This window comes from Mesorhizobium loti (genome assembly GCA_014189435.1).
GTDB lineage: Bacteria > Pseudomonadota > Alphaproteobacteria > Rhizobiales > Rhizobiaceae > Mesorhizobium > Mesorhizobium loti_G.
In genome coordinates this window covers 694238-924923 of record CP050293.1, presented here as the reverse complement: position 1 = coordinate 924923, position 230686 = coordinate 694238, and the positions used below count along the sequence as shown (strand labels likewise).

Below are 230686 nucleotides of genomic sequence, written 5' to 3'. Positions count from 1 at the left end.
GCGGCCGGGAATCTGACCCATCCGGCGGAGGCCGGGAATCTGACCCATCCGGCGGAGGCCGGGAATCTGACCCATCCGGCGGAGGCCGGAAATCTGACAAGGACAACCCAGTGAGTGACATCAAGCGCTTCGACTTCGACACCCGCATCCATCACGGCGTCATCCACAATGGCACCCTCTACCTCACCGGCCAGGTCGCAAAGCCGGGTCAGTCCGCGGCCGACCAGATGCGCGAGGTGCTCGGCAAGGTCGACGCGCTGCTTGCCAAGGCCGGTACGGACAAGACCCGCATCCTTCACGTGCAGATGTGGCTGGACGACATCAGGGATTTCGACGAGGTCAACACGGTCTGGGACGCATGGATGCCGAAGGAGCACGCACCAGCGCGCTCTTCCGGCGAAGGACGGATGGCCAAGCCTGGAATGCTGGTTGAGCTGATCGTCACCGCGGCGGTTTGAATGGCCTTGCCGGTTCGGGCATCATCCTGCATCTGGCATCGGACTGGGAAACACTGATGACGAAGCGCAAGCCACTTTCCACCGTCGTGGCCGAGAGCCTGTCCGAAAAGATCCGCTCCGGGCAGTTGCTGCCCGGCGCGCAATTGCCGACCGAGGCGGCGCTTTGCGCCGAATACGACGTCAGCCGCACCGTGGTGCGGGAAGCGGTGGCACGGCTGCGCTCCGAAGGCATGGTGGTGCCACAGCAAGGACGCGGCATGTTCGTCAGCGAAACCCCGGCGCCGCGCAATTTCTCGATACCGGACGAGGCTCTCAGGACCTTGCCGGAAACCATCGCCCTGCTCGAACTGAGATTGAGCGTCGAGGTGGAGTCCGCCGGGCTGTGCGCGGAACGGCGTACCGACGCGGAGGCGGATGGTATCCGAGCCTTGATGGAACAGGTCGACGCCCAGCAAGCGGATCCCGCTGCCGTCCAGATCCACTACGACTATGATTTCCACCTGGCGATCGCCAAAGCAGCAGGCAACGAATTCATCCACGGCTTCCTGAGCTATCTCAGGCCGATGATCGTTCCACGCTTTCAACTGGGCTACGTGGTCACGCCGGCGCTCAAGGACAGCTACTACGCACGCATCCACAACGAACACAAAACCATCGTGGACGCCATCGAAAGGCAGGACGGTCGCGCTGCTCGCCAGGCCATGCGCAAGCATCTGCACAACAGCCTCGGGCGCGTGCGCGCTTTGGCCCGGGCGTCCGGCGTCGCGGCGACAGAGGCCGAGCAGAAGGCGGCTGCGGCCTCGCTCTTTACCGATATGAAGAGGCCTGCTCCGACAGGCGGGTAAGGCCGGCGACTTCGCTTCGTACGCACAGGCGCGTGGACCAGATCAGCCACGCATTGCGAAAGCCTTGTTTTTGGTCTGCCGGCCGGCGGCGCCCGTTTTCCCACGCGACGAAAGCGCCATTTTCCCGGCGTTTCCTTGGCTTTGCGGCTTCCGCGATCGTCGGGGCACCCAAGCAAGTTTCGCAGGCTGAACCGGCTTTCGAAAGTTTATCTTTCCTTTTTGCTGGTTTTCTTGGTTTCGCGGCATCGGCCCAGGCCGCAGACTGAAATCAGGCAATCAGGGAAGCCCACGTGACGACAGCCTTCATCACAGGTGCAACGAGCGGCATAGGGCGGGCCATGGCGATCGCACTGAGCGACGCCGGCTACGATGTCTATGCGGTCGGGCGCAGCCAGTCCGCGCTCAAGGAGCTGCAGGCCGAGCGGTCCGGCATCGTGCCCATTGCCGTCGATGTTACAGATCGCGAAGCACTGGAAGCGGTTCTGGCGGATCTCACCATCGACGTGCTGATCAACAATGCCGGGATCATGCCGCCGCTGGGCAACTTTGCCGATATGAAGATATCAGACATCGACACCACGCTGGAGGTAAACCTCAGCGCGGCAATCCTGCTCACCCGCCTCGTCGTTCCGCAGATGCGCGAGCGGCAGGCGGGGCACATCTTGTTCACCGGCTCCACCGCGGGCCACGCAGCATATTCCAACATTGCCGTCTATTCGGCCACCAAGGCGGCGATCTCAGGCTTCGCCGCCGCGCTGCGCGCCGACCTCTCCCCATCAGGCATACGCGTCACCGAGATCGTCGCCGGCCGTGTCGAGACGCAGCTCTACCAGGACATCCTCGACACCAAGGCGCGCGCGGCCATGTACGCCAGCAAAGTGGTGCAGCCGGATGACGTGGCCAGAATGGTGGTCGCGGTACTCGGCCTGCCCGCATGGGCCGACGTTACCCGTTTCGACATCATGCCGACCTGGCCAACCTCGCCAAGCGGCACCAAGTAAGGAAAACTGGAATGAAGGATCTTTCCGTTCTGATCGTAGGCGGCGGCGCCGGCCTCGGCGCGCTTTTGGCCAGGATGGCTGTAGAGGCCGGGGCTGCAAAGATCGGCATCATCGACATCAACCAGGACGCCGCCGAAGCCGCTCTCGCACCAGCAAAGGCCAACGGCCTGCCGACCGCGACCGCCCTTTGCGACATCCAGGTCGGCCCTCAGTGCCACGCCGCCTTCGACGCCATCGTTTCGAAAATCGGGCGTATCGACACACTGATCAATTGCGCCGCGATCTACCCTCGCCGCCCGCTCCTGGAGATCAGCGACGCCGATTGGGATGCCTCCAATGGCATCAACATCAAGGGCACCTATCACATGATGGTGGCGGCCGTTCGCCACATGCAATCGCAGGAGCCGAAGAGCCATGTGCGTGGCCGGATCGTCAACCTGACCTCCGTCGATGCGTTCAAGGCGCATCCGCAGAACGCCCACTATGCGGCGACCAAGGCCGCCGTGGTCAGCCTGACGCGTTCCTTTGCCCATGACGTCGCAAAACACGGGATCCTGGTCAATTCGGTGGCCCCCGCGGGCATGGCCACGGAGCGGGCCAAAGCCCTCGGCTTCCTCGAGGAACTGGCCAAGGCAAGCCCGCTGGGTCGTGGTGCCGAGCCTACGGAGATTGCCGAGTGGGTGCTCATGACGGGCGGCCCCAAGAACACCTACATGACCGGAGAAAACGTAATTGTTTCAGGTGGTTATATATACGCCTGAGCTATCTTCGCAGCGCCTGCGGCGCTGAATTGTCCAACGGGAACGCAAGCGAAAGGAGGTGGAATACACGATGACCGGCAAGCTCCGCCTTCCCTCGCTGAATGCGCTTCGCGTCTTCCACGCTGTCGCGCAGCACAAGAGCTTTCGGCAGGCGGCAGATGAATTGCTGGTCACGCCGCAGGCCGTCGGACAGCAGATCAAGCTTCTGGAGGATACGCTTCAGGTGACGCTGTTCGAGCGCAAGGGCCGGTCGGTCGAATTGACCGAGTCGGCTATCCTTCTCTCGCACTATGTCAAAGCCGGGTTCGACGAGTTTTCCGAAGGTGTTCGCCGCGTCACCAAGTCGAACTACCGGGACCGCATCAACCTGAATGCGAGCCCCTATTTCGCGACCCATTATCTGCTGCCTCGTCTGTCCCTGTTCCGGGAGATATTGCCGGGTGCGGATCTGCGCCTGACGACGATGGTCGACCTGCCCGATTTCGGACGCGACGATATCGATATGACCGTCCAGTGGGGCTACGGGAACTGGCCGGACTACGAGACCATCCTGCTGGTACCGGATCCGAAGGTCATTTGTTGCACTCCGGCCATCGGCGAAAGCATCAAGTCGGCGCAGGACCTGACGCTGTTCACGTTGCTGGACACCGTCAAGTCGAAGCGCCTTTGGCCAGACATTTTACGCCACCTTGCCATCGAGCAGACGGACGGCAACCGAAGCATCAGCTTCGACGATGCTGCCACCATGCGCCGTGCAACCCTGCAAGGCATCGGCGTCGGTCTCGTCTCCGTCATCGACGCCGAGGAAGATTTGAGGTCGGGCGCGCTGGTCGCGCCGGTTGGCCGCGACGCCCTTGCCGATATGCGGCCGGAAGAGGTCCCTGGATTCTACCTGATCGTCCCGCGCGGGCACCTGCGCGTGAAGGCGGTCGCTGCCCTTCATCGATGGCTCGCGCAGCAGGACTGGGGCAGCGATCTGAAGATTTCCTCCGTACCGAAACCGACCCCGCTTTCCGACTAGGAGCGGCTTTGAGACCGAGCTCCGAAAGAAAACTTTTGGACCTCCAACAACAAGAAACCAAACAACCTCAACAGTGGAGACGGAACATGAAAACGATGAAATGGGGGGCCGCAGCCATGGCCCTTGGACTTGTGCATTTTGCAGCGCCGGCAGAAGCCGCCGGCGGCAAGACGCTGGAAGCCGTCAAGGCGCGCGGCGTGCTCAATTGCACCGGCCATGACGGATCCTATCTCGGCTTCGCCGAAGTCGACGACAAGGGCAACTGGAAGGGCATGGACATCGACCTCTGCCGGGCGGTGGCCACGGCAGTGCTCGGCGACCCGGCAAAGCTGAAGGTCGTTCCGATCAGCTGGGCGCAGCGCTGGCCGTCCCTGCAGTCGGGCGATGTCGACATCATCATCAAGGCGTCGGGCGGCACGCTCAGCCGGGACACCGAGCTCGGTCTGCAATTCTCCATGTCCTATTACCTCGGAACCACCAAGGTGATGGCGCACAAGGAGCTCAATCTCAAGTCGCTCAAGGATGCCGCCGGCGGCACGATCTGCATTCCCGCCGGCACGTCGCAGGAACAGCAGGTCGCGGCCTATACGGCCAAGCTTGGCATCAAGCTCGAACCCGTGCTCATCGAAAAGACCGAGGAACTCGAGCAGGCCTATTTCTCGGGACGCTGCGATCTCTATGCGCAGTGGGGTCCGACGCTCGCCATTGCGCGCATCGCCAAGAGCAAGGTCGACGACCATGTCATCCTGCCCGACGTGCTCGCCGTCGAGCCTGAAGTCATGATCATGCGGCAAGGCGACGACAATTGGGTCGACATTGCCAACTGGACGCTGAGCACCCTGATCTTCGCAGAGCAGGAAGGCATCACCTCCAAGAACGTCGACGAGATCAAGGCCAAGCCGACGTCGCCGCAAGTCGCCAAGTTCCTCGGCGTCACGCCAGGCATGGGCAAGGGTCTCGGTCTCGATGACGACTGGGCCTACAAGGTGATCAAGAACGTCGGCAATTACGGCGAAATCTTCGAGCGCGACCTCGGCAAGGACTCGCCCTACAAGATGGACCGCGAGCTGACCAACCTTTGGAACAATGGCGGTGTCCTGTTCCCGCTGGTGATCGACTGATCCTTTCTTAACTCACCCGCTATAGGCCCCGCCCGTCACAGCCGGGCGGGGCCGGCGACAATTCGGCAAGGATCTTTGGATGGTCAGCCCGCTGAGAAATCAAAAGGTCCGCAACGCGCTGTTGCAGGTCCTCTATGTCGGCTCGATCGCCGCGATGGTGCTCGCCGGCGTCGTGATCGCCCGCCGCAACCTGGCTGACCAGGGGATCACCTCCGGATTCGACTTTCTGTTCAAGTCGACGGGTTGGGATGTGAATTTCTCGCTCCTGCCCGCCACGGCCAATGATCCCTATTGGTGGTACTTCCTCATCGGCATCATCAACACGCTGTTCCTGGGCAGCGTCGGGCTGATACTGGCAACGATCGTGGGAACAATCGTCGGTCTGGCGCGGACATCCTCGAACGATCTGGCCCGGCTGCTCGGCCGCACCTATGTCGACATCTTCCGAAACATCCCGCTGATCCTCCAGGTCTTCTTCTGGTACGCGATCATCACGCACCTGCCGACGCCGCGCAGCGCGCACGAAGCCTGGGGCTTCCTGCTGACCAGCCGCGGGCTCTACATCCCATTCCCGAACGTCGGCAGTGCCGCGTTTGCAGCAGCCACAGTGGCCGTCATCGCGGCCATCTTGCTGCCGGCCTGGCTGGGCCGAACGTCGCGCCTTGCCCAGCCGATCGGCCAGCGGCGCACCATCCAGTTTGCCGCCGCCGCAGCGGCACTGGTCTGCGCGGCCATCATTCTGGCCATCGGACGTCTGCCGGATACGCCGCTGCTGGACTTCCCTGCCCTGCAAGGCCTCAATCTGAGAGGCGGCCTGCGCATTCCGCCCGAGTTCGCCACGCTCGCGATCGCCATCGCTATCTATGGCGGCTCCTACATCGCGGAGATCGTACGCGGAGGCTTCAAGGCCGTCGGCACCGGCCAGGTCGAGGCAGCCCTTTCCCTGGGCCTCAGTCCCTGGCGGGTCTTCACGTTGGTGCGGCTGCCGCTGGCGCTGCGCGCCATGCTGCCGATCCTTGCCAACCAGTATGTCTGGCTGATGAAGGCGACCACGATGGGCATCGCCGTGGGCTTCACCGACTTCTTCATGATTGTGGCGCTGACGATCAACCATTCCGGGCAGACCCTCGAAGCGATCGGCATCCTGATGGCAGGCTTCCTCGCCATCAATCTCAGCCTTGCCGCCGTCTTCAACCGCATCAACAAGGCAATTGCCCTCAAGAGCAATCAACTGAGGAGCTGAGAGATGGAGATGGTCGTTGTCGCTCCACCCGCTCCCGGCAGGCTCGAGGACCTGAGGCGACGCTTCTTCGCGACGCCGCTTCAGGCGGTGGTGTCTCTGGCCTGCCTGACGATCATGGTCTTCCTGCTCTGGAAGCTCCTGAATTGGGCGGTTTTCTCGGCTGTCTTCACGATCAGCGGCGGGCCGGAAGCTTGCCAGGCGGCAGCGGGAGCCTGCTGGTCGGTCATCGCAGCGAGATGGCGCATCATCTTCTTCGGCCTCTATCCCTACGAAGAACAATGGCGCTCGGCGCTGGCCTGCGTCGCCGTGGTGGTAATGACGGTGTTGAGCTGTATCCCGGCATTCTGGACGGGCCGCCGGATCGCGTTGATATGGGGAGCCGGAACAGGTCTTTTCTACATGCTGATGAAAGGCGGCGTGCTTGGTCTTGCCCATGTCGGCGAGGAAGCCTGGGGCGGGCTGGCATTGACCCTGTTCATCTTCGTGACCACCTGCCTGATCGGTTTCCCCTTAGCGATCTGCCTGGCTTTGCTGCGCCGGTCGGAACTGCCCTGGATTTCCCGGACCACCGGCCTCATCATCGACGGGGTCCGGTCGCTTCCGCTGATATCGATCCTCTTCACATTCGCCGTGGTTCTGCCGTTCGCGCTGCCGCAATGGCTGCAGGGCGACAAGCTTTACCGCGTGATCCTCGGCTCGGCCCTGTTCTTCTCGGCCTATCAGGCGGAGATCGTGAGAGGCGGCATGCAGGGCGTTGCGACAGGACAGGAAGAGGCTGCCATGGCGCTTGGCATGCGCTATTGGCAACGCATCAGCCGCATCCTTCTGCCTCAGGCCATGCGCAACGCGATGCCGGCGACCATCAACCAGTTCGTCATCTCGTTCAAGGAGACTTCGCTGGTGGTCATCGTCGGCTTCTTCGAGATCCTGGCGTCCGGCAATGCCGCCTACGGCACCGGCGAATGGCGTTTCGCCTATGTCGAAGTCTATGCCTTCATCGCCTTCATCTACTTCATCTTCGTCTTCAGCCTGTCCCGCTATGGCGCCTTTCTCGAGCGCCGCATGTCGGTCAGCGAACGCTAAGGAGGCCTGCAGATGATCTCGACCAATTCGACCGATGAGCCGGCGCTCCGCATCGAAAACCTCGACAAATATTACGGCACGTTCCACGCGCTGCGCGGGATAAACCTTTCCGTCCAGCGGGGCGAAAAAATCGTCGTCTGCGGTCCCTCCGGCTCCGGCAAGTCGACCATGATCCGCTGCATCAACCGCCTCGAGCAGCACAATGGCGGCCGCATCGTCGTGCTCGGCACCGAACTCAACGACGATGTCGGCAACATCGACGAGATCAGGCGCGAAGTCGGGATGGTGTTCCAGCACTTCAACCTGTTTCCGCACATGACGGTGCTGGAGAACTGCATGATCTCCCCGATGATCGTGCGCAAACAGCCGCGGGCGCAAGCCGAGGCGACCGCCCGGCGCTATCTGGAAAAGGTGCGCATTCCCGAGCAGGCCATGAAATATCCCAGCCAATTGTCCGGCGGTCAGCAGCAGCGCGTTGCGATTGCGCGTGCTCTTTGCATGCAGCCGCAGATCATGCTGTTCGACGAACCGACTTCGGCGCTCGATCCGGAAATGGTCTCCGAAGTGCTCGACGTCATGGTGACGCTTGCCTCCGAGGGCATGACGATGATCTGCGTGACGCATGAGATGGGCTTTGCGCGTCGCGTGGCGGACCGGGTGCTTTTCATGGACGGCGGCGAGATCCTCGAAGAAGCGCCTCCGGACGAGTTCTTCACCTCTTCCCGCAACGAGCGCACTCGACAATTCCTGTCGCAGGTGCTGGGTCATTGATTGGAAGCAACGATCCGGGACGTGTCGCACGGCACGCCCTCAGCTAACTCGGGTAAATCAATGACCGATCCTGCTACCGCGCTGCACGAGATTCTCGGGCCGAAAGGCTGGCTTTCGGGCGGGGATGCCGAGCCCTACCAGCGCGATTGGCTCAATCGCTACGGCGTCGCACCTCTTGGCGTTGCCAGGCCCGCGAATACGTCGGAGGTTGCCAGTGTCGTCAAGCTATGCCGCGAGGCAGGGCTGGCGGTGGTGCCACAAGGCGGGAACACCGGGCTTTGCGGCGCCGCTGTCGCCGAGCAGCCGAATGCGGTGATCGTCTCGCTTTCACGCATGACGGCGATCGGCAAACCGGATCTGGACAGCGGATCGATCGTTGTCGAGGCGGGTGTCGTGCTGGCCGCGCTGCACGAGGCGCTCGAACCTGATGGCCTGATGTTTCCCATGCATCTGGGCGCCGAAGGCAGCGCCAGGATCGGCGGCCTGATCGGCACCAATGCCGGCGGCAGCCAGGCTTTCCGATACGGCATGATGCAGGATCTCGTTCTGGGTCTCGAAGTCGTGACGCCTGATGGCGGTATTTGGGATGGACTGCGCGCGGTGCAGAAGGACAATGCCGGCTATCAGTTGCGCAAGCTGTTCTGTGGTGCTGAAGGCACGCTCGGCATCGTCACGCGCGCGATCCTGCGGCTCTACCCCAAGCCTCGGCAGCAAGCGAGCGCCCTTCTGGTCCTGCCCGACTTTGCCGCCGCCGTTTCGTTCGGCGCCTTCCTGCGCGGCGAGGCCGGGGAATTCCTGACTGGTCTCGAATTCTTCTCCGATGTCGGCCTGCGACTGGCGCTCAAGCACTTGCCCGATCTTGCCTACCAACTGGAGACACGGGGCGACGTCTATCTGCTGGTCGAACTGGCATCGGGATCGTCACGCGTTCCCCTGGACGAAATCCTGGCTTCGGCTCTGGAATGGGGCATGGAACAGAGCCTGGTCAGCGACGGCGCGCTGGCGGCGACGGGTGCGCATCGGGAACAATTCTGGCGGCTACGCGAAGAGCAGCCGGAGGGACAAAGGCTGGAAGGCGAGCAGCTCAAGCACGACATCTCGGTGCCATCAGGTGCGATCGCTCGTTTCGTCGAGGCAGGTGCGAAGATCTGCGGCGGCATTCTTCCCGGCGTGCGGATAAACCCGTTCGGGCACCTCGGCGACGGAAACATCCACTACAATTTGTCTCCGCCCGAAGGCCGTGCCGATTTCGACGGCAAGGCCGAGCTGTTCGCCGAGGCGCTGTCATCTCTCGCCACGCAGATGGGCGGCAGCTTTGCGGCCGAGCATGGGCTTGGCCGGGCCAAGGTCGCCATGGCCGACCGCAATCGCGGCCTGGTGGAGCGAGAGCTCATGGCGCGCCTCAAGGCTGCGTTCGATCCGCTGGGCACGATGAACCCGGGCGTCCTGGTGCGCGTCTCCCAGTAAAGAAAAACTTTCGAATAGACGGCATTTCTTGGTTTCGTCTCGATCCGGCAGCGTGCACGTATGAACCCGAAGGGCAGGCTCGGTTGGCTTGCCGCCTGAATGAAGGATGTCGAAGCATGATCCGCAATGGCGGTCGCCTCCTTGTCGAGTGCCTGATCGCGCTCGGCGCGACCAAGAGTTTCGGTGTGCCGGGCGAAAGCTACCTGGCCGTGCTGGATGCGCTGCACGACACTCATGGCAAGCTGGACTACGTGCTGTGCCGCAACGAAGGCGGTGCGGCATTCATGGCCTCTGCCTATGGCAAGCTGACGGGCTCGCCAGGCCTTTGCTTCGTAACCCGTGGCCCAGGCGCAACCAATGCGTCCATCGGCGTGCACACGGCGATGCAGGACAGTTCGCCGATGATCGTCTTCGTCGGCCAAGTCGGCACCGACATGCGCGGCCGCGAAGCGTTCCAGGAAATCGACTACCGCGCCGTGTTCGGCACGATGGCGAAATGGGCTGTCGAAATCGACGATGTCGAGCGCCTGCCGGAAATCGTTGCCCGTGCCTGGACCACGGCGCTCACCGGGCGGCCCGGCCCAGTGGTGATCGCCCTGCCCGAGGACATGCTGACGACGCTGACCGATGTCGCGGCACTCAGCGGACCGGCCAGGATGTTCGAGGCCGCGGCCGATGCGGACGCGCTGGCCGAGGCCCGGTCCATGCTGGCCGCCTCCCGCAGGCCGGTCATCCTGATCGGCGGCGCCAACTGGTCCGCTGACGGGCGTGCCGCGCTCCAGGCTTTCGCCGAAACTTCCGACATTCCGGTGGTCGCGGCGTTCCGTTTCCAGGATCAATTCGACAATGACTCGCCGGTCTTCGTCGGCGAGGCTGGTGTCGGCATGGTCCCGCATGTCAAGAAGCTGATCCGCGATGCCGATGTGATCCTGGCGATCAATGTGCGTTTTGGCGAGATGACCACGGATGGCTACACGCTCCTGTCCGTGCCCGAGCCGAAGCAGAAGCTGATCCACGTGCACGGTTCGGATCGCGAGATCGGCAAGATCTATGTGCCCGCGATCGGCATCCATTCCGGCCCGAACGCCTTCGCCAAGGCGCTCTCGCCGGTCAAGGGCGACTGGGCCGCGTGGCGGTCGCAGGCGCGCCAAAGCTATGAGGGCACATTCGAGGCGCCGGCCCAGCCGGGTCCTGTCGACATGGTCGAGGTCAGCCGCTGGCTGCGCGAGGCGCTGCCCGCCGACGTCATCCTCACCAATGGTGCCGGCAATTTCACCGTCTGGCCAAACAAGTTCTTCAAGTTCGGGCCGAAGGCACGGCTGCTGGCGCCGCAATCCGGGGCGATGGGCTACGGCCTGCCGGCGGCCATCGCCGCCAAGGTGGCCTTTCCCTCACGCACGGTGGTCTGCTTTGCCGGCGACGGCGATTTCCAGATGAACTGCCAGGAACTCGGGACGGCGATGCAGGCCGGCGCGCAGCCGATCGTCCTCATCCTGAACAACGGCATCTACGGCACCATCCGCGCGCATCAGGAGCGGCACTATCCGGCGCGCGTGTCGGGAACCAACATCGAGAACCCGGATTTCGTCGGCATCGCCCGGGCCTATGGCTTCCATGCCGAGCGGGTCGGCGCGACCAGCGATTTCGCCGGCGCTTTCGGCAGGGCGCTGGCATCCGCGACCGGCGCGGTCCTGGAGCTGGATATTTCCCCGGAAGCGATCACGCCGCGTCAGACCCTTTCCCAAATGCGCGACGCAGCGCTCGCTTCGCAGAAGGCCAACGCATGACCAGTACGGCAAATGACATCCGTCTCGGCGCGGATATCGGCGGCACGTTCACCGATATCGCGGTCGATGTGCGCGGCACGATCTTTTCGACCAAGATCCTGACCAATTATGCCGCCCCCGAGCAGGCCATCCTCGACGGGATCGAGATCGTCGTGCGCGACGCCGGCATCACGCTGGCCGACCTCGACATCGTCATCCACGGCACCACGCTGGCGACCAACGCGCTCATCGAGCGGCGCGGCGCCAAGACGGCGCTGGTCACCACCGAAGGGTTTCGCGATGTCATCGAGATGCGCACGGAAAACCGGTTCGAACAGTATGATTTGAACCTGAAACTGCCGCCGCCGCTGATCCCGCGCGAGCATCGCTATACTGTGAAGGGGCGCATCGGCGCGGACGGGCAGGAATTGCAGCCGCTGGACGAAGCAGCGCTCGACGAGATCGCCGACAGCATTGCCGCCGGCGGCTTCGGCGCCGTCGCCATCGGCTTCATCCATTCCTACATGGACCCGGTGCATGAACGGCGAGCGCGAGAGATCCTCGCTGCGAAGCTGGACATACCGATTTCCATCAGCGCCGAGGTCTCGCCGCAGATGCGCGAGTTCGAACGCTTCAACACGGTTTGCGCCAATGCCTATGTGCGGCCGCAGATGGCCGACTATCTGGTGCGCCTCCAGGTGCGGCTGAAGGAGATGGGGGCGAACTGCCCGGTGTTCATGATCCACTCGGGCGGCGGCCTGATCTCGGTGGAAACAGCGTCCGAATTTCCGGTGCGCCTGGTCGAGTCCGGCCCGGCCGGCGGCGCGATCTTCGCGGCCGACGTGGCGCGGCGCTTCGATCTCGACTCCGTCGTCTCCTACGACATGGGCGGAACGACCGCGAAGATCTGCCTGATCGAGGATTATTCGCCGCGCACCGCGCGGACCTTCGAGGTTGCCCGCACCTATCGCTTCTGCAAGGGCTCCGGCATGCCGATCTCGATCCCGGTGATCGAAATGATCGAAATCGGCGCCGGCGGCGGCTCAATCGCCTGGGTCGACGCCATGGGGCGCATCCAGACCGGCCCGGAAAGTGCCGGGTCCGAACCCGGTCCCGCCTGTTACGGACGCGGCGGCAGTCGCCCGGCCATCACCGATGCCGACCTGGTGCTGGGCAAGCTCGATCCCGACAATTTCGCCGGCGGCGCCATCAGGCTGGACACCGAGGCATCCGAGCAGGCGATCACCCGCGATGTCGGCACCCGACTTTCGCTCAATTCCGTTTCCGCCGCCTTCGGCATCTGCGAGGTCGTCGACGAGAACATGGCCAATGCCGCCCGCGTCCATGCGGTGGAAAACGGCAAGAACATCTCCGACAATGTCATGATCGCCTTTGGCGGCGCCGCGCCCCTGCATGCGGCGCGGCTGTGCGAAAAGCTTGGCGTCGAACAGTGCCTTGTTCCGCAAGGCGCCGGCGTCGGCTCGGCCATCGGCTTCCTCAAGGCGCCGTTCGGCTATGAGGCGCTGGCTTCCAAGCTGATGCGTCTGTCGCGCTTCGATGCATGCGAGGTGAATACGCTGCTCGACGGGCTGAAGGCGACCGCCGAGAGCTTCGTGCGGGCCGGCACAAACAGTGCCATCACCCGCGAGATCACCGCCTTCATGCGCTATGCGGGCCAGGGTTGGGAAATCCCGGTGCCGCTGCCCGACAGGGCGTTCAAGCCCGGTGACGAGGCAGGCGTCAAGGACGCCTTCCGGGACAATTACGCGCGCTTCTTCGGCCGCGCCATCGATGGACTCGACGGGTTGGAAATCGAGATCGTCACCTGGTCGGTCAAGGCGCAGGACGTGCGGCCGGCCCCCGCCAGGCACGAGATCACCATGGGGACCAGAACTGTCGCCGCTTCGCAGACGCGCGGCGTTTTCGATCCGGCGACCGGAACCGTGCAGATTTCAGCCATCATCGAACGCGCTGACCTCTCGCCGGGGGATCGCATCAGCGGCCCGGCGGTGATCGTCGAGCGCGAGACGTCGACGGTCGTCACCACTCTCTTCGATGCCGTGCTGCAGAGCGACGGTTCGATCCTCCTGATCCGCAAAGGGGTCCAGGCATGAGCGACATCTTGGAAATCCGCATGCAGGTGATGTGGAATCGCCTGATCTCGGTGGTCGAGGAGCAGGCGCTGACCCTGTTGCGCACGGCCTTCTCCACATCGGTGCGTGAATCGGGCGACCTGTCGGCCGGCGTGTTCAATCCGCGCGGCGAGATGCTGGCGCAAGCGGTGACCGGCACGCCCGGGCATGTGAACACCATGGCCGAGGCCGTGCTGCAGTTCATGAACGAGATCCCGCGCGAGGAGATGTACGAGGGTGACACCTATGTCACCAACGATCCCTGGAAAGGCACGGGCCATCTGCACGACATCACCATGGTCTCGCCTTCGTTCCTCAACGGCGAACTGGTGGCGTTTTTTGCCTGCACCGCGCATGTGGTCGACGTCGGCGGCCGCGGCTTCGGCGCCGACGGCAAGTCGGTCTACGAGGAAGGCATCCAGATCCCGATCATGAAGTTCGCCGAACGCGGCAAGGTGAACCTCGATCTGGTGAAGATCCTGCGCGCCAATGTGCGCGAGCCGAACCAGGTTGTCGGCGACTTCTATTCGCTGGCCGCCTGCAACGAGGTCGGCCACCGTCGCCTGGTCGACATGATGAAGGAGATCGGTCTGGCATCGCTGGACAGGCTGGGAGAGTTCATCTTCACGCGCACCCACGACGCGACGCTGGAGCGCATCAAGGCACTGCCGAAAGGCACCTGGTCGAACGAACTGGTGACCGACGGCTACGACACGCCGGTCAAGCTGGTGGCCGCCGTCTCGATCGGCGACGACCATCTGAACGTCGACTTCTCCGGCACCGATCCGACAAGCCGATGGGGCATCAACGTTCCGATCATCTACAGCAAGGCCTATGCCTGCTACGCCCTGAAATGCGTGGTGGCGCCGGAGATCCCAAACAATGCGGCCTCGCTTGCTCTGTTCACCATATCGTCGCCGACCAACATCCTGAACGCCCCGCGGCCGGCGCCGGTGTCGCTGCGCCACGTCATCGGCCATATGGTGCCCGATCTGGTGCTGGGCGCGCTGGCCAAGGCACTGCCGGGCCAGATCCTGGCCGAAGGCGCGGCGGCACTGTGGAACATCCACATCTCGGTCAGGCCGGTCGCCGGTGGCGACGGGCGTCGCGCCGAGGTGCTGATGTTCAATTCCGGCGGCATGGGCGCACGCCCTACGCTAGACGGGCTTTCCGCCACGGCCTTTCCGTCCGGGGTCCATACGATGCCGATCGAGGCGACCGAACACACCGGGCCGATCGTCATCTGGCGCAAGGAACTGCGTCCCGATTCGGGCGGCGACGGTGAATTTCGCGGCGGCCTCGGCCAGATCCTCGAAATCGCGGCCACCGAAGGCCACGAGTTCGACTTCTCCGCCATGTTCGACCGGGTCAAACATCCAGCCAAGGGCCGCGATGGCGGCGAGGACGGGATTGCCGGCATCGTCAGGCTCGACGACGGCACGCTGATGCGCCCCAAGGGCTGGCAGCACGTCCCCGAAGGGCGTCGTCTGGTTCTGGAACTTCCCGGCGGTGGCGGCTATGGCGATCCGGCCAAGCGCAGTACGGAGGCGCGGGCACAGGACGTGTCCAGGGGCTATGTTTCGGAGAAAAGCCGATGAGCTACATTGCTTCGCGCCTGTCCGTGGTCAAGCCGTCGGCATCGATGGCGGCCTCGCAGGCCGCCAAGGCGCTACGGGCCAAAGGCGTCGACGTCATCGACCTTGGCCTTGGCGAGCCTGATTTTCCGACGCCTGCCCACATAATCGAAGCGGCGCACGCGGCCGCAAAGGCCGGCCAGACCCTCTACACCGCCGCGGCCGGCTCGCCGGAAGTGCGCGAGGCCGTGGCCGGGAAGTTCAGGCGCGAGAACGGACTGGACTACACGGCCGACGACATCGTCGTTGCCAACGGCGCCAAGCAGATCATCTTCAACGCGCTGATGGCGACGCTGGAACCTGGCGACGAGGCCATCCTGCCCGCGCCCTATTTCGTGTCCTATCCCGAGATGGTGAAGCTGCTTGGCGGCACGCCCGTCACGGTCGAATGCGGGGAAAGCGGCGGCTTCAGGCTGACGCCCGAGTTGCTTGAAAGGGCGATCACGCCGAGAACCAAATGGCTGTTCCTGAACATGCCCGGCAATCCATCCGGCGCGGTCTACTCAGCCGACGATCTCAAGGCGCTTGGCGCCGTCCTTGCCAGGCATCCGCAGGTGCTCATCCTGTCCGACGAGATCTATGAGCACATCATCTTCGACAGCCGCGAATTCGTATCCTTCGGCAAGGCCTGCCCAGACCTGAAGGACCGCAGCCTGATCGTCAACGGTGTCGCCAAGGCCTATGCGATGACCGGCTGGCGTGTCGGCTACGCGGCTGGCCCGGCGCCACTGGTCAAGGCGATGTCGACCATTCAGAGCCAGTCGGTCACTTCGGTCTGCTCGATCGCCCAGGCGGCGACGGTCGCCGCGCTGAATGGCCCGCAGGACGAGGTGACCCGTTTCCGCGAGGCATTCGAGGCGCGCAGGAATTTGGTGGTCGATGGCATAAGGCGTATCAACGGCCTGACGCTGCCGCCGCCGGAAGGCGCCTTCTATGCCTATATCGGCTGCGCCAGCCTGATCGGCCGCAAGACACCCAAAGGCGTCGTGCTGGAGGACGATACGGCGGTGGCGACCTATCTCCTGAACGAAGGCCGCGTGGCATCGGTGCCAGGTGCTGTCTATGGACTTTCACCCTATTTCCGCATCTCCACCGCCACCAGCGAGGAGGTGCTTGCCGAGGCGATCGCGCGGATCAACACTGCCGTCGCACAAGTGGAGTAGACCATGCCGCATTACGAACGCATCCTGATCACCGGCGCCGCCGGCCGGCTCGGCTCGGAACTGCGAAAGGGACTGGTGCCGCTGGCAAGAACGATCCGCCTCGCGGGCCGCGAACCGTTCGGCGAGCTTGCTCCTCACGAGGAAGAAGCCGTCTTCGATCTCGCTGACATGGAAGCGACGATCGCGGCCACCAAGGACTGCGACGCGATCGTGCATTTCGGCGGCGCGCCGCTTGAATGCGCATGGCAGACGATCCTGGACTCCAGTATTCGCGGCTCCTACCACATCTACGAAGGCGCCCGGAAACACGGCGTGAAGCGCGTCATCTATGCTTCCTCGGTGCATGCCATCGGCTACCATGAAGTCGAGGCGCATATCGGCGTCGACGCGCCGGTGCGCCCCGACAGCCTCTACGGCGTGTCGAAGAATTTCGTCGAGAGCCTGAGCCGGCTCTACTGGGACAAGTTCGGCATCGAGACTGCGTGCCTGCGCATCTTCTCGTCCTTTCCCGAACCGGCCGACCGCCGCATGTTGTGGTCGTACCTCTCCTTCGCCGACTGCGTGCGCCTGGTCGAGGCCGCGCTGACCGCGCCGCGCGTCGGCCACACGATCTCCTTCGGCATTTCAGACAACAAGCTGAAGATGGTCGACAACAGTGGCGCTGACCATATCGGATTTATTCCGCAAGACAGTGCCGAGCCGTTCCGCGCGGCGGTGGAGGCGAGGACGCCGGTTCCCGATCCGAAGGCACCCTCGGTGAAGTATCTGGGCGGCTGGTTTTGCGAACTCGGTCACCCGGACGACAAGCCGGCATAAGGTCAAGGAGCGGGACAGCCCTCGCGGCTCGCCGTGGAACTCGGTTCGCCTAGAGAAAACGCGACGACTCGAGAAGCTCGGCCACGCCGTCCAGTTCCTTGTGCAGGCGATGCCAGCGACGGTCGAGATAGACCAGCGAATGCGCCTCCGGAGGGACCTCGTCCGGCTGCACTTCGCCGTCCAGAAGCTCGGCCGCGACCAGCGTAGCGCCCTCGATCGGCAGGACGCCGAGCCGGCGGGCGCGGAACCAGGTCGAAACGCCGGTATAGCGCGGCTCGCCCGTGGGCAGACGCGCCCAGGCGCCCCCTGGCGGGAAGCGTTCTGCGCCACTCGAGGCGCAGAGTTGCGCCAGGTCGATATCGGTGAAGCGCAGCAGGTGGATCACCATGGTCTCGGCTCGCAGCAAGGGCTCGGACGAGGTCGATTTCATCGATAGCGAGAAGGCGACGACCGGCGGCGCGGCACTTACCGAGATCAGCGAAGACACGGTCATCGCCACCGGTCTGTCGCCGGGATCGGCCGTGATCACGGCCACACCGGCCGGGTGGTGGCGAAAGGCTTCGCGGAAGGCGTTGGTCATCGGATGCGGGAAGCTCATCGACATCTCTCTTCTGCAGCATAAAAAGGAGGGGCCGGACGGCGTCCGCTGTCCGGCCCTCGCGACTACTTCTTCTCGATCAGGTCGTAGAACTGCCAGGTGCGGTCGCTCCACAGGCCGCCGATGTCGCGGCCGGCCGAGGTGACGATCGACGGCGCAATCGTGAAGTGGTTGGCCGCCACCATCATCTCGCGGAAGGTGCGCTGGATCGCACCGGCGCGCAGCGACGCGCCGCCGCCGGCGCGATAGGCGAAATTGCAGATATCGACGCCAACCTCGTGAATCTCGGACTTGGCCAGATGGACAAGGCTGATCTGCCGCGTCGATACGCTGTTGCCGGCTTCGACTGTCGCCTCGATGTCGCGCCAGACTTCGAAGACAAAGGCGCGGGCAGCGCGATAGCGGGCTTCGGCGCGGCCATAGTCGTGCCAGAACTTCTCGCTTTCGCCGATCAGTCCGGCGCGGCCTGACTTCGAGCGGGCGAACTTGGCGATCTCGTCCAGCATCCGCCGCCCGGTGCCGAGCGCCCAGCCGGTATGGCCGATGGCAGCGAGGCCAACGACCCCGAGACTGAAGAACTCCTTCTGGCGCAGCGGCGGTGCGGTCAGGATCGGGAAGACGAGATCGTCGGCGATGAAGACATCCTCGGCCGCATAGTCGATGCTGCCGGTGCCGCCGAGGCCCAGGACGTCCCAATTGCCGAGCTGCTTGTGCTGGGAGATCGGGGCATGGGCGCACATGATAATCAAATTGCCCTTGTCGTCCTTGGCGGGCTTGCCGGTGCCGTCGTCGACGAAGGCGGCACTGTGGCTATAGGTGGCGTGGCTGAAGCCGCTGCCATAGCTCCACTTGCCGTTCAGCCGGTAACCACCGTCGACCTTCTTCAGCATGCCGAGCGGCGCGCCCTGCCCCGAGAAACGGTTGTCGGTGCCCGGCGCGAACAGCCGCTCGACCGCGCTGTCCGGCAGAAAGGCCGCCGACATCGCACCGATGCAGCAATGCACCATTGAAACCCAGCCGGCCGCTCCCGAATACCAGGTGATCGTCTCCAGCAGTTCGAGACCCTGGGTGGGTCGCAACTGCGCGCCGCCGAGGCTCTCCGCGGCGAAGATATGCGACATGCGCAGCGGCTTCAGCAGCTCGAACGTGGCCGCAGTCAGTTCGCCGCTCACTTCGTCGGCGGTGGCGTTGGCTTCCAGGGCCGGCCCGATCTCCGCGATCTTCTTCAGCAGGTCGCGGTAGTCGGTGGTCGTCCCCCACGAGCTGTGCTTGATGGGCTTGTTCATTGTCTTCTCCTCCTTTTTCAAATGCGGTCAGCCGGCGAGGAAGTCGCCGATCTTCCTGAGCGTTTCGGGTTTTTCCTGCATGACGAAATGGCCGGCGTCCTCGACCAGGACCAGCCGTGCGTTAGGCAGCGCCTCGACGAAGAGCGGCGCCTGGCTCGCCGGCAGCAGACGGTCCTTGGTGCCCCAGACGACCAGCGTCTGGTTGGTGATGCGTGCCAGGAAGCGCCGCAGGTTCGGATGGCCCATGCCGAATGGTGTCAGCAGCCGGCCGAGCGTTTCGCCTTCGCGGGCGCGATCGGCGCCGAAGGCCTCCGCAAAGGCGGGGTCCGATCCATCCGGGAAATAACGCAGCGCCACCGAGACATCATGCGCCAGATAGGCCGGCAGCTCCTGCGGTGCGACCGCGCCTAGATCGGTGGCCGGGTGCGCGGGATCGTTGAGCCCTGCCGGCGCGATCAGCACCACCTTGTCGAAGCGTTCGCGTGCAAGGCCGGCGAGTTCGGTCGCCATCCAGCCGCCCATGGAAAAGCCGATGAGGTGAGGCTTCTCCGGCAGGTCCAGAATATCGAGCAGGTTCAGGTAGTGCAGAACCATGTCGGACATCACGGCCACATGCGGCGCAGCGCCTGAAAAGCCGAAGCCCGGATGGCTCGGGCAGAGCACGCGGAAACGGTCGGCGAGGCCTTCGGCAAAGTCGAAGCCTTCAAGCGTCGATGCGCCGTGCAGGAACAGCACGGGCTTGCCCTCGCCGATGGCCTTCACCACCGTTTTCGTGCCGCCGACATCGTATTCGAGCGTTTCGAATTGAACGGCCATTTTCATTTCTCCTCAGACAAGGTCCGGCTGGATCAGCACTTTGCATTGCGTCGTGCGGCGGCGAAGGCTCTCGAATATCTGCGGAACCGGCGGAAGATCGATCCGATCGGTGATCAGCGCCTGCGGCGCGAAAGGTCCGCCGCGCAGGGCATCGAGGGCGACGCCGAATTCGTTGCGCTGGTGGAAGAAGACAGAAAACAGCAGGTTCACTTCCTTCATCAGCGCAACGAACGGGTCCCATTGGTCGCCGCCGATGCACAGGCCAACGCCGACCACCGTGCCCTGCGGCCGGACGGCCTTGACCGCCGCATCAATGAGGCCGCGCTTGCCGACGCATTCGAAGACGATATCGGGCGCCCCGCCGCAAAGGTCGGCGAGATTCTCCGCCAGCCTTTCGTCGGAAAGCGCGACGTCGGTCGCACCGAGAGCAAGCGCTCGCTCGCGCTGATGGCCGTGAATGTCGGCGACGACCACGCGCGACGCCCCCATCCGCCGGGCCCAGAAGGCGACGAGCAGGCCGATCGGTCCGGCGCCAAGGATGGCGATCCGGTCTCCCGGCTTCATGCCCGAGCGGATGATGCAATGCAGCGCGACCGAGAGCGGTTCGGCCAACGCACCATCCTCGAGCGCCACGTCGTCGGGCAGGATATGGCACTGGCGTGCGGCGACGGTCGCGTATTGCGCATAGCCGCCGCCGATCAGCTCCATCTCGCGACAGCGCCCCGGATCGCCTCGCCCGCAGGCCTCGCAGTGTCCACAGCCGCGCATCGGCACGACAGCCACGCGGTCGCCGATCCGAAGGCCCGTTGCCTCCGACCCGACCGCGACGATGTCGCCTGCGAATTCGTGGCCAAGGACGAAGCCGCTTCCGATGCCGAAGGGCACCGGATCCTCGGTGATGTGAAGGTCGCTGCCACAGATGCCGCAGGCGGCGACACGCAAGACGACCTCGTCGGGTGCCGGCGTCGGATCCGGCACCATGCCGATCCGCAGCGGGCTGCCGACCGTATCGAAGATGGCCGCTTTCATGAAATCCTCCCTTTCAATGCTTCGGATCGACGAGCTTGCGCCGTATCGGGAACCACGGCGCATCCCATCGTTTCGAGATCAGGCCCCAGATGCCGGTGCGGGCGTAGAGCGCGACGAGGAGCGTCATCAGGCCGAGCACGACGAAATAGGTCGCGCCGTATTCGCCGAACCACCGGTCCGCGACGAAGAAGATCAGCGATCCGATCAGAACGCCCTCGATGGACCCGATCCCGCCGACCATGACGATGAAGATCGCGACGTTCGCCCACATCGGATCAAAGGCCGAACCCGGGGTGATGCGCAGCTGCGCCATGAAATAGATCGCGCCCGCAAGGCCGCAGCCGACCGCCGACGCGACATAGATCAGGAAGCGCAGCTTCACGACATTCACGCCCTGGCTGGCAGCCGCCACCGGATTGTCGCGCATGGCGATCAGCGCAAGGCCGAAGCGCGAGCGGAGCAGCCAGTAGCTGCCGCCCAGCGTGACGAGCAGCATCCCCGCGCAAAGCAGCGACATCGCGACATTCCGCTCGAAGGCCGAATAGTCCTTCATCACGCGCAGCGACATGCCGGCGCCGGAATTGACGAGCGGCAGGTTCGAGGCGGTCAGCCGGAAGACCTCGGCCACCACCCATGTGCCGATCGAAAAATAAGGGCCGTCCAGGCGATGAAGCAGCAGGTAGATCGGCACAGCCAGCGCGGCCGGCACCAGGAGCGACAGGAAGACCGCCACAAACGGATTGACCCCGTAAGTCTGCGCCAGCACGAAAAGCGCATAGCCGGCCGCGCCCATGAAGGCGTGCTGGCCCACCGAGACAAGGCCAGCATAGCCGGCGAGCAGGTTCCACATCTGCGCGACGGCGATATAGCAGCAAAGCACCAGAACCGACCGGATCGTGCCGGTCGAGGCCCACCACGGCATGGCAGCGACACCGATCATCGCCAGCACCGCCAGCGTCATCGCGATGCGACCGGACCGGGTCTGGCGCTGGACCAGGACCTCGGGCACCTCGGTTGCCGTATAGGGGATCGCACTCATGACAATGCCTTTCCAAACAGGCCCTGAGGACGGGTCGCCAGCACGATCAGGAAGACGATATGTCCAGCAAGCACGCCGAAGCCCGGATCGATGCGGAAGCCGATGGCTTGCGAGATGCCGAGCACCATCGAGCCGGCGAAGGCGCCCCATACCGTCCCCATGCCGCCGATGATCACCGCTTCGAACGCGTAGATCAGCTGGGCAGGTCCATCGGCCGGCGCAACGGTCGACCGCAACGCCTGGAAGACCGCTGCAAAGCCGAGGATGCCGACCGCCGCCGCTGTCGCCATCGCATAGACGGCGCGTGGGTTGATGCCGGTCATCGCCGCCGCTTCGACATCGGCCGACGCGGCGCGCAGCGCCCGGCCGAAGCGCGTGCGCTTCAGCGTCAGGTCGAGGCCCCATGTCAGACCCGTGGCGACTGCCAGCACGATCAGCGGCAGGAGGCCGATATAGATACCGCCGATCTCGATGGACTGGCTCTCGATCCCGTGGCCGGGCAACGACCGGCTGTTCGCGGACCAAATCTGGAGCATCAGGTTCTGCAGCGCGATCGACAGTCCGAAGGTGGCGATCAGCGAGGGCAGCGGATCGCTTCCGACCACGCGGTTCAGCACGGCCTTCTGCAGCACCCAGCCCATCAGCACCGCAAGCGGCACCAATACGATCAGCACAGGCAAGGGTCCCAGCCCCCAGGCCGTGGCGATCGAGATGCCGATCAGCGACAAGAGGATCACCAGATCGCCATGGCTGATGTTGACGATCCGCATGACGCCGAACATGAGCGCCATGCCGAGCGCATACTGGGCATACATGCCGCCCAGCAGGATCCCCTGCACCAAGGCGTCAAACCACTCCATGGCCCGCTCCAAAATAGGCTTTGCCGATCTGTTCGCGCGTGATTTCGGCGGACCTGCCGGTCAGGGTCACGCGCCCCTCCAGCATGCAGTAGAGGCGGTCCGTGGCGGTCCGGGCGAGGCCGACATCCTGTTCGACCACGATCATCGCCGTTCCGGTGGCGCGGATTTCGGGCAAGGCGGCGTAGATCTCGCGGATCACCTTGGGCGCAAGACCGAGGCTGATCTCGTCGCAGAGCAGCACGCGCGGCTGGCACAGCAGCGCGCGGCCGATCGCCACCATCTGTTGCTGCCCGCCCGAGAGACTCTGCACCTGCGTGCGGGCCTTCTCCTTGAGGATCGGGAACAGCTGATGCAAACGCGGCAGCGTCCATCCGCCCTTGGCGCCCATGCGCGCGGCCTGGTCGATGGCGACGCGAAGATTGTCTTCGACCGACATGCCGGTGAACAGGCGGCGGCCCTCCGGCACGATGGCGACGCCCTTCTGGACCATGCGGTCGGTGGCGGTGCCGCCGACGGGCTCGCCGTGCAGCAGCACCATCTCGCGCGCCACAGGGAGCAGGCCCATGATCGAGCGCAGGAGGGTGGATTTTCCGGCCCCGTTGGCGCCGATCAGAGCCACGGCCTCACCCTGATGCAGTTCGATGTCGACGCCATAGAGCGCCTGGAAGTCGCCATAGCGGGCCAGGAGCCCGTGGGTGGAAAGAACGGCCGTCATACCTCGATCCCCATGTAGACGCGCTGGACCTCGGGCAGCGCGATCACTTCGGCGGGCACGCCTTCGGCGATCTTCTCGCCGAAGTTCAGCACCAACAGCCGGTCGGCCACCGCCAGCAGCGCGTGCAGCACATGCTCGATCCACACGATGGTGATGCCGCGGTCGCGGATGCGACGCACCAGCGCCACCAGCGCCTTCGATTCATCGTCGGTCAGCCCGCCGGCGATCTCGTCCAGCAGCAGCAACTTCGGATCCGACGCCAGCGCGCGCGCCAGTTCCAGCCGTTTGCGGTCGAGCAGCGTCAGAGCGCCGGCCGAGACATTGGCTTTGTCGGAGAGCTCGCAATCGCGCAGGACCTGGGCGCAGAAAGCATAGCTCTTATTCTCGGACCGGCCGCCGCCGAAAGCGGCGGCGACCAGCAGGTTTTCGAAGGTGGTCATGCCGGAATAGGGACGCGGGATCTGATAGGTCCGCCCGATCCCCATCTGGCAGCGCCGGAAGGGCGGCTCGCCGCGGAGCGCCGTGTCGCCGAGCTGGATCTCGCCGCCGGACGCCTTCAAGTCGCCGCTGATCATGTTGAACAGCGTCGTCTTGCCCGCCCCGTTCGGGCCGAGGATGCCCAGCACCTCGCCCCGATGAACGTCGAAACTCACCTCATGCAGGACGCGGACGGCGCCGAAGGACTTCGACACGCCGCGCGCCTTCAGCAGGATTTCTCTATCCATAACTCCGCCCGCGTCCCCGCTCATGTCACCAGGCGATCGGCTGAATAGCCTGCTGGGGCGCGAAGAGCTGATTGACCGTGTTGTCGACGATCTTCAGGTCATAGGGCCATTTCTCGCCCTTCACCCACTGGCCGCCGAAGATCGGCGTCTTGCAGATGTTCTTGTGAGGCGAGCCGTCGAACTTGATATGACCGACCAGCGTCTGCAGATCGGTAGCGACCAGGGCGTCACGGTTGGCCGTACGGTCGAGCGGATTGGAAGAGCGCTTCAGGATGTCCAGGGCAACCTCGAGCAAGGCGTGCGAATAGCCCAGCGGCTGCGTCCACTGGCGCTTCGAATCGGCTTCCCATTGGCTGGCGATGTCGCTGCTGACCTGCCCGGTCAGCGACGACTTGAACGGGAAAGCCGGCGTCCACCAGACCTCCGAGGACATGCCGTTGCCAAGCGGACCCATCGCTTCGACACCGCCTGGAAACAGCAGCGCCGCCGCCACCGTGACCGCCTTCGGCTTGAAGCCCTGCTGGTTGCACTGGGTGACGAAGGTCTTCAAATCGTCCGGATAGGTGATGCCGCCGATGATCTCGCAGCCCTGCTTCTTGAACTCGGCGATCTGTGCGGAGAAATCATTGGTGCGCGGCTGGAAATAGCCGGGCACCACGACCTCGTAGCCAGCCTTGCGGGCCGGCGCCGGCAGGCCATAGTCGTCGTTGCCCCAGGTCTCGCCGTCGATGTTCTGGGGAAACAGCATCCCGACCTTCTTGTTGGTCTCCAGATGGTTCCAGAGCCCGACGAAGGTGTTCAGCGCCTCGTCGAGGCCCCAGAAGAAATGATACGTCCAGTCGAAGGTCTGCTTGCCGCCGCCGCGCGGCATGATCACCGCTTGCCAGGGAGCGCCGGAGGAAATGCAGGGGGTCTCATAGAGTTCGGACTGCTCGGCCGCCGGCAGGATCGTATCGGTGGTCGAGGCCGGCACGAGCAGATGCACCTCGTCGTTCAGGATGAGGTTGCCGGCGATTTCCGACGCCTTGTTCGGATTGGATTGGCTGTCGCGATCGAGGATCTCGATCTCATAGGTATTGCCGTTGGCGCATTGCAGCTGGCCGCCGAGCAAAGCGCGGATCTTCTGCAAGGTATAGCCATCCGTTTCGCCAAAGAGGGCGAGCGGCCCGGTCGTCGGGCTGAGATAGCCGATCTTGATCTTCCCCGCCGTCGCGGCGCGCACATAGGCCGGCATGGCCAGCGTGCTGGCGGCAAGGCCGGCTCCAATCCCCTTCAGGACGCTTCGGCGGCTTGGCAAGCCCGATTTCACGAGTCTGTTGTAGTAGGTCATGGTCATTTCCTCCCTTGGTTAAGCCGGCCCGTCCCCTCGACGGGACCGGTGTCAGTTCAAAGCTTGTTCAGGTCATCCTCAGCAGCGAGCCGCCATCGATGACGATCAGCGAGCCCGTGACGTAGGACGCGGCCGGCGACGCCAGATAAAGCGCCAGGCCCTTGATCTCCTCCGGGTCGCCGATCCGGCCGACGAGCGACTGGGCCTCGAAGGCCTTGCGGTCCGCCGGATTGCGCAACCGGCCGCCGGCGATGTTGGTGATGAACGGCCCGGGCAGGATGGCGTTGATGCGGATGTTGTAGGCGCCGAGTTCCATCGCCATGTGGCGAACGAGATGGTTCACCGCGGCCTTGGCGGGCATGTAGGGCGTGCCCACGATGCTCTCGTTGATCAGCGAGGCGATGGACGACGTGACGATGATCTGGCCGCCGCCATTCGGCTTCATGTACCGGACGGCATGCTTGATCGTGGTGTAGACCGAGGTCAGGTTGATCTCGATCACCTTGTCCCAGTGCTCGTCGGGCAGGTTCTCGATGGCGCCCTCGGGGTTCCTTTCGCCCGTCGGGGTGTTGAAGCCCGGCCCGGCATCGATCCCGGCATTGGCGAACACGACATCGATCGAGCCCGCTCTTTCGGCCACCTTGTCGAAGGCTGCGGCCATGGCCGCGCGGTCGCCGACATCGACGACCTGGCCCCAGACCTCTCCGCCAGCGGCGCTGATCGCGGCGACACTCTTCTCCAGCCCGGCAGGGTTGAGGTCGAAGATGCAGACCTTCGCCCCGTGCTCGGCCATGATCTCGGAATAGGCCTGCCCGATGCCGCTGGCGCCGCCGGTGACGATCACCGATTTGCCTCTGACATCGAACATCTTCTCAAGTGCAGCCATCAGTTTCCTCCCTTGCGCGACAGCACGAAATCGAACTCCACGTCGTAGAACGGGGCCGCAACCTCGACCCTGGCGGCGGCTTCGGCGTCCTCGACCTTGCGGAACTCGGCGAGCAGGCTCTTCTTCACGCCGAAGACGGCATCTGAATCGATGTACGGATCGTCCGGATCGAAGATGTGCGTGGTCAGCGCGTCGAAGCCTTCGGCCGCGACGATGTAGTGGAGATGCGCCGGACGATAGGGGTGGCGCCCCAGCGCGCCCAGCAGCTTGCCGACCGGGCCGTCATCCGGGATCGGATAGTATTTGGGCTTCACGCCGCGGAACCAGTAACGTCCGTCCGCGCCCGTGCGGAACACGCCGCGCAGGTTGAAGTCGGGCTGGATGCCCTTCTGCTGCACGTCGTAGAAGCCCTCGTCATTGGCCTGCCAGACGTCGATCTTGGCGCCTGCGATCGGCTTGCCCTGGGTATCGAGGATGCGGCCATGCACGAACATGGGCTCGCCCTTCTGGTCGAGGCAGATGTTCGACCCCATCGGCAGTTCGGGCGCATCGGCGACGTGGAAGGGTCCCAGAACCGTGGATTCCGAGGCGCCCGACGGCTTGCGGTTGTTGATCGCATCGACCAGCATCGAGACGCCGAGAACATCCGACAGCAGGATGTACTCCTGCCGCCACTCGTTGCAGATCTGGCCCGTCTGCGTCAGGAACATGATCGCGCCGAACCATTCCTCCTGTGTCGGCTCGATCTCCTTCACCGCCTCGTGCAGCTTGCGGGTGATGACCTCCATCACCTCTTTGAGCCGCTCATCCCCAGCGTTCCTGTTCCGCGCCACGACGATTTCGGCCGAGTTCGCTTCGGTGAAATAGCCGGATTCGTGTTCGTCGATCATAAGATCCTCCTCAGCGCGCCAGAACGGATTTGAAGACCCGGCGCAGTTCGGCCGCGGGGTCGGCCGCCAGCGTGTCGGAGCGCCAGGCGACGTGGTGGTCGGGGCGGACGATCAGGCAGCCCGCGTCGCGGATCTCCCGCGCGCCGGCCCAGTCCCCGGTATGATCCTCGATCGCGCGGCGCGGGCCGATCACATGGCTGCGGATCGGCAGACCGAGCTCCGCGCCGACCGTCTGCGCCGCCGCGACCCACGCCTCGCCGCCAATACCGGTCAAGAGCGTGAACTCGCCATGCCCGCAAAGATCGAGCGTCGAGACCTTCCTGCCCGAGCGCTCGAAGACCCAGACATGCGGCAAGCGCGCGCCCGGCCAGGTCGTTGGCGCATAGTGCAGCTCGCGATCCTTCTCGAACGCCGGCTCGCCCTGGCCGTCGGTCACCACCGCGCCCGACGCATAGCGCTGGTTCATCTCGACGCCATGGGCGTCGAACTCGTACTTCTTGAAGGCGATGGCCTTGCGGAGCGCCTCGCGCTGCGCTTCGGCGGCGGGCGTCGCATCTGCGCGGGCCTCCATGTTCCTCTGGATCTTGTCGTGATCGACGCCGCCATCCATGCCGAGCGCCTCGAAGATCGGTCCGAATTCGGCGATGGACTGGTTCGCGCGCGTCACGATCTGGCGCGCGATCGGCGCACGCTCGGCCGAGAAGCTGTCCAGAAGCCCGACCCCCGCCTGCCCCTTGACGACCTTGGCAAGCTTCCAGGCGAGGTTGAACCCGTCCTGGATCGAGGTGTTCGAGCCGAGCCCGTTCGAGGGCGGATGCCGGTGCGCGGCATCGCCCATGATGAACACCCGCCCCTTCTGCATCTGCGTGGCGAAGCAGTTGTTCACGGTCCAGGTGTTGGCGCCCAGGAGCTCGATCTCGAGCGCGGGATCTCCGACCAGCTGGCGCGCGACCTCGGTGGCCAGTTCCGGCGTCACTTCAGGCGGCGGCTGGTTGATGTCGTAGCCCCAGACGATCAGCCACTCGGTCCACGGCCGCACCATGCGAACCAGACCCATGCCGATGCCGCCGACGTCGGCGCCGGGCTGCATGACCCAGTAGAGGACGCTTGGCCGGTGGGCGACATACTTCGAGAGATCGGCCCTGAACAGGATGTTCATCGAGCCGCCGACGCCCATCTTGCCTTCGAGCGGCAGGCCCAGATGCTCGGCCACCAGCGAGTTGCCGCCATCGGCGCCGACGAGGAACTTCGACCGCACGGTGAAATCCTTGCCCGACAGCCGATCGCGGCAGGTGGTGGTCACGCCGTCCGCATCCTGGACATGGCTGACATATTCCGTGCTCATGCGGGCCTGCGTCCCGTGGGCACACGCCGATTTGAACAGGATCGGCTCCATGAAGGTCTGCGGCAGATCGTTCATGAGGCAGGGCGACGAAAGGAGATGTTCGGCCTTCGAGAGCGGGTGGATGCCCCAGCTCTTCATGCGGCCGATCTCCTCGCCGGCCAGGCTTTCGCAGAACACGTTCTCGCCCATCAGCTCCTGCGGCGAGGCGTGCATCATGGCCTCTGCCTCGACATCCGGACCGAGGTCGCGCAGCACTTCCATCGTGCGCTGGTTGGTGATGTGGGCACGCGGCGTGTTCGACAACCAGCGATAGCGATTGACGATCATGTTGGCCACGCCGTAGCTGGACAGCAGCGCCGCCGTGGCCGAGCCGGCCGGGCCCGTGCCGACGATCAGCACGTCGGTTTCGATATCCGCCATCAAATTCCTCCTTCGATATTCGGGCCGGTCAGCCTGCGGCGGACCGGAAACAGGTGCAGGCCATTGCGGGACGCGATCAGCCCCCACAGCCCCTTTGGCGCAAAAAGCATCACGACGACGGCGATGAGGCCGAGCGTCATCAAGTACCAGCTGCCGTAATCCGCCAGCGCCGAACGCAGCGCAAAGAAGACCAGCACACCAAGGATCGGCCCCTCGATGGTGCCGATGCCGCCGATGACGACAATGAAGATGACGTTGGCGGTCCAGTCGGTGACGGCAAAGGCTGCGCCCGGCGAGATACGGGCCGTCTGCAGGAAGATCAACGCGCCGGTCAGCCCGGTGGCGGCCGCGGCGATTAGAAAGACCGCCCATCTGAGCCGACCGGTATCGACGCCCACCGATTGCGCCGCATCGACATTGTCGCGCACGGCCGCCAGCGCCAGCCCGAGGCGACTGCGCAGCAGCCAATAGATGCCGCCCGTCACGGCCACGACCAGCGCCAAAGCCAGCCAGTAGGCCAGGACGTCGCGGGCCGCGGCCTCGCGGACGCCGAACAGCGCCCGGATCGCATCGGTGCCCAGGATGCTGCTCGTCGCTTCGCGCGGCAGCGAGGTGCCGGTGCCGCCACCGAGCGCCTTCCACTGCGCGACCAGCAGGCGCGTCACTTCGGCGATTACCCAGGTGCCGATGGCGAAATAGGCGCCCTGCAAGCGGAATGCGAAGAAGGCCGTCGGAACCGCCAGCACCAGCGCCGCAAGGCCGCCCAGCGGGATCGCCAGGATCGGATTCCAGCCGAGCAGGATCACGCCGGCGAACATCGCGTAGGCGCCGAGGCCGACGAAGGCCTGCTGGCCCACCGAGACCAGGCCGCCATAGCCCGCCAGCAGGTTCCAGATCTGCGCCAGCGTCAGCATGGTGAGGATGAAGAACAGATCCTGTATGACACCACGCGAGGCCACGGCAGGCAGCGCGAGCGCGGCGACGAGGACGATCGGCACCGCGATCGCGGTTGCGGTTCCGGCGCGGGTGCGGGTTGTCAGTCGATACATGCCGCCCCCTCAATCCACTGCGCGCGGAAAAAGCCCGCGCGGCTTGAGCAGCATCACGGCCAGGAAGGCGATGTGGCCGGCCAGGATCTGCCATTCCGGATTGAGCGCGGCGCCGAACGTCTGCGCCACGCCGATGATGATCCCGCCGGCAAGCGTTCCCCACAGGCTGCCGAGACCGCCGATGATCACCGCCTCGAAGGCATAGATCAGCCGCGCCGGTCCGATCGAGGGATCGAAGTTCGCGCGCATGCCGAGATAGAGCGCCGCCAGCGTCACCACGACCATCGCGATCCCGGTGGCGATCGCGAAAATCCGCTTCGGCTCTATCCCCATCAGCCCCGCCGTCACGGCGTCGTCCGAGGTGGCGCGGAAGGCACGGCCGAGGGCGGTGTGGTAGAAGAGCCCGTTCAGGGCAACGATCGTCACGATCGCCGAGGCAAAGGTCATCAGCGGCATGATCCCGACGGTGACCAGCCCGAGATCGAGCGATGCCCCCTCCAACGCGCCCACCGGGATGCGGCGGCTGTCGGCGGAGAAGACCTCGAGCAGCCCGTTCTGCAGGGCGACCGACAGGCCGAACGTGACGAGAAGCGGCGGCAGGATGTCCTTGCCCAGCACGCGGTTCAAGATGGCGGCCTGCAGCAGCCAGCCGAGCGCGAACATCACCGGCATGGCGATCAGGGCAGCGATCCATGGCGACAGGCCGAGCAGCGTGACGCCCATCAACACCAGATAGGCGGCAAGAATGATGAGGTCGCCATGGGCGAGGTTCACCAGCCGCATGATGCCGAAGACGAGGCTCAGCCCCGCTGCGAACAAGGCATAGAGCCCGCCCAGCAGAATCCCCTGCACGAGGGTGTCCAGCCAGATCATCGCCGCGCCACCTCGATCAGGCCACAAGAGCGCTGCGCGAGCAAATGACGGAGCCTCGGTTGCCTCGTCATGCCGCCACTCCGAAATAGGCAGAATGGATTTCGTTGCGCGTGACCTCGGCCGCCCTGGCGGCCAGCGTGACGCGGCCCTCCATCATGCAGTAGACGCGATCGGCCACCGCCAGCGCCTTGCCGATATCCTGCTCCACCAGCACGATCGCGGCGCCGCCTTCGCGGACCCTGGGAAGGGCTGCGTAGATATCGCGGATGACGACGGGCGCCAGGCCGAGGCTGATCTCGTCGCAAAGCAGCAATTCGGGGTTCGACATCAGCGCCCGGCCGATCGCCACCATCTGCTGCTGGCCGCCAGAGAGCGCTGTGCCCGGGCTCTTGCGCCGCTCGCGCAGGATCGGGAAAAGGTCATAGACCGCGTCGAGGCTCCACGGCCCCGGCACCTTGCGCGCCTGCCCGCCGACCAGCAGATTTTCCTCGACGGTCAGCGAAGGGAACAGCCGGCGCCCTTCCGGCACCATGGCGATGCCGCGCTTCATGATCTCGGCCGAAGACAGCGCGCCGATCGGCTCGCCCCTGTGCAGCACCATGCCGGGCTCGTTGCCGATCACGCCCGTGATCGAGCGCATCAGCGTGGATTTCCCGGCGCCGTTGGCGCCGATGATCGCCACGCATTCACCCGCGGCCACGGTGATATCCACACCGAACAGCGCCCGGAACTGGCCGTAATTAGCGGTGAGGCCGTGCGTTTCCAGCATTAGACCTCGAGCCCCAGATAGATTTCGCGAACCGCCTTCGAGGCCATGATCTCATCGGGCGTACCGATCCCGATCACGCGCCCGAAATCCAGCACCAGAAGCCGCTCGACCACTGACGTGAGGGCATGCAGCACATGCTCGATCCAGATGATGGTGGTTCCCCTCGCGTGGATGGCTCTGATCGTCGCGACCAGGGCCTTGCATTCGCCCTCCGTCAGACCGCCGGCGATCTCGTCCAGAAGCAGAAGCTCGGGGCCCGTCGCCAGGGCGCGGGCGAGTTCCAGGCGCTTGCGATCGAGAAGGCTCAGCGAGCCGGCCACGAAATTGGCCTTTCTGAGAAGCTCCGTCTCATCGAGGATGCGCGCGCAATCGTCGACCATCTCGGCCTCGCGTCCGCCGCGACCGAAGGCGGCGGCGGTCAAGAGATTTTCGAACACGGTCAGCCCCTCGAAAGGCTGCGGAATCTGGAAGCTGCGGCCGACACCCATGCGCACCCGCTCCATAGCCGGTGCGCGGGTCACGTCGCAGCCAAGAAATTCGATGCGACCCTCATTTGCAAAGAGGTTGCCAGTAATCAGGTTGAAGAGCGTCGATTTTCCGGCCCCGTTCGGACCGATGATGCCCAACGCCTCGCCGCGCGGAACCGTGACGGTTACGCCATCCGTAACCTTCAGCGCGCCGAACGACTTCGAGACGCTTTCCAGCCTGAGCATCATTGCTACCATTCTTGGGCTACCATCCTGGGGCTACCATCCTTGGGTTGCGCCGAACGAGGGCGGCGGCATCAGCCGCCCTCGGCAGCGTCAGGCCAGGGCTTCCATCTTGCCGGCGGTGGGTATCTCGGAGGCGCCGGCGTTTTCGACGATCACCAGATCGAAGCCGCCGCCGGCCTTCTTGCGCCACTGCCCGCCAACGAGCGGCGTCTTGCAGACGTTCTTCGCGGCGAAAGGCGGCAGTCCCGCACCGCTCCAGGCCACCTTGCCGACCACGGTCGTCATGTCGGTGGCGGCTATGGCCGCCGCGATCGCCTCGGCATTGGTCGGATCCGAAACGCGGCCCATGACATTGGCCGCCACCTCGAACAGCGAATGGACAAAACCGATCGGCTGCGTCCAGGGACGCCCGGTCTTGGCGGTGAAATCCGCCGCGAGTTCCGCCGAGCTCTCGCCCGTCACGGACGATTTGAACGGATGCGAGGCCGACCACCAGACCTCGGACGAGAGGTTGTGGCCTGCGTCGCCGAGCGTCTCGACCGATTGCGGGAAGAGGATCGCCTTGGCCACGGTCACCGCCTTGGGTTTGAAACCCTGCTGGCGGGCCTGGTTCCAGAAGGTGGTGAAGTCGGGCGGAATGACCACACCGGTGACGATCTCGGCATTGGCCGCCTTGAAGGCGTTGACCTGCGCGGTGAAATCGTCCGAGAGGTTCTGGTAGCGACCGGGATCGGCAAGGCTGAAACCGGCGGCATCGAGACCCGGCTTCAACCCGTTCTTCGGGTCGCCCCAGGCGTTGCCGTCGGCATCGTTCGGGAACAGCCCGCCCACCTTACCGTTGGTGGAAAGCTGCTTCCACATGCCAGTGTAGACGGCGATGATGTCTTCGAGACCCCAGAAATAATGATAGGCGAAGTTGAAAGGCTTCCACGAGGAGGGATCGGCCGGATTGCCCTGCTGGCCGATAAACCAGGGCTGCCATGGCGCCATCGTCGAGATGACCGGCACGCCCTCCGCCTCGCAGGTGGTGGCCACCGGATTGGTGTTCTCGGGCGTCGAGCCGACGAGCATCAGGTTGATCTCGTCATCGACGATCAGGCTCTTGGCCACCTCCGCCGCGCGATTGGGGTTCGACTGGCTGTCCTTGACGATGACCTCGAAGTTCTTGCCCGCCTCGGAAGCGAGGAAGGCCCTGATGTTGTAGTCATCGCTCTCCGCGAAGCCGGCGAGCGGCCCCGTCTGCGGCGAGACATAGCCCAGGCGGATCTTGGCGCCTTGCGCGATGGCCGGCGTCGCCAGGCGCGACCCGGCGAGCGCCAGGCCCGTCGCCGCCGAGGCTTTCAGTAGGCTGCGTCTTGTGATCATGTGTAGTTCCTCCCTCCTGTTTTATTCTCAAGCCCCCGGACGGCGTCCCTCCCACGCCGCCTGAAGGAGTTCCCTGATGGATCCCGGATCGATTGGCCTCGGATTCGCATAGGCATTCTTGACCGCGATGGCCGCCGCGCGGTCGAGATCGGCCTCCTTGATGCCGATCGCCTTCAGGCTCAGCGGAGAGCCGACCGACTGCGCGAAATCCCAGAGCCCACCGCCCGCCGAGCCACCACCGAATGCCTCGGTGATCGGGCGCAGCAGATCGGGCACCGCCACTTCGTTGAAGGCGGTCGTGTACGGCAGCAGGATGGCGTGGGTTTCGGCATGCGGCGTGTCGAACGAGCCGCCGAAGACATGCGCCAGCTTGTGATGCAGCGCCATCGAGACATAGCCGAGCGCGGTCGAGCAGCACCACGCCGCATAGAGCGCCTGCGTCCGCGCCGCGCGATCCTGCGGATCGCCGATCAGCCTTGGAATGCCGTCCCGGAAGGCAACCATGGCATCCCTGCACATCAGCACGATCACCGGATTGCGATCGGGGGCATAGAAAGCCTCCATCGCATGGGCGATCGCGTTCATCGCCGAGGTGACGGTGAGACTTACCGGCAGGCTCAGTGTCAGATCGACGTCGTAGATCACCGTCTCGGGGCGGATGTCCGGCGAGCGGCGCGTGGTCTTTTCACCAGCCGCCGTCTCGCCAAGAATGTCGGTCATTTCCGAGCCGGCATAGGTTGTGGGAATGACCACTTGGTCGGCGCCGGTGCGCACGGCAATGGCCTTGCCCAACCCGGTGGTCGAGCCGCCGCCGAGGCTGACGACCGCCGAAGCGCCGCTGGTGCGGAAGGCATCGACGGCCTGTTCCGTAACCTCGACAGGGGTATGCATGACCGCGCCGGCAAAGATCCCGGCAGCGAGGCCGCCAAGGCTTGCGGCCAGTCTTTCCGCATCGCCCTTCTGGTGCGGTGTCGACAGCACCATCACCTTGTCATGGCCGAGCCGCCGGACTTCCTCCTCGACGCGAGCCATGGTGCCGGCACCGAAGACCACCCGTGTCGTCAGGCCCGGAAAGATGAAGCTGTCCATCATCGCGCCGCCTCCATGCGCGGGCCACGTCCGGCCGCGAGGTCGTCGAGGATTGTGCCCAGCATGGCAATCTCGGCGTCCGAGACCTCATGGCCGCGGCCCGGGAACAGATCGGCCCGCAGGCTCGCGCCAATCCGCCCCAGCGATTGCGCGGCATCGGCAAACGCCGAGACCGGAATCCAGGGATCGGCATCGCCGCCGGAAAGATAGATCGGCATTCCGGCCGGCGCGGCCTCTGATCTGTCGTCCGCCGGTACACCGACACGGCAGCCCGTGAAGGCCACCAAAGCGTCCGGCGGCGGCAGCCCAGCGCAGAGATATTCGATCGAGAGACACGCCCCTTGCGAGAAACCCGCGAGAAGCAGCGGCAGTCCGGGCAGTTCCGCCCGCGCCGCCACCACGGCGGCCGCAAGATGATCGAGCGCGTCGGAAAGCTGCGCCCGGGCGACCGGCGTCAACGGGTCGACGGCGCGCGCCTCCCACCACATGCCGTGCGGTGCGCGCGGCAGGATGAAGGCCACGGCGGACGCCGAAAGTCGCGACAGCACATGGGACTGCATCTCTTCGGGCGATTGGCCGCGGCCGTGGACGAAGACGCAAATCGCCTTCGCCTCCGGGCCTCTTGGCCCAAGCCTGAGCGGACCGCTGCCTGAACTCACGCGAAATCCGCCTCTTCCAGGCCGGCCTGCAATTCGCTCTCACGGTCCTTGAACCACGGCGGGAAGACCAGCGTCTTGCCGATCTGGCCCGGAGGCTCGTCCTTGGCCCAGCCTTCCGGCGTGGTCCAGGCAATTTCGAACAGCGCGCCGCCGGGCGAACGGACATAGCAGGACTTGAAGTAGTTGCGGTCCTTCTGCTCCGATATGTCCGTGAAGCCGAGGCCCTCGATATGAGCGCGCAGTTTCAACTGGTTCTCTTCGTCACCGGTGTTGAGGGCGAGGTGGTGGATCGTGCCGCCCGCCAGCGTCCAGGTGCCCTGCGGGCTGTCGCGGTCGACAATGACCTCCACGCGCTGTGCCACGCCGGTCGCGTCGGGCACGCGGAACACGAGCCCCTCGTGGTCGTCGGCCTCTTTCTCCATCGGCAATGCGATGGTCAGGAAGTCGTCCATGGCGGTGCGGTCCATCACCGCCACCACGGCGCCGTAGATTCCCTTGATGCCGTGCGCCTTGCCGATGCCCTGCGCCTCGTTGGTGATGGGCGTACGTGGATCCCTGTCGCTTTCCACCAGCTCATGCGAGATGCCGCAGGGATGTGCGAAAGCCGCACGGTCGGCGCCAAAACGGGTGATCTTGATGGCCTCGATGCCGCGCGCGTTCAACCGGTCCACCCAGAAATCCGCGGCCCCCTTGGGGATCGACTGCATGATGGTGCGCGACTGGTTGGACCCACGGCGGCCATAGACGCCTGGCTTGCGGAACGGGAAGGTGGTGATGATCGTCGAGGCATCGCCATTGGGCGAGCCGTAGTAGAGGTGATAGACAGGAATGACGCCGTCGAACAAGACGGTGCGCTTCACCGAATGCAGGCCGAGTGCCTTGGTGTAGAAATCAAAGTCTTCCTGAGCGCTGTCGGTTGAGAGCGTCAAATGGTGGTAGCCGCTGATACGTGCCATCGGTCATCTCCTCCCAGAGGTTTCGGTATCGCTGCGCCGCTGCGGGCAGAGCACGAGGTTGAGGTCGAGCGCGTGCTTGCGTTTTCCTCCATTGGGCGGCAGCGCGCGGAACTCGGCCATGAGTTCGGGTTTGACCCCGAAGATGGCATCCCGGCCGATCGCAGGGTCCGACCGGTCGAAGATGTGGGTCGTCAGCGTCTCGAAGCCCTCCGCCGAGACGCGAAAATGGATATGGGCCGGCCGCTCAAGGCCGAGGCCAAGCGCTGACATCAATTGACCGACCGGTCCGTCCGAAGGCAGCGTGTAGCCCTTCGGCTTCACCGTCGCGAAGTGGAACCGCCCCTGCGGATCGGTACGGAAGCGTCCGCGCAGATTGAATTCCGGCTGCCTGTCGGGTTCCTGGTTCTCGTAGAGACCCTCGGCATTGGCCTGCCAGATCTCGACCGTCGCATCGCCGATCCCAGCGCCGTCGAGCGTGACGATGCGGCCGGCAACCTCCAGCGGCTCGCCCTTGTGATCGCGCGAGATGTTCGCGCCGGGCACCATCTCCGGCACATCGGCCCGGTAGAAGGGCCCAGCCAGGGTGTTTGGTGTCGCCCCGGCGGGGCGCGGGCTGTTCTGATCCTCGATCAGCGAAGACACGCCCAGGACATCGGCGAACAGCACCCATTCCTGGCGCCGCGCATCGGCGTAGTGGCCAACCTCGGTCAAAAAATCGATCGCCTGGCGGAATTCCTCGCCGGAGGGTCGCAACTCCACGATCAGCGCGTGCAAACCATCCACCGCAGCCTGCGCCGCCGCCGCCAGGCGGGACTGGCCCATTGCTGTCAGGCGCCGCGAGAATTCCTCGGCCTGCGTCGATATCGCCTTGGGGAATTCATCCCGCTTCGGGTCGTGCTGGCCGTGCATTCCGCCGGGGCCTCCCTTCCCCTTGCCAAGCGGAATAGCACGGCCCGACGCGGTGCTTGATGAGATGTGACGTCCCTTGTATAGCGTTTTGCTATGAAGCTGAACGAGCGCCATCTTATGCAGCTCGCCGCAGTGCTGGATGCAGGCGGCGTGTCGGAAGGAGCCGCCATGCTGGGCCTTACCCAGCCGGCGGTCAGCCGATCGCTGGCCATGCTGGAGGCGCGGGTGGGTGAGCCGCTCTTCCTCAAGGGCCGCCGGCCGTTGCAGGCGACACCGCTCGGCTTCCAGCTGGCGGCGCAGGGCCGCACGATCATCACCGCGTCGCGCAAGGCGTCGGATGCGGTGCAGGGCTTCATGAAAGGCACCAAGGGCGTCGTCCGTGTCGGCGGCGTGCCTTTCTTCATGGATGCGATGATCAGCCGGATGATCGGGGAATTCCAGAAGCTCGAACCGGAGGTCACCGTTCAGCAAAGCTATATGAACCTGCCCGAGATGGTCGCGGCGCTGGAGAGCAACCAGATCGACCTCGGCATCGTGCCGATCGGCGTGCTCGACCTCGGACCCGGCTTCGAATTCACCGAAATCCTGCCTGGACGCAACGTCGTGGCTTGCCGGCCCGACCATCCCCTGCTGCGAAATCGCCGCCTCAGGGCGCATGACCTGACCAGCTTTCCCTGGGTGGCGCCCCTGCCCGGCTCTCCGCTGATGTCGGACCTGCAGATGATCCTGATGAGCATCGGCATGTCGGACCTGAACATCCGCTATTCGGGGGGCTCGCTGATGAGCGTGATCAACTTCCTTGCCGAAACCGATGCGTTGGCCGTGCTGCCATTCTCCGTGGTCTTCGCACAGCGCAAGGAGAACCGGGTTACGGTGCTGCCCTATGAAATCCCGCAGCCCAGCCGCTCGCTCGGCATCCTGCGCCGGGTCAGCGGGCCACGCTCACCCGCGGCAGAGCGCTTCGCGGGCCACGTCACGACTGCCTTCGAGAATCTGAAGCACATCATCAAACGGCATGAGAACGCCGTCGTCTGGGGGCGCTGATGCATGTCGCCCAAAAGTAGCCTCTGAAGAAGAGACCGGACCTTAGGCGGCTACGCCGCCCAGATAGGCGCTGATGACCGCTTCATTGCTCGCCAGATCGCTGCCTGGTCCCTCAAGAACGATGCGCCCGGCTTTGAGCACATAGCCGTAGTCGGCGAACTTCAAGGCGACTTTGCTGTTCTGCTCCACGAGCAGGATGGTCACGCCTTCACGATTGAGGCGCTGCACGATGTTCATGACTTCCTTGATCAGTTGCGGCGCCAGGCCCATGGAAGGCTCGTCGAGCAACAGCACCTTGGGCGCGGCCATGAGGGCTCTGCCGATCGCCAGCATCTGCTGCTCACCGCCCGAGAGGTTCCTTGCATCGCCATTCTGCCGACGCGCCAGGATGGGGAAGAGCTCAAAAACGTGGTCCAGCCGTCGCCGGCGCTCGACGTCGTCGGCAAGCGTGAACGAGCCGAGGTCAAGGTTCTCCTTGATCGTCATGTCGCCGAAAATACGCCTTCCCTCCGGGACGTGGACGAGCCCGCGATGTGGCAGGCGGTGAGCAGGGACTTTGGTTATGTCCTCGCCCAGGAAGCGGACACTTCCAGAGGACGCGGCAACAAGGCCGGAAAGTGTGCGTAGCGTGGTGCTCTTGCCCGCGCCGTTCGCGCCAAGCAGGGCGACGATCTGGCCGCGTTTGACCGAAAGGCTGACGCCATGCAGGGCTTCGATGCCGTCATAGCGCGCGACGATGCGGTCCGCGGAAAGAACGATTTCGGCGTCCATCATTCCTCCGTACCGAGATAGGCTTCGATGACCCGGGGGTCTGCGCGCACCGCCTCCGGCGGCCCGTCGGCGATCTTCTGACCGTAGTCGAACACCACGATCTTCTCCGACACTTGCATGACCAGGCCCATGTCGTGCTCGATCAGCAGGACGGTGACACCGGTTTCGTCACGGATGCGGCGGATCAGGTGCACAAGGTCCATCTTCTCGCGCTCGTTAAGGCCGGCGGCAGGCTCATCCAGCAGGATAAGCTGGGGCGCCGACGCCAAGGCTCTTGCGAGTTCGAGCCGCCGTTGATCGCCATAGGAAAGACCGCCGGCCCGGCGATGCGCATGCTGCTCGATGCCGACGAAACCGAGCCAGTGCATGCCGGCAGCGCGGATCGCCTCCTCCTCGCGCCGCTGGGCCGGCAAGTGCAGGATCGCCGACACAATGCCGTGGCGGCTGCGGCAATGCTGGCCGGACATGGCGTTTTCCAGAACGGTCATTTCCTTGAACAGCCGGATGTTCTGAAACGTGCGGGCGAGCCCGAGCGCGGTGATGCGATGCGGCGGCAAACCGGTGATCGGCCGGCCGCCCAGGCTGATCGAGCCGCCCTTCGGCTTGTAGAAGCCGGTCATGCAATTGAAGAGCGACGTCTTGCCGGCGCCGTTCGGCCCGATAAGACTGTTGATGGCGCCCTTCTCGACCGAGAACGAAATGTCGTGAAGGACTTTCAGTCCTCCGAAACTGAGGCGCAGATCGCGGACTTCCAGCAAGGCCATGGTCAAACTCGCTTGTCCGGCCAGAGCCCGTTCGGCCTGAAGAGCATGATTGCCAGCAGCGCAACCGCGGTCACCAGCGGACGGTAGGTGCCCGCGCCGCGCAGCACTTCCGGAAGCAGGGCTACCAGAACGGCGCCCAGGACGACGCCGGGAATGCGGCCCATGCCACCCAGGACGACGCCGAGCAGGATGAGAAGCGATTGGTTGAAGGTAAAACTCTCCGGCGAGATGGCCGTCATCTTGGCCGCGTAGAGGCATCCGGCCACGGAAGCGATCACCGCGCCCATCATATAGGCCTGCAACTTGGCCGTGACACGGTTGATGCCGATACCGGCAGCGGCGTCCTCATCATAGCGAACATAGAACCAGGCTCGTCCCATTCGCGACCGCTCGACGCTCAGGCAGACGAAGGCGGTGAGCAGCGCGAGCACCAGGAACGCATAGTAGAAGTGCTGCACCTGCATCAGCCTGAAGCCGAAGATCTCCGGCCGCTCGATGCCGATGAGGCCGCTGGCGCCACCGGTGATGTCGAGGTTGCGGGCGATGATGCGCACGATCTCGCCGAAGCCCAGCGTCACGATCGCCAGATAATCGCTGCGCAGCCTCAAGGTCGGAGCGCCGATGATGATGCCGGCCACGCAGGCTGCAGCCATGGCGACCGGGATGGTAAGCCAGAAATTGAACCCGAATTCCGCGGTCAGGATGCCTGACGTGTAGGCGCCAACCGCGAAGAAGGCGGCGTAGCCGAGATCGAGCAGGCCCGCATAGCCGACGACAATGTTGAGGCCGAGGCACAGAACGACATAGAGCAGCGCCGTGGTTGCCACCTCCGTCACATAGGCGTTGGCGAATTGCGGCAACACCAGCGCGCAGGCGAGCGCCGCCAACCCAGGCAGCACAACGGACCAGCGTATCAGTCGCGGCTGCGCGGTGGCCGACATGCTCCTCACTTCGTCGGTCATCACACCCGCTCCACCACCGAGCGACCAAGAAGGCCGGTCGGCTTGAAAACAAGGAACAGAATCAAGGTCCCGAACACGAAGACGTCACGCCACTCCGATCCGACGAAGGGCAAGGACGAACCGAAAGCCTCAAGCAGGCCGAGCAGCAATCCGCCGAGCATGGCGCCCGGCACGCTGCCGATCCCGCCTATGACAGCGGCGGTGAAGGCCTTGAGCCCCATGATGAAGCCCATGAAGAAATGGACACTGCCATAATAGGCGCCGGCCATGACCCCGCCGCCGGCGGCGAGCGCCGAACCCATGAAGAAGGTCAAGGCGATCACCCGGTCGACATCGATGCCCATCAGGCGGCTAGCCCCCATGTCGATGGACACCGCGCGCATCGCCTTGCCGTACATGGTGCGTGAGACGAAGGCCTGCATGCCGGCCATAAGAGCGATGGAGGCGGCCACCAGCACCATCTGCGTGTAGGTGATATGAACGGTGGAAATATCGACGCCGGCAAAACCGAGGTCCGTGTTGAAGGCATAATGTCGCCCGCCTGTCAGGGCGAGTGCGGTGCCGTTCAGCACCATCGACGCACCGAGCGCCGTGATCAGGATGGAGAGGCGCGGCGCATTGCGCATCGGCCGATAGGCGAAGCGTTCGATGACAACGCCGAGCAAGCCGACGACCAGCATCGACATCAGCAGGGCACAGACCACGCCCAACCAGCCGTTGCCGACCCATATGCCGACGAAGGAAAACACGATGAGGCCGACGAAGGCGCCATTCATGTAGATGTCGCCATGGGCGAAATTCAGGAGCTTGATGACGCCGAAGACCATGCTGTAGCCAAGCGCGATCAGGGCATAGAACGAGCCGACGATAAGACCGTTCACCAGTTGCTGAATAAGCAGGTCGAGCGTCATTGATGCTCCGGGGGCAGAATTGAAAAAGTCTTGCCTGGGCGCAGCGTCGGCGCGCCAGACAATCGGCGGTGACGCCGAGGCCGCCACAAGGCCGGCCTCGGCGTCAATCTGGTTCGCCTTTATTCGACAGCCACCCACTTGCCGCCCTTGGCGATCACCGGGCGGAAGTTCGACGTCTGGAGCGTGTTCTTGTCGGTGAACTTGATTTCACCGGCAAGGCCCTTGAAGTCGCTTGCCTTGAGCGCTTCGATGATCGCTTTCTGATCCGCCGACTTGGCCCGCGTGATCGCATCGACAATCAGGTCGCCCACATCATGGGAGAGAGCCGCATAGGCGCCGGCGTCGCGGCTATAGGTCTCCTTGTACTTGGCCTTGAAGTCGGCGGCGCCGGACAAGAGGTCGACGGTCGGCGGGGACAACAGATACACGCCCTCACCGGCCGAGCCGGCGATTTCCAGATATTCCGGCGAATTGTTGCCATCGCCCAGCACAATGCCGCCCTGGAAACCGGCCTGCCGAAGCTGCTTGGTGAGCAGGGCGCCACCGGCATGGTAGGCGGTCCAGAAGACAGCGTCGGCGCCGCTTGACTTGATCTTGGTGACGACCGCGGAATAATCCTGCTCGCCGGCCGTGGTGGTCTCCTTGGCGGCAATCTCGCCGCCTGCGCTTTTGAAGGCTTCGGCGGTCAGCTTGGCCAGGTCGGACGAATAGGCATCGCCTTCGTCCACGACCGCGATTTTCTTGTAGCCGTTCTTCTTGAAGAGTTCGACGGCCGTCGTCGCCTGCATGTCGCCGGTCGAATTGGCGAGGAAGGCATTGCCCTGATTGGCGGCGACGAGCTTGGTCGAGTTCGCTCCGATGATGACGAACGGAATGCCGGCGTCACCGTAGATCTTCAATGTCGGCAAGACGGCGCCCGAGCAGTAGCCGCCGACGATGGCGGTCACGCCCTCCGAGACAAGCTTGCTGCCTGCGGTCACCGCCTGCTGCGGATCGCACGCGTCGTCGGCGGTCGTGGTGGTGATCCTGTCGCCGTTGACGCCGCCTTTTGCGTTGACGGCATCGATCGCCATCTTCACGGCATTCTCCATGTCCTGCCCTTCACTGGCCAGTTGGCCAGTCATGGGGGCCACGATGCCGATCTTGATATCGGCAGCCGCGGCCATAGTGGTCATAGCCAGCCCGGCAAGGGCGGTCGCACAAGCCAGCCTCTTGGCAAGCCTCTTGAAGGAAACAACCATTAATTCTCTCCATTTCCCCTGTTGGCGCATCCAGGCGGCGTGCCCGAAATGCATTGTTTCGCCCCTCGGTTGGCTGCGGAGCGGTTATGTTGAGCAAGATCGCCAGCCGGCCACGCGATTTCTCACCGGCAGGCTCCTGATCCGCTGATCAGTGACTGCCGCCGGAAGCCCGGGCATAGGCTCCCCGATAGCGGTTCTCCTGGATGCTCTGCATGATCTCGGCCTCGCGGGCTTCCTGCGCCCGGACAGCGGTCAACAGGGCCGCGGCACCGTCGATTGGAAATGCCACGACGCCATCCTCGTCGCCGACGACGATGTCGCCAGGACCGACGACCATGCCGCCTATGCAGACGGGAACATTGATGGCTCCCGGACCATCCTTGTACGGTCCGAGATGGATGGCCGACCGCGCGAAGCACGGAAACGGACTGCGGCCGATGGCACCGGCATCGCGGATGGCGCCGTCGATGACAATACCCGCGGCGCCGCGCGACGCCGCCACACTTGTCATGATCTCGCCGACCAGCGCGCGCCCCTCATAGCCACCGCCATCGACGACAATGACGTCGCCGGGCTGCAACAGATCGAGTGCACGATGGATGAACTGGTTGTCGCCGGGGCGGGTCCTGACCGTCAGCGCCCTCCCAGCCATGACGCCGCTCATCCGATGAAACGGCCGTAACCCGACAGCTCCGGGGACACGAGCGAGATTGTCGCTGATCAATGGCGTCGCAAGAGCGCGGAACGCGTCGATCAGTTCGCTTTCCTGTGATCCATCCGCCATCGCCTGCACTCCCCGTCGTCGGCACTTTTGTGAATATAGTATCCAATCACAATTAATTCGGTGGAGTCAACCGACCTTGCGATGGTCGGCGGAAAAAAGCCAAAGCAGCTTACGAATGGCGCGTGGCGGGCCAACCCGACCCCACGACTCCGCCCATCCGGGCTTGCAATGGCGTCGAAGTTCAAGATAGATTGGATAACATATCCATAAATGTCATGATTGTGAAAAGGGATTGGGTTGTGAAGCACGCAGGAAAAGTCGTGATCGTTACCGGGGCGGCACAAGGCCTGGGCCTTGCCTGCGCCGAGCGCTTTCATGCCGATGGCGCCAAGGTTGTGCTTGTCGACGTGCAGGCAGATCGCGGGCGCGCGCATGCCGAACGTCTTGGCGAGCGCGCCGTCTGGCTGTCCGCCGACCTTTCCGAAATCAACAGGGATATGGCCGACGGCATTATTGCCAAGGCCATGCAAAGCTTCGGCGGTGTCGACGTGCTCATCAACAATGCCGGCATCATCCATCTGGACGATTTCGTCGACTTCCCCGAGGAGGCCTTCGACCTGGTTCAGCGCGTCAATCTCAAGGCGCCCTTCCTGCTCGGGCAAGCCGCGGCAAGGGCCATGATCGCGCAGGGACGCGGCGGCTCGATCATCAACATGTCGTCGATCAACGCCATTCTGGCCATTCCCAATTCCGTCGCCTATGCCGTGTCCAAGGGTGGCATCAAGCAGCTGACGGCGGTGATGGCCGTCGGACTGATCCCGCACAACATCCGCGTCAACGCCATCGGCCCCGGCACCATCCTGACCGACATGGTCAAGAGTTCCGTCATGGCCAGCGAAGCGCAGCGCCAGACCATCCTGTCGCGCACGCCGAGCGGCCGATGTGGCGAACCTTCGGAGATCGCCAGCGTCGCATCCTTCCTGGCTAGCGACGACGCTTCCTACATTGTCGGCCAGACCATCTATCCGGATGGCGGCCGCCTGATCCTGAATTATACGGTGCCGGTGAAGGACTGACCGCCCGTGGTTGCCGGTACGCCCCACATCAGTCTTGCGGGATCAGGCGCGCTGCTGCTCGATGGCGCGCAGGGGGCTTTCAATGATGCCACCCAGGAGCTGGTCTGGGCGGTTGCGAATGCCGCGCTGACCCTCGAGGGGGTGCGCGAGGCCGTTCCCGGCATGAACAACCTGCTGGTGGTGTTTGACCCGCTCGCTACGGACGCCAAAAGCGTCGGCAGTCAACTGATGTCGCTCTGGGCCTGCACCGACGCCCACGCGGTAACCGGCACGCATCATACCATTCCCGTCAGCTATGGCGGAACTCGCGGCGAGGACCTCGCCGGCTGGGCCGCGCATTGCGGCCTGTCCGTCGACGAGACCGTCAGGCGCCACGCGGCGGCCAGCTACACCGTCGCCGCCATCGGCGCCATGCCGGGCTTTCCCTATCTGTCCGGTCTCGACCCGCGGCTCAGCTGGGCAAGGCGCAGCACGCCTCGCCTCAAAGTCGTCGAGGGCGCCGTCATCATTGGCGGCGCGCAGGCGGGTATCATGCCGATGACCGCGCCGTCCGGATGGCACATCATCGGCCATACCGACGTGAAGCTGTTCAAGGCCGAAGCGGAATTGCCCGTGCTGCTCAGGCCCGGAGACACGATCCGATTCGCAATCGCGGAGATCGAGGCATGATCGAGATCCTCACCACCGGCCTGCCGAACACGGTCCAGGATCTCGGCCGGCCCGGTCATCTGGCGCTGGGGGTCAGCCATGGTGGCGCCATGGACGCGCAGGCGCTGGCGATCGCCAATCTCATGCTGGGCAATGATCCCTCGGCTGCCGGGATCGAGGTCGCGCTGCATCCGTTCAGGCTGCGCGTGCATATCGACACCGCCGTCGCCATCACCGGTGCGGATTGCGCCGTCAGTGTCGGCGATCGGCCCTGCCCGCCCTGGTGGGCCATGACGATCCGCGCCGGCGAGACCCTTGTCCTTGAAGCACCACGCGTCGGTGCTCGCTCCTACATCGCCTTTGCCGGCGGGCTCGATCTGCCGCCCGTCATGGGGTCGCGCGCGACGGATGTGAAAGGCAATTTCGGTGGGCTCAGCGGACGCGGCCTGTCGCGCGGCGACCGGCTTGCGCTCAATCCGGCGCAATGCCTGTTTCCCAAGGGCGGGATTGGCGCGGCGCTGGAGGAGCGACGGGGCGCGGCGGACGGCATGGCCTCGGCAATCGAATTGCGGGTTCTGCCAGCCGCCGAGTTCGACGCTTTCACGCCGGAGGCCCAGGCGGCTTTCACCGACAGCGAGTGGAGCATCACCAACGACGCCAACCGGATGGGATATCGCCTTTCCGGGGCGACGCTTTCCCTCCTCTCGCCGCTGGAATTGCTTTCGCATGGCATCGTACCCGGCACCGTCCAGGTGCCGCCGTCCGGCCAGCCGATCATCCAGCTTGCCGATGCCAACACCTGCGGCGGCTATCCGAAGATCGCCACGGTGATCGAAGCCGATTTCTGGCGGCTGGCGCAAGCGCCGGTCGGGGCGCGCCTGCGTTTCTCAGCGGTCTCGATCGAAGCGTCGACGGAAGCGCATCGCGCGAACCGGCAGCAACGTCGCGACTTTGTCGCGGCCCGGAACCTCATGGCCGGCGAGCAGAGGGCTCCATGAAAATTCGCCCCTTCACGATCGAGATTGCCCAGCCTGAAATCGACGATTTGAACAAGCGCATCTCGAACTGGCGCGAGCCGGACCAGTTGCAGGGAATTGGCTGGGCGCAGGGAACGGAGCACGAGGAACTGCGGCGGCTTATGCAGCACTGGTGCACCGGCTTCGACTGGCGCAAGCAGGAAGCCGCCTGGAACATCCATCCGCACTACCAGACGGATATCGGCGGCCAAACCATCCATTTCATCCATGCGCGCGCCGCTGTTGCGACCGGCAGGACGGTCATACTCACCCATGGCTGGCCTGGCAGCGTCTTCGAATTTCACAGGCTGATCCCACTTCTGACCGACCCGCTTTCGCATGGCGGAAGACGGGAGGACGCCTTCAACGTCGTGGTCCCGTCGATTCCCGGCTATGGCTTTTCGAGCCGGCCGAGCAGACCTGGTCTCAACCTGTTCACAATTGCCGACCTTTGGGCCGAGTTGATGAGCCGTCTCGGCTACAAACGATATCTCGCCCAGGGAGGGGATCTTGGCGCCAGCGTGTCGACCTGCCTGGCGCACGCGCATCCCGACAGTCTCGCCGGGGTGCATCTGAATTTCATCCCCGGCTCATTCTCACCTCCTCACGATGCCAGCCCGGCCGGCGACTTGACGCCGGAAGAACGCACCTTCCTAAAACGGAAGGCCGGATGGGCGGATCTTGACGGCGCCTATGCTCATATCCAAGCGACGCGCCCCCAAACGCTTGCCTACGGGCTGACGGATTCGCCGGTCGGACTGGCAGCGTGGATGATCGAAAAATTCCGCGACTGGAGCGATTGCGACGGCGATCTGGCCAACGCCGCATTTGCGCGCGACGACATGCTCGCCAACATCTCGCTTTACTGGTTCACCCGGACCATCGCTTCGTCGATGCGGCTCTATTGGGAAACGCGCGCCCGGCCGCTTGCATTCGCGCCCGGCACGACGATCCATGTCCCGCTTGCGGTGGCGTTGTTTCCCAAAGAGCTGCCGATGCCGCCACGGAGCTGGGTCGGGCGCGTCTTCAAGGACATCCGCCAGTGGACAGCGATGCCGCGCGGTGGTCATTTCGCAGCCCTCGAGCAGCCCGCTTTGCTTGCACAGGATCTAAGAGCCTTTGCCGGTGGTCTGGATTTTTGACGGCACCTGCATTCGCGCAGCCAAACCCGAAGGCCAGAAATGACCAGCACCGTTCTCACCATCGATGCCCTGCATGAGCGCGTCGATGCAATTTTCCGCAAGGCCGGACTGAACCCCATCCAGGCCAGCGCCATCACAAGGGTCATCGTCGCGGCGGAACGCGATGCCTGCAAGTCACATGGTGTCTACCGGATCGATGGCGCCCTGCGGACGATCAGGGCCGGGAAGGTGAACCCGAACGCGGTGCCTGAATTGTTGCCGCAAGGCGCGCCCGCCATCGTGAAAGTGGATGCGAAGCACGGCTTCGCCAACCCAGCATTCGAACTGGGTCTGCCGGTGCTGGTCGAACGGGCACGTTCGTGCGGCATTGCCGCGCTCGCGATCAACGATGCGGTACATTTTTCCGCCCTTTGGGTGGAGGTCGAAGCTCTGACGCAGGCAGGCCTTGCCGGCCTTGCCATGTGCCCGAGCTACGCCACGGTCGCTCCGACCGGCGGCAACGGACCCTTGCTGGGCACCAATCCTTTTGCCTTTGGCTGGCCGCGCGACGGACAGCCTTATGTTTTCGACTTCGCGACCTCGGTTGCCGCGCGCGGTGAGATCGAGCTGCACCGCCGGGCCGGCAAGAAGCTGCCGGAAGGCTGGGCCATGGATTCTGACGGCAGGCCAACAACCGATCCCGAAGCCGCCCTGGCGGGCGCCATGCTTCCCTTCGGCGGTCACAAGGGCTCAGCCATCGCGACAATGATCGAGCTGCTCGCCGGGATCATGATCGGCGACCTGACCAGCCCCGAGGCACTCGATCTGCTCGGCACCACGACGCTCTATCCATCGCATGGAGAGCTGATCCTCGCTTTCTCGCCACAGGCTTTTTCCGCCGGTCGTCCCGGCAACCCGCTGGGTCGAGCTGAAACTCTGTTCGAGGCGATCCTTGGCCAGGGCGCGCGCCTGCCCTCGCAGCGGCGATTCATTGCCCGAGCAGCATCGGAGAGTGGCGGCATCAGCCTCTCGGCTCAGGAAATCGAACAGCTCGATCGATTTCTTGAAGAAGGACTCGGCGGCGTTTGAGGTGATCCGTCCGCCTCACTCAGGTTTGGTCATCAAGGGGAAAGGGAGAAAAATGCGCTGGTCAAGAACATTCACGGTCGTCGGCTGCCACGCCGAGGGAGAAGTAGGCAATGTGATCACCGGCGGCGTCATGGACGTGCCCGGCAAGACCATGTTCGAAAAGAAGGAATATCTGCAAGAGCATATGGATGACATACGCGGGCTCGTTCTCTTCGAACCGCGCGGCGCGCCCTACGTCAACGCCAACATCATCCTGCCACCCTGCGATCGCTCGGCCGACCTCGGCTATGTGATCATGGAAAGCACCGAATACCCGCCCATGTCGGGTTCGAACACCATCTGCGTCGCCACCGTGGCGCTGGAGACGGGCATGGTGCCGATGAAGGAACCCGAGACGCGGCTACGCATGGAAGCGCCGGCCGGCATGATCGAGGTGCGCTGCCTCTGCGAGAACGGCAAGGTGAAGCAGGTGGAGTTCACCAATGTGCCGGCTTTCGCCTTCCACCTCGACACGCATGTCGAAGTCGAGGGGCTCGGCACGATCACCGTCGACACCTCCTATGGCGGCATGACTTTTGCCCATGTGAATGCCCGCGCACTCGGCTTTGCCGTGAAACCCGACGAGGCTCACCAGATGTCGCTGATGGGCCAACGTATCAAGAAGGCGGTCAACGAGCAGCTCGAGGTCGTGCATCCGGAGAACGCGAAGATCCGCGACGTGTCCAACGTCATATTCGAAGGCCCGATCGAGCGCGTCGACGGGCGCGTGGAAAGCGTCAACGGCACGGTGTGTCTGCATGGCAGGCTCGACCGCTCGCCGACAGGCACCGGCACCACCGGGCGGTTGGCGGTGATGTCGGCAAAGGGGCAGATCGCCAAGGGCGAGTTGTTCCGCAACAAGTCGATCATCGGGACCCATTTCGATTCCCGCGTGATCGCCAATGCGCGCGTTGGCGATCGCGACGCTATCGTGGTCACCATCGCCGGACAGGCCTGGATCACCAGCATCGGCCAATATGGCCTCGACCCGACAGACCCTTATCCACGCGGACATCGCCTCAGCGATGTCTGGTTCTGAAACGGTGGCGGCCGTGCCCTCCGGCGCGGCCGCGTAACCGTTCCGCCGTGCTCAGGTCGTTGCTGCGAACGCCCTGACCCTGACGCCGCTCGCCTCCAGCCGTCTCCTGACGTGCGCGGCGATGGCGACGGCCGCCGGCGTGTCACTGTGGACGCAGATCGAATCGATCGGCGTCTGCAGCATCTGCCCGGAAAGCGTTTCGATGGCGCCTTGCTTGACCATCCGCACGACCCGTTCCGCCGCCTTCTCCGCATCGTGGATGACCGCGCCGTCCAGCTTGCGCGAGACAAGAAAGCCTTCCTCCGTATAGGCGCGGTCGGCAAAGATTTCGGACCTGACCGTCAGGCCCGCGTCACGTGCGATCCTGTCCTGGAAGCCGAGCGCAATGGCCAGGCAGATCAGGCGGGGATCGACGGCCTTCACCGCGCGCGTCACGGCTTCGGCGACGCCACGGTCTGTCTGGGTAAGGTTGCCCAGCGCGCCATGCGCCTTCACGTAGCGGATCGGGTGGCCGGCATAGGCGGAAAGCGCCTGCGCCGCCCCGATCTGGTAGGCGACCAGCCTTTCGATCTCATCCATGGAATGCGGGATGATGCGGCGTCCGAATCCCCACAAATCGGCGAAGCTCGGATGCGCGCCAACGGCGACGCCCTTTTCGCGCGCCATCGAGAACGTGGCTGCCATGATCTCGGGGTCGCCGGCATGAAAGCCGCAGGCGACATTGGCGGAACTGACGATGTCGAGGATCGCTGCGTCGTCGCCAAGCCTGTAGGCTCCAAAACCCTCGCCCATGTCGGAATTGATATCGACCTGCAATCCCGTCATGGCGCTTTCCTCAGTGTGGTTTCAACCATTGCCGGCGCCCTCACGCCAGCTCGTAGAGCGGCGTGCCGTAACCGACGATCGCTCCGTCCTCGACCAGCGCCGCGCCCAGAACGCCGTCTGCCGGCGCGAGCACGGCCTTCAGGCATGGGCCGACCTGCAGGACGCCGACCGTCTCGCCCTTGCGAACCGTCTGGCCAGGTTCGGCAACCGGCCGACCGGTCGTTGGATGATCGAGACGGAACACGCCGACGCCGGGCGCACGCACGCCCTTGAAGACCGTTTCAGCCTTCGGCGCTCCGGCAGCAGCCAGGGGTGCTGCCACAACAACGGCCTGCATATGCAGGCGAAGCGAAAAAGCCGGCCTCCACCAATTCGATCTCGCCTATGCCGGCGCTTGCGCACCAGGCGGTCAGCCTTTCGATCTCCTCAACCGTCATCGCCGTCTCGTCCCTGGAGCAGACCGCCTTCAATGAGATGTTCGAGATGATGGATATCGAAGCCGCCGGCGGCGAAGCCGGGCTCTTCCATCAGGATGCCGTGCAGCGGCGCATTGGTGGCGATGCCGACGGCCTCCATCTCGCCCAGCGCGCCGCTCATGCGCCGGATCGCCTCGGCCCGCGTCGCGCCATGCGCCAGCAGCTTGGCCACCAGCGAATCGTAATGCGGCGGCACCGTGTAGCCGGAGTAAAGATGCGATTCGACGCGGATTCCGGGACCACCGGGCGGCGTCCAGCGCTCGACACGACCCGGATGCGGCCGAAAGCTGTAGGGATTTTCAGCGTTGATGCGGCATTCGACAGCGTGGCCCTGAATGCGGATGTCTTCCTGGCTGAACGACAGGGGTTCGCCCCGAGCGATGCGGATCTGCTCGCGCACGATATCGATGCCGGTGACGAGCTCGGTGACGGGATGCTCCACCTGCACGCGGGTGTTCATCTCGATGAAAGAGAAGCGCCCGTCCTCGTAGAGGAACTCGAACGTGCCGGCCCCCGTATAGCCGATGGTCAGGCATGCGCGGGCACACAGCTCGCCGATCTCGGCGATCGCCTCGCGAGCGATGCCGGGCGCCGGCGCCTCCTCGATGATCTTCTGGTGGCGGCGCTGCATGGAGCAATCCCGCTCGCCGAGCCAGACCGCTGTACCGTGCTTGTCCGCCAGAATCTGGATCTCAATATGGCGCGGGTGCTCGAGGAATTTCTCCAGATAGACTTGCGGGTTGCCGAAGGCCCGGTCAGCCTCTTTCACCGCCATCGAAACGGCTTCCATCAGGGCGCGCTGCTCACGCACGATGCGCATGCCGCGCCCACCGCCGCCACCTGCCGCCTTGACGATGACCGGATAGCCGATGGCCTCGGCAATGGCGCGCACTGCCTGCTCGTCCTGCGGCAGCGCACCTTCCGAACCCGAGACGCAGGGAACGCCGGCAGCGATCATCTTGCGCTTGGCGGAGACCTTGTCGCCCATGGTGCGGATCGCCGCCGCGGACGGTCCGATAAAGATAAGGCCGGCGTTTTCGACGGCCTCGGCGAAGGCGGCGTTTTCAGAGAGGAAACCATAGCCCGGATGGATCGCGCCCGCGCCGGTGAGTTGCGCGGCGGTGATGATCTCGGCGATGTTGAGATAGCTCTCCGTCGCGGCAGCCGGTCCGATGCAGATTGCCCTGTCCGCCAGCGCGACATGGCGAAGGCTGGCATCCGCTTCCGAATGCGCCGCCACCGTCTTCAATCCGAGATCGCGGCAGGCGCGCAGGATGCGCAGCGCGATTTCACCTCGGTTGGCGATAAGGACGGTGTCGAACATCGCCGTCAGCCCAAATCTTCGAGAACGAACAGCACGTCGCCGGACTGCACGGCGGCATGGTCGTCGAAAGCGATCTGGACGATCCGCCCAGTGCGATCGGATTCCACGACATTGAAGGTCTTCATGGCTTCGAGGACGCCGACCTTCTGCCCTTCCTCAACCACATCGCCAAGCGAAGCGAGCGGCGGTTCGCCTTCGGTGCCGGAACGGTAGAACACGCCTGTCAGCGGCGCGCGGATCGAATGCCGCACGATAGGCGGAGCTGTCGAAGCCGGATTAGAGGAGACGACGGTGCCTGCGGCTGGCCCCGGCGAAGGCTGCGCCTGCGCCGCCTGCCTGGACATGCGAATGCGAACGCCGTCGCGCTCGATCTCCAGTTCGGCAATGGGCGAACGCGAGACAAATTCGATCAGCTTCTGGACGAAGTCGAGATCCATCGCCGGCCTATCGCAGCGCTTCGACAGCCTCGGCGATACGCCCGATCGCTTTTTCGATCAGGTCCATCGACGTGGCTATGGAAATGCGGAAATGCGGCGACAGGCCGTAGGCAGAGCCCTGCACCACCGCGACCCGCGCCTGATCGAGCAGGTAAAGCGAGAAGTCGTCGTCGCTGCCGATAGGCGTGCCGTCCGGGCGGCGACGGCCGATCAGGGCCGAGCAATTGGGGTAGAGATAGAAGGCGCCCTCGGGCGTCTGGCAGGTGAGGCCGGGAATGGCGCGCAGCAACTCCAGAGCGCGGTCGCGCCGGGTCTGGAATTCGAGCGCGCGCGGACGAAGAAAGTCCTGAGGGCCTTCAAGCGCTGCTATGGTCGCGGCCTGCGAGATGGATGACGGGTTCGACGTGCTTTGGCTCTGCACGGTCGCCATGGCGCGGATCAGCGGTTCCGGCCCGCCGGCATAGCCGATCCGCCAGCCTGTCATGGCATAGGCCTTCGACACGCCGTTGACTGTCAGCGTGCGGTCCTTCAGCCGCGGCTCGACGCCGGCGATGGTATGGAAGACGCGCCCGTCGAACAGGATATGCTCGTAGATGTCGTCGGTCAGAACATGAACATGCGGGTGGTCGAGCAGCACCCCGGCAAGTCCCGCAAGTTCGTCGCGGCTGTAGACGGCGCCTGTCGGGTTGGAAGGCGTGTTGAGCAGCAGCCATTTGGTGCGCCAGGTGATGGCGGCTCGCAGGGCTTGCGGCGTCAGTTTGAAGCCTTGCGCCTCCGTGCAGGGAACGACCACGGGCTTGCCTTCCCCGAGCAGGACGATGTCGGTGTAGGAAACCCAATAGGGCGCGGGGACAACCACCTCGTCACCGGGGGCCAGCGTCGCCAGCAGGGCGTTGTAGATGATCTGCTTGGCGCCACCCGCGACACTGATTTGCGAAGGCTTGTAATCGAGGCCGTTCTCGCGCCTGAATTTTCCGGCCACCGCCTTCTTCAGCGCTGCGGTGCCGTCGACCGCCGTATAGCGCGTCTCACCCCTGCGCATCGCCTCGTAGGCCGCCTCGACGATGTGCGGCGGCGTCGGAAAATCCGGCTCGCCGGCGCTCAGGTTGATGACGTCGATGCCGGCCGAGCGCATTTCGATTGCCCGCGCGGTGACCGCCATGCTGGGGCTTGGCTTGATGACGTCGAGACGGGGAGCGATGAAGCCCACGGAACAATCCTCGGTATGTCTGATATCTGCTGCAAATTGGATAATGTATTCTTATTTTCGCGTCAAACCCCTTTTTCTGCGTCGAAGACCGGGTTATGTCTCATTTTAGAGGTGGGTCGATAGAGGAAAGTATCCAATCCTTCCTCACCACGCATGACATTCGAGATAAGGAACACGACTGGAATGAGCACAAACTACGATGTGGTGATCGTCGGCGGCGGCGTTGTCGGCAGCTCGATCGCCTACTTCCTGTCCGCCAATCCGGATTTCGACGGCAGGATCGCCGTGATCGAGCGGGACCCCTATTACACGGCCTCCTCGTCTTCCTTGTCGACCAGCGCCATACGCCAGCAATTCGGCACGGCGCCGAACATCGCCATGTCAAAGTTCAGCATCGACTTCCTGCGCCAGGTAAAGACGCGGCTTGCCATTGGCGACGAGTTGGCGGACATCGGCCTGCACGAGCCCGGTTACCTCGTGCTGGCGACACCTGAGCGGGCCGACGCGCAGCGTGCCAAGAACCGCGTTCAGCGCGGCATGGGCGTCGACGCCGAACTGATCGAGCAAGCCGACCTGGCGCGACGCTTCCCATGGCTCAACACGAACGATCTCGCCCTTGGCTCGCTCGGCCTTGGCAGCGAAGGCTGGTTCGACGGCCCCGGCCTGATGCAGGCCTTCCGCCGCAAGGCACGCACGCAGGGCGTGGACTATCTTGCCGCGACCGTGACCGGACTGACCATGGCGTCTCCCGGCAAGGTTGGCGAAGTGGTGCTGGACAATAGCGAACGGCTTGCCGCCGGCACGGTGATCAACGCGGCCGGACCATGGAGCGCGGGCATTGCCAGGATGGCCGGAGCCGAACTGCCGGTTGTCCCGAGCAAGCGCTGCGTCTTCGTCTTCGAAACGCCGGCAAGGATCGAAAACTGCCCCTTCGTCTTCGACACAAGCGGCTTCTGGCTGCGACCGGAAGGTCAGCTCTTCCTGTGCGGTATTCCGCCGGTGCGCGACAACGACCCGGACGATTTTGGCCTGGATGTGGACTACGACCTGTTCGACGAATTGATCTGGCCGGCGCTGGCCCATCGTGTGCCCGGCTTCGAACAATTGCGCATGCTGCGCGCCTGGGCGGGGCTCTACGAGTACAACACCTTCGACCACAGCGGTATCATTGGCCGGCATCCCGAGATCTCGAACCTTGTCCTGGCCACCGGCTTCAGCGGCCACGGCATGATGCATGCGGCGGCGACCGGGTCGGGCGTCAGTGATCTCATTGCCTATGGCGAGTACCGCTCTGTCGACCTGTCGGCCTTCCGCTACGAACGGATCGCTGGCAACCAGCCCATCGAAGAACATGTCTACTGAAGCGAAACGGGCGACATGGCATCGCGGTGACAACGGTGCTATGCGTCCACTTCTTCAATCAAAACGGCGCCAGTCAACAACCAAGGCGGCCGCCCCAGGCTGATTCATGCTCGTACAGAAGAAAACCATCTCGACCCAGGTCGCCGATGCCATCCGGCAGAAGATCCTGATCGGCGAATACGAGGCCAACTTCCAGCTGCGGCAGGAGCATCTGGCCACCGAGTTCGGCGTCAGCCGGATTCCGGTGCGAGAGGCGCTGCATCAGCTTCATTCGGAAGGTTTTGTCACGCTGGTTTCCCACAAGGGCGCCGTCGTCACCTCCATTTCCCTGGACGAGATCCTCGAGCTCTACGAATTGCGGGCCCGGATCGAAACATGGCTGCTGGCCCTAGCCATTCCGAGGATGACGGACGGCGACCTTGCGCTGGCCCGCGAACGGGCAAAGCAGCACCAGGAGCAGGGCAAGACGGGCGAGTACTCGAACCAACTCAACTGGAACTTCCACGCCGCGCTCTACCAGCCGTCCGGCCGCAAGGCGACCATCGAATTGGTGGGACGCATCTACCAGCAGCTGGAGCGGTACACGCGCATGATGGTGACGCTCACCGAGATCCAGGCCCAGTCCGACCGCGACCACTGGCAACTCATCGACCTGTGCGAAGCCAAGGATACGCTGCGCGCCGTCGGCCTTTTGGAAATGCATATCATCACCAGCGGCAAATTCCTGGTCGACCGGCTTCAGGAACTGCGGGGCAGCTGACGGACCAGCCATTCCGGACTCGATCCGCATCGGCTTTCCCCTTCGCACGCGCAGATCATTTGCCGGGCAGATTGGTCGCCCGCGTCAGCAGGATCACGCCTGCCTTGTCGGCCGTGTCGTAATAGGTGAAGCCGGTGCGGTTTTCCCGGCGCCCGCGCATCAGCACGGCAAGTCCATCGGTTTTCGCCTTGGTTTCGGCTGCGTCCGCATCACGAACCTCGAAGCCGATGTGGAAGACGCCTTCACCCTTGCTATCGAGATGAATCCGCTGCGGTGAAGGATCGCCGTTCGGCTCGCACAGCTGCAGCTGAACGTTCGGCAAGTTGCAAATCCGGTATTGCATCGCCTTGAAACCCTCGGGACTTGGGACCTCGAGTTCTTCGTACTCGGCCAGCGGCGGGTAGGACTCCCATGGCCCGATTCCGATGGAGTCGTAATAGGCCTGCGCCTTGTCGATATCGTGCACGACGATGCAGAGATGATGCAGCTTGTCGAAATTACCCATTTTCTTACTCCCCATTCTTCTTACTCCTTGATCGGGACCGTATAGTTCAGCACCCGGCGCCCCCCGTCGGGGTAGATCGTCTCGCCGGTGATGTAGGAAGCGTCATCGCTGGCCAGGAACGCCACGACGGAGGCGATCTCGGCTGCCGTGCCGAGGCGCCCGAGCGGTGTGCGCGAAAGAACCGCGCGTCGCATTTCCTCCGAATCGATGAATGTCCCGTCCATCACCATGTCCGTGGCGATGGTGCCCGGCCCGACACCGACCACACGGATGCCGTGGGGAGCGAAGGCGACAGCCGCGGTGCTGGTGACCTGGTTCATGCCGCCCTTGGAGATCGCGTAGGTGGCGACGCGCGGGTTGGCGAGGCCCGAATTGATCGACGACATGTTGATGATGACGCCGCCTCCACCTTGCGCGATCATCTGGCGGGCGGCTGCCTGGGTGCCCATGAACGCGCCCTTCAAATTGACCGCGAGAACCCTGTCGTAATCCGCCTCGCTGATGTCGAGAAAGTCCTGGACCGGAGCGATGCCGGCATTGTTGACCATGATGTCGACACGGCCGAATTTCGCCACCGCCGCCGCAACCAGCGCATCGACCTCGTCCTTCTTGCTGACATCTGTAACGACTGCCAGGACGCGATCGGTGGTGCCGATTTCAGCGGCACATTTTTTCAGTTCCGCGGCATCGATGTCGCCGAGCAAGAGCTTCGCGCCTTCGGCCAGAAAGCGTTCCGCGCAAGCGCGTCCGATGCCGCGCGCCGCCCCGGTGATCACCGCCACCTTGCCCGCCTGTCTCATGTCCAGTTCCTTCGTCATTGTGAGCAGACCACCGTTCCGGGGAGCGGTGCGCCTGGCTCGGCCACGGATAAGGATGATTCCCTCACCGAGGCTACCCTAGCGGATCACGAAGGGATTGGCGGTCTTGCCGGCCGTGTCTATCCACACCGTCTTGGTTTGCAGATAGGAATTGATCGCCTCCTGTCCACTCTCGCGGCCGATGCCGCTCCTCTTGTAGCCGCCGAAGGGCGCCATGTAGGAGACGGCGCGGTATGAATTGATCCAGACCATCCCCGCTTCCATAGCGGCCGTGCCGCGCAGCGCCCGGCCCATGTCGCTGGTCCATATCCCCGCCGCCAGCCCGTAGGGGCTGTCATTGGCAATGGCAAAGGCCTCGTCCTCGTCGTCGAACGGAATGACCGACAGGATCGGCCCGAACACCTCTTCACGCGCGATCCGCATGGTGTTGTTCACGCCGGTGAAGATGGTGGGCTCGACGAACCAGCCCTCGGCCAGTTCACCGGACGCCGGCTTGCCGCCGCCCAACACGCAAAGCGCACCCTCGCGGCGCGCTATGCCGAGATAGGACAGCACCTTCTCACGCTGGGCTTGCGTGGTGATCGGCCCCACCTGCGTCTCTTGCAGCGCCGGATTGCCCAATCGGGCGCTGGCCGCCAGCGTTATGACGCCTTCCACGAACCGGTCGTGGATTTTGCGATGCACCAGCAGGCGTGAGCCGGCGATGCAGGTCTGGCCGCTGGCCGCGAAAATGCCTGATATGGCACCGTTGACCGCGCTCTCGATATCGGCGTCGCCGAAGACGATGTTGGCCGATTTGCCGCCGAGTTCCAGCGTGACGGTCTTGAGCTGCTCGGCAGCGGCTCGATAGACGGCGATCCCGCCGGGCTCACCGCCGGTGAAGGCGATCTTGGCGACGTCGGGATGGGAAACAAGCGGCACGCCGACATCAAGCGGCATGCCGGTGACGGTGTTGACCACGCCGGGCGGGAAGCCCGCCTGCGCGAACAGTTTCACGAACTCCAGCGTCGAGGCCGAGGCGTGTTCCGACGGTTTGATGACGACAGTGTTGCCTGCCGCCAGCAGCGGCGCGAGCTTCCATGTCAGAAGCAGAAGCGGCGAATTCCAGGGCACGATTGCTGCAATGACGCCCAGCGGCTCGTGGCGGGTGAAGGCGAACATGCCAGCCTTGTCGATCGGCAGAACCGACCCTTCGATCTTGTCGGCAAGACCGCCGAAATAGCGGAACCACTCCGGGATATAGCGCAGCTGCGCCGTCATTTCGGTGAGCAGCTTACCATTGTCGCGCGTCTCGATGGCGGCAATACGATCCGCGTTCTCGGCGATCAGGTCAGCCATCCGCACCAGCAGCTTGCCGCGCGCGGTCGGCGTGATGCCGGCCCACTCCTTCGACCGGAAAGCTGCCTTGGCGGACGCCACGGCGGCGTCCACCTGGCCTGCTCCCCCGCGCGGGATCAGCGCCCAGGGCCTACCGGTGAAGGGATCATGACTCTCGAATGTATCGGCTGTCGATTGTAGCCGACCGCCGACCGTATTCTGGAAACTGACCAGCGCCATATCGACCTCAACAGGTGGCAAAGCCCAGATGGGCGCGAAAGCGGTTCTTGACCTCGACCGCGTCGCGCGGCGGCAGCGAGCGCGGCAGGTTCTCGGCGGTGATTTTCAGCACGAAAAGGCGCGGACCGTCGGCCGGACGCCGAAGCTCTTCACAGAGCGTGTCGACCTCCTCCAGCGAACGCAACTCGGCGGCTTTCGAAAAACCGCAGGCTGCCGCGACCTTGTCGAAAGCGATGCCTCTGCCAGTATGGCTGGACTGCATGCCGGTCTCGCCGAAATGCTGGTTGTCGAGCACGATCAGGTCGAGATTTTTCGGCCGCGCCACCGAGATCGTCGCCAGAGCACCGAATGCCATCAGCTGTTCGCCATCACCGGTAATCACCATGACCCGCTTGTCGGGCTGGGCCTGGGCGAGCCCAAGGCCGATCAGCGCAGCGCCGCCCATGGCGCCCCACAGATAATAGTTGTCGTTGCGGTCGCCGGCGGCATGCACGTCGTAGCTCGGCGAGCCGAGACCGGTCACGACCAACGCGCCATCGCGGGCGTCAAGCAGCTTCTTCACCGCAAGCCGGCGGTCCATCGTCGGTAAATTCATGTCGCTCACCACTTCTTCTTGCCGAGCAGCCGCTGCCCGATCAGCACGGCAATCTGCTGGTCGGCGTCAAAAGCCATCAGGGCTGCTTGCGCCACCGTCTCCACCAGGTCGGGGCCGGTCTCGGCGCGCAGCACCCTGAGGCCGATCGCCTTCAGCGAGGCTTCCGTCGCCTGCCCCATCGGCACCTGCCACGGGTTGAACTCGGCCCATTCGCCCCGCATCGTCACCAGGACGAGCAAGGGAAAGCGCGCCTGCACGGGAAGCGACAACATGTTGATGCAATTGCCGACACCGGAGGATTGCATGAGCACGACGCTCCGCTTGCCGCCGAGCCAGGAGCCGGCGGCTATGGCGATGCCCTCCTCCTCCGTCGTCAGCACATTGGTGACGACCTCGGGATCCTCACTGAAAAGGCGGATCAATGTGGTATGGCCGGCATCCGGCACATAAGACATGTGGCTGATGCCGGCGGCCTTGAGCACGTCATACACCTGATCCGGCCACTGCTTTTCAGACGCCGCTGGGGCGGCTGCAAGCGCTGCTGCTTGCGGATGTTTTGCTTCTACGCTCGCCGTCACCTTGGACCCCCGAGAATTTGGACTGGAGCCAGGCTACCTCGGCGGTTCGATCTAATCTTCGTCTCTTTCTTGTGATCAGATATAATGATATTCGATAGCTCATGGAGTTATCGCAGCTACGCACCCTGATCCACGTCGCTGAACTCGGCAGCCTCAGCAAGGCTGCCGACCGGCTGCACATCGCGCAGCCGGCGCTCAGCCGGCAGGTGCGCATGCTGGAGGAGGAATTGGGCTTTGCCCTTTTCCTGCGCCACGGACGCGGCATGGTGCTGTCCGAGCAAGGCAAGGAGGTGCTGACGCACGCCATGCGCGTGATGGCCGAGATCGACGAGATCCGCGCCACGGCGACGCCCGCCGATGCGCCGCTGACCGGCGAAGTGGCGATCGGCCTGCCACCCACTGTTGCCGACATTATTTCGCTGCCGCTGGCTGCCGCCTTCGGCAAGGCCCATCCCAAGGCGAAACTCAGACTTGTCAGCGCCTATACAGGCTATCTGCTGGACTGGATGCATCGTGGCGAGGTCGACGTCGCGGTGCTCTACGACCCCCGCATGGCGCGTTCACTGCGCTCGCGTCCGCTGCTCCTGGAAAACCTCTTCCTGATCGGACCGCCGGACGCGGGATTTTCGACCGTGCGCGCCGTATCGTTCGCCTCGCTCGCCGGCAAGCGCCTGCTGCTGCCCAGCATCAAGCACGGACTGCGCATCATCGTCGAACGCTGCGCCACGGATGCCGGCATCACGCTCGATGTCGGCATCGAAGCGGACTCGTACTCGGCGCTGAAGGACCTAGTGCGCAACGGCCATGGCTGGACGATCCTGCCGCTCGCTCCGATCCATGCCGACGTGACCGCTGGGCTGCTCACTGCCGCGCCGCTGATCGATCCGGTGCCCGTGCGCCGCCTGATCCTTGCCTACCCGGCAGACCGGCCTGCCTCGCGGCTGGCGCGGTTTGCCGGACAAGCGATAGAGGACATCGTCAAGGATCTTGTCGGGCGAGCCGTCTGGGTCGGCCAGCTTCTCGGCCCTCCACCATAAGCATTCGAATTCCGTTATATCTGCTCACGCCTACCTTGCATTGCTGACAGGACATGAAGGCGCGATAGTGAGGCCCGCAAGACGAAAGCCGGACAAACCTCATGGAATCCTATCAGGACATTCGCGATGCCGTCGCCAGGCTGTGCGCGCGCTTTCCCGGCGAATACTGGCGCGCCCTGGACAGGGACATGACCTACCCCGGTGAATTCGTCGCGGCGTTGACGGAGGCCGGCTGGCTCTCGATCCTGATCCCGGAGGCCTATGGCGGCTCGGGCCTGCCGCTTTCGGCCGCCGCTGCCGTGCTGGAGGAGATCCAGCGCGCCGGCTGCAATGGCGGCGCCTGCCATGCCCAGATGTATACGATGGGCACGCTTCTGCGCCACGGCTCGGAAGCGCAGAAGCAGCGATACCTGCCGAAGATCGCCACCGGAGAATTGCGCCTGCAGGCCTTCGGCGTCACGGAACCGAGCAGCGGCACCGACACCGGCGCTCTCAAGACCACTGCTCGCCTCGACGGCGATCATTTCGTGGTCAAGGGCCAGAAGATCTGGACAAGCCGCGCCGAGCATTCCGATCTGATGCTGCTTCTGGCGCGGACCACGCCGCTCACGGACGGCATGAAGAAGACCGACGGCCTTTCCGTCCTCATCGTCGACATGCGCGAAGCCGTCGGCAACGGCCTCACCATCCGGCCGATCCGTACCATGATGAACCATGCCACCACCGAAGTCTTCTTCGACGACCTGCGCGTGCCGGCCGAAAACCTGATCGGCGAAGAGGGCAAGGGATTCCGCTACATCCTCTCGGGCATGAACGCCGAGCGCATCCTGATATCAGCCGAATGCGTCGGCGATGCGAAATGGTTCATCGAGAAGGCAAGCACCTACGCAAAGGAGAGGCATGTGTTTGGCCGGGCGATCGGCCAGAACCAGGGCATCCAGTTTCCGATCGCAAGGGCCTACGCCAATATGCGCGCTGCTGAACTGATGGTGCGCGAGGCGCTGACCCTCTACGAGGCCGGCAAGAACCCCGGCGCTGAAGCCAACATGGCCAAGATGCTGGCAGCCGACGCTTCGAACGAGGCCGCCAATGTCTGCATCCAGACGCATGGCGGCTTCGGTTTCGCCGAAGAGTACGATGTGGAGCGCAAGTTCCGCGAGACGCGCCTCTACCAAGTCGCGCCGATCTCGACCAACCTGATCCTGTCATACCTTTCCGAGCACGTGCTTGGGCTGCCGCGTTCCTACTAGGAGTCGTCCGTGAACGTCCTCATCGTCTATGCACACCCGGAAGCAAAATCCTTCAACGGCGCCATGAAGGATCTGGCTGTGGAAACCTTGACCCGCGCAGGCCACGATGTGGTCGTCAGCGACCTCTATGCGATGGGCTTCAATCCTGTCGCAGGGCCGGGCGACATATCGGGCGAGCGCAACGATCCGGACTTCTTCAGCCTGCCGCGCGAACAGACCGCCGCCTACGAGGTCGGCGCACTGTCGGCCGACATCAACGCCGAGATCGACAAGGTGAAACGGGCGGACTTCGTGCTGTTCCAGTTCCCGGTCTGGTGGTTCGGAATGCCCGCAATGCTCAAGGGTTGGGCCGATCGTGTCTTCGCGCGCGGTTTTGCGTATCTGCCGGGCCGCAAATACGACACCGGCATGTTCAAGGGAAAGCTCGCCATGGTGGCCGCCACCACAGGCACATCGGCCGACACCTATGCGCCCGACGGCATCGATGGCGACATCCTCACAGTGCTGTGGCCGATCCACAATGGCCTGCTGCGCTATTCGGGTTTCGACGTGCTGCCGCCCTTCGTCGCCTATATGCCGGGCCGTGTCGGCGACGATGGCCGCAAGGCCTATCTGGAAACCTACCGCAAGAGGCTCGAGGACATCGACGGCACGCCCCGGCTGTTCTTCCATCCAGCGGGGGATTACGGCAAGAACGAGCGGCTGAAGCCGGGCGTGCTGGCGCGCTCGGGAGTGCAGCGCAATGTCTGACGGCGCCCGCCCGCTGGAGGGCCTGTTTGTCGTTTCCATCGAGCAGGCCGTCGCCGCTCCGCTCTGCACGGTCCGCCTTGCCGATGCCGGCGCGCGCGTCGTGAAGATCGAGCGCCCGGAAGGCGAAACCGCGCGTCATTACGATTCCACTGTTGAAGGCATGTCGGCTTACTTCGTCTGGCTCAACCGCGGCAAGGAGAGCGCGGTGCTCGACCTGAAGGCCGAGCACGACCTGGCTTTGCTGCACCGGATGGTCGCGCGCGCCGATGTTCTCGTGCAGAATCTCGCGCCGGGCGCGATCGACAGGCTCGGCCTCTCGGCCGATACAATCGCGAAAGATTTTCCTCGGCTGATCGCCATCAACATCGTCGGCTACGGACAGGACACGCCTTACGCGGCCATGCGCGCCTACGACATGTTGGTGCAGGCCGAAAGCGGCATCTGCGCCGTCACCGGCACACAGGATACGCCGAGCAAGGTCGGGGTTTCCGCCGCCGACATCGCCACCGGCATGAATGCCCATGCAGCGATCCTCGAAGCCTTGTTGGCGCGCGAGAAGACCGGACGCGGCCGCATCGTCGAGGTGGCCATGTTCGACGCCATGGCCGACTGGATGACGGTGCCGCTGCTGCACTACGAACATGCGGGCCGCGAGACGCAGAGATATGGCCTGGCGCACGCTTCGATCTACCCCTATCGACCCTATGCCTGCCGGGATGGCAGCGTGGTCGTCTCCATCCAGCAGAGCAGTGAATGGAAGCGCTTCTGCACCCTCGTGCTGCAAAGGCAGGATCTGTTCGCCGACGAACGCTTCGCCACCAATGCCTGGCGGGTTGCCAACCGCACGGCACTCGACGCCGAGATCGAACCGATCTTCGCGGCAATCGACTGCGAAGCGGCCATAGACCGTCTCAACGAGGCGCAGATCGCCTGGGGCCGGGTCAGCGCAATGCGCGACCTTCCGCACCACAAGGCGTTGCGCCGGACAGAGGTGGCGCTGCCGGACGGCAGGCGCATCGCCGTGCCGATGCCGGCAGGGCGGTCGGAGGGATTCGCAACAGTCCCCAGCGTTCCCGCCCTGGGCGCCGACACGGACCGGATCCGGTCCGAATTCGCCGCCTGATGAGGACCTGATGAGCCTGGACACAAGCACGCTGCAGCAATGGGTTGGACGCACCCACGAGGTCGAGGATGTTGTGACCCCGCGCCTGCTGGCCAGTTTTGGCGCCACGCTTGGCGACCACGCAGCGCAAACCGCCGAGGGCGCGGCGCCACCCGGCCTGCACTGGTGCCTGACGCCGGACATTGCCGCCATGCGCGAACTCGGACCTGACGGGCACCCGGCCAAAGGCGGCTTCCTGCCACCGGTGCCGCTTCCGCGCCGCATGTGGGCTGCCAGCGACGTGCGTTTCATGGCGTCGATCCGCTCCGGCGACCGCATCAGCCGCCGCTCGACATTGACCGCCATCGAGGAGAAGCATGGCCGCAGCGGCCCGCTCACCTTCGTCACGGTCCGGCACGACATTGCCAACGACGCCGGTCCGGTGATCGAGGAGGACCAGACCATCGTCTATCGCGCCGCCGAAGCTGCTGCGGTGACCCCTGCCCCGCCGGCAAGTCCAACCCCGGTCGCATCGCACGAGCTTTCGGTCGACGTCGATCCGGTACTGCTTTTTCGGTATTCGGCGCTGACGTTCAACGGGCACCGCATCCACTACGACGCGCCCTACGCCACGACCGTCGAGCACTATCCCGGGCTCGTCATCCATGGCCCGCTGCAGGCAACGCTGCTGATGAACTTCGCCACCGCCATTGTCGGCGCCGGGCCGCGCCGTTTCTCGTTCCGCGGCGTGCATCCCGCGACCGGCCCGCAGCGCCTGCTTTTGAGCGCAACATCCCGAGGCCAAGATGGCATGGCCCTCGAGGTACGGTCGGCCGACGGCCATGTGACGGTGAAGGCCACGGCGCAATGGTGAGCTTCGTCACGCCTATCGTGCCGCTCTTCGTACCCGGCTCGCGGCCGGAGCGGTTTGCCAAGGCCGACAGCAGCGGCGCGGACGCGGTCATTCTCGACCTCGAGGATGCCGTCGCCCCTGGCGACAAGGACCGCGCTCGCGAAGCAATTGTCGCCAATGCAGCAACGCTGAAATCCGCGGTCGTGGTCCGTATCAACGCCGCCGGCACACCCTGGCACCAAGCGGACATCGACGCCGTACGGCATCTCGACGGCGTCTCCGTCATGCTGCCTAAGGCCGAGCGCGCGGAAGACATTACCGATATGACCAGGCACATGGCACGCAGCGTTTGCGTCATCGCGCTGGTCGAGAGTGCTGTCGGCCTCGCCAACCTGCCGGATATATTGGCCACGCCCGGCGTCGTTGCCGTCGCCTTCGGCTCGGTCGACTTCTCGCTCGATCTCGGTTGCGCGCATGATCGGCTGATCCTGCTTGCGGCCCGCAACGAAATCATCTGGCGTTCGCGCGCGGCTGGCCGCGGCGCGCCGATCGACGGCGTGACGACCGACCTGAGCAGCCCCGAAATCGCCGAGGATGACGCACGCCACGCCATGAAGATGGGCTTCGGCGGCAAGATGGCCATCCACCCGAGGCAGATCGAGCCGATTCGCAATGGCTTTCGCCCGAGCGAAAATGACATCACATGGGCACGCGACATCATTGGTGCGGCCTCATCAGGCGAAGCCAACCAGGTGAACGGCGAGATGGTGGATCGGCCGGTCATCGAGCGCGCAAGGCAGGTCCTGCGCCGGGCCGCTTTGGTCTAAAAGGCATGCATCTAAAGCGCATGCAGAGGAGGAGCAACGGATGAGCACGGACAACGCCGATTGGCCGACCGCCAGACTTTGCGCCTTCATTGCCGAACTCGACTTCGAACGGATCCCGCCGCGCGTCGTTCATTTCGCGCAAGGACTGATGATCGACTGGCTCGGCTCGGCGCTGGCTGGCAAGGGCGCGCACCAAGTCGAGATGATCGATGGCTTCGCTCGCGCGATGGGACCGGCGGACGGCCCAAGCACCATCATCCCGACGCGGCGGCGCACCAGCCCCTATTTCGCGGCGATGGTCAATGCGGCGGCCTCCCATGTCGTGGAACAGGACGACGTTCACAACGGCTCGGTCTTTCACCCGGCCGCCGTGATCTTTCCGGCGGTTCTGGCGGTTGCCGAGGCTGAGAACAAGTCCGGTCGCGACATCCTGACAGCCTGCATCGCCGGCTATGAAGTGGGCATCCGCGTCGGAGAATTCCTCGGACGCTCGCACTACGAGATATTCCACACCACCGGCACGGCTGGCGCTGTCGCCGCGGCCGCGGCGGTCGGCAAGTTGATCGGGCTGGACGCAGCCGGCCTCAACCATGCTCTCGGCTCCGCCGGCACCCAGGCGGCAGGGCTCTGGGAATTCCTGCGCGATGCCGCCGATTCCAAGCAGCTTCATACGGCGCGAGCCGCCGCCAACGGCCTGTTTTCTGCCTATCTGGCCCGCGATGGCTTCAAGGGGGCCGCGCAGATCCTCGAAGGGAAAAAGGGCATGGCTTCAGGCATGTCCAGCGACGCCGATCCGGCCCGCCTGACGGACGGCCTCGGCAGCCGTTGGGCAACCGAGGAGACGTCCTTCAAATGGCACGCCGCCTGCCGGCACACGCATCCGGCCGCTGACGCGCTGCAGTCTCTCATGCGCCGCGAAGGGCTCGGTCCGGACGACATCGCCGACGTGGTGACCCATGTCCACCAGGGAGCCATCGACGTCCTGGGCGCGGTGGTCATTCCGCAAACCGTCCACCAGGCGAAGTTCTCCATGGGCACGGTGTTGGGCCTCATCGCCGTCCATGGCGTCGCTGACCTCGACGCGTTCGAACACCAAGCACTTGCCGACACCCGCGTCGCGCGCTTCCGCGCGAAGGTGCGGATGGAACTCGACGCCGAGGTCGACGCCCTTTATCCCAGGCAGTGGGTCGGCAAGGTGAGCGTCATAACCATTGACGGCCGCAAACTCGATGCCCGCGTCGATGAACCCAAGGGCGACCCCGGCAACACGCTTGCGAAACAGGAATTGGAAGCCAAGGCCATACGCCTTGCCGAATTTCGAGGCGGCGCCATCGCCGACGAGATGCGCCGCTGCATAGCCCGCATCTGGAGGCTCGATCAGCCCGGGAGCACGGCGGATATATTTGCAGAGCCGTAGTCCGCCACGGCGCCGAATGCTCGAGCCCGCTCAAACCATCCCATTCATATGTCATTGCCGCCGATCACCGTATGGCGCTGAGCGGCCCTTTCGACGCCGGAATTTCCTTGCTTACAGCTCCGCAGCCAATCTCATCACCTCCGCCACGGAAGCCCGCGAAATCTCGCCCACCTGCCTGGCACTCATGTCCTTCAGCATCGGCGAGAACACTTCGACCCCGACCTGGTTGAGACCACCTGTTTCAGCCAGAATGCGGACGATCTCGACATTTGGAAATTGGCCGTTGCCCGGGAATTTGCGGTCATAGCAATCGTCCTTGATCGTCACGCCGGCCGGCAGGTCCAGCGGCCCGTCATTCAGCTGCACACAGTGGATCTTGCCACCCGGTATGGCTCTGAGATCGGCAAGGTCGGATTTGCCGCGTACGAAATGCCAAGTGTCGAAGACCAACCCGCCATTGTTGGCACCGGCGCCCTGCACGATCTGCCAGGCCATTTCGAGCGTCGGCACACCCCACAGCGGAATGAACTCCAGCGAGCAGTCGAGGTCGAATCGGGCCGAAGCTTCGCAGATCGCCGCATAATCCTCGATGATCGCCTCTATCGGCATCGAGCCCAGCGGGAACGTCGCGTTGAGGCTGATCGAGCGGCAGCCAAGCTCGGCGCACAGCGAAAACACCCGTTCGCGCGGCGTGTCGACGGTGGCGATATAGGCGTCGTCCATATTGTTGGGCAGCCAGACCCGCGACCAGGTGTTGAGCGGATCGAGCCGCAGGATGCGCATGCCGGCATCGTCCGCGCGCTGACGCACCTCCTTGGCCGGAATGCCGGCCGCCATCATCTGTTCGACCTCATGGGGCATCAGCGACAAAGCATTGCAGCCGGCGATGCGGGTGGCCTCGAATTTCTCCCCCAGCGGCAGATGGGCGACGTTCGAGAACGGCATCAGCGTGCTGTTGACGGCTTCAGACATGGTCGGTTTTCCCCCATGGGTTGGCGGCCGCGATGCCGAAGTCGGTCGCCGCGATATGGTCGGAGACGCGCAGCGCCTGGGCGGCGATGGTCAGCGCCGGATTGACCGCCGCCGAGGATGGAAAGAACGAGGCATCGACGACGAACAGGTTCTTGTGGTCGAACGTCCGGCAATAGGGGTCGAGTGCGGCCTTGGCCGGATCGCTGCCGAAGCGCACGGTGCCGCACTGATGCGATGTCGTCGCCACCGGCATCAGCTTGGTCAGGGTCAACGGCAGTCCGGCGCGGCGCATGGCGCGGGCGGCGCGCCTGGTCAGTTCGGTGTGGGCGCGCAGATTGTTGCGGCGTACGTCCATCTTGATCGTGCCGCCGGAGATCGACACCCGGTTGCGCGGATCGGGAAGGTCCTCCGACATGATCCACCAGTCATAGCTGCGGTCCGACAGCATCCTGTTGACCAGCTTCGGCACCAGCGGATTGGCAGCCGTCATCATGCCCGGCTTCAGCTTGCCGAGCGACATGATGCAGCCCATCGGATAGCGGAAATCATCATCGCCGAAATAGAAATCATTGATGGTCACGGTCTTCTGGAAAACGGTCGGGTTGCGGCGTGCCGAGATCGCCATCATCGCCGTGTTGTTGTGCGCCATATAGTGCCGGCCGACGACGTCCGAGCTATTGGCGGCACCGCGCGGCGCCTGGTCGGTGGCCGAGCGCAGCAGGATGGCGGCCGAATTGATGGCGCTGGCAGCCAGCACATAGATGGCGGCGGTCAGCACCTCGATGCGACCGCCCTGCTCGACCTCTATGCCAGTCACCTCGCTGCCGTCCGGTGACAGCAGCACCCGCCTGGCGACAGTCCCGGTGCGCAAGCTCACCCGGCCGCTCGCCAGCGCCGGGGCTACGACGCTGCGCTCCGCATCGGCCTTGGCGCCGATCTTGCACGGGTAGCCGTCGCAGGTGCCGCAGCGCACGCAATTGCCCCGAGGCGGCATGTGGATGGCCGCCTGCTGCGGAAACGGATGCAGCCCTTGCCCGCGTAACCGGGCGCAAAGCGCTTCCATCGGCGGATCGGAACGCACGCCGGGGTAAGGAAACGGGTTGGCGCGCGGCGCCTCTGTCGGGTCGATGCCTTCGGTGCCCATCGTGTGAAAGAGACGCTCGGCCTCGTCGTACCAGGGTTCGAGATCGGCATAGGAGATCGGCCATGCCGGCGACAGGCCGCCATGATGTTCGAGATCGCCAAAATCCCGTTCCCGGAAGCGGATCATGGTGCAGCCGAAGAATTTTGTGGCGCCGCCGACATTGTAGAAGACGGACGGATGGAACGGCCTGTCGTCGCCATCGAGCCAGGTTTCGCGGGCCGTGTATTTGCGGTCGATATAGACCGCTTGCGGGCTCCAGTTGTCGGCCTCCTTCGGCAGATAGTCGCCGCGCTCCAGCATCAGCACCGACAGGCCTTGTCCGGCAAGCCGAAGTGCCGTGGTGCCGCCACCGACGCCGCTGCCGACGATGATGACATCCGGTCTGGAAATCGCGTTCATGGACGGTCCAATCTGTTGCCGCGCGGGGCGGCTAGCGCGCGCCCCGCGTGTCTGCTTTGCCGGGCTGACCCTACTGGCGCAGGCGCGTCCAGATCAGGTCGTATTTCTTCGCCGCCTCTTCCGAGCACACAGGGCTGACGACCTTCTTGTAGTCCGTGGGCACCTGCGCTTCCGGCGCGGTGGCGATCTCCTTGGGCAGCATCGGTTCGGTGCCGACGACGCCAGTGGGATAGCCGACATCCTTCTGCTGCAGCGCCGCGTTGGCGGGATCCATCAGAAAAGAGATGAACTTCTTGGCGAGATCCGGCCGGGCAGCCGAAGTCGGCACCACCAGATTGTCGATCCAGGCGACGCCGCCCTCCTTGGCGAAAACAAACTTGAGCGAGGGTTTCTGCATCCGCCCCTGCAGGGCTTCGCCATTGGCGACCTGCGATATGGCTGTCTCACCCGACACCAGCCGGCCCATGATGCCGGCCGAGTCGTAGATCTTCACGAACGGCTTCTGCGCCTGCAGCAGCGCGTCGACCTTCTTCAGCTTTTCCGGATCTGTCGTGCAGGGTTCGATGTCCAGATAGCGCATGGCGAGTGCAATCACCTCGGTCGGCGCCGAGAACATGCCGACCTTGCCCTGCAATTCGGCGGGCGGGTTGAACAGCAGCGACAGGCTGTCGGTCGGCCCCTTGTAGAGATCGGTATCAACCGCATAGGAGGTCACGCCCCAGAAATACGGGATCGAATAGACATTGCCCGGGTCCCAGGTGGTTTTCTTCCACTGCGCATCAAGATGATCGTAGTTGGGCAGTTCGGAAATGTTCACCGGCTGGATCAGTTTCTCGGCAATCATCAGCGGCACGAAATCCGTCGAGGCGACGGTGATGTCGTAGCCGCTGGAGCCGCCGCGCAATTTGGCCAACAGCGTCTCGTTGTTGTCGAACGTATCCAGCGAAACAGCGACGCCGGTGTCCTTGGTGAACTTGTCGAGCATCGCCTGCGAGATATAGCCGGTCCAGTTGTAGATATGCAGCGTGTCCGCCGCCATGGCGGAACTGCCGAACAGGCTGGCGAGCGCGAGTGCGATCACCCCGCTGCGCATCAGTTTCAATACAGCTGTCATTGTCATTCCCCTTCGGTTTCTCGTGTTGAAAGTCTGCTGTTCAGCTTTTGCGTTTCGTCATGCCCTGCATGCGCAGGGCGACGAGAACGATCACCACGGACGACGCCAGAAGCAGCGTCGACACCGCATTGATCTCTGGCGACACACCCAGACGGAGCATTCCGTAGATGTAGACGGGCAGAGTGGTCTGGCCGGCATCCGCCAGCAGCATGCTGATCAGGAAGTCGTCCAGCGACGAGGCGAAGGCCAGCATGGCGCCGGACAGGATCGCCGGCAAAAGCAGCGGCAAGGTCACGCGGCGGAACACCTGCCATTCGTTGGAATAGAGGTCACGCGCCGCATCCTCGACCGCCGAGCCCATATCGGTCAGCCGCGCCTGGATGGGCAGATAGGCGAAGGGCACGCAGAACACTGTGTGGGCGATGATCAGATTGCCAAGGCCGAGTTTCAGGCCGATGCCGGAAAAGAACACCAGCGTCGCCACCGCCACCACGATCTCCGGCACCACCAGCGGCATCAGGATCAGGCCGAGCGTGATCTGGCCGCCGCCGCCTGCCCTGGCATGGCGCAGGCCAAGGGCCGCGGTAACCGCAAGCATTGTCGACAGGATCATGGCTGCGACAGCGACGATCAGGCTGTTCGACAGGGCGATGCCGATATCGCGGTTGTGGAAGACCTTGGCATACCAGTCGAGGCTAAAACCTTCCCAGAGCGTCGCCTGGCGACCGGCGTTGAAGCTGTAGACGATGATCACCAGAAGCGGCGCGTAGAGGAACAGATACACCACCCAGGACAGCGTCGAGAGCCCCGGTGTCGCCTTCCAGTCGAATGGCTTGCTGCTCATCGTGCCGGCACCTTGTTGAAGCTCTTGCGCACGACCACGAACAGCACCGCCAGGATGGCGACCGAGACGACGGTGGCAAGCGCGGCACCGAACGGCCAGTTGCGCGAGGAGGTGAACTGAAGCTGGATCAGGCTGCCGATCATCAGCCGGCGGCCCCCGCCGAGCAGGTCGGGGGCAAGGAAGCTGCCCAGCGCTGGAGCGAACACCAGCAGGCTACCGGCGATCGCACCGGGCATTGCCAGCGGCCAGACGATGCGCCGGAACGTGCTCAAGCGGTCGGCATAGAGATCGTGCGAGGCCTCGATCACGTCGCCATTGACGCGTTCGAGCACGGCATAGATCGGCAGCACCATGAACGGCAGATAGGTGTAGATCATGCCCAGAAGGATGGCGAAGTCGTTGTAGAGGAAGTGGCCGCCGACAAGGCCGAGCCGGCGCAGCCCGCTATTGAGCAGCCCCTCGTCGCGCAGGATCAGCACCCAGCAATAGGTACGGATCAGCGTGTTGATCCAGAATGGCAGCGTGATCAGCAGCAGCAGCCGGGCCCGTTTTGCCGGCGGACTGCAGGCCATGTACCAGGCCAGCGGCAGGCCGATGGCGAGGCTCGCCACCACCGTCAGCGCGGCCAGCAGCACAGAGCGCCACAGGATCGCGAGATAGCCGGTGGAGAATACCAGATTGCCGTCGAAATCCTCCTGGAACAGCAGCTGGCGGTAGGCGAGCGCGGTGAACGGCATGCGCACGCCGCCATAAGCGCCGTTGGTCATGAAGGAATAGACGACCGCCAGCACCATCGGCGCCAGCATGAACAGCACCATGGTCACCAGGACCGGCGAACGCAACAGGATGGTGGTCAACCGGGCGTTCATTCGCTGAGCAGCCACTCGCTGGAGTGATCCCAGGCAAAGTCGGCGCGGTCGCCGACAGCCAGGCCCGATACCGCGCCGCGCACCCGCGCCTTGATCGGCACATCGCCGGCGCAGCGCGCCTCGATCAGGGTGTCGGCGCCAAGGAAGGTCAACGCGGTGACGATCGCCTCGACGCTGCGCCTTGTCGTGGCCGGGCGCGAGCGCACCGAGATCTGCTCGGTGCGGATCGAGATCGTATGGCCGTCGGCCAGTCCGACAAGGCCGGCCGGGATCAGGTTCGCCTCGCCGATGAAGTCGGCGACAAAACAGGTTTTCGGGCGCGCATAGATCTCCTCGGGCGTCCCCACCTGCAGCACCTTGCCCTTGTTCATCACCGCGATGCGGTCCGACAGCGCCAGCGCCTCCTCCTGGTCATGGGTGACCATGACGAAGGTCAGCGACGTCTCCCTCTGCAGCCGCTTCAACTCGCTCTGCATCGCCTTGCGCAGCTTGAGGTCGAGCGCCGACAGCGGCTCGTCGAGCAGCAGCACACGCGGACGCGGCGCCAATGCCCGCGCCAGCGCGATGCGCTGCTGCTGGCCGCCGGACATCTGTGTGGTGCGGCGGTCGGCGAAGGCCGGCATCTGCACGAGCTCGAGCACCTCGTCGACGCGGCGCTTGATGTCGGCCGGCTTCCAGCGCAACATTTCCAGCCCGTATGCAATGTTCTGGCGCACGTTGAGATGCGGAAACAGCGCATAGCTCTGGAACATTGTGTTGACCGGCCGCTTGAACGGCGGTTCGTGGCCGATGTCGCGGCCATCGAGCAGGATACGCCCCTCGGTCGGATGCTCGAAACCGGCGATGATCCGCAGCAGTGTCGTCTTTCCACAACCCGACGGGCCGAGCAGCGTGAAGAACTCGTTGTCGGAGATCTCGAATCTGGCGTCGTCCAGCGCGGTGATTTGCCCCTCGCCGAACCCGAAGCGCTTGCCGACATGGTCGATGCCGAGCAGCACCGCGCCCCCGGCCTGTGGGCCGGCGGCTGGCTGCGATCCTGTCCTGGTCTGATCCGGCCTGGTCTGATCCGGGCTTGCGACGTTCACTGTGAGATGTCCCCTGTAGCTGGCCGATTTGTTGGTGTGCGCATGCACTGCTAACCTCTGCGGGCCATTTAGACGAAACGCCGATATGCGAAAACCTGCATGTCCGGAATTCAGTCGTGAAATCATCGAGTTACTCGACCCTTCCGTCAATTTCGCGAATCCGGTTTTTTGTTCTCACCATGACGCATTGTGTGCGTCAGTATGCTTCAAACGCAGAGACACCTTTCAGGACGACATCACCCGCCGCTAGTTGCCACCAAGACCGCGTTGGCGTGCGACATCGTCAATCGCTTGCGCCATCGCACGGGTGCACTCGGCCAGGTCCTCGCGCGTGGCGATCAGAGCCGGCGCGATCTCGATTGCGGTGCCGATCGGGCCGACGATGACGCCGAGTTCGCGCGCGCGCCTGGCGATCGCCACCACCGTGTCATCGGTGAAGGCGGCCCGGCTCGCCTTGTCGGCGGTGAAGTCGATTGCCTGCCAGAAACCGCGGCCGCGTATGTCGCCGACGATTGGGTGATCGCCAAAGGCGTCCTTCATCGCCTGCTGCCATTGATGGCCGAGCACGTCGGAAGTTTCGACAAGGCGCTCACGCTCCATGATCTCGATCACCTTGAGCGAGGCGGCGCAGCAGATGGCGTGGCCGGCATAGGTGTGGACATGACGGAAATGGCTGATGCCGTCGGCGATCTCGTCGCGGGTCATGACGGCGCCGATCGGCGCGTAGCCCGCGCCCATCGACTTGGCCATGTTGAGGATGTCGGGCTCGATGCCGAGCTGTTCGGTGGCGAACCAGGTGCCAGTGCGCCCGAAGCCGGTGATGACCTCGTCCATGATCAGCAGGATACCGTATTTGTCACACAGCGCGCGCACCTTCTTCCAATAGCTCGGCATCGGGATCTGCACGCCGTTGGCCTGCTGGAACGGCTCACCGATAAAGGCGGCGACCAGTTCGGGGTCCTCGAGCAGGATCTGACGCTCGAGATGAGCGACGCAGACGTCTGAATAGGTCTCCTCGTCGAGCCCATAGGGGTTGCGGTAACGCATCGGGTTGGCGACGAAACTATGGCCCGGCACGCGCGGATCGGGCACGTCGCGCACCGCCAGCCAGTCGGTGCAGGACAGCGCGCCCATGGTCGCGCCATGATAGGCGCTCCAGCGCGAGATGACCTTGAAGGCGCGCGGCTTGCGGCCGCTCTGCTGCAGATATTGCTTGGCGATCTTCAGCGCGGTTTCCGTCGCTTCAGAGCCGCCGGAGGTGAACGTCACCCGGTTCAGCCGGCCAGGCGTGATCTCGGTGAGCTTTTCCGCCAGCCGGGCGGCCGCCGCGTTGGTGTTCCGACCGGCGCCGGAATAATGCATGGTGATGGCCTGGTCGTACATCGCCTGCGCGATCTCGCGATTGCCATAGCCGAGTGAGCCCGCGCGCGTTGTGGCGCTCATCATGTCGAGCATCGTCGTGCCATGCTGGTCGGTGACCCGTACGCCGCTGCCAGACATCAGGATGCTCGGGCCATATGCTTGCATGTCCTCACGCGGCACCAGCGGGAAGATCAGGTGCTTGGCGGCAGCCTCGGCATCCCCGGCGGAATTTCTCAGCATCTGCGTGGTCATGGCCCTGCCTTCCAGCTTGACTTCGGTCTCGATGCCGGAACGATAGGAGACTGGTGATCGTCCGAAAATCGCCAGAAACAGACAAAGTGAGGATACCAGTTTGGGCGAGCCGATCCGCGATATCGCCATCGACCCAACCGGGTTCGAACAGCATGACCAGGTTCCGATCTTCCAGCAGCTCTATCGCCGGATCCGCGACCAGATCACGGCCGGTGTGCTGAGAAGCGGCGCGCGGCTGCCTTCCACACGGGCGCTGGCTGCCGATCTCGGCCTGTCGCGCACCACCACCATCGCCGCCTTCGAGCAGCTGGAGACGGAAGGCTATATCGAGACCCGCAAGGGTGCGCGCGCCAGGGTGCTGCCGCTGCCTTCCGCCGGTGGCGGACGCGACGCCGAACCGTTGCCACGGCTTCAGGACAGTCTTTCGCGACGCGGCCAGGCGCTGGTGACCTTGCGCCATGAAACCGGTTTTCCAGGCAGCCACTTCCTGCAGCCCGGCCTGCCTGACGCAGGGTCATTTCCCTTCACCATCTGGCGCCGCCTGCTGTCAAAGCATATGCGCCACACTGCCGGCGAAACCTTCGGCTACCACAGCTATGGCGGCCATCAGGGGCTGCGCGAGGTGATCGCCCAGTACATGCAGTCGTCGCGCGGCGTGAAATGCCAGCCGGACCAGATCATGGTGACCGGCGGCGCGCAGAGCGCCTTCACGCTGCTGGCGCATCTGCTGATCGATGCCGGCGATCCTGTCATGATCGAGGAGCCGGGCTATACCGGTGCGCACGGCGCCTTCGGCGCGGCGGGCGCGCGCATCGCGCCGCTTGATGTGAATGGACGCAACTGGAACCTCAACACGATCGCCGCGCTGCGGCCGAAGCTGATCTACCTGACCCCGTCCTGCCAGTTCCCACTCGGCTCGACCATGCGCATCGAACAGCGTTTGCGGTTGCTGCAGCTCGCCGCCGAAACCGGCGCCTGGGTGATAGAGGATGATTTCGACAGCGAGTTCCGCTTCAGCGGCAACCGCGTGCCCACGTTGCAGTCACAGGATGCCGATCATCGCACCATCTATGTCGGCTCGTTCGCCAAGACGATGCTGCCCGACCTGAGGCTGGGTTTCATCATCTTTCCCGGCGAAGTGGTGCGACCGGTGCGCAAGGCGAACTTCCTGATGGGTACGGCGGCCCCGCTGGCCACCCAGGCTGCCCTTGCCGACTTCATCCGCAACGGCGACTTCGCCCGCCACACCAGGCGCATGAAGCGCCTGTACGCGGCCAGGCGGGTACTCTTGTCCGGACATGCCCAAGCGCTGTTCGGCGACGTGATGGAACAGCTCGATGAAGGCAACGGCCTGCAGACGACGTGGCGTTTTCGCACCCCGGTCAACGATGTCGCCATCGTCGAAAACGCGCTCGGAGCCGGCATCAACGTCACGCCCCTGTCAGCGCATTATATCCACGGCGCCCCAGAGCACGGCCTGATGATCGGTTATGCGGCGACCGAAGACAAACAGATCCCGCGCGCCTTGCACAAGCTCAACCAGGTGATCCGCAGCCATCTCGGGTGAGGTGAACGACTGGCCTAGCGCAGCATCCGCTTCAGCACATTCCGCGTCAGCGTCGAGACGGTGTTGTCATAGCCATTGTGCGAGAGTGCGCTGAACCACTGCATCGAGCCGACCGAGAAGACGAGGCCGCCTGCGGCGGTTTCGAAACAGACGATGTCGGACCGCACCTGCGGATCGCCGGCAAGCGTCGAGGCTTCGTTCACCTGGCGGCGCTCGTCGATGACCAGCTGGTAATCGGTCGAAAACCCGGTTGCCGTCGCCAGCACCAGCGCATGCGCCGGTGTTCCAAGTGCGGCGTCGGCACGGTCCACCTCGTCACCGGCGGCACCGGTGCCGAGCCCCAGCGTTTCGAAATCGCCGATCGCCTCGCCCTCACAGATGCCGGAGAGCAGTTCCGCCGCCAGCCGATGGCCGCCGTCGCCTGTCTGCCGGTAGGGACGTGGCAAGCCGCAATCGTCGCGCGAGGTCCACCCTTGCGCGGTGAAGCCGACGCCGACCAGGCGCTGCGGCGCGCGGCCGCGAAACCGCCACAGGCCGCCGGGCTCACCGGTCAGCGCGTGATGGCCTTCGCCGGGATTGGACGACCAGGGCCTCGTCCCGTTGGGCCGCCGCACCTCGATCATGCCGCCATCCTCGGCCAGCGAGGTGACGCCGTAGAAGCCGTTGCCGCCGAGATACGCAAGACTGCCGCCGGCGCCGAGATAGGCTTCCAGCGCATCGAGCATCTGGCCGGAGACATATTCCGGATGCGAGCCGGTCATCACCGCCTTGTAGCGCGACAGCAGCGCAGCACCTTCGCGGTGCAATTCGTGGTCGGTGATGATGTCGACCGGCTGGCCGGTCGCGCTCAACCAGTCCACCGCATAGAGATCGGCGCAGAGATGCCGGCCGAAATGCTCGCCGGCCACCGACTTCAGCAGGCCGCGTCCGGGCCGGAAAGTCTTGATCGGGTGGTGCTGCGAGGCAAGCGGCACCCCTGCCCCGTCGACATAGCGGTCGTAGAGACAGTTCAGCCCGTATTCGCCCCACATCTCATTGCCATAAGCGAGGTAGGTGAAAGTCGGCACCAGCAGCGCCAGCGGCGCCGTTGCAACCTCCTTCGGCGGGCAGACGAGAAACGGCAGGTCGTCGGTCTCGTCGCCGGCCGTCAGCCGGGCCGAATAGACGCCGCTCGGCAGATCGTCCGGCACGGTGAAGACAAAGCTCGGCCGCCAACCGACATCCGACAGACTGTCCTCGTGGAAATGGATCGCCGAATAGCCGCGCGGATCGATCCGCGGGTCATCCGTCTCGCCGGTCCAGTGCGGTCCGGTCATGGCGCGCACCGGCGACTGATGTGTGGCGCCGTCCAACCCCAGCCCACCGACGTCGTGGACGATCATACCGCTGCTGCCGACACTGAAATCCCAGGCGGCGATGCAGGGCCGTGGCAGGGCACCGAAATTAATGCCCCACGCGAGGTCGCCAAGCTCGGCGTCGTCAAGGCATTTGCCGAAGATGCAGGGATCGGCGATCAGCCCGTTGTAAAAGCCGCCGCGCCGTCCGCCGTGCAGCGACGCGGCAATTAGCAGTGGCGCGTCAGAGCTTGCGGCGTGCGGCAAATGCCCTGACCCACCGAAATCGCTCACAAGCGACTGATCGCGCGCGGACAAACCGGCCGAGAGCCGGGCCGATCCGGTAGCAGCTTCGTAACGCGCGGCAACCCAGTGCCAGCGCTGCTCCAGTATCGGCGATATCCCTTCGATGCGCACCGCGCCGATGCGCAGGAATAGCTTGCCGGTGTCGGTCAGGCCAAACCCATAGCCGGCATCGCCAGGCCCTTCCTTGGACAGGATCAATTGCTCGCCGGCGGCCAGTCGCGTTGGGCGAATCCAGGCGAACAGAGTGAAGTCGCCAGCCAGCCGCAGTTTCGCATGATCGGCAACCAGGGCGAAGGAGCCTGGAGCAAGCTTCTGCTCGACACCGGGATACTCGCCATCCGCTGCGGTCCCGACGACAAGTTCGCGGCGGCCTGGGCCACGCGGGTCGGTGTCGCCATTCAGCAGCCGCACGATCTCGGCCTTGAACAACGGCGCGTTGGTGCTGACCATGAAGGACAGCGTCTCGCCCGGACGGGCACTGAGGCGATCGGTGTAGCCAGTCAGCATCGTCTTGTTGTCGCTCCCTCGTGCCGCTTCACCTACCCCACGGTGCCGCCGTAGGGAACATTCCTGCCGCCATAGCGCCGCAGCCGCACATTGGCCTGCTCGGCGTGCCCTGCAAATCCTTCCATGATGCAGAGGCGCGAGCAATACTCGCCGACCAGAACCGATGCCTCGTCGGTCAGCACCCGCTGGTAGGTGCAGGTCTTGAGGAACTTGCCGACCCACAACCCGCCCGTATAACGCGCCGCTCGCTTGGTCGGCAGCGTGTGGTTGGTGCCGATCACCTTGTCGCCATAGGCGACGGTGGTGCGCGCGCCGAGGAACATCGCGCCATAGTTCTTCATCCTGTCGAGGAAATAGTCAGGGTCGGCGGTCATCACCTGGACATGTTCGGAGGCGATACGGTCGGCTTCCGACACCATCTCGTCGAGCGTGTCGCAGACGATGACCTCGCCATAGTCTTCCCAGGCCTTGCGGGCGATGGTTGCGGTCGGCAGGATTTTCAGCAACCGCTCGATCTCGGCAAGCGTGTCTCTGGCGAGCTTCTCCGAATTGGTCACAAGCACGGCGGGAGAATTGACGCCATGCTCGGCCTGGCCGAGCAGGTCGGTGGCGCACAACTCGCCATCGACCGTGTCGTCGGCGATGACGAGCGTCTCCGTCGGCCCGGCGAAAAGATCAATGCCGACACGGCCGAACAGCAGCCGCTTGGCCTCGGCCACATAGGCATTGCCCGGACCGGCCAGCATATCGACCGGCTGAATGGTCTCGGTGCCGAAAGCCATCGCCGCGATCGCCTGTACGCCGCCCAGGCAATAGATCTCATCGGCGCCGGCCAGGTGTTGGGCGGCGACGATCAGCGGCGCGATCTCGCCGGCAAAGGGTGGCGCACAGGTGACGACGCGGTCGCAGCCGGCAACCTTGGCGGTCAGCACCGACATGTGTGCCGAGGCAAGCAGCGGATATTTGCCGCCCGGCACGTAGCAGCCGACATTTGCGACCGGTATGTTCTTGTGGCCGAGCACGACACCGGGCAAGGTCTCGACCTCGATATCCCTGAGCGCGTCCTTCTGCGCCTGGGCAAAGCCGCGAACCTGCTCCTGCGCGAATTCGATGTCGGCGCGCTGACGGCTGGTGAGGCTGTCGACGCAGCGCCTGATCTCAGCATCGGTCAACCGGTAGGACTGGCGGTCGAGCCCGTCGAATTTGACCGACAGCGCCCGCACCGCCGCATCGCCGCCACGCTCGACCTCCGCCAGCAGGGCTTCGACCGTCCTGGTCACGGCGGCAGCCTGCGCGGTCTCGCCTTCAAGCAGCGCCGACTTCAAATGTCTGATCATGGCAATGGCCTTTCTGGCAGGCAAAGTTCGGCCATCGCCGCGACAGGCACGACGCTGCAACCGGTCAATTTCTATGGATGAGGGGCGGCTTCGCTGCCCGCTCGTGCTGTCCTAAAGGTGTTGTTCGAGCGCGCGGCCTTCGGCGTAGGCCTCCTGCTCCTTGTCGTAATATTCGGGTGACGGGAAATCCCACCAGCCGGTGACGAACGGCCCCGCAGCATCGCGCGAGGTCGTCACCTCGACCAGTGCCGGGGCGCCGCAGTCGAGCGCTGCCTTGAGCGTCTTTTCCAGATCGGCCGAGTCCTCGACCTTCCAGGATTCCATGCCGAAGTTTTTTGCCACCTCGGAAATGTTTGCGGTGTAGGGCTCGCCATTGCCCTTGTGGTAATTGAACTCGCTGGCGACATGGCGGCCCATGAACTTGCGCTGGCCGCCGCGGATCGACATGTAGCCGCGATTGTTCTGCACCAGGAACACGGCCGGTATCCCGTTCATCACCGCGGTGCCCATTTCGGGCAGCGACATCATGAAATCGCCGTCGCCGACGACCGCCACCACCTGGCGGCCCGGCATGGCGAGCTTGGCACCGAGAGCGGCCGGCACCGCCCAGCCCATTGGCGAGAACGATCCCGAGGTCAGATGGGTGCGCGGCTCGTAGACCGGGAACGTCTGCTTGACCGCGCCCTGCGTGTTGCCCGAGCCGGCCACGATGATGCCGTTGCGGTCCATCACCTTGCGCAGCGCGCCGAGCGGCCGCTGCGAAGTGAACGGGCTTTCATGCGAGTCGCGGCGCGGCGCCAGCATCGCTTCCCACTCGGCCTTGGCCGCGTGGATATCGGCGAGATAACGGTCGCGGCGGTTCATCGCCCTGGCTGATTGCTGGTCGGATATCGCCGAAAGGATCGCTTCCAGCGTGACGCGGGCGTCCGCAACGATACCGACCTCGGTGGCGTAGTTCTTGCCGATCTCGTGGTGGTCGAGATCGATATGGATCAGCTTGCCCGGTGGGATCGAGATCGAGGCGCCCTTGCGGTAGCTCGATGCCGACCAGTCGGTGAAGCGGCAGCCGACCGACATGACGACATCGGCGCTGGCGGTGATGGCGTTGCCGCAGGAGGTGCCGGTCTGGCCGATGGCGCCGATCGACAGTGGATGGTCTTCCGAGATCGCGCCCTTGCCATTCCACGTCGTCGAGACGGCGGCGCCGATCTTTTCAGCCAGCGCGGTGAGCGCCTGGGAAGCGTTGGCGCTGATGGCGCCGCCGCCAGCGAGGATCACTGGCCGTTCGGCCGACAGCAGGAGCGCTGCCGCTTTCTCGACGGCGATCGGATCGGGATAGGCGACGCCGAGCGCCATGCGTTGCGCCAGCGGGTGGATGGTGACGTCGGCCGCCTCGGTCTGGATGTCCATCGGCACTTCGACATGCACTGGACCCGGACGGCCCGACAGCATGGTGTTGAAGGCGCGGTGCATGATGAAAGGCAGCTCGTCGACACGGCCCGCCTTGTAGGCCCGCTTGGTCACCTGCTCGGTGATGCGCGGAAAGGCGTTCTCCTGCTGGCGCTCCAGCTCCTGCATGACGCCATGGCCCTTCATGTGCGTCGCCGGGCCGCCCGAGACGTAGAAGGCCGGAATAGAATCCGTGTAGCAGGTGGCGAGCCCTATGATGGTGTTGGTGGCGCCAGGTCCGATCGAGGTCGAGCACGCCATCGGCTTGCCGCTGGCGCGGAAATAGCCGTCGGCCATATGCACGGCGCTCTGCTCATGCATGACCTGGATGAAGGGGATGTGCGAGCCTTCGGCCAGGAAGGCATCGAACAGCGACCAGATGCCGTGCCCGGGCACGCCGGCGACATATTCGATCCCATAGTCCTTCAGCGCCTTGGCCACGATCTGGCCGCCCGTCAATCTCATGTGGCTCGTCCCTCTCTTGTTTCTTGCCCGGCAAGGCTCGCGAACCCGGCGAATTCCTTACCGTGATGCCGTTCCCAATCAGCATCCAACAAGCCGTTTCGGCAAGTTCGCAGCGATTTGATTGTTGAAGCGACCTGAGGCATTGTGTGCGTAAGATTGCTTCAGCCTGACATGAACGGACGACCACGGATGGACCACGACGCCGGCAAGATCGCGGATTTCGCCGCCAATCTGCGTTTTCTGTGCGAACGTCAGGGATCGATCAGCACGGTCTGCCGCAAGATCGGCCTCAACCGGCAGCAATTCAACAAATATCTCTCCGGCCTGCATCTGCCCTCGCCGCAGAACATGAGCCTGATCGCCAATTTCTTCGGCGTCAGCGTCTCGATCCTGTTCTCGCCGGCCTTCGAGTTCAGGACACTGGTCGAAGGCAATTTCTTCCAGGTGATGGAGAAGCTGCGGGAATCGCCCGAGGTCACGAAGTTCATCGAAACGGCCATCATCGGCGCCAAGTCGGACGGCAACGACCTCGTCGGCGTCTATGACCGCTACCAGTATTCCTCGATCTACAAGGGCTCGATCCTGCGCTCGGCCTACTGCATCTACCGCAACAACGACTTCTACCAGCACTATTACATCGAGCGCTTCCCGAGCTACGACGCGCCCGACAAGATCGACTATGTCTTCAAATATTACGGCTTCGTCTTTCCGGTGGCGGGCCGCGTCTTCTCCGTCGATTTCGAGCGCATCCAGCGCAACGAGCTGACCTTCGGCGTGTTCGCGCCGGTGCAGCGCAGCTCCAAGAAATTCATGTTCGGCATCACCAGCGGCATCGCCGCGACCATGTTCCGCCAGCCCTATTCGACCAAGGTGGCGCTGCACTATCGCGGCCCCGGTCTGATCGGCCGCCAGCAACTGGAAAGCCTGACCGTGCTCAACGCGAAGGACCCTTCGATCCCCAAGGAAGCCCTTCAGTTCCTCGGGGACGGCAGCGACATGATCCAGATCATGTAAGCAATTCCTCTCCTTGTCAGAGGTTCTCCTTAGTCTTGATCCTCAGTCGGATAGCTGCCTTGTTCAAGAAGCTGATGTGAACACGCGCCACTGACGACCTTTTTTGACGCACATCTGTTTGGGCCAAACCATCCCATTCGCACGTCACTACCGCCGATCACCGCATGGATCGCTGAGCGTCCGTTCCGACACCGGAATTTCCGTATTACGTGTCACATGTGTTTTCAGTGAGAAGGAGATTGAGAGCGCAGGTCCAAAATATTTTCCTTCGAACGCCAGGAGATTGGTCGAGTCTGATGAATCAACCCATGAGAGATTTGGCGTAAGCTACTACTGATAATGGTAGGCCCGGAGGGACAACATTTCCTACAGGAAATCAATACGTTAGCGGCTGGTTCGCCAACCCATTTCCTTCGTATTCCCTCGTATGGTCTGGCGAACCTAAGGACGACGTACGCGACTAATTACTGGCTTCGAGATATCGCCGACCGAGCCGCAGGTCGCCAGGAACTCCCTTCGTGAATGACCCAAATGGGCCGTGAGCGGTTGGTCAGCTTACGGTGGGATCCTGCCGAAAAGCAGGCAGTATTTTGACGACCCTACAGAGCCGGAGTGTCACTCCTCCCGGAACGCACGCGCTATCTGATCGGCCAGCGGCTTCACGAGATAGGAAAGCATGGTGCGGCTGCCGGTGGAGAAGAACGCTTCAACGGGCATGCCCGGCGCCAAGGTCAGGCCTTTCAGTTTCTTCAGCTCCGTGCGCGGCAGGCTGACGCGCACGGTGTAAAAACCCGCGCCGCTGCGTTCATCGACGCTGAGATCGGCTGATATCTCGTCGACCACGCCGTTCAGTTCCGGCGTCACGCGCTGATTGAACGCCGAGAGTTTTAGGGCCACGTCCTGGCCCAGCGAGAGCTGATCGATGTCGTGTGGCGCGATGCGGGCCTCGACGGTCAGATCGTCGGCCACCGGCACCACGAGCATGATCACCTCGCCCGGCGAAATGACGCCGCCGACCGTATGGACGACAAGCTGGTGAACCACGCCATCCTGCGGACTGCGGATATCGATGCGTTTGAGCTGGTCTTCGGCTGACACCTTGCGTTCGACGAATTCGGATATTTTTCCCTGGACATCGCGAAGCTCGGTGGCAACCTCGCTGCGCAGATCCCTGGTCGACCTGGATGATCTGCAACCGGGTCTCGGCGATCCGGCCTTTCGCTTGTGCAATCGATGCGGTCAGTTGCCCGTGTTCGCCATCGAGCCGAACCGCGTCACGCTCCAGCGCCGTCATGCGGTCGATCGAGACGAGCTTCTTGAGCCAGAGCGTGCGGATGCTGTCCAGTTCAGTGCCGATCAGTTTTATTTCCTGGCTCTTGGCCTCCCGTTGTTCGGTGAGCCCCGAGGCCTCCTCGGCAAGCTGCGCGATGCGTTCCTCCAACTGAGCCTTCTGCCCGGCGCGAGCCTGCCGGCGAAACTCGAACAGCGACTGTTCGCCGGCCATGGCGCGCACAACGGCGGTGTCATCCCGCCGCGAGATCAGCGAGGTTGGGAAGGCGATGTCGGCATGGTCGTCACGCTCGGCTTCGAGACGGGCCAGCCGAGCCTCGAATTCGTCGAGGCCCTTGGTGACGATAGCGAGGTTGGCGCGGGTGACGGTTTCGTCGAGACGGATCAGGACCTGGCCGGATTTCACGGCGTCGCCTTCGCGCGCCAGAATGGTGCCGACCACGCCACCGGTGGGGTGCTGGACCTTCTTGACGCTGGAATCGACGACCATCTTTCCCGACGCGATCACGGCGCCGGAAAGCTCCGTGACCGCCGCCAGACTGCCCGCGCCACCGACGAGAAGGATGCAAGCGGCCACGCCACCAAGCAGATAGCGCCGGATGGTCCGGTCGATGGTGGGAGCCGCGGCCATCAGGATGCAGTCTCCTCAGGCCCGGATACGACCTTCAAGGGAACGCCGGCCGGCCGGGTGACCTTGTTCAGGACTTCGTTCTTTGGTCCGAAGGCCTGGACGCGGCCGTTTGCCATCACCAGAACCTGATCGAGGCTTGCCAGCGCGCTCGGCCGATGCGCGACCACGACGGCGATGCCGCCACGCGCGCGAACCCCCTGGATCGCTTCCGTCAACGCGGCCTCACCCTCGGCATCGAGATTGGAATTCGGCTCGTCGAGGATGACGAGGAAGGGGTCGCCATAAAGCGCCCGTGCCAGCGCCACCCTTTGCCGCTGGCCAGCCGAAAGCGCCGAACCGGCTTCACCGATGCGCGTCTCGTAGCCCTCCGGCAAATGCACGACGAGATCGTGAACGCCGGCTGCCCGGGCCGCCGCCAGTATCTTGTCCGAAGCGGCCTGAGGTTCGAAACGCGCGATGTTTTCGGCGATGGTGCCGTCGAACAACTGCACATCCTGAGGCAGATAACCGATATGACTGCCGAGCTCTTCCGGCGACCACTGGTCGAGCGTTGCTCCGTCCAGCCTCACGGTTCCACGCATGGGGAGCCATATCCCGGCAATCGCGCGGACCAGTGACGACTTGCCCGAGGCGCTCGGACCGACGATGCCGAGCCCGGCGCCCTTCTCCAGCGCAAAGCTGGCGTCCTGGACGACAACGCGGCGCTCGCCCGGCGGCGTGACGCCGATGGCTTCGACCTTAAGGGTGGATGTCGGCGCCGGCAGGTCGACACTGGTTGCGGTTTCGGGGAGCAGGGCCAACAACTGGGTCAGCCGGGCCCAGGCCTGGCGGGCATTGACGAAGCCTTTCCAGTGCGCGATCGCCAGTTCGATCGGCGCCAGCGCCCGGCCCATCATGATCGAGCTGGCGATCATGATGCCGCCTGTCGCCTCTTGATGGATGACGAGCCAGGCGCCGATCGCCAATATGCCGGACTGCAGCATCATGCGCAGGATCTTCGAGACCGTTCCCAGCGTGCCGGCCAGATCGCTGGCTTTCGCGTTGGTGTCGAGATAGTCGGCGTTGATGCCGGACCAACGCTCGGCGATACGCGAACCAAAGCCCATCGCCTGCAGAACCTCGACATTGCGGCGCGTGGCCTCCGCAAGCGTGTTGCGGGCAGCGGCCTGGCTGTTGGCTCTTTTGGCGGGCTCGCGTGTGCGGGCCTCGGCAAACAAGGTCAGGCCGAACAGAATGACGGCGCCGGCCAGTGCCGTCATGCCGATCCAGAAATGGAAGAGGAAACATATGCCGAGGTAGAGCGGCATCCACGGCAGGTCGAAAAGCGCTGTTGGGCCGACGCTCGACAGAAATGACCGGACCTGATCGAGATCGCGCAGCGACTGCAAGCCATCGCCCGCGAGCTTGGTACGCAAAGGCAGGCGCATAAGGGCGGCATAGACCTGGCCGCTCATGCGCGCGTCCAGCGCCATGCCGATGCGCACAAGCAAACGCGACCGGATGAGCTCGAGCACACCCTGGAAGACGAACAGCGTGCCGGCAAACACCGCCAGCCCGACCAGCGTCGGCACGCTGCGGCCGGGAATGACGCGATCATAGACCTGCAGCATGAAGAACGAGCCGGTCAGCGCCAGTATGTTGACGACACCGCTCATCAGCGCGATGCCGGTAAAGGCACGCCGGAAGGAACCGAGAACCGCCGCGAGGGTCGTTCGCGGCGGCTCTGACGGACGGGACTGCGGCATCGCGTTCAAGTGATTTCCAGTTCAGGCATCAGGCGGCGATGAACTGGAAATCGTCCTGATGAAGATTTGCCATCGCAACATTCTTCAGGGTCACGACGTTGCTGGCGTCATGTGTGATGATGGTGTCGGCACCAACCTGGGTCGCCGCGGCGAGGACCGAGGCGAAGTCAGCAAACACATTAGTCGCAAAATCGATCACATCCTCGGACCCCGCTCCCGCGATGAAGTCCGAGATTGTGTCCTTGCCGAAGCCCGCCTGGAAAATGAACGTGTCGCTGTCCGCTCCGCCCGACAATGTATCGTTCCCTGCACCACCGTTGAGCACGTCGATGCCAGCAAATCCGTACAATGCTTCCTTTGCGCTGCCGCCATTAAGGATGTCGTTGCCGGTCCCGCCGACGATCGGCAGGCCACCGGTCAGGCTGATCGTGGTGCCGTCGCCATAGATCAGGGTCTCGATCTGGTAGCCGGCGCTATAGTACTGGTTCGTCAGCTTGATCAGGTCGCCACCGACGCCGTCGCTGATCAGCAGGTCGTTGCCGGAGGCGGAGACGTTGAAGGTCACGTTGGCGGCGGTCAGCCCGGCGCCGAGTTGGATCGTATCGGTCCCGCTGGTGTCATAGATTGTGTCAGAGCCATCGCCCGAATTGAACACGTAGGTGTCGTTACCCGATCCGCCGTTCAGCGCGTCGGTACCGATGCCGCCGGTCAGCGTGTCGTTGCCGGCGTAGCCGTTGAGCGTGTCGGCGCCGTCGCCGGCACTGAGTGTGTCGCCGAAGCCCGTACCGTTGAGGGTATCATTGCCAGCGCCGCCGACGATCGGCAGGCCACCGGTCAGGCTGATCGTCGTGCCGTCGCCATAGATCAGGGTCTCGATCTGGTAGCCGGCGCTATAGTACTGGTTCGTCAGCTTGATCAGGTCGCCACCGACGCCGTCGCTGATCAGCAGGTCGTTGCCGGAGGCGGAGACGTTGAAGGTCACGTTGGCAGCGGTCAGCCCGGCGCCGAGTTGGATCGTATCGGTCCCGCTGGTGTCATAGATTGTGTCGGAGCCATCGCCCGAATTGAACACGTAGGTGTCGTTACCCGATCCGCCGTTCAGCGCGTCGGTACCGATGCCGCCGGTCAGCGTGTCGTTGCCGGCGTAGCCGTTGAGCGTGTCGGCGCCGTCGCCGCCACTGAGTGTGTCGCCGAAGCCCGTACCGTTGAGGGTATCATTGCCAGCGCCGCCGACGATCGGCAGGCCGCCGGTCAGGCTGATCGTCGTGCCGTCGCCATAGATCAGGATCTCGATCTGGTAGCCGGCGCTATAGTACTGGTTCGTCAGCTTGATCAGGTCGCCACCGACGCCGTCGCTGATCAGCAGGTCGTTGCCGGAGGCGGAGACGTTGAAGGTCACGTTGGCAGCGGTCAGCCCGGCGCCGAGTTGGATCGTATCGGTCCCGCTGGTGTCATAGATTGTGTCGGAGCCATCGCCCGAATTGAACACGTAGGTGTCGTTACCCGATCCGCCGTTCAGCGCGTCGGTACCGATGCCGCCGGTCAGCGTGTCGTTGCCGGCGTAGCCGTTGAGCGTGTCGGCGCCGTCGCCGCCACTGAGTGTGTCGCCGAAGCCCGTACCGTTGAGGGTATCATTGCCAGCGCCGCCGGCGATCGGCAGGCCGCCGGTCAGGCTGATCGTCGTGCCGTCGCCATAGATCAGCGTCTCGATCTGATAGCCGGCGCTATAGTACTGGTACGTCAGCTTGAGCAGGTCGCCACCGACGCCGTCGCTGATCAGCAGGTCGTTGCCGGAGGCGGAGACGTTGAAGGTCACGTTGGCGGCGGTCAGTCCGGCGCCGAGCTGGATAGTGTCTCCCGCTCCGCTGTTCTCGTTGATCGTGTCGGTACCATCGCCGGAACTGAAGACATAGGTGTCATTGCCGTTGCCGCCATTGAGCATGTCGTTGGCGATGCCGCCATTGAGCGTGTCATTGCCGTCATTGCCGTTGAGCGTGTCGGTGCCGGCTCCGCCGGTGAGCGTGTCGGCGAAGTTGGTGCCGTTGAGGATGTCGTTGCCGGCCCCACCGACGATCGGCAGGCCACCGGTCAGGCTGATCGTGGTGCCGTCGCCGTAGATCAGCGTCTCGACCTGGTAGGAGGTCGAGGCCCAGTAATATTGGTTCACCAGCCTGATCTGGTCGCTTGCACCGTAGCTGATCAAAAGGTCGGAGCCGGAGACGTTGAAGAACACATTGGCGGCGGTTAGCCCAGCGCCGAGTTGGATCGTGTCTCCCGCTCCGCTGTTCTCGTTGATCGTGTCGGTACCATCGCCGGAACTGAAGACATAGGTGTCATTGCCGTTGCCGCCATTGAGCATGTCGTTGGCGATGCCGCCGTTGAGCGTGTCATTGCCGTCATTGCCGTTGAGCGTGTCGGTGCCAGCGTTGCCGGTCAATATGTCGCCGTAAGCGGTGCCGTTGAGTGTGTCATTGCCGGTCCCACCGACGATCGGCAGGCCACCGGTCAGGCTGATCGTGGTGCCGTCGCCATACATCAGCGTCTCGACCTGGTAGGAGGTCGAGGCCCAGTAATACTGGTTCACCAGCCTGATCTGATCGCCTGCGCCATAGCTGATCAATAGATCGGACCCGGAGACGTTGAAGGTCACGTTGGCGGCGGTTAGGCCAGCGCCGAGCTGGATGGTGTCTCCTGCCCCGCTGTTCTCGTTGATCGTGTCGGTGCCATCGCCGGAACTGAAGACATAGGTGTCATTGCCATTGCCGCCATTGAGCACGTCGTTGGCGATGCCGCCATTGAGCGTGTCATTGCCGTCATTGCCGTTGAGCGTGTCGGTGCCGGCATTGCCGGTGAGCGTGTCGGCGAAGTTGGTGCCGTTGAGGATGTCGTTGCCGGTGCCGCCGACGATCGGCAAGCCACCGGTCAGGCTGATCGTGGTGCCGTCGCCGTACATCAGCGTCTCGACCTGATAGGAGGTCGAGGCCCAGTAATATTGGTTCACCAGCCTGATCTGGTCGCCTGCACCGTAGCTGATCAAAAGATCGGAGCCGGAGACGTTGAAGGTGACGTTGGCGGCCGTCAGTCCGGCGCCCAGCTGAATCGTGTCGGCCGCTCCGCTGTTCTCGTTGATCGTGTCGGTGCCATCACCGGAACTGAAGACATAGGTGTCATTGCCGTTGCCGCCATTGAGCACGTCATTGGCGATGCCGCCGTTGAGCGTGTCGTTGCCATCATTGCCGTTGAGCGTGTCGGTGCCGGCTCCGCCGGTCAGGGTATCGGCGAAGTTGGTGCCGTTGAGTGTGTCATTGCCCGTCCCACCGACGATCGGCAGGCCAGCGGTCAGGCTGATCGTGGTGCCGTCGCCGTAGATCAGCGTCTCGACCTGGTAGGAGGTCGAGGCCCAGTAGTACTGGTTCACCAGCCTGATCTGGTCGCCGGCGCCATAGGTGATCAAAAGGTCGGAGCCGGAGACGTTGAAGAACACATTGGCGGCCGTCAGTCCGGCGCCCAACCGGATGGTATCGGCCGTTCCGCTGTTATCGTTGATGATGTCGGCGCCATCGCCCGAACTGAAGGCATAAGTGTCGTTGCCGCTGCCGCCATTGAGCACGTCACTACCAACGCCACCAGTCAGAACGTCGTCGCCATCGTTGCCGTTGAGCGTGTCATCCCCAACAAGTCCATAGAGCGCATTGTTGCCGTTCGTGCCGTTGAGTGTGTCGTTGCCAGTCCCGCCGACGATCGGCAGGCCACCGGTCAGGCTGACGGTGGTGCCGTCGCCATAGACCAGCGTCTCGACCTGGTAGGAGGTAGAGGCCCAGTAGTACTGATCCACCAGCTTGATCTGGTCACCTGCACCGTAGGTGATCAAAAGGTCGGAGCCGGAGACGTTGAAGGTGACATTGGCGGCGGTCAGCCCGGCGCCGAGTTGGATCGTATCGGTCCCGCCGGTGTCATAGATTGTGTCGGAGCCATCGCCCGAATTGAAGACATAGGTGTCATTGCCGCTGCCGCCATTGAGCACGTCGTTGGCGATGCCGCCATTGAGCGTGTCATTGCCATCATTGCCGTTGAGCGTGTCGGTGCCGGCTCCGCCGGTGAGCGTGTCGGCGAAGTTGGTGCCGTTGAGGATGTCGTTGCCGGCCCCACCGACGATCGGCAGGCCACCGGTCAGGCTGATCGTGGTGCCGTCGCCGTAGATCAGCGTCTCGACCTGGTAGGAGGTCGAGGCCCAGTAATATTGGTTCACCAGCCTGATCTGGTCGCTTGCACCGTAGCTGATCAAAAGGTCGGAGCCGGAGACGTTGAAGAACACATTGGCGGCGGTTAGCCCAGCGCCGAGTTGGATCGTGTCTCCCGCTCCGCTGTTCTCGTTGATCGTGTCGGTGCCATCGCCGGAACTGAAGACATAGGTGTCATTGCCGTTGCCGCCATTGAGCATGTCGTTGGCGATGCCGCCGTTGAGCGTGTCATTGCCGTCATTGCCGTTGAGCGTGTCGGTGCCAGCGATGCCGGTCAATATGTCGCCGTAAGCGGTGCCGTTGAGTGTGTCATTGCCGGTCCCACCGACGATCGGCAGGCCACCGGTCAGGCTGATCGTGGTGCCGTCGCCATACATCAGCGTCTCGACCTGGTAGGAGGTCGAGGCCCAGTAATACTGGTTCACCAGCCTGATCTGATCGCCTGCGCCATAGCTGATCAATAGATCGGACCCGGAGACGTTGAAGGTCACGTTGGCGGCGGTTAGGCCAGCGCCGAGCTGGATGGTGTCTCCTGCCCCGCTGTTCTCGTTGATCGTGTCGGTGCCATCGCCGGAACTGAAGACATAGGTGTCATTGCCATTGCCGCCATTGAGCACGTCGTTGGCGATGCCGCCATTGAGCGTGTCATTGCCGTCATTGCCGTTGAGCGTGTCGGTGCCGGCATTGCCGGTGAGCGTGTCGGCGAAGTTGGTGCCGTTGAGGATGTCGTTGCCGGTGCCGCCGACGATCGGCAAGCCACCGGTCAGGCTGATCGTGGTGCCGTCGCCGTACATCAGCGTCTCGACCTGATAGGAGGTCGAGGCCCAGTAATATTGGTTCACCAGCCTGATCTGATCGCCTGCGCCATAGCTGATCAATAGATCGGACCCGGAGACATTGAAGGTCACGTTGGCGGCCGTCAGTCCGGCGCCCAGCTGGATGGTATCTCCCGCCCCGCTGTTCTCGTTGATCGTGTCGGCGCCGTCGCCGGAACTGAAGACATAGGTGTCGTTGCCGTTGCCGCCATTGAGCACGTCATTGGCGATGCCGCCGTTGAGCGTGTCATTGCCGTCATTGCCGTTGAGCGTGTCGGTGCCGGCTCCGCCGGTCAGGGTATCGGCGAAGTTGGTGCCGTTGAGGATGTCGTTGCCCGTCCCACCGACGATCGGCAGGCCGCCGGTCAGGCTGATCGTGGTGCCGTCGCCATACATCAGCGTCTCGACCTGGTAGGAGGTCGAGGCCCAGTAGTACTGGTTCACCAGCCTGATCTGGTCACCTGCACCGTAGCTGATCAAAAGATCGGAGCCGGAGACATTGAAGAACACATTGGCGGCCGTCAGTCCGGCGCCCATAAGGAGCCAGTCTTTTCCGCTGCTGTCGCTGATGGTATCGGTGCCATCACTCAAGTCGAACACATAGGTGTCGTTGCCGGTGCCGCCATTGAGTGCGTCGTTGCCCTCACCACCGAGCAGTGTATCGTTTCCGCTGCTGCCGGTCAGAGTGTCGTTTCCGCCGTGACCCGCCAAAACGGAAGCGACGACAGCACTCAACGAATCTGCATCAACCGTTCCATCGATGATGGCGTTGAGGTCGAATGCTTCGATAATGGTCGCGTTGTCGATGTCATCAAACAGATTCATGGCAAGCGCCACGATTGGAGCTTCCCCCTTGAACACCGACAGCAGCGTAAGTGCGTCCAAGTCAGACCCAAGGTCTTGAACGCGGAACATGTCGACGACTTGAAGCATTAAGCTTCTGAAGTCTCCATCTATTTGATCGGTCAGTGGATTGACAAAGATATTCTTGAACGGAGCCAGCGCGCCAAGGTCCGCCTCGGGCCCTTCCCGTGCGATGATCGACCACGCGGCCTGCGCAAGGAAGTAACTGGTATAGTAGTCTCTAACCTCGGAGAACGACTTCATCAGTGCTACAGCGTTCTGCACGGTCGGCTCTCCAACCATAACCGAGTCAGGGGCCAGGAAATTTCCTGCCACGCTGTAATCCTGCCCCATGATCTTTTGCAAAAACGCCAAAGCCGGAGCCGGCAAGATCGAAGTCGGATCGGGGGGAGCCTGATTTCCCAGGTCGCTCAGCGACAACACAGCCCGCCTTCCACCTGCTCCACCTGTTCCACCTCCTCCGCCGAAGGTAATGGTCGGCAAGGTGGCATTCAGCATTACACCTCTGAGGTTGCCGCTGAAGAGCGGCGGTAGAGCCAGATCGTTGGCCGCCAGCCACGCCTGGAGTTTTGCAGGATCCAGGCTTTCCATCGAGAACACGTACCCCTTGGGTTGGGGCGGGGTGGGCCCACTGCCGCCATGCGCGACGATGTTTACCTCAAGGTATTGGGCCAACTCATCGGCGTCATAGGCGAAGTTTACATAAAGATTGTCTACGTCCCCCATCCAACGCACGCTTTCCACACCCGCCCAATCGAACAGAAGATCGTCCATGTCGGCCAGGAACTCGCCAAAGTTGCCGCTGCGGGCGGTCTCGATCGCAGCCCCGGCCTCAGCCTTGAGGGCGCCATCCTGTGTCATTGCGACCCATAGGTCGGGAAGGTCGCCATAGCCGGCAAGCTTCGGCAGGTCGTATACGTCAGCGTCGTACGCAAAATTCTCCGGCAAGACGTAGCGGCTTTGAAACTGCGAGAGTGTGAACACGATCTCCGCGGACTGCGTTTGCGCGCCGTTGCTCCAGGTGACATGGCTGGTATTAAGAACCCGGTTGCCGCTCAGCGGCGCCCCGGAAGCGGAAGTCTCCAGACTAAGCGACCTGATACCCAACTCATTCAGGGAATGAAGCTCATCCGGCGCTGACACGCCGTCGCCATTTGCATCTCTCCAGACCTGGAGGGAGAGAAACGCCGCATCGTTGGCATCGATGACATTGTCATGGTTGCTGTCGAGGCGGCTGAGTTCCTGAAACCCTTGCGACGTCGCCGAACCGAACAATTCGGCAATATCGTCAATGCGACCGTTTCCATTCTCGTCTAGGACCAACAGACCGTCATCGGATCCGACCCAGCCTGTCCGTTCTGCGAAGCCATCACCATCGAGATCGAAATAGGCTGCCGACGCGCCAAGGCTGGTCAGTTCGATACCATCCCCGTCGAGGTCAATGACAAGCGGGTCCCGGGGAGGCGGATTGAACAATGCGTTGAGAGCTGCATACCAACCCGGAAGAATGGGCTCGTCAAGCACCCCGAGATCCAACAAAATCTTCTCGAGCAGTTGCGCACCATTGGAAATCGCATCAACAACGCCGGCAACGGCCCAGACGGCAACCACGACCGCAGCAGCCCCCGCCGAGAAATAGCCAGCGATGGCGATTGTCGCGGTTATCACAACGGCACTGAGGACCATCGACACCCCGTAGTTGGCAATAACCGATATGAGAGGGTCGAAATCTCCCTGTGCAGCATCCTTAATGGCATCGTAAGCCAGATTAAGGAATTCGACTGTGTCGCCGAGAGGCCCACCGCCCAATCCGACAATCTTGCTGTCGATAATTGCCGCCATCTTGTTGATGGTGGCTTGATCGAGATGAGAGAGATTACTAGGCAGCTTGTCTCCGAATCCGCCCAAAAGATCCGAGAATTTCGATAGGCCTTCCATCGTTTTGTCGAATTGATTGAGGTCGAGAAAACCATCATCCGACGCCACGAAATATGCCAAAGTTTCTTTGAAATCCGCCTGCAACTCGAGGTTCTTTTTAACCTCGTAGTTAGTGATAATGCCAATTTGAGTTATCGCCGAGCTCGCCTTCAGCATGCCAGTTAGGTCGTTGATATACCCTCCAGACTGATCAATTCCGAATTGAACAGACGAAATACGCAAAACTGTGGAGTTATACTGATCAAACGTTAGATGTCCGGCCTCGGATGCATGCTCAACCAAAGAACTGAGGGCATTGAGCCGGGCCTGGAGATTGTGATTTAGCCCTGCATCCGTAACCGACGTGTCAAGGCCAGCGACATGGGTCTGCAATGAAGCCTCGGTGATAGTCCTATTGCCGTAGGCGTCGGCGAGAGTTGCAGCATAGGATGTAGTCCCCATGATGCCCAATATCTCGCCGTCAAAGGTCACAACCCCTTGACTAACCTGCGTTGCAAAGTAATGGAGTTTGTAAATCTCAGAAATCTTGGCATCTCTCTCAGCACCTGAGTTCAGAATTGAGTCAATTTCGTTGATCAAAAATTCAGTATATCCGGGATGACTTCCGTTATGAACAGAGCCGCCGAAACCACTTTCAAGATATATATTACTTCCATCAATACCCGTTAAGCTTTTAACATAGTCAGCCAAAGCCATACTGCTGAAGAGAGCGATCTCGTTTCCAGCCATATCCTTGGTGAAATTAGTTCCAGAGAGTAACGATGCCAATCCTGACGCGATTCGTGGGTCGCTAAACAATTCAAGTGGAAAAATGTGATGTATCTGAAATGCAAAAGGAATTGTCATAGACCCCCCTTGGGCGATACTAATTAGCCTGGATGATGCGACAGGCGCGAAAACCAAAGACTTTTCCCATTTTTGCAGCCCTTAGTGCTTGCGTTAGCCGGTCGCTTAGGAAAAAGACGCGGATCAACGGCGGGCTCACCCACAAATCAGGCCCTTCGAGCGCTGATGAGCTGACCGCTACGTCGCCATCCTCAAGATATGGTCGCATCTTCATCTTCTTGTTGCCGAACACTTGTACTGACGGAGAATGCTCAGGCAGGAACGCGTGCTTCCGTTCGCCAATGTTGAGGCAAAAATACTCGCCCTCGACTGGCGTTGTGCGGTCGTGCTGAAAAAGCTTGATGGGATATAGGCAGGAACGGCCTAGATCGAATTGTCGCAGTATGTCTGCACATACGGTCGAAACCACCACCGCACCTGCAGCAAGAACGAGATCTGCCTGCCTCTCCTCTTTCTTATCTGGATATTCAGCAAAAATCTGCCTTGGGAAATGGTCCGCCGACATCGGCTCGCCGGCTTCGTTCATCTCTGCCATCTGGCCAAGATCCATTCCCGTTGGCAGCGGGTCGGCAGTGAATGCCTTAATCCGCGATGAATCCATAAAGGCGCGACTGGCCCAGACTCGTGCATTTTGCGACTGTGTCATTGCGACAATAATCTCCCGGGATTCCCTCTCCCCATGGAGTAACCTACATCCAGAAAGGCACCAACTCCGATATCGTACCTTCTCTTCGATTTCCCTCTGGGATCCAGCGCTTCGCCTAGCTGCAACGACTGCGCAACCCCGAATTCCAAAAAAATCGGGAAAAGAAACCAGAAAAATGGTTCTTTTTTATTGGGTAACTGACTTATTGGGTAATCGTTCTCACTGAATAGTGCCAAGGTGACAGGATTGACTCTCGGCAAGAGTCTTTTTGCGAAACGGTTGCATACATCACGCCAAAGCACGTGAATGCTGCGCGTAGGCGCAACAAAATACCCTCCCGCCCGTATAGTTCCGTGACTGCGATAGTTATATTAACTCTCCAATCGAGTCGTTAGCATATTAGACATTTCTTGTTAATACCTCCGAGACAATAAATTACGAATCTTATTTGCCTTGTTTTATGCGCCCGTAGACGGTGCGTCTGCCTTGCGTTTTGGGAGCAGCGCCGCAAGGCAAATGTCGAAGGCAGCGCAAAGATCGTGCCGGGCCTGAGGTCTACTAACGGAGGATGTCTTTGAGCCCCGCCACGAGATGTCGCGGAAGGAGGTTTACACAGCCCAAAAGTGGCGGCAGCCTGATTGATCATCTGGAACAACGCTTCCAGAATCGCCTGATGTCCCCAAGCTGGTTCGTTCCGTCGCCCGACAGGCATGATGCAGCACTGGACGCGGCAAGCGGGTATCCCCGACAGCTATACGCTCCATGGACTACGCCGCACCTTCGGAACCTATCTAGCAGAATGCAATATCCAAGCGCGCGCCATCATGGACGCTATGGGGCATTCCTCGATGACGGTGACCGACGACTACGTGCGCGATGCTAACAAGAAGCGGATCGCCGTCGATATCGCGAGAGCGATCAACCAGCGTGAGGAAAAGCGCGATCAGATGAAGCGGCGGGCGAATTTGCGGATCGTAAGGTGAGAAAGGAATCGCGGATTGGCTAAGGGAAGCGCCTTTGGTCGTATTCAGGCAGTTCGGGCGACCCGTGGGCAAGGTGTGGGCAAAGCCGCAATTTTGCCAACAAAATCAATAGTCATGGTGGGCCCGGAGGGACGTCGTCTTTTCAACAAAATCAATCAGTTAGCGGGTGGTTCGCCAAGCCATATCCTTCGTATGTTCTCGTATTCGGTGGCGAACCGGGTAAGAGCTCCAAATGAGCATCCACATCCTCTGATTCCTAATCTGTACGTCAGAGGTTCGGGATCACCACCGAGACTATGGACGGCAGCCGACTATCGCCCCCTCAGCCTCGACGTCTCCTAGACTAGCCGCCGCAGGCTCAAATCACGGACACGCAACGAACGATACTTTTAGTGGAATGCCCGATACCTGGGATTGGGCCGTCCTCGCATGGCGGGCCTTCAATCCCGTCCGGCCGCTATATTCTCAATGACAGCGCCACTGGATCCGGCAGTGCGGACAACCTTGGGTAAGTGGCTCGCCATGATCGCAAGTGGTGACTTTGGCGACCTGGACTCTGTCATTGCCGCCGAGGCGGTCTATCATTCGCCAGTCGAATGGCACCCCTACCCGGGACACGATCTGGTGTGCCCTCTGGTTCGGACCGCGGCGGGGTTTTCGAAGACTTCAAATATGAGCGCCAGATAGCGGGCGGCGACAGCGCCATGCTCGAATTCTCGGTGCACGTCGGCGACATCCAGATGAAAGGCGCGCACCTCATCCGCTTCAACTCTGATGGCGGGATCATGGACATCGACCTGATCGCACGGCCGGCGACGGGCGTCATGACGCTCGGTAACGGAGTAGAAGACAAAATCGGACCGCAGATCAAGGCGGCACTGACTGCCGCCGGCGGAGCGCAAGCCTGATGTTGGATATGGAACTTCCGACCGCAGCCAAGGTTTAGCACCTTGATGTTCGAAGGTTTCAACTTGAGACAATCCAGTTGCCGGAGGCGACGCTTCGGGCGAATGAAGAAGGGAGCGTCCCAGCGGTGGCCTATATGGTGATTTGGTACGGGAAAGAGGGCATCGTTGAAAAGACGCCCTTCGATGCCGAGAAAGCCGCAAGAGATCACGCGCTGGCGACATTTCTTGCTCGAAAGCAGAACGACGGGATCGTAGCGGTGGAAGTTCGCAAGGACGATGGCACGGTTGTATTCAGTCAAGCAGGAGCCGGCTAAGTCGTCTGGATCGTCGTCGCAGTGCCTCAGTGGGCAGCCTGGCTATAGGTCGAAAAGATCGTCCTTCAGCCGGTCGAGCAGATCAGGCCTGTTCGAGGACGAAACGAAAAAGCCCGCGCCTCTGGCGGACGCGGACCCTTCGGGTACGGGTCCAGATCGAGCAGCAACATCCGGGAGACCTCGAAGGATGACTTACTGACTGTCTCGGTTCAGGCAAGGACAAAGCCGGCCAAAAGGACCGCAAGAACAAGCGACAGAGGTACGGCAAGAAGCCAGCGAGCCTCCATAATGCTGTTGTGCTGATTATCCATTACGGAAGCTAGTACCAGCGTCCGCGGCCGTAAAAACCGCCACCACCCAGCAGAATAACAATAAGAACTATGACCAGAATTGTGGTGATATCCATATGTGCCTCCTGAGCGCGCCCGGCCGCGTTCGCCGTTCGCCCTCTTGCCCTGTAGGGCAGGAATTGTTCCTGCCACTTTGACATCCACCAACGTTTCGCACGGCATTCTTGTTCCAATGGACTCAGGCATGACCAACCCAACGGAACCGCTGGCCGTGAGAATGTACTTCTTTGCAAAGTAGATTGCTCCATAAGGCTCGTCTTGGGGTATGCCCGCGTTCGTGTAGGCCATTTGTGCCTCGCATGACGGATAGTCTGGCTCGGCTTCGGGCCTCTTCCGCCCGCCCAGTCTGGGTAGATCAACCTTCGACGACAGGCGATGGTTCCGATCAGAGGTGGAACCTCCGACCGCAGCCGAGGTTAGCATCTTGATGTTCGAAGGTTTCCAGCTTGAGAGAATCCATCTGCCCGAGGCGACGCTTCGGGTCAGACACGGCGGTTCGGGACCGCCGGTCCTGCTTCTGCACGGCCATCCGCGTACACATGCCACCTGGCACCGTGTTGCGCCGCTTCTGGCGCAAAACCATACGGTGGTTTGCCCCGATCTTCGCGGTTTCGGGCAGTCCTCGATTCCCGAGGACACACACGATCATGCAGGATCATCCAAGCGCGCCAAGGCAAAAGACTGTGTCGCGCTCATGCGCCATCTCGGCTTTGACCGCTTTGCCGTCGCCGGGCACGATCGCGGAAGCTACACCGCTTTCCGGACAGCGATGGATCACCCGTCCGCGGTAACGCATCTCATCGTTCTGGACGGCGTTCCCATCCTTGAAGCACTCGAGCGATGTGACGCCCGCTTCGCTACCGAATGGTGGCACTGGTTCTTCTTTGCCCAACCCGACAAGCCCGAACAGGCGATCATGGCCAACCCGCAAGCCTGGTACGGCGGCTCCGCCGATCAGATGGGTGCGGAGGCGTTCGCCGACTACAGAGCGGCAATCCTCGACGCCCGTGTCATCCATGGGATGATCGAGGACTATAGGGCAGGCCTCTCAATCGACCATCTGCATGACGCGGATGACCGAAGGGCCGGCCGACGGGTCCAATGTCCCACCATGGTCCTATGGTCGATGCGCGATGATCTGGAACGGCTTTATGGCGATGTTCTCGGCGTATGGCGTCCGTGGACGACAAGCCTGCGGGGAAAAGGCATCGCCTGCGGACACCATATGGCTGAAGAGGCGCCAGAAGTGCTCGCGGCAGAACTCCTGGCTTTCTTGCGTACCATCTAGTCCCGACATCTGAGGTGAGGCGCGATGTCAGCCGGCCAAACAAAGGAGTCTTGTTTCCCTCGGTCAGCTGGAAAGCAGGCGTTCGAGTGTGGTGGTCAGTTCGTCAAAGCTGAACGGTTTGCGAAGGACGGCACGGTTGCTGAAACCCTCGCGCATATCGCGACCGCTGTTGCCGGTCGAGTAGATGAACGGCACACCACGCTCCGCAAGCGCATCGGCCACGGTATTGCTGTCGTCGCCATCGAGATTCATGTCGAGCATGGCGGCATCGAAAGGCTGCGCTTCAATCAGGGCGATCGCCTTTTCGATCGTAGCGGCTGAGGTCACTGACTGGCATCCAAGATCGCCCAGCATGTCCTCAATCATCATCAGGACCAGAATTTCATCCTCGACAACGAGGAAGCGCCGGCCAGAAAGCAGTTTATCCATCGCGAATTCCCGGTACCGGAATGTTCATCGTGCAGATCAACCCGTCAGGGCGATAGTCAAGTTGCACAGTGCCTTCGAGTTCGTGGGTCAGGCCGCGCTCGATCACGCGCGAGCCGAATCCCTTTCGCAGCGGTGGCGTAACTGGCGGTCCGTCCTTTTCTCGCCAGGACAGGATCAGTCGGCGGCTCTCCGAGGTCGGCTCGATCGTCCAGTCGATCTGGATCGAGCCCTTATCGTTGGAAAACGCACCATATTTCACCGCGTTGGTCGCGAGTTCGTTGAAGGCGATGCCAAGCGCCAGCGAGGCCTTTGTCGAGAGGCGGATGTTGTCGCCTGTTATCACCAGTCGCTCGGCCCGCCCATCGGTGACGCCGAACGGTTCCAAGGCATCGTGCAGCACGTCGAGCAGCCCGGCGCTGTGCCAATTTTCGCGGGTCAGCAAATTGTGCGACCGGGAGAGCGCGAACAGCCGGGACTCGACGGCTTCGCGGATTGCTTTCGGATCGGAATTGGCTCGCGACGCCTGCCAGACGATCGACTGCACCGTTGCCAGCGTGTTCTTCACACGATGGTTCAGTTCGTCGATCAGCATTTTGGATTGCGCCTGCTCTTCCTTGTGTCTGGTGAGATCGACGAAGGAGGTAAAATATTGGACGATGGCGCCGCTCTTGTCCTGGACAGGACTGGCAAAAAGGCCCGCCCAGAACTCGGTGCCATCCTTGCGCCTGTAAAGGATTTCCGCACCCGTCTCCGCATTGGCTTCGAACTCGACCTTGATGCGTTTCAGGGCTCGGGTGTCGGCGCCGTTCGCCATCAGGAAATTGAAGGGCTGACCCAAAACCTCATCCCTGGCGTATCCGGTCAGGGCGAGGAAGGCGTCATTGGCGAAGATGATGGGATTGCCGGGCTCTTTCGCATCGGTGAAAACCATGGCCATTCGCGTTGTCTCGGCGGCAACCACGAACGGGCCAAGGTCGTCCTGAAAGCCCTCGACTTCGGCTTCGGCGTCCTTCTGCTCTTCGGACTTGGCGACTATTCTGGACATGTGCTTGACCGGTCGGCGTCCGCTATGTCGGTGACCGTCATCGCTCATCTCCCATGGGGGCGAAAGCGTGATCGACTCTTTCAATCGCCAGCGCCCGTTCATAGGCTGGCGACCCTTGCTTTGTACGCTTCCGACATTCGATTAGCTAGTCATTCCACATGCTGCTGATTGGCCGCCGCTACGCCAATCCTCGCTGGAACGATTTTTTGGGAGCGGCGTTCCTTGACTGCTGCGGACCGCGTCAACCGGGCGTGGCGGTACGGTGAACAGGATGGTTTTCCCGGTTTCATATCCTGACCACGAATGGCAAAAAGCGCCTGTCCCGCCCGGTCCGCAGCAACAATGGCGCGCCCCGCAGGTTGTCAGCAGCCCACCATAAGTCAACGAAATCAAAGCGATGCAACGAGGTTCGCCAGATAGGATTGGCTAACCGAGGTCAAAATAGCCTATAAGCCATTGATAAATAACGATAATGGTGGGCCCGGAGGGACTCGAACCCCCAACCAAGCGGTTATGAGCCGCCGGCTCTAACCATTGAGCTACAGGCCCCACGCGGGCTGGATTAATGTTTTTCCCGTCGCGGCACAAGGCTTTCCCGACAGGCTTTCGGAGATCGCCCAAATCAACCCATAATCGCGCTCTACGCGACCTGTGCGACTTGATCGCAGACCAAGGAGATTTTCATGACCAGACACCTTTTGCCTCTCGCGCTCGCCGCTGCAATCGCTTTTCCGGCGATGGCTGGAGCCACCGATTTGCCGACGCCGCCCCGCATCATCGTGTCAGGCGAAGGCGAAGCAACCGTAGCCCCTGATCTGGCGGTCCTGACGCTGAGTGTCATGCGCGAAGCCAAGACCGCGCGCGCGGCGCTCGACGCCAACAATGACGCCATGGCCGCCGTGATCGCGGCGATGAAGTCGGCCGGCATCAAGGACCGCGACCTGCAGACCGCCGGCATCCAGATCAACCCGCGCTACAACTACACCAACAAGCCGGACGGCAGCCAGGAAGCCGAACTCGTCGCCTATCAGGTGACCAACACGCTTTCGGTGCGGGTGCGCGATGTCGACAAGACCGGCGAGATCCTCGACAAGGCGGTGTCGCTCGGTGTCAACCAGGGCGGCGGCATCGCCTTCACCAACGACAATCCCGCGGCCACGGTCACCGAGGCGCGTAAGAAGGCGGTCGCCAACGCCATGGCCAAAGCCAAGACGCTGGCCGAGGCCGCAGGCGTCAGCCTCGGCCGTGTGCTCGAGATCACCGATCAGAACATGGCGCCGACGCCGATGCCGATCAACGCCAAGGCCTTCGACTCCGCGGCGGGTGCTGCGGCTCCGGTGCAGGCCGGCGAGAATTCCTACAATGTGCAGGTCACCGTCACCTTCGAGTTGAAATAAGCAGCTCTGAGTATCCGTGGCTGAGCCTTTGCTCGGCCACGGCAACCACCGGCCAATAGCATGCATGAAAAACCCCGCGGGATTGCTCCCGCGGGGTTTTTTCGAGCCACACCCTTCAAACGGAAAGGGGCTCGGCTAGTCCAGACCGACCTTCGCAGAAGGTCGTGTCTCCGGCTGATCCTCGCAGAGGATCATGCCACGTCGACCTTCGCAGAGGGTCGTGTCTCCAGACCGACCTCGCAGAAGGTCGTGTCTTCTGGCCGACCCTCGCAGCCTCAGCGATAGATAACTGGGCAGCCGCGGTCATTGGCGAACACGATGACAACGCGGTCGCCGTCCTGGCGACCCATCACCTTCACCGTGCGACGGTTGACGTCGACGATGCGGGCACGGTGGAGGCCCATGCGTTCAGCTTTGTCGAGGGCACGGTCCGGCGAACAGCCACGACGCCAGTCGCCGCGGCGTTCATCACGCCAGTCGCCACGGCGTTCATCACGACGGTGGCGATAGCCATCGTCGCCGGCATAGACGCCGAAGCGCGGGTCGTTGTTGTTGCCGAAGCCGAGATAGAGGCTGTCGGCGTGAGCCGGGATGGCCGTCAGCGTGCCGAGACCGACCAGGGCCGAAAGGGCTGCCGTCTTGATCGTGTTGAACATCGTCTTCTCTCCTTTTTGCGGGCTTTCGCCCGTCCTCGTGAACCGATGGGGGGAGAATGCACTTGCCTGTCTGAACTCTTTACGAACCTGCTGTTCATCTCCGGTTCATGTGGCGAGAAAAGGGAAATTCCGGCCATTCGCCATCGTCCACAGCCTGTGGTGAACGCCAAAACGCCTGACTGAGCACCCGGTTCCCAATCCAGCGGGCCGAGGATCAGGCAGTCCTGATGCGAGCCTATGGCTCCTCGTCCCGGCGCGAGCCCCTACGGCTCGTCGTCCAGCATATAGTCAAAATAATCTTCCGGCTCGGCAAGATCAGTTTCGCTCGCCTTGACCCGGCCGCGCATCGAGATGCCGGCTTCATGCACGGTCTCGGCGCTGCCCGACACCAGCCGGTGCCACCAGTAGAGGTCGTGGCCCTCGGCCACCAGCCGATAGGCGCAGGTGCTGGGAAGCCAGGTGATGGTGCGCACATTCTGCGGCGTCAGCCCGACGCAGTCGGGAACGCGCGCCAGCCGGTTGGCGTAGTCCGAACAGCGGCAGGTCTCGGCGTCGAACAGCCGGCAGCCGACGCTGGTCCAGTAGATCTCGCCGGTGTCCTCGTCCTCGAGCTTCGACAGGCAGCATTTGCCGCAGCCGTCGCACAGCGATTCCCATTCGGCCGGGCTCATCGCCTCCAGCGCCTTGGTTTTCCAGAATGGCGTTTCCATTCCCGGCATGTGGCCCCAGCCGCCGGCAAGGTCAAGCGCGGCAACGGCCCGAATGCGGCAATCGCTAGGTGAATGACACGAAGTTGCCTTCAAAAGGCCGGCCAATTGCCCTGCACGGCCTCTATTCACGCCAAACTGGAACCAATCGGCGCAAGATCGGTTTCGGCAAGGATGGGACCCCCACAAGGAGAATTTTCGATGAAACGCCAACCACGGATACTGGCCGGCACCGCACTTGGCCTGCTGATGGCATCCGCGCCGTTGGGCGCGTTCCCGCTTCAGGGAGGTGCCGCATTCGGCCCTGCCCAGCGCACGTCAGCCCCATTCATCCTGGCGCAAGCTGCATGCGCCGAAGGCGAATCGGCCGAGGCCTGCGCGCAGAAGCAGCAGGCGGAACCCGAACAGAAGCCCGAGCGCAAGAAGGCCGAGCCCGAACAGCAGGCAGCGCCTGCCCAGAGCGAGCAGCCCGCCGAGGAGCAGCAGCCACGCAGGAAGAAGCGCGATCAGCAGCAGCAGACCGAGCAGGCGCCGGCCGAACAGGCAGCTCCCGCCGAGGAACAGCAACCGCGCAGGAAAAAGCGCGACCAGCAGCAGCAGACCGAGCAGGCGCCGGCCGAACAGGCAGCTCCCGCCGAGGAACAGCAGCCGCGCAGGAAGAAGCGCGATCAGCAGCAGCAGACCGAGCAGGCGCCGGCCGAACAGGCCGCTCCCGCCGAGGAACAGCTGCCGCGCAGGAAGAAGCGCGATCAGCAGCAGCAGACTGAACAGGCGCCAGCCGAACAGGCCGCTCCCGCCGAGGAGCAGCTGCCGCGCAAGAAGAAGCGTGATCAGCAGCAGCAGAGCGAGCAGGCGCCGGCAGGCCAGGCAGAACCGGCCAACGACAATCAGCCCGCCGAGCAGGCCAAGCCGCGCAAGAAGAAGCAGGACCAGCAGGCCGAGCCTGAAGTCGCCCCGACGCCGACGGAAGCTCCCGCTGGAGAGGCGACGGCCCCCGCCGGCGAACAGCCGGCGGCCCAGGGCGAGCAGCCCCAGGACAAGACCAAGAAGCACGGCAGGAAACCTGTTGGCGAGCAGCCGGCCACCGGTGAGCAACCTGCCAATGGCGAGCAGCCCGTCACCGGCGAACAACCCGCCAATGGCGAAAAACCAGCGACCGGCGAACAGCCAGCCACCGGCAAGCAACCGGCCAATGGCGAGGCGGCAGCACCAGTCCAGGGCGAAAACCCGGTGCAGGGCGAAGCACCTGCCGATCCCAACGCTGCCCCCATCCTTGACAGCCAGAAGGATGCCGAGCGCAAGGGCGGCGGCCGGAAACATGGCGACAAGAACGGCCAGCAGAATGGCGAGCAGCAGAATAGTGGGCAGAATGCCCAGCAGGGCGGCGATCAGGGTCAGAAGCCGGTGGTCGCTCCCGTCGACCAGGGTCCGCCTCCGACCGACGACAAGGCCGCACAGCAGGAGATCAAGCCCGAGAAGATGGTCCCGGTGACCGAGGAAAAAGGCACGCGGCTCGATCGCGCGCCAGACGAGAACATCCGCGACCGCCGTCGCCCCAAGGGCGTCGACGTGCTCAAGGAAATCGGCGACCGCGTCATCATCCAGCTCGGCGGCCAGACGATCGTCCAGAGCAATGACGGCCCGCGCATGAACCGTGGCGCCAAGGACGTCTATTACGAGAACCTGCCGCAAGGCCGCACACGCGAGACGGTAGAGCGCGGCAATGGCGTCCAGATCGTCACCATCCGTAACCGCTACGGTGATGTCATCCAGCGTTCGCGCATCACACCTGATGGTCGCGAATATGTGCTGAGCTATGTCGATGAGCGGGACTATCAGGACGAGGGCGACTGGCGCGATCCCGGCGACGACCTGCCGCCGATGCGGCTGACCATTCCGCGCCGGGAGTACATTCTCGATTCCGAGGATGTCGAGAGCCCGGACGACTATTACGACTTCCTCGAGCAGCCGCCGGTCGAAAAGGTCCAGCGTCTCTATTCGATCGACGAGGTCAAGCGGTCGGCCCGCGTGCGCGATATTGCCCGCCGCGTCGATCTCGATACGCTCAACTTCGAATTCGGCTCGGCCTCGATCTCCGACACCGAGGTGCAGAAGCTCGAGGGCGTCGCCACCGCCATGGAGAAGCTGTTGAAGAAGAACCCGGCCGAGACCTTCCTGATTGAAGGCCATACCGACGCGGTCGGCACACCGGAAGCCAACCTCGCTCTGTCCGATCGCCGCGCGGAAGCGGTGGCGGAAGCGCTGACCAACGCCTTCGGCATCCCACCGGAGAATCTGACCACGCAGGGCTATGGCGAGGAGTATCTGAAGGTCAACACCGCGGCGCCCAACCGCGAGAACCGGCGCGTCGCCATACGCCGCATCACCTCGCTGGTGGCGCCTGTGGCCAGCAACAATTAGGTCATGATTTCAAAACCATGACCTGGTTTGTGGAATCGGCACGACAAGCATCCATCCCCGGCCCTGCCGGGGATGGATCGACCTTCCGGGTTCAACAAGAATTGTACCGCTATGCAACCGGGCTCATTGAATCGAAGGCGCACCTACCCCAGATTCAAGGCTGGGCGTTCCCTGCCCCGTCCCGACTCCAGCGGGACGCATTGAGCCCCGCCGGACCCTCTCCGGCGGGGTTTTTTTGTCTTGCAAACAGTGGCGACCTGACCGAATACGGCCATTGTCCGAAAGATAACAGCCGGAACCGTCTTATGAAGCGTCTCGAACTCGCCATCGAATCGATCATTCTCGCCTCGCGCTGGTTGCTCGTCGTCTTCTATATCGGCCTGGCCCTGGCATTGGCCGTCTATGCGCTGTCCTTCGGCAAGAAGCTTTATGAATTCATCACCCTGGCGTTCACGCTCGGCGACACCGACACGATCCTGAAAATGCTCGGCCTGATCGATGCCGCACTGGTCGCCTCGTTGGTGGTGATGGTCATCATCTCGGGCTACGAGAATTTCGTCAGCCGCTTCGACGACCAAGACGGCGGCGTGCACTGGCTGGGCACGATCGATGTCGGCTCGCTGAAGGTCAAGGTCGCCTCGACCATCGTCGCCATCTCGTCCATCCATCTCTTGCAGGTGTTCCTGAACTCGTCGTCCTACACGACCGAGCAGTTGATGTGGCTGACCATCATCCACCTCGCCTTCGTCGTCTCGGCCCTCATGCTCGCCTATATCGACCGGCTGATGGGCCTGAGCAAAGGCAAGAAGGACGAGGCGTGAGGCAGCTTCCTTCTTCCCGTTTTACGCTACGCTATGCGCACATCTTCCGTGACTGGCATGACTGAGCGGCCCGAGGCTTGATTGCCACGTGGTTCCCCCAATCCGTCGCTGCTTCGCAGCGCCACCTTCCCCTCCGGAGGGAAAGGAAGGGAGCGTTGCTGGACGAGCGTTGACGGCAAAAAGCCTGGCGCGTTTCCTCTACCCCGTCGATCGGGGGAGAGGTGGCTCGGCGAAGCCGAGACGGAGTGGGGGTCGACCAGCGCCGCATAAAGACAATGCATGCGCCAAGCTGCCATGCACGCGATCGCCAATGTGTGCGGCAGGCGGTTGAGGGGCAGCGCCGGCGCGGCGTCAGTAAATGCTCTTGATCTTGCTGTCCGTGCGGGCAAACACCTCATCAGGGACAAAGAAATCGCCTGCCAGCGGCCCGGTCGCATCAGGCGCATAGACCGAAAAGTCGCTGACGCCCTCGGCGCGCAGAACCTCCTCGTCGATGTAGAAATTGCCTGATGCCTCGCGCGACGGCCGCATGAAAATGGCATACGCGGCGTCGGCCATGATGTCGGGCAAACGGCTCATCGCTGCCACTGTCGCGCCACCCAGCAGATTGCGTACCGCTGCCGTGTCGATGGTCGAGATCGGCCACAGCGAATTGACCGCGATACCGTCCCTGGCGAACTCGGCGCTCATGCCAAGCGTGCACATCGACATGCCGAACTTGGCCATCGTGTAGGCGACGTGGTTCTTGAACCATTTGGCCTTCATGTCGAGCGGCGGCGCCAGATTCAGGATGTGAGGATTTGCAGCCAACTTCAGGTGCGGAATGCACATTTTGGACACCAGGAAGGTGCCACGCGTGTTGATCTGATGCATCAGGTCGTAGCGCTTCATGTCGGTCTCCAGCGTGCTGGTGAGCTGAATGGCGCTGGCATTGTTGACGCAGATATCGATGCCGCCGAATTTTTCGACGGTTCTGGCGACCGCCTCGGCGACCTGTGCCTCCTCGCGGATGTCGCATAGCACAGGCAACGCCTTGCCGCCGGCCTGCTCGATCTCTTCGGCCGCCGTATAGATCGTGCCCGGCAGCTTCGGATGCGGCTCGGCGGTCTTGGCCGCGATCGTCACATTGGCGCCGTCGCGCGCGGCGCGCAGCGCGATCGCCAGCCCGATGCCGCGCGACCCACCGGAGATGAACAGCGTCTTTCCCTCGAGCGACATTTTTCCTCCGCTTCCCTGTGCTTCTTCAAGTGATCCTTGCCCGCGCCGCTGCCGGATACAAGAGCTTGCGCTACGACGCCATGGTGACGCTGCGGAGGCCGGCGCGGGTGGCACAGGAAATCCGTTGGATTCATCGAGCTGCTACTATATATTCTATATAAACAGGTAGATTATAGAATGGCGCTGTCGATCAAGAACATGGAAGTCGAGCAATTGGCGCGCGAGCTTGCACGCCGTCGCCGAGTGTCCGTGACCGAAGCGATCCGCCAGAGCCTCGAGCGCGAAGTTGCGCGCGAGCGGCTGGTGCCGCGCGACGAAACCGACGACTTGTTTCAGCGGTTGATGGCGATTGCCGACAGCGCCGGAAAAGTCCCCAGACGTGAGAATGCGATGACCGATGACGAGATCCTCGGTTATGATGAGTTCGGAATCCCGACGAAATGATCATCGATTCCTCGGTCCTGGTCGCCATTCTGCGTCTCGAACCAGGCTACGAACGTTTCGTGCTGGCGATCGCACAAGCCAAGAGACGGCTACTGACCGCGCCAACCTTCCTTGAAACGACAATGGTGCTCGCAAGCGGCCAGCAAGATGAAATCCTGGATCGCCTCGATAGCTTCCTGCGCAGCTCCTCGATTGAGACGATCGCCTTTACCGCCGACCACGCCGCCGTCGCCCGCCAGGCGTTCCTGCGCTACGGCAAGGGTCGGCACCCGGCGGCGCTGAATTTCGGCGATTGCATCGCCTATGCCGCGGCGCGGCTCGAAGCCATGCCGCTATTGTTCAAAGGTGAGGATTTCCGCCTCACTGACATTGAAGCGGCAGTGTGATCGACATCAGACCAGCACCAGCCCCTGCCGCATCGCAATGGCGATCGCGTCGGTGCGGTTGGCCGCACCGAGCTTGATCAGGATTGCGGCGACGTGGAACTTCGCCGTGTGCACGGAAATGTTGAGGCGCCGCGCGATCACCTTGTTGGGCGCGCCCTCGGCCAGCAGCGCCAGCACTTCCGCTTCGCGCGGCGACAGCGAAGGCCGGATCGCATGCTCGTCGGGGGTTTCCTCCTCGAACGGCTCGCCATCACCGGCATGGAAATGCTCACGGCGCCCGCTTCTGCCATCGTTCGATACGCGATAGCCGGCCGCAGCCAGCCGCACTGCCGCGGCGATCAACAAATCGTCCGCGCCCGCCGCCATGACGGCCAACACCTCATCGGTGGGCCGCTCGTCGCCGCGTCCCGACAGCAGCACCCTTGGAATGGCGGCCGGCACCGCCTCACCGCTCCGGTCGTCAACGATGGCGACGTCGGCTCTGCCGGCTACGACCGGCAACAGATCATCGCTGGCGGCAAGCGAGGCCGCCAGGCGCTCGGCGCGTGACGCATCGCCAAGCGCAATCAGCACCACCAGCCGCCGCAAGACGGCGCCGTCTGTCATAATCCGGTCGCTGGTGAGCGTGTCCATCATCCTCTCAACTCAGCGGCTTTTCGCCGATCGTCAGCGCGACATCGCGCTGTTCGCCGCCGCGCACCACGCCGAGCGTCACCAAAGCGCCGGCGCTGTCGGGTCCAAGCCTGCGGATCAGGTCGCGCGGACCATGCACGGCCTCGCCGTTCCACGCCACGATAATGTCGCCGAGCGAGAGGCCGGCGGCCTTGGCGGGACCCTCGTCATCGAGGCTCATCACCATCGCGCCATGCGCGTCGCGGTCGCGTACCGGATGCAGGCCGGCGCCGAGATAACCGCGCGCGACATGGCCTTTCTCACGCAGGGTCGCGACCGCCCGCTCTATCGTCTCGTAAGGCATGACCAGCGCCCGGTGGCGCGGTCCGAACAACAGCATGCCGATCAGCGCGCCCTTGGCATCGAGCACCGGACCGCCCTCGAAACGGCCGCCGGCGCCGACGGCAAGATTGATGCGCCGGTCGATGGCGCCGCCGCGCATCGAGCGCCAGGCCGGACCGACTTCGCCGACCGAACCCGACACGGCCAGAGCCGAGCCCTGGCTGTTGCCGATGGCGATGGCGATGTTGCCCGGCCGCACTGCATCGGCCTTGGCCAACGGCGCGGCGCTGACGGCCCCCGCCGGCTTCAGCAGGGCAACGCCGGTCGACGGATCGCGGCCGATCAGTTCGGCCTTCACGGTCTCGCCCGAGGCCAGCACCAGCTCGATCTCCTCGCCGGCCTCGACGGCCTCTTCGGCGGTGACGAAATAGCCGTCACGCCAGTGAAAGGCGCTTGCCGTGCGATGATGATGCGTGGCGAAACTCGCCGTTGCCGGAGCCGCTTGTGCCGCGAGATCGGCGATGGCGTCGGAAAATGCATTCAGATTGAAGTCGCTCATGAATATCTCCTGGGTTCATCCATGCCCCAGATATCGCTCGACAGCGCGCCCGGAGGTACTCGCCTGACGGCTAGTTGCTGGTTTGACTGGCCATCTGGTCAGGTCGCGACGGTTCGGCCCGCTCCGCACATATAGTCATCCTTTCGCCTGAAAACACGGAGCCTGATCATGGCCCTCGCCGCCACCAAATTCCAATCTGATGACACGTTGCTTGACGCCTATTCGATGACGGTGGCAGACGCCGTCGACCGCATCGGCCCAGCCGTCTGCCGCATCGAGCGCGTCGGCGGTCAGGGCGGCCATGGTTCCGGCTTTGTCATCGCGCCGGACGGGCTGGTCGTCACCAACTTCCATGTCGTCGGCGACGCCAGGACAGTGCGCGTCTCGATGCCGGACGGGTCGTCCAGCGAAGGCCGCGTGCTGGGCCGCGACCCCGACACCGACATCGCGCTGGTGCGCGCCGACGGCAGTTTTGCCGATGTCGCACCGCTGGGCGATTCCAAGCGGCTCAGGCGTGGCCAGATCGCCATTGCCATCGGCAATCCGCTCGGCTTCGAATGGACCGTCACCTCCGGTGTCGTCTCGGCGCTCGGCCGCTCGATGCGCGCCTCCACCGGCCGGCTGATCGACGACGTCATCCAGACCGACGCGGCACTCAACCCCGGCAATTCCGGCGGGCCGCTGGTGTCGTCGGCCGGCGAGGTCATCGGCGTCAACACCGCCATGATCCATGGCGCGCAAGGCATCGCTTTCGCGGTCGCCTCCAACACCGCCAATTTCGTCATTTCGGAGATCATCCGCTTCGGCCGCGTGCGCCGCGCTTTTATCGGCATCTCGGCCGACACCACCAATCTGCCGCGCCGCGCCGCGCTGTTGTCACAGGTCTCGACCAGCACGGCCGTGCGCCTGCGCAGCGTCGAGAAGGATGGTCCGGCGGCTAAGGCCGGCCTGAAAGAAGGCGACATCATCGCCGCCATCGACGGCCGTCCTGTCACCGGCGTCGACGACCTCGTGCGCATGCTCGACGCCGAACGCATCGGCCGCGAGACGCTGTGCACCGTCGTGCGCCGCACCGGCGTCAGCCAGGTGACGGTGACGCCGGTGGCAAGGGCTGGCTGAGGCGGGCGCTCAGGCTCCCGCCGCCCCTTCCGCGTATTGCGCCAGAAACGCCTCACTCGGCGGGATCGGCTTGATGACGTCGATCAGCACGCCATTGGGGTCTTTGGTGATGAAATGGCGCTGGCCGAAGGGCTCGTCGCGCAGCGAACGCAGGATCGGCAAGCCGGCAGCGACGACCCGCTCATAGGCCGCGTCCGGGTCGCGGACCTCGAAATTGATCAGCAGGCCCGAGGTGCGGCCCCGCCCCTCTTCCGGGATTGTCTCATGGTCGCCCTGGACGATGCCCAGATTGACGCGTTTGTTGTCCACCGATTGCAGATGCACATACCAGTCGCTCGTAAACAGCGGCTGGAAACCGAAATGCTCGACATAGAACGCCGTCGTGCCGGCGACGTCGCCCGTCATCAGCACCGGGTAGTAGCTCGTGGTCTTCATCTTTCCTTCTCCCGTCAACTAACATACAGTCTGCATGTAGATTGAATTAACATACAGGCTGCATGTATGCAACAGGAAGCCGCACGCCGCTCCAACCGCGACCGCACGGAGGCGACGCGCGCCGACCTGATTGCCGCGGCACGAAAGCTGTTTACGGAAAAATCCTATGCCGAGACCGGCACGCCGGAGATTGCTGCCGCCGCCGGCGTGACGCGCGGTGCGCTCTACCATCACTTCGCCGACAAGCAGGCGCTGTTTGCCGCCGTGGTCGAGCAGGAGGCGGCAGCGGTCGCCGAAGAGATCGAGCGCGCCTCGCCGCCCTCGCTCGATGCGCGCGACGCGCTGATTGCCGGTTCGGATGCCTATCTTGCCGCCATGCGCGCGCCCGGCCGCACGCGGCTGTTGCTGCTCGACGGGCCGGCCGTGCTTGGCCGCGCCGTCATGGATGCGATCGACAACCGCCACGGCAACCGCTCGCTGCGCGAAGGGCTGGTCGCGGCAATGCGGGCGCAGACGATGACGAGATTGCCGGCGGAAGCGCTGACCGCGCTGCTCGGCGCAGCCTTCGACCGCGCCGCCCTGGCGATCGAGGCCGGCGCCTCGGCCGAGGATTACCGCACTGTCCTCATGGCGCTGATTGATGGGCTGTCTCCAGCTCCTCTTCAGGCACCTCGCCCGGCTCGAACTCGTTGAAGCAGCCGAGTTGGCGCTTGAATTGGTCGATCAGCCAGGCCGCCGCCGGCTTCGGGCTGCGGTCGTTGCGATGCATCGCAAACAGGGGCGAACTCACCTCCCTGAAGGACTCGAGGTCGATTTCCACCAGCCGGCCGCTCGCCAGATCGTCTGATATCAGCCAGCGCGGCAGCCCGCCCCAGCCCAGCCCCTCGCGCATCAGAGTATGCTTGGTGCGCACATCCGTCAGCCGCCAGGTGCGGTAGGCGAAGACACCGAAGTCGCGTCCCTTGGTACGTTCGGACTGGTCGGTGACGACGAGCTGGGTGTGTTCACGCGCATCCTCGAGCGCCACCGGCTTCGGCAGCAGCGCCAGCGGATGGCTGGGCGCGGCAGCCAGCACGATCGACATGAAGCCGATGCGCACAAGATGCACGTCGACCTCGCCCAGCAAGCCGCCAATGCCGAGATCGGCCTGTCCGTTGACGACGTGATCCGGGATAAGGCCGAGCGAGCCGATATGCAGGCGCAGCATCACTGTCGGAAACTGCGCCTCGAATGCCTTCAGCACCCGCACCAGCACCGGCGAAGGCAGCGACGCATCGACCGACAGCGCCACTTCCGCCTCCAGCCCGTGATGGTGGCCATCGACCCGCGAGCGCATGCGCTGCAGCACGCCGATCATGCGCCGCGCGTCCTCCAGCATCGCCCGGCCGATCTCGGTCAGTTGCGGCTCGCGCGTGCCCTCGCGCTCGAACAGCTTCAGTCCAAGCTGCGCCTCGAGATTGGCGATGCCATAGCTGATAACGGACTGCGCCCGGTTGAGCTTGCGGCCGGCGGCCGAGAAACTGCCGGCTTCGGCGACTGTCACAAAGATCTGAAGTTGGTCGAGCGTCGGGTTCGGCTGCATTGCTGTATCTATTTTGTTGATGGATGGTATAGAAAATATACCAGTTTATCGAATGGGTCGATAGCCCCATATCTGGTGGGACAATTCAATTCCACTGGAGAGACCCGCTATGTCCATTCTTCTTGTCACCTCGAGCCCGCGTGGCGCTGCCTCGCACTCAACCCGTATCGCCACCGAATTCGCTGAAAAGCTGCTTACCGCCGATCCGTCGAACACGCTTGTCGTGCGCGACCTCGTTGCCAACCCGCTGCCGCATATCGACGCCGACTATTCGACCGGCATCTACACGCCGGCCGAAGCCCGCACCCCGCGCCAGGCTGAAGTCGTCGGCATCTCCGACGTCGTGCTTGACGAGCTGTTCGCCGCCGACACGGTGATCCTCGCCACCGGCTTCATCAACTTCAACATCTCCTCGACGCTGAAGTCGTGGGTCGATCACATCGCCCGCTCCGGCAAGAGCTTTGCCTATGGCGAGAACGGCCCCAAGGGCCTCGTCACCGGCAAGAAGGTCTACATCGTTCTGGCTTCCGGCGGCATCTATTCGGAAGGCGCTGCCGTGCAGTTCGATCACGCCATTCCCTACCTGCGCGGCGTGCTCGGCTTCCTCGGCATGACCGATGTCGACGTCATCCGCATCGAAGGCGTCGGCATGGGCCCTGACGCGGTGACCGCAGCACTCTCCAAGGCGACCGCCAAGGTCGATGCCGTGGTGGCAGCCAGCCGCGATGTTGCGGCAGCCGCGTAAGGCGCCAAAGTTCATCCGCATCGAAAGGCAGGCGTTCGCGCCTGCCTTTTTTCGTTCTAGCCGATCAGATGTCTTAAGAGGCCCGCCGAAGCGACCCCGATCAGCACGGTCGGCAGCATGGAAAGCCGCGTGGCGGCGACCAGAGTAATAGCCAGCGCTAAGAGATCGGCCGGATTCCGCGACACGAAGGCCGGCGCGATCACCGAGATCAGCACGCAGCCGGGCGCCGCCTCCATCACCGCCGCGGCACGCGCGCTGAGCCTGCGGTTGCGCAGCACGACGTAGCCGCCGATCCGGGTCAGGTAGGTAACGCCGGCCATCAGAACGATGACGAGAAGGGTCGTAGCGTCGATCATGCATCACCTGCCATCAGCCAGGCCGCGACCAGCCCCGATACCGCACCGGCGGCGACATACCAGGCGCCCGGGACGAAGAGATAAAACAGCGCCGCGACGACGAGGCTGACCAGCCAGGGCCGCGCCGCGGCCATGCTCGTCCACATGCCGCGCATCAGCACCAGGAAGACGGCCGGAAACGCCATGTCGAAACCGAAGGTCTCGACATGGCCGAGCATCGGGCCGAGCACGGCACCCAGCGTGGTGAACCCCACCCAGGTGAGATACATCGCCAGTGCCGCGCCCATATAATAGCGCGGACTGAAGGCCGGTGTGATGCCCGCCGCTGCGCGCTGCCTTGCATCGGCAAGTCCAAGCGCCCAGCTTTCATCGCACATAAAAAATAGCGCCGGAAAGACCTTGCGCCTCGGCAGATCGCGCAGGAACGGCGCCAGTGCCGCTCCCATCAGCAGATGACGGCTGTTGACCAGGAAGGTGATGGCGACGATGAGCACGATGTGCGGCGGCGACGTCCACAACTGGATCGCCGCGAATTCCGAGCCGCCGGCGAAATTCAGCCCCGTCATCATGGACAATTCGACCGTGCTCAGCCCTTTCTGCGTGGCCTGGGCGCCAAGCACCAGCGCGTAGGGGATGGTGCCCAACAGCACCGGCGCGCAGGACGCCACGCCACGCCGGAATTCGGATCCCGAACCATCGCCCGCCGCCTCGACTGCCTGTGAAATGCTCATGGCTATCCATCGGCCGGCCTCGCGGCCGCCGCTTCCCTGCGTTTGAACTCTCGTGATACCGACAGCAAACATACCCAAGCCCGCCCGCAATTTGGTTGCGAAGATGCGCTTCATCTGCCAAAATTTGGCATCACCAGTCACGGTTTTGAGAAATAGTGGAATCTACAGCCAATGAACCTGGATGAGATCGACAAACGCATCCTACGGGCGCTGCAGCGCAACGGGCGCATGGCCAACAACGATCTCGCCAATGAAGTCGGCCTGTCGCCCTCGCCGTGCCTGCGGCGCGTGAAGCTTTTGGAGGAAGCCGGTGTCATCGACCGCTACGTCGCCGTGCTCAACCCGGCCAGCATCGGCAAGGGTCTGACCTTCTTCACCCGCATCTGGCTGAAGACGCAGGACGAGGACACGATCGAGCATTTCGCCACCGAGGTGGCCAAGCTGCCGCAAGTGATGGAGTGCTATTTGATGCTCGGCGACTGCGATGCCATGGTGCGCGTGGTGGCGGCCGGCATCGACGACTATCGCCGCTTCCAGTCGGAGCATCTGAGCCGCATCAAGGGCGTGCAGAACGTCAAGACGGACGTTCCGAGCCAGACGATCAAATACACGTCGGAACTGCCGATCTGACCCGTGTCGCAGGCGCTTCGGCGCCTGCGCTTCTGCTTTCAGGGTGAACCATCCTGGCCGCCGCGCCATTTTCCAATGCCGTGAAGACCGATACCGGGCCGGTCACCAATGGAATCCCCATCAGCAGCCCGCCCACCGCCGGCCCGAAGCGCCGGCTTAGCAATGTGAGAGAGAGGATAAGGAGCGGAGTACTGAAAAGCTTGAAGACCAGGATCATGAAGCAGATGTCTTGGCCTTGTCCGGCCACCTTGAAGAAGGAGCACCACAGGAATAGCGCAGCAAGTCAGCCGATGCCACACCGATCATGACCCGCGTGGGCGGTTGGGAAAACGGCGCCCTTTCAAACTGGATAAAAAATGCAACCGGATTGTAGGATCGGCCTCGCTGCCAGCGTCCTTCGGACGCAAGCAGCGCGCAGCGCTGCCCTCTGGCATGGGAGATTTGAATGAGCCTTTCCTATCGTTGGGTCATCGTCGCCGCTGGCGCGCTGATGTCCTGTGTCGCCATCGGAACGATGTTTTCGCTGGCGATCTTCCTCGAGCCGATGGCGATCGACACCAACTGGTCGCGCGCCGGCATTTCGAGCGCCATGACGCTCAACTTCCTGGTGATGGGCCTTGGCGGATTCGCCTGGGGCGCGATATCGGACCGTTTTGGCGCCCGCATCGTCGTGACGATCGGTGCTGTGCTGCTCGGGCTGGCACTGGTTCTGGCCAGCCGCGCCGGTTCGCTCTTGAGCTTCCAGATCACCTATGGCGTGCTGGTCGGCCTCGCGGCAAGCGCCTTCTTCGCGCCGATGATCGCGCTGACCACGGGCTGGTTCGACACCAACCGCAGCCTGGCCGTCTCGCTGGTCTCGGCCGGCATGGGCGTGGCGCCGATGACGATCTCGCCCTTCGCCCGCTGGCTGATCTCGGCCTATGACTGGCGCACCGCCATGTTCGACATCGGCATCACGGCCTGGGTGCTGTTGCTGCCGGCGGTGCTGCTGGTCCGCCAGCCGCCAAAGCCAGCCGCGACCGACAGCGGCTCCGCGCCGGTTGCCGAAGGCGCCGGCCTGACGGTAGGCCAGGCGCTGCGCTCGCCGCAATTCATCGTGCTGGGCCTGACGTTCTTTGCCTGTTGCGCGGCACATTCCGGGCCGATCTTCCACATGGTCAGCTATGCCATGCTGTGCGGCGTCGCCCCCATGGCGGCCGTCTCGATCTACAGCGTCGAGGGTCTTGCGGGCCTTGGCGGCCGGCTTCTCTACGGCGTGCTGGCCGACCGGCTGGGCGTCAAGCCGGTGCTGGTCGCGGGCCTGGCGATCCAGGCGATCGTCATCGCCGCCTATCTCTCGATCAGCCGGCTCGAGCAGTTCTACATGCTGGCCGTCATCTTCGGCGCCACCTATGGCGGCGTCATGCCGCTCTATGCGGTGCTGGCGCGCGAATATTTCGGGCAGCGCATCCTGGGCACCGTGTTCGGCGCCGCCACCATGCTGTCCAGCCTCGGCATGGCGCTGGGACCGCTCGCCGGCGGCATGGTGTTCGACGCCTACGCCAACTATTCCTGGCTGTTCATCGGCTCGGCCATCATCGGCCTCGGCGCGGTCGGGATCGCGATCGCCTTTCCGCCACTGCCACGCAGGGAGTTCCAGCCGGCGTAGCGGGCAACAGGGGTTGTGCTTGACGAAGCGAAGGTCTGCTTCTGACCTGAAGTCGACCTTCGCAAACCAAACTGCCATGCGCCTCATCTCGGGCGTTCGGCAAGGCGGTGCACGAAATGGTCGGCGGCAACCGCGACCATGAGCGCGTCTCGGCATAAAGCGCGTCGCGTCTTAACGGGTTCAGGCGACGCGCTTTAGGTCTTTGCCGGGGCTATTTCTGGGCGACATGCATTAGACCGAAGGGCAAAGCCGGATGGCTCGATGCCGCCTTTGGCACCAGCACTGCCCGATCGGTCATCGACAGCGCAGGCGTCAGAATGGCATCTGTGCTTTCGCATTCAACGTCCAGGTCTTTGTGTTGCTGCCAAGCCCACCGAATTCTCCGCCGATCGAGACACCGGCTCCGCCGGGGAATCGGGCGGCGAGACCGCCGGTCGCGCGCGCCGACCATCCTTGCAGCAGGGTTGTCGATGCCGGCGGGAGGCCGCCCGCGGCGAGGATCGCGCCGCTATCCTCAATGTTGAAGTAATAGTCACCGTAGAGCCCGGCGAACGGTGTGAGCACGACGTCGCTATCGGGCCATGGCAACGGGTACGCGGCCCTCACGCCACCCGAGGCGCGTCCGCTCGTGAAGTCGTAGGTGCCTTGTTGGGTTCCGAGAGAGTCGACATAGGCGTTCTCATGCTCCCACAACGCGTAGACCTTCGCGGATGGTTCGATCAGAAAGCCGGCAGTCTTGTAGGTGCCGGTCAGGCCGGTCGAAAGCATCCAGCGCTCGCCTGTGAAATTGCCCTGCGCGGTGCCGGCAACGCCATTGTATCCGATGCCGGAGTAAGTGACGGCCGCATCGTAACGCAGCGTCGGCAGGATCTTCCAGCCGAGATAGGCGCCCGTGGTCCAGCCGTCGCCCTTCAGCTTGCCGTTGATGTCCTGCTCCGTGTAGCTGAAGGTCTCCCAGCCGCCGACCACACCGATCGCAAGGTTTGGCATGGGCTTGTAGGTGAGGCCCATCAACGCATTGACCTGCTGGCCATAGAGCGAAGCCTCCGAGGTCTGCGGCACGCCACTGTTGTTCGTCGTGTTCCGGCGGTCGATGCCCGAGGTGCGAACGTCGGCCCAGAGCAGCCATTGCTTCGTTTGCTCCCACTTCGGAGGCGCCTTCTCCGGCATCTGCTGATTGATCGCGGCAAAGGCGTCGTCGACCCGCGAGCCACTGCTGGCGGTTCCAGGCGCGCTTGCCGTTGGCCCGGCCTGAACATCATCAGCTGGTTCGGCGAAGAAATTGAAGCGTATGTGTCCGTTGCCTGGCGTCACGAAGTTGACATCGTCGTTGAAGCTGTCGGCGATCGCGTCGTCGATCGCGCCTGATATCGCCTGACCCGAGGCCTGCGCCACCACCTTGGTGACGTTGAGCTGAAGCGCCCGCAGCCGCACGCTGTCGATCGGCACGTCGACCGTCTGCGTGAGCGACGGCGAGGTGCTCGGCGTGAACGTCGCGTTGCCGCCGTAGCTGGCCGTGATCGTGTGGCTGCCGACCGCAAGCGTCGAGACGGCGAAAGACGCAACCCCGCCCGACAAGGTTGCGGATCCGATCGTCGCGCCTCCGTCGGCGAATGTGACCGTGCCCGCGGGCGTTCCACCCGTCGCGGTGACAGTTGCGGTGAATGTCACGGGTTGTCCGAACTGGCTGGGATTTTGTGACGAAGCCAGCGTCGTCTGCGACGTCGCCGCTTCATAGGTGAAGCGATCGCCGGCCGTGACGGAGGACGTCTGCGAACTGGTGGTAACGACGATGTCCACCGTGCCCGTGCCGGGTGGCGAGACCGCCGTGATCGAGTTCGCCGAATTGACCGTGTAGCTGGCCGCGTTCGCCGTACCGAATCGGACGCCGCCGGCGCCAGCCGTTCCCGCAAAACCCGATCCGGTGATGGTCACGGAGGTGCCTCCCACCGCTGGACCTGACGTCGGCGAGATCGAGGTGACGGTCGGAGGCCCGATATAGGTGAACTGGTCGGCGGCCGACGTTGCCGAGGTGCCGCCTGTGGTCGTGACCCTGATATCAACCGTGCCGGTACCGGCTGGCGCTGTGGCTGTGATCGAGGTGGCGGAATTGACCGTGAAGCTGGTCGCGGCGGTCGCGCCAAAGGTCACCGCCGTCGCACCGGTGAAGCCGCTGCCGGCGATGGTCACGGTGGTGCCGCCGGGCGCCGGTCCCGAGGTCGGCGAGATCGAGCTGACGGTCGGCGCTTCGACATAAGTGAACTGGTCCGCGGCCGACGTGGCCGAGGTGCCGCCTGTGGTCGTGACCCTGACATCGACCGTGCCTGTGCCGGAAGGCGACGTTGCGGTGATCTGGGTTGCGGAATTGACCGTGAAGCCCGTCGCAGCGGTTGCGCCGAAGGTCACCGCCGTCGCACCCGAGAATCCGGTGCCGGTGATGGTCACTGTGGTGCCGCCCGCGTCGGCTCCCGCCGTCGGCGAGATCGAGCTGACAGTCGGAGCTGCCGCATAAGTGAACTGGTCGGCGGCCGACGTTGCCGAGGTGCCGCCTGCCGTCGTCACCCTGACATCGACCGTGCCGGAGCCGGCGGGCGACGTCGCGGTGATCTGGGTTGCGGAATTGACCGTGAAGCCTGTCGCCGCGGTTGCGCCAAACGTCACCGCCGTCGCGCCCGACAGATTGCTGCCGGTGATGATCATGGTTGTGCCGCCGGTCTGCGGTCCCGCCGTTGGCGAGATCGAGGTGACGGTCGGTAGCCCGATATACGTGAACTGGTCGGCGGCCGACGTTGTCGAGGTGCCACCTGTCGTCGTGACCCTGACATCAACCGTGCCGGTACCGGCCGGCGCTGTCGCGGTGATCTGGGTTGCAGAATTGACCGTGAAGCTCGTCGCCGCCGCGCCAAACGCCACCGCCGTCGCTCCCGTGAAGTTGGTGCCGGTGATGGTCACTGTGGTGCCGCCCGCGTCGGGTCCCGACGTCGGCGAGACCGAACTGACGGTCGGAGCTTCGACATAAGTGTACTGGTCGGCGGCCGATGTTGCTGACGTTCCACCGACGGAGGTCACCCTGACATCGACCGTGCCGGTGCCGGAAGGCGATGTCGCGGTGATCTGGGTTGCGGAATTGACCGTGAAGCCTGTCGCCGGAGTCACGCCGAAGGTCACCGCCGTCGCACCGGTGAATCCGGTGCCGGTGATGGTCACTGTGGTGCCGCCCGCGTCGGCTCCCGCCGTCGGCGAGATCGAGCTGACAGTCGGAGCTGCCGCATAAGTGAACTGGTCGGCGGCCGACGTGGCTGAGGTCCCGCCTGCCGTCGTCACCCTGACATCGACCGTGCCGGAGCCGGCGGGCGACGTTGCGGTGATCTGGGTTGCGGAATTGACCGTGAAGCCTGTCGCCGCGGTTGCCCCGAAGGTGACGGCCGTCGCACCCGAGAAGTTGGTGCCGGTGATGATCACGCTGGTCCCGCCCGTCGTCGGTCCCGACGTCGGCGAGATCGAGGTGACGGTCGGAGGCCCGATATAGGTGAACTGGTCGGCGGCCGACGTGGCTGAGGTCCCGCCTGCCGTCGTCACTCTGACATCGACCGTGCCGGTGCCGGAAGGCGACGTTGCGGTGATCTGGGTTGCGGAATTGACCGTGAAGCCTGTCGCCGCGGTCGCCCCGAAGGTGACGGCCGTCGCACCCGAGAAGTTGGTGCCGGTGATGGTCACTGTGATGCCGCCGGCCGCCGGTCCCGAGGTCGGCGAAATCGAGGTGACGGTCGGGGACGGGATATAGGTGAATTGGTCGGCGGCCGATGTTGCTGACGTTCCGCCGACAGAGGTTATCCTGACATCGACCGTGCCGGTGCCGGAAGGCGACGTCGCGGTGATCGACGTCGCGGAATTGACCGTGAAGCCTGTTGCCGGGGTCGCCCCGAAGGTGACGGCTGTCGTACCCGAAAAGTTGGTGCCGGTGATGGTCACTGTGGTGCCGCCAGCGCCGGGGCCCGCCGTCGGCGAAATCGAGGTGACGGTTGGCGCCGCGACGTAGGTGTATTGGTCGGCGGCTGACGTGGCTGACGTTCCGCCGACGGAGGTTACCCTGATATCGACCGTGCCGGTGCCGGAAGGCGACGTTGCGGTGATCTGGGTTGCGGAATTGACGGTGAAGCCCGTCGCCGGGGTAGCCCCGAAGGTGACGGCCGTCGTGCCCGAGAAGTTGGTGCCGGTGATGGTCACGGTCGTGCCGCCGGCGCCGGGGCCCGCCGCCGGCGAAATTGAGGTGACGGTTGGCGCCGCGACGTAGGTGTATTGGTCGGCGGCCGACGTCGCCGAGGTACCGCCTGCCGTCGTCACCCTGATATCAACCGTGCCGGTACCGACCGGCGCTGTCGCGGTGATCGAGGTGGCGGAGTTGAAGGTGAAGCCTGTCGCAGCGGTTGCGCCGAAGGTCACCGCCGTTACACCCGTGAAGTTGGTGCCGGTGATAGTGACGCTGGTCCCGCCCGTCTGCGGTCCCGCCGTCGGCGAGATCGACGTGACGGTCGGGGGCGGGATATAGGTGAATTGGTCGGCGGCCGATGTTGCTGACGTTCCGCCGACGGAGGTTATCCTGACATCGACCGTGCCGGTGCCGGAAGGCGACGTCGCGGTGATCGACGTCGCGGAATTGACCGTGAAGCCTGTCGCAGCGGTTGCGCCGAAGGTCACCGCCGTCGCTCCCGAGAAGTTGATGCCGGTGATGGTCACTGTGGTGCCGCCCGTCTGCGGTCCCGCCGTTGGCGAAATCGAGGTGACGATCGGAGCTGCGACATAAGTGAACTGGTCGGCGGCTGACGTGGCTGAGGTCCCGCCTGCCGTCGTCACCCTGACGTCGATCGTGCCGCTGCCGGCGGGCGACGTTGCGGTGATCTGGGTTGCGGAATTGACCGTGAAGCCTGTCGCAGCGGTGGCGCCAAACGTCACCGCCGTCGCACCCGAGAAGTTGGTGCCGGTGATGATCACGGTCGTGCCGCCGGTGCCGGGACCCGCCGTCGGCGAGATCGAGGTGACGGTTGGTGCGGCGACGTAGGTATACTGGTCGGCGGCCGACGTCGCCGAGGTGCCGCCTGTGGTCGTGACGGTCACATCGACGGTGCCTGCCGAACCAGCCGGCGCGATCGCGGTGATCTGAGTGTCGGAATTGACGGTGTAGCCCGTCGCATTCGTAGAGCCGAACTTCACGCCGCCGGCGCCCGTGGTGCCGGTGAAGTTGGTGCCCGTGATCACGACCGAGTTGCCGCCGCCCAGGGCCCCGGAGGTCGGCGAGATCGCCGTTACGGTCGGCTGGGCCGAGCAGGTCACCGTCGCCTGGGCCGACCCGGGTGCAACGCTCCAGGCATAGACGATGAACTGGGTATCGTTTGCAGGCAGAACATAATTGCCACTGAGATTGAGTTCGGCGCCTGCCGCCCCGTACTGCTCGAGGATGACGGTGCCTCCATTCTGCCCGTAGAGCGCGAATCCGGAACCGTTTTGGCTGGCGGGCGGATTCGTATTTCCCGACGTCGTCGCGGAATAGGTGACCTTCTCGCCGGCCAAAAGGCTGTATGTCAGATATTGGTCAGCGCCGCCCGACGGGACCGAGAGCCCGCCACCCCATGTCGCGTTGATCTGACTGCAGCCGGCGGATATCGCGAAGGAAGGCGATACGAGAGCCAGTTGAAAGAGCGCCACAAGAAGCCATGCGAGCGACGCCTGAACGTATCTTGTGCGGTTGCGGATTGCCGAAATAAGTCCAAATACAGAAAGTATTCTTGCAATAAATGAATAGGCGAAGAGCATCGCCTGCCCCCAAATCAAAAACCCAACCTGCTACGCAGGTATCCCCACATCGGCCATAGCAGTCCGTTTCGGTCCTTGCCACAGAAAACTCATATTTGGGGGCGTGCCGCGGGCGGCCGGGGCAGGTTTTCCAGCGCGTGATGCAATTGCGCGGAGGGGCATCGCTGCATTCGTGCACGGAGCGAGAGGATGATGGTCGGCGTGCTCTGCGTTCGAGACCGAATCGGCGCGGCACGTTCGCTGCCTCGGCTCCCCTACCCGAAGATCCGCCTGCCTTGCTCGTCGAACAGTTGGATGCCCTTCTTGATCGAGATGTCGACGGCCGGCGAAGCTGTCAGCGGGGACGAATATTGTGTTCCTTCACCACGCCGTCGACCTCCTTGGAAACGACGCCGCAGGTCTGGACGCGAACGGCAGCATGAGCCCCATCTCGGCCATTCCGGATTCGCCGGCGCCTTGCTGAAAGCCGCCGTCGCCCTGGAGCAATTCCAGGGAAAGTGTGAAACGGTTTTCCTGGGAAAAGCGCATAGCGCTTTCCCTTGGGAATTGCTCCAAAACAAGGAGTTAGAGCGGTTCGCCGTTTCCGTGAAACGGTGAATTACTCCGGGGGCCTTTCAGGCCGACAGCCCGCCCATTCAAGGACTGACGAGCCTTTTACTTCACCGTGATGGCCATACCGCTGAGATCGGCGTTGACTTGCAGGCCAACCTGCTTGCCTGTGAGTTCGAGTTGGGCGCCCTTGTCATTGGTCATGACGATCACCTGGGCTCCTTTGCCGAGAGCGCCACCACCGCCCGCCGCCCCGTAGACCCCCGTCACATCTCGGGCGCGCCTGATATGGCGCACGGTTCCGCGGAAATAGGTCTTCGAAACCCCGAAGGCGAGGCCGCCCGAAACGGCGCCGATAGAGACGGGGTAGCTGCGGCCGTGGAAGGTCAGCGTGCCCTCGCCTCCGGAGCCACCGATGAAGAATGCCGCCTTGTAGACGGCGAAGCGGATCGTACCGCTGTCGGCATGCGCGGCGCTGGCGACACTGACGGCCCCGGCGGCGATGGCGGCAACCGCGAGTGAACGAATTCTGGACGAAATCATGATGAGAACTCCTCAAGCTGGCCACTTGCCCAACGGCTGGGCTCGTCAGCGTGGTATCAACGCTACAACTGAACAGTCTCGCCCGTTGTTGGTTCCAGGCCCCGGTCGTGCGCCATACCCGATGTCCAATTAGGAAATGGACAGGATCTCAAGCTCGCGCTGCCCCAGCTGGACAAAGTCGCCAACGGTTTTGCCAGTCAGCGCGATGGCAACCGGCGAACCATGCGATATGGAAGTTTGAGACGGGTTGGCCTCATCCTCACCGACGATGCGGAAGGTCTGCGTGCGGCCATCGTCACGCTTGAAGGTAACGGTGTGCCCGAAGGCGATCACTTCATTGGACGCGGGCACCGACATGAGCTGAGCCGTACGGACGCGCTCGGCATAATAGCGCGTATCCCGAACCGGAACCGCTGACTGCCGTCGCCTCTCATTGACATCTTCCAGCACGTTGGCGGCCTCGAGAGCCTGCTGAGCGCGAGCCAATTCATCCTGCAGCATCTTGAGGCCCGCCTCCGTGACGAGGTTGATCCGATCGGAGACAGGACGCGCCGGCAGAATGGTTTCCGATGCCGCCTCAGCACTTTCCTCTTTGGCGAATGCTACGCTCAATGGTCGAGACTCTTCTTCATGGACGCCATCCCTTGCCGACGGAATTCAAAAAAATTGTGTCGGACAGGTCTGGAACGATAGCAATTATTCCGCTGTTTGCGGGGACTTTTCATCGTGACAACTCGAAAAGGTGCAGGACGCGCTGACAGCGAATGTCCGCTTTGGAGCACGAGCTTCTGGCGTTCTCACGTCTTGGATAGGTCGGAATCCGAATGGCAGTTGATGACCGCGAATGGCCCAAAGCCGGATTCTTGCCGACGAAAAGCGCAACGGCCAAGATCAGCGGGATCCCGATTTCAAGCCAAGAGGCGGGAGTTATGCGTCAAACAAGAGATCGTACGCTGTCGGTCATCAACTTGACGCCCAACGCTCCAACCACCATTCCCGCGGCGCGGTCGATCCAGACTTTGGATCGCAAATAGGCAGCCTTCGGTCGGCGCGATGAGAAACCAAGTGCCACGATGGCGTACCAAACGAATTCGTTGAGGAAGAGCATCGGCGGCAGAGCAAACAACATCCAGGATGGTGCCGGCGAGGGCAAGAGCGCGGCGAACATCGAAGCGTAGAAGATCGCTGTCTTTGGATTGGACAGTTGCACAAAGAGACCACGCAATAGGGACTTCCAAAGCGTGCTTGGTCGTCCAGTCGCCGTCTCGGCAACCTCTATCGGTTCGGGCGCGGCGCGCCAGATATTGATTCCGAGCCAAACAAGATAGGCTCCGCCAGCCAGCCTCAGCGCAAGATTAAGCCATTCAACTTGCAATAGGATTGCCGTCAGACCCGCGACCGCGATGCAAGCGAAAAGGAAGCCGCCTATGCCCATCCCTATCGCCGCCATCACGCCGTCTGCGCGCGACCCCGAGATAGCGATCCGCGAAACCACAACAAAGCTCGGGCCTGGGCTGATTGCACCGAGAAGGAAGACCCCCAAGATGGAGAACAGGATCGCAAGTTCATGCACGGCATTTCCTCCTCACTACCCGAAGATCCGCTCGCCCTGCTCGTCGACCAGTTGCATGCCCTTCTTGATCGAGATGTCGACGGCATCGTCGAGCCCGGCGAAGCGGTCGGCGCGGATGAATTTGTGTTCCTTCACCACGCCGTCGATCTCCTTGGAGACGATGCCGCAGGTCTGGTACTGGCCATCCGCCTTGTAGGGCGTGGCGCTGATCAGGAAACCCTTGTGCTCGACCTGCTTGGCTGGTGCCGCGCTCTTCGGCTCACCCGCCTCGGCTCCGCCACCGCCGAAAAGACGCTTCAGAAAAGACATCGGGCTTCCTCCAACAGCATTCATCCCGCACCATGTAGCGTGGCGCGGGATGAATTTCACTATCGGTCCTTGGCCTGGCGGGCAAGGGCTGCGCCCTGCGGTGCGGGAAGAGCCTACTTATGCGACAGCGCTTCCAGCGCTTCGGCGGCGGCTTCGAGAATGGCGATAGCCTCGGCCTGCTTGTCGGCCGGGGCATCGACGATGTCGCCGAGAGCAGCGCGCAGCCGGTGGCGCACGGCACGGAATTCGTCGCGCGCCTCCGAACGCTCACCACGACCGCCGCGGCGCCCGCCCTCTTCGCGCTCGTCGTTCCAGCCGAACCAGTCGCGCGCCTTGGCCATCTTGCGGCCGAAGCGCTCGAGATGTTCAAGCACGCCGTCGATCATCTCGCGATTGTCGGCGAGATGCGCTTGCCCCGCCTCGGTGATCGAGAACACCTTCTTGTTGCCGTCCGCGGCGGAGGCGGCATAGCCGGCCTCTTCGAGGAAGGTCAGTGTCGGATAGACCACGCCCGGGCTCGGGCTGTAGATGCCGCTGGTGCGCTCTTCCAGCGCCTTGATGATGTCGTAGCCGTGGCGCGGCGCCTCGGCCAGCAGCGACAGCGTGATCAGCTTGAGGTCGCCGTCGGCCAGCATGCGCCCGGCGCGGAACATGTCGCCAGGGCCGCCGCGACCGCCGCCACGACCACCGTGCCCGAACGGGCCGAACCCGCCGCCGCGTCCGCCGAATTTGCCAGCCATGTGCATGAACATGCGCTCGCCGAAATGATTGTTCCCAAAATGTTTGTGCATTGATTGCTCCTTGAGTTGTATCTTACGATATATCTTAATTAGGCAAGCCAATCGTTGGAGTCAAGATATATCTTACGATGTATCTCGATACGACGCCAGAGGCTTGCTTTCACCGGAACGTGCCGCTAGAAGGCCCGTGAGCGCCTCGGCTGCTCCGTAAGCGTCTGACGTCAAGCAACGCATCCAACCCCGGTCTTTCCGGGCAATTTTGCCGGTCACCGGCGAATGGATGCCAATGCGACGGACCGGACACTTCAGGGAACTCTCAAAATGACTGCAAGACATCGGCGCAGGAAGCTGCCTGCGCGCTATGCCGCTGTTCTCAGCCCGCTGGTGCTGTCGCTGTTGATGACCTTCATCGTCTCGTTCATCTCGACGCTGAAAAGCCTTGGCTTCCACCCCGACCTGCCGTCCATCTGGCTAACCGCCTGGGGCCTGTCCTGGCTGGTGGCGTTTCCGACGCTGCTGCTGGTGCTGCCGGTGGTACGCCGCATCGTCGGCGCGCTGTGCGAACCGGCCCGCCGATAGCTCGCGCGAAAAAGGTCCGGAGATGTCCTCCGGGCCTTTGCATTTCTGGTCATCAATCACGAACCGCTACCAGCGACCCTTGCGCCGGTTCCAGGCATAGAGCAGGTCGGCGAAACGATCATAGGCAAGGCGTGTCAGCGGCAAGACAACCGGATTGCCGAACAAAGTCGCCAGCCAGCCCTCGCCGGGCGTGACCTTCCACACGGCGATGGCAACGTCGGCGCCGACCAGCAGCCCGCCCGCCGCGTCGGTGGCGTGCAGCCGCCGGCGGATATCCTCAAGCGACGCGCCATGTCCGGCAAGCGCTGCCGGTTCAAAATTGATGTCGCGGAACTCGATCCGCCCAGCCTTGACCGCTTCGATCAACCGCCGCTTCTGCCTGACAATGCCGGCATCGCAAACCGGGCAGCGCGTGTTGTACCAGACAGTCAGCATCTATCCGTGGCCATGCCTGTGGTGCAGGTCGGGATAATGCGGATGCCGGTGGCGCATCGGCGCATGCCGGTGCCAGTGCGAATGCGGTTCGCTCACCGGCCCGTCATGCTGGTGCTGGTGGTGCTCGTCATGCACATGGCTGTGCTCGTGTTCCAGTTCCTCGTGGTCGTGCTCATGCTCATGGCGTTCCGACAGATGCAGCCACAGGCCGACGCCCATCAGCAGCCCGGCGATCGCCAGCTTGAGCGTGACGGCGTCACCCAATATGGCGATTGCCAGCAACGCGCCGATAAAGGGGGCGAGCGAGTAATAGGCGCCTGTCCGTGCGGTGCCGAGATGACGCAACGCCACGATGAACATCACCAGGCTGACCCCGATGCCGAAGAAGCCGACGGCCGCGACGACTGCCACGACCGACGCCGGGGGAACGAAGCCCCGCCAGCAAGCGCCAGCCCGACATTGACGACACCCGCCACCAGCCCCTTGAGCATGGCGATCACCACCGGGTCGGTGGCCGAGATCCTGCGCGTGAAATTGTTGTCGATCCCCCAGGCCACACAAGCTCCCGCCTCCAGCAGGGCGCCACGATTGAAGGCGATGCCCTCACCTTGCCAAGACAAGAGAACGGCGCCCGCCAGAATGGCGAAGGCGCCCAGAAGCAGACGCCGGTCGACATTCTCGCGATAGACGAGCCAGGCGATTGCCATCGTCGCCAGCCCTTCGAGATTGAGCAGCAGCGCCGAACTGGACGCCGTGTTGAGGGTCAGGCCGAACATCAGCAGCACCGGCGCGATAACGCCGCCCATGCCGATTGCCAGCGCCAGCCAGGGAATATCCCCAGCGGTCAGCTGCGCCTCCCCGGCCGCGGCCTGCCCGCCCCGGAGCAGGCGGTACAGAGCGAGGCCGAGACCAGCACCGAGATAGAGCAGCCCGGCCAGCATGAAGGGATTGACGCCATTGAGCAGCAGCTTGCTGAGCGGCGGCGTCGCCCCGAACAAGGCAGCCGAGCCAAGCGCCAGCGGCACGCCAGGCCACAGATGAGAATGCGAATGCGGTTCGGACATGGCTATATCCTAGCGCAAGCTCCCCAGGAATGGCGATGCGCTTTACGCGCTGTTTCGTCACGGCTCTATCCGAGCGAGGTGATGATCTCGCGGTAGGCGAATTCGGGAAAGGCCTTCAGCGTCCGCGTCCTGACATTGCCGGCTGCCGCCAGCATCAGCGAGAAACGCGCCAGCACCGCGTCGTCTGGCGCTTCGACCACGGCCACCATGTCGTACTCGCCCATGGTCAGGTAGAACGCCTTGAACGATCCGCCCATGTCTCCGAGCTGCTTCCTGGCGGCGTCGAGCCGCTTCGGTGACTCGCGCACGTTTCTGGCACCCTGCTCCGTCCAGTTCATCAGCACGATGTAGCTTGTCATGGCACACCTCCCTCCGGGGCCACGGAGCACGGCGGCTTCGCCGGGGCGGGCATCCGGGTTGTCGCCCAGAAAATGCATCCGACGCGAAAGTATCCTCCCGCGGCGAACGTCCCGCAAGGACTATCGCACCGGCGCCCGATTGCCGGGTGAAGGCGAGCTTGACCAAGCGCACGCAGGCCCAGGAAAGCCGGTTTAAAAACCCGCCCGATTGCGGCAATCTCCGTCGTGGCCCATGGCCGAGACCGATCCAGCGCGGGAGAGCTTCATGCGCGAGACCATCGAGCTGCCGCCGGGAACGATCGAAAGCCCTGCCGCATGGACCGGCGAGGAGATGGCGAAGCATCCGCAGAATTGGCTGGTGGAACTGGACCCACAGGACGTCGCGGAGTTGGAACTGGCGGCAACCGGCTTTCTCGCAGGCCCGCAGGACATCGGCAATTTGACCAAGGCTGATTTCCCCTTGCCCAGGCTCGCCGGTCATCTTGCCGCGCTTGGCGAAAAACTGATCGCAGGCATTGGCTTCGAGGTGCTTCGTGGTCTCCCGGTCGAAAAATACTCCGCGCAAATGGCGGCAACGATCTTCTGCGGGGTCGGCGCGCATCTGGGAAGCGCACGGTCCCAGAATGCCCAGGGCCATATACTCGGCCATGTCCGCGACACAGGCGCCAACGCCAGGGACGCGACGACACGCATCTACCAGACGTCGGAGCGCCAGACGTTTCACACCGACTCCGCCGATGTGGTCGGCCTGCTCTGCCTGAGGGATGCCATGCAAGGCGGCGAGTCCCTGCTGGTCAGCACGGTGACGATCTACAACGAGATGCGCAAAAGACGGCCCGATCTGGTCCGCCTGCTGTTCGATCCGATTGCCACCGACCGGCGCGGCGAGATCCCGGAAGGCGAAAAGCCCTATTTCGAAATCCCGGTCCTCAACTGGCATGCGGGATTGCTGACCGGCATCTATCAGCGCCAGTACATCGACAGCGCGCAACGCTTCCCCGATGCCATGCGGCTGAGTTCAGCGCATGTCGAAGCGCTGGATCTTTTCGACAGCCTTGCCAATGATCCCCTGCTGAACCTGTCGATGCGGCTTCGGCCGGGCGACATGCAGTTCGTCTACAATCATTCGCTGCTGCACGACCGCATGGGCTTTCGCGATTGGCCGGACCCGGACAAGCGCCGCCACATGCTGCGCCTTTGGCTGTCGATCCCGGGCGACCGTGCACTGCCTGCGTGCTTCGGGCAGCGCTATGGCTCGATCGAGATCGGCGATCGGGGCGGAATAATCGTCAAGGGCGCGAGGCTGAACGTGCCTTTGTAGAGCAATTCTATGAGCCACTTGAAACGAAAAGGGCGCCTCGATGGGCGCCCTTGATCTCTTTGCAATCGGTAAGTGTCAGCTATCCAGGAAGCTGCGCAGCTTGCGGCTCCGGCTCGGGTGCTTGAGCTTGCGCAGCGCCTTGGCTTCGATCTGGCGGATACGCTCGCGGGTGACCGAGAACTGCTGGCCGACTTCTTCCAGCGTATGATCGGTGTTCATGCCGATGCCGAAACGCATTCTGAGCACGCGCTCCTCGCGCGGCGTCAGCGAAGCCAGCACGCGCGTGGTGGTCTCGCGCAGATTGGCCTGGATCGCCGCGTCGATCGGCAGGATCGCCATCTTGTCCTCGATGAAATCGCCCAGATGCGAATCCTCCTCGTCGCCGACCGGCGTTTCGAGCGAGATCGGCTCCTTGGCAATCTTCAGCACCTTGCGCACTTTTTCGAGCGGCATGGCGAGCTTTTCGGCCAGTTCTTCCGGCGTCGGCTCGCGGCCGATCTCGTGCAGCATCTGGCGCGAGGTGCGCACGATCTTGTTGATCGTCTCGATCATATGCACCGGAATGCGGATGGTGCGCGCCTGGTCGGCGATCGAACGCGTGATCGCCTGCCGGATCCACCATGTCGCGTAGGTCGAGAACTTGTAGCCGCGGCGGTATTCGAATTTGTCGACCGCCTTCATCAGGCCGATATTGCCTTCCTGAATCAGGTCGAGGAACTGCAGGCCGCGATTGGTGTATTTCTTGGCGATGGAGATGACGAGGCGAAGATTGGCCTCGACCATTTCCTTCTTGGCGATCGCCGCTTCGCGCTCGCCCTTCTGCACCTGGTTGACGATCTTGCGGAATTCCAGGATCGAGATCGCCGTTTCGGTGGCGAGGTTCTGGATCTCGGCGCGCAGCTCCTTGATCGCGTCCTTCTCGTTCTTGGTGAATTCCTTCCAGCCGCGCGAGGTCAGATTGCCGATCGCGCGTGTCCAGTTGGGGTCGAGTTCGGAACCCTGATATTCCTTCAGGAACTCCTCGCGGCGCACGCCGTAGCTTTCGGCGAGCCGGAGCAACTTGCCTTCGTTCTGCACCAGGCGCTTGTTGATGTCGTAAAGCTGCTCGACCAGCGCCTCGATGCGCGCCGTGTTGAGCGACAGCGACTTCACCGCCTTGATCAGCTGGTCCTTCAGCTCCTTCAGCCGGCGATCCTGGCTGGGCGACAGAGTGCCGGCCGCGGCCAGACGGTTCTCGACCTGCTGGTCCTGCAGCTTGCGCAGCTTCTTGTAGGTGTCGGCGATGACGTCGAGCGTCTCCATCACCTGCGGGCGCAGTTCGGCTTCCATCGCCGCCAGCGACAGGCTCGCTTCGTCCTCGTCTTCCTCGTCGTCATCGACCAGCCCGCGCGTATCGGCGCCGACATTGGTGACGTCTTCTTCCTCGTCGCGCGAACGGCGCGGCTTGTCCTCGACCTTGGCTTCCTCGATGCGCTCGACCACCGGCGCCTGCTTGGCCTCGGGGCCGGCATAGGTGGCTTCGAGATCGATGATCTCGCGCAGCAGGATTTTCGATTCGTTGAGCTCGTCGCGCCAGATGATGATGGCCTGGAAGGTCAGCGGGCTTTCGCACAGGCCGGCGATCATCGTCTCGCGACCGGCTTCGATGCGCTTGGCGATGGCGATTTCGCCCTCGCGCGACAAAAGCTCGACCGAGCCCATCTCGCGCAGATACATGCGCACCGGATCGTCGGTGCGATCGGTCGGCTCTTTCTTGGTGGTGGTGGCGGCGACCGCGGTGCCGGTCTGCTCGGCCAACTCGTTGGCGTCTTCCTCGGCATCGGCCGCGGTGTCGGCGGCCTCGGGCTCTTCGCCCTGCTCGTCGTCCTCGACCACGTTGATGCCCATGTCGGACAGCATCGCCATCGTGTCCTCGATCTGCTCGGAGGTCACTTCCTCGGAGGGCAGCACCGAATTCAGCTCGTCCATGGTGACATAGCCGCGCTTCTTGGCGGCCTTGATCATCTTCTTGACAGCATCATCGGAAAGGTCGAGCAGAGGGCCATCGGTGGCGCCTTCGCGTTCGGTTTCGACCTCTTCCTTTTCCTTAGTCGCCATAGTCTTTATCTTCTCCTAGCGGCCGAACTTCAAAGCCGCGTAAGCTGTCGGACCAGTCAAATCGGATGCGCTCGCTTATGAAACGCGCCTCGCCGGGCCAGTAACTGCATCAACTCGTTTGGTGTATGTCGTTGCCCCAAAATCGGGTTTCCCCTTTTCGGCGACATGCATTAAGTCCAGATTAACCCTGATATCTGTGGCAGGCAGGCTGCCTGTCCAGTGACCAGTACCCTACATCGCTTATTTCCCGTCGACGCGGGTTCGGGTTAACGTTTCGAATCGTCCTGATTCCGCCAATCTGCCAGAAGGTCAAGCGCCTCTCGCATGATTCGCATGAAAAAAGCGAATCAATTACCCGACTTAGCCCGTTACGCGCCATTTGGACGCGCAACAACGCCTTCGCGTCTCATTTGCTTCAAACTAAGCCCGCCCGGCCCTGCCCGAGGACACGCCGAATCCTTCGATCAGCGCTTCCGTTGCCTGTACGTCCTGAAATTGCGCCTGAATTTCGATCAGGTGCCGGTAGTTTTCGTCTGTGGGATCGGTGGCGAGCGCCGCTTCCGCCTGTTTCAGTTCCTTATGTAAGGTGCGCGCGCTGCGCTGCAAGTGCAGCGCCTGGCTGAAAGCATCGCGGGCATCTTCAAGGGCAGCTGTCTCCAGCGCCGGCCATTGCCGCATGCGCCGGATCAGGCCGACGGCCCGCTCCCAGATATCGGCGCAGCCGGCGCGTTCGACCGTCGCGATAACGGCGTGACGGTCATTGGCCATGTCATGCGCCATCGCGTCGAGGATCGCCGCATGCAGCCGCCTCAGATCGGAGTTGGCGAGATCCAGAAACTCGATATGAGCGAAATTCTCGTCGATCAGTGCCGGATGGTTGATCAACGCGACGATGATCGTCGCCTCGCGCACCGACATCCCCTCGCCGCCGCGCTTGACCAGCGCGGATTGGCCGAGGCTTTCGGTGATCGCCATGCGGCCGCCACCAGGTTTGGCGAATTGTCCGCCGGGTGCGGCTGCCTTGCCCTGGCCGCGCTCGCCTGGCCGGCCGCCATCTTGACGCCCTTGGCGTGCACCGCGCTGCGAGCCAAAGAAGCTCAACACGCGCTCGCGCATCTCCTGTTGATAATGGTAGCGTAGGCTTTCGTCGCGGATGCGGCTGGTCAGTTCGCGCAGCGTCTTCTCGAGTTCGGCCCGCCGCTCCGGCGTGTCGAAGACACCGCCCGCCGTCTCACGCATCCACAACAGATCGACCAGCGGCCGCGCTTCGGCCAGCACGATGCGGAACGCGTCCGGTCCTTCGGCCTTGACCAGATCGTCGGGATCCTTGCCTTCCGGCAGCAGCGCGAAGCGCGCCGAACGCCCGGCCTGCACCGACGGCAGCGCCATGTCGGCGGCCCGCCAGGCCGCCTTCAGCCCGGCCTTGTCGCCGTCGAAACACAACATGGGCTCCGGCGCCATGCGCCAAAGCAGCTCGAGCTGGTTCTCGGTGAGCGCGGTGCCGAGTGGCGCCACGACATTCTCGAAGCCGGCCTGCGCCAGCGCGATCACGTCCATATAACCTTCGACGGCGATCACCGTGCCGCCCTTGGCGAGCGCCTTGCGGGCGCGGGCGAAATTGTAGAGCACGTTGCCCTTGTGGAAGAGCTCGGTGTCGGGCGAATTCATGTATTTGGCCAGCGCATCGGGCGCCAGCGCGCGGCCGCCAAAGGCGATGATCTTGCCTCTGGAATCCGGGATCGGGAACATGATGCGGTCGCGGAACCAGTCATAGGAGACCGGGATGTCGTCGCCGTGGCGCACCAGCCCGCAGGCCTCGATATCGGCCTTGGGAACGCCCTTGGCGGCGAGATGCTCCTTGAGCGCATTGCGGCTGTCGGGGGCGAAGCCCAACCGGAACGATTGCTGCGTCGCCGGCGTCAGCCCACGATCCCTGAGATAGGCGCGGGCTTTGGCGCCTTCCGGTCCCTGCAGCCGTTCCTGGAAGAAGCTGGTCGCCATCTCCATGACGTCGGTCAGGCTGGCGCGTTCCTTTTCGCGCCGCTCCTCCTGCGCGTCGCGAACCGGCATCGGCACGCCGGCCATCTCGGCGATCTTCTCGACCGCTTCGGGAAAGCTCATCCCGTCGAGTTCGGTGAGGAACTTGAAATGATCGCCCGAAACCGAGCAGCCGAAACAATGGTAGCGGCCCTTCTTGTCCTCGCAGTGGAAGGACGGGCTCTTCTCGCCATGGAACGGGCAACAAGCCCAATAGTCGCCGCGCGGCGCGTTGGTCTTCTTCCGGTCCCATGCGACGCGCAGGCCGACAACCGATGAAATCGGCACGCGGTCGCGGATCTCGTCGAGGAAAGCGGGTGGAAAGCGCATCGGGGAACTCGTTTCCCCACCATATAATCATGCCCGCGAAGTCCGACGACCCCTAATGCAGACCATACCCGGTTTCCACAGGGCAAAAAGAAAGGCGGCCGTTGCGGGCCGCCTCCCTTTCAATGTCCGGCAAGGTACCGGTTACTGCGCGGCAAGCGCGCCGAAGATGACGCCGGAGAGGATGCCAACCAGCACATAGTCGTTGCCGACGCGGATCCACTCCTGGCCGCGGCCGGGACGATGCAGGCCGTAGCGGCCATAGTCGCGGATCGGCTGGTGACGCTTCCAGCTGGAATATTTCTGGCCATTGCGCCAGTTGTTGCGCTTCACGACGACCTTCTTCTTGAAGACGCGCTTCTTCACATCGCTGTGGTGGCCGGGCTTCTGCCAGTCGACCTGGCTGGTGTTCGACTGCGGAGCGACCGGTGCATTCAGCGGTGCGGCCTGGCCGGTGAGCGACGTGGCGGCCAGCATCGAGATAGCGAGGGCGGAAAGGACAATGCGTTTCATGAGAAGTCTCCTTGGTTGTCGATGCCCAGGAAATAGCGGCCCACCGATGAACCGAAACTGAACGCCTGCATTACAATTGTGTAATGAATTCCTTCTGTTACCCAAGAGAATTGAACATCACTGTAAAGGCAGGGAGCCAGCGCACGGCAAACCCGGCCGATCCGCTGCATCACAGCGGCCTGGCAATGCAACCATTTGCGCGTCCGTCCATTTTCCGACACCGCTTGTCGCGCTGCAACGGCCCCTTGAAATCGACAAGATTTTATTATCCGGCTAAAATATTCGAACTAATATCGACCAACGCCATGATCATGATTCGTAACCTCGCTTTTCATCCCGCTCGCCACGCCAAACAGGGCGCGCGCCCTGTTTGCATGCAGGCGGCGACATGAGCGGGTCCGTCGTCCTCCTGCATCTGGCCGGCGCCGTGGCGCTGATGCTGTTTGCCACCCGCATGGTGAAGACCGGCGTCGAGCGCGCCTATGGCGACGTGCTGCGCCATCGTCTGCGCGCCACCATGCGCAATCCGATCATGGCGGTGCTGGCCGGCACCTGCCTCGCCATCGCCCTGCAAAGCTCCACCGCCGTCACGCTGCTGGTCGGCTCCTTCGCCGGCTCCGGCATCGTCTCGGGCGCCGCGGGCCAGCTTGCCGTGCGCGGCGCCGAGATCGGTTCGGCGCTGGTGGTCAAGCTGCTGACCTTCGATCTCACCCTGCTGGTGCCGCTCTGCCTGATCACCGGCACGGTGATGTTCATGGCCACCGAACGGCGCGACTGGCGCCAGTCCGGCCGCATCCTGGTCGGCATCGGCCTGCTGATCCTGTCGCTGGAGATGATCGGCCAGGCATCGGAGCCGCTGCGCAACAGCCAGCTCATGCCGGTCATCATCAACTACTTCTCGACCGATTCCATCACCGCCTATCTGCTGGCGGCGCTCATCACCTGGCTGTTCCAGTCGAGCATCGCGGCGGTGCTGTTGATGGCGACGCTGGCCGGCCGTGGCCTGATCACGCCCGAACTCGGCGTCGTTCTTATCCTCGGCGTCAACCTCGGATCCTCGATCATCGCGCCGATGCTGACCCGCTCGTCGAGCCCCGAAGTGCGCGTCGTGCCGATCGGCAATCTCCTGATGCGCGGGCTTGGCTCGCTGATCATGCTGATCCTGGTCATGATCTTCAGGCCGCACTTTGCCTTTCTCGGTTCGACGGCGGCGGACCAGATCGTCAATGCCCACATCCTGTTCAATGTGCTGATCCTGCTTGCTGGCCTGCCGCTGGCAGGGTTCGTCTACCGTGCTTCGGAGAAGATTGTCGCACTTGGCACCAAGCCCGTGCCGGCCGCCTCGCTTGACGTCGTCGAGCTGTCCGCCTTGAACGAAAGCGCGCTCGACGTGCCGAGCCAGGCGTTGGCCAATGCCACGCGCGAGGTGGTGCGGGTCTGCGAGACGATCGAGATCATGCTCAAGCGCATCATCGAACTCTACGAAAGCGCCGACGCCGACAAGATCAAGGCTCTGGCCGCACTCGACGACCGCGTCGACCGCAAGCACGCTGCGATCAAGCTCTACCTTGCCAAGTTGACCAGGAACCCGCTGACCGAGGACGAGGCCCTGCGCTGCCAGGAACTGATCGGCGCCTGCGTCAAGCTCGAGCAGGTCGGCGACATCATCGTGCGCAACATGCTGGTGCATGTGAAGAAGAAGTTCGAGCGCGGGCTGGAATTCACCGACGAGGGCTGGAGCGAATTGTCCGCCTTCCACAGCTCAGTGCTGGCCAATGCGCGGCTTGCCTTCAACGTTTTGGTGTCGCGCGATCCAGAGACTGCCCGCCAGCTGGTGCTGGAAAAGGACCAGTTGCGCGACCGCGAGAAGGAAACCAGCGCCAGCCATTTCGTACGCCTGCGCGACGGCACCGCCAAGAGTGTCGAGACCAGCTCGATCCACCTCGACACCATCCGCGACCTGAAGCAGATCAATTCGCTGCTGGCCTCGATGGCTTATCCGGTGCTCGAGGAGCGCGGGCTGCTGACAGGGTCGCGGCTCAAGGCGAGCTGAGGAACTGCCGATCTCCCCCCTCGTGGGGGAGATGTCCGGCAGGACAGAGGGGGGCGCCGTAGAGCGCGGCCGATACCGCCTTTTGATTTTCTTAGTTTGTCACCGGCGTCAGCTCAGGCAGAAAGTTTGATAGGCTGGCGGGACAGCGCCCCCCTCTGGCCTGCCGGCCATCTCCCCCACAAGTGGGGAGATTGGCGCTTCACCGCCTCGCACCCAATTCAAGAAAAGCTAAAGCGGCGCCAACAATTTCTGGATTGCCCGCAAAGCCCATCCGTGGTTTGAGGCGCTTTGCTCAGGATCGCTTCCCGCCATGTCGCTTCCGCTCATCGCCCTGTTCATAGCCGCCTTTGCCTTTGGCACCACCGAGTTCGTCATTGCCGGCGTGCTGCCGCAAGTGGCGCAAGGTCTTGGCGTTTCGGTTCCCTCGGCCGGCTATCTCGTCTCCGGCTATGCCTGCGGCATCGCCATCGGCGGTCCGCTGCTGGCGCTCGCCACCAAGTCGCTGTCGCGCAAGACCTTGCTGCTCGGCCTCGCCATCGCCTTCACCATCGGCCAGGCGGCCTGCGCGCTGGCGCCCGACTTCACCTCGATGCTCTTGTTGCGCATTGCGGTGGCGGTCGCGCACGGCGCCTATTTCGGCGTCGCCATGGTCGTCGCCGTCGGTCTTGTGCGCGAGGACCAGCGCGGCATGGCGGTTGCCGTCATCCTGTCCGGCCTCACCGTCTCCAACGTCATTGGCGTGCCGGCGGGCACTGCGATCGGCAACATCTGGGGCTGGCGCGCGACCTTCTGGGTGATGTGTGCGCTGGGCGTGGCGGCAACGCTTGCCATGGCAGCCCTTTTGCCGCGCACCACCGGATCGTCAGCCAGGCCCGCCGGTTTCGCCCGCGAGGTTCGCGTGCTGGCACGCCAGCAGGTCTGGACCTCGTTGATCCTGATGCTGATGCTGATGATCGGCCAGTTCGGCCTGTTCACCTACATCACCCCGACACTGCTGGAGGTCACCAGGCTCGACGAGAACCTGGTGCCGTGGGTGCTGCTGCTCAACGGCGTCGGCGCGACGCTCGGAGTCTTCCTTGGCGGCAAGCTCTCCGACTGGAAGCTGATGCCGTCATTGATCACGATGCTGGGCTTGCAGGCGGTGACGCTGGCCGTCATCTATGCCGTCAGCCCCTATCCCCTGCCGATGGTTGTCGCGATCGTCATCTGGGGTGGTCTCAACTTCGCCATCGGCACACCGATCCAGACCCGCATCCTGGCCTGGACGGCCGACGCCTCGAACCTCGCTTCCTCGCTCATTCCGTCCGGCTTCAATGTCGGCATCGCGCTGGCCGCCTCGCTGGGCGCCGCCATGCTGAACAGCGGCTATGGCTATCGCAGCCTGCCATTGCTCGGCGTCATCGCCATGCTGGTCGCCGTCGCGGTGGCGCTCGCCTCTTATGTCTGGGAAGGGCGCAGCAACGCCACGCCGCCGCTGACGGCCCCGGCCGAATAGACCACGAAACAAAACCTTCACCCGCGCCAGCGTAGCAGGCGCATGGCGTTGGCGGTGACCAGAACGGTCGCGCCGGTATCGGCCAGGATCGCCGGCCACAGGCCGGTGATGCCTAAAATGGTGGTGACCAGGAACACTGCCTTCAGCCCGAGCGCCACGCTGATGTTCTGGCCGATATTGGCCATCACCGCCCGCGACAGTTTTACCATGCGCGCGACGTCCATGACGCGGCCATGCAGGATCGCCGCGTCGGCCGTTTCCAGCGCCACATCGGTGCCGCCACCCATGGCGATGCCGATGTCGGCGGCGGCCAGCGCCGGCGCATCGTTGATGCCGTCGCCGACCTTGGCGACCTTGAGCCCCTCGCGCTGCAATTCACCGACGATGCGCTGCTTGTCCTGCGGCAACAGCTCCGCCCGTGCCTCGATGCCGAGCGAAGCGGCGATGGCTTCGGCGGTGCGGCGGTTGTCGCCGGTCAGCATCACCGCGCGGATGCCCTCAGCCTTGAGCGCCGCGATCCCGGCCGCCGCATCCGGCCGCGGCTCGTCGCGCATGGCGATCAGCCCGGCCACCATGCCATCGGCAACAAGCACCGAGACGGTCTTGCCCTGGCCGTTGAGGCTGTCGACGGCAAGGCGCTGTGCTTCGGTCATCACGGCGCGTTCGCCCGCCGCCTGGCCGGAGCCGAGGAAGACAGCAACGCCGCCAACGCTGCCCTCGACACCCTTGCCCGAGATCGCCTTGGCCGCGAGAGCCGGCGGCACCGGCGCCTTATCGACCTTGGCCCGGTCCAGGATCGCCAGCGCCAGCGGATGGCTGGAGCCCTGCTCCAGCGCTGCCGCCAGCGCCAGCACGGTGCGTTCATCCCTTCCATACGCCACAATGTCGGTGACGACAGGCTTGCCCGCCGTCAGCGTGCCGGTCTTGTCGAAGGCCACCGCCGTGATACGGCGAAAGCCTTCCAGCACGGCACCACCCTTCATCAGCAGGCCGCGCCGCGCGCCGGTCGCAAGGCCGGCGGCGATCGCCGCCGGCGTCGAGATGACCAGCGCGCAGGGGCAGCCGATCAGCAGGATCGCCAGGCCCTTGTAGATCCATTCGTTCCAGTCGCCACCGGCAAGCAGCGGCGGCAGCAGCGCCACCAGCGCGCCGACCGCCAGCACAGCCGGCGTATAGGTGCGTGAGAAGCGATCAATGAAGCGCTCTGTCGGCGCCTTGGCCTCCTGCGCCTCCTCCACCAGCCGCACAACACGGGCGATGGTGTTGTCGGAAGCGGCCGCCGTCACCCGCACCTTGAGCACGCCGTCGGTGCTGATCGTGCCGGCAAAGACGGCGTCCGCGACGCCCTTGCGCTTCGGCGTGCTCTCGCCGGTCACCGGCGCCTCGTCGATATCACCAGCGCCCTCGACGATCTCGCCATCGGCGGGGATACGGTCGCCCGGCCGCACCACGATGACGTCGCCGACAGCAAGATCTTCAGCAGGAACCTCTGACGTGCCGCCTGCCCGCTCGACCAGCGCTGTCTTCGGCACAAGATCGGCAAGTCCCTGGATGCTCGCCCGCGCGCGCCCGGCGGCGACACCTTCCAGAAGTTCGCCGATCAGGAACAGCACCACAACGGCGGCTGCCTCTTCCGTGGCGCCGATCGTCACGGCGCCTGTCGCCGCGATGGTCATCAGCATCTCGATCGAGAACAGCGTGCCGGCCAATGCCGCCATCAGCGCGCGCCGGGCGATCGGCACCAGGCCGACCAGCAGGGCGGCCAGGAAGACCCAGCGCTCGGCCACTGGAAACAGATGGCCGATGCCGTAAGCGGCAACAAGCGCCGCCGCGCAAGCCAATGTCAACGCAGCACGGCGGGAGCGCCACCACGCCTGCCCCGGCTCGGCATCGCTGTGGAGATGAGATGACCCGGCAGCCTCGTTGGCGACCTGTTCGCCGCCATGCTCGTGATCGTCGCCGGAGTGATCGTGGCCCTCGTGGTCATGGTCAGCATGGTCATGCGTCGAGGCTGTCGGCGATGCGCGCCCGTCGGTCCTGCCTTCCGCCTTGACGATGCCGTAGCCGAGCCGCGCCACCTGCTGCAGCACCTTGCCATCGTTGAGCGAACCGCCGTGGCTGACCGTCATGGAGGCGCCTGTCACCGAAACCGAGACATCGGCGACGCCGTCGAGACGACGCACCGCCGTATCGATCTTGGCCGCGCAGGAAGCGCAGTCCATGCCGCCGATCTTGAACCGTGTCTGCCTGAGGGGCGTCGTCATCACATCACCTGTCTGTCTTGCCCGCGCGGCGTCGCCGCATGGGTCTTGAATGCTGATGTCAGGCACTGTAATTGCTCTAGTCACTAGAGCTTCAAGAGGCAAAATTCATGTTTTCGATCGGTGATCTCTCACGCCGCACCGGGGTCAAGGTGCCGACCATCCGCTATTACGAGCAGATGGGCCTTGTTGCCGCACCCGAGCGCTCGGAAGGCAACCAGCGCCGCTATTCCAGGCAAGAGCTGGAGCGGCTGGCCTTCATCCGCCACGCCCGCGACCTCGGTTTCGCCGTCGAGGACATCCGCTCGCTGATCGAACTGAGCGGTCATCCCGAGCAGCCCTGCGGCCACGCCGACAAGATCGCCGGGGAGCAACTGATCTCGGTGCGGGAAAAGATTTCCCAGCTCAAGCGGCTGGAGGCCGAACTCGAACGCATCGCCACCTGCTGCAATGGCAAGACGGTCGGCGACTGCTACGTCATCCGCGCGCTGTCAGATCATGCGCTGTGCGCCGACGAGCATGGGTGACACTCCAACAGGGTCCCGGCGCGGACCTCGGCCCAGACGCGGGTCGTTTGTGAGCCAGGAGCAGGCATGACCAGGACTGTCGGCGATTTCGGCCTGACCTGCGGCATCCTGCCCGCGGGCGCCAACAATGCGATCACCGACGTGCCCGGGGTCCGTGTCGGTCACTGCACGCTACGCAAGGGCGACATCAACACCGGCGTGACCGCGATCCTGCCGCATGGCGGGAATCTGTTTCGCAAGAAGGTGACGGCGGCAGGCCATGTCATCAACGGCTTCGGCAAGACGGTCGGTCTGACGCAGGTGCAGGAACTCGGCACCATCGAAACGCCGATCCTCCTGACCAACACGCTCTCGGTCGGCACCTGCGCAACGGCGCTGATCCGCGACGCCATCCGCCTGAACCCGGATATCGGCCGCTCGACCGGCACCGTCAACCCAGTGGTCGGCGAGTGCAATGACGGGCCGCTGAGCGACATCCAGGCACTGGCGATATCAGAAGAACACGCCCTTGCTGCGCTGGCGGATGCGCATGATGGCGCGGTCGAACAGGGCAATGTCGGTGCCGGGACGGGAATGAGCTGCTTCGGCTTCAAGGGCGGCATCGGTTCGGCGTCCAGAAAGATCGCGCTCGGTGGCGACCGTCATCTTGGCGTTCTCGTCCTGTCGAATTTCGGCAAACCCGGAGACCTCGTGCTCCCGGATGGGCGCAGGCCCGATCCCAGGCAGCCGGACCGGGTCGAACGCGGCTCGATCATGATCATTCTGGCAACAGATGTTCCACTCGAACACCGCCAACTCGAGCGTGTGGCACGCCGCGCCGGAGTTGGCATCGCAAGGCTTGGCTCCTTCTGGGGCCATGGCAGCGGCGACATAGCCATCGCCTTCAGCACCGGTAACATGGTCGACCACGATGAAGCCCGCGATCTGGTGCCGTTGCTTACCCTCAACGAAGCGCGCATCGACATGCTTTTCCGGGCGGCGGCGGAGGCCACGCAGGAAGCTGTGTTGAACTCCATGCTGTCCGCCCAGACCTTCACAGGCAGGGCCGGCACGCGGCGCACGTCGCTCGCCGACTGGCTGCGCGATCAGGCCGAAAAGCGATAAAGCGAGCTACAGCTCGATCCGAAACCGCAAACTCTCCACTCCGCCATAGGCGGCATCCTCGAAGAAACGCTCGACCAGCTTGCCGCCATTAGCAAGGATCACCTTGTGCGAGGCCGGGTTGCCCGGCTTGGCGGTGATCTCGACATAAGGCAGGCCGACCGCCCTCGCCTCCTCCAGCATCAGCCGCAGCGCCTCGGTGGCGTAACCGCGCCGCCGCTTCCACGGCACCACCGCATAGCCGATATGGCCGAGCACATGCGGCGGCAGCGCTGCCGTGCCCTTCTGCCAGCGAAAGCCGATCGAGCCCGATGCCTCGCCGTCCCAGATCCAGCGGCGGAAGCCCGGCAGGCGCGGCACTTTCGTCCCGTCAGGCAAGGCGATCGGGCCGCCCTTGGCCTGGGGATCATCGAGGTCGGCGAGAAAAGCCACCGGATCCTTCTCGATCGCCGCAAGCTGCTCACGCGTCGCCTCCAGCAACCGCACATTGTCCGGCGACCAGCCGCGCTCGAGCGCCGACTTGTAGGACGGCAAATGTTCAAGCGCGGGTTTGACGATTTCGACCATGATGCACCGTGGAGACGCTAAGCCGGTAAAATAGCATCCTTGCCCGGGAAGGCACGGTCCACCAAGGCGCGGCCTCTTACGACAAGGGCCGCGCTCCCATCGCTGGAAACGCGGCCCTGGTCTTATGTCCTTGGGAGGACTGTCGATCCGGCGCGGCAGCACCGGAGCGCCTATGGCAGGCTCAGGCGATGTCGAAGCGGTCGGCGTTCATCACCTTGGTCCACGCCACCACGAAATCCCTGGCGAATTTCGCCTTGGCGTCCGCCGTTGCATAGACTTCGGCCAGCGCCCGCAGCTGGGAGTGCGAACCGAAGATCAGATCGGCGCGGGTGCCGGTCCACTTGACTTCGCCGGTCTTGCGGTCGCGGCCTTCGAACACGTCCTTGGCCTCCGAGTTCGCCTTCCACTCCGTGCCCATGTCGAGCAGATTGACGAAGAAGTCGTTGCTCAGCGTTTCCGGCTGCTTGGTGAAGACGCCGTGCCTGGACTGCCCGGCATTGGCGCCGAGAACGCGCAGGCCGCCAACGAGAACCGTCATCTCCGGCGCCGTCAGCGTCAGCAGCTGCGCACGGTCGACCAGCGCTTCCTCGACGGTCAGCCGCTGCTTGCCGCTGACATAGTTGCGGAAGCCGTCAACCGTTGGTTCCAGCGGCGCGAAGGAGTGGATGTCCGTCTGCTCCTGCGAGGCGTCCATACGGCCCGGCCAGAAGGGAACGTCCACGCTGTGGCCGGCGGCCTTCGCGGCCTTCTCGACCGCTGCACCGCCACCGAGAACGATCAGGTCGGCAAGCGAGACCTTCTTGCCGCCGGTCTGCGAAGCATTGAAGTCCTTCTGGATCACTTCGAGCTTGTCGAGCACCTTGGCGAGCTCCGCCGGCTGGTTGACGGCCCAGTCCTTCTGCGGCGAAAGGCGGATGCGCGCGCCATTGGCGCCGCCGCGCTTGTCGGAACCACGGAAGGTCGAGGCCGACGCCCACGCCACCGAGACCAGCTGCGACACCGACAGGCCGGACGCCAGGATCTTGGCTTTCAGGGCTGCTGCGTCCTCTTCGTCGATCAGCACATGATCGACGGCCGGGATGACGTCCTGCCAGGGCAGCTCTTCCTTGGGAACCAACGGGCCGAGATAGCGTACGAGTGGGCCCATGTCGCGATGGGTCAGCTTGTACCAGGCGCGGGCAAACGCGTCGGCGAACTGATCCGGGTTCTCATGGAAGCGCTTCGAGATCGTCTCGTAGGAAGGATCGAACCGCAGCGCGAGATCGCTGGTCAACATGGAGGGCGCGTGGCGCTTTGCAGCGTTGTGCGCATCCGGCACGGTGCCCGCACCCGCGCCGCCCTTCGGCGTCCACTGGTGTGCGCCAGCCGGGCTCTTGGTCAGTTCCCAGTCGAAGCCGAACAGGTTGTCGAAGAAGTCGTTGCTCCACTTCGTCGGCGTCGTCGTCCAGGTCACTTCCAAGCCGCTGCCGATGGCGTCGCCGCCCTTGCCGGTGCCGAATTTGCTCGCCCAACCGAGGCCCTGCTGCTCGATGTCGGCGCCTTCCGGCTCCACGCCGACCAGCGTCGCATCGCCGGCGCCATGGGTCTTGCCAAAGGTGTGGCCGCCGGCGATGAGCGCGACGGTCTCCTCGTCGTTCATCGCCATGCGCGCGAAGGTGTCCCGGATATCGCGCGCCGAGGCCAGCGGATCAGGCTTGCCGTTCGGCCCTTCCGGATTGACGTAGATCAGGCCCATCTGCACGGCGCCAAGCGGGTTCTGCAGATCGCGGTCGCCGCTGTAGCGCTCGTCGGCCAGCCACTTGCCCTCGGGACCCCAGTAGATGTCCTCTTCCGGCTCCCACACATCGGCGCGGCCGCCGGCGAACCCGAAGGTCTTGAAGCCCATCGATTCCAGCGCGACATTGCCGGTGAGGATCAGAAGATCGGCCCAGGAGATCTTGCGGCCGTATTTCTGCTTGATCGGCCACAGCAGCCGGCGCGCCTTGTCGAGGTTGACGTTATCCGGCCAGCTGTTCAGCGGCGCGAAGCGCTGCTGACCGGCCCCGGCGCCACCACGGCCATCGGCGATGCGGTAGGTGCCGGCGCTGTGCCAGGCCATGCGGATGAACAGCGGCCCGTAATGGCCGAAGTCGGCCGGCCACCACTCCTGCGAGTCCGTCATCAGCGCATGCAGGTCCTTGATGACGGCGTCGAGGTCGAGGCTTTTGAATTCCTCGGCATAGTCGAACGCCTCACCCATCGGATCGGACAGCGGCGACTGCTGGTGGAGAACCTGGACATTGAGTTGATTCGGCCACCAGTCGCGGTTGACCCTGCCAACGGCTGTGTGCACGACCGGGCATTTGCCCTTGCTGTTATCGTCTGTGTTGGCGTCCATGTTTTTCTCCGATCGTGGCTGTGTTGAGCTTTGCCTCAACGGCTGCGTGAACAAGGGCCTGGAATGCCCTTCGAGACGGTCAGCTCCATGGCCGCCGCGACGGTCAGGAGCCCGAATATGCGAAATGTCCTACTGCCCTGAGCTTGCCCTGGACAAGATTGCGTTGAACAAAAACAGCCCCGAACGCACGCCCGCACCGATGATGCGGACTGTGTGGCGTCGGCTGCCTTTCATCTCCCTACCAGACTCTATAGCAAAGCGGATCGATTAATATAAGTTGGATTTACTGATCACAGAGATAAGGTGTGGTTATGGCAAACCTGACCCTGAAGCAGTTGCGCTATTTCGAGGCCCTGGCGCGGCACAATCATTTTGGGCGCGCGGCGGACGCCTGTGCGATCTCCCAGCCCGCCATTTCGGTGCAGATCAAGGAATTGGAAGAGACGCTGGGCACCGAGCTGTTCGAAAGAGGCCCGCGCCAGGTCCGGCTGACCAATTTCGGCGAGGAGTTTGCCCTGCGCGTGCGCGACATCCTGCGTTCGGTGGACGAACTGGCTGATCTCGCCCGCTCTTCGCGTGACAGGCTGGTCGGCCGGCTGCGCATCGGCGTCATCCCGACGGTCGCGCCCTACCTCTTGCCGACCATCATCGGCAACCTTTCACGCATGCATGACGGCCTCGATATCCATGTGCGCGAGACGCTGACGCAAAAGCTGATCCAGGAACTGGCCGACGGCCGGCTCGATGCGGCTATCGTCGCGCTGCCGGTGTCCGAACCGTCGTTGACGGAGGTCGTGCTGTTTGCCGAAAACTTCGTGCTGGTCCGGCCCGGTGAGGACGAGGGAAAGCCGGTGCCCAATCGCGAGATGCTGCGCGAAATGCGGCTGCTTCTCCTGGAAGAAGGCCATTGCTTCCGCGATCAGGCGCTGTCGTTCTGCAGCATGCATTCGGCACGGCCGCGCGAGTTGCTGGACGGCAGCTCGCTGTCGACCCTGGTGCAGATGGTCGGCGCCGGCATCGGTGTCACCTTGATTCCGGAAATGGCCGTGGCGGTGGAGACGCGCTCGGCGCCGGTCTCCATAGCGCGCTTCAGAAGTCCCCAGCCGTCGCGCACGATCGGCATGGTCTGGCGCAACACCAGCCCGATCGCCAAACAGCTGCTGCGGATTTCCGAAGTCGTTCGCCAGTCGGCCGACGCGCTGCGCGCGCAACACAATCCTGCATCGGTTGCGCACCTCCTGAACCTCACGGCTGCCGCCCAATAGAGGCTGCTGACCGGATCGTCAGCTCGCTGCCTGGAACCGGATTTCGCCCCTGTTCAGAAAACATGTCTTGTTGAACAGCGACAGATCCAGCGGGTTCGGCAACCGGACATCGCTGATGTCGGGAACCGGCTTCTTCGCCGGATCGTATGACCGGTCGATCTGCGAGATGAAGACGAGGATCAATCCCCTGTCGCGCGCAAAGGCCTTCAGCGTGCGAACCTGCGCCATCAGTTCCGGGTTCTCCCGCTTCTGATCGAGCAGTTGCAGATAATCGATCACCACCAGCGTGCGGCGTGGCGCCAAGCTCAACGCACTGACGATGTAGTCGGCGCTGATGGCGTCGGAATTGTCGAATATGAACTGGTCGTTGAACCGTGCCGGGTCCGCCCCGATGGCGCGAAACCGGTCGAGCACATCCTTTTGCGTATATTCCAGCGTGAAGAACACGCCGCGATGGCCGCACTTCATGGCTTCGATTGCCAGTTCGAGGCTCATCAGCGTCTTGCCGTGGCCAGGTCGTGCACCCACCAGAACGAGATCGCCGGGCGCAAGTTGCGCAAACAATCTTCCGGCAGGCGCCGCCTCGGCTGCTTTGGCTGCAAGCAGGCTCCAGCTGCTGAAACCTTCCTCGGTTGCAACACGATTAAGTGCTTCGTGGAGCGCAATCTTGCCCTTGCGAGACAATAACCTGGCTTGACGCTTGAGATGGTGGATGGGCGCGGACAGCTTCATTGCAAAACCTCCTGGTGCGAGCGGTTTTAGCAATCCCTCCTTATGCCTGGTGCTCGAACAGTCGGTTCGGAGATAAGATGGCCCTGCATGAACGATGCTTTCCCGGCGGAGGGAGGAGGCGTGGGCTGCGCCAGAATCAAATGATAACCCAAATCCGTAGGGAACGAAAATCGCGGACAGTCAAAGATGCGGAGACGTCCGCCGCAAGCCCGCAGCCTGTAGGGCGCGTTTGCGCCAAGAAGGGCGCGCTAAACAAAGGGGCGCTAAACAAGATGTGTTTCGCCTGATAATGCGAGGCCCTTTATGATTGATTCCCGGCGGCAACACCGCAAGGAAACGGTCTTGGCAGGAGAAGTGAACCCGTGCGGTTGAGATTCGTCCCCCTGGGCATCGTCCCGATCCTCAGCCTCCTCGTCGCCGTCATTGCCTTGACGGTGTCGGCTCGATCCTCTGCCGCACCATCAGGCGTTCCAGCCTGGCTGCAGGCCCATGTCGGCGACAGCGACGGTCAGATCTCGCAAGTGGTGCTGGAACGGGCGCGCGCGCTTTACCTGAAGAAGGTCGCGCAGGGCGCGGTCAGGAACCCCTGCTACTTTGCCATGGATGCGACACGCCCCGGCGATCTGGGCAATGGCGTGCTCGGGCGCCGGTATTACGTCATATGCGAAGCCAGCCAGTCGTTTCGCGCGATCTCGTCGGGTCATGGCGGCGGCCGCAACCTGAAAGGCACTGTCGATTTTTCGAATGGCAGGCGGTGCTCGAAGAACTTCGGCAACGCCATGGATTCAGAACTCACGGCCGGCGGGGCCTATATGACGCGCGAGGCGAAAACGTCGTTCAAAGGCTTTTACAGCACCGGTGGCAAGCAGGATTCGGCTTTCCTGCGCACCTTCATACAGTTCGACGGCGAAGGCGAAGCCGCCAACGCCAGGCAGCGGGTGATCGGCGGCCACGCGGCGCAGGTGCTGCGCGCCCAGTGCATGCGCAAGAATCCGAACAGCTCATATGCCAATCATGACGGTCTGGTGCCGTTCGGCAAGCTGGTCGACTATCCTGGCGGCCGCAGCAATGGCTGCACCAGCTGGTCGCCGACGGATGCCCGGCAGATCATTTCGATGGTGAAGGACAATCCGACGACGCTCTACATCTATCCGGAATCACGCGACATCGCCGCAGTGGCCGCCAAGCGCGGGACCTACTGGAACGCATCCTGCCTGAAGGAAATCGGCGCTCCGAAATTCTGGCCGAAGAAAACCCTCGAGCCAATGATTGCTCAATACAAGAAGGATCATCCGGCACCGCCGCCGCAGCCGTTGCCGATCTGCAAGGGATCCTGAAGTCCGCAACCGGACAGGCTGCGAACTTCACTCACTGCTAGCTCGCGCCCCAGTTCAGCGCAGAAAGCCGAGCACGGCCTGCATGAACTCGGCAGGGTATTCGACATTCGACAGGTGAACCGCGGGCAGCACGACCAGCTTCGCGCCGGGTACCGCCGTCGCAATCAGTTCGCTGTGGCTGACTGCCGTCACCGTGTCGTGCTGTCCGGCGATCACCAGCGTTGGCCGGGAGATCAGCGCTACAGTGCGGCGGAGGTCCGCATCGCGAACCGCCGCGAACAGGCCCGCCAGGCCGTGCCGATCTATGGTCAGCAGCATGGTGCGAAAGTCTTCGACCACGGGCGCGTTGGCAGCCACCATAGACGCGGGGAACCAGTTGCCGAGGAACGTCTCAGCGGTTTCCGACATGTCCGGCGCCTGCTGCACGGCGGCAATCCGCTCGTCGAAATAGCTTGCCGGCGAGAGATGGGACGAGGTGTTGCTCAGGATCAGCCGGTCGATCCGCTCGGGCGCATGGATGCCGAGCCATTGCCCGACAAAGCCACCCAGCGACAGGCCGAGAAAGTTCGCGCGCTCAATGCCGAGCGCATCGAGCAGCTCGATCACGTCGCGGCCAAGCCGGTCGAGCGAATAGGCGCCGGCCGGGGCGCTCGATCCTCCATGGCCGCGAAAATCATAGCGCAGAACACGGAAATGCTTCGATAGCTCGTCGACCTGCCTGTCCCACATATGCAGCGTGGTGGCGATGGAGTTCGACAGCATCAGCACCGGCTTTGTGGCATCGCCGTCGATGCGGTAGGCGATGCGCGTGCCGTCGCCGATGGTCACGAAATTCAGCCCGTTCATGGTGAAAATTCCTTCTGGAACGTTGAATGAGCCAGAACGTAGCCGTGACGCCTTTTTGTTGATATTACAAAGATAAGACAATCTCTGTAGGTAAAGCTGACATGGCGGAATTCACCCTGCATGATCTGCAATGCTTCGATGCCGTGGTTCGCACCGGCGGCTTTCAGCCTGCGGCGGCGTTGCTCCATCGCTCGCACCCGGCGGTGTTCGCCGCCGTCGCAAAGCTGGAACGGCAGCTCGACCTTGTCCTCCTGGATCGCAGCGGCTATCGCGTGCGCCCCACCGAGGCAGGGCTGTCGTTCCACCGCCGGGCACGTCAGCTGCTGCGCGAACTGGAGGGCTTGCGTGTCCATGCCGCCCAATTGGCAATGGGCGAGGAAAGCGAGATCCATGTGGTGATCGGCGATTTGTGCCCGCGCCCGCAGGTGCTGGGGATGCTTGGACGGTTCTTCGCCCACTGCCCCGGCACGCGCCTGCATCTGCACTTCGAAGCCGTCGGCGGCCCGTGGGAGCGCCTCTTCGATGACGAAGCCGATTTGATCCTGCACTGGATCGACAAGGGCGATGCGCGGGTGGAATGGGTCGACCTGTGCAAGGTGCCGTTCATTCCGGTGGTGGCGCCGGGCTTTCTGCCAGAGCCTATCAAACAACCGATCACCCTGGATCACATGCACGCACTCACCCAATGCGTCATGCGCGACACCGCCCGCCATTCACCCCGACATGACTACTTCATGGTCGAAGGTGCGCCTCAGTGCATGGTGGCCGACCAGGGCATGAAGAAGGAAATCATCCTGCAGGGCCTCGGCTGGGGCCACATGCCCAGCTTCCTGATCGAGGAAGAGTTGCGCGACGGACGCCTGCAATCCATCGCCGGCCGTCATCTGCCGGGGCGCACCGACGAGCTGGTGGTGGCGCGCCGCCGCGACCGGCCGCACGGGCCGGTCGCGAACCGGCTATGGGATCATATCCAGCAGGAGGCGCCGGCATTGCGCCGCGCGCTCGAACCGCCGAAATCTGCCCAGGACGTTACTGGCCAACCAGCCAGCGAAAGGCGCGGCGTATGAACGCCTGACCGTTCTCGGTGACCGGTTCGCCATGCGCCATCAGCACCTGTTCAGCCGGCCAGGCCAGCACACGTTCGATGGCGGCACGCGCGGCACGCCGGTCGGTAAAGGCGGCGCGGAATTTTCGCGGCACCGAGGGCTCAACGGCCACCATCAGATCCAGCCGGGCAACGAGCGCTCGCCAGCCCTTGAACCAGCCGGGACGGAAATGCTGGATAAGATCGGTGAACAGCACCGTCCTGCTTGCGTGATGAAAGAAGACAATTTCGGTCGTGATCCTGTTGCCGCGCATGACGACCTGATCGAGATCGTCGGCCCAGTCGGTATCAGGCGTATCGTTGAGATCGCCGTCAAAGCGGATATCCCTGCGCTTTTCACGCAGGCCGGGCGGCGCATACACCTTGGCGTTGGGATAGCTCTGTTGCCAATCACCAAGGAATACGTGGTGAAGCGAATTGGGCGGGATCAGGAAGCGCACCTCGCCCAAGGCGTCCACCTCGGCGCGCAGCTCGTCCGTGAGCTCTACCGGTGACCAGATGAAGAGACCGCCGCCGGACAATCTGATCACGGCCATGCGCGTGGGATAGTGAAAGCCGGCGGCGGCCGTGACGGTCGGACCATCCGCAATCCAGATCCCCGGGCCGAATTCTCTGAGGATGCCAACCATTTTGCACAATGCTTCCGATGGATACGCTTGAATTTCGATGCGCCACGGTCAACCGTTCGCGGGATTGGCGACTGCCGGAGACCGGGAGTCGCGCTTTAAAGTTTACACATGTGTAAATTTACACCATGGTATAAAAATGACAACCCCAAAGCGGACCGAACGGTCGCGAAGCCTCATCCTCGATGCCGCCGATGCAGCATTCCGGGAACTCGGATTTGCCAACACCTCGGTTGAAGAGATCGCGACGCGCGCCGGACTGACCCGCAAGACGGTCTACAATCTGTTCAGTTCGAAAGAAGAGATCGCCTTGCGGCTCATCGCCCGCGTGGAAGCGGGCGATGCGGCCTACCGCGCCCGCATGGCGGCGAACGAAGACGTGTTCGTCCTGCTTGAAACCGTCTTTCTCGACAGCGCCGGTTGGTGCCTGGCCAACCCCTCGCTTGCCAGGCTGGCCCTTGCCCCGGCCGAGCGCCCGTCCCTGCAGCCACCGGCGGACCGCCCCTCGTTCCAGCTCCTGGTGCGGGACCTTCTGGTGCTTGGCCAACGGCAAGGTGTCATTCGCGAAGACGACGACGCCAATTTCATGTCGCTGGTTCTGCTTGGCATATACGGCCAGGCGATGCTTTCCGCGCTTTCGGGAGGGCCGTTCAGCGAGGACGAGATCAGGCACCTCATCCGCATCGTTGTCGAAGGGATTGGCGAACGCTCCCCGGACCGGATTGGCGAGGCCTAGCCCGCGGGCCGGAGCTACGGCACCTGCGTGATGCTGCCGCTGCCTCTGACCTCCGAACGCCGCATGGTCGGGTGCCCGTAGAGCTCGACGTCGCCGCTGCCGGAAATCGACACGTCCGCATCCGCCTGTGCGGTAATCTGCGCATCGCCGCTGCCACGGATCGTGATCTCCGCGGATTGGGCGATCAGGTTTTTAAGCTGCCCGCTGCCCGAACCGGAAATCTCCAGATCGACCGTTTGAGCGGTGCCCGTGGCGGCGACGCTGCCGCTGCCGCGGATGCTCAACCGCAGCTCAGGCTGATTGATCTGCGACAGGGCAAGGTCGCCGCTGCCCAGCAGTTTCCAATCTGAAATCGCCGGCCCCGACACGCTGACATCGAGCCGCGACGCAAACCAGCCCGGCTCACAATCCAGGGTGAGCCTGCTGCCTTCCATCCGGACATGGTCGATCAGGGTTGAATCGCCGCTCACGACGGCCTCGGCCTTGTCTCCCGGCTGATAACGGACCGCAGCCGGCAAGGCGATCGTGAAACTGCCGTCGGCGCTGAACGGCAGCGTGACCTCCTTTCTGGTCGATGTGGTCGCTCCGCAGGTGGATTGCCCGCCAATCCATGAGCCCCCGGCATTGACCCAATCCGGTCCGGCAAGCCCAATGCCCACAGCCAGAAACAGCGCGGCGCCGGTCAGTCCCGCCATCGCGGTGAATGCCAGTTTTCCAGTCATTGTCCGTCTCCTTCAACGTGATGACAAATTGCACGGGCTTGGCAACGCTCAAGCGCGGTCATGGTCCGGCTGAGTGATACGGGAATGCAGCCGGGCATAGCGCCCGACAACCCGTATGCCGGCGCTCAGGGCCAGCAGCAGCAGGGCGCCGCCGCCGATAAGGCAGCTCACCAATCCGGCGCCGATGAAGAGGCGGCCCAGAGTCGCCGTGAGCGTGCCGCCAGGGTCGAACAGCAGTGTGGTGAGGATGATCTTGATGCCAAGCGCGCCGACAGCGACAAGCGTGATGCCAACGCCGAACGCCAGGACGACCGCGGTGATGAGCAGAGGCAGCAGGAAGACAATGTCGACGAAGGCCAGCCCGGCAAGCGCGAGTGTCGCCGCCAACATGTTCGACACACTCCAATGGGCTTCGAAACGGCGCAGCCCGGCTTCGGCCCGCAATTCCCGGGCGAGCCTGGCCGGATCACCCAAGGCGGAAGCGACTTCCGCCTCGCTGCGGCCCGAGGCATCGGCGAAATGGGCGGCGTAGTCGCCGACAATGTCCTCGATCTCCTGACGCGGCAGGCCGGCGAGCCCCAGTCTCAGCGTGCGCAAGAAGGCGTCCCTGGTCATGGCAAATCCTCTAGAAGTTTATCGACCGCGCCCGAAAAGGAACGCCAGTCGCGGCTATGCGCTTCGAAAGCCTGCTGGCCGAGTGGCGTGAGCCGGTAATATTTGCGTGGCGGCCCGCTGCTCGACTCGACGATGCGGGTAGCGACCAGGCCGTCATTCTGCATCCGGCGCATCAGGGGATAGATCGTGCCCTCCCCCATGCTCACCGCGGCGACCAGCGTGCTGGCGATTTCATAGCCATAGCTTTCGCCCCGCGACAGCACCGCCAGGACGCACAGATCGAGCGCGCCTTTTCGCAACTGCACCTGGATCGAGTCGGTCATGGCAGGCCTCAAGTTCGAGACCTGTATATAACACGCTACCTGTTTATGCAAGGTAGTGGTTTGAGCGCTCCCCAATGGCCGCCTATTTCCGCGGCGTCAGCGACTTTCGTCACCGAAGGCGGTTCATGGCAGATCGGTTGTCGCCGCGAGGATCAATCCGCCGACGACTGCAGGCTCATGCTGTGGTTTGAGTCAGGCTACGCCCCCGTCCGGAACACGCTTGTACGCCCCGCTACAAGTGGCGGGAAAAGCCCTACTGCAGCAGGCCCTTGACGATGCCGCTCGCCTTGCCGAAATCCATCTGGCCGGAATATTTCTGCTTAAGCGCGGCGATCACCTTGCCCATGTCCTTCTGGCTGGCGGCTCCCGTCGCTGCGATCGCCTCGCGCGCCGCAGCCGCGATGGCCGCATCGTCCAACTGCGTCGGCAGGAAGGTGCGGATGATCTCCATCTCGCCGCGTTCCTGCGCGGCCAGTTCCGGCCGCTTGCCCTCGTCGAAGGCCTTGGCCGATTCCTCGCGCTGCTTCACCATCTTGGCCAGGATCTGCAGGATTTCCTCGTCGCTGGCCGGCTCCTTCGCCGAACCGCGATTGGCGATGTCGCGGTCGTGAATGGCGGCCTGGATCAGCCGCAATGTCGGCAGCCGGTGCTTGTCCTGCGCCTTCATCGCGCTCTTCAGGGATTCGGCGATTTTGCCGCGCATGGTGCATTCTCCTTCGATCGGCGCGGACAATAGCGCCGGGGAATGCGCAAGGCAAATCCCGAAGGCAGACGTCAAATAGCTGATATTGTTCGATGAAATAAATCCATACCGCTCGGTGCCGGCATCATTGACCGCTTTGGCCCCTTCCCCTATGTACTGGGCCTTGCATGAACTGAGTTTTGACTGCGCGCAGGCTTGCGAAATCGCTGCCGTGCGCCGTTTGCTGCGCCAAGGTCCGCCGGGCCAATTGAAGGGCGCAGCCTTTTAGGAGTGCCGCCATGGCCACGATGACCGCCCCTTGGACCACTGAAAAACCGACCGCGCTGTTGGTGCTGGCCGACGGCACCGTCATCGAAGGTCGCGGCCTCGGCGCCACCGGCTCCGCTGTCGCCGAAGTCTGCTTCAACACGGCGCTCACCGGCTACCAGGAAATCCTCACCGACCCATCCTATGCCGGCCAGATCGTCACCTTCACCTTCCCGCATATCGGCAACATCGGCACCAATGACGAGGACATCGAGGACCTCAATCCGGCCGCCCGTGCCGGTGCCGTCGGCGCCGTGTTCAAGGCCGATGTCACCAACCCGTCCAACTACCGCGCCGGAACCGGTCTCGACCAGTGGCTGAAGAAGCGCGGCATCGTCGCCCTGTCGGGCATCGACACCCGCGCACTGACCGCGCTGATCCGTGAAAAGGGCATGCCCAACGCCGTCATCGCGCATGCGCCCGACGGCGTGTTCGACCTCGACGACCTGAAGCGGCGCGCCGCCGCATGGTCGGGCCTGATCGGGCTCGACCTCGCCAAGGAGGTCACGTCAGGCCAGTCCTCGGTCTGGCGCGAGACGCCCTGGGTGTGGAATGAAGGCTTTGGCGAACAGGCCGAGCCGACCATGCATGTCGTTGCCATCGACTACGGCGTCAAGCGCAACATATTGCGCCTGCTCGCCGGCCTTGGCGCCAAGGTCACCGTGGTGCCGGCCAAGACCGGCGCAGAGGAAATCCTCGCCATGCAGCCGGACGGCATCTTCCTCTCCAACGGCCCCGGCGACCCGGAGGCCACCGGCGACTATGCCGTGCCTGTCATCCAGGATCTGTTGAAAACCGACATCCCGGTGTTCGGCATCTGCCTCGGCCACCAGATGCTGGCGCTGGCGCTGGGCGGCAAGACCGCCAAGATGCATCAGGGCCATCACGGCGCCAACCATCCGGTCAAGGACCACACCACCGGCAAGGTCGAGATCGTCTCGATGAACCACGGCTTTGCCGTCGATGCCGACTCGCTGCCATCAGGCGTCGAGGAAACCCACGTCTCGCTGTTCGACGGCTCGAACTGCGGCATCACGCTCACCGGCCGGCCGGTGTTCTCGGTTCAGCATCACCCCGAAGCCTCACCCGGCCCACAGGATTCCCACTATCTGTTCCGCCGCTTCGTCAATTTGATCCGCGAAAAGCGCGGCGAGGAATTGCTGGCCGAACGGGCTTGAGCGCAAGATAGCGCGGCGCGGTTTTGGGAGCAGCAACATGCGTAAAGACACAGACCTGCATGCCGCCGAAGAAGCCCTCGAAGATGCAGCGGACGTAGCGATCTACGACGAACGCAAGGCTGAGCTCGAAACCGAAAAGGCCTTGCCCGCTGACGTGGCCATGGATATTTTGCGGGGCCGGCTCACGCACGCCGAATTGGCGCAGAGCACTAAATCCTCGACGCGGAAGCTTTGACCCTTCGAAGGCAAATCGTGTGACTTCGACATTTGGCCGAGACCTGCCTCCCGTCGTCATCCACGGGCGGAGCAAGGAGCGTAGCGACGCGGCGCAGACCCGAGGATCCATGCCGGGACTCCTGAGCGCCACCACGATTCAGAATTCTGCTCCGCTGCGCCTTCGGCTAAGGTCACGGCATGGATCCTCGGGTCTCCGCGACGGAGCTTCGCTCCTGCTCCGCCCGTGGATGACGAAGTTGAGGGCTTCGGCCAATCCATGGAACAATCAACAGTCCGCCAAAGCGAATGATCGATAGTGTCGCCGGCAGACCTCCAAGCAGCACAAGCCTCGCCCTCACGCCACCGGCCGGCCTTCGCTGGCCTCCAGGATGGCGAACCATTGCTGGCGGTCGAGCACGATATCGAGCGCCTTGACCATGGCGGCCAGCCGCTCCGGCTTCATCGAGCCCAGCACCGGCACCAGTCGGGCCGGATGACGCAGCAGCCAGGCGATGGCGACGGCAGCCAGATCGCCGGCACCGATTTCCGCTGCCACTGCCGCGAGTGCTGCCCGCACCCGCGCCTCGCGCCCCTCCTTGCCGGTGAACAGCGAGCCGCCGCCGAGCGGCGACCAGATCATCGGCGCATAGGCAAGGCGCTGGGCGTGGTCGAGGCTGCCATCGGTCAATGCGGAGGTCTTCAGCACCGACATCTCGATCTGGTTGGTGGCGAGCGCGAACGGCAGCCGAGAGGCCAGCAGATCGAACTGTGACGGCGTGAAATTGGAGACGCCGACCGCCCTTACCTTGCCCGCCTTGACCAACCCGGCCAGCGCTGCCGCCGTCTCGTCGGCGTCCATCAGCGGATCCGGCCGGTGCAGCAGCAACAGGTCGAGGTAATCGGTGTGTAGATTGGCTAGCGAGCGGTCGACCGAGGCCGCGATATGGGCGGCACTGGTATCGTAGTGCTTCAGCCGGTTTTGCGGCCGGTTCTTCGAGGCCAGCATGATATCGCATTTCGAGATCAGCTCGATGCTGTCGCGCCTGCCTTTCCAGCGCGCCAATCCCGCGCCGAAGGCCGCTTCCACCTCGTAGTTCCCGTAGATGTCGGCGTGGTCGAAGCTGGTCAGGCCGAGATCGACGGCGCTGCCGATCAGCCGCGCGACCGCATCGGCATCCGGGCGGGCGGCGCTGTCGAGCAGACGCCAGGCGCCGAAGACGACGCGCGACAGCGACAGTCCGTCCCGGGTGAGCGCAATGCGGCTGTCATGGCTCATACCTGTGCTCCATCTTCGGCGACGCCGGTGGCGACATTCGTGCGCGCCACGGGCCTTGCCACTTTCGTGACGAAGACAATGACCGCCAGCGTCAGGAAGCACGCGCCGAGCAGATAGGGCGCGCCGCCGAAGGTCACCGGCGCATTCGGCCCCGTGAACCAGGAAAAGATCGCCGTGTAGAGCAGCGGTGTGATGATCGAGGTGATCGAGAAGATCGACGTCATCGCACCCTGCAACTCGCCCTGCGCCGAAGGCGGCACCTTGGCGGCGGCGAGGCTCCTCAGCGGCGGGTCGGCCAGCGCTTCGAGGCAGCCGACGACGATCACCGCATAGATCATCCAGCCTTGCGACGCGAAGGCGTAGCCGAAGGCGCTGAGCGCGGTGAACGCAAGACCGATTGCCGCCGTCTTCCACTCGCCAAGCCTGGGGATCACGCGCGGCAGCACCGTCGCCATGACGATCGCGCCGCACAGGCCGAAGGCGCCGAGCGAGAAGCCGATCTGCTGCTCGCTCCAGCCATAACGATAGTTGGAAACGAACGACCAGACCGCCGGATACATCATGTGCCCGAGCGTCATCAGGAAGAAGGTGAGCCCGATCCAGCCGATGCCCTGGTACTGACGCATCTGGAGGAGCGTGCCGACCGGGTTGGCGCGCTTCCACTCGAAGCGGCGGCGATGCTTGTCATCGAGCGTTTCCGGCAGCAAAAACAGCGCAATGAGGAAATTCATGAAGGCAAGCCCGGCGGCGAAATAGAACGGCACGCGTGGTCCGAACGTGCCGAGCAGCCCGCCAAGAACCGGCCCGATGACGAAGCCGACGCCGAAAGCGATGCCGAGCAGGCCGAAATTCTTGGCTCGGTTCTCATCGTTCGAGATGTCGGCGATGAAGGCTGATGTCGTCGAATAGCTGGCGCCCGAAATGCCGGCCAGCACACGCCCGATGAACAGCATGGGATAGGACCATGCGACGGCGCAGATGAGATTGTCGATGGAAAACGTCAGCACCGAGGCGAGCAGGATCGGCCGCCGCCCGAACCGGTCGCTCAAGCCGCCCATGATGGGTGCGAAGACGAACTGCATGGCAGCATAGACGAAGAACAGCCAACCGCCTTCGATCGCCGCTCCGCTGATGCTGACCCCGGTCAATTCCCTGAGATAGGCCGGCAGCACCGGCATGATCATGCCGAAGCCGATAATGTCGAGCAGCAGCGTGGTGAAGACGAGCGCGAGGCCCCGTCTGGCGGTTTTGGGGTCGATCATGATGGGTCAAGCTCCTCTGCTCGCCCTGGGGCGCAGGCGGACGCACCTTATAGGCGAGCCCGCCGCAAGGAACAATAAGGGAACAGGCGAGATTCTTTCATCCTGACATCCCCTGACGGCGTCTTCGCCGGCAGGTCAATCTCGGAAAAAGTCCTCTCAGATCGGGCCGCTCAGCGTGTTGCAATCCGAAAGCTTGCCGCTCTTGTAGCCGCGAGCCAGCCAGGTCTGCCGCTGCTGCGAGGTGCCGTGGTTGAAGCTTTCCGGAACGACATAGCCTTGCGTCTTCTTCTGCAGCGTGTCGTCGCCGATCTGCTTGGCGGCATTCAGCGCGCTCTCGATGTCGCCCTGCTCCAATATGCCCTTCTGCGCGGTGTAGTGGGCCCACACGCCGGCGAAGCAGTCGGCTTGAAGCTCGATGCGCACCGACATCTGGTTGGCCTCGGCCTCGCCCATGCTTTGCCGCATCTGGTTGAACTTGGACATGATACCGGTCAGGTTCTGCACGTGGTGGCCAACCTCATGCGCGATCACATAGGCGCGGGCGAATTCGCCCGAAGCGCCGAACTGCTGGTCGAGTTGCTGGAAGAAGGTCATGTCGAGATAGACCTTGTGGTCGCCGGGACAGTAGAACGGTCCGGCCGCCGCTGAGGCAAAGCCGCAGGCCGAGCGGACCTGGCCGGAAAACAGCACCAGCTTCGGGTCCTCATAGGTCAGCCCCTGCGATTTGAAGATGCCGGTCCAGGTGTCCTCGGTCTCGGCCAGCACGGTAGCCACGAACTGCTTCATCTCGTCATTGGCCGGTGTGGCGCCGCTGTCCTGGCCACCGCCGCTGTTGTCGGTGATCTGGCCGCCGCCGCCCGGCAGCAGGCCGCCGTCGCCGCCACCCAGGATCGTCGACGGATCGAAGCCGAAATACCATCCGGCCAGCACCACCAGGATGACAAGGAAGATGCTGCCGCCGCCACCGGCGCGGCCGCCGATCGGAATGCGGAACTGACCAGGGCTGCCGCCACCGAGCCCGCCACCGCCGCTGTCGCTGCGGTCGTCCTCGACATTGTCACTCTGACGACGGCCCTTCCAGAGCATGGCAACTCCTCGCGCTGCGAACTTCCCCGTTGTCCGGGGCTCAACCCAACAAACAATTATCCCAATGGTTGCCCCAAGTCACAGTATTTTTCCAGACTGCTGCGGTGCTGGCATGGCGGCTCCAACACTCTGGCCGAGAGTGCACAAGGCCTGTAGCATTGCCCGCACAATGGGGATGTGTTGGGCTTGAGGACGATCGGTTCGTTCCTGTCGCTGATTACGGCGCTGTTTTGCCTGGGCTCGCCGGCCGCCGGCGCGGTGACGCTCGATTCCAGCGTTGCCGTCACCGACCCCGCCACCTTGCAGGCGCTGGAGCGCGGCGGCCTGTCGATCAGCCGCCTGCTCGGACCCGCACTCGGCCTGACCCGCGAGGTCGACAATCGCGGCCTGTTTTCGGTGCCGGCACTGGCTACGGTGCGCGACACGGTCAAGCTTGAGATCGCTGACGAACCGAAGACCAGCCCCGACCCCTATGTCGCCGCCATGGCGAAGTCGAAGGACACCAGCCAGAAGTTCAATCCGAAATACATCGATGACGACGGCTCGACGCTGGACCTGACCGGCGTCGTCAATCGCATGGATCGCGGCTACCTCGGCCACACCGAATGCGGCGAGATCCGGCTGATCTACCGCTTCCACTATTCAGTGGCGGAAAAGCCGGCCAAGGGAAAGGCGGGCCAGCGCATCTCTTCGCGCCTGCCGCTGACCATGAGCCTGGTGTTCAATGCCAAGCCCAGGCAGGCACAAGTCCGCGCGTCGAAGGATTTGCCTGCTGCCACCGACGTGTCCTGCGCCGATGTTGCCCAGCGCTGGCTGGCAGCCGGAAAAAAAGACCTGCCACCCGACCAGCTCGCCGCCTGGCTGCGCTCCGACGAAGGGCCGCTGTCCGGCGCCATGCTGAATTCGTCGCAGATCATGCGGCTCGAACTCAACATGCAGGTGCTCAGGCTGTCGGCCTCGACACGGCGCGATTTCGGCGGCCACGCCGAGTACCTGCTGAAGATCTTCAAATGGGACCCGGCGACGTCCAGCTTCTATGAAGCGAAGATGGAAAACCAGATCGACCGCGCCACCGTGCTGGCCGACAAGCCGTCCTTCGCCAAATGGCTGCTCACCGACCGCAACATCTACGACCTCGATCATGGCCGGCTGGTCATCGACGAAAAGTTCCTGGCCAGGAGCGCCGTCTCCGTCGCCCCCGGCGGCCTCAGCCGGTCGCAGAACAACATTGCCTACGGGCTGGTCGATGATGCCGACATCGACAAGGCGCTGAAGGACTATGTCGCCAAAGGCAACACACTCTCGACCATCAGGTCGGTGGCCGGCTTCGAATTGCGGCTCAACGAGATGAGCTGCACCGGCTGCCATCAGACGCATGGCATTGCCGGTTTCCACTACACCGGCGCCGATCCGGCCAGCGAGCCGCGCCGCAACGCCGTCTTCGTGCCGGGCTCCGCCGTCTTCTTCGCCGACCTGCCGCGCCATCGTCGAGCAGTTCGCCGCCGGCGGCCACCCGGACTTTACGCGCGGTTTCGCCGCCCGTCCCGACGCGAAATACGCCGAGGCGCTGAAAGGCACCGACCTCTACAATGGCTGGGGCTCGATCTGCTATCGCGGCGAGGATCCAAGCTTCAAGGACTGGACCTGCGGCGCGGGCCTGCGCTGCGCCGGTGTCCACGAAAGCGCCATCCATCCGGGCTTCGGCACCTGCGTCAGCGAGGCCGGCACGGCGGTCGGCGACCCCGTCGAGTTCGGCGAGATCAAAATGTCGACATGGGGCAACGACCAGTATTGCCGCCTGTCGCCGGCCACCGCCAAGGCCTGCGCCATCGACCCCGCGAAGGACAAGAAGCCGCTGGTCAAGCTCGCCGGCTATGGTGCGGCGCGCCAGCGCTACGACAATCCGCAGCAGAAAACCGGCGGCTTTCCCGGCGGCATGCTGCGCAAGGCAAGCTGCGACAAGCTTCCCGACGAGGCGACGTGCGGGCGTCTGGCCAAGACCGGCTTCAACGACTGCATCGCCTCGGGCAAGGACCACAAATTCTGCACGAAGGAATTCACCAAGACCGCCGGCCTGCGCGCCTGCGACAAGGCGCATCCCTGCCGCGAGGACTATATCTGCACCGCCGGCTACGACGATCTGGCGCAAGCAAAAGCCGGCAAGGGCACCTGCATCCCGCCCTATTTCATCTTCCAGTTCCGCGTCGACGGCCACCCGCGCAGCTGGGTGCAGGACGTCCGTGAGTAAACACGCCTTGATCGTTGCATCCAGGCGCATTCCGGCAAACGACTGACGTCCGGCTGGCCTCAGCCTCTTTGCTTGGCGCCGGCGCTTTTCCCGTCGGAACTTTTCGAACGTTCCTCGAAACGAGCCGCACCCTTTTTCAGGGGATGGCCGGTTTCGGCCTCGGTCTTGCGCTCGTCCTTGGCCGCAGCCTGTTTCAGTCCCTTGGCCGCCTGCTTGCCCTTTGCGGTCGGTGCCTGTTCAACGCCCATCTCTTCCTCCCTTGCTGCGCGATAGTCGCGCAGTGTCAGGAGCAACGTGCGGGGCATGCGGCGGTTCCGGCGTCTCGCGAAATCCGGCGGCGGTGCGGTTCAGCGGGCCGCCGTCATCGCCTTCCGAAAAGCTTCCAGCGTCTCGGCGCTGACATGATGCTCGATGCCCTCGGCATCGATGCGCGCCGTTTCGGCGCTTACGCCGAGCGAGCGCAAAAAGCTTCCACCGTCTGGTGGCGGATGCGGCTTTCCTCGGCGACCTTGCGGCCGGCATCGGTCAGGAACACGCCGCGATAGGGCTTTCTCGACACCAGACCGTCGGCGCACAGCCTGGTCAACATCTTGGCCACCGTCGGCTGGGCGACGCCGAGCCGCGCGGCGATATCGACCTGGCGCGCCTCGTTGCCGTCCTCGATCAGATCGGCGATCAGCTCGACATAATCCTCGACCAGCGCGCTGCGGCGCGCTTCGCGCGTCTGCCGGAAGCCTTCCGAATGAACCTCGGCGTCGGGCAGTGGCTCGCGCGGGACCGGTCTGTTCTTCAGCGCCAATGCGCGCTCCTCCCGAGGCTTTTGCTGTCCATGCATTCATAGCACGGGCTCTGATTCTTCAGGCCGTTTATTTGCATTCCGCCGCAGGCGCAACCGGCGTCCCCGATTGCCGCTTCCACAGGCTGACCGCTATCTGACAAAAAGCATGAACAATGAAATATAGCATATTGCATAATGTTGAGCCATGGCATAGCTTAGGGAAACATCGCCCAGCCTCGCGGAAAGCCCTCCCTCATGTCCGAAGCCGAAGTCACTGTCCCCCGTTCCTCTTGGCGGTTCGCCAGGCCTGACGAGGACGAACAACCCAGCCTGCGCGAAGTCAATTCCTCCATCGCCGTGCCGAATTCCGGTGTCTGGTTCCGTCGCCTGTTCGCCTTCATGGGGCCTGGCTACATGGTCTCGGTCGGCTATATGGATCCCGGCAACTGGGCGACCGACCTCGCCGGTGGCGCGCAGTTCGGCTACACGCTGCTGTTCATCATCATGCTGTCCAACCTGATGGCGATCCTGCTGCAGGCGCTGGCAGCACGGCTCGGCATCGCCACAGGCCGCGACCTTGCCCAGGCCTGCCGCGCCTATTATCCGCGTCCGGTCAACTTCGTGCTGTGGATCGCCTGCGAACTGGCCATCATCGCTTGCGACCTGGCCGAGGTCATCGGCACCGCGATCGCGCTGCAGCTTCTGTTCGGCATTCCGCTGATCGGCGGCGCCATGCTGACGGCGCTCGACGCCTTCCTCGTGCTTCTGCTGATGAACAAGGGCTTCCGCTATCTCGAAGCCTTCGTCATCGCGCTTTTGATCATCATCTTCAGCTGCTTTGCCATCCAGATCTTCGTCGCCGCCCCGCCGGCCGGATCGATCCTGCATGCCATGTTCGTGCCGTCGTCGGAAATCGTCACCAACCCGGCTATGCTCTACATCGCCATCGGCATCATCGGCGCCACCGTCATGCCGCACAATCTCTATCTGCACTCCTCGATCGTGCAGACCCGCGCCTATGAACGCACCGAAAAGGGCAAGCGCGACGCCATCAAATGGGCAACGACGGACTCGACCATCGCCCTGATGCTGGCTTTGTTCGTCAACGCCTCGATCCTGATCGTGTCAGCGGTCGCCTTCCACAACACCGGCCACCAGGACGTCGCCGAGATCGGTCAGGCCTTCGAGCTGCTGTCGCCGCTGCTCGGCCTCAGCATCGCCTCGATCCTGTTCGCCGTCGCTCTGCTGGCTTCCGGCCTGAACTCGACGGTGACCGCGACGCTTGCCGGCCAGATCGTCATGGAGGGCTTCCTGCGCCTGCGCATCCCCAACTGGGCACGCCGGCTTCTGACGCGCGGCCTCGCCATCATCCCGGTGGTGGTCGTCACCGCGCTCTATGGCGAAAAGGGCACCGGCCAGTTGCTGGTGTTCAGCCAGGTCATCCTGTCGATGCAGCTGCCCTTCGCAGTCGTCCCGCTGGTGCAGTTCGTCTCCGACAAGAAGAAGATGGGCAACCTCGCCATTCCGCGCGGCGTCGCGGCCCTTGCCTGGGTAGTCGCCGCGATCATCCTGGTGCTCAACTTCAAGCTGCTTTACGATACCATGTTCGGGGTTGGCTGAGCTCCGCCTCGCCGGGAAATCGGCTGCCCTCTGTGCAGGGGGTAGTCTCGCGACAAATCGGCAATCCGCGCTATGTTCTCCGGCATGATGACCCGGATCGAAGACATCAGGAAATTCTACGCGCGGCTGATGGCCGCCAATGCCGGCTCGTCCGATCCACGCCTGGAGGCGGTTTTCGCCGAGGTGCCACGAGAAGCCTTTCTCGGTCCCGGGCCGTGGACGATCATCGCCGGCAACGGCAAGGTCACGACGCCGAGCGCCGATCCGGCGCACATCTACCAGAATGTGCTGGTGGCGCTCGACGACGACAAGGGCATCAACAATGGCGAGCCGTTCCTGCACGCCATGTGGATCGGAAAGCTTGCACCGAGGCCCGGTGAGGCCGTCACCCATATCGGCGCCGGCACCGGCTACTACACCGCCGTGCTGGCCAGGCTGGTTTCACCCGGAGGCACCGTCACCGCTTTCGAACTCTACGAAAAGCTAGCCGATCTGGCGCGACAAAATCTCGAAGCCTATGGCAATGCGACGGTCGTCCATGGCGATGCCGTGACGACGCCGTTGCCACCATCCGACATCATCTATGTCAATGCCGGCGTCGCAGCACCGCCGGCCGGGTGGCTGAAGGCGCTCCGACCAGGCGGCCGCATGATCTTTCCCTGGCGCCCGGCCGAGCGCGTCCCGCTGGCGGTGATGGTGACCCGTACGGCAAAAGGTTTCGCCTGCGATCCGTTCATGCGGTCGTGGTTCATTCCCTGTGTCGGCGCCTCGGTTGCGGACCCCGCGGCGACGATCCCGACTCGGGAGCAGGCCGCGAGCAGCCGTTCGATCTGGCTGGTGCAGGACAAGGCGCCGGACCGCACCGCCACCGCCATCTCAGGCGATGTCTGGTTCTCGTCGCAAAATCTCGACGCCGGAACGCGCACCGGACCTCGCAAATGACGGTGGTTCGCCAAAATTTCATATGTCCTGTCGGACTGGTGACTGGTCGCCCGTCCTTGGGCTGAAGTCCGGCCACGACGGCGTGGATTGAAGAAACGGGAGACTGGAATGAGAAAAATCATCGCTGCGACATTCGTCAGCCTCGACGGCGTCATGCAGGCGCCCGGCGGTCCGGAAGAGGACCCGGTCGGCGGCTTCAAGTTCGGCGGCTGGACCTTCCATTACTTCGACGAGGTGGCGGGCGTGGCAATGGATGAACTGTTCTCCAAACCCTTCGACCTGCTGCTCGGCCGCAGAACCTACGACATCTTCGCCGCGTACTGGCCGTATCAGAAGGATTCGATCGCGGATGCCTTCAACCCAGCGACCAAATATGTGGCGACGCATCGGCCTGACACCCTCACCTGGCAGAACACGCAGCCGCTTGGGCCGGATATCGTCGTTACATTGCGCCGTCTCAGCCAAGAGGATGGACCTGACCTGCTCATCCAGGGATCGGGCAATCTGATCCAGGCCTTGCTCGCCAACGGGCTGATCGACGAGATCCGGTTGATGATCTTCCCGCTGTTGCTGGGCAAGGGCAAGCGGCTGTTCGGCGATAGTGCGATGCCGGCCGCCTTCAAGCTTGTCAAATCGCAAGCCTCCAGCACCGGCGTCATCATGGCGACCTACGAACGATCAGGTGAGATCAAGGTTGGTTCGTTTGTTACAGGGGAGCCGTCCGACGCCGAGCTCGAGCGGCGCAGGAATTGGAAGTAGCAGGACCTGGTTCCTCGCCCCCGCCAGAGCGGGGGAGAGGTGGCCGCGAAGCGGACGGAGAGGGGGCTGTCGTAGGGCGGATGCCCTGTAGAATTTGGTCGCCGTCGCGCCAATCCCCCTCTCCGTCTCGGCTTCGCCGAGCCACCTCTCGCCCACATTCGTGGGGGCGAGGAACCCAAGTTCTGAGACCTTCAAGCAGCCACCGGCCGCCGCGCCAGCCCGTCGCGGATATGCCGCGCGAATTCCTGCGCGGCCGGGCCGACTCCATGCCTTGGCAGATGCAGGTTGATGGCAAAGTTCGGCAGTGGCGGCAGGCCGGACTCCGATTGCAATATGTCGAGATCGGCCGGCACCGTGGAGGCCAGCCAGGTGGTGACCGCGAGGTCGGAACGCACCGTCGCCGTCGTCGCGTCGATGTTGCCGTTTTCGAACACGGTGCGCCACTCCAGCCCATGCTCGCTGAGCGCCGCCAGCACCGCCGGGCGGAAGGCGCAGGTGTCGGCGACGATCGACACCGGCAGCGGCCGCTTGGCGCGGGCAACGCCGCCCTTGGCGCCGACCCAGACCAGCCGGTCGATGGCAAGGCATTCACCAGCCGACGGGCCGACGCGCTCCTCGATCACCGCAAGGTCGATGGTCCCGGCCGCAAGGGCAGCCGTCAGCTCCGGCGACGAGGCGCAGACCAGCGATATCTCGACCTGCGGATAGGTCTCGGCATAGGTTTTCAGCACCGGCGCCAGCAAAGTGCCGACAAGGTCGTAGGGCACGCCGAGCCGCACCTGGCCGGCCATCGGCATACCCGCCATCTCAGCCCAGATCTCGTCATTGAGGCTGAGCAGCCGCTTGCCTTTGCCGAACAGCCGCTCGCCGGCACGCGTCAGCCGCAAGCCGCGCCGGTCACGCTCGAACAGGCTGGAGCCGAACGCCTCCTCCAGCCGCTTGACCTGCTGGCTGACGGCGCCCTGCGTCAGGTGCAGCGCATTGGCCGCCGCCGTCATGCTGGCCTTGTCGGCAACGGTCACGAAGGTGCGGATCAGCGCCATGTCGAGATTTCGGATCATGGCTGGCATTATGCTTCCTAATGCTGACCATAGCAAACATTGCATTTACTGAAGTTCGTGCGCGGCTACGATGGCAGCCCTCCCACAGAGGACGCCGCATGCTTGAGCCCATCATCCCGCTCATCCTCTTTGCCATCGTTGCCACCACCACGCCCGGCATCGCCACGACCCTGTCGACCGCGTCCGGCGCGCAGTTCGGCTTTCGCCGTTCCGTGCCTTTGCTGGTCGGCAGCGCCGCCGGCCTCGCCACGGTCACGGGCGCCGCCGCGGCCGGGCTCGCCGGCCTGCTGCTCGCCGTGCCCTCGCTGCAGCTGGCGATGAAGATCGCCGGCTCGCTCTATCTCGTCTGGCTGGCGATCAAGATCGGTCGCAGCGGACCGCCCAATCTGGATGTGACCATGGCCAGGCCGAACAGCTTTCTCGGCGGCGCCGGCATTCAATGGATGAACCCGAAGGGCTGGGCGATGGGACTGGGCGCCGCGGCCTCGTTCGCGGCGCTCGCCAGCGGGCCGATGCAGCTCGCGCTGCTGCTCGGCGCCACCTTCGGCCTCGCGGCCGCCGCCTCGCTGTCGCTGTGGTGCGTGGCCGGCATGCTGCTGGCCCGGCTGCTCAAGACCGAGTGGCAATGGCGCGCGCTCAACATCGTGCTGGCACTGGTGCTGGCCGCCTCGATCATTCCGATGTGGCGGTCGGCGTAAGCCCACGGAATGGGGCGAGGAACCTAAGTACTGCAAGGTCTGCGCAGTACCCCACCCGGACCTTCGGTCCGACCTCCCCACAAGGGGGAGGTGGGGAGCCGTGCCTTTCCACGCCTCAAAAGGCGTGGCGCAGCCCTCACCCTCCCCCTTGTGGGGAGGGTCGATCCGCGAAGCGGAGCGGGGTGGGGGTCCTGGTTCGCAAAGCGAACCAGCCTTGCCAGCTCAAGCCGCGTAGCGTGCCGCCGGCTTGTCGGCGTGCAGGCTGCCGTAGAAGGCCTGCCGGGCGCCGAGGAAAGTATCCAGCTTGGCGGCGTCGGCAAGTCCCGGCACGGTGACGGTTTCGCCCTTGGCCAGGCCGACAAGGGCGGCATCGACCAGATCGTCGGCTGTCATGATGATCTCCTTCGGAAGATTGTCGATATCGCTGCCGGCAATTTCCCAGAAATCGGTCCGGGTCGCGCCGGGCAGCACCACTTGGGCCTTCACCTCGGTACCCGCGACCTCGCGCTGCAGGGCCTCGGTGAAGTTGACGACATAGGCCTTGGTGCCGCTGTAGATGCCGCCGAACGAGGTGTCGAAGGCAAGCACCGAGGCGATGTTGACGACGGCGCCGCGGTTGCGCGCCAAGAACCCCGGCAGCACGGCGCGGGTCAGGCGCGTCAAGGCGATGACATTGACCTTGATCATGCGCTCGGCCGCATCGGCGTCGGCCGTCGCCACCACCTGCGCACCGCCAATGCCGGCATTGTTGACCAGCAGCGTCACGCTGTCGTCGGCTGTTACAGCCTGTTCGACGCGGCGCACGTCATTGTCGTCGGCGAGATCGGCGCTGATCACGCTGACCTTGCGGCCGTAGGCGTAACGCAGCTTCTCGGCCAGTTCCTCCAGCCGGTCGGCGCGCCGCGCCACCAGCACCAGATCGTAGCCCTGCCCTGCCAGCCGGTCCGCATAGACCGCGCCGATGCCTGCCGAAGCACCGGTGACGACCGCCGTGCCCTTGTTGCTCTGTCCACTCATTGTCTTGTTCCTTCTTCGACTGATTTGCTTCGTTTCGACCTGGCCGCCGGCCCGTGGGCAATCACCCTCGCCATGCCGGCAAAGCCACCTGATTTTATTTAGTGGCATATACCACTATTTTGTGAAGTAGGCATATGCCACCATCTTGTCAATGATCGCAACGAGGATTATTTGAGAGGCAGCGGCCGGGTATCGTTCGCCGGCGCCAAGGACCAATCATGTCGAAGGACACCCTGCCCGGCCTCACCCTGTGCAACAACGCCGCGCTGCGTCGTGTCGCGCGCAAGCTCGGCCAGTTCTATGACGATGTGGTGGCTCCTTCGGGCCTGAAGGCCACGCAGCAGGGCCTGCTCTACCAGATCCATATCGGCAACGAACCGGCGATGGGCGCCATTGCCGAATCGCTGATCATGGACCTGTCGGCGCTCGGCCATACGTTGAAGCCGCTGATCCGCGACGGCTATGTCGAGACCTTCGCCGATCCGGGCGACCGCCGCATCAAGCGCGTGCGGCTGACGCCGCAGGGCCTGGTCAAGCTCGATCAGGCGATGAAGCTGTGGCAAATCGCCCAGCAGCGTTTCGAGGATGTGGTCGGCAAGGACAAGGCGGAGAGGCTGCGCGCGACGCTGGATGACATTGCCGCGCTGGATTTTGATCTGCCGCCGGCCGCCTGAGACAGCCGACGGCTTTCAAAGAGGTTATTCGGCCGGCATCGCAACCGGCCGGGCCGCCCAGCGACCAGCCAGCACGATGCCGAGCCCGATGATCGGGAAGGCCGCGGCGATCAGGCCGAGATCGGCCGGCGCGCCGTAGCGCAGCACCGCACCGCCGACCACGGCCCCCAGCGCGACGCCCAGATAGAGCGCCGAACCGTTGAGCGACAGCACGATCGGGGCCGCGTCGGGCGCCAGCTTGATGATGCGGCTGGCCTGCGCCGGCGGGAACGCCCAGCCGACGATGCCCCACGGCACCATCATCGCCATCAGCGCCGGCCCGGCAATATGCGGCGGCAGGAAGGTCGGAATGACCGACAGCATCACCAGCATGGCGGCGCTCAGCGCCAGCGACCAGCCGACGGTGCGGGTTGCGCCGAAACGGTCGGCGGCCTGCCCGCCTGCAATGTTGCCGATGACGGCGCCGACGCCGAAGGCGAGCAGCATGCCGGGCAGCGCGATCTGGGAGAGCCCGCCGCCCTCGATGGCCAGCGGCGCGACATAGGCAAAGACGGTGAAGGCGCCGGTCAGCGCCAGCAATGTCGTCACAAGGATCGGCATCACGCCGGGACGCATCGCAGCCGCCAGCCTGCGCTTCAGCGGCAGCTTGGTGCCGACGATGCCGCGCGGCAGCCGGTACCACAGGATCGCGCCGGCAAGCGCGCCGAGGCCGGCGATGGCATAGAAGGTGCCGCGCCAGCCGGCGAAGGCCGCGACAAGGGCGCCGAGCGGCGCGCCGACGGCAACGGCCACCGTGGTGCCACCGACGACGACGGCGATGGCGCGCGCCCGGTGATGGTCATCGACCAGCGCCACCGCGGTTCCCTGCGCGGTTGCCGCGAACAGGCCCGACGACAGCGCCATGACGATGCGCGCGATCAACAGCAGCTCGAAGGAGGAACTCAAGGCGGCGGCGATGTTGCCGAGCACGAAGAACACCAGCGTCCACAGGATGACGCGGCGCCGGTCCCATTCGCCGGTCAGCGTCGCCAGGATCGGCGTGCCGACCGCATAGGCGAGCGCGAAGGCGGTGATCAGCGTGCCGGCCAGCGGAATGGAGATGCCGGCGTCGGCCGCAATGTCAGGCAGAAGGCTGGAGATGACGAAGCCTTCGGTCGAGATCGTGAACGATCCGAGCGCAAGCCAGAAGAGGCGCTTGTCCATGGGGCGGTGTCCTTAGTTCAAAAGTTATTGAACAATTGGACATAACAGGGCATGATGTCAATGAAGCCAGGGGAAAATAGCTGAACCCTCCTGACAGCCCTGTGTCAGCACGGTTGGTCGGCAGGGTCGCGAAGCGGAGAAACAGCATGTACGGGCACAGAAGGACGCATGCGTTGAAATCGGCCCCGACTGTGCTTAGTTTCGAGCCATGACCTTGCCACACCCCAATACGGACCAGATCAGCCTGCCCATCGTGCTCGGCGTGCTCGGCGACCCGACCCGGCTCGCCATCGTGCGCTATCTCGCCAGCAAGCAAGGCGTGCCGCTGAACTGCAGCCAGTTCCTCGATCTCGGCTCCAAGACCAATCTGAGCTACCACCTGGCCAAACTGCGCGAGGCCGGCGTCACCCGCGCCGAAGTGGTCGGCACCAACCGCATGATCACGCTGCGCCGCGCCGACCTCGACGCCCGCTTCCCCGGCCTGCTCGACAGCGTCATCGCCGCCGCAGGCGACGATCCCGCACTGCCGGCGGTCGGCGGCCACGATATCGAAATCCACGCCTGAGCTCGAAGGACTTGGGTTCCTCGCCCCCACGGATGTGGGGAGAAAAAGCGGCGTCACACAGGAGCCTCCCCCTTATGCGCATCGCCGTCCTCGCCGATATCCACGGCAACGTCCTGGCGCTCGACGCCGTGCTGGAGGATCTGCGACAGCGCGGCGGCGCCGACCTGACCGTCAATCTCGGCGACAGCGTTTCCGGCCCGCTATGGCCGCGCGAAACGTTTGAACGGCTGCAGGCGCTCAACCTGCCGACGGTGCGCGGCAACCACGACCGCCGCGTCGCCGCCGACCCGGCCGACGAGACCATGTGGGCTTCCGATGTCTATGCGCAGGAGCGGTTGACCGAGGCACAGCGCCAGGTGCTTTTCGCCCAGCCGCTGACACTGGAGATCGCGCCCGGCATCATCGCCTTCCACGCCCGCCCCGACCACGACGAGAAATATCTCGCCGACACGGTCGCCAATGGCCAGTTGGTGCGCGCGCCGCTGGCGGCGATCCGGCGCCGGCTGAAAGCGCTCGACCCCGCCTGCCGCATCGCGCTGTGCGGCCACAGCCACCGCGCGGAACTGATCCGCCTCCCCGATGGTCCCGTCATCTTCAACCCGGGCAGCATCGGTTGCCCCGCCTATGACGATTCGACGCCGCCGGCGCATGTCTCTGAGCAGGGCTCGCCGCATGCACGCTACGGCATCGTCACCTTGGGTAGCGCCGGTCAGCCCGACCGCTTCGAGGCCATCGCCGTCGACTACGACCATGAGGCAGCGGCGCGCCAGGCCGAACAGGCGGGCCGACCGGAATGGGCTCACGCGCTCAGGACTGGATTTATGCCCGACTGAACGCAAGTGCGTTCATGTCGAGGCTGAACGCACTTGCGTTCATGCCGCCTAGCTGAACTGGCTCACGGGCTGGGCTCACACAGCCGAAACGGCGGTCGAATTTTCGGGCTTACATGGCGACGCGTCGTCCCTTATAAAACCGGCCGGGCATGCGGCGGGCTCGATCCACCGCTGCGTGGTGTCTCTAGGTATCAGCGCACAGCCAAACGATGAGGCGCACAGTTACGCTCCGAACAACCCTGCATGCGCTGATTGCCGCTCCACTGCTGATGGCGGCGTGGCCTGCTTTTGCCACAGCCGAAGAAGCGCCGGATCTCGTCATTTCCATCGTGACCGGCCTGGCGCCGGACGATCTTCTCAAAATCCGCACCACCGCATCGCCGATCGCCAAGGTCGAGGCGCGGCTGACCGGCGGCGACAGGGTCACCAATCTCGGCTGCAATGACGTCAATGGCTACAAATGGTGCAAGGTCGAGAGCACGGGCAAGGAGAAGCTGAGCGGATGGGCGCCGGCGCGCTACCTCATCCCCCTCAATCCGGCGCCCTATGTCGAAGGCGAGACAAAACCGGCCGATGCACCGGTGGTGGCCTCCACGGGTAGCGAGACCGAGCAGGCATCGGCGACGGATCAGTCCCAGACAACCGGCTCAGCTGGCGCGGATACTCCGAGCCAGGCGCCAGTCGCATCGCCGCCCGACCTGACGGCCCGGCTTGGCGGCGGCGATCAGGCAACCGAAAGCACGCCGAAATCCGCCACCGAAATCGGCCGCGCCGCCGTGCAGGATGCCTACCGCCTGGCGCTGGCGGCGACTGACGCCGCGCCCGCTTCTGCGCCCGACGCCGGCGAGATTCCCTGCGCCCGCTATGTCGGCGAGCCGATGACGCATTGCGTGATCAGCGTCGCCCGCAAGGACAGCGACAATGTGGACGTCACTGTGACCTGGCCCGATGGCGGCACGCGCGTCATTTCCTTCCACGGCGGCCAGCCGGCCAGCTCGGATGCGGACGGCAATTTCCGCTTCACTCGGGAAGGCAGCCTCAACATGATCCGCGTCGGCGAGGCCGAGCGTTTCGAAATCACGGATGCCGTTGCGTTCGGGGACTAGGGCAGTAGGGCAGTATGTGAATTGCCTGGAGTGTCTCCCCCTACTGCCCTACTGCCCTACTGCCCTACTGCCCTACTGCCCTACTGCTTAATCCCTCATTTTCGGGGTTACATCAGTCAAAACTCTTCCCTATAAGGCCCTCCTAGCCTGATACCAGAATCGCGAGCACAACCGGCCGGGTCTTCCCGTCCCGGTTTTTTGTGCAAGCCGCCCGCCGAACGGACCTATGACATGCCAAGACGCACTGACATCAAGTCGATCCTGATCATCGGGGCCGGCCCCATCGTCATCGGTCAGGCCTGCGAGTTCGACTATTCCGGCACCCAGGCCTGCAAGGCGCTGAAGGAAGAGGGTTTTCGCGTCATCCTGGTCAATTCCAACCCGGCCACCATCATGACCGACCCGGAACTGGCCGACGCCACCTATATCGAGCCGATCACGCCTGAAGTCGTGGCCAAGATCATCGCCAAGGAGCGACCCGACGCGCTGCTGCCGACCATGGGTGGCCAGACCGCGCTGAACACCGCTTTGTCGCTGCGTCGCATGGGCGTGCTCGAGCGCTACAATGTCGAGATGATCGGCGCCGATGCCACGGCCATCGACAAGGCCGAGGACCGCGCGCTGTTTCGCGAGGCGATGAAGAAGATCGGGCTGGAAACGCCGAAGTCGATGCTGGCCAACGCCACCGACGTCAAGAACACCGACCGCAAGACGCATGAGGCCGAGCGCGCCGCCGTCAAGGCCGAGGCCCCGGCCGATCTCGACGCCGCGCTCGATGCCTTGGAAACCCGCTGGAACCTCGGCGAAGGCGACCGCAAGCAGCGCTACATCAGCCATGGCATGGCCATCGCCGCCCAGGCGCTCGACCATGTCGGCCTGCCGGCCATCATCCGCCCATCCTTCACCATGGGCGGCACCGGCGGCGGCATCGCCTACAACCGCGCCGAATTCTACGAGATCGTCCAGTCCGGCCTCGATGCCTCACCGACCACCGAAGTGCTGATCGAGGAGAGCGTGCTCGGCTGGAAGGAGTATGAGATGGAGGTCGTCCGCGACAAGGCGGACAATTGCATCATCGTCTGCTCGATCGAGAACATCGACCCGATGGGCGTGCATACCGGCGATTCGATCACCGTCGCCCCAGCGCTTACGCTCACCGACAAAGAATACCAGATGATGCGCAACGCCTCGATCGCGGTGCTGCGCGAGATCGGCGTCGAGACCGGCGGCTCCAACGTGCAGTTCGCCGTCAACCCGGCCGATGGCCGCCTGGTGGTGATCGAGATGAACCCGCGCGTCTCGCGCTCGTCGGCTCTGGCCTCCAAGGCGACCGGCTTCCCGATCGCCAAGATCGCGGCCAAGCTCGCCGTCGGCTACACGCTGGACGAGCTGGAGAACGACATCACCGGCGGCGCGACGCCCGCCTCCTTCGAGCCGTCCATCGACTACGTCGTGACAAAAATCCCGCGTTTTGCCTTCGAGAAATTCCCCGGCGCCGAACCGGTGCTGACCACCGCCATGAAGTCGGTCGGCGAAGTGATGGCCATCGGCCGTACCTTCCAGGAATCGCTACAGAAGGCCCTGCGCGGACTGGAGACCGGCCTGACCGGCCTCGACGAAATCGAGATCCCCGGCCTCGGCTATGGTGCTGCGACCGCCAACCATGCCGACGACCGCAACGCCATCCGCGCCGCACTGGGCACCCCGACGCCCGACCGGCTGCGCATGGTGGCGCAGGCGATCCGCATGGGCACCTCGCTGGAAGACGTGCACGCCATGTGCAAGATCGACCCGTGGTTCCTCGAGCAGATCGCCGGCATCGTCGCCATGGAAGCCCGCATCCGCGAGCATGGCATCCCTGAGGACGCCGTCAATCTGCGTATGCTGAAGGCGATGGGTTTCTCCGACGCCCGCCTGGCGTCGCTGACCAGGACCGACGTCGACGTGATCGCGAAGATCCGCGAAAAGCTCGACGTGCATCCGGTCTACAAGCGCATCGACACCTGCGCGGCCGAGTTCGCCTCGCCCACCGCCTACATGTACTCGACCTATGAAGTGCCGTTCGCAGGCGCGCTGGCCAACGAGGCGCAGGTCTCGTCGCGCAAGAAGGTCGTGATCCTCGGCGGCGGACCGAACCGCATCGGCCAGGGCATCGAGTTCGACTATTGCTGCTGCCACGCCGCCTTTGCGCTGCGCGACGCCGGCTATGAAGCGATCATGATCAACTGCAACCCGGAGACCGTCTCGACCGACTACGACACGTCAGACCGGCTCTATTTCGAGCCGCTGACGGCGGAAGACGTGCTGGAGATCCTGCGCGCCGAACAGGCCTCGGGCGAGCTGGTCGGCGTCATCGTCCAGTTCGGCGGCCAGACGCCGCTGAAGCTCGCCGACGCGCTTGAAAAAGCCGGCATCCCGATCCTCGGCACCTCGCCCGACATGATCGATCTGGCCGAAGACCGCGACCGCTTCCAGAAGCTGCTGCACAAGCTCGGCCTCACCCAGCCGAAGAACGGCATCGCCTATTCGGTCGAGCAGGCCCGCCTTGTCGCCGGCGAGCTCGGCTTCCCCTTGGTGGTGCGCCCCTCCTATGTGCTCGGCGGCCGCGCCATGCAGATCATCCATGACGAGGGCATGCTGCAATCCTACCTGCTCGACACCGTGCCCGGCCTGGTGCCGGAGGACATCAAGCAGAAATACCCCAACGACAAGACCGGCCAGATCAACACGCTGCTGGGCAAGAACCCGCTGCTGTTCGACACCTATCTCTCGGGCGCCATCGAGGTCGATGTCGACTGCCTCTGCGACGGCAAGTCGACCTTCGTCTCCGGCATATTGGAGCACATCGAGGAGGCCGGCATCCATTCGGGCGACAGTGCCTGCTCGCTGCCGGTGCACTCGCTGCCTTCGGAGCTGGTCGACGAGCTGGAGCGCCAGACAGCGGCCCTTGCCCGCGCGCTCAATGTCGGCGGCCTGATGAACGTGCAGTATGCGATCAAGGACGGCACGGTCTATGTGCTGGAGGTCAACCCGCGCGCGTCACGCACCGTGCCCTTCGTCGCCAAGACCATCGGCCGTCCCATCGCCAAGATCGCCGCCCGCATCATGGCCGGCGAGAGACTGGAAGACGCCTTCGCCCATTACGGCGCCATGCCCGACCCCAGAAACCCCGGCCATATCGCAGTCAAGGAAGCCGTGTTCCCCTTCGCCCGTTTCCCCGGCGTCGACATCCTGCTCGGGCCGGAAATGCGCTCCACCGGCGAAGTCATGGGCCTCGACCGCGATTTTGCTCTCGCCTTCGCCAAGAGCCAGCTCGGCGCCGGCGTCGACCTGCCGCGCTCCGGCACACTGTTCGTCTCGGTGCGCGACGAGGACAAGAAGGGCATCCTGCCGGCGGTGAAGCGCCTGGCCGGCCTCGGCTTCAAGGTGCTGGCCACCTCAGGCACGCAGCGCTTCCTCGCCGAAAACGGCGTCGACGCCCAGAAAATAAACAAGGTGCTGGAAGGCCGCCCGCACATCGAAGACGCCATCCGCAACCGCCAGGTGCAGATCGTCTTCAACACGACGGATGGCCAGAAGGCGGTGTCGGACTCCAAGTCACTGCGCAGGGCTACGCTGATGCAGAAGGTGCCGTACTACACCACGCTGTCAGGGGCGGCCGCGGTGGCCGAGGCGATCGCGGCGCTGAAGGCGGGGAGCCTGGAGGTCAGGCCGCTGCAGGAGTATTTTGCCTGAGGTGATTAGCTGATCTCCCCCCGCGTGGGGGAGATGGCCGGCAGGCCAGAGGGGGGGCGCTGTCCCGCCGACACTGCGGTCCGACAACGAGTCAAGAAGGTTATTTAATGAGGATGATTACAGAAATCGTTAATCTCCTCCAGTATAGCTCTAAAATCCTGGTCAACGTCATCGCGCCCCATGGAATCAACAATCATACGATGCGTGAGTCCCCCGATATTTTCTCTCTGAAGAATATCATTTAACCTAGATAAGACTTCTTTCCCGGGAACGATCTTGAGCCGATCTTCAAGGTTATCCCATAGCCTCTCGAATTCACGTTGCGTTTCTTCATTGATAGTCGCCATATCGCGTCGGTCACCAACAGTGCGCAAGTACTCGACGTGACGCGCCGATAGCCTGCTGACCACCCGATGCTTCACCGTCGTTGTTGCCTCGTTCAGCCAACCCTCTATGGCATTATCAGAAGGCTGTTCGCGCTGGCGCTCACGAGCACGACGCTTTATTGCTTCTGTCAACGGACGTACTTCCAGTAGGTAATTTTCAATCTCTTTTCTCTCCAGGACATGGCATCTAAGGCCCGCCTCGCGCAATTTCAGTTCAAACGCGGCAATTTCTGATGCCGGCCGATAATCTTTATCGAAGAGGCAAAAAACCTCGATGTCGATATCTAGTATTTCGCGAAACGCCCAAACTGCATTTAACGCGCGGTCCCAACCTTCAAAACCACCAAGTTTTATAAAAGGAACCGTACCGATGGCCAAATTCTCAAGACCCAAGCGTTTGGCGAGGGTCTGAAATAGTCGCCTATCATCTCCTTCTACAAATATAACACGCCGAGATTTTGCGACGCGCGCAAAGTCAACATTTTGAGATGAGCCGACATAGCTATAAATTCTGTTGTAATCATCCTCAGAAGTTATTCGCTTTGCGCTCCGGTAGTTTGAATTCACGGAGATAATTTCCAGCGGATCGGCTTCATTTATTATTTCTACAGAATGAGTAGCAAAAATAAACTGCTCATAGCGATCTCTTACAAATCTAAGCAACTTCTTTTGTATATCGGGGTGCAGATAGATGTCCGGCTCGTCTATCACAACCAATGAATGCGGCATCGCACGACGGAGATGGGTGAGCAGTTGGAGCCAGATCTGAAAGCCGAATCCAGACCACTGTATTTCCCTGGCTATCCTGTTTTCGTCATAGAACATTTCCAATATAGCCTGATTCCCTCTTTGCCTCTCCGGTTGCTGTATCAATATTCCCGGCCAAGCATGGGCGACATCGGCGGAAAATTCGGTAAATTCAGCCTGCGTTCTTCGAAACCAGACATTGCGCAGGTGTCGACTAGCCGTTCTAGTTGCCTCAGAACGCCTTATGGTTTCGTCTTCCACCCACCGTTCTTCTTGTTCGAGGGGCGCCAGTGTGGGAACGATAAGAAAATGCATCGGAAACGCGCCAGCAAATCGCGAGACGGAATTTAGTCGCCGACCATCGGTGCCTATATAGAATCTAATCGGCCGCTCAGGATTTATCAGAACGACCGCTCGAGCGCCGTTTACATGGGTGAATTCGAGAATTGCGTCGTCTTCATTATAGTTGTGGGTAGAGTGACTTAAATTAACGGGTATCCTATTTTCGGGAACTATGTGACCATCAAATATCTCACCCCCATCTAACTGCAAGACCTGCGGTACGCGTAGCCTTGCGTATCGGAAGCATGAATCAAGTATTCGAATAGCATCAATTACCGCAGATTTTCCCGCGTTGTTCGGGCCTACAAAGATGTTTCCACTCTTGAGTGGAATCGAGTATGCGTCGAATTTACGAAAATTTGTTAGCCGAATATGTCTGAGCATTGTCCCACCACGCCCCGGCCGGTCGAGGCCTCAGTTCTCAACACCAAGCGATGCTCGTTCTCCCGCACGCTCGTAGAATTAGCCCAAGTCTCTCGGCCGGATTGCCGCAGGGCAAAGGCAAAATGCTAAAATCGGCAAAATCAGTTCGAGACATCGACGACAACTGCTTTCGCTACCTTGTTCTTGGCTCTTTCCAGCTTGTTCACAGCCTTTCGCATCCTGGCGACCGCTTCCTTGGCCTTGTCGCCTTCAATCGTATCCCGCTTGATCACTTCATTTTCGATGAGCAGCGACAGGTTCTCATTGCCTACCTTGATATCTGGAAAGAGCTTTCGGATTTCGCGACGCACCACCGAAATCACTGGTTCTGATCGGATAATCGCGGAAACCGTGAACTTGTTGAACAACTGAGCCTGCTGATGAAAGGCATCCATTGCATCGGTCGTCAGCCCTTCCTTGGCGAACAGGAAGAGGCACTGGAGATGATCCTCATTCTTGGGGCTCATTTCGGCAAAGACGATGCGGCAGACTTCTTCGTGGCTGATCTGATTTGCCACATAGATACGAACGAGCCGCCATTCGACGGCATTGGTCAGGATCACCCAATGGATGCCTTGGTGAGCCCCATAGTCAATCACTTGCCTCAAGTGATTATCGGCCAGGCTGCTGCCGGCTGATTTCACCTCGACAAGCAATCGCAGTTTTCCCGCGATCTTGATCGCGAGGTCGCAGTATGTAGCCTTGATCTGGTGTTCTGAGGTCAATTCATCATATTTGTCGTACCCAAAAACATCGGCAAGGATGTCCTTGATCAAGGTAACCGTGTCGGCTTCCGCGACATCGGATTTTTGCTGAGCCAGCGTAATGCGCTGATATTTCTTGATGTTCGACGCAACGCGTTCGACGAATTTCTTCGGTAATTTATTCAATGACTCACCCTCCCTATCCCCGATGGGAATTGAGGACGAGTTTACTTGAAAGACAAGTGAAAACTTACGTTGGAATTTTGCCAGCCCTTCGCGGGCTCAGGGCGTTCGAAGCTCGAAAAGCCAAGCAATTGGCTTTTCGTCCGCTACGCGGACCGCTTCTCACCCTCACGCAACCGCCACACACTCGATCTCGATATCAAACTCCATCGGCCAGGACGCCACCGGCACAAAACTCCGCGCCGGCGGGTTGGTCGTAAAATACTTCGCATAAACCCGGTTAATCGCGTTGTAGAAGCCGGAATTGACGGCGTAGATGCGCACCATCACCACATTGTCCAGCGACGTGCCGGCCGCTTCCAGGCAATGTTTCAGCGCCTTCAGCGACGCCTCGGTCTGCACCTCGATGTCGCCGCGCACCATCTCGCCGGTCACCATGTCCACTGGCGGGGTGGCCGAGATGAACACGAAGCCGTTGGCCCTCACCGCAGTCGAACACGGCAGGCCGAGCGCCCGCACCTTGGCCGACATAACCGGCACTTCGATGACTTCCTTCTTCATGGCAATCCTCCCCCTGTTTTCAGGGAGCTTATCCCGGCATTGGCGGAACGCCAGCGCCGACGCATGGTCCAGAGATCAAGCCGTTGCCACGCACTCGATCTCGATATCGAACTCCATCGGCCATGACGCCACCGGCACGAAGGTCCGCGATGGCGGGTTTTCGGGGAAATGCCTGGCATAAACCCGGTTGATGGCGGTGTAGAAGCCGGAATTGACGGCGTAGATGCGCACCATCACCACATTGTCGAGCGAGGTGCCGGCCGCTTCCAGGCAGTGCTTCAGCGCCTTCAGCGACGCTTCGGTCTGCACCTCGATGTCGCCCTTGACCAGCCTGCCGGTCGCAATATCGAGCGGCGGCGTGCCGGACACGAAGACCAGTCCCGCGGCCCTGGTCACCAGCGACAGCGGCACGCCCAGCGACCGCACGGCCGCCGACAGCACCGGCACTTCGACGATTTCCTTGGCCATGACGATCCTCCGAGGTTTTGAGCCGATGCTAGCGCAAAAACCTCCTCAGCGCGATCTGCGGCCGAAAGTTGAAGTTCCATTCGACCTTGCGAAGGAGCCGGCCGGCGCGACGCCTGGCTGTCTGGTCTCGCGCTGTTGATTGCGAGCAGCCGCCCGGCTGATCATCTGATCGGCTGCCTGCACATCGAACTCGCCGCTCGCGCCGCGTCTGGCTGAGCCGCGAAAGAGTGCCGCTCTCAGGCCAGGGTATTTCACCAGCACCGCCCCCAGGCCGAACAACCCGACCAGACACCATGAGCCGAAGACCATCAACTGGCTGCCGAAAGACCGCTTCGGTGCATCGGCTTCCGAAATGCCGAGAAACGGCAAAAGCTCGCGGATCTTTTCCTGTTTCAAGTCCACGTAGCGTTGGGATGTCTTGAAGTAGCCGACCCATTCGCCGCCGCCGAACATGCCGAATTTATAGCCGAGATCGAAATGCTCGCCTTCTTCCACAAAAACCGCCGGCAGATCGTGAACGAAACGCACGTCTTCTATGCCGATGGGAACAGGATGCGCTTTTTCGGTTGACGACGAGCCGTGCACCCCAGGGATCGGAAGCACCCGAAACCGCATTTTTCGGGCCTCGGCGTCAGTGGCAAAGAACATTGAAAAGAGCGCTGCCAGCGTGAATGCCACCACGAGCTTCATGTCTTCCCCCGGATCAACAACCCAGAAAACCGCATCTGTCGAATACACGGGAAAGTAGTATTTCTCGTTTTCGGAGAAACTAAAATTTTAGGGAACAACCAGCATACATCTTGCTTTTATCGGCACCGATACATCGTTCGAGGTTTAGCCCTGTCCCGGATACGGCGTGCCATCCCTATGCAGGAAACGCCCGTCGGAGCTCGGGCTCATCATGTCGATGTCGGAGCAAGTGATGACATCGTCCGGAGAGCGCGAGCCGACCTCCAGATAGAGCGCCGTCGTGGCGGACCGGTTGATCAAATGATGGCCGTTGCCGCTGTTCCTGGCAAACGTCGCGCAGTCGCCGCGCTTAAGCAGCGTCTCGCCGCCATCCTCGACCAGCGTCAGCTCGCCCTCCAGCAGATAGACGAACTCGTCCTCATGGCTGTGCCAGTGGCGCTGGCTGGACCAGCCGCCCGGCGGCAATGTCATCAGATTGACGCCGAAATCGGTGAGGCCGCCGGCATCGCCCAGACGGCGACGCGTGCGGGTGGCGCAGGGGACATCGAAGGGCGCGGGGTAGCCTGAGCCTTTGCGGGCGGGCACGGCGGACAGGGTCGATCTTGGGCATGGGAGGCTCCTCGAATGGATGCCCGCAGTCTACTTCACGGCTGGCACGGGCAAAGAGCCAATTGCTGCACGCGGTTCGCCAAGGGGCCGGCATCCACCGTGGCGCTCTACGGCGCCCCCCTCTGTCCTGCCGGACATCTCCCCCACAGGTGGGGAGATTGGCAGCTTCGGCGCCGGCTCTCTTCTTGCAATGTTGAAAATTGGCGAAAGCCGTGGTGACGGCCAATCTCCCTCCTTGTGGGGGAGATGTCCGGCAGGACAGAGGGGGGCGCCGTAGAGCGCTTACATTCTTCGGTTCAGGCACCACCGCCCTGCCCCTTAATGACAACACCCCTCCCCATACTGCAGCTGCTCGCTCCACTCCGGCCGGCCCTGCGGCGTGAAATCCATCAGGTTCCACAGGATCTCGCAGGTGCCGAGGCCGCGCGGGTCCTGGCCAGGTTCCGTCGGCGCGAAATCCAGTTCCGAACTCCAGAAATGGCGGATGCCGTCGCCATCGCGGTGGAATACCGACAGCAGCGGGATCTGTGAGCCGTCAGCCGCCTCCGCATTGTAGTCGCGCTTGAAGCTGTTGGCGGCCGACGACACCAGCCGCATGTTGCGCCAGCCCCTGTCGCGACCGAGCGTGACCAGGTTTTCGAGCTTGGTCTTGCCCGCCACCGCGAAATTGAAGCCGGCGGCCTGGAGATGGCCGACCGCACCGTCGAACTGGTCGAGCAGCGCGGTGCAGGACGGACACGGCTGGTCCGGGCGAGCGAGCTTCGCCGTGCCGCCGCTGGTCGCGACATCGCGCGTCTCCCGCGGATGGCGCGGAAACATCATGTTGTAGAGGATGAGCGAGTCCTTGCCCGGTGCGAACAGCTCCGAAAGCCTGACCTTGGCGGGCCTTCCATCGGCATCCAGCCCGTCGAATTCATAGTCCTGGCGGATCAGCCCGCCCGGCGGCAGCGCGCGCCGAGCCTCGGCGACCTCTTCCATGACGCGGCGCAGCTCGATTTCCTTGCGCAGCAGTTTTTCGCGCGCGGTGCGGTATCTGGCGGATTCGTTGGGAAAGGTGATCATGGTCGGCTCCTTCAAGTCGCGGCGCCGGCGTCCCGGCGCGGTTGCTCTGCGACCCAAGGACGTTTCGCGACGATCCGTTCCGACATTTTTTGCACGCGCGGCCGCGAGGCAGCATGCCAGGCAAGATGCGACCTGTCGCCTTGGTGGACAGGTTCTTTCTGAATTCCTCGGATGTGGAACCCGTCCGGCTTTCCCGCATTCTCACCGCGGGTTAAAGCCTGTGCTGCTGGGGGAAAAAATGCACGACGACGAGATCGACCTGCGCTGCCCGCAAGTGGTGGCCGACAATGCCGCCAAAGGCCTCAGGCTGCGCGGAGAGTTCGGCCGCGGCGGCACAGAGATCGGCGTCGCGCGGGCCACCGAACTGAAGAACCGGCAAAAGCTCTCGCCCTCCACCATCCGCCGCATGGTCAGCTACTTCGCCCGCCACGAGGTCGACAAACGCGGCAGGAACTACGGCAATGAGCAAAACCCGTCGGCCGGCTATGTCGCCTGGCTGCTGTGGGGCGGCGACGAGGGCCGCGCCTGGGCGCTGGAACTAAAAAAGAAGATTGGCAACGCGCCGGATATTTGAACCCCGATCTCACCCAGCCCAATCGACCTCGAACATGCCGAGCCGCTCGTAGAGCCGGACGGCGGCGGGATTCTCCACCGTGTTGGTCTTGAGGTCGACATGGTCGGCGCCGCGTTCGCGAAAAATGGCGAAGGCGTGCCACATCAGCGCCTCGGCAATGCCCTTGCCGCGCGCCTCGGGATGGACGGCAAGATCCTTGACGAAGGCGCGGGTCCAGCACAGCGCCGCTGCCGCCAACCGGCCCTTGGCATCGATGACGAGGAAGCACAGTGCCGGATCGAATTCGGGATCGTCCGATACGCGCGGCCACCATTCGTCGAACGGGCCGTCGGCGCCGTCGTCGAACACTTCGGTCAAAAGCGCATGCAGGGCCGGCGCGTCGCCGGGCTCGAGAGAGCGCATGACAAAGCCTTCGGGCCAATGCGGAGGAACCAGCGTCTCGTCGAGGATCTTGCGCAGCCGGATATCGTTCAAAGCCGGCGGGCGCGGTTCAGGCATCGCGCTCAGGCGTCGGGCTGCAGGCGGCGGCGCTGGCGGTCGCGGCCAAGCCCGGTCGCCTCGAGCAGACCCTTGCGCTTGGCATCGTAATAGTAGCCGGTCTGGTAGAGCCAGTCGGCCTTCTTGGCGTTGCCGCCGGCCACCAGCCAGGCGCCGCGCAGATATTTGACCGCGTATTTCAGATTGGTCTCGGCGTCGAACAGGCCCTTGGCCGGTCCGTCATAGCCCATGCCGCGCGCCGTCGCGTGCTTGATCTGCATCAGCCCCCAATGGCCGTTGTTGTAGGCTTTCGGGTTGAAGGTGCTCTCACGGTTGACGACATGACGCACGAGGTCCACCGGCACCTGGTAGATCGCGGCATATTTCTCGATCAGCCGCTCGACATCGCCACGCACGCCCGTGGCGTGTTCTTCCGTCGGCCCGACGGGACCCTGCACCAAGGCGGCCGGGTTCTGCGGCATGATATAGGCGACTTGCTGGACGCCGGGCATCCGGTCGCCCTTGGCGGTCGCCGGGATGACCAGCCCCGCGGTCGTATATGTCTCGGCGGCCTTGACCGGCTCGCCCGCAATGGCCGGCGCAGGCGCCTGCCAGGCATTGGCGGTCATCACGGCGGGCACGGCTGGTGCCGCGGGTGTCGATCCAGCAAAGGCGGCGGTCGCTGCCGCCGGTTGCGCGGCGGGATCGAGCGGCAGCTCGGCCGTCTGAACGGGGGCAATACCCGAGGATTCCGGCAGCACCGAAACGGTCTCCGGCAGCGGCACGGTGAAGCCGGCGTCAGTGCCGGCGACGGTCGCGGTTTCGGTAAGAGCCGGCGCGGATTTCATCTGCGAGGTCGACGTGCAGCCGCTGATGCCGGCGGCGGCCAGGATCACGCCGATCGCGATAAGGTTGAGTTTTGCTGGCAAGCCGCGCTCGGGTCCGATTTGTCGGGTTGTTAAGAAATCCCTTACACCAGCGATTCATGAGCGGCAATCGGGGCCATCCGGTGGTTTTCGGGTGGCGAGACGCAGGCGGTGATGCCATATTGTTCTGGATATGTACTGGGACGAATCCCGGTTTTCGCCACTTTGCGGAAAGGAATGCATGATGGACACGACAGCTTCGATCACGGCCGGCCACGCAGTGTTAGAAACAGTGATCGGTTTCATGGGCATTGCGTGGAGCGAAAAGGGCCTGATCCGGCTCTGCCTGCCCGAACGCAGCCGCGAGGCGGTGGAACGGCGCCTGCTGCGCCATGGCGGCGTTTCCGCCTCCACGGCCCAGCCTTCATGGGTGGTCGAGCTGATCGCGGCTATCAAGGTCTATGCGGCGGGCGAGGACGTCGATTTCACCAGTGTGCCGGTCGACCTCGACGGCGTCGACGATTTCCGCCTCGCCATTTACGACGCCGCGCGAAAACTCTCCTTCGGCGAAACCACCACCTATGGCGAGCTGGCCAAAACCGCCGGCCATGCCGGGCTCGCCCGCGAGACCGGGGCGGCGCTTGGCGCCAATCCGGTGCCGCTGGTCATTCCTTGCCATCGCATCCTTGCCGCCGGCGGCAAGATCGGCGGCTTCTCGGCGCCGGGCGGCTCGGTCACCAAGGAGAAGATGCTGGCCATGGAAGGCGTGCGCGTCGGCCCTCCGCCACCGGCGCAGGTTTCCTTCGGGTTCTGATGCAGGCAGGTGCCTAATTATTGTGGAAGAACCGCCGGCGGAAATGCCGCTCATTGTCCGGCCGCTTGCATTTGTAGACCGGGCAGGACTTGGTGTCGGCGCTCGGCACGTAGGCCCGCGTCCTCACTTCGCCCATGGTGCAGAACTGCTGGCTCTGCACATAGCGGTCATAGAGCGGCAATCCCGGCACCCGTGTCGACTGATAGCGCAGGATGACGGCGCCCTGCCGGGCGATCGTCGCCTGAACCTTGCCACAGCTCATGCGGGTCGGGTCGTAGCGCGAGACCGCCTGCGCCTCGGCGGCAATAAGCGTCAGGCAAGCGGCAAGCAGAATGGTTTTCATGGTCCTCTCCCCTGATCCGCCGCGCGAGGACAGCGTGATCTGCCGCAACGTTTTCAGCAGATTGGGGCAGCCGTTGGGCAGCGCCTCAATCACGGCTTTCTCACGCAGTCTTGTTTTTTATGCGAAACCAGCCTATATGCCTTCCATTGATATTTCGGCCGATCGATCCGGGCCTCGCGATCTTCGCGTTTGCTGACGTCTATCTCCAAAATCTCGATGCACACCGGCTGGACTTTGGTCTGGTCAAACTAAAGCAAATGTTGAAGGACTATCTAAAATGGCAACTGGAACGGTCAAGTGGTTCAACGCCACCAAGGGCTTCGGCTTCATTCAGCCTGACGCGGGCGGCGCGGACGTTTTCGTCCACATCTCCGCTGTCGAGCGTGCTGGACTGTCGACCCTGGTCGAAGGCCAGAAGATCAACTTCGAGATCGAGCAGGACCGCCGCACTGGCAAGTCGTCCGCTGGATCTCTGAGCAAGGCAGCCTGATTTTGCGAATAGCGCGCGCCGGACGAGAGTTCGGGGCGCGCGGCAAGTCACGGATGTACTGACAGTCGCGCGAGAAGCGCGCTGGAGCGGAAGACCCAGCACGCTGGATCAGCAGATAGCTGCCAGCCCGGACCGGACGCTCCCGATCAGGCTACCAAGCATGGGAAGGCGGGATTTATCCCGCCTTTTTGCTGTCTGGGGATCAGGCGCTTGGCCTCGCAACGCCGACCATGTTATTTTCACTTGATGACCAAGCTCGAACAGATCGAGAATTCCGTGGCAGCCTTGAGCCATGAGGAACTGAAGGCGTTTGCCAAATGGTTCGAGGCTTTTCGGGCAGATATGTGGGATCGGCAGATTGAGGCTGACGCGAAGGCCGGCAGACTGGATAAGCTTGCCGAGCAGGCTTTGGCTGAAGTACGCGCGGGCCGCACCCGCCCTCTGTGAATCACGTCATCAATCATCGACAATTGGCGAAAGCGGAAGCGACGGCGTCCTTCTCCCCGTCACTATACGGGGAGAAGTGCCCGGCAGGGCGATGAGGGGCAGCGCTGACGCCTCAGGACTGCCCGCCGCCAAACCAAGTCCAATTGAAAAAGGCCGGCGCTGCCCCTCATCTGGCTGCCGCCATCTTCTCCCCGTATAGAGACGGGGAGAAGGACGCTCTCACCGAGGTTTTCGCCAGTCGTCGGCGTTGCCTACCCCACCCACTCGATCGGCACATGCCCCGCATCCGCCTCCACCCGGCCAAGCCAGGCCGCCACCGCCGGATAGGCGTCGAGCTGGAAGCCGCCCTGCTCTGCCGTATGCGTATAGGCATAGAGCGCGATGTCGGCGACGCTAAACGCGCCGCCGGCGAAGAAGGCGTTGTTTTCCAGGTGCTTGTTCATCACGCCGAGCGCCTTGTTGCCGCGCTCCAGCGTCACCGCCAGCCGCTCCGGCGTCGCATCCCCGGCTCTTTCGGGAAAGGTCAGCAGTGCCTTGCGCACGGCGATATAGGGTTCGTGGCTGTACTGCTCGAAGAACAGCCATTGATAGGCGAGCCCGCGCTCATATCTGTCGACCGGCAGGAAGCGCGTGCCTTCGGCGAGATAGAGCAGGATGGCGTTGGATTCGGCCAGCCGCCGGCCGTCATCGAGCTCGAGCAACGGCACCATGGCGTTCGGATTCTTGGCGACAAAATCCGCTTTGCGCGTCTCGCCGGTGTGCGAGCTCACCTCGACATTGGTGAAGGCAAGGCCAAGCTTGGCCATCAGCAGGCGCGGCTTGTAGCAATTGCCGCTGTCGATCATGCCGTAAAGTATCATGGCTGTTCCCCGGAGTACTCTCCACTGGCGCAACTATCGCAGCGGCGGCGCCCTCAACCAATGATTTGTTTTGGTACGACGATCAGCGCCGCTGATGTGTGGATACCGGCGCCCTAGCCGAACAGCGGAACGACATTGCCGCCATTGCCCAGCAGCGTGTCGATGTGCAGCGGTTTTTCCTCGAAAACGGTTCCGGCCAAAGCCGGACGGGCGAGGAGAAAACCCTGCAGCAGGTCGACGCCGCCTTCGAGCGCGACGCGCAGATGGGTGGGCTGCTCGATGCCTTCGACCAGCACCTTGGCGCCGCGGTCATGCAGGCTGTTGACCAGCGGGCGGAAGAACCGCTCGGCGGCGGCGTGGCGGCAGAACTCGGCGAACCAGGCGCCGTCGATCTTGACGATGTCGGGCCTGAGCAGGCTCACCCGCTCCTCGGTCGAGTGCCCGGTGCCGAAATCGTCGATGGCGATGCGGATGCCGTCGCGCCGCATTTCGCGCACCAGCCGGGCCAGAAGCGCGTCATCGGCGGCCTGTTCGGTGATTTCGCAAACCAGCATGCCCGGCGCGAGGCCGAAATCGCCGAGATGCCTGGTCATCAGCCGGATCTCGGCCAGCGCCCGCCCGGGATGGTCATTGATCAGCGGATTGTAGTTGAAGAACAGGTCGAGCCCGTCGACGCCGATGTTGCGAAAATTCCTGAGATGCAGCGCCCGGCACACGGTCTCGACAAACAGCCGGTCCGAGGCGGCAATGCTTTCGAAGAAAACCCGCGGTGCGCCGGGCCGGCCGGCACGGTTCGGCTCGATCAGGGCTTCGACCGCGACAGCATGAAGCAACCGGCCACGCGGCGCGAAAATCGGCTGATAGGCGCTGCGCAGCCGGAACTCGCCATGGATGCCGTATTCAATGCCGACTTCGTCGACCTGGATCGCATCGCCGACATTGCGCCGCCGTTCAGGCCTCATGGCGCCACCCTGCGCCCGAAAGCCTTCACCGGTCGCGCCGAAGGCGTTGCCACGGCGGGAGCAGGCGTGTCACCGACGGCGGCAGCGACAGATGCTGGCCTGGTCTTGTCGAACACGCGAAAGCTGGTCGGCGCCAGTTCGGGCCGCGCCAGCACGAAACCCTGCACCATCGACGCTCCCGACTTCTCGGCAAGCTCCAATTGCCAGCCCTCCTCGATGCCCTCGAACACCGTGCGGATGCCTTGCTCCTCGAAACTTTTCACCATGGTGGTCAGCAGCGCGAAGCCGGCGCCGGATTCCATCAGCTGGGTGATCCAGTAGGCGTCGAACTTGACGATGTCCGGCTTCAGTTCCTTGATGCGGTTGATGTCGGAATCGTCGGCGCCATAGTCGTCGACGGCGATGCGAAAGCCGTTGGCCCTCAGTGCCGCAACGAAGCTGTGCAGGGTCTCCTGCGACGTCGACCGCTGCTCGGTCACCTCACATACGACACGGCGCGGATCGATGCCGGCCTCATGCAGCACCAGCCGCATTTCGCGCAAGGCGGCGTCGGCCACGGTGCGTTCGGTGAACACCGACGGATCGAAATTGACGAAGATCGACGCCTCCTGCGGCAGGCAGGCGCCGGCGTTCAGAAGATGCAGCGTCCTGGTCAGCGCCTCGATATGCAGTCGGTCGGCGGCCGGACAGGTGCTGAAAAAGCTCATCGGTGATTGCGGCTCGCCATCGCGAAACGGCCGGATCAGCCCTTCGAACGCGGCCACCGACAACTTGCCTTCGTTGAAGGCGAAGATCGGCTGGAAGGCGCTTTGCAGCGTGTAGATGCCCCAGACACCGGTGGAGGTGCCGTCGTCCTGACGGATGATGTGGGCAAGCCCGACGCTGCGCGACACGGTTCCTCGCTCCGCAATTGGTCTGCGATCCTGTCACTCAAGCCTCTACCGCTCGTTAATGAATTTATTGTTGCCGATCACGGCTCCTTGAGACCTGGATCAGCCGACAATGCTTGCACTGCGCGAAATCATGCGACATGAGAAGCGCCGCGGCCGCTCCCGGCCCGCGCCGACCTAGTTTGGAGATATCTGGTCATGGCCTTTCTTGCCGACACTCTTTCCCGCGTGAAGCCTTCCGCCACCATCGCGGTGACGCAGAAAGCGCGCGAGCTGAAAAATGCCGGCCGTGACATTATCGGCCTCGGCGCCGGCGAGCCGGATTTCGACACGCCAGACAACATCAAGAATGCCGCGATAGAGGCGATCCGCCGTGGCGAGACCAAATATCCGCCGGTTTCGGGTATCGTGCCGCTGCGCGAGGCGATCTCGAAAAAGTTCAAGCGCGAGAACAATCTCGACTACAAGCCCGAGCAGACCATTGTCGGCACCGGCGGCAAGCAGATCCTGTTCAACGCCTTCATGGCAACGCTGAACCCCGGCGACGAGGTGGTCATCCCCCGCCCCTACTGGGTCAGCTACCCCGAGATGGTGGCGATCTGCGGCGGCACGTCGGTGTTTGCCGACACCTCGATCGACAACGGCTTCAAGCTGACCGCTTCCGTGCTGGAAAAGGCGATCACGCCGAAGACCAAATGGCTGCTGATGAACTCGCCGTCGAACCCGTCTGGCGCCGCCTATACCGAGGCTGAACTGCGCGCGCTCGCCGACGTGCTGTTGAAGCATCCGCATGTCTGGACGCTGACCGACGACATGTACGAGCACCTGACCTATGGCGACTTCGTCTTCAAGACCATCGCCGAGGTCGAGCCAAAGCTTTACGACCGCACGCTGACCATGAACGGCGTGTCGAAGGCCTATGCCATGACCGGCTGGCGCATCGGCTATGCCGCCGGTCCGGTCCAGCTGATCAAGGCGATGGACATGATCCAGGGCCAGCAGACATCGGGCGCCTGCACCATCGCGCAATGGGCTTCGGTCGAGGCGCTGAACGGCCCGCAGGACTTCATCGCCAGGAACAAGGCGATCTTTCAAGGCAGGCGCGACCTCGTCGTCTCGATGCTCAACCAGGCGCGCGGCATCACCTGCCCGTCGCCGGAAGGCGCCTTCTATGTCTATCCCTCCTGCGCCCAGCTGATCGGCAAGAAGACCAAGGCCGGCAAGCTGATCGACACCGACGAGACCTTCTGCTCGGAACTGCTCGAAGCCGAGGGTGTCGCGGTGGTGTTCGGCTCGGCCTTCGGCCTTGGCCCCAACTTCCGCATCTCCTACGCCACCTCGGAGACGCTTCTGGAAGAAGCCTGCACGCGCATCCAGCGCTTTACGGCTTCGCTGACCTGACCGGCGCACTATGACGGCAGAAAACCCGGCTTCACCGCCGGGTTTTTTAATGGGCCGTCAGCCTCACTCCTGCTTTGCCTCCCTGGCCGAGCGCGCTTCGGCCGGCGCCAGCACGACAACCAGCAGCGCGGCGGTGAGGAACGCGCCAATCGCCGCCGTCAGCATGGCGGCGTGGAAGCCGCCGGCATAGGCGGCAGCATAGAGTTCATGCACGCCGCTTTCGCCCATCGCCGCATCGGTTGCGAAATCATGCCGCGAAATCGCAGCACGAGCCACCGCTTCCGCGTTGGCGACACCGGCATCGCCCAGATACCCGGTCAAAAGGTTGGTCGCCCGCATGCTCATCAAGGCGCCGAGCAAGGCGATACCGATGGCAAGGCCGCTCTGGCGGGTGGCGTTGATGACCGCCGACACCATGCCCGAGCGCTCGCGCGGCGCATAGGACATGGCGGCTGCGCTGCCGGTCGGGATTGCCAGCGCATTGCCAAGGCCGCCAATGGCGAACAGAAGGCAAAGCACCGCATAGGGCGTCGAAGGTCCGGCCCAGCACATGCCGAGCATGGACAGGCCGATAGCGGCATAGCCAATGGTCATCAGCGCGGAATGACCGTAGCGCGCGCTAAGCCTGCCGATCCATGGCGACACCACGATCTGGACGATGAAGGCCGGCGCCATGCGCAGGCCGGTCTGCGTCGGCGACCAGCCCTGCACCTGCTGCAGGAACATCGAAAAGAAGAAGACGCTGGAATAGGAGGTGAAGCCGAGCGCGAACGAAGCGACATTGGCGACGGCGAAGCGAACGTCGCGGAACAGGCCAAGCGGCAGCATCGGGCGTGCCGTGCGCGCCTCGAAACCGAGGAAGACCGCAAGGCCGACGACGCCGGCGATCAGCGCCATGATCGTCTTGGGTTCACCCCAGCCGGTCTCGCCGGCCGAGATCAGGCCGAAGGTCAGCGCGCCCAGCCACACGATGCTGAGCGCCAGGCCGACAAGGTCGAGATGGGCATGTTCGGGATGCGCCGTCTCGTTGATTGATGCAGCACCCAGCGCGATCGTCACCAGGCCGAGCGGCAGGTTGATCAGGAAGATGCTTTGCCAGCCGACGGTCTCGACCAGGATGCCGCCCAGCACCGGACCGACCAGCAGCGAAATGGCGGCGAACGACGCCCAACCGCCGATGACGCCGGCGCGCTCGCGGGCATCGGGAAAGGCCTGTGTCAGGATCGACAGCGCACCGGGAATGAGCAGCGAGCCGGCGATGCCTTGCACAACCCGGCCCGCCAGCAGCACCGGAAGGTTGGGCGCTATGGCGCAGATCAGCGAGCCGGCAACGAAGATGCCGACGCCGGCCAGCCACGAGCGCTTGCGGCCGTAGCGGTCGCCGATCAGGCCCGACGACAGCATGAAAGCCGACAGGCACAGCGTGTAGGCATCGACCACCCATTGCAGGCCGCCGAAATCGGTCTGCAGCGCCTGCTGGATGGTCGGCAGAGCGACATTGACGATGCTGACATCGAGCAGAGCGACGAAGGAACCGAGATAGACGGCGGCAACCAAGGGCAGACGGTGCTCTGACATGATATCCAGACCTGAGTTTCGCAATCACCTACATCACTGACTGACGGTCAGTTGAACGGGCGGCATGGCGCTGGCGATCACGCGATTGAGCGTGACCTGCGCCATGGTACGGGACTCGCCGCGAGTCGCCCTCTTCTGAAAATGTCGCGGCTGGAATAGAAGCCCGGCTTCCTACGGACTGAGCATTCAGCCGCCATATTGTTCCGATGTCACCGCTTCCAGCCAGTCGGCATGGACGCCGTCGAGCGCCTCCTGCATGGCGATATGCGTCATTGCCGATGTTGGCGCCGCGCCATGCCAGTGCTTTTCGCCAGGCGCAAAGGAAACAACGTCTCCGGCCCTGATCTCCTGGACCGGTTCGCCCCATGTCTGGGCAAGGCCGGCGCCCACGGTAACATAGAGCGTCTGGCCAAGCGGGTGCGTGTGCCAGTGGGTGCGCGCGCCCGGCTCGAAGCTGACCAGCGTGGCCCGCAATCGGGCAGGCGCCTCCTTCTCGATGATCGGCGTCTGCAGCACCCGGCCGGTAAAGTATTTTTCGGGCGCTATGATGGTCGGCACGCTGCCGCAGGCAATGATCTTCATGGTCGATGGTCCTTGATCTCTGATGGGCTGGCGGCGGAACACCGCCTGTCCTGGCATTGGCGCAAATGACATTGGCGCAAGCCGCCACCTTCCTCCGATATGCCGCGCCGTGCAACTGCGATTGGCCTTCCCGCCACCCTGCCGGCATCCGCGGCGGGCTTCTTAACCATGAACGTTCGATCCCCGGCACGGTTAGCCAAATCGCCGGCCGGGCGTGGCCGCCTCAAGGGCTTTTTAACGCCTGCCCTCTAGCCCTTGCCGGCGCGGGTGCAGGGGTGATGGGATGAGCATACTGGCGACGATCAGGGACCACAGCGGCCGCATCTATCGCGGCATTCAATTGTTGCTGTTGATCAGCATCGGTGCCGCGGTGCTCGGCGCTTTCGACATCTCGCAAAACTTGCCTTCGGGCGCCTCCTTCACCGTCTCGATCCTGGCCACCGGCCTGGCCCTGCTGGCGCTGATGTACATGCGCAGCAGCATCGTCCATCGCTTGCGGTCGGCGGCCGCCGCCGAGGCGGAAAAACATCATTTCCTGACCAGGGACGCAATGACGGGGGCGATGACCCGCCGCTACTTCCTCGAAGCGCTGAGTGACAGTCTCGGCAGCATGCGCCACCGGCGCGATGCGACCTTGTTGCTGATCGACGTCGATCACTTCAAACAGCTCAACGATACGTTCGGGCATCAGTTCGGCGACCTCGCTCTGGCGTATCTGGTCAAGACTTCAGAGCGCGTCTTTGCCGGCGGCATGGTCGGACGGCTCGGCGGCGACGAGTTCGGCGTCATCATTCCGCACTGCGATCTCGCCGCCATCAACAAGGATATCAGGCAATTGCTTGATGTCATGCGGGCCGGCAAATCGCATGAGGGCAAGACCATCCCGCTCTCCATTTCCATCGGCGTGGCACTGGCGCCAACACATGCCTCCAACACGACGGAATTGATGCTGGTTGCCGACCTGGCGCTCTACGAAAGCAAGGCGGCGGGCCGTGGCCGCGTCACCGTGTTCGACGAGGAGATGCTGTCCGACAAGCGCTACCGCCGCCTGATCGAACGGGAACTGCGTGCGGCGGTCTATCTCGGCGAACTCGAGTTGCACTACCAGCCGATCGTCAACCCGGACGGTTCGGCCTTTGGCTTCGAAGGGCTGATCCGCTGGCGCCATCCGGTTCGCGGCCTGATCTCGCCGGCCGAATTCATTCCGATCGCCGAGCGCTCGACCCTGATCGACATGCTCGGCGAATGGGTGTTCAAGCGGGCTTGCGCCGACATCGGCCACTTCCCTGGTCGCCGTATCTCCATCAACGTCTCTGGCGAACAGCTGAAGCGCGACGAGATCGTCACCATGTGCGATCGCGTGTTGAAGGAAACCGGCCGTTCCGCCGCGCAATTCGTCATCGAGATCACCGAGACGGTCGCGACCGCCGCCACGCCCGAGATCCTGCGGCGCCTCGAAGCGTTGCGTGGCCTCGGCTTCCACATCGCGCTCGACGATTTCGGCACCGGCCATTGCGGCTTCAACTATCTGAAGACCTTGCCCATCGACAGCATCAAGATCGACCGCTCCTACATCCGCAGCCTCGCTCATGACCAGGTGGCGCAGATCTTCGTTTCGGCGCTGGCGCAGATCGCGCGCATCCAGGACGTCACCATCGTCGCCGAAGGCGTCGAGACGCAGGAAGAGTTCGTCCTCGCCAAGGCCGCCGGCTGCAATCGGTTCCAGGGCTATTTCTTCGGCAGGCCGGCACCGCGCGACAAGGTGGCTTCCCTGCGCGCCGTCCATGCCGAGCCCCAGGCGCTGAGCGCCTGAGGCAGCTGCGGAGTGCCGGAATTCTATTTTTCTTGCCCTGCCGGCAAACAAGTGGGACGATGGCTTTGGGCAGGTGGCACTTGAAAAGAACCCCGCCCGCGACGGTCGAACAGGCCGGCCGCCGCTCAGGACCGATTGACCACGCCTGAACCATGTAGCCAGTCGGTCCTACGGGAAACGCCTGAGTGGAGGTCAGTCATGGGTACTCGCGCCGGAGGACGACGCACGGGACCGAAATGCATTGCCATAGTCGGTCCCTTCGCAAGCGGTAAGACGACACTTCTCGAAGCCATATTGGCCCGTACGGGCTCAATCCCCCGACAAAATCCCGTTTCATCAGGCAACACCGTTTCGGATCATTCGCCCGAGGCGCGCGCCCACGCCATGAGCGTCGAGGCGACAATCGCCACCACCGAATTCATGGGCGAGCAGATCACATTCGTCGACTGTCCCGGCTCCATCGAATTCTCCTTCGAGGCCGAGCCGGTGCTGGCCGCCTGTGACCTCGCGGTGGTCGTAGCCGAGGCCGACGAAAAAAAGATTCCTGCCCTGCAGCTGATCATGCGCAAGCTCGACGATCTCGGCGTGCCGCGCATCCTGTTCCTCAACAAGGTCGACAAGGCAATCGCCGGCGTGCGCGACACGCTGAAGATGCTGCAGCCGGCCAGTGCCGTGCCGTTGCTGTTGCGCCAGATTCCGTTGCGCAAGGACGGCGTCGTCATCGGTTCGATCGATCTGGCGCTGGAGCGTGCCTACATCTATCGCGAATATGCCGAAAGCGAGGTGGCTCAGATACCGGGCGACGACAAGGCGCGCGAACTGGAGGCGCGCTTCTCCATGCTGGAGACGCTGGCCGACCATGACGACCAGCTGATGGAACAGCTGCTCGAGGAGATCGAGCCGCCCAAGGACGCGATCTTCGACGATCTCGCCGCCGACCTGCGCGACGGCGCCGTGACGCCGGTGCTGATCGGCACCGCCGAGAAAGGCAATGGCGTGCTGCGCCTCCTGAAGGCGATCCGCCACGACGCACCCGACATCGAGGCGACCCGCAAGCGGCTCGGCGCACCCGACGGCGCGGCGACCGTGGTCCAGGTGATGAAGACCATCCACACGCCGCATGGCGGCAAGCTGTCGGTGTCGCGCGTCCTGTCAGGTCAGGTCGTCGACGGCTCCGAACTCTGGCTGCCCGGCGGCGACACGGCCAAGGTCTCCGGCATTTACCGGATGCTCGGCAAGGACCAGTCCAAGCTCACCATCGCCAAGGCCGGCGACACGGTGGCGCTGGGCAAGCTGGACGAGGTCAAGACCGGCCAGACGCTGAGCTCGGCCAAGGGCGGCGCCAAACAGCTGTTCCAGTTCGAACCGCCGCAACCGGTCTTCGCCTTCGCGCTGCGCCCCAAGGAGCGCAAGGACGAAGTGAAGATGTCGGCCGCCATCCAGCGGCTGGCCGAGGAGGACCCTTCGCTCAGCCTGCGCCACAACCAGGACTCGGCCGAAACCGTGCTGTCTGGCCATGGCGAGATGCATCTGCGTGTCGTGCGCGAGCGGCTGGAGGGCAAGAACCAGATACCGGTCGAAGGCCATGCGCCGGCGGTGCCCTATCGCGAGACGATCCGCAAACCGGCGCAGCAGCGCGGCCGTCACAAGAAACAGTCCGGCGGCCATGGCCAGTTCGGCGACGTGGTGATCGAGATCAAGCCGCTGCCGCGCGGCTCCGGCTTCCAGTTCACCGACACCATCACCGGCGGCGTTGTGCCGAAGACCTATATCCAGTCGGTCGAAACCGGCGTGCGCGATTATCTGAAGTCCGGGCCGCTCGGCTTTCCCGTCGTCGATGTCGCCGTCAACCTGTCCGACGGCTCCTACCATGCGGTCGATTCCTCCGACATGGCCTTCCAGATGGCGGCCAGGCTGGCGATGAAGGAAGGCATGGCCGCTTGCTCGCCGGTGCTTCTGGAGCCAGTGATGAAGGTCGAGATCGTCACGCCGTCCGACGCCACCTCGAAGATCATCGCGCTCATCCCGCAGCGGCGTGGCCAGATCCTTGGCTACGACGCGCGGCCTGACTGGCCCGGATGGGATGTCGTCGAGGCAACCATGCCGCAAGCCGAGATCGGCGACCTGATCATCGAGTTGCGCTCGGCGACCGCGGGCGTCGCCAGCTACCGTGCCGTCTTCGACCACATGGCCGAACTCACCGGCCGTCTGGCCGACGAGGCGATGAATACCAACGGCAAGGCTGCCTGACCCGTAGCACCATCACACGCCCCTCGAACCTCGGTTCGAGGGGCAAAGAAAACGACGCCCGGCGGGGACCGGGCGTCGTTTTGTTCGCGGACCGTTTCCTTGGGAGGTAAAACGTCAGGTCCGCCGCATTTGATGCCGCCGAACTTCGGCGGGAGAAAACGGTTCGGACGCGGTAGCCGCCTGAGCCCGGGCCGTACGAGTGATGCCCCCATCTCCCGTCCGAACCACACCGCGTCCTATGCTCTCAATAGCAGGTCGCGGGCGTCCGGGATATGTTACCAGAGGTTACATGTCACTGTTACGCGCAATTGTGATGGGTTTTTTGGCCGGCCCAGCAGGGTGCAGGCAACAAAAAAGCCGGATCAACGAAGATCCGGCTGAGTTTGATTGGAGTGCCTGTTAAGGCTAACCTCCAGAGGGGAACACTCGAGGGCGCTAATGGGAGGAGAACGCGCCCAGGAGATGATCTATATATGTGCTCATCATGCCCAAGAAACAAGCATCTATTTTGCAACACACGCATGCAAAAAGACGCAGGCTGTGGTCTAACCCATTCCAGGAGCCAATAGGACCAGCAAAATCGTCAAAATGGAGCGCTGAACCGGGCGATTGTCACTAGAGAATCGCGAATCGCCGCCGGTTTTTGCCCCAAATTGCCAAAACTGCGTCATGACGTAGAAGCGGGCAGCAGACGTTCATTTCTAAGGCAATCAGGGAGAAGCAACCAATGCGGACGTTTTCGGCGATCGCCGGCAGTGCGGCCTTCTTCATTGCGGCACCCTGCGTGGTTGCCGGGCTGGTGCCCTGGCTGTTGACCGACCGCTGGGGCTTGCCGTGGTCAAGCCTGCCGGGCTTTGTGCCTGTTGGCGGGCTCCTGATCGTCGCCGCGATCGCAGCACTCCTGCATGCCTTCGGCCGCTTTGCGCTTGAGGGCCTCGGCACGCCCGCTCCGGTCGCCCCGACCGAGAGGCTGGTGATCGGCGGCATCTACCGCCATGTCCGCAACCCGATGTATGTCGCCGTGCTGTCGATCATCCTCGGTCAGGCGCTGCTGTTCTCGAGCTGGACGCTGGTCGCCTATGCCGTCATCGGCGCGATTGCCATGGGTTCCTTCGTGCGGTTCTACGAGGAGCCGACATTGGCCCACCGCTACGGCGCCGAATACGACACCTACCGCCGCAACGTGCCCGGCTGGCTGCCTCGCCTGACGCCCTGGCGGGATTAACTTCAGAACAGCGCGAAAATCAGAAGGACCAGCTTCGGGCCTTGGCGATGATGAAATCGCGGAACACATGCAGCTTGGCCTGGTTCTTCATCGCGTCGGGATAGGCGAAATAGGTGTCGAAGGACGGCACTTCGGTCTCCGGCAGCAATTGCACCAGGTCGGAGTCCTTGCTGATCACATAGTCGGGCAGCATGGCGATGCCGGCACCGCCCTGCACCGCACGCTTGATCGACAAGATGTCGTTGATCTGCAGCGTCGGCACCCTTTGTCCGCCGTCGAAATCGCCGACCGTTTCAAGCCAGTTCAGCTCCGACAGATGCGAGGGCACCGGCACGCCGAAGGTGACGATGCGATGGCTCTTCAGCTCGGCGACGGAAGCCGGCTTGCCGTGCTTGGCGACATAGGATGGGGCGGCGTAAAGGTGGAAATGCACGGTGAACAGGCGGCGCTGGATCAGGTCCGGTTGCTGCGGCTGGCGCAGCCGGATGGCGCAATCGGCCTGGCGCATGGTGAGGTCGAGTTCCTCGTTGGCGAGGATCAGCTGCAGGCTGATTTCGGGATAGAGCTCGATGAATTCCTGCACCCGCTCGGTCAGCCAGCCGGCGCCCAAGCCCACCGTCGTCGTCACCCGAAGCACGCCCGACGGGCGGTCCTTGGTCTCGGTCAGTCGTGACTTGATGGTCTCGAGCTTCATCAGCACGTCATGCGCCGTGCGGAACAGCATTTCGCCCTGCTCGGTCAGCACCAGCCCGCGGGCGTGGCGGTTGAACAGCGGCACGCCGACATCATGCTCGAGCGCGCTGACCTGCCGCGAGATCGCCGATTGCGACAGATGCAATGTCTCGGCCGCATGGGTAAAAGACCCCGCCTCCGCCGCAGCGTGAAACACGCGTAGCTTGTCCCAGTCCAACGCCATGATTCCCCTCGTTCTGTTTTGGCGTCTGAATGAAAAATCAGGCTTTTACACGGCGTTTCTAAGCCGCTCTCTGAACTCTCTACTCGGCCGCTTCGCGGTGCACTTCGATGCCGGCCAGATATTTCTCCGCCTCGAGAGCGGCCATGCAGCCGAGGCCCGCCGCCGTCACTGCCTGGCGGTAGATGTCGTCGGTCACATCGCCGGCCGCGAACACGCCGGGCACGTCGGTGCGGGTCGAATCCGGCGCCGTCCACAGATAGCCGTTCGGCTTCTGCTTCAGCTTGCCGGCGAACAGTTCGACCGCCGGCGCATGACCGATCGCCACGAACACGCCGTCGATCTTCAGATGCGTTTCCTCGCCAGTCGCCGCGTTGCGCAGCTTCAGGCCCTCGACCGAAGGCGGCAGCGGCGTCTTGCCGGGGCGGCCGGTGATCTCGTCGACGATCGTGTCCCAGATGACGCGGACATTGTCCTTCTTCAAGAGCCGCTCGCGCAGGATGCGTTCGGCGCGGAAATCGTTGCGCCTGTGGATGACCGTAACGCTCTTGGCGAGGTTCGACAGATAGAGCGCCTCTTCCACCGCGGAATTGCCGCCGCCGATGACCGCGACATCCTTGCCGCGATAGAAGAACCCGTCGCAGGTGGCGCAGGCCGATACGCCAAAACCCATGAAGGTCTGTTCGGTCGGGATGCCCAGCCATTTCGCTTGCGCGCCGGTGGCGATGATCAGTGCGTCGGCGGTGTAGGTGGTGCCGGAATCGCCCTTGGCACGGAACGGCCGCACGTTGAGATCGACCTCGGTGATGATGTCGTTGATGATGTCGGTGCCGACATGCTCGGCCTGCTTGAGCATCTGCTCCATCAGCCACGGACCCTGGATGGGGTCGGCGAAGCCGGGATAGTTCTCGACATCGGTGGTGATCATCAACTGGCCGCCCTGCTGCAGGCCGGCGACCAGCATCGGCTTCAGCATGGCGCGGGCGGCGTAGACCGCCGCCGTATAGCCGGCCGGACCGGAACCGATGATGAGAACGGGCGCGTGCTTGGTGGTCATCTAGAAGCCTCTGTGGAGGGCTGCCGGCAATTGCGGCATGGAAAACTCGGTCGTTGTCGCGCGTAATGTAAGTGTTGCCCACGACGCCAGCAAGGCAAGTTGGCGTTCGTCCCCGGAAAGCTTTGTCGCACCCTGTCCCTCCGCTTGATCCTGCGAAATATTCCAGGCGAGGGATGGAATGGACAGCGAAGTCGTTTAATTACAAAATCACGCAAGATTCTTGCGTGTTGCCCCTGACTTCTCGAGAGCCCTCATGCCGCTCAAGGCCGACCTCGACGCCATCGACTGGAAGATCCTGCGCGAACTGCAGGGCGACGGCCGCATGACCAATGTCGAACTGTCGAACCGCGTCGGCATTTCGGCGCCGCCATGCCTGCGCCGCGTCAAACGGCTGGAGGAAGCCGGCATCATCCGCGGCTACCGCGCTTTGCTCAATGCACCGGCGCTCGGCCTCGATGTCGTCGCCTTCTGCCTGATCGGCCTGCATCACCAGGCCGACGCCGAGCTGCGCATCTTTGCCGAACGCACCCGCGGCTGGCCGATCGTGCGCGACGCCTGGATGGTGTCGGGCGAATCCGATTTCCTGCTGCATTGCGTGGCGAGCGACCTCGGCGCCTTCCAGACCTTCGTCATCGAGGAGCTGACCTCGACCCCCAATGTCGACACGGTGCGCACCGCTCTCACCATCCGCCGGGTCAAGGACGAAGGGCTGGTCTCGTTTGCACAGCCTTGAGCCGGTCGAACACCAGCCCCGTATCGGGCCTGGACGATACGGGTTGCGCAGTTCGCCATATCAGGGCCGCTTTGGCATTCGATAGGCTGTCGTGTAGAAAGCCGGATCGTTCTGCCGTGACCTGTCGTGTTGGTTTCCTAAAGCAATTCCGAAAAAAGTGTGTAACGGTTTTCCTGGGAAAAGCGCATAGCGCTTTCCCTTGGGGATTGCGTAAAAACAGATGGGGCGAAGCAGCGCAATTCCGGGAACAGTGTGCCTTGGGGTGGGACCATGACTCGATTTGCTAGCCCGGTTTCGGCGCTGGTCATCTGCATGAACGAAGCCGACATGATCGGCCAGTGCCTGGAAAGCGTCGACTTCTGCGCCGAGATCATCGTCGTCGATTCAGGCTCGACGGACAGCACCCTGGACGTCGTCAAGGAGTTCATCGCCAAGGGCTACCCGATAAGGCTGTTTCACAACGACTGGCCGGGGTTTCCACGCCAGCGGCAATTCGCCCTCGATCAGGCCACGCAGCCATGGTGCCTTTCGATTGAAGCCGATGAGGCCATCGACGACCTGCTCAGGCAGTCGATCGTGGACGTGACGCAGCCTCGCAATGTCGGCTTCGACGGATGGTACATAAGGCGCCGCGACAAGCTGAAGGGCTATGGCTATGCGCACCGCTGGGTGCTGCACAACAGGCTGCTGCGTCTTTTCCGCCGAGACAAGGCGACCATGGACCTCGACTTGCGGGTCCATGAATCGTTCGAGGTGCCGGGCGAAACCGGCACGATTGAAAATGGCGTGCTGCTGCACCGCCGCGAAATGAGCATCGCAGAGGACCTAGCCAGGGCCAACACCTACTCCAGCCTCAAGGTTGCCACGCTGGTCGAACGGGGCAAGAAGCCTGGCCTGGTAAAACTGGTGCTGTCGCCGCTCGGCAACTTCCTGAAATTCTACCTGGCCAAGCGCTACTTCCTGTGCGGCCGGCACGGCTTCGTCTATTCGATGATGGTGATGGTGTATTCGTTCGCCACCGAGGCCAAGCTTTATGAAGCCTGGCGAGACAACGATCCTGTGTGAGCCATCACGGCTCGCCCGACGCGGCGCCAAGTGCCGCTATTGCGGCGAGCAGGCCGTCGAAATCCTCGAGGTCGCGCCAGGGCCTGACCGCGAAGCCCGATTGAACGGCCGCTTGCCCGTCGACCAGCCAGCCCTGCGAGAGGCCGGCGCGCTGTCCCGCCTCCATGTCGGCCTTCTTGTCTCCGACGATCAGCGAACGCTGCAGATCAAGCCCGAGGCGTTTGGCCGCCTCCAGAAGCATGCCCGGATTGGGCTTGCGCATCGGATGATCGGCGACCTCAAGCGGGCCGGAGCCCGCTTCGTGATAGGCGCAAGCCAGCACCATGTCGACAAATGCGCCCTCGCCGCCTAGCAATTCCAGCACGCGGCCATTGACGGCAGCGAAATCGCCCCAGCCGTAATAGCCGCGCGCGATGCCCGACTGGTTGGTGACGATGATGACGGGAATGCCGGCGCGGTTGGCGGCGGCGATCGCTGCGGCGATATCCGCGCGCAGCACCATTTCGGCTGGATCGTCGGGATAGCCGGTATCGATATTGATGGTGCCGTCGCGGTCGAGGAACAGCGCCGGCGTACCGGCGGGAAACACCGTCCGGCCGACCCGCTCTACCCATAGGCCGGGCTCTGCCAACGGATAGGGGCCGGACGTCGTGGAGTCAGCCATTGCTGAGACGCGCTTCGACCACCTCGCACAGATAATGATAGAGGCACAGATGCCCCTGCTGGATGATCGGCGTCGAGGTAGAAGGCACGTTGAGGAGAATGTCGGACAGCGGCTTGAGCTTGCCGCCGGTGTCGCCGGTCAGGCTGATCACCGTCATGTCCATCATCCGAGCTTGTTCGGCGGCGGCGAGGATGCTCGGCGAATTGCCGCTGGTCGAGATTGCCAGAAGCACGCCGCCGGCCGCGCCATGCGCTTCGACCTGGCGCGCAAACACCGTGTCGAAGCCATAGTCATTGCCCCATGCGGTCAGCACCCCGGCGTTGGCCGTCAGCGCGATGACATTGTAGGCCTTGCGCTCCTTGAGGAAGCGGCCGACCAATTCGGTGGCGATGTGGATGGCATCGCTGGCCGAGCCGCCATTGCCGCAGATCAGGAAGGCTTTCCCAGACGAAAGCGCCGTCACGACGGCGCTCGCCGCCCGCTCCATCTCGCTGGTCAGGTCGCGCTCGACCGTGGCTGATATGGCAGCCGCCGAGCGGACCAGGTAATCGTTCAAGTCGGACATGAAACCCTCAGTTTGTGGTGCCGCCGGCGCGCAATTTGCCAATGGTGTTGGTGGTGCTCTTGCCGGCGACGAGATCGACCAGCACGACGCGTCCGCCGGCCTTCTGCACCACATCGGCGCCGACCACGGTGTCGACCGTGTAATCGGCGCCCTTGACCAGTATGTCGGGCAGCAAGGCCTCGATCAGCGCCAGCGGTGTGTCCTCATCGAACACCACGACCGCATCGACCGAGGCGAGCGCTGCGAGCACGCAGGCGCGGTCGTGCTGGTCGTTGACCGGACGCCCGGCGCCCTTCAGGCGCCGCACCGAGGCATCGCTGTTGAGGCCGAGCACCAGCCGGTCGCACTGGCTGCGCGCCGCGTGCAAGAGGCTGACATGGCCGGCATGCAGGATGTCGAAACAGCCATTGGTGAAGCCGACGCTCAGGCCCTCTTCCTTCCACGCCGCCACCATGCGCGCGGCCGATGCGGCATCGAGGATGGCGTCCTTGTGAGCGGTCGGTCCATGCGAGCGGAACAGCGCGCCGGTCAGTTCCTCGACCGTCAGCCGCGCGGTGCCGCGCTTGCCCACCACGACGCCGCCGGCGGCATTGGCGATCGAGGCCGCCATGACGGTATCGGCGCCTACGGCCAACGCCAGCGCGAAGCTGGCGATCACCGTGTCGCCGGCGCCCGAAACGTCGAACACTTCGCGCGCCTGGGTGGCGATGTGGCGTGCCTCGGTCGGGCCGACCACGCTCATACCCTTTTCGCTGCGCGTCGCGACGACGAAGTCGAAACCGTGCGCCGAAATCAGCTGGCGTGCCGCAGCCACAATCTCTTCATCGGCGAACACCGCATGGCCGACGGCCTCGCCAAGTTCCTTGCGGTTGGGGGTGATGGCGGTCGCCCTGGCATAGCGCGCATAGTCGCGGCCCTTCGGATCGACCAGCACCGGTTTTCCCGCCTCGCGGCAGATGGCGATCAGATCAGCGGCGACGCCGTCGAGCAGGATGCCCTTGCCGTAATCGGACAGGACAACGATGTCGGCACGTGGCAGCGCATCGCGGAAATGCCGGATCAGGCCAGCGCGCTCCACGGTGCCGAGCGGCTTGATTTCCTCCTCGTCGAAGCGCAGCACCTGCTGGTTGAGCGCGCTGAAGCGGCTCTTCGACGAGGTCATGCGGCCGCGATCCTGCGACAGGCCGGCCGTGTCGACGCCAAGCTCGCCGAGCATCCGCACCAGGCTGTCGCCCGCCACATCGGTGCCGATCACCGAGACAGGAACAGCGGTGGCGCCGAGCGAAACGATGTTGGCCACGACATTGCCGGCGCCGCCAATCGTCGCGGTCTCGCCGCGCCCGTGCAGCACCGGGATCGGCGCTTCCGGCGAGATCCGCTCGATGACGCCGTTGACGAAACGGTCGAGGATGAAGTCGCCGACCACCAGCACGGTGGCCTGGCCGAACCGCGCAATGGCGCGGTGCAGGGGTTCGGGGGAAGGCGGATTGTGCTTGATCATGTCACTGGCAACGCGAGGGCAAGGCAAATCTCAATCGTGCTGAAAATTGTCAATTTACGGGCCGGATCGTTCATGCCTGCCGATATACCGCAAATCCACGCAGCGCAACGTCAGGACATGACCCGCGACTGTCCGATGCGTCAGCTCTTCTGCAGGGCAACGTGGACGCCAAGCCCGACCAGCACCGCGCCGCCGGCCCGCTGCATCAGCCGCTGTGCACGGCTCGAACGCCGCAAGCGGCCGATCACGGCGCCCGCCAAGAAAACGCAGACGACATCGGCCGAGGAGAACATCAGGTTGACGATCGTTCCCAGCACGACGAATTGCAGCCAGACCGGAAACGCCGCCGAGGCATCGATGAACTGCGGCAGGAATGCCATGAAGAAGATCGCCGTCTTCGGATTGAGCACCTCGACGGTGATGCTCTCGAAAAAGGCGCGTCGTGCCGATTTCCGCTCGATCGCGGGCAACGCGGCATCGCCGTCCACGCGCTTGCGAAACAGCGAGACGCCGAGCCAGATCAGATAGAGCGCGCCGATCAGCTTGACCGCCAAATAGAGCGTCGGCACGGCGTGAAACAGCACCGACAGGCCGGCGGCGGCGGCGAAAACATGCACATAGCCGCCCAAATGGATGCCAAGTGCCGCCGTCAGGCCCGACCAGCGGCCACGCGCCATCGTCTGCGCGGCGGCGTAGAGCATCGCCGGGCCCGGAATGTAGGCGAAGATCGCCGTGGTGGCGAAAAACGCCAGCAGCAGTTCGGTCGACGGCATTTCTTGTCCCTCACGATTATGCCCTGCCCGGTTTCGGGCGGCTCAGTCCGCGCGCGGGATGGCTTTGGATTGGCCCGTGCGGACAGCCGCAATGAAAGCGGACATGACTTTCTTGTGGAATGATGGGCTGAATGCGCCGATGCGCGCACCCGGTTCGAAATAGGCTGAAGATTCCAGGATATCGTGGTTGTACTCGTCGACTATGACCCAAAGGGGGATAGGGTCAAGGCCGGCGCGGCGGCGTTCAATTTCCGGGATGCTAACGGCAACGCGATCGCGGCCCGGCTGCGTGGAAGTGATTGCGAGGATGAAGAGGTTCGTACCGCCTGCTTTCCCAGGAAGGACAGCCACGAAGGCCACAGGCCGGGACTTTCGGCCTTCGGTCTCACCGTCTCCATGTTGGCGATGCCACAGATATGGATATCGCCAGACGTCGGCGGCAATGGGTCTAATCACGATCCAGCTCTGCGATGTATTCCTCAAGCATCTCGACATGTTCGGCTGGGGCGTCCTTGGCCGCGTAGGCGCGGCGGCTGTCGTTGACGAAGCGAGCCTCGTAGGTCTCGATGCTCATCAGGACGTATCTCGGCTTGTTATGACGAGTGATGGAGACGGGCTGCTGGCTGGCAGCCGCAAGCACGTCTCCGAGATTCTGTTTCAGATCGGTCGATGGATAGTGTTTCATGGACACTCCGTTTTGCACATAATACACAAAACAGACAAAATAGACAAGATCGCAAACGGTGGGATGGGGCGACCACCTGCTTTGTCGACAGCCCGGCTGGCCTCCCTTATAAGGACCGGAATCGCAAGCAACCAGAGGCCTTCATGATCATCGTCACGGGCGGCGCCGGCATGATCGGCTCCAACATCGTCGCCGCGCTGAATGCCGAGGGGCACGACGACATACTCGTCGTCGACGACCTCACCGACGGCCACAAGATCACCAATCTCGCCGACTTGCAGATCGCCGACTATCTCGACAAGGACGATTTCTTAGCGCGCATGGAGGCAGGCTCGCTCGGCCGTATCGAGGCCGTCTTCCATCAGGGCGCCTGCTCGACCACCACCGAGTGGAACGGCAAATTCATGATGGAGGTGAATTACGCCTTCTCGAAGCGGCTGCTGCACGCAAGCCAGGCGCTGCGCGTGCCCTTCCTCTACGCCTCTTCGGCTTCCGTCTATGGCGGCGGCTCGGAGTTTCGCGAGGATCCCACGCTGGAGCGGCCGCTCAACGTCTACGCCTATTCCAAGAAGCTGTTCGACGATTATGTCAGGCGCACGGTCTTCGATACCGATCATTCGCAGGTCGCGGGCCTGCGCTATTTCAACGTCTATGGCCCGCGCGAAGCGCACAAGGGCGCCATGGCCTCGGTCGCCTTCCATCTGTTCAACCAGGTCGAACAAGACCAGAACCCGAAACTGTTCGGTGCCTATGACGGCTTCGGGCCTGGCGAACAAAGCCGCGACTTCATCCATGTCGGCGATGTCGCCGACGTCAATCTGTGGCTGTGGAAACGGGGCTCAAGCGGCATCTTCAATTGCGGCACCGGCCGCGCCCAGCCCTTCCGCGCCATCGCCGAAACGGTGATCGACACGCTGGGCAAGGGTGAGATCGAGTTCATCACCTTCCCCGACCATCTCAAGGGCAGCTACCAGAGCTTTACGCAAGCTGATATGTCCCGTTTGCGCGCGGCCGGTTATAATGGCCAATTCCGGACAGTGGAAACCGGTGTCAGAGACTATGTCGAATGGCTGAAAGCCCAACGATCCTCGTGATCGGCCCACGCTGGGTGGGCGACATGGTGATGGCGCAGTGCCTGTTCTCGGCGCTGAAGGAGCTGCATCCCAACGCCGCCATCGATGTGCTGGCGCCCGCCTGGGCCGCACCGCTGGTCAAGCGGATGCCCGAAATCCGCCAGCAGATCGACTTTCCGCTCAAACCTGGCGCGCTCGAATTCACCCATCGCCGCCGCTTCGGCCGCCTGCTGCGCGGCCGCTACGACATGGCTTACATCCTGCCGGGAAGCTGGAAATCGGCGCTGATCCCGTTCTTTGCCCGCATTCCGCGCCGTGTCGGCAATCTGCGCGAGATGCGCTATGGCCTGTTGACCGACATCGTGCCACTGCCCGACAGCGTCAAACGGCGAACCGCGCAGGCCTATTTCGGCCTCGCCCAGGGCGGCAGCTTCCGGGCGCCCCGGCTGAGCGTGGACACGAAAAACCAGGTCGCCCTGCTCGACCGGTTCGGGCTGGCGCCGCAGAAATTCGTCGCACTGATGCCCGGCGCCGAATTCGGCCCAGCCAAGCGCTGGCCGAGCGAAAGCTATGCCGGGCTTGCCCGCGATTTCATGGGCAAAGGGTTGAAAGTCGCGCTGTTCGGCTCGAAGAACGACCGCGACGTGACGGCGGAGATCGCTGCCCTTGCCCCCGGCGTCGTCGACCTCGCCGGGCAGACGCGGCTGGAGGACGCCATCGACCTGATAGCAGCCGCCAGACTGGCAGTGTCCAACGACAGCGGGCTGATGCATGTCGCGGCCGCCGTCGGCACGCCGATCGTGGCCGTCTATGGCTCGACCTCCCCCGAAAACACGCCGCCGCTGGCAGAACACCGGGAACTGGTCTGGCTAGGCCTGTCCTGTTCGCCCTGCCACCAGAAGGTCTGCCCGCTCGGCCACCTCAACTGCCTGAAGACGCTTGAAGTCGGCCAGGTCGCGGCGGCAGCGGACCGGTTGCTTGAAATCCCGGCCGTGGCATGAAGGTGCTGATCGTCAAGACGTCCTCGATGGGCGATGTGATCCACACCTTTCCAGCTGTTGAGGATGCCCGCTTAAATCGACCCGACGTGACCTTCGACTGGTGCGTCGAAGAGGCGTTCGCCGGCATCGTCGCGCTGCACCCGGCCATCGACAGGATCCACACGGTGGCGATCCGGCGCTGGCGCAAGGCGCTGCTCGACGGCGGCACCTGGCGCGAGGCAGCCGCCTTGCGCCGCACCTTGCGCGATTGCCGCTACGACCTGGTCATCGACGCGCAAGGCCTGCTGAAATCGGCTCTGGTGGCAAGACAGGCAGGCGCACCCATTGCCGGCTTCGACCGCTCCAGCGCGCGCGAACCCTCAGCGACGCTGTTCTACGATGTCACCCATGCCGTGCCGCGCAACCTGCACGCCATCGAGCGGACGCGGCGGCTGTTCGGCCTGGCGCTCGGCTATCAGCCCGACCTTTCGACGCTGGACTCCGGCATTGTGCCACCGGCCGGCACTCCGGCCGGCATTTCTGGAAAAACCGCTTTCCTGCTGCACGGCACCAGCCGCGAAGACAAGAAATGGCCTGTCCAGGACTGGATCGAAACCGCCCGCCTGCTGGTTGAGCGTGGAATGACGCCGGTCACCACCTGGTCGAACGAGCGTGAGAAGACCGTGGCCGAAGCGATTGCGGGGGCCGCCCGGTCAACGGTGGTGGTGCCCAAATCGCCGCTGGCCGAGATCGCCGCGTTCCTCGGCCGCTCGACGCTGGTTATCGGCGCCGACACCGGACTGACCCACCTCGCCAGCGCCTTCGGACTGCCGACGGTTGCGGTGTTCCTGGCAACCGAGCCCGGTCTCACCGGTCCGCGCGGGCCTTATGCATCGACGCTTTTGGCAGTGCCCGGGGGGCGTGTTGCGCCAGCGAAGGTAGTGGCGGAAGCAGAGAGGCTGCTAGGACTTCAGCTCGTTGCCAAGGCCCACGCTGGTAAGAATTGAACTCTATCGGAAAGGCTGGCGCTGCCCCTCATCCGCCTGCCGGCACCTTCTCCCCGTATAGTGACGGGGAGAAGAGGGCTGAACGCAAAGTCGGCGCATATCTGCAAACGCTGAACATTGGCGAAATCATCGGTGGCAGCGTCCTTCTCCCCGTCACTATACGGGGAGAAGTGCCCGGCAGGGCGATGAGGGGCGGCGCCAACCTTAGCTTGAAAGCAGATCAGCGCAGATCCGCGCGCCCTCAAAGGCCCTAGATAAACTGCACCTGGACGATCTCATACCCCCTGGCACCGCCCGGCGCGTTGACCTCGATGGCATCGCCGACTTCCTTGCCGATGAGTGCACGCGCGATCGGCGAGGAGATCGAGATGCGGCCTGACTTCACGTCCGCCTCCTGGTCGCCGACGATCCGGTAGGTCTTCTTTTCCTCGGTGTCCTCGTCGACCAGCACCACGGTGGCGCCGAACTTGATCTTGTCGCCGCTGAGCTTGCTGACGTCGATCACCTCGGCGCGCGCGATATAATCTTCAAGCTCGTTGACGCGGCCCTCGTTGAGGCTCTGCGCCTCCTTGGCGGCATGGTACTCGGCATTTTCGGACAGGTCGCCATGCGAGCGCGCTTCGGAGATCGCCTCGATGATGCGCGGCCGCTCTTCCTGCTGGCGCCAGCGCAGTTCTTCCTTCAATGACGCGAACCCCTCGCCTGTCATCGGGACCTTGTTCATGATGCCTGACCTTTCCTGCTGCCACCCCCGCGTTTCGGGGAAAGCCTTGTCGATGGGTACAAAAAGAAAACGGTCCGGCAGCCTCGGGCTAACGGAACCGTTTCACCGCAATTTCCCTGAATATAGCAATCTTCGCGGGTTTTTCACGTCCAAAAATCGGTTTTGTAAAAATCATCCCCGCTTTCATCAGTCGGGAGCGGCTAATAAGTCTGAGGCGTAACAAAAAAGCGGCCGCGATCACTCGCGGCCGCTCCGAAGACCCCTGGGGGGCCTTTCAACTCCTCATGAAATGGTCGATCTGCTCGGCCAGCATGCCGTATTCGCGCGAACCCTTGCCGGTCCGCTTCTCGATCTCTGTCAACTGCTGCTGGGCGCCGGCCAGATCGCCGATCTGCAGATGCGCTTCGCCGAGATATTCGCGCACCAGCGTGTAGTTGGGGTCGATGCGCAGCGCTTCCTCGTAATAGCCGAGGCCGACGGTGACGCGGCCGGAATGGCGGTGCGAATAGCCGAGATAGTTGAGGATGCGCGGATCCTGCTTGTTGGCGGCGAGGCTGAGCACGGCAATCGCCTCGTCATAACGCCCGGCCATCGCCAGCGCGTGGCCTGCATCATAGATGCTGTCGTCGTCCAGCATGCCTTCCTGGGGTGCGACACACTTTTTCTTCTTCTTGTCCCAGACTTCGCCCTTCTTGCACTGGGTGACGGTCTGGTCGCTGCCGCCGCCACTGCCGGCGGCGAACGTCGGGACGGCGAAGAACTGCAGCGCGACCAGCGCGGTTGCAGCCTGGATCAGCATTCTTTTATGCATCGAAGCCTCCTGGAGGGTTGAGAATGCAATACTAACGCCTGATGCCAGCCGTTTCATCCCGGAAAAAAGGCGCGCGGCGAAGATAGCGTGACGGACGCTGCAAATTCGCTATCATCCGGCAAACGACCTGACGGAGACGGCCCGTGCAGCGGCGGCTTGAAAAGGATTGGGAACTTTCGATCGGCCCCGACACCGTGCGCCTGTTCATCCTCAAGGCCAAGGCGCTGAGCGCGGCCGTCAACGAAGACTATGCCGACGGCGCCGAGCACGAGGTCGAGCTCGACGGCGAGTCCCATGTCAACCATCACCATGACGGCCTTGCCGAGGAAAGCTCCGAGAACCTTACCGAAGAAGAGCTGCGCGAGCTGATCAACGACCTCAATGTCGATGAAGCAGCCGAACTGATCGCGCTGGCCTGGGTCGGTCGCGGCGACTACGACGCCGCCGAATGGGTGGACGCGCTTGCCGCGGCGCGCGACCGTGCCAACAAGCGCACGGCAAAATACCTGCTCGGCATGCCGCTCCTTGCCGATTGGCTGGAGGAGGGTCTGGAAGCGATCGGCGCGTGACGACGCGGTTACCGTTCGTGATACGGCCAAGGCAACCTCCTTGCGTCGGCGCCGTTGAGGGCCATGGGGTCGATTGTCTTTTCCCGAACATGCAGGATCGCATTGCTCATGGCCGTCACGGCTTTGCTGGTGATGCCGGCCGAGGCCAGACAGCGCCATCGGCATCACAAGCCGTCGACACCGCGGGTGGAGCAGCCTCTGACACCGCGAGTCGACCAGCCCCTGAAACCGCGGGGCGCAAAGCGCCTGAAACCGCGACGCCACCGGCAGGTCTCACCCAGCCAGACACAGCAGAAAACACAGAGATCCCCAGCCCTCGCCTGCCGATCTTCCGGTGCCCAGGTCCGGTATTCCGGTGCCCGAGCCACGCCCGGAAGGTCTAAAGGCCGATGCTGCAAAGACGGATGGTCCGAAGACCACCGGAGCACCCGAAGAAAAATCTCATCAGGAAAAGCAGGCACGCCCCGAGCCGTCGGCCCCAGAGCCGTCAGCCGGGGAAAGCGAGCCCGAGCCGCCCGCCTTTGTGCCAACACCGACACCAAAACCTGACATCGCGGAGCCCGAGGCTCAGCCGCCGGCCGTTGGCCCGCAGCCGCCGCAAAAGCCGACCGACGCAGGCGACGAGAAGATGCTGCCCGATCCGCGCTCGGCCGACCGGCCCGATGAGAAGATGCCCGCCGGGGAAGTCGCCTGCCGCGAACGGCTGAAGTCGCTCGGCGTCGAATTCGAGGAGCACAAGGCGGAAAGCAACGCCGAAATCGGCTGTTCGATCCCCTATCCCCTGGTGCTGAAGACACTCGGCAAGTCGATTGCGATTGCCCCGGGCACCGAACTCAACTGCCCGATGGCCGAGGCGGCGGCCCGTTTTGCAGCCGATGTCATCCAGCCGGCGGCGAAAGCCGAATTCGGTGCGGACCTGAAATCGATCGGCCAGGCATCGGCCTTTGTCTGCCGGCCGCGTCACGGCACACGAAAATTGTCGGAGCACGCCTTTGGCAACGCGCTCGACATCGCCAGCTTCACGCTGTCGGACGGCAAGAAGATCGAGGTCGGCCCTGCACCGCCCGAGAAGGACGGCAAATTCCTCAACGCCGTGCGCAAGGCCGCCTGCGGACCCTTCAAGACCGTGCTCGGACCAGGCGCCGACGCCGATCATTCCCTGCATTTCCATCTCGATCTCGAACCGCGCCGGCATGGCGGAACGTTCTGCCATTGAACGTGGTTGGCCGAGATCGCTTGCCGCAATTCGGCCGCAGGCGTGAACGCGGTCACTGAGTTTTCCTTTACCCTTGATCGTTAAAATGCCGGATATCCGTCAAAGGGATTCCGCCAATGGCCGGCAAATTTCGCGCCGTCTTTCTCGCCACCGCGCGCCAATCGAAACATGCAACGATGGCGGCCGCCGGACTTACGCTGGCCGCTGTCTCCGCCTGCAACACCGGCAGCGTGCTGTCGCTGCAGCCGGCCGTCGACGTCGGCTCGCAGACGGCTGCGGTGCCGCAATATGAGGGCATGCAGAAGCTCGTGCCGTCCAATCCCTACATGACCGCCGCTTATCCGCGCATGGACGAGCCGATGTCCGAACCCGAGCAGATGCCGGCCAGCGAGACCGACTGCCGCAGCGAGTTGAAGCGCCTTGGGGTCGTCTACACCGATGTCCAGCCTATCCATGAAGGCCAGTGCGGCATCGATTATCCCGTCAAGGTCTCGGCCATCGGCAGCATCCAGATGAAGCCCGCAGCGACGCTGACCTGCGACATGGCCGCCACCTTCGCCGGCTGGACGAAGAACGAGCTCGTTCCCTCCGCCCGCTGGCGCTATTTCTCCGGCGTCAAGACCATCCACCAAGGCTCCAGCTATTCCTGCCGCAACATTGCCGGCGAAGGCGTGCTGTCGGAGCACGGCAAGGGCAATGCGCTCGACGTCATGAGCATCGAGCTCAACAATGGCGACGACATCGATGTGCGCAAGCCCGGCCTGTTCGCCTTCCGCACCCGCGGCTTCCTCAACAATGTACGCGCCGATGGCTGCCAGTATTTCACCACCGTGCTCGGCCCCGGCTACAATTACGACCACCGCAACCATTTCCATTTCGACATCAAGAACCGCAAGAACGGTTATCGCGCCTGCCGCTGAATTATGGCATCGTGGATGTTGGAGATTGGCGGAACGCTCTTCGTCATCCTAGGGCGGAGCAGTCGCGAAGCGACGTCGCGTAGACCCTAGGATCCATGCCGTGACCTGTGAGCAGTGCGACGGTGCGATGCTGTCCGAGATGCGTACGCCACCTCTCAGGCAGTGCAGCTCGTTCTGAACCGCTGTATTCTTCGGCCGATGTCGCGGCATGGATCCTAGGGTCTGCGCCACGTCGCTTCGCTCCTTGCTCCGCCCTAGGATGACGAAGGCATGGTGACCCCACCACGATATAGGGAGCAGATGACCAACCGAAGCCTCAGGCGCCGCGCGACGATCTGGCTGGCCGCTATTGTGGGCGCCTATCTGGCGCTGGCCTATTTCGCCGCACCGGAATTCTGGACGTTTCACGACCGCGGCTTTCGCAAGCAGAGCTTCGAGATGGTGACGCACACGCCGCAAGGCATTCCGGGCGACCCCATCAATGTCGGCCTTGTCGGTACGCAGAAGGAGGTTGTCCATGCATTCGCCGTCGCCGGCTGGGACACCGCCGACGCCGTGACCCTGAAGACCGCGATCGAGATCGGTGAAAGCGTGCTGTTCGACCATCCCTATCCAGATGCGCCGGTCAGCCGGCTGTTGTTCGACGGCCGCGCCCAGGATCTCGCCTTCGAAAAGCCGGAGGGCCGCAGCGCCGATCGCCGGCATCATGTCCGCTTCTGGCAGACCGGTGCGACCGGCGATGACGGCCGGCCGCTGTGGCTGGGCTCAGCCAGCTTCGACCGCGGCGTCGGCCTCAGCCACGACACCGGCGCCGTCACCCATCATATCGGCCCCGACATCGACGCCGAGCGCGATTTTCTGATGCGCGATCTGGCGACCGCCGGTGTGTTGATCTCGACCAGCGATCTTTCCGGCGTCGGAGCCACCAGCACCGGGCGCAATGGTGGCGGCGATCCCTACTTCACCGACGGCGAGGCGATTGTCGGCATACTCAAACAGTAGGTCGCGCGGACCTTGCAAGCTGAGACAGTCCGGCGGTTTCAAAAGGGAGGTTCTGATGTTCGACGTGGAAAGTGTGGTGAATAGTTACTGCAGGGCCTGGTTCGACCCGGAACCTGAAGAGCGTCGCCGGCTGTTGTTCGCCTCATTCGAACCGGACGGCACATACATCGATCCGACGGTGCATATCTCCGGAGCCGAGGCGCTGCTCCATCACATCGACCAGGTCGTGAAAGCCCGTCCCGGCTTCTGGCTGGAACGGACAACCCTGGTCGATATCCATCATGATTTCCTGCGTTCTGGCTGGGTGCCGAGAGGCGACAACGGATTTCGAGGCGCCGACAGCATGGACACCTGCCGCGTTTCCGAGCAGGGGAAGCTATCACTGGTCGTCGGTTTTTTCGGACCCTTCACAACAATGCCAAATCCCTGACGGTTCCCTTACGCCTTGGGATGCCGCGCGAGCGAAATACCGGTCATTTCTCAAAAAACACGCCGGACTATTTTCGAAGACCGCGCGGCAATGCTATTGACCGCTCATGCTATACGTCGAAATCGCTATCGTGGTCGTCCTCATCTGCGTGAACGGCCTTTTGTCGATGTCCGAGCTCGCCATCGTCTCGTCGCGCCCGGCCCGGCTGAAAGCGATGATCGACCGCGGCATCAACGGCGCCGGCCGCGCGCTTGATCTTGGCTCAAATCCCGGCAAGTTCCTCTCCTCGGTGCAGATCGGCATCACCCTGGTCGGCGTGTTGTCGGGCGCCTTTTCCGGCGCCACGCTCGGCGAGCGGCTGGCGCAGTTCCTGGCCTCGACCGGCATCCGTGAGACCGTCGCCGATCCGCTCGGCGTCGGCATCGTCGTCGCCATCATCACCTATTTCTCGCTGATCGTCGGCGAGCTGGTGCCCAAGCAGATCGCCTTGCGTGATCCTGAAAGGGTCGCCGCCAGGGTCGCTCCGGCAATGACCATCCTCGCCACCGTCTCGGCGCCGCTGGTCTTCCTGCTCGACTTTTCTGGCCGCGCCATTCTGTGGCTGCTCGGTCAGCGCGGCGAAAGCGAGGAGAAGGTCACCGACGAGGAGATCAAGATGCTGGTCGCCGAGGCCGAGCATCACGGCACCATCGAATCCGACGAGCGGCGCATGATCGCCGGCGTCATGCGGCTTGGCGACCGCGCCGTGCGCGCGGTGATGACGCCGCGCACCGAGGTCGACTGGATCAATCTGCAATCCGACGAGAGCGCCATCCGCAAGCTTTTGATGGAAACCCAGCATTCGCGCCTGCCGGCCGGCGACGGCGGCGTCGATGTCATGGTCGGCGTCGTCCAGACGCGCGACGTGCTGGCAGCATTGCTTGCCGGCCGCGTGCTCGATCCGCGCAGGCATGTGCGCGCTGCCCCCATCGTCTACGATCAGGCTGATGCGCTCGATGTGCTGCAGAAGCTCAAGGAATCCGACGTGCCGATGGCGCTGGTGCATGACGAATACGGCCATTTCGAAGGCATCGTCACCCCGGCCGACATTTTGGAAGCCATCACCGGTGTGTTCCGCGCGGACACCGACGCCGGCGACGAGGAGAACGCGGTCAAGCGCGAGGACGGCTCATGGCTGCTCGCCGGCTACATGCAGGCCGACGAAATGGCCGACATTCTCGGCATCGACCTGCCGGAAAATCGCGACTACGAGACCGTCGCCGGCTATGTGCTGGCGCATATGCACCATCTGCCGGCGACTGGCGAATGCGTCGACGCGCAAGGCTGGCGCTTCGAGGTGGTCGATCTCGACGGCCGCCGCATCGACAAGCTGATCGCCACCCGCCTGCCCGGCGCTCACCGCGAGGCGGTGCGCTGACGGTTATCGCGATGTGCGGCATTCGCTCTATCGTTCCCAGAAGGACTTGGCGATCTCTCCCTCGACCTGCTGTATCGTCAGGCCGATATCGTCGATCAAATGCGGATTGTCCTTCGACATTTGCCTGAGTTGCCAGCGAAAGCGTATCCGCTCGCGCCAGGTCCGATCGTGCCAGGTCGCGACAATGCTTCGCAGGGTCGTCAGGAGCCGCCGCGACGCCGGCCGCACGGGCGTTCCCGGCCGCGCTGCACAATGCAGGGAAGAGGCGAGGGTATTGGTCATAGCAACCTCCATATGGTTTTGAGGGCGCGGGGGCTCTCGATGAGGTTGAATTCTGCGCGAAACGGCCGGCGCCGTAATTAAGCCCTCCCAAATAGTTCTCAAAACTTCCAAACCGGCTATAGATGCGCGCTATGCAGGGATCGCGTTTTGCCTTTGGTCCGTTCGTGCTTGATCCGGGTGCGGGAACGCTGCTTCGGAACGATGTGCCCGTTGCCATTGGCTATCGCGGGCTAAGTCTGCTTGCAGCGCTCGTCGGGCGGCCCGGCGAAATCCTCGGCAAGGCCGAGTTGATGGACGCGGCGTGGCCGGGCATGGCCGTCGAGGAAGGCAACCTCACCGTCCAGATCGCACAGTTGCGTAAGTTGCTTGGCCCAGCCGACGAGAGCGGCGAATGGATATCCACCGTTCCGCGCGTCGGCTACCGCTTCACGGGGGCCGTCGAACAGCTCGCTGACGCGAAGCGAAAACCATTGCCGCTGCCCGACAAACCATCGATTGCCGTGCTGCCCTTCGTCAATTTCAGCAACGATCCCGAGCAGGACTCCTTCGCCGACGGGTTGACCGAAGACCTGATCACCGACCTGTCCAGAATCTCCGGCCTGTTCGTCATCGCGCGCAACTCGACCTTTGCCTACAAGGGAAAGGCGATGGACGTTCGCGAGATCGCCGGGGATCTCGGCGTGCGCTACCTGCTGGAGGGTAGCGCACGACGTGCCGCGGGGCGCGTGCGCATCAACGCACAGTTGGTCGACGCGGTAAGTGGCGAGCATCTATGGGCGGAACGCTTCGATCGCGGCCTGGAAGATATCTTTGCCGTTCAGGACGAGGTGACGGCCAAGATCGTGGAGGCGTTGCTCGGCCGGCTGCGCGCGCCGCCGCCGCGCAATCGGCCCAAAAATCTCGAGGCTTACGATCTCTGCGTGCAGGCGCGCAAGCTGATCGAAGGTTCGCCGCAGACGGCGCGGGAAGCGCATCTGATGCTTACGCGCGCGGTTGCACTCGATCCGGAATACGCCGAGGCCTATCGCTGGCTTGCCATGAACCACTGGATGGGATGGGTGCATTGGGGCGAACCCATTGAGTCCAACCGTAGCGTTGCCTTGGAGTTGGCGCGCAAAGCCGTGGCGATCGATCCCAACGATGCTGGCTGCCACTGGGTGCTGGCCAACCTGCTTGCCTATGAACGCAGATTCGCCGAAGCGGATGCGGAATTTACCAAGGCGTTCGAACTCGACCCGAACGAGGCCGACGCCTGGGCGACATTGTCCGACATAGCGGTCTTGGCCGGGCGGGTCGAGGAGGGCCTTGAGCATATTCGCAAGGCGTTCCGGCTGAACCCGTTTCCGCCAAGCTGGTACTATCTGATGCTCGGTCAGGCGCAATACGCGGCGCGCGAATACGAAGCCGCCGTCGAGACACTGCGCCGGGAAGAGACCTATCGCACAAGCTCACGCCGTTTCCTGGCGGCAAGCCTTGCCCAACTGGGCCGGCTCGACGAGGCGCGCGCAGAGGTCGAAATGTTCCTCGTCTCCAACCCGCATTTCACAACCCATCACTGGGCGACGACCGAGCCATTCCGCGACGCCGCTACGCTCGAGCATTTCGTTGATGGTTTTCGCAAGGCCGGTCTTCCCGAGTGACGCGCAGACGTGATCCCAGCATCACATAGCGCCGCTCCCTAAACCGCCACCTCGATTGGCTCGGCAAGTCTGGGATTTGCCCGCGCGGCGATCAGGCAGCCGGCGACGATCAGGCATGCTCCGGTCAGCGTGGTCCAGGTCGCCTCCTCGCCGAAGAAGAACCAGCCAAGCGCGACTGCCCAGATGAAGGCCGAGTATTCGGTCGGGATCAGATATTGCGCTTCGGCGCGGGCGTAGGACCAGCTCATCAGGAATTGGCCGGCAAGCGACAGCACCGTCACCCCGGCCAAAGGAAGCCAAAGATCGGTCGGCAGGGCAACGGCAAGCCAAGGCGCCGCGAGGCCGAGGATGATGGCAACGCAGAGGTTCTGGAACAACATGATCTCGATCGGCTTGGCCAACTGCGCCTGTTGCCGGGCGAGGATCAGATTGTAGCCGTAGAACACTGTCGATACGAGCACCGCTGCGGTGCCGAGCATGGCATCTTGCGAGTAGCTTGCCTGCCCGAACTGGCCGGCCATGATGATCGCGACGCCGGCGATGCCGGCCAACGATGCCCAGACGGCCTGCCGCCGGATTCGTTCGCCCAGCAGCAGCGCGGCGAGGAAGAGCGCAAACAAGGGCGCCACGAAGCTGAGCCCGATCGCCTCCGCGAGCGGCAGCCTGGCCAGGCCCCAAAAGAAGGATATCAGGACGACGCCGACAATAGCGGCACGCAGCGCATGCAGCCTCAGCACCGGAAAGGTTGGCTTTGAGCGCGGTCCCGCCGACCAGGCCGCGCCTGCAACCACGGTCGCGACCATGCTGCGCCACAGCAAGGTGTTGTAGACGCCGACCGCAATGACCAGGGTCTTCATCGCCGCATCCATCCCCGACAGCAGGAAGATCGCCAGCGCGCATACGAGCACCGGGATCATCGGGGAAACGGCTCCGGTCAGGCTGGATGTCTTCACGGCTTCACTCATGTGTCGGATGGCAGCCGGATATATCAGGGCAAAGGGCGGGACCAGATGGCAGCCCCGGCGATGTAGCAGTCCAACCCCGATCGGCGCGTCTCCGCCGCTATCGCGATATTAGGGTATCAACACCACCTTCCCGGTCGAGCCGCGCTCCTCCAGCAGGCGGTGCGCCTCGCTAGCCCTGTCGAGCGGGAGGCGGCCGCCGATCGTGACCTGCAGACGGCCGCTCGCCGCCAACTGGAACAGTTCGGACAGGCTGGCCTTCAGCACGTCCGGGGACAGCAGCGGCAGCAGCGCGAAACCTCTCAGCGACTGGTTGCGGCCGATCATCGCCTCCAGATCGGAAGCCGCTAGCGCATAACGGCCGAGCGCCGCGAATACCAGTTCGCCGCCAGGCGCCAGAGCCTGCAGCGACGCAGCCGTCAGCGCGCCGCCGACTGTGTCGTAGATGATGTCGACGCCCTTCCCGTCCGTGACGTCGCGGACGCGGGCGGGCCAATCCGGATTGGTGTAGTCGACCGTGGCATCGGCGCCGAGCGACAGAGCAAGATCGAGCTTGGCCTTGCCGCCGGCGGCCGCGACCACCTGGCGAGCGCCCTTCAGCCTGGCCAGTTGGACAAGCAACGATCCCACGCCGCCCGACGCGGCCGGCACCAGCACCGCCTTGTCTTCCGGCGGGCTTTGCCGGAGCAGATGAAGGGCCGTCAGTCCCTGCACCATCAACGCGGTCGCATCCTCGAATGGCAGCGCATCCGGCAGCGGCACGGCGAGATCGGCTGACATCGTCACCTGCTCCGCATAGCCGCTGTGAGGACGTTGCGACATGAACAGCGGCGCGGCGACACGGCGCCCCAGAAATTGTGCATCGACGCCTTGCCCGACGGCCTCGACGACGCCCGCTGCCTCGACGCCCAGGATCATGGGGAGCTGCGGCGTCACCGCGTAGCGGTCAGCGCGCATCAGCACTTCGAAGAAGTTGATCCCGGCGGCTTGCACCCGGATCAGCACCTCGCCGGCCTGCGGCGCCGGTGTCGGCAGATCGACCACCTCCAGCACGTCGGGACCGCCGAAGCGGCTGAGTTGAATGGCTTTCATGGCAAACTCCGATCGCTCTGGTATCAGCAGCGGTTTGCCACTATCTGCGGAGCCTCGGCTACACACTCATTTGTCCCCTGCTGACCAGGAGGTGACCATGCCCAATCCCAAGAGAATGCCCATCAAGAGGCTGCCGATGCTGCCGGCGGAACGGGCGCTGAAAGTGATCGCGGGGCGCTGGAAGGCGGTCATCCTCTACCACCTCTTCGATGGCCCCCGGCGGCTGTCGGCACTTAAGGCGATGATGCCTGGCATCACCCAGAAAGTGCTGATCCAGCAACTGCGCGAAATGGAAGAGCACGGTCTCGTCAGCCGCGAGATCTTCGCCGAAGTGCCTTCGCGCGTCGAGTATTCGGCAACAGGTCTCGGCCTCAGCCTCGAGCCGATCCTACTGGCGCTCTGCCAATGGGGCCAGCACCATGCCGATGAGTTGAACGAGATGGACCGCCTCGCCGACTGCATCATCCGGCCGAGGCAGGCACAACACGACGCCATGGCTTCCCCCAATTGAAAAGGGCGGCGCAAGCGCCGCCCCATATCCTTGGGAGGATAATTCGAACCGGCGGTCAGGCCGCCTTGACTTCCTCGGCGACGGCATCGGCCTGACGCGCTGCCTTGAGCACCTTGGCCCACCAGGCAACGTCGTTGACCAGCGCAGTGGCGGCCTGGTTCAGATGCTCGAGATCTTCCAGCTTCTTCTCGCCTTGGCGGACGGCGAGGAAATCGCCCCAGGCGATATGGACGGCCGACTTGACCGGCGCCATCTGCAATTCGACAGCATGAAGGCGCAGCTGTTCGACGGCGCGCGCGCCACCGACGCTGCCATAGCCGACAAAGCCGGCCGGCTTCTTGTTCCATTCGTTGGCTGCGTAGTCGATGGCGTTCTTCAGCACAGCCGTCGGGCCGTGATTGTATTCAGCGGCGGTGAAGATGAAGCCGTCGAATTCGGCGACCTTCTTCTGCCAGCGCTTAGCCACTTCGTTCTGCGACGGTGCCCAGGCGGAGGATGCGACCTCGTCGAAGAAGGGCAACGGGAAGTCGCGCAGGTCGACGACTTCGACGTCGATATCGGCGTGCGACTTGGCGATCTTGGCGATCCACTGGGTCGGTACGTCGGCGAAGCGCGCGGCGCGCGTCGAACCGACAATGATGGCGATCTTGGGTTTTGACATGGGGGGCTCTCCTTGCAAGTAAAGCTGGTATCGTTTGGATACCGGCGCTATATGGGATACTGCCAATTCGAGAAGCAAGGAGGCACTTTTTTGTTACTGAGGCACCCGCACCGCTCCGAGGACTGCCGCGCCATCTCGGAAATCCTGCAGCGCGTCGGCGACAAATGGACCGTTCTGGTCGTCGGCAAGCTGGGTGACGGACCGCTGCGCTTCAACGAATTGCGCGCCGCCGTCGGCGGCATTTCACAGAAGATGCTGACCACCACCTTGCGCGGGCTGGAGCGTGACGGCTTCGTCACCCGCACCGTGTTTCCGACCATTCCGCCGCGTGTCGACTATGAGCTGACCGAGCTCGGTCACGAACTGCTGATCCCGGTCAGCGCGCTGGGCGAATGGGCGCGCAAGAACACCACGCGCGTCAAGGCGGCGCGCGAAAAATTCGACGGCATGCATGCCTGAAACCCTTGGCCAGCAAGGGATGCCGCCCACACGTGACTTCGGCTTGACCTGATCCGGGATTCTATGTCGGCCGCGCGGATCGTTGCTCGATTGCGCGTGCTGTGTTGGCTGGCGGAATGCCTTCGTGCTCCATCCCTGGCGGCTGCGGCTCAGGCTCCTGAGGTGTGGACGTCGCATCGCACCGTGGCACAGATATCGCACCGCGCGGCCCGCTCGCCGAGGGCCTGGCGGTCATGCGTGCAGGCCATGCGCGAGATGTCTTCCTTGACCTCCGCATAAGCGGTCACGCCAAGCAGGCAGGTCGTCGCGACCAGGGCTGCCACAAGCCAGCCGTTCAGCATATGTTGACGCATTGTCTCCCCTCCGACGCCCGCACAATCGGGCCTGGAGGCAACCATTGGATGTCGCGAAAAGCGCCTCCCGCACGGGCGCTGTTACAAATGGCCAAGCTTGGGAGAAACGGCTTCCGTCAGCCTTCGGCAGGGACCGCTTTCGGTTTGCCTTCGCCATCCAGCGCCACCATGACGAAATCGGCATGGGTGACCTTTTCCATCAGGTCGGAGAGGTAGCGCTGCGCCCAGGCTTCGACCTTGAGCGTCATCGAGGTGCGGCCGACGCGCTCGACATGGGTGTAAATGCACAGCGTGTCGCCGATCTTCATCGGCTTGGCGAAGGACATCTCTTTCACCGCCGCCGTCACCACGCGGCCCCTGGCGCGCTCGGCGGCGCGGATACCGCAGGCCAGATCCATCTGCGCCATCACCCAGCCGCCAAAAATGTCGCCGGCGGCATTGGCATCCGAAGGCATGGCCAGCGTGCGCAGCGTCAGATCGCCGAGTGGCCGTCCTTCAGCGTACTGCACCATGGGGGAATCCTTGTGAGATGATGGTCATTGACCCCGTATCGCCGCTGCAGGAACAGGTCAACGCGCCACAGCTGCTTTTTCCTCGCCTCCATGGGCCGTAGGCTAGCCTTGGCATTCGCCCGGTTGTGCCTGATTTTCAGCGGCTTCGGGCTTTGGAGCGGGCTTCCCCCACTCCGTCGCTGCTTCGCAGCGCCACCTCTCCCCCTCCGGAGGGAGAGGAAGGCACCAGTCCGGCCAAGCTCGCGCCCTTCCTCTACCCCCGTCGATCGGGGAGAGGTGTCGAGCGAAGCTCGACGGAGTGGGGGTCGACTGCACGGCGCAAGACAAGGCGTTAGCTGAGAGGCGCACCTCTCAAAAATAACCTGCGAGGTTAGCTCGGATGCGGTCCAGCACCGTGCCACCGGACAGGTCGGGCATAAACGCTTTGCCTGTGATTGCCTCATAGGCCTGCGCATAAACCCTGGAGGCCTGTTCGACGATCTCGTCGGGTATTTTTGGGATCGGATCGCTGTAGGGATCGCACCGCGCCGAGACCCATGAGCGGATGAAATCCTTGTCGAAGCTCTCCGGCCGGCTGCCGCTGGCGAGCGCCTGTTCGTAGCTCGCCGCGATCCAGTACCGGCTGCTGTCGGGCGTGTGGATTTCGTCGGCAAGAATGATGGTGCCGTTCATGTCGGTGCCGAATTCGTATTTCGTGTCGGCGAGGATGAGGCCGCGTTCAGCGGCGCGCTGCTGGCCGCGGGCGAACAGCCGCAAGGCATAGTCCGAAACGGTGTCCCACTGCGCCTGCGTGAGCAGGCCCTGTTCGAGGATCTCGGCTTTGGACAGCGGCTCGTCATGGCCGCCATGCGCGGCCTTGCTGGTCGGCGTGATGATGGGTTCGGCCAGTTTCTCATTGTCGCGCAGGCCGTCCGGCAGGCGGATGCCATACATGTCGCGGTCACCGCGCCGGTACCGGGTCAGGATCGAGGTGCTGGTGGTTCCCGCCAGATAGCCACGCACGACGATCTCCACCGGCAGGATGTCGAGCCTTGTGCCGACGACGACGTTCGGGTCGGGGTATTCGAGAACATGGTTCGGACAGATGTCGGCGGTTTCCTCGAACCAATACCGCGCCGTCTGCGTGAGGATCTCTCCCTTGCACGGGATCGAAGTCAGGATGGTGTCGAAGGCACTGAGGCGGTCGGTGGCGATGATGATGCGCCTGCCATCCGCCAGATCGTAGTTCTCGCGGACCTTGCCGCTGTAGTGGCCCGGCAGTTCGGGAATGAACGCGTCAGGAAGGGTCCGCATATGATTTCCTGCCTTCCGCAGAGTGGCCAGAGCATGATTCCGAAAAGTTGCAGACTTTTCGGAAAAAATCATGCGCCAAAATAATGCCATCGCATAAGCTGTCGAGAAGGTAGATATCAAGCGCGATTGTCGGGAATCCCCGCAAACTCGACCAGTTCGACCGTCGCTTTTTTCACAACTGATGCCGGATGACGCGGCGACTCCGCGAACCCGTCGCGTCTAGGCTGCGGCCAGATTTCCGGAGCCTCCCATTTCCATCATGCAGACCTATGACTTCATCATCGTCGGGTCCGGCTCGGCCGGCTCGGTTCTGGCGGACAAACTGTCGGCCTCGGGGCGCTTCTCGGTGCTGGTGCTGGAGGCCGGCGGCACCGACCGCCGCTTCTACGTGCAGATGCCGCTCGGCTATGGCAAGACCTTCTTCGATCCTGCCGTCAACTGGAACTACAAGGCCGAGCCGGACCCGGGGCTTGCCGGCAATGCCGACCACTGGCCGCGCGGCAAGCTGCTCGGCGGTTCGAGCTCGATCAACGCCATGGTGTGGATCAGGGGCGCGCGCGAGGATTTCGATGCCTGGGCGGCCGCCGGCAATCCCGGCTGGGGCTATGACGACCTGCTGCCCGCCTTCAAGGCGCTCGAGGACAACCAGGCTGGCGCTGATGCATGGCGCGGCACGGGCGGCCCGCTGCATGTCACCGACTGTACGAATGCCGTCCACCCGCTGACCAAGCGCTATCTCTCTGCCGGCCAGCAGGCCGGCCTGCCGCTCAATCCGGATTTCAACGGTGCCGCCCAGGAAGGTGTCGGCATCTACCAGATCTCGACCCGCAACGGCCGCCGCATGTCGGCGGCGCGCGCCTTTCTGCGCCCGGCAATGAAGCGCGCCAACGTCCGCGTCGAGATGCATGCGCTGGCGACCAGAGTGCTGTTCGAAGGCAAGCGCGCCGTCGGCGTCGAGTATCAGCAGAACGGCGAAACGAAGACGGCACGTGCCGGCCGCGAGGTCATCCTGTCGGGCGGTTCGGTCAACTCGCCGCAGCTGCTGCAGCTGGCCGGCGTCGGTCCCTCCGCTCTGCTTGGTGGCCTGGGCATCCCAATCGTCCATGCCAACGAGAATGTCGGCGCGCATCTGCAGGACCATGTCGGCATCAACTACACCTTCAAGGGCAAGCTGCCGACGCTCAACCAGACGCTGCGTCCCTGGTGGGGCAAGCTGCTGGTTGGCATGCAATACATCCTGACCCGCTCCGGCCCGCTGTCGCTGTCGATGAACAATGCCGGCGGCTTCTTCCGCACCGACCCGGCTGCGACGCGGCCCAATATGCAGCTCTATTTCCAGGCGTTCTCGACCGTCATTCCCAAAAGCGGCGAGCGCCCGATCCTGACGCCGGATCCATGGCCGGGCTTTTCCATCGGCCTGTCCAACTGCCGCCCGTCGAGCCGTGGCGAGATCATGATCCGCTCGGCCAATCCGCGCGATTATCCCAGGATAACAGCCAATGCCTATTCAACCGAAGCCGATGTCGCCGAGATGCTCGACGCGGTGAAATTCGTGCGCAAGATCGCCTCGATGCCCGCAATGGCCGAGATCATCGAGGAAGAGGTTTTGCCTGGCCCTTCAATCACTTCGGACGCCGATCTGATCCAGGATTTCCGGAAACGCTCGGGCACCGTCTATCACCCGGTCTCGACCTGCCGCATGGGGCCCGATCCCTCGCGCGCCGTCGTCGATCCGCGTCTCAAGGTGCACGGCATAGACGGCTTGCGCGTCATCGACGCCTCGATCTTTCCCGACAACATCACCGGCAACACCAACGCCGCCTCGATCATGACCGGTTGGAAGGGCGCCGAACTGGTTCTGGAGGACCAAACATGAAGATCACCGACGTCAAGACCTGGGTTGTCGGCAACCCGCCGCCCGGCATCGGCGGCAAGTATTTCATCTTCGTCAAGCTGACCACCGATGGCGGCGTCGTCGGCTACGGCGAGGCCTACAACGCCACCTTCTCCGCCCATGTCACGGCGAAGATGGTCGAGGACATGGCCGAGCGCTATCTCGTCGGCCGCGATCCGCACGACATCGAGAACTTCTTCCGCCGCGCCTATTCGTCCGGCTTCACCCAGCGGCCCGACGTGTCCGGCATGGGCTGCTTCTCGGCACTGGAAATGGCCTGCTGGGACATTATCGGCAAGGAGGCCAACAAGCCGGTCTACAAACTGCTCGGCGGCCAGGTGCACGAAACGCTGCGCTCCTACACCTACCTCTATCCGCACACCGGCAGCGTCCATTCCGAGGACGCGCCTGACGGCAAGAACGTCTACAACGACCCCGATCTCGCCGCCGCCTGCGCGCTGGAATATGTCGAACAGGGTTTCAATGCCGTCAAGCTCGACCCGGCCGGCCCCTATACCGCTTTCGACGGCCACCAGCCGCGCCTCGTCGACATCGATGTCTCCACCCGCATGATCAAGGCAATCCGCGAGGCGGTCGGCACCCGCGCCGACATCCTGTTTGGCACGCACGGCCAGTTCACCGCCTCCGGCGCGCTGCGCATGGCGCGCGCCATCGAACCCTATGATCCGCTGTGGTTCGAGGAGCCGGTGCCGCCGGACATGCCCGAAGTGATGGCCCAAGTGGCCCGCGGCACGTCGATCCCGATCGCCACCGGCGAGCGGCTGACGACCAAGTTCGAATTCGCCCGCGTCATCGAGAACCGCGCCGCGACCATCCTGCAGCCGGACCTCGGCCGCTCCGGCGGCATCCTCGAAACCAAGAAGATCGCCGCCATGGCCGAGGCCTACCACATCCAGATCGCCCCGCACTGCTATTGCGGGCCGATCGTCGGCGCCGCCAACATCCAGCTTGCGGTGACGCTGCCCAATTTCCTCATCCTGGAATCGCTGAAGCAGTGGGACGGTTTTCACGCCACGCTCTTGAAGAAGAAGATCGAGTGGCAGGACGGCAACGTCATCCCGTCGAAGGAGCCCGGCCTCGGCGTCGAGCTCAACGAAGCGGTCTGCGACGCGCACCCCTACACGGGCAAGGACCTGCATCTGCAGATGATGCAGACGCCGCTGATGCCGTGAGCGAGAGCTATGCCTTCATCGGCCTTGGCCATCTCGGCGGCAACCTCGCCGCCAGCCTGATCCGCAACGGCTTTGCCGTCACCGTCTTCGACCGCGATCCCACCGCCGTCGAGCGCCTGGTGACGCTCGGCGCCACTGCGGCAAGCAGCCCCGCTGAGGCCGCCGCACGGGCCGGCAATGCCATCTCTTGCCTGCCCTCACCCAAGGTCAGCGAAGCCGTGCTGGCCGGCGCCGATGGACTGCTGGGGGGCCTACCCAAGGGCGGCACCTGGATCGAGATGTCGACCAATGGCCGCGACGAGATCGTGCGTCTTGCGGCCCTCGCCTCGGCCAGGAGCGTCGAGACATTGGAATGCCCGGTCACCGGTGGCGTGCATCTGGCGGCGGCCGGAAAGATCACCGCGCTGGTCGGCGGCGATGCGGCGCTCTACGAGCGTCATCGCCCGGCCATTGAGGCGATGTGCGCGAAGTCGTTTCTGATGGGTCCGGTCGGCTCGGCGGCAGTGATCAAGGTGATCACCAACATGCTCGCCTTCATCCATCTCGTCGCCGCCGGCGAAGCGCTGATGCTGGCCAAACAGGGCGGGCTCGACCTCGCCCAATCCTACAACGCCATCGTTGCCTCCTCCGGCAACAGCTTCGTCCACGAGACCGAGAGCCAGCTGGTTCTCAACGGCTCCTACGACATCGGCTTCACCATGGACCTGGCGTTGAAGGACCTCGGCTTCGCGCTCGCCATGGGCGAACAGTCCGGCGTGCCGCTCGAGCTGGCATCGCGCGTCAACGCGATTTTTCAGCAAGGCAAGGCTGCTTATGGCGGCGGCGCCTGGTCGACCCAGATCGTCAAATTGTTGGAAGATGCCGTCGGCACCGACCTG

213 protein-coding genes, 1 tRNA gene and 8 pseudogenes (1 of these 222 only partly in view) are annotated in these 230686 nt (G+C 63.5%); 96 read left to right on the top strand and 126 right to left on the bottom strand.

Going from position 1 to position 230686, the window contains the following annotated elements:
* Positions 1-110: 110 nt before the first annotated feature.
* The 15 genes from HB777_04415 to HB777_04345 all read left to right on the top strand — a co-directional run bounded on the left by HB777_04415 (position 111) and on the right by HB777_04345 (position 17282).
* Positions 111-458, top strand: a complete 348-nt coding sequence (locus tag HB777_04415; protein QND63242.1) for a RidA family protein — start codon at positions 111-113, stop codon at positions 456-458.
* Between the two features lie 56 nt (positions 459-514).
* Entirely contained in the window at positions 515-1303 is a 789-nt protein-coding gene (locus HB777_04410) for a FadR family transcriptional regulator (protein ID QND63241.1), read from the top strand.
* A gap of 290 nt (positions 1304-1593) precedes the next feature.
* Complete coding sequence (locus HB777_04405; protein QND63240.1) at positions 1594-2304, top strand: SDR family oxidoreductase; 711 nt, start codon at positions 1594-1596, stop codon at positions 2302-2304.
* An 11-nt stretch (positions 2305-2315) separates the two neighbouring features.
* The gene (locus tag HB777_04400; protein ID QND63239.1) at positions 2316-3065 is read left to right on the top strand and encodes an SDR family oxidoreductase; all 750 of its coding nucleotides are present in this window, start codon (positions 2316-2318) and stop codon (positions 3063-3065) included.
* A 70-nt stretch (positions 3066-3135) separates the two neighbouring features.
* A complete protein-coding gene (locus tag HB777_04395; GenBank protein QND63238.1) occupies positions 3136-4086 on the top strand; it encodes a LysR family transcriptional regulator in 951 nt (316 codons plus the stop codon).
* Between the two features lie 86 nt (positions 4087-4172).
* Positions 4173-5207, top strand: coding sequence for an amino acid ABC transporter substrate-binding protein (locus HB777_04390; GenBank protein ID QND63237.1), 1035 nt, complete (start codon positions 4173-4175; stop codon positions 5205-5207).
* Positions 5208-5286: 79 nt separating this feature from the next.
* Positions 5287-6450 (top strand): ABC transporter permease subunit, encoded by a 1164-nt coding sequence (locus HB777_04385; protein ID QND63236.1) that lies wholly within the window; start codon positions 5287-5289, stop codon positions 6448-6450.
* A 3-nt stretch (positions 6451-6453) separates the two neighbouring features.
* Positions 6454-7533 (top strand): amino acid ABC transporter permease, encoded by a 1080-nt coding sequence (locus HB777_04380; protein QND63235.1) that lies wholly within the window; start codon positions 6454-6456, stop codon positions 7531-7533.
* A 12-nt stretch (positions 7534-7545) separates the two neighbouring features.
* Positions 7546-8304 carry an amino acid ABC transporter ATP-binding protein gene (locus HB777_04375; protein QND63234.1) on the top strand — a complete coding sequence of 253 codons (759 nt, stop codon included), beginning with the start codon at positions 7546-7548 and terminating at the stop codon, positions 8302-8304.
* A 60-nt stretch (positions 8305-8364) separates the two neighbouring features.
* Positions 8365-9771 carry an FAD-binding oxidoreductase gene (locus tag HB777_04370; protein ID QND63233.1) on the top strand — a complete coding sequence of 469 codons (1407 nt, stop codon included), beginning with the start codon at positions 8365-8367 and terminating at the stop codon, positions 9769-9771.
* A 116-nt stretch (positions 9772-9887) separates the two neighbouring features.
* Positions 9888-11558 carry a thiamine pyrophosphate-binding protein gene (locus HB777_04365; protein QND63232.1) on the top strand — a complete coding sequence of 557 codons (1671 nt, stop codon included), beginning with the start codon at positions 9888-9890 and terminating at the stop codon, positions 11556-11558.
* Positions 11555-13651, top strand: a complete 2097-nt coding sequence (locus HB777_04360) for a hydantoinase/oxoprolinase family protein (GenBank protein ID QND63231.1) — start codon at positions 11555-11557, stop codon at positions 13649-13651. Before HB777_04365 ends, HB777_04360 begins: the two co-directional genes overlap by 4 nt.
* On the top strand, positions 13648-15267 hold the full coding sequence (locus HB777_04355) for a hydantoinase B/oxoprolinase family protein (protein ID QND63230.1): 1620 nt from the start codon (positions 13648-13650) through the stop codon (positions 15265-15267). Before HB777_04360 ends, HB777_04355 begins: the two co-directional genes overlap by 4 nt.
* A complete protein-coding gene (locus HB777_04350; GenBank protein QND63229.1) occupies positions 15264-16466 on the top strand; it encodes a pyridoxal phosphate-dependent aminotransferase in 1203 nt (400 codons plus the stop codon). Before HB777_04355 ends, HB777_04350 begins: the two co-directional genes overlap by 4 nt.
* A gap of 3 nt (positions 16467-16469) precedes the next feature.
* Entirely contained in the window at positions 16470-17282 is an 813-nt protein-coding gene (locus tag HB777_04345) for an NAD(P)-dependent oxidoreductase (GenBank protein QND63228.1), read from the top strand.
* A 49-nt stretch (positions 17283-17331) separates the two neighbouring features.
* Here HB777_04345 and HB777_04340 read toward each other — a convergent pair whose 3' ends face one another.
* The 21 genes from HB777_04340 to HB777_04240 form a co-directional block, all read right to left on the bottom strand.
* Positions 17332-17880 carry a flavin reductase gene (locus tag HB777_04340; GenBank protein QND63227.1) on the bottom strand — a complete coding sequence of 183 codons (549 nt, stop codon included), beginning with the start codon at positions 17878-17880 and terminating at the stop codon, positions 17332-17334.
* 65 nt (positions 17881-17945) lie between these two features.
* Positions 17946-19166, bottom strand: a complete 1221-nt coding sequence (locus HB777_04335; protein ID QND63226.1) for an acyl-CoA dehydrogenase — start codon at positions 19164-19166, stop codon at positions 17946-17948.
* Between the two features lie 27 nt (positions 19167-19193).
* Positions 19194-19982, bottom strand: coding sequence for an alpha/beta hydrolase (locus HB777_04330; protein QND63225.1), 789 nt, complete (start codon positions 19980-19982; stop codon positions 19194-19196).
* A 12-nt stretch (positions 19983-19994) separates the two neighbouring features.
* Positions 19995-21011, bottom strand: coding sequence for an alcohol dehydrogenase catalytic domain-containing protein (locus HB777_04325; GenBank protein QND63224.1), 1017 nt, complete (start codon positions 21009-21011; stop codon positions 19995-19997).
* A gap of 13 nt (positions 21012-21024) precedes the next feature.
* On the bottom strand, positions 21025-22050 hold the full coding sequence (locus tag HB777_04320; protein ID QND63223.1) for a branched-chain amino acid ABC transporter permease: 1026 nt from the start codon (positions 22048-22050) through the stop codon (positions 21025-21027).
* Positions 22047-22910 carry a branched-chain amino acid ABC transporter permease gene (locus HB777_04315; protein QND63222.1) on the bottom strand — a complete coding sequence of 288 codons (864 nt, stop codon included), beginning with the start codon at positions 22908-22910 and terminating at the stop codon, positions 22047-22049. Before HB777_04315 ends, HB777_04320 begins: the two co-directional genes overlap by 4 nt.
* The gene (locus HB777_04310; GenBank protein QND63221.1) at positions 22897-23625 is read right to left on the bottom strand and encodes an ABC transporter ATP-binding protein; all 729 of its coding nucleotides are present in this window, start codon (positions 23623-23625) and stop codon (positions 22897-22899) included. Before HB777_04310 ends, HB777_04315 begins: the two co-directional genes overlap by 14 nt.
* Entirely contained in the window at positions 23622-24350 is a 729-nt protein-coding gene (locus tag HB777_04305) for an ABC transporter ATP-binding protein (GenBank protein ID QND63220.1), read from the bottom strand. Before HB777_04305 ends, HB777_04310 begins: the two co-directional genes overlap by 4 nt.
* A 25-nt stretch (positions 24351-24375) precedes the next feature.
* On the bottom strand, positions 24376-25680 hold the full coding sequence (locus HB777_04300; protein QND63219.1) for an ABC transporter substrate-binding protein: 1305 nt from the start codon (positions 25678-25680) through the stop codon (positions 24376-24378).
* Positions 25681-25747: 67 nt separating this feature from the next.
* Positions 25748-26566: an SDR family oxidoreductase gene (locus HB777_04295; GenBank protein QND63218.1), complete on the bottom strand. Its 819-nt coding sequence runs from the start codon at positions 26564-26566 to the stop codon at positions 25748-25750.
* Positions 26566-27456 (bottom strand): intradiol ring-cleavage dioxygenase, encoded by an 891-nt coding sequence (locus tag HB777_04290; GenBank protein ID QND63217.1) that lies wholly within the window; start codon positions 27454-27456, stop codon positions 26566-26568. The genes HB777_04295 and HB777_04290 overlap by 1 nt, the downstream gene beginning before the upstream one ends.
* 10 nt (positions 27457-27466) lie before the next feature.
* Positions 27467-29221: an FAD-dependent monooxygenase gene (locus HB777_04285; protein ID QND63216.1), complete on the bottom strand. Its 1755-nt coding sequence runs from the start codon at positions 29219-29221 to the stop codon at positions 27467-27469.
* A complete protein-coding gene (locus HB777_04280; protein QND63215.1) occupies positions 29221-30270 on the bottom strand; it encodes a branched-chain amino acid ABC transporter permease in 1050 nt (349 codons plus the stop codon). Before HB777_04280 ends, HB777_04285 begins: the two co-directional genes overlap by 1 nt.
* Before the next feature lie 9 nt (positions 30271-30279).
* Positions 30280-31143, bottom strand: a complete 864-nt coding sequence (locus HB777_04275; protein ID QND63214.1) for a branched-chain amino acid ABC transporter permease — start codon at positions 31141-31143, stop codon at positions 30280-30282.
* Positions 31144-31210: 67 nt separating this feature from the next.
* On the bottom strand, positions 31211-31912 hold the full coding sequence (locus HB777_04270) for an ABC transporter ATP-binding protein (protein ID QND63213.1): 702 nt from the start codon (positions 31910-31912) through the stop codon (positions 31211-31213).
* Positions 31912-32628 (bottom strand): ABC transporter ATP-binding protein, encoded by a 717-nt coding sequence (locus tag HB777_04265; GenBank protein ID QND68647.1) that lies wholly within the window; start codon positions 32626-32628, stop codon positions 31912-31914. Before HB777_04265 ends, HB777_04270 begins: the two co-directional genes overlap by 1 nt.
* Positions 32629-32715: 87 nt before the next feature.
* Positions 32716-33990, bottom strand: a complete 1275-nt coding sequence (locus HB777_04260; GenBank protein ID QND63212.1) for an ABC transporter substrate-binding protein — start codon at positions 33988-33990, stop codon at positions 32716-32718.
* 27 nt (positions 33991-34017) lie between these two features.
* On the bottom strand, positions 34018-35082 hold the full coding sequence (locus HB777_04255) for a maleylacetate reductase (protein QND63211.1): 1065 nt from the start codon (positions 35080-35082) through the stop codon (positions 34018-34020).
* Positions 35079-35738, bottom strand: a complete 660-nt coding sequence (locus tag HB777_04250) for a phospholipase (protein QND63210.1) — start codon at positions 35736-35738, stop codon at positions 35079-35081. The genes HB777_04255 and HB777_04250 overlap by 4 nt, the downstream gene beginning before the upstream one ends.
* Positions 35735-36694: a glyoxalase gene (locus HB777_04245; protein QND63209.1), complete on the bottom strand. Its 960-nt coding sequence runs from the start codon at positions 36692-36694 to the stop codon at positions 35735-35737. Before HB777_04245 ends, HB777_04250 begins: the two co-directional genes overlap by 4 nt.
* Before the next feature lie 3 nt (positions 36695-36697).
* A complete protein-coding gene (locus tag HB777_04240; protein ID QND63208.1) occupies positions 36698-37603 on the bottom strand; it encodes a 6-chlorohydroxyquinol-1,2-dioxygenase in 906 nt (301 codons plus the stop codon).
* Positions 37604-37696: 93 nt separating this feature from the next.
* Between HB777_04240 and HB777_04235 the strand changes: the two genes are divergently transcribed.
* On the top strand, positions 37697-38647 hold the full coding sequence (locus HB777_04235; GenBank protein QND63207.1) for a LysR family transcriptional regulator: 951 nt from the start codon (positions 37697-37699) through the stop codon (positions 38645-38647).
* A 42-nt stretch (positions 38648-38689) separates the two neighbouring features.
* Here the strand turns inward: HB777_04235 and HB777_04230 are convergent, their stop codons facing one another.
* From HB777_04230 to HB777_04205, 6 genes are all read right to left on the bottom strand, one after another.
* The gene (locus tag HB777_04230) at positions 38690-39418 is read right to left on the bottom strand and encodes an ABC transporter ATP-binding protein (protein ID QND63206.1); all 729 of its coding nucleotides are present in this window, start codon (positions 39416-39418) and stop codon (positions 38690-38692) included.
* The gene (locus HB777_04225; protein ID QND63205.1) at positions 39418-40182 is read right to left on the bottom strand and encodes an ABC transporter ATP-binding protein; all 765 of its coding nucleotides are present in this window, start codon (positions 40180-40182) and stop codon (positions 39418-39420) included. Before HB777_04225 ends, HB777_04230 begins: the two co-directional genes overlap by 1 nt.
* A 2-nt stretch (positions 40183-40184) precedes the next feature.
* A complete protein-coding gene (locus HB777_04220) occupies positions 40185-41147 on the bottom strand; it encodes a branched-chain amino acid ABC transporter permease (protein QND63204.1) in 963 nt (320 codons plus the stop codon).
* On the bottom strand, positions 41144-42055 hold the full coding sequence (locus HB777_04215) for a branched-chain amino acid ABC transporter permease (protein ID QND63203.1): 912 nt from the start codon (positions 42053-42055) through the stop codon (positions 41144-41146). Before HB777_04215 ends, HB777_04220 begins: the two co-directional genes overlap by 4 nt.
* Positions 42056-42174: 119 nt before the next feature.
* Positions 42175-43350, bottom strand: coding sequence for a branched-chain amino acid ABC transporter substrate-binding protein (locus HB777_04210; protein QND63202.1), 1176 nt, complete (start codon positions 43348-43350; stop codon positions 42175-42177).
* 94 nt (positions 43351-43444) lie between these two features.
* Positions 43445-44080 carry an RraA family protein gene (locus HB777_04205; protein QND63201.1) on the bottom strand — a complete coding sequence of 212 codons (636 nt, stop codon included), beginning with the start codon at positions 44078-44080 and terminating at the stop codon, positions 43445-43447.
* A 239-nt stretch (positions 44081-44319) separates the two neighbouring features.
* Between HB777_04205 and HB777_04200 the strand changes: the two genes are divergently transcribed.
* From HB777_04200 to HB777_04175, 6 genes are read left to right on the top strand one after another with little or no spacing between them, the layout of a single operon-like run.
* On the top strand, positions 44320-45096 hold the full coding sequence (locus tag HB777_04200) for an SDR family oxidoreductase (protein ID QND63200.1): 777 nt from the start codon (positions 44320-44322) through the stop codon (positions 45094-45096).
* Positions 45097-45102: 6 nt separating this feature from the next.
* Positions 45103-45765 carry a 5-oxoprolinase subunit PxpB gene (pxpB, locus tag HB777_04195; GenBank protein QND63199.1) on the top strand — a complete coding sequence of 221 codons (663 nt, stop codon included), beginning with the start codon at positions 45103-45105 and terminating at the stop codon, positions 45763-45765.
* Entirely contained in the window at positions 45762-46742 is a 981-nt protein-coding gene (locus HB777_04190) for a biotin-dependent carboxyltransferase family protein (protein QND63198.1), read from the top strand. The genes pxpB and HB777_04190 overlap by 4 nt, the downstream gene beginning before the upstream one ends.
* Entirely contained in the window at positions 46739-47902 is a 1164-nt protein-coding gene (locus HB777_04185; protein ID QND63197.1) for an epoxide hydrolase, read from the top strand. The genes HB777_04190 and HB777_04185 overlap by 4 nt, the downstream gene beginning before the upstream one ends.
* A 39-nt stretch (positions 47903-47941) precedes the next feature.
* A complete protein-coding gene (locus HB777_04180) occupies positions 47942-48970 on the top strand; it encodes an Ldh family oxidoreductase (GenBank protein ID QND63196.1) in 1029 nt (342 codons plus the stop codon).
* Between the two features lie 52 nt (positions 48971-49022).
* Positions 49023-50048, top strand: coding sequence for a proline racemase family protein (locus tag HB777_04175; GenBank protein QND63195.1), 1026 nt, complete (start codon positions 49023-49025; stop codon positions 50046-50048).
* A gap of 51 nt (positions 50049-50099) precedes the next feature.
* Here HB777_04175 and HB777_04170 read toward each other — a convergent pair whose 3' ends face one another.
* From HB777_04170 to HB777_04150, 5 genes and pseudogenes are all read right to left on the bottom strand, one after another.
* Positions 50100-50873 (bottom strand): LamB/YcsF family protein, encoded by a 774-nt coding sequence (locus HB777_04170; GenBank protein QND63194.1) that lies wholly within the window; start codon positions 50871-50873, stop codon positions 50100-50102.
* A 40-nt stretch (positions 50874-50913) separates the two neighbouring features.
* A pseudogene (locus HB777_04165) lies at positions 50914-51310 on the bottom strand (biotin attachment protein).
* Positions 51300-52673 (bottom strand): acetyl-CoA carboxylase biotin carboxylase subunit, encoded by a 1374-nt coding sequence (accC, locus tag HB777_04160; protein QND63193.1) that lies wholly within the window; start codon positions 52671-52673, stop codon positions 51300-51302. Before accC ends, HB777_04165 begins: the two are co-directional and overlap by 11 nt.
* Positions 52674-52678: 5 nt before the next feature.
* A complete protein-coding gene (locus tag HB777_04155; protein ID QND63192.1) occupies positions 52679-53110 on the bottom strand; it encodes an acetyl-CoA carboxylase biotin carboxyl carrier protein subunit in 432 nt (143 codons plus the stop codon).
* A gap of 7 nt (positions 53111-53117) precedes the next feature.
* On the bottom strand, positions 53118-54320 hold the full coding sequence (locus tag HB777_04150; protein ID QND63191.1) for a pyridoxal phosphate-dependent aminotransferase: 1203 nt from the start codon (positions 54318-54320) through the stop codon (positions 53118-53120).
* Between the two features lie 183 nt (positions 54321-54503).
* On the opposite strand from HB777_04150, the gene HB777_04145 reads away from it, so the two are divergent.
* Together HB777_04145 and HB777_04140 are read left to right on the top strand one after the other, a co-directional pair.
* Positions 54504-55682: an FAD-binding oxidoreductase gene (locus HB777_04145; protein QND63190.1), complete on the top strand. Its 1179-nt coding sequence runs from the start codon at positions 54504-54506 to the stop codon at positions 55680-55682.
* 106 nt (positions 55683-55788) lie between these two features.
* On the top strand, positions 55789-56442 hold the full coding sequence (locus HB777_04140) for a GntR family transcriptional regulator (GenBank protein QND63189.1): 654 nt from the start codon (positions 55789-55791) through the stop codon (positions 56440-56442).
* 55 nt (positions 56443-56497) lie between these two features.
* Here the strand turns inward: HB777_04140 and HB777_04135 are convergent, their stop codons facing one another.
* The 5 genes from HB777_04135 to HB777_04115 form a co-directional block, all read right to left on the bottom strand.
* Positions 56498-56947: a VOC family protein gene (locus HB777_04135; protein QND68646.1), complete on the bottom strand. Its 450-nt coding sequence runs from the start codon at positions 56945-56947 to the stop codon at positions 56498-56500.
* A 20-nt stretch (positions 56948-56967) separates the two neighbouring features.
* Positions 56968-57747, bottom strand: coding sequence for an SDR family oxidoreductase (locus HB777_04130; GenBank protein QND63188.1), 780 nt, complete (start codon positions 57745-57747; stop codon positions 56968-56970).
* 96 nt (positions 57748-57843) lie between these two features.
* Positions 57844-59322, bottom strand: coding sequence for an aldehyde dehydrogenase (locus tag HB777_04125; GenBank protein ID QND63187.1), 1479 nt, complete (start codon positions 59320-59322; stop codon positions 57844-57846).
* A 7-nt stretch (positions 59323-59329) separates the two neighbouring features.
* A complete protein-coding gene (locus HB777_04120; protein ID QND63186.1) occupies positions 59330-59917 on the bottom strand; it encodes an aldehyde dehydrogenase in 588 nt (195 codons plus the stop codon).
* 5 nt (positions 59918-59922) lie between these two features.
* Positions 59923-60408 (bottom strand): phosphonopyruvate decarboxylase, encoded by a 486-nt coding sequence (locus HB777_04115; protein QND68645.1) that lies wholly within the window; start codon positions 60406-60408, stop codon positions 59923-59925.
* Between the two features lie 188 nt (positions 60409-60596).
* Here HB777_04115 and HB777_04110 point away from each other — a divergent pair, with 188 nt between their 5' ends.
* The 7 genes from HB777_04110 to HB777_04080 all read left to right on the top strand — a co-directional run bounded on the left by HB777_04110 (position 60597) and on the right by HB777_04080 (position 67731).
* Complete coding sequence (locus tag HB777_04110; GenBank protein ID QND63185.1) at positions 60597-61532, top strand: LysR family transcriptional regulator; 936 nt, start codon at positions 60597-60599, stop codon at positions 61530-61532.
* A 101-nt stretch (positions 61533-61633) separates the two neighbouring features.
* Complete coding sequence (locus tag HB777_04105) at positions 61634-62782, top strand: acyl-CoA/acyl-ACP dehydrogenase (GenBank protein ID QND63184.1); 1149 nt, start codon at positions 61634-61636, stop codon at positions 62780-62782.
* Between the two features lie 9 nt (positions 62783-62791).
* Positions 62792-63532, top strand: a complete 741-nt coding sequence (locus HB777_04100) for an NAD(P)H-dependent oxidoreductase (GenBank protein QND63183.1) — start codon at positions 62792-62794, stop codon at positions 63530-63532.
* Complete coding sequence (locus HB777_04095) at positions 63525-64655, top strand: CoA transferase (GenBank protein QND63182.1); 1131 nt, start codon at positions 63525-63527, stop codon at positions 64653-64655. Before HB777_04100 ends, HB777_04095 begins: the two co-directional genes overlap by 8 nt.
* A 10-nt stretch (positions 64656-64665) precedes the next feature.
* Positions 64666-65508, top strand: a complete 843-nt coding sequence (locus HB777_04090) for a hypothetical protein (protein ID QND63181.1) — start codon at positions 64666-64668, stop codon at positions 65506-65508.
* Entirely contained in the window at positions 65502-66314 is an 813-nt protein-coding gene (locus HB777_04085; protein QND63180.1) for a CoA ester lyase, read from the top strand. Before HB777_04090 ends, HB777_04085 begins: the two co-directional genes overlap by 7 nt.
* Before the next feature lie 40 nt (positions 66315-66354).
* Positions 66355-67731, top strand: a complete 1377-nt coding sequence (locus HB777_04080; GenBank protein QND63179.1) for an MmgE/PrpD family protein — start codon at positions 66355-66357, stop codon at positions 67729-67731.
* Between the two features lie 111 nt (positions 67732-67842).
* Here the strand turns inward: HB777_04080 and HB777_04075 are convergent, their stop codons facing one another.
* The 7 genes from HB777_04075 to HB777_04045 all read right to left on the bottom strand — a co-directional run bounded on the left by HB777_04075 (position 67843) and on the right by HB777_04045 (position 75772).
* Complete coding sequence (locus HB777_04075; GenBank protein QND63178.1) at positions 67843-68703, bottom strand: sugar phosphate isomerase/epimerase; 861 nt, start codon at positions 68701-68703, stop codon at positions 67843-67845.
* Positions 68696-70246, bottom strand: coding sequence for a GMC family oxidoreductase (locus tag HB777_04070; protein ID QND63177.1), 1551 nt, complete (start codon positions 70244-70246; stop codon positions 68696-68698). The genes HB777_04075 and HB777_04070 overlap by 8 nt, the downstream gene beginning before the upstream one ends.
* A 70-nt stretch (positions 70247-70316) precedes the next feature.
* Positions 70317-71360 (bottom strand): extracellular solute-binding protein, encoded by a 1044-nt coding sequence (locus HB777_04065; protein QND63176.1) that lies wholly within the window; start codon positions 71358-71360, stop codon positions 70317-70319.
* A gap of 40 nt (positions 71361-71400) precedes the next feature.
* Entirely contained in the window at positions 71401-72204 is an 804-nt protein-coding gene (locus HB777_04060; protein QND63175.1) for an ABC transporter permease, read from the bottom strand.
* Positions 72201-73073 (bottom strand): ABC transporter permease, encoded by an 873-nt coding sequence (locus tag HB777_04055; protein QND63174.1) that lies wholly within the window; start codon positions 73071-73073, stop codon positions 72201-72203. The genes HB777_04060 and HB777_04055 overlap by 4 nt, the downstream gene beginning before the upstream one ends.
* Positions 73070-74284: an ABC transporter ATP-binding protein gene (locus tag HB777_04050; GenBank protein ID QND63173.1), complete on the bottom strand. Its 1215-nt coding sequence runs from the start codon at positions 74282-74284 to the stop codon at positions 73070-73072. Before HB777_04050 ends, HB777_04055 begins: the two co-directional genes overlap by 4 nt.
* Positions 74285-74404: 120 nt before the next feature.
* Positions 74405-75772: an aspartate aminotransferase family protein gene (locus HB777_04045; GenBank protein ID QND63172.1), complete on the bottom strand. Its 1368-nt coding sequence runs from the start codon at positions 75770-75772 to the stop codon at positions 74405-74407.
* A 100-nt stretch (positions 75773-75872) separates the two neighbouring features.
* Here HB777_04045 and HB777_04040 point away from each other — a divergent pair, with 100 nt between their 5' ends.
* Complete coding sequence (locus tag HB777_04040; protein ID QND63171.1) at positions 75873-77339, top strand: PLP-dependent aminotransferase family protein; 1467 nt, start codon at positions 75873-75875, stop codon at positions 77337-77339.
* Positions 77340-77353: 14 nt separating this feature from the next.
* Here HB777_04040 and HB777_04035 read toward each other — a convergent pair whose 3' ends face one another.
* The 3 genes from HB777_04035 to HB777_04025 all read right to left on the bottom strand — a co-directional run bounded on the left by HB777_04035 (position 77354) and on the right by HB777_04025 (position 82737).
* Positions 77354-79486, bottom strand: coding sequence for a LamG domain-containing protein (locus HB777_04035; protein ID QND63170.1), 2133 nt, complete (start codon positions 79484-79486; stop codon positions 77354-77356).
* A 32-nt stretch (positions 79487-79518) separates the two neighbouring features.
* Complete coding sequence (gene hisD / locus HB777_04030; GenBank protein ID QND63169.1) at positions 79519-80823, bottom strand: histidinol dehydrogenase; 1305 nt, start codon at positions 80821-80823, stop codon at positions 79519-79521.
* Between the two features lie 111 nt (positions 80824-80934).
* The gene (locus HB777_04025; GenBank protein ID QND63168.1) at positions 80935-82737 is read right to left on the bottom strand and encodes a thiamine pyrophosphate-binding protein; all 1803 of its coding nucleotides are present in this window, start codon (positions 82735-82737) and stop codon (positions 80935-80937) included.
* Between the two features lie 189 nt (positions 82738-82926).
* Between HB777_04025 and HB777_04020 the strand changes: the two genes are divergently transcribed.
* Positions 82927-83751 (top strand): helix-turn-helix transcriptional regulator, encoded by an 825-nt coding sequence (locus HB777_04020; GenBank protein ID QND63167.1) that lies wholly within the window; start codon positions 82927-82929, stop codon positions 83749-83751.
* A 615-nt stretch (positions 83752-84366) separates the two neighbouring features.
* Here the strand turns inward: HB777_04020 and HB777_04015 are convergent.
* The 4 genes and pseudogenes from HB777_04015 to HB777_04000 all read right to left on the bottom strand — a co-directional run bounded on the left by HB777_04015 (position 84367) and on the right by HB777_04000 (position 96767).
* Positions 84367-85672 (bottom strand): annotated as a pseudogene (locus tag HB777_04015) (HlyD family type I secretion periplasmic adaptor subunit).
* Entirely contained in the window at positions 85672-87417 is a 1746-nt protein-coding gene (locus HB777_04010) for a type I secretion system permease/ATPase (protein ID QND68644.1), read from the bottom strand. The pseudogene HB777_04015 and the gene HB777_04010 overlap by 1 nt, the downstream one beginning before the upstream one ends.
* Before the next feature lie 28 nt (positions 87418-87445).
* Complete coding sequence (locus HB777_04005; protein ID QND63166.1) at positions 87446-95323, bottom strand: hypothetical protein; 7878 nt, start codon at positions 95321-95323, stop codon at positions 87446-87448.
* A gap of 817 nt (positions 95324-96140) precedes the next feature.
* Positions 96141-96767 carry a hypothetical protein gene (locus HB777_04000; protein QND63165.1) on the bottom strand — a complete coding sequence of 209 codons (627 nt, stop codon included), beginning with the start codon at positions 96765-96767 and terminating at the stop codon, positions 96141-96143.
* 704 nt (positions 96768-97471) lie between these two features.
* On the opposite strand from HB777_04000, the pseudogene HB777_03995 reads away from it, so the two are divergent.
* The 3 genes and pseudogenes from HB777_03995 to HB777_03985 all read left to right on the top strand — a co-directional run bounded on the left by HB777_03995 (position 97472) and on the right by HB777_03985 (position 98972).
* Positions 97472-97750, top strand: a pseudogene (locus HB777_03995) (site-specific integrase).
* Between the two features lie 704 nt (positions 97751-98454).
* Entirely contained in the window at positions 98455-98658 is a 204-nt protein-coding gene (locus HB777_03990) for a hypothetical protein (protein ID QND63164.1), read from the top strand.
* Positions 98659-98783: 125 nt separating this feature from the next.
* Entirely contained in the window at positions 98784-98972 is a 189-nt protein-coding gene (locus HB777_03985) for a hypothetical protein (protein QND63163.1), read from the top strand.
* Positions 98973-99181: 209 nt separating this feature from the next.
* Here the strand turns inward: HB777_03985 and HB777_03980 are convergent, their stop codons facing one another.
* On the bottom strand, positions 99182-99610 hold the full coding sequence (locus HB777_03980; protein ID QND63162.1) for a hypothetical protein: 429 nt from the start codon (positions 99608-99610) through the stop codon (positions 99182-99184).
* A gap of 139 nt (positions 99611-99749) precedes the next feature.
* On the opposite strand from HB777_03980, the gene HB777_03975 reads away from it, so the two are divergent.
* A complete protein-coding gene (locus HB777_03975) occupies positions 99750-100610 on the top strand; it encodes an alpha/beta hydrolase (GenBank protein QND63161.1) in 861 nt (286 codons plus the stop codon).
* A 63-nt stretch (positions 100611-100673) separates the two neighbouring features.
* Here HB777_03975 and HB777_03970 read toward each other — a convergent pair whose 3' ends face one another.
* From HB777_03970 to HB777_03960, 3 genes are all read right to left on the bottom strand, one after another.
* Positions 100674-101039 carry a response regulator gene (locus HB777_03970; protein ID QND63160.1) on the bottom strand — a complete coding sequence of 122 codons (366 nt, stop codon included), beginning with the start codon at positions 101037-101039 and terminating at the stop codon, positions 100674-100676.
* A complete protein-coding gene (locus HB777_03965) occupies positions 101032-102084 on the bottom strand; it encodes a PAS domain-containing protein (GenBank protein ID QND63159.1) in 1053 nt (350 codons plus the stop codon). Before HB777_03965 ends, HB777_03970 begins: the two co-directional genes overlap by 8 nt.
* A 473-nt stretch (positions 102085-102557) precedes the next feature.
* Positions 102558-102633 (bottom strand) — tRNA-Ile (locus tag HB777_03960).
* A gap of 134 nt (positions 102634-102767) precedes the next feature.
* Between HB777_03960 and HB777_03955 the strand changes: the two genes are divergently transcribed.
* Positions 102768-103481, top strand: a complete 714-nt coding sequence (locus tag HB777_03955) for an SIMPL domain-containing protein (protein ID QND63158.1) — start codon at positions 102768-102770, stop codon at positions 103479-103481.
* A 275-nt stretch (positions 103482-103756) separates the two neighbouring features.
* Here the strand turns inward: HB777_03955 and HB777_03950 are convergent, their stop codons facing one another.
* Both HB777_03950 and HB777_03945 read right to left on the bottom strand, forming a co-directional pair.
* Positions 103757-104137: a hypothetical protein gene (locus HB777_03950; protein QND63157.1), complete on the bottom strand. Its 381-nt coding sequence runs from the start codon at positions 104135-104137 to the stop codon at positions 103757-103759.
* A 263-nt stretch (positions 104138-104400) separates the two neighbouring features.
* Complete coding sequence (locus HB777_03945; protein ID QND68643.1) at positions 104401-104847, bottom strand: YcgN family cysteine cluster protein; 447 nt, start codon at positions 104845-104847, stop codon at positions 104401-104403.
* Positions 104848-105045: 198 nt separating this feature from the next.
* Between HB777_03945 and HB777_03940 the strand changes: the two genes are divergently transcribed.
* On the top strand, positions 105046-107265 hold the full coding sequence (locus HB777_03940; GenBank protein ID QND63156.1) for an OmpA family protein: 2220 nt from the start codon (positions 105046-105048) through the stop codon (positions 107263-107265).
* A gap of 305 nt (positions 107266-107570) precedes the next feature.
* Positions 107571-108086: a TIGR00645 family protein gene (locus tag HB777_03935; protein QND63155.1), complete on the top strand. Its 516-nt coding sequence runs from the start codon at positions 107571-107573 to the stop codon at positions 108084-108086.
* A gap of 351 nt (positions 108087-108437) precedes the next feature.
* On the opposite strand, the gene HB777_03930 is transcribed toward HB777_03935, so the two are convergent.
* Positions 108438-109304 carry an NAD(P)-dependent oxidoreductase gene (locus HB777_03930; GenBank protein ID QND63154.1) on the bottom strand — a complete coding sequence of 289 codons (867 nt, stop codon included), beginning with the start codon at positions 109302-109304 and terminating at the stop codon, positions 108438-108440.
* Between the two features lie 177 nt (positions 109305-109481).
* Here HB777_03930 and HB777_03925 point away from each other — a divergent pair, with 177 nt between their 5' ends.
* Together HB777_03925 and HB777_03920 are read left to right on the top strand one after the other, a co-directional pair.
* A complete protein-coding gene (locus HB777_03925; GenBank protein QND63153.1) occupies positions 109482-109748 on the top strand; it encodes a type II toxin-antitoxin system VapB family antitoxin in 267 nt (88 codons plus the stop codon).
* Complete coding sequence (locus HB777_03920) at positions 109745-110134, top strand: type II toxin-antitoxin system VapC family toxin (protein ID QND63152.1); 390 nt, start codon at positions 109745-109747, stop codon at positions 110132-110134. Before HB777_03925 ends, HB777_03920 begins: the two co-directional genes overlap by 4 nt.
* Before the next feature lie 6 nt (positions 110135-110140).
* Here the strand turns inward: HB777_03920 and HB777_03915 are convergent, their stop codons facing one another.
* Both HB777_03915 and HB777_03910 read right to left on the bottom strand, forming a co-directional pair.
* A complete protein-coding gene (locus HB777_03915) occupies positions 110141-110767 on the bottom strand; it encodes a helix-turn-helix transcriptional regulator (GenBank protein QND63151.1) in 627 nt (208 codons plus the stop codon).
* 7 nt (positions 110768-110774) lie between these two features.
* The gene (locus HB777_03910) at positions 110775-111647 is read right to left on the bottom strand and encodes a serine protease (GenBank protein QND63150.1); all 873 of its coding nucleotides are present in this window, start codon (positions 111645-111647) and stop codon (positions 110775-110777) included.
* A gap of 168 nt (positions 111648-111815) precedes the next feature.
* Between HB777_03910 and HB777_03905 the strand changes: the two genes are divergently transcribed.
* Positions 111816-112766, top strand: a complete 951-nt coding sequence (locus HB777_03905) for a PDZ domain-containing protein (protein ID QND63149.1) — start codon at positions 111816-111818, stop codon at positions 112764-112766.
* 9 nt (positions 112767-112775) lie between these two features.
* On the opposite strand, the gene HB777_03900 is transcribed toward HB777_03905, so the two are convergent.
* Complete coding sequence (locus HB777_03900; GenBank protein QND63148.1) at positions 112776-113201, bottom strand: glyoxalase; 426 nt, start codon at positions 113199-113201, stop codon at positions 112776-112778.
* A 66-nt stretch (positions 113202-113267) separates the two neighbouring features.
* Here HB777_03900 and HB777_03895 point away from each other — a divergent pair, with 66 nt between their 5' ends.
* Entirely contained in the window at positions 113268-113894 is a 627-nt protein-coding gene (locus HB777_03895) for a TetR/AcrR family transcriptional regulator (protein QND63147.1), read from the top strand.
* Here the strand turns inward: HB777_03895 and HB777_03890 are convergent.
* Positions 113827-114783, bottom strand: coding sequence for a LysR family transcriptional regulator (locus HB777_03890; protein ID QND63146.1), 957 nt, complete (start codon positions 114781-114783; stop codon positions 113827-113829). The genes HB777_03895 and HB777_03890 overlap by 68 nt on opposite strands.
* Positions 114784-114892: 109 nt before the next feature.
* Here HB777_03890 and HB777_03885 point away from each other — a divergent pair, with 109 nt between their 5' ends.
* A complete protein-coding gene (locus HB777_03885) occupies positions 114893-115528 on the top strand; it encodes an FMN-dependent NADH-azoreductase (protein QND63145.1) in 636 nt (211 codons plus the stop codon).
* A gap of 56 nt (positions 115529-115584) precedes the next feature.
* Here HB777_03885 and HB777_03880 read toward each other — a convergent pair whose 3' ends face one another.
* Together HB777_03880 and HB777_03875 are read right to left on the bottom strand one after the other, a co-directional pair.
* Positions 115585-115884, bottom strand: a complete 300-nt coding sequence (locus HB777_03880; GenBank protein QND63144.1) for an AzlD family protein — start codon at positions 115882-115884, stop codon at positions 115585-115587.
* Complete coding sequence (locus HB777_03875) at positions 115881-116615, bottom strand: AzlC family ABC transporter permease (GenBank protein QND63143.1); 735 nt, start codon at positions 116613-116615, stop codon at positions 115881-115883. Before HB777_03875 ends, HB777_03880 begins: the two co-directional genes overlap by 4 nt.
* Before the next feature lie 171 nt (positions 116616-116786).
* Here HB777_03875 and HB777_03870 point away from each other — a divergent pair, with 171 nt between their 5' ends.
* Together HB777_03870 and HB777_03865 are read left to right on the top strand one after the other, a co-directional pair.
* Entirely contained in the window at positions 116787-117245 is a 459-nt protein-coding gene (locus tag HB777_03870; GenBank protein QND63142.1) for an Lrp/AsnC family transcriptional regulator, read from the top strand.
* Positions 117246-117690: 445 nt separating this feature from the next.
* A complete protein-coding gene (locus HB777_03865; protein QND63141.1) occupies positions 117691-118893 on the top strand; it encodes an MFS transporter in 1203 nt (400 codons plus the stop codon).
* 312 nt (positions 118894-119205) lie between these two features.
* Here HB777_03865 and HB777_03860 read toward each other — a convergent pair whose 3' ends face one another.
* On the bottom strand, positions 119206-124704 hold the full coding sequence (locus HB777_03860; GenBank protein QND63140.1) for a phospholipase: 5499 nt from the start codon (positions 124702-124704) through the stop codon (positions 119206-119208).
* A 303-nt stretch (positions 124705-125007) separates the two neighbouring features.
* Here HB777_03860 and HB777_03855 point away from each other — a divergent pair, with 303 nt between their 5' ends.
* On the top strand, positions 125008-125301 hold the full coding sequence (locus HB777_03855; protein QND63139.1) for a hypothetical protein: 294 nt from the start codon (positions 125008-125010) through the stop codon (positions 125299-125301).
* 57 nt (positions 125302-125358) lie between these two features.
* On the opposite strand, the gene HB777_03850 is transcribed toward HB777_03855, so the two are convergent.
* From HB777_03850 to HB777_03830, 5 genes are all read right to left on the bottom strand, one after another.
* Positions 125359-125799, bottom strand: a complete 441-nt coding sequence (locus HB777_03850) for a hypothetical protein (protein QND68642.1) — start codon at positions 125797-125799, stop codon at positions 125359-125361.
* A 126-nt stretch (positions 125800-125925) separates the two neighbouring features.
* Positions 125926-126408, bottom strand: a complete 483-nt coding sequence (greA, locus tag HB777_03845; protein QND63138.1) for a transcription elongation factor GreA — start codon at positions 126406-126408, stop codon at positions 125926-125928.
* 322 nt (positions 126409-126730) lie between these two features.
* Complete coding sequence (locus HB777_03840; protein QND63137.1) at positions 126731-127369, bottom strand: LysE family translocator; 639 nt, start codon at positions 127367-127369, stop codon at positions 126731-126733.
* 15 nt (positions 127370-127384) lie between these two features.
* On the bottom strand, positions 127385-127678 hold the full coding sequence (locus HB777_03835; protein QND63136.1) for a hypothetical protein: 294 nt from the start codon (positions 127676-127678) through the stop codon (positions 127385-127387).
* 113 nt (positions 127679-127791) lie between these two features.
* Positions 127792-128469: a PadR family transcriptional regulator gene (locus HB777_03830; protein QND63135.1), complete on the bottom strand. Its 678-nt coding sequence runs from the start codon at positions 128467-128469 to the stop codon at positions 127792-127794.
* A 270-nt stretch (positions 128470-128739) separates the two neighbouring features.
* On the opposite strand from HB777_03830, the gene HB777_03825 reads away from it, so the two are divergent.
* Positions 128740-128997, top strand: a complete 258-nt coding sequence (locus HB777_03825) for a DUF2798 domain-containing protein (protein QND63134.1) — start codon at positions 128740-128742, stop codon at positions 128995-128997.
* A gap of 66 nt (positions 128998-129063) precedes the next feature.
* Here HB777_03825 and HB777_03820 read toward each other — a convergent pair whose 3' ends face one another.
* The 3 genes and pseudogenes from HB777_03820 to HB777_03810 all read right to left on the bottom strand — a co-directional run bounded on the left by HB777_03820 (position 129064) and on the right by HB777_03810 (position 130855).
* On the bottom strand, positions 129064-129432 hold the full coding sequence (locus HB777_03820; protein ID QND63133.1) for a DUF393 domain-containing protein: 369 nt from the start codon (positions 129430-129432) through the stop codon (positions 129064-129066).
* A pseudogene (locus HB777_03815) lies at positions 129433-130496 on the bottom strand (DMT family transporter).
* A gap of 65 nt (positions 130497-130561) precedes the next feature.
* Positions 130562-130855 carry a GYD domain-containing protein gene (locus HB777_03810; GenBank protein QND63132.1) on the bottom strand — a complete coding sequence of 98 codons (294 nt, stop codon included), beginning with the start codon at positions 130853-130855 and terminating at the stop codon, positions 130562-130564.
* 265 nt (positions 130856-131120) lie between these two features.
* Here HB777_03810 and HB777_03805 point away from each other — a divergent pair, with 265 nt between their 5' ends.
* Complete coding sequence (locus HB777_03805) at positions 131121-132176, top strand: TauD/TfdA family dioxygenase (protein ID QND63131.1); 1056 nt, start codon at positions 131121-131123, stop codon at positions 132174-132176.
* A gap of 75 nt (positions 132177-132251) precedes the next feature.
* Here the strand turns inward: HB777_03805 and rpoD are convergent, their stop codons facing one another.
* The 3 genes from rpoD to HB777_03790 form a co-directional block, all read right to left on the bottom strand.
* Positions 132252-134273, bottom strand: a complete 2022-nt coding sequence (gene rpoD, locus HB777_03800) for an RNA polymerase sigma factor RpoD (protein QND63130.1) — start codon at positions 134271-134273, stop codon at positions 132252-132254.
* Between the two features lie 420 nt (positions 134274-134693).
* A complete protein-coding gene (locus HB777_03795) occupies positions 134694-136640 on the bottom strand; it encodes a DNA primase (GenBank protein ID QND63129.1) in 1947 nt (648 codons plus the stop codon).
* Between the two features lie 141 nt (positions 136641-136781).
* Positions 136782-137150: a hypothetical protein gene (locus HB777_03790; protein QND63128.1), complete on the bottom strand. Its 369-nt coding sequence runs from the start codon at positions 137148-137150 to the stop codon at positions 136782-136784.
* A 110-nt stretch (positions 137151-137260) separates the two neighbouring features.
* Between HB777_03790 and HB777_03785 the strand changes: the two genes are divergently transcribed.
* From HB777_03785 to HB777_03775, 3 genes are all read left to right on the top strand, one after another.
* The gene (locus HB777_03785; GenBank protein QND63127.1) at positions 137261-137542 is read left to right on the top strand and encodes a hypothetical protein; all 282 of its coding nucleotides are present in this window, start codon (positions 137261-137263) and stop codon (positions 137540-137542) included.
* A complete protein-coding gene (locus HB777_03780; GenBank protein QND63126.1) occupies positions 137539-139203 on the top strand; it encodes a Na/Pi cotransporter family protein in 1665 nt (554 codons plus the stop codon). The genes HB777_03785 and HB777_03780 overlap by 4 nt, the downstream gene beginning before the upstream one ends.
* A gap of 310 nt (positions 139204-139513) precedes the next feature.
* The gene (locus HB777_03775) at positions 139514-140698 is read left to right on the top strand and encodes an MFS transporter (GenBank protein QND63125.1); all 1185 of its coding nucleotides are present in this window, start codon (positions 139514-139516) and stop codon (positions 140696-140698) included.
* A 17-nt stretch (positions 140699-140715) separates the two neighbouring features.
* Here HB777_03775 and cadA read toward each other — a convergent pair whose 3' ends face one another.
* Positions 140716-142962, bottom strand: coding sequence for a cadmium-translocating P-type ATPase (gene cadA, locus HB777_03770; GenBank protein ID QND63124.1), 2247 nt, complete (start codon positions 142960-142962; stop codon positions 140716-140718).
* 107 nt (positions 142963-143069) lie between these two features.
* Between cadA and HB777_03765 the strand changes: the two genes are divergently transcribed.
* Both HB777_03765 and HB777_03760 read left to right on the top strand, forming a co-directional pair.
* Positions 143070-143486 (top strand): helix-turn-helix domain-containing protein, encoded by a 417-nt coding sequence (locus HB777_03765; protein ID QND63123.1) that lies wholly within the window; start codon positions 143070-143072, stop codon positions 143484-143486.
* A 66-nt stretch (positions 143487-143552) separates the two neighbouring features.
* Entirely contained in the window at positions 143553-144590 is a 1038-nt protein-coding gene (locus HB777_03760) for a P1 family peptidase (GenBank protein QND63122.1), read from the top strand.
* Between the two features lie 6 nt (positions 144591-144596).
* Here HB777_03760 and HB777_03755 read toward each other — a convergent pair whose 3' ends face one another.
* Both HB777_03755 and katG read right to left on the bottom strand, forming a co-directional pair.
* A complete protein-coding gene (locus tag HB777_03755; GenBank protein ID QND63121.1) occupies positions 144597-145154 on the bottom strand; it encodes a GNAT family N-acetyltransferase in 558 nt (185 codons plus the stop codon).
* 181 nt (positions 145155-145335) lie between these two features.
* Entirely contained in the window at positions 145336-147531 is a 2196-nt protein-coding gene (katG, locus tag HB777_03750; GenBank protein ID QND63120.1) for a catalase/peroxidase HPI, read from the bottom strand.
* A 311-nt stretch (positions 147532-147842) separates the two neighbouring features.
* Here katG and HB777_03745 point away from each other — a divergent pair, with 311 nt between their 5' ends.
* A complete protein-coding gene (locus HB777_03745; GenBank protein ID QND63119.1) occupies positions 147843-148796 on the top strand; it encodes a LysR family transcriptional regulator in 954 nt (317 codons plus the stop codon).
* Positions 148797-148814: 18 nt separating this feature from the next.
* Here the strand turns inward: HB777_03745 and HB777_03740 are convergent, their stop codons facing one another.
* The gene (locus tag HB777_03740) at positions 148815-149528 is read right to left on the bottom strand and encodes a DNA helicase (protein QND63118.1); all 714 of its coding nucleotides are present in this window, start codon (positions 149526-149528) and stop codon (positions 148815-148817) included.
* A gap of 362 nt (positions 149529-149890) precedes the next feature.
* On the opposite strand from HB777_03740, the gene HB777_03735 reads away from it, so the two are divergent.
* On the top strand, positions 149891-150865 hold the full coding sequence (locus HB777_03735; GenBank protein QND63117.1) for a hypothetical protein: 975 nt from the start codon (positions 149891-149893) through the stop codon (positions 150863-150865).
* Between the two features lie 54 nt (positions 150866-150919).
* Here the strand turns inward: HB777_03735 and HB777_03730 are convergent, their stop codons facing one another.
* A complete protein-coding gene (locus tag HB777_03730) occupies positions 150920-151711 on the bottom strand; it encodes an alpha/beta fold hydrolase (GenBank protein QND63116.1) in 792 nt (263 codons plus the stop codon).
* Between the two features lie 101 nt (positions 151712-151812).
* Here HB777_03730 and HB777_03725 point away from each other — a divergent pair, with 101 nt between their 5' ends.
* Positions 151813-152778, top strand: coding sequence for a LysR family transcriptional regulator (locus HB777_03725; GenBank protein ID QND63115.1), 966 nt, complete (start codon positions 151813-151815; stop codon positions 152776-152778).
* On the opposite strand, the gene HB777_03720 is transcribed toward HB777_03725, so the two are convergent.
* Positions 152741-153445 carry a DUF4336 domain-containing protein gene (locus tag HB777_03720; protein QND63114.1) on the bottom strand — a complete coding sequence of 235 codons (705 nt, stop codon included), beginning with the start codon at positions 153443-153445 and terminating at the stop codon, positions 152741-152743. The genes HB777_03725 and HB777_03720 overlap by 38 nt on opposite strands.
* A 136-nt stretch (positions 153446-153581) precedes the next feature.
* On the opposite strand from HB777_03720, the gene HB777_03715 reads away from it, so the two are divergent.
* On the top strand, positions 153582-154178 hold the full coding sequence (locus tag HB777_03715) for a TetR/AcrR family transcriptional regulator (protein QND63113.1): 597 nt from the start codon (positions 153582-153584) through the stop codon (positions 154176-154178).
* Positions 154179-154192: 14 nt separating this feature from the next.
* Here the strand turns inward: HB777_03715 and HB777_03710 are convergent, their stop codons facing one another.
* The 4 genes from HB777_03710 to HB777_03695 form a co-directional block, all read right to left on the bottom strand.
* Complete coding sequence (locus HB777_03710) at positions 154193-154900, bottom strand: DUF2807 domain-containing protein (GenBank protein QND63112.1); 708 nt, start codon at positions 154898-154900, stop codon at positions 154193-154195.
* A 48-nt stretch (positions 154901-154948) separates the two neighbouring features.
* Complete coding sequence (locus tag HB777_03705) at positions 154949-155515, bottom strand: DUF1700 domain-containing protein (GenBank protein ID QND63111.1); 567 nt, start codon at positions 155513-155515, stop codon at positions 154949-154951.
* Positions 155512-155838 carry a PadR family transcriptional regulator gene (locus HB777_03700; GenBank protein QND63110.1) on the bottom strand — a complete coding sequence of 109 codons (327 nt, stop codon included), beginning with the start codon at positions 155836-155838 and terminating at the stop codon, positions 155512-155514. The genes HB777_03705 and HB777_03700 overlap by 4 nt, the downstream gene beginning before the upstream one ends.
* 253 nt (positions 155839-156091) lie before the next feature.
* Positions 156092-156541, bottom strand: coding sequence for a GatB/YqeY domain-containing protein (locus HB777_03695; protein QND63109.1), 450 nt, complete (start codon positions 156539-156541; stop codon positions 156092-156094).
* 278 nt (positions 156542-156819) lie between these two features.
* On the opposite strand from HB777_03695, the gene carA reads away from it, so the two are divergent.
* Together carA and HB777_03685 are read left to right on the top strand one after the other, a co-directional pair.
* Positions 156820-158025, top strand: a complete 1206-nt coding sequence (gene carA / locus HB777_03690) for a glutamine-hydrolyzing carbamoyl-phosphate synthase small subunit (GenBank protein ID QND63108.1) — start codon at positions 156820-156822, stop codon at positions 158023-158025.
* A gap of 70 nt (positions 158026-158095) precedes the next feature.
* Positions 158096-158203, top strand: a pseudogene (locus HB777_03685) (XRE family transcriptional regulator).
* Positions 158204-158596: 393 nt separating this feature from the next.
* Here the strand turns inward: HB777_03685 and HB777_03680 are convergent.
* The 3 genes from HB777_03680 to HB777_03670 form a co-directional block, all read right to left on the bottom strand.
* On the bottom strand, positions 158597-159517 hold the full coding sequence (locus HB777_03680) for an oxidoreductase (protein QND63107.1): 921 nt from the start codon (positions 159515-159517) through the stop codon (positions 158597-158599).
* Positions 159514-160779, bottom strand: coding sequence for a TCR/Tet family MFS transporter (locus tag HB777_03675; protein QND63106.1), 1266 nt, complete (start codon positions 160777-160779; stop codon positions 159514-159516). Before HB777_03675 ends, HB777_03680 begins: the two co-directional genes overlap by 4 nt.
* A gap of 156 nt (positions 160780-160935) precedes the next feature.
* A complete protein-coding gene (locus HB777_03670) occupies positions 160936-161865 on the bottom strand; it encodes a neutral zinc metallopeptidase (protein ID QND63105.1) in 930 nt (309 codons plus the stop codon).
* Positions 161866-162045: 180 nt separating this feature from the next.
* Between HB777_03670 and HB777_03665 the strand changes: the two are divergent.
* Positions 162046-164113, top strand: a pseudogene (locus tag HB777_03665) (hypothetical protein).
* 59 nt (positions 164114-164172) lie between these two features.
* Here HB777_03665 and HB777_03660 read toward each other — a convergent pair.
* Both HB777_03660 and mntR read right to left on the bottom strand, forming a co-directional pair.
* Positions 164173-164361: a hypothetical protein gene (locus HB777_03660; protein ID QND68641.1), complete on the bottom strand. Its 189-nt coding sequence runs from the start codon at positions 164359-164361 to the stop codon at positions 164173-164175.
* A 99-nt stretch (positions 164362-164460) separates the two neighbouring features.
* Positions 164461-164912 (bottom strand): annotated as a pseudogene (gene mntR, locus HB777_03655) (manganese-binding transcriptional regulator MntR).
* A 234-nt stretch (positions 164913-165146) separates the two neighbouring features.
* Here mntR and HB777_03650 point away from each other — a divergent pair.
* The 3 genes from HB777_03650 (at position 165147) to HB777_03640 (ending at position 168212) form a co-directional block, all read left to right on the top strand.
* On the top strand, positions 165147-166511 hold the full coding sequence (locus tag HB777_03650; GenBank protein QND63104.1) for an Nramp family divalent metal transporter: 1365 nt from the start codon (positions 165147-165149) through the stop codon (positions 166509-166511).
* Positions 166512-166598: 87 nt separating this feature from the next.
* Positions 166599-167453 (top strand): protein-L-isoaspartate O-methyltransferase, encoded by an 855-nt coding sequence (locus HB777_03645; protein QND68640.1) that lies wholly within the window; start codon positions 166599-166601, stop codon positions 167451-167453.
* Between the two features lie 108 nt (positions 167454-167561).
* Positions 167562-168212, top strand: coding sequence for a dihydrofolate reductase family protein (locus tag HB777_03640; protein QND63103.1), 651 nt, complete (start codon positions 167562-167564; stop codon positions 168210-168212).
* 191 nt (positions 168213-168403) lie between these two features.
* Here HB777_03640 and HB777_03635 read toward each other — a convergent pair whose 3' ends face one another.
* Complete coding sequence (locus HB777_03635; GenBank protein QND68639.1) at positions 168404-169273, bottom strand: LysR family transcriptional regulator; 870 nt, start codon at positions 169271-169273, stop codon at positions 168404-168406.
* Positions 169274-169371: 98 nt separating this feature from the next.
* On the opposite strand from HB777_03635, the gene HB777_03630 reads away from it, so the two are divergent.
* The gene (locus tag HB777_03630) at positions 169372-169971 is read left to right on the top strand and encodes a LysE family translocator (GenBank protein QND63102.1); all 600 of its coding nucleotides are present in this window, start codon (positions 169372-169374) and stop codon (positions 169969-169971) included.
* A 222-nt stretch (positions 169972-170193) separates the two neighbouring features.
* Here the strand turns inward: HB777_03630 and HB777_03625 are convergent, their stop codons facing one another.
* Entirely contained in the window at positions 170194-170988 is a 795-nt protein-coding gene (locus HB777_03625; GenBank protein ID QND63101.1) for an SDR family oxidoreductase, read from the bottom strand.
* Positions 170989-171206: 218 nt separating this feature from the next.
* On the opposite strand from HB777_03625, the gene HB777_03620 reads away from it, so the two are divergent.
* The gene (locus tag HB777_03620) at positions 171207-171662 is read left to right on the top strand and encodes a winged helix-turn-helix transcriptional regulator (protein ID QND63100.1); all 456 of its coding nucleotides are present in this window, start codon (positions 171207-171209) and stop codon (positions 171660-171662) included.
* Between the two features lie 24 nt (positions 171663-171686).
* Here HB777_03620 and HB777_03615 read toward each other — a convergent pair whose 3' ends face one another.
* The gene (locus HB777_03615) at positions 171687-172865 is read right to left on the bottom strand and encodes an MFS transporter (protein ID QND63099.1); all 1179 of its coding nucleotides are present in this window, start codon (positions 172863-172865) and stop codon (positions 171687-171689) included.
* A gap of 208 nt (positions 172866-173073) precedes the next feature.
* Here HB777_03615 and HB777_03610 point away from each other — a divergent pair, with 208 nt between their 5' ends.
* The 4 genes from HB777_03610 (at position 173074) to carB (ending at position 179104) form a co-directional block, all read left to right on the top strand.
* Positions 173074-173430 (top strand): helix-turn-helix transcriptional regulator, encoded by a 357-nt coding sequence (locus tag HB777_03610; protein ID QND63098.1) that lies wholly within the window; start codon positions 173074-173076, stop codon positions 173428-173430.
* A 74-nt stretch (positions 173431-173504) separates the two neighbouring features.
* On the top strand, positions 173505-174263 hold the full coding sequence (locus HB777_03605) for a metallophosphoesterase family protein (GenBank protein ID QND63097.1): 759 nt from the start codon (positions 173505-173507) through the stop codon (positions 174261-174263).
* A gap of 209 nt (positions 174264-174472) precedes the next feature.
* Positions 174473-175369, top strand: coding sequence for an SH3 domain-containing protein (locus HB777_03600; protein ID QND63096.1), 897 nt, complete (start codon positions 174473-174475; stop codon positions 175367-175369).
* A gap of 231 nt (positions 175370-175600) precedes the next feature.
* Entirely contained in the window at positions 175601-179104 is a 3504-nt protein-coding gene (carB, locus tag HB777_03595; protein ID QND63095.1) for a carbamoyl-phosphate synthase large subunit, read from the top strand.
* A gap of 104 nt (positions 179105-179208) precedes the next feature.
* On the opposite strand, the gene HB777_03590 is transcribed toward carB, so the two are convergent.
* The 7 genes from HB777_03590 to HB777_03560 all read right to left on the bottom strand — a co-directional run bounded on the left by HB777_03590 (position 179209) and on the right by HB777_03560 (position 185279).
* Positions 179209-180963, bottom strand: coding sequence for an AAA family ATPase (locus tag HB777_03590; protein ID QND63094.1), 1755 nt, complete (start codon positions 180961-180963; stop codon positions 179209-179211).
* Positions 180964-181103: 140 nt separating this feature from the next.
* Positions 181104-181892 (bottom strand): restriction endonuclease subunit R, encoded by a 789-nt coding sequence (locus HB777_03585; protein ID QND63093.1) that lies wholly within the window; start codon positions 181890-181892, stop codon positions 181104-181106.
* A gap of 165 nt (positions 181893-182057) precedes the next feature.
* On the bottom strand, positions 182058-182450 hold the full coding sequence (locus tag HB777_03580) for a RidA family protein (GenBank protein QND63092.1): 393 nt from the start codon (positions 182448-182450) through the stop codon (positions 182058-182060).
* 75 nt (positions 182451-182525) lie between these two features.
* Positions 182526-182918 carry a RidA family protein gene (locus tag HB777_03575; protein QND63091.1) on the bottom strand — a complete coding sequence of 131 codons (393 nt, stop codon included), beginning with the start codon at positions 182916-182918 and terminating at the stop codon, positions 182526-182528.
* A gap of 45 nt (positions 182919-182963) precedes the next feature.
* Positions 182964-183608: a hypothetical protein gene (locus tag HB777_03570; protein ID QND63090.1), complete on the bottom strand. Its 645-nt coding sequence runs from the start codon at positions 183606-183608 to the stop codon at positions 182964-182966.
* 144 nt (positions 183609-183752) lie between these two features.
* Complete coding sequence (locus HB777_03565) at positions 183753-184202, bottom strand: cupin domain-containing protein (GenBank protein ID QND68638.1); 450 nt, start codon at positions 184200-184202, stop codon at positions 183753-183755.
* Positions 184203-184535: 333 nt separating this feature from the next.
* Positions 184536-185279 carry a DUF899 family protein gene (locus HB777_03560; GenBank protein ID QND63089.1) on the bottom strand — a complete coding sequence of 248 codons (744 nt, stop codon included), beginning with the start codon at positions 185277-185279 and terminating at the stop codon, positions 184536-184538.
* Between the two features lie 238 nt (positions 185280-185517).
* Between HB777_03560 and HB777_03555 the strand changes: the two genes are divergently transcribed.
* Entirely contained in the window at positions 185518-185853 is a 336-nt protein-coding gene (locus HB777_03555) for a hypothetical protein (protein QND63088.1), read from the top strand.
* Between the two features lie 9 nt (positions 185854-185862).
* Here the strand turns inward: HB777_03555 and HB777_03550 are convergent, their stop codons facing one another.
* Both HB777_03550 and HB777_03545 read right to left on the bottom strand, forming a co-directional pair.
* A complete protein-coding gene (locus HB777_03550; GenBank protein QND63087.1) occupies positions 185863-186351 on the bottom strand; it encodes a GNAT family N-acetyltransferase in 489 nt (162 codons plus the stop codon).
* A 5-nt stretch (positions 186352-186356) separates the two neighbouring features.
* Positions 186357-187259 (bottom strand): lytic transglycosylase domain-containing protein, encoded by a 903-nt coding sequence (locus HB777_03545; protein QND63086.1) that lies wholly within the window; start codon positions 187257-187259, stop codon positions 186357-186359.
* Between the two features lie 181 nt (positions 187260-187440).
* On the opposite strand from HB777_03545, the gene HB777_03540 reads away from it, so the two are divergent.
* On the top strand, positions 187441-188010 hold the full coding sequence (locus tag HB777_03540) for a methylated-DNA--[protein]-cysteine S-methyltransferase (protein ID QND68637.1): 570 nt from the start codon (positions 187441-187443) through the stop codon (positions 188008-188010).
* 13 nt (positions 188011-188023) lie between these two features.
* On the opposite strand, the gene HB777_03535 is transcribed toward HB777_03540, so the two are convergent.
* Positions 188024-188353 carry a hypothetical protein gene (locus HB777_03535; GenBank protein ID QND63085.1) on the bottom strand — a complete coding sequence of 110 codons (330 nt, stop codon included), beginning with the start codon at positions 188351-188353 and terminating at the stop codon, positions 188024-188026.
* 277 nt (positions 188354-188630) lie between these two features.
* On the opposite strand from HB777_03535, the gene HB777_03530 reads away from it, so the two are divergent.
* Positions 188631-188843: a cold-shock protein gene (locus tag HB777_03530; GenBank protein ID QND63084.1), complete on the top strand. Its 213-nt coding sequence runs from the start codon at positions 188631-188633 to the stop codon at positions 188841-188843.
* Positions 188844-189089: 246 nt separating this feature from the next.
* Entirely contained in the window at positions 189090-189290 is a 201-nt protein-coding gene (locus tag HB777_03525) for a hypothetical protein (GenBank protein QND63083.1), read from the top strand.
* A gap of 251 nt (positions 189291-189541) precedes the next feature.
* Here HB777_03525 and HB777_03520 read toward each other — a convergent pair whose 3' ends face one another.
* From HB777_03520 to HB777_03510, 3 genes are all read right to left on the bottom strand, one after another.
* The gene (locus HB777_03520) at positions 189542-190150 is read right to left on the bottom strand and encodes a glutathione S-transferase family protein (protein ID QND63082.1); all 609 of its coding nucleotides are present in this window, start codon (positions 190148-190150) and stop codon (positions 189542-189544) included.
* 113 nt (positions 190151-190263) lie between these two features.
* Positions 190264-191112: an EAL domain-containing protein gene (locus tag HB777_03515; protein ID QND63081.1), complete on the bottom strand. Its 849-nt coding sequence runs from the start codon at positions 191110-191112 to the stop codon at positions 190264-190266.
* Positions 191109-192005 (bottom strand): EAL domain-containing protein, encoded by an 897-nt coding sequence (locus HB777_03510; protein QND63080.1) that lies wholly within the window; start codon positions 192003-192005, stop codon positions 191109-191111. Before HB777_03510 ends, HB777_03515 begins: the two co-directional genes overlap by 4 nt.
* A gap of 195 nt (positions 192006-192200) precedes the next feature.
* On the opposite strand from HB777_03510, the gene HB777_03505 reads away from it, so the two are divergent.
* Complete coding sequence (locus HB777_03505; GenBank protein QND63079.1) at positions 192201-193403, top strand: pyridoxal phosphate-dependent aminotransferase; 1203 nt, start codon at positions 192201-192203, stop codon at positions 193401-193403.
* Between the two features lie 63 nt (positions 193404-193466).
* On the opposite strand, the gene HB777_03500 is transcribed toward HB777_03505, so the two are convergent.
* Together HB777_03500 and HB777_03495 are read right to left on the bottom strand one after the other, a co-directional pair.
* Positions 193467-194981 carry an MFS transporter gene (locus HB777_03500; GenBank protein ID QND63078.1) on the bottom strand — a complete coding sequence of 505 codons (1515 nt, stop codon included), beginning with the start codon at positions 194979-194981 and terminating at the stop codon, positions 193467-193469.
* Between the two features lie 186 nt (positions 194982-195167).
* Positions 195168-195563 carry a cupin domain-containing protein gene (locus tag HB777_03495; GenBank protein QND63077.1) on the bottom strand — a complete coding sequence of 132 codons (396 nt, stop codon included), beginning with the start codon at positions 195561-195563 and terminating at the stop codon, positions 195168-195170.
* 283 nt (positions 195564-195846) lie between these two features.
* On the opposite strand from HB777_03495, the gene HB777_03490 reads away from it, so the two are divergent.
* From HB777_03490 to HB777_03480, 3 genes are all read left to right on the top strand, one after another.
* On the top strand, positions 195847-197376 hold the full coding sequence (locus HB777_03490) for a bifunctional diguanylate cyclase/phosphodiesterase (protein ID QND63076.1): 1530 nt from the start codon (positions 195847-195849) through the stop codon (positions 197374-197376).
* A 198-nt stretch (positions 197377-197574) separates the two neighbouring features.
* Complete coding sequence (locus HB777_03485; protein QND63075.1) at positions 197575-199626, top strand: elongation factor G; 2052 nt, start codon at positions 197575-197577, stop codon at positions 199624-199626.
* A 727-nt stretch (positions 199627-200353) separates the two neighbouring features.
* The gene (locus HB777_03480; protein ID QND63074.1) at positions 200354-200851 is read left to right on the top strand and encodes an isoprenylcysteine carboxylmethyltransferase family protein; all 498 of its coding nucleotides are present in this window, start codon (positions 200354-200356) and stop codon (positions 200849-200851) included.
* Between the two features lie 19 nt (positions 200852-200870).
* On the opposite strand, the gene HB777_03475 is transcribed toward HB777_03480, so the two are convergent.
* Together HB777_03475 and trxB are read right to left on the bottom strand one after the other, a co-directional pair.
* A complete protein-coding gene (locus HB777_03475; protein QND63073.1) occupies positions 200871-201767 on the bottom strand; it encodes a LysR family transcriptional regulator in 897 nt (298 codons plus the stop codon).
* A gap of 79 nt (positions 201768-201846) precedes the next feature.
* Positions 201847-202821: a thioredoxin-disulfide reductase gene (trxB, locus tag HB777_03470; protein QND63072.1), complete on the bottom strand. Its 975-nt coding sequence runs from the start codon at positions 202819-202821 to the stop codon at positions 201847-201849.
* A gap of 253 nt (positions 202822-203074) precedes the next feature.
* On the opposite strand from trxB, the gene HB777_03465 reads away from it, so the two are divergent.
* Both HB777_03465 and HB777_03460 read left to right on the top strand, forming a co-directional pair.
* Complete coding sequence (locus HB777_03465; protein ID QND63071.1) at positions 203075-203554, top strand: Lrp/AsnC family transcriptional regulator; 480 nt, start codon at positions 203075-203077, stop codon at positions 203552-203554.
* A gap of 270 nt (positions 203555-203824) precedes the next feature.
* Entirely contained in the window at positions 203825-204619 is a 795-nt protein-coding gene (locus HB777_03460) for a glycosyltransferase family 2 protein (GenBank protein QND63070.1), read from the top strand.
* Positions 204620-204623: 4 nt separating this feature from the next.
* On the opposite strand, the gene HB777_03455 is transcribed toward HB777_03460, so the two are convergent.
* From HB777_03455 to HB777_03430, 6 genes are all read right to left on the bottom strand, one after another.
* A complete protein-coding gene (locus HB777_03455) occupies positions 204624-205283 on the bottom strand; it encodes an HAD family hydrolase (protein QND63069.1) in 660 nt (219 codons plus the stop codon).
* Positions 205276-205848: an SIS domain-containing protein gene (locus HB777_03450; GenBank protein ID QND63068.1), complete on the bottom strand. Its 573-nt coding sequence runs from the start codon at positions 205846-205848 to the stop codon at positions 205276-205278. The genes HB777_03455 and HB777_03450 overlap by 8 nt, the downstream gene beginning before the upstream one ends.
* A 7-nt stretch (positions 205849-205855) precedes the next feature.
* Positions 205856-207349: a D-glycero-beta-D-manno-heptose-7-phosphate kinase gene (gene rfaE1 / locus HB777_03445; GenBank protein QND63067.1), complete on the bottom strand. Its 1494-nt coding sequence runs from the start codon at positions 207347-207349 to the stop codon at positions 205856-205858.
* A gap of 140 nt (positions 207350-207489) precedes the next feature.
* A complete protein-coding gene (locus HB777_03440; GenBank protein ID QND63066.1) occupies positions 207490-208122 on the bottom strand; it encodes a LysE family translocator in 633 nt (210 codons plus the stop codon).
* A 42-nt stretch (positions 208123-208164) separates the two neighbouring features.
* Entirely contained in the window at positions 208165-208617 is a 453-nt protein-coding gene (locus HB777_03435) for a hypothetical protein (GenBank protein ID QND63065.1), read from the bottom strand.
* Positions 208571-208807: a type II toxin-antitoxin system Phd/YefM family antitoxin gene (locus tag HB777_03430; GenBank protein QND63064.1), complete on the bottom strand. Its 237-nt coding sequence runs from the start codon at positions 208805-208807 to the stop codon at positions 208571-208573. Before HB777_03430 ends, HB777_03435 begins: the two co-directional genes overlap by 47 nt.
* Positions 208808-208950: 143 nt before the next feature.
* Between HB777_03430 and rfaD the strand changes: the two genes are divergently transcribed.
* From rfaD to waaC, 3 genes are read left to right on the top strand one after another with little or no spacing between them, the layout of a single operon-like run.
* A complete protein-coding gene (rfaD, locus tag HB777_03425; GenBank protein ID QND63063.1) occupies positions 208951-209901 on the top strand; it encodes an ADP-glyceromanno-heptose 6-epimerase in 951 nt (316 codons plus the stop codon).
* On the top strand, positions 209874-210881 hold the full coding sequence (waaF, locus tag HB777_03420) for a lipopolysaccharide heptosyltransferase II (GenBank protein QND63062.1): 1008 nt from the start codon (positions 209874-209876) through the stop codon (positions 210879-210881). The genes rfaD and waaF overlap by 28 nt, the downstream gene beginning before the upstream one ends.
* Positions 210878-211867, top strand: coding sequence for a lipopolysaccharide heptosyltransferase I (waaC, locus tag HB777_03415; GenBank protein QND63061.1), 990 nt, complete (start codon positions 210878-210880; stop codon positions 211865-211867). Before waaF ends, waaC begins: the two co-directional genes overlap by 4 nt.
* A 250-nt stretch (positions 211868-212117) precedes the next feature.
* Here waaC and greA (HB777_03410) read toward each other — a convergent pair whose 3' ends face one another.
* Complete coding sequence (gene greA / locus HB777_03410; GenBank protein QND63060.1) at positions 212118-212591, bottom strand: transcription elongation factor GreA; 474 nt, start codon at positions 212589-212591, stop codon at positions 212118-212120.
* A gap of 274 nt (positions 212592-212865) precedes the next feature.
* Positions 212866-213402, bottom strand: a complete 537-nt coding sequence (locus tag HB777_03405) for a tetratricopeptide repeat protein (GenBank protein ID QND63059.1) — start codon at positions 213400-213402, stop codon at positions 212866-212868.
* Between the two features lie 143 nt (positions 213403-213545).
* Here HB777_03405 and HB777_03400 point away from each other — a divergent pair, with 143 nt between their 5' ends.
* The 6 genes and pseudogenes from HB777_03400 to HB777_03375 all read left to right on the top strand — a co-directional run bounded on the left by HB777_03400 (position 213546) and on the right by HB777_03375 (position 218956).
* Entirely contained in the window at positions 213546-213971 is a 426-nt protein-coding gene (locus HB777_03400; GenBank protein ID QND63058.1) for a DUF3775 domain-containing protein, read from the top strand.
* Positions 213972-214157: 186 nt separating this feature from the next.
* Positions 214158-215187 (top strand): annotated as a pseudogene (locus tag HB777_03395) (extensin family protein).
* Positions 215188-215303: 116 nt separating this feature from the next.
* Complete coding sequence (locus HB777_03390) at positions 215304-216107, top strand: extensin (protein ID QND63057.1); 804 nt, start codon at positions 215304-215306, stop codon at positions 216105-216107.
* A gap of 300 nt (positions 216108-216407) precedes the next feature.
* On the top strand, positions 216408-217109 hold the full coding sequence (locus HB777_03385) for a hypothetical protein (GenBank protein QND63056.1): 702 nt from the start codon (positions 216408-216410) through the stop codon (positions 217107-217109).
* 55 nt (positions 217110-217164) lie between these two features.
* A complete protein-coding gene (locus tag HB777_03380) occupies positions 217165-217539 on the top strand; it encodes a hypothetical protein (protein QND63055.1) in 375 nt (124 codons plus the stop codon).
* 106 nt (positions 217540-217645) lie between these two features.
* Positions 217646-218956 carry an HlyC/CorC family transporter gene (locus tag HB777_03375; GenBank protein ID QND63054.1) on the top strand — a complete coding sequence of 437 codons (1311 nt, stop codon included), beginning with the start codon at positions 217646-217648 and terminating at the stop codon, positions 218954-218956.
* Between the two features lie 27 nt (positions 218957-218983).
* Here the strand turns inward: HB777_03375 and HB777_03370 are convergent, their stop codons facing one another.
* Positions 218984-219184 (bottom strand): DUF1127 domain-containing protein, encoded by a 201-nt coding sequence (locus HB777_03370; GenBank protein ID QND68636.1) that lies wholly within the window; start codon positions 219182-219184, stop codon positions 218984-218986.
* A gap of 185 nt (positions 219185-219369) precedes the next feature.
* On the opposite strand from HB777_03370, the gene HB777_03365 reads away from it, so the two are divergent.
* Entirely contained in the window at positions 219370-220878 is a 1509-nt protein-coding gene (locus HB777_03365; GenBank protein ID QND63053.1) for a tetratricopeptide repeat protein, read from the top strand.
* A gap of 38 nt (positions 220879-220916) precedes the next feature.
* Here HB777_03365 and HB777_03360 read toward each other — a convergent pair whose 3' ends face one another.
* Together HB777_03360 and HB777_03355 are read right to left on the bottom strand one after the other, a co-directional pair.
* The gene (locus HB777_03360) at positions 220917-221843 is read right to left on the bottom strand and encodes a DMT family transporter (GenBank protein ID QND63052.1); all 927 of its coding nucleotides are present in this window, start codon (positions 221841-221843) and stop codon (positions 220917-220919) included.
* A 108-nt stretch (positions 221844-221951) separates the two neighbouring features.
* The gene (locus tag HB777_03355) at positions 221952-222932 is read right to left on the bottom strand and encodes a zinc-binding dehydrogenase (GenBank protein QND63051.1); all 981 of its coding nucleotides are present in this window, start codon (positions 222930-222932) and stop codon (positions 221952-221954) included.
* On the opposite strand from HB777_03355, the gene HB777_03350 reads away from it, so the two are divergent.
* Positions 222931-223443, top strand: coding sequence for a helix-turn-helix transcriptional regulator (locus HB777_03350; protein ID QND68635.1), 513 nt, complete (start codon positions 222931-222933; stop codon positions 223441-223443). The genes HB777_03355 and HB777_03350 overlap by 2 nt on opposite strands.
* Positions 223444-223498: 55 nt before the next feature.
* Here HB777_03350 and HB777_03345 read toward each other — a convergent pair whose 3' ends face one another.
* Positions 223499-224104, bottom strand: coding sequence for an NAD(P)H-dependent oxidoreductase (locus HB777_03345; protein ID QND63050.1), 606 nt, complete (start codon positions 224102-224104; stop codon positions 223499-223501).
* Positions 224105-224194: 90 nt separating this feature from the next.
* On the opposite strand from HB777_03345, the gene HB777_03340 reads away from it, so the two are divergent.
* Positions 224195-224563, top strand: coding sequence for a helix-turn-helix transcriptional regulator (locus tag HB777_03340; protein QND63049.1), 369 nt, complete (start codon positions 224195-224197; stop codon positions 224561-224563).
* Between the two features lie 149 nt (positions 224564-224712).
* Here HB777_03340 and HB777_03335 read toward each other — a convergent pair whose 3' ends face one another.
* The 3 genes from HB777_03335 to HB777_03325 form a co-directional block, all read right to left on the bottom strand.
* Positions 224713-224916, bottom strand: a complete 204-nt coding sequence (locus HB777_03335; protein QND63048.1) for a hypothetical protein — start codon at positions 224914-224916, stop codon at positions 224713-224715.
* Between the two features lie 116 nt (positions 224917-225032).
* Positions 225033-225428, bottom strand: a complete 396-nt coding sequence (locus tag HB777_03330; GenBank protein ID QND63047.1) for an acyl-CoA thioesterase — start codon at positions 225426-225428, stop codon at positions 225033-225035.
* Positions 225429-225779: 351 nt separating this feature from the next.
* On the bottom strand, positions 225780-226721 hold the full coding sequence (locus HB777_03325) for a phosphoribosylaminoimidazolesuccinocarboxamide synthase (GenBank protein ID QND63046.1): 942 nt from the start codon (positions 226719-226721) through the stop codon (positions 225780-225782).
* A 259-nt stretch (positions 226722-226980) separates the two neighbouring features.
* On the opposite strand from HB777_03325, the gene HB777_03320 reads away from it, so the two are divergent.
* The 3 genes in view from HB777_03320 to HB777_03310 are tightly spaced (each overlapping or abutting the next) and all read left to right on the top strand, a layout consistent with a single transcriptional unit that may run on beyond the window.
* Complete coding sequence (locus HB777_03320) at positions 226981-228597, top strand: choline dehydrogenase (protein QND63045.1); 1617 nt, start codon at positions 226981-226983, stop codon at positions 228595-228597.
* Complete coding sequence (locus HB777_03315; protein ID QND63044.1) at positions 228594-229808, top strand: mandelate racemase/muconate lactonizing enzyme family protein; 1215 nt, start codon at positions 228594-228596, stop codon at positions 229806-229808. Before HB777_03320 ends, HB777_03315 begins: the two co-directional genes overlap by 4 nt.
* On the top strand, positions 229805-230686 hold the 5' portion of the coding sequence (locus HB777_03310; protein QND63043.1) for an NAD(P)-dependent oxidoreductase. 36 nt of this gene lie beyond the right edge of the window; 882 of the gene's 918 nt are visible here — the first part of the coding sequence; it begins with the start codon at positions 229805-229807; the stop codon falls past the right edge of the window. Before HB777_03315 ends, HB777_03310 begins: the two co-directional genes overlap by 4 nt.

Bases quoted from the DNA above. Each gene is read 5' to 3' on its own strand.
- HB777_04410 (QND63241.1), top strand. From the start codon at position 515: ATGACGAAGCGCAAGCCACTTTCCACCGTCGTGGCCGAGAGCCTGTCC.
- HB777_04400 (QND63239.1), top strand. From the start codon at position 2,316: ATGAAGGATCTTTCCGTTCTGATCGTAGGCGGCGGCGCCGGCCTCGGC.
- HB777_04395 (QND63238.1), top strand. From the start codon at position 3,136: ATGACCGGCAAGCTCCGCCTTCCCTCGCTGAATGCGCTTCGCGTCTTC.
- HB777_04390 (QND63237.1), top strand. From the start codon at position 4,173: ATGAAAACGATGAAATGGGGGGCCGCAGCCATGGCCCTTGGACTTGTG.
- HB777_04385 (QND63236.1), top strand. From the start codon at position 5,287: ATGGTCAGCCCGCTGAGAAATCAAAAGGTCCGCAACGCGCTGTTGCAG.
- HB777_04380 (QND63235.1), top strand. From the start codon at position 6,454: ATGGAGATGGTCGTTGTCGCTCCACCCGCTCCCGGCAGGCTCGAGGAC.
- HB777_04375 (QND63234.1), top strand. From the start codon at position 7,546: ATGATCTCGACCAATTCGACCGATGAGCCGGCGCTCCGCATCGAAAAC.
- HB777_04370 (QND63233.1), top strand. From the start codon at position 8,365: ATGACCGATCCTGCTACCGCGCTGCACGAGATTCTCGGGCCGAAAGGC.
- HB777_04365 (QND63232.1), top strand. From the start codon at position 9,888: ATGATCCGCAATGGCGGTCGCCTCCTTGTCGAGTGCCTGATCGCGCTC.
- HB777_04360 (QND63231.1), top strand. From the start codon at position 11,555: ATGACCAGTACGGCAAATGACATCCGTCTCGGCGCGGATATCGGCGGC.
- HB777_04355 (QND63230.1), top strand. From the start codon at position 13,648: ATGAGCGACATCTTGGAAATCCGCATGCAGGTGATGTGGAATCGCCTG.
- HB777_04350 (QND63229.1), top strand. From the start codon at position 15,264: ATGAGCTACATTGCTTCGCGCCTGTCCGTGGTCAAGCCGTCGGCATCG.
- HB777_04345 (QND63228.1), top strand. From the start codon at position 16,470: ATGCCGCATTACGAACGCATCCTGATCACCGGCGCCGCCGGCCGGCTC.
- HB777_04340 (QND63227.1), bottom strand. From the start codon at position 17,880: ATGAGCTTCCCGCATCCGATGACCAACGCCTTCCGCGAAGCCTTTCGC.
- HB777_04335 (QND63226.1), bottom strand. From the start codon at position 19,166: ATGAACAAGCCCATCAAGCACAGCTCGTGGGGGACGACCACCGACTAC.
- HB777_04330 (QND63225.1), bottom strand. From the start codon at position 19,982: ATGGCCGTTCAATTCGAAACGCTCGAATACGATGTCGGCGGCACGAAA.
- HB777_04325 (QND63224.1), bottom strand. From the start codon at position 21,011: ATGAAAGCGGCCATCTTCGATACGGTCGGCAGCCCGCTGCGGATCGGC.
- HB777_04320 (QND63223.1), bottom strand. From the start codon at position 22,050: ATGAGTGCGATCCCCTATACGGCAACCGAGGTGCCCGAGGTCCTGGTC.
- HB777_04315 (QND63222.1), bottom strand. From the start codon at position 22,910: ATGGAGTGGTTTGACGCCTTGGTGCAGGGGATCCTGCTGGGCGGCATG.
- HB777_04310 (QND63221.1), bottom strand. From the start codon at position 23,625: ATGACGGCCGTTCTTTCCACCCACGGGCTCCTGGCCCGCTATGGCGAC.
- HB777_04305 (QND63220.1), bottom strand. From the start codon at position 24,350: ATGGATAGAGAAATCCTGCTGAAGGCGCGCGGCGTGTCGAAGTCCTTC.
- HB777_04300 (QND63219.1), bottom strand. From the start codon at position 25,680: ATGACCTACTACAACAGACTCGTGAAATCGGGCTTGCCAAGCCGCCGA.
- HB777_04295 (QND63218.1), bottom strand. From the start codon at position 26,566: ATGGCTGCACTTGAGAAGATGTTCGATGTCAGAGGCAAATCGGTGATC.
- HB777_04290 (QND63217.1), bottom strand. From the start codon at position 27,456: ATGATCGACGAACACGAATCCGGCTATTTCACCGAAGCGAACTCGGCC.
- HB777_04285 (QND63216.1), bottom strand. From the start codon at position 29,221: ATGGCGGATATCGAAACCGACGTGCTGATCGTCGGCACGGGCCCGGCC.
- HB777_04280 (QND63215.1), bottom strand. From the start codon at position 30,270: ATGTATCGACTGACAACCCGCACCCGCGCCGGAACCGCAACCGCGATC.
- HB777_04275 (QND63214.1), bottom strand. From the start codon at position 31,143: ATGATCTGGCTGGACACCCTCGTGCAGGGGATTCTGCTGGGCGGGCTC.
- HB777_04270 (QND63213.1), bottom strand. From the start codon at position 31,912: ATGCTGGAAACGCACGGCCTCACCGCTAATTACGGCCAGTTCCGGGCG.
- HB777_04265 (QND68647.1), bottom strand. From the start codon at position 32,628: ATGATGCTCAGGCTGGAAAGCGTCTCGAAGTCGTTCGGCGCGCTGAAG.
- HB777_04260 (QND63212.1), bottom strand. From the start codon at position 33,990: ATGATCACAAGACGCAGCCTACTGAAAGCCTCGGCGGCGACGGGCCTG.
- HB777_04255 (QND63211.1), bottom strand. From the start codon at position 35,082: ATGATGGACAGCTTCATCTTTCCGGGCCTGACGACACGGGTGGTCTTC.
- HB777_04245 (QND63209.1), bottom strand. From the start codon at position 36,694: ATGGCACGTATCAGCGGCTACCACCATTTGACGCTCTCAACCGACAGC.
- HB777_04240 (QND63208.1), bottom strand. From the start codon at position 37,603: ATGCACGGCCAGCACGACCCGAAGCGGGATGAATTCCCCAAGGCGATA.
- HB777_04235 (QND63207.1), top strand. From the start codon at position 37,697: ATGAAGCTGAACGAGCGCCATCTTATGCAGCTCGCCGCAGTGCTGGAT.
- HB777_04230 (QND63206.1), bottom strand. From the start codon at position 39,418: ATGGACGCCGAAATCGTTCTTTCCGCGGACCGCATCGTCGCGCGCTAT.
- HB777_04225 (QND63205.1), bottom strand. From the start codon at position 40,182: ATGGCCTTGCTGGAAGTCCGCGATCTGCGCCTCAGTTTCGGAGGACTG.
- HB777_04215 (QND63203.1), bottom strand. From the start codon at position 42,055: ATGACGCTCGACCTGCTTATTCAGCAACTGGTGAACGGTCTTATCGTC.
- HB777_04210 (QND63202.1), bottom strand. From the start codon at position 43,350: ATGCATTTCGGGCACGCCGCCTGGATGCGCCAACAGGGGAAATGGAGA.
- HB777_04205 (QND63201.1), bottom strand. From the start codon at position 44,080: ATGGCGGATGGATCACAGGAAAGCGAACTGATCGACGCGTTCCGCGCT.
- HB777_04190 (QND63198.1), top strand. From the start codon at position 45,762: ATGATCGAGATCCTCACCACCGGCCTGCCGAACACGGTCCAGGATCTC.
- HB777_04185 (QND63197.1), top strand. From the start codon at position 46,739: ATGAAAATTCGCCCCTTCACGATCGAGATTGCCCAGCCTGAAATCGAC.
- HB777_04180 (QND63196.1), top strand. From the start codon at position 47,942: ATGACCAGCACCGTTCTCACCATCGATGCCCTGCATGAGCGCGTCGAT.
- HB777_04175 (QND63195.1), top strand. From the start codon at position 49,023: ATGCGCTGGTCAAGAACATTCACGGTCGTCGGCTGCCACGCCGAGGGA.
- HB777_04170 (QND63194.1), bottom strand. From the start codon at position 50,873: ATGACGGGATTGCAGGTCGATATCAATTCCGACATGGGCGAGGGTTTT.
- accC (QND63193.1), bottom strand. From the start codon at position 52,673: ATGTTCGACACCGTCCTTATCGCCAACCGAGGTGAAATCGCGCTGCGC.
- HB777_04155 (QND63192.1), bottom strand. From the start codon at position 53,110: ATGGATCTCGACTTCGTCCAGAAGCTGATCGAATTTGTCTCGCGTTCG.
- HB777_04145 (QND63190.1), top strand. From the start codon at position 54,504: ATGAGCACAAACTACGATGTGGTGATCGTCGGCGGCGGCGTTGTCGGC.
- HB777_04140 (QND63189.1), top strand. From the start codon at position 55,789: ATGCTCGTACAGAAGAAAACCATCTCGACCCAGGTCGCCGATGCCATC.
- HB777_04135 (QND68646.1), bottom strand. From the start codon at position 56,947: ATGGGTAATTTCGACAAGCTGCATCATCTCTGCATCGTCGTGCACGAT.
- HB777_04130 (QND63188.1), bottom strand. From the start codon at position 57,747: ATGAGACAGGCGGGCAAGGTGGCGGTGATCACCGGGGCGGCGCGCGGC.
- HB777_04125 (QND63187.1), bottom strand. From the start codon at position 59,322: ATGGCGCTGGTCAGTTTCCAGAATACGGTCGGCGGTCGGCTACAATCG.
- HB777_04120 (QND63186.1), bottom strand. From the start codon at position 59,917: ATGAATTTACCGACGATGGACCGCCGGCTTGCGGTGAAGAAGCTGCTT.
- HB777_04110 (QND63185.1), top strand. From the start codon at position 60,597: ATGGAGTTATCGCAGCTACGCACCCTGATCCACGTCGCTGAACTCGGC.
- HB777_04105 (QND63184.1), top strand. From the start codon at position 61,634: ATGGAATCCTATCAGGACATTCGCGATGCCGTCGCCAGGCTGTGCGCG.
- HB777_04095 (QND63182.1), top strand. From the start codon at position 63,525: ATGTCTGACGGCGCCCGCCCGCTGGAGGGCCTGTTTGTCGTTTCCATC.
- HB777_04090 (QND63181.1), top strand. From the start codon at position 64,666: ATGAGCCTGGACACAAGCACGCTGCAGCAATGGGTTGGACGCACCCAC.
- HB777_04085 (QND63180.1), top strand. From the start codon at position 65,502: ATGGTGAGCTTCGTCACGCCTATCGTGCCGCTCTTCGTACCCGGCTCG.
- HB777_04080 (QND63179.1), top strand. From the start codon at position 66,355: ATGAGCACGGACAACGCCGATTGGCCGACCGCCAGACTTTGCGCCTTC.
- HB777_04075 (QND63178.1), bottom strand. From the start codon at position 68,703: ATGTCTGAAGCCGTCAACAGCACGCTGATGCCGTTCTCGAACGTCGCC.
- HB777_04070 (QND63177.1), bottom strand. From the start codon at position 70,246: ATGAACGCGATTTCCAGACCGGATGTCATCATCGTCGGCAGCGGCGTC.
- HB777_04065 (QND63176.1), bottom strand. From the start codon at position 71,360: ATGACAGCTGTATTGAAACTGATGCGCAGCGGGGTGATCGCACTCGCG.
- HB777_04060 (QND63175.1), bottom strand. From the start codon at position 72,204: ATGAGCAGCAAGCCATTCGACTGGAAGGCGACACCGGGGCTCTCGACG.
- HB777_04055 (QND63174.1), bottom strand. From the start codon at position 73,073: ATGAACGCCCGGTTGACCACCATCCTGTTGCGTTCGCCGGTCCTGGTG.
- HB777_04050 (QND63173.1), bottom strand. From the start codon at position 74,284: ATGATTTCACGACTGAATTCCGGACATGCAGGTTTTCGCATATCGGCG.
- HB777_04045 (QND63172.1), bottom strand. From the start codon at position 75,772: ATGACCACGCAGATGCTGAGAAATTCCGCCGGGGATGCCGAGGCTGCC.
- HB777_04035 (QND63170.1), bottom strand. From the start codon at position 79,486: ATGCTGACTGGCTACACCGATCGCCTCAGTGCCCGTCCGGGCGAGACG.
- hisD (QND63169.1), bottom strand. From the start codon at position 80,823: ATGATCAGACATTTGAAGTCGGCGCTGCTTGAAGGCGAGACCGCGCAG.
- HB777_04025 (QND63168.1), bottom strand. From the start codon at position 82,737: ATGAGATTGACGGGCGGCCAGATCGTGGCCAAGGCGCTGAAGGACTAT.
- HB777_04020 (QND63167.1), top strand. From the start codon at position 82,927: ATGGACCACGACGCCGGCAAGATCGCGGATTTCGCCGCCAATCTGCGT.
- HB777_04010 (QND68644.1), bottom strand. From the start codon at position 87,417: ATGCCGCAGTCCCGTCCGTCAGAGCCGCCGCGAACGACCCTCGCGGCG.
- HB777_04000 (QND63165.1), bottom strand. From the start codon at position 96,767: ATGACACAGTCGCAAAATGCACGAGTCTGGGCCAGTCGCGCCTTTATG.
- HB777_03990 (QND63164.1), top strand. From the start codon at position 98,455: ATGCTCGAATTCTCGGTGCACGTCGGCGACATCCAGATGAAAGGCGCG.
- HB777_03980 (QND63162.1), bottom strand. From the start codon at position 99,610: ATGGCCTACACGAACGCGGGCATACCCCAAGACGAGCCTTATGGAGCA.
- HB777_03975 (QND63161.1), top strand. From the start codon at position 99,750: ATGTTCGAAGGTTTCCAGCTTGAGAGAATCCATCTGCCCGAGGCGACG.
- HB777_03970 (QND63160.1), bottom strand. From the start codon at position 101,039: ATGGATAAACTGCTTTCTGGCCGGCGCTTCCTCGTTGTCGAGGATGAA.
- HB777_03965 (QND63159.1), bottom strand. From the start codon at position 102,084: ATGTCCAGAATAGTCGCCAAGTCCGAAGAGCAGAAGGACGCCGAAGCC.
- HB777_03955 (QND63158.1), top strand. From the start codon at position 102,768: ATGACCAGACACCTTTTGCCTCTCGCGCTCGCCGCTGCAATCGCTTTT.
- HB777_03950 (QND63157.1), bottom strand. From the start codon at position 104,137: ATGTTCAACACGATCAAGACGGCAGCCCTTTCGGCCCTGGTCGGTCTC.
- HB777_03945 (QND68643.1), bottom strand. From the start codon at position 104,847: ATGGAAACGCCATTCTGGAAAACCAAGGCGCTGGAGGCGATGAGCCCG.
- HB777_03940 (QND63156.1), top strand. From the start codon at position 105,046: ATGAAACGCCAACCACGGATACTGGCCGGCACCGCACTTGGCCTGCTG.
- HB777_03935 (QND63155.1), top strand. From the start codon at position 107,571: ATGAAGCGTCTCGAACTCGCCATCGAATCGATCATTCTCGCCTCGCGC.
- HB777_03930 (QND63154.1), bottom strand. From the start codon at position 109,304: ATGTCGCTCGAGGGAAAGACGCTGTTCATCTCCGGTGGGTCGCGCGGC.
- HB777_03925 (QND63153.1), top strand. From the start codon at position 109,482: ATGGCGCTGTCGATCAAGAACATGGAAGTCGAGCAATTGGCGCGCGAG.
- HB777_03920 (QND63152.1), top strand. From the start codon at position 109,745: ATGATCATCGATTCCTCGGTCCTGGTCGCCATTCTGCGTCTCGAACCA.
- HB777_03915 (QND63151.1), bottom strand. From the start codon at position 110,767: ATGGACACGCTCACCAGCGACCGGATTATGACAGACGGCGCCGTCTTG.
- HB777_03910 (QND63150.1), bottom strand. From the start codon at position 111,647: ATGAGCGACTTCAATCTGAATGCATTTTCCGACGCCATCGCCGATCTC.
- HB777_03905 (QND63149.1), top strand. From the start codon at position 111,816: ATGGCCCTCGCCGCCACCAAATTCCAATCTGATGACACGTTGCTTGAC.
- HB777_03900 (QND63148.1), bottom strand. From the start codon at position 113,201: ATGAAGACCACGAGCTACTACCCGGTGCTGATGACGGGCGACGTCGCC.
- HB777_03895 (QND63147.1), top strand. From the start codon at position 113,268: ATGCAACAGGAAGCCGCACGCCGCTCCAACCGCGACCGCACGGAGGCG.
- HB777_03890 (QND63146.1), bottom strand. From the start codon at position 114,783: ATGCAGCCGAACCCGACGCTCGACCAACTTCAGATCTTTGTGACAGTC.
- HB777_03885 (QND63145.1), top strand. From the start codon at position 114,893: ATGTCCATTCTTCTTGTCACCTCGAGCCCGCGTGGCGCTGCCTCGCAC.
- HB777_03880 (QND63144.1), bottom strand. From the start codon at position 115,884: ATGATCGACGCTACGACCCTTCTCGTCATCGTTCTGATGGCCGGCGTT.
- HB777_03875 (QND63143.1), bottom strand. From the start codon at position 116,615: ATGAGCATTTCACAGGCAGTCGAGGCGGCGGGCGATGGTTCGGGATCC.
- HB777_03870 (QND63142.1), top strand. From the start codon at position 116,787: ATGAACCTGGATGAGATCGACAAACGCATCCTACGGGCGCTGCAGCGC.
- HB777_03865 (QND63141.1), top strand. From the start codon at position 117,691: ATGAGCCTTTCCTATCGTTGGGTCATCGTCGCCGCTGGCGCGCTGATG.
- HB777_03860 (QND63140.1), bottom strand. From the start codon at position 124,704: ATGCTCTTCGCCTATTCATTTATTGCAAGAATACTTTCTGTATTTGGA.
- HB777_03835 (QND63136.1), bottom strand. From the start codon at position 127,678: ATGTCTTTTCTGAAGCGTCTTTTCGGCGGTGGCGGAGCCGAGGCGGGT.
- HB777_03830 (QND63135.1), bottom strand. From the start codon at position 128,469: ATGCACAAACATTTTGGGAACAATCATTTCGGCGAGCGCATGTTCATG.
- HB777_03825 (QND63134.1), top strand. From the start codon at position 128,740: ATGACTGCAAGACATCGGCGCAGGAAGCTGCCTGCGCGCTATGCCGCT.
- HB777_03820 (QND63133.1), bottom strand. From the start codon at position 129,432: ATGCTGACTGTCTGGTACAACACGCGCTGCCCGGTTTGCGATGCCGGC.
- HB777_03810 (QND63132.1), bottom strand. From the start codon at position 130,855: ATGACAAGCTACATCGTGCTGATGAACTGGACGGAGCAGGGTGCCAGA.
- HB777_03805 (QND63131.1), top strand. From the start codon at position 131,121: ATGCGCGAGACCATCGAGCTGCCGCCGGGAACGATCGAAAGCCCTGCC.
- rpoD (QND63130.1), bottom strand. From the start codon at position 134,273: ATGGCGACTAAGGAAAAGGAAGAGGTCGAAACCGAACGCGAAGGCGCC.
- HB777_03795 (QND63129.1), bottom strand. From the start codon at position 136,640: ATGCGCTTTCCACCCGCTTTCCTCGACGAGATCCGCGACCGCGTGCCG.
- HB777_03790 (QND63128.1), bottom strand. From the start codon at position 137,150: ATGAAACGCATTGTCCTTTCCGCCCTCGCTATCTCGATGCTGGCCGCC.
- HB777_03780 (QND63126.1), top strand. From the start codon at position 137,539: ATGAGCGGGTCCGTCGTCCTCCTGCATCTGGCCGGCGCCGTGGCGCTG.
- HB777_03775 (QND63125.1), top strand. From the start codon at position 139,514: ATGTCGCTTCCGCTCATCGCCCTGTTCATAGCCGCCTTTGCCTTTGGC.
- cadA (QND63124.1), bottom strand. From the start codon at position 142,962: ATGACGACGCCCCTCAGGCAGACACGGTTCAAGATCGGCGGCATGGAC.
- HB777_03765 (QND63123.1), top strand. From the start codon at position 143,070: ATGTTTTCGATCGGTGATCTCTCACGCCGCACCGGGGTCAAGGTGCCG.
- HB777_03760 (QND63122.1), top strand. From the start codon at position 143,553: ATGACCAGGACTGTCGGCGATTTCGGCCTGACCTGCGGCATCCTGCCC.
- HB777_03755 (QND63121.1), bottom strand. From the start codon at position 145,154: ATGGTCGAAATCGTCAAACCCGCGCTTGAACATTTGCCGTCCTACAAG.
- katG (QND63120.1), bottom strand. From the start codon at position 147,531: ATGGACGCCAACACAGACGATAACAGCAAGGGCAAATGCCCGGTCGTG.
- HB777_03745 (QND63119.1), top strand. From the start codon at position 147,843: ATGGCAAACCTGACCCTGAAGCAGTTGCGCTATTTCGAGGCCCTGGCG.
- HB777_03740 (QND63118.1), bottom strand. From the start codon at position 149,528: ATGAAGCTGTCCGCGCCCATCCACCATCTCAAGCGTCAAGCCAGGTTA.
- HB777_03730 (QND63116.1), bottom strand. From the start codon at position 151,711: ATGAACGGGCTGAATTTCGTGACCATCGGCGACGGCACGCGCATCGCC.
- HB777_03725 (QND63115.1), top strand. From the start codon at position 151,813: ATGGCGGAATTCACCCTGCATGATCTGCAATGCTTCGATGCCGTGGTT.
- HB777_03720 (QND63114.1), bottom strand. From the start codon at position 153,445: ATGGTTGGCATCCTCAGAGAATTCGGCCCGGGGATCTGGATTGCGGAT.
- HB777_03715 (QND63113.1), top strand. From the start codon at position 153,582: ATGACAACCCCAAAGCGGACCGAACGGTCGCGAAGCCTCATCCTCGAT.
- HB777_03710 (QND63112.1), bottom strand. From the start codon at position 154,900: ATGACTGGAAAACTGGCATTCACCGCGATGGCGGGACTGACCGGCGCC.
- HB777_03705 (QND63111.1), bottom strand. From the start codon at position 155,515: ATGACCAGGGACGCCTTCTTGCGCACGCTGAGACTGGGGCTCGCCGGC.
- HB777_03700 (QND63110.1), bottom strand. From the start codon at position 155,838: ATGACCGACTCGATCCAGGTGCAGTTGCGAAAAGGCGCGCTCGATCTG.
- HB777_03695 (QND63109.1), bottom strand. From the start codon at position 156,541: ATGCGCGGCAAAATCGCCGAATCCCTGAAGAGCGCGATGAAGGCGCAG.
- carA (QND63108.1), top strand. From the start codon at position 156,820: ATGGCCACGATGACCGCCCCTTGGACCACTGAAAAACCGACCGCGCTG.
- HB777_03680 (QND63107.1), bottom strand. From the start codon at position 159,517: ATGAGCCATGACAGCCGCATTGCGCTCACCCGGGACGGACTGTCGCTG.
- HB777_03675 (QND63106.1), bottom strand. From the start codon at position 160,779: ATGATCGACCCCAAAACCGCCAGACGGGGCCTCGCGCTCGTCTTCACC.
- HB777_03670 (QND63105.1), bottom strand. From the start codon at position 161,865: ATGCTCTGGAAGGGCCGTCGTCAGAGTGACAATGTCGAGGACGACCGC.
- HB777_03660 (QND68641.1), bottom strand. From the start codon at position 164,361: ATGGGCGTTGAACAGGCACCGACCGCAAAGGGCAAGCAGGCGGCCAAG.
- HB777_03650 (QND63104.1), top strand. From the start codon at position 165,147: ATGTCCGAAGCCGAAGTCACTGTCCCCCGTTCCTCTTGGCGGTTCGCC.
- HB777_03645 (QND68640.1), top strand. From the start codon at position 166,599: ATGACCCGGATCGAAGACATCAGGAAATTCTACGCGCGGCTGATGGCC.
- HB777_03640 (QND63103.1), top strand. From the start codon at position 167,562: ATGAGAAAAATCATCGCTGCGACATTCGTCAGCCTCGACGGCGTCATG.
- HB777_03635 (QND68639.1), bottom strand. From the start codon at position 169,273: ATGATCCGAAATCTCGACATGGCGCTGATCCGCACCTTCGTGACCGTT.
- HB777_03630 (QND63102.1), top strand. From the start codon at position 169,372: ATGCTTGAGCCCATCATCCCGCTCATCCTCTTTGCCATCGTTGCCACC.
- HB777_03625 (QND63101.1), bottom strand. From the start codon at position 170,988: ATGAGTGGACAGAGCAACAAGGGCACGGCGGTCGTCACCGGTGCTTCG.
- HB777_03620 (QND63100.1), top strand. From the start codon at position 171,207: ATGTCGAAGGACACCCTGCCCGGCCTCACCCTGTGCAACAACGCCGCG.
- HB777_03615 (QND63099.1), bottom strand. From the start codon at position 172,865: ATGGACAAGCGCCTCTTCTGGCTTGCGCTCGGATCGTTCACGATCTCG.
- HB777_03610 (QND63098.1), top strand. From the start codon at position 173,074: ATGACCTTGCCACACCCCAATACGGACCAGATCAGCCTGCCCATCGTG.
- HB777_03605 (QND63097.1), top strand. From the start codon at position 173,505: ATGCGCATCGCCGTCCTCGCCGATATCCACGGCAACGTCCTGGCGCTC.
- HB777_03600 (QND63096.1), top strand. From the start codon at position 174,473: ATGAGGCGCACAGTTACGCTCCGAACAACCCTGCATGCGCTGATTGCC.
- carB (QND63095.1), top strand. From the start codon at position 175,601: ATGCCAAGACGCACTGACATCAAGTCGATCCTGATCATCGGGGCCGGC.
- HB777_03590 (QND63094.1), bottom strand. From the start codon at position 180,963: ATGCTCAGACATATTCGGCTAACAAATTTTCGTAAATTCGACGCATAC.
- HB777_03580 (QND63092.1), bottom strand. From the start codon at position 182,450: ATGAAGAAGGAAGTCATCGAAGTGCCGGTTATGTCGGCCAAGGTGCGG.
- HB777_03575 (QND63091.1), bottom strand. From the start codon at position 182,918: ATGGCCAAGGAAATCGTCGAAGTGCCGGTGCTGTCGGCGGCCGTGCGG.
- HB777_03570 (QND63090.1), bottom strand. From the start codon at position 183,608: ATGAAGCTCGTGGTGGCATTCACGCTGGCAGCGCTCTTTTCAATGTTC.
- HB777_03560 (QND63089.1), bottom strand. From the start codon at position 185,279: ATGATCACCTTTCCCAACGAATCCGCCAGATACCGCACCGCGCGCGAA.
- HB777_03555 (QND63088.1), top strand. From the start codon at position 185,518: ATGCACGACGACGAGATCGACCTGCGCTGCCCGCAAGTGGTGGCCGAC.
- HB777_03550 (QND63087.1), bottom strand. From the start codon at position 186,351: ATGCCTGAACCGCGCCCGCCGGCTTTGAACGATATCCGGCTGCGCAAG.
- HB777_03540 (QND68637.1), top strand. From the start codon at position 187,441: ATGGACACGACAGCTTCGATCACGGCCGGCCACGCAGTGTTAGAAACA.
- HB777_03535 (QND63085.1), bottom strand. From the start codon at position 188,353: ATGAAAACCATTCTGCTTGCCGCTTGCCTGACGCTTATTGCCGCCGAG.
- HB777_03530 (QND63084.1), top strand. From the start codon at position 188,631: ATGGCAACTGGAACGGTCAAGTGGTTCAACGCCACCAAGGGCTTCGGC.
- HB777_03525 (QND63083.1), top strand. From the start codon at position 189,090: ATGACCAAGCTCGAACAGATCGAGAATTCCGTGGCAGCCTTGAGCCAT.
- HB777_03520 (QND63082.1), bottom strand. From the start codon at position 190,150: ATGATACTTTACGGCATGATCGACAGCGGCAATTGCTACAAGCCGCGC.
- HB777_03515 (QND63081.1), bottom strand. From the start codon at position 191,112: ATGAGGCCTGAACGGCGGCGCAATGTCGGCGATGCGATCCAGGTCGAC.
- HB777_03505 (QND63079.1), top strand. From the start codon at position 192,201: ATGGCCTTTCTTGCCGACACTCTTTCCCGCGTGAAGCCTTCCGCCACC.
- HB777_03500 (QND63078.1), bottom strand. From the start codon at position 194,981: ATGTCAGAGCACCGTCTGCCCTTGGTTGCCGCCGTCTATCTCGGTTCC.
- HB777_03495 (QND63077.1), bottom strand. From the start codon at position 195,563: ATGAAGATCATTGCCTGCGGCAGCGTGCCGACCATCATAGCGCCCGAA.
- HB777_03490 (QND63076.1), top strand. From the start codon at position 195,847: ATGAGCATACTGGCGACGATCAGGGACCACAGCGGCCGCATCTATCGC.
- HB777_03485 (QND63075.1), top strand. From the start codon at position 197,575: ATGGGTACTCGCGCCGGAGGACGACGCACGGGACCGAAATGCATTGCC.
- HB777_03480 (QND63074.1), top strand. From the start codon at position 200,354: ATGCGGACGTTTTCGGCGATCGCCGGCAGTGCGGCCTTCTTCATTGCG.
- HB777_03475 (QND63073.1), bottom strand. From the start codon at position 201,767: ATGGCGTTGGACTGGGACAAGCTACGCGTGTTTCACGCTGCGGCGGAG.
- trxB (QND63072.1), bottom strand. From the start codon at position 202,821: ATGACCACCAAGCACGCGCCCGTTCTCATCATCGGTTCCGGTCCGGCC.
- HB777_03465 (QND63071.1), top strand. From the start codon at position 203,075: ATGCCGCTCAAGGCCGACCTCGACGCCATCGACTGGAAGATCCTGCGC.
- HB777_03460 (QND63070.1), top strand. From the start codon at position 203,825: ATGACTCGATTTGCTAGCCCGGTTTCGGCGCTGGTCATCTGCATGAAC.
- HB777_03455 (QND63069.1), bottom strand. From the start codon at position 205,283: ATGGCTGACTCCACGACGTCCGGCCCCTATCCGTTGGCAGAGCCCGGC.
- HB777_03450 (QND63068.1), bottom strand. From the start codon at position 205,848: ATGTCCGACTTGAACGATTACCTGGTCCGCTCGGCGGCTGCCATATCA.
- rfaE1 (QND63067.1), bottom strand. From the start codon at position 207,349: ATGATCAAGCACAATCCGCCTTCCCCCGAACCCCTGCACCGCGCCATT.
- HB777_03440 (QND63066.1), bottom strand. From the start codon at position 208,122: ATGCCGTCGACCGAACTGCTGCTGGCGTTTTTCGCCACCACGGCGATC.
- HB777_03435 (QND63065.1), bottom strand. From the start codon at position 208,617: ATGTCGAGATGCTTGAGGAATACATCGCAGAGCTGGATCGTGATTAGA.
- HB777_03430 (QND63064.1), bottom strand. From the start codon at position 208,807: ATGAAACACTATCCATCGACCGATCTGAAACAGAATCTCGGAGACGTG.
- rfaD (QND63063.1), top strand. From the start codon at position 208,951: ATGATCATCGTCACGGGCGGCGCCGGCATGATCGGCTCCAACATCGTC.
- waaF (QND63062.1), top strand. From the start codon at position 209,874: ATGGCTGAAAGCCCAACGATCCTCGTGATCGGCCCACGCTGGGTGGGC.
- waaC (QND63061.1), top strand. From the start codon at position 210,878: ATGAAGGTGCTGATCGTCAAGACGTCCTCGATGGGCGATGTGATCCAC.
- greA (QND63060.1), bottom strand. From the start codon at position 212,591: ATGAACAAGGTCCCGATGACAGGCGAGGGGTTCGCGTCATTGAAGGAA.
- HB777_03405 (QND63059.1), bottom strand. From the start codon at position 213,402: ATGCATAAAAGAATGCTGATCCAGGCTGCAACCGCGCTGGTCGCGCTG.
- HB777_03390 (QND63057.1), top strand. From the start codon at position 215,304: ATGGCCGGCAAATTTCGCGCCGTCTTTCTCGCCACCGCGCGCCAATCG.
- HB777_03385 (QND63056.1), top strand. From the start codon at position 216,408: ATGACCAACCGAAGCCTCAGGCGCCGCGCGACGATCTGGCTGGCCGCT.
- HB777_03380 (QND63055.1), top strand. From the start codon at position 217,165: ATGTTCGACGTGGAAAGTGTGGTGAATAGTTACTGCAGGGCCTGGTTC.
- HB777_03375 (QND63054.1), top strand. From the start codon at position 217,646: ATGCTATACGTCGAAATCGCTATCGTGGTCGTCCTCATCTGCGTGAAC.
- HB777_03365 (QND63053.1), top strand. From the start codon at position 219,370: ATGCAGGGATCGCGTTTTGCCTTTGGTCCGTTCGTGCTTGATCCGGGT.
- HB777_03360 (QND63052.1), bottom strand. From the start codon at position 221,843: ATGAGTGAAGCCGTGAAGACATCCAGCCTGACCGGAGCCGTTTCCCCG.
- HB777_03350 (QND68635.1), top strand. From the start codon at position 222,931: ATGGCAAACTCCGATCGCTCTGGTATCAGCAGCGGTTTGCCACTATCT.
- HB777_03355 (QND63051.1), bottom strand. From the start codon at position 222,932: ATGAAAGCCATTCAACTCAGCCGCTTCGGCGGTCCCGACGTGCTGGAG.
- HB777_03345 (QND63050.1), bottom strand. From the start codon at position 224,104: ATGTCAAAACCCAAGATCGCCATCATTGTCGGTTCGACGCGCGCCGCG.
- HB777_03335 (QND63048.1), bottom strand. From the start codon at position 224,916: ATGCGTCAACATATGCTGAACGGCTGGCTTGTGGCAGCCCTGGTCGCG.
- HB777_03330 (QND63047.1), bottom strand. From the start codon at position 225,428: ATGGTGCAGTACGCTGAAGGACGGCCACTCGGCGATCTGACGCTGCGC.
- HB777_03325 (QND63046.1), bottom strand. From the start codon at position 226,721: ATGCGGACCCTTCCTGACGCGTTCATTCCCGAACTGCCGGGCCACTAC.
- HB777_03320 (QND63045.1), top strand. From the start codon at position 226,981: ATGCAGACCTATGACTTCATCATCGTCGGGTCCGGCTCGGCCGGCTCG.
- HB777_03315 (QND63044.1), top strand. From the start codon at position 228,594: ATGAAGATCACCGACGTCAAGACCTGGGTTGTCGGCAACCCGCCGCCC.